This window comes from Kribbella sp. CWNU-51, from assembly GCF_054073265.1.
Window position 1 is genome coordinate 1 of record NZ_JBSXMZ010000009.1, and the last position, 224,592, is coordinate 224,592.

At 68.6% G+C, this 224,592-nt stretch carries 218 protein-coding genes and 4 tRNA genes (1 of these 222 only partly in view); 99 read left to right on the forward strand and 123 right to left on the reverse strand.

Going from position 1 to position 224,592, the window contains the following annotated elements:
• Positions 1 to 346: 346 nt before the first annotated feature.
• Positions 347 to 1,042 carry a DUF1707 SHOCT-like domain-containing protein gene (locus tag ACXC9Q_RS13810; RefSeq protein ID WP_457056898.1) on the reverse strand — a complete coding sequence of 232 codons (696 nt, stop codon included), beginning with the start codon at positions 1,040 to 1,042 and terminating at the stop codon, positions 347 to 349.
• Between the two features lie 96 nt (positions 1,043 to 1,138).
• Here ACXC9Q_RS13810 and ACXC9Q_RS13815 point away from each other — a divergent pair, with 96 nt between their 5' ends.
• The 3 genes from ACXC9Q_RS13815 (at position 1,139) to ACXC9Q_RS13825 (ending at position 3,662) form a co-directional block, all read left to right on the forward strand.
• The gene (locus ACXC9Q_RS13815; RefSeq protein WP_457056899.1) at positions 1,139 to 1,450 is read left to right on the forward strand and encodes a hypothetical protein; all 312 of its coding nucleotides are present in this window, start codon (positions 1,139 to 1,141) and stop codon (positions 1,448 to 1,450) included.
• Between the two features lie 61 nt (positions 1,451 to 1,511).
• Positions 1,512 to 3,179 carry a fumarate hydratase gene (locus tag ACXC9Q_RS13820; protein ID WP_457056900.1) on the forward strand — a complete coding sequence of 556 codons (1,668 nt, stop codon included), beginning with the start codon at positions 1,512 to 1,514 and terminating at the stop codon, positions 3,177 to 3,179.
• Positions 3,180 to 3,245: 66 nt separating this feature from the next.
• The gene (locus ACXC9Q_RS13825) at positions 3,246 to 3,662 is read left to right on the forward strand and encodes a nitroreductase/quinone reductase family protein (protein ID WP_457056901.1); all 417 of its coding nucleotides are present in this window, start codon (positions 3,246 to 3,248) and stop codon (positions 3,660 to 3,662) included.
• 3 nt (positions 3,663 to 3,665) lie between these two features.
• Here ACXC9Q_RS13825 and ACXC9Q_RS13830 read toward each other — a convergent pair whose 3' ends face one another.
• The 7 genes from ACXC9Q_RS13830 to ACXC9Q_RS13860 form a co-directional block, all read right to left on the reverse strand.
• Positions 3,666 to 3,824 carry a hypothetical protein gene (locus ACXC9Q_RS13830; RefSeq protein WP_457056902.1) on the reverse strand — a complete coding sequence of 53 codons (159 nt, stop codon included), beginning with the start codon at positions 3,822 to 3,824 and terminating at the stop codon, positions 3,666 to 3,668.
• Positions 3,825 to 3,919: 95 nt separating this feature from the next.
• Positions 3,920 to 4,579, reverse strand: a complete 660-nt coding sequence (locus ACXC9Q_RS13835) for a DUF402 domain-containing protein (RefSeq protein WP_457056903.1) — start codon at positions 4,577 to 4,579, stop codon at positions 3,920 to 3,922.
• Positions 4,576 to 5,979, reverse strand: a complete 1,404-nt coding sequence (locus tag ACXC9Q_RS13840) for a class II fumarate hydratase (RefSeq protein WP_457056904.1) — start codon at positions 5,977 to 5,979, stop codon at positions 4,576 to 4,578. Before ACXC9Q_RS13840 ends, ACXC9Q_RS13835 begins: the two co-directional genes overlap by 4 nt.
• A 44-nt stretch (positions 5,980 to 6,023) precedes the next feature.
• Positions 6,024 to 6,761 carry a spermidine synthase gene (locus ACXC9Q_RS13845; protein ID WP_457056905.1) on the reverse strand — a complete coding sequence of 246 codons (738 nt, stop codon included), beginning with the start codon at positions 6,759 to 6,761 and terminating at the stop codon, positions 6,024 to 6,026.
• Positions 6,680 to 7,390, reverse strand: coding sequence for an aggregation-promoting factor C-terminal-like domain-containing protein (locus tag ACXC9Q_RS13850; protein ID WP_457056906.1), 711 nt, complete (start codon positions 7,388 to 7,390; stop codon positions 6,680 to 6,682). The genes ACXC9Q_RS13845 and ACXC9Q_RS13850 overlap by 82 nt, the downstream gene beginning before the upstream one ends.
• A gap of 182 nt (positions 7,391 to 7,572) precedes the next feature.
• Positions 7,573 to 8,907: a PhoH family protein gene (locus tag ACXC9Q_RS13855; RefSeq protein WP_329481362.1), complete on the reverse strand. Its 1,335-nt coding sequence runs from the start codon at positions 8,905 to 8,907 to the stop codon at positions 7,573 to 7,575.
• Between the two features lie 350 nt (positions 8,908 to 9,257).
• Positions 9,258 to 10,037 carry an isoprenyl transferase gene (locus tag ACXC9Q_RS13860; protein ID WP_328526752.1) on the reverse strand — a complete coding sequence of 260 codons (780 nt, stop codon included), beginning with the start codon at positions 10,035 to 10,037 and terminating at the stop codon, positions 9,258 to 9,260.
• Between the two features lie 262 nt (positions 10,038 to 10,299).
• Here ACXC9Q_RS13860 and trhA point away from each other — a divergent pair, with 262 nt between their 5' ends.
• Positions 10,300 to 10,995 carry a PAQR family membrane homeostasis protein TrhA gene (gene trhA / locus ACXC9Q_RS13865; RefSeq protein WP_457056907.1) on the forward strand — a complete coding sequence of 232 codons (696 nt, stop codon included), beginning with the start codon at positions 10,300 to 10,302 and terminating at the stop codon, positions 10,993 to 10,995.
• A 21-nt stretch (positions 10,996 to 11,016) separates the two neighbouring features.
• Here the strand turns inward: trhA and ACXC9Q_RS13870 are convergent, their stop codons facing one another.
• Positions 11,017 to 11,463, reverse strand: a complete 447-nt coding sequence (locus ACXC9Q_RS13870) for a MarR family winged helix-turn-helix transcriptional regulator (protein ID WP_457056908.1) — start codon at positions 11,461 to 11,463, stop codon at positions 11,017 to 11,019.
• A gap of 105 nt (positions 11,464 to 11,568) precedes the next feature.
• Between ACXC9Q_RS13870 and ACXC9Q_RS13875 the strand changes: the two genes are divergently transcribed.
• Both ACXC9Q_RS13875 and ACXC9Q_RS13880 read left to right on the forward strand, forming a co-directional pair.
• A complete protein-coding gene (locus ACXC9Q_RS13875; protein ID WP_457056909.1) occupies positions 11,569 to 12,738 on the forward strand; it encodes a phosphotransferase in 1,170 nt (389 codons plus the stop codon).
• 191 nt (positions 12,739 to 12,929) lie between these two features.
• Positions 12,930 to 13,310 carry a hypothetical protein gene (locus ACXC9Q_RS13880; RefSeq protein WP_405068770.1) on the forward strand — a complete coding sequence of 127 codons (381 nt, stop codon included), beginning with the start codon at positions 12,930 to 12,932 and terminating at the stop codon, positions 13,308 to 13,310.
• On the opposite strand, the gene ACXC9Q_RS13885 is transcribed toward ACXC9Q_RS13880, so the two are convergent.
• The 3 genes from ACXC9Q_RS13885 to ACXC9Q_RS13895 form a co-directional block, all read right to left on the reverse strand.
• Positions 13,307 to 14,734, reverse strand: coding sequence for a M20/M25/M40 family metallo-hydrolase (locus tag ACXC9Q_RS13885; protein WP_457056910.1), 1,428 nt, complete (start codon positions 14,732 to 14,734; stop codon positions 13,307 to 13,309). The genes ACXC9Q_RS13880 and ACXC9Q_RS13885 overlap by 4 nt on opposite strands.
• Positions 14,735 to 14,829: 95 nt before the next feature.
• The gene (locus ACXC9Q_RS13890; RefSeq protein WP_457056911.1) at positions 14,830 to 16,884 is read right to left on the reverse strand and encodes a M4 family metallopeptidase; all 2,055 of its coding nucleotides are present in this window, start codon (positions 16,882 to 16,884) and stop codon (positions 14,830 to 14,832) included.
• 250 nt (positions 16,885 to 17,134) lie between these two features.
• Positions 17,135 to 19,111 (reverse strand): thioredoxin domain-containing protein, encoded by a 1,977-nt coding sequence (locus ACXC9Q_RS13895; RefSeq protein WP_457056912.1) that lies wholly within the window; start codon positions 19,109 to 19,111, stop codon positions 17,135 to 17,137.
• A gap of 63 nt (positions 19,112 to 19,174) precedes the next feature.
• Between ACXC9Q_RS13895 and ACXC9Q_RS13900 the strand changes: the two genes are divergently transcribed.
• The gene (locus tag ACXC9Q_RS13900; RefSeq protein WP_457056913.1) at positions 19,175 to 19,711 is read left to right on the forward strand and encodes a nitroreductase family protein; all 537 of its coding nucleotides are present in this window, start codon (positions 19,175 to 19,177) and stop codon (positions 19,709 to 19,711) included.
• Here ACXC9Q_RS13900 and ACXC9Q_RS13905 read toward each other — a convergent pair.
• The 3 genes from ACXC9Q_RS13905 to mca all read right to left on the reverse strand — a co-directional run bounded on the left by ACXC9Q_RS13905 (position 19,697) and on the right by mca (position 22,035).
• Positions 19,697 to 20,722 (reverse strand): copper resistance D family protein, encoded by a 1,026-nt coding sequence (locus ACXC9Q_RS13905; RefSeq protein WP_457056914.1) that lies wholly within the window; start codon positions 20,720 to 20,722, stop codon positions 19,697 to 19,699. The two genes, ACXC9Q_RS13900 and ACXC9Q_RS13905, sit on opposite strands and share 15 nt — an antisense overlap.
• Positions 20,723 to 20,837: 115 nt before the next feature.
• A complete protein-coding gene (locus tag ACXC9Q_RS13910; RefSeq protein WP_457056915.1) occupies positions 20,838 to 21,140 on the reverse strand; it encodes a hypothetical protein in 303 nt (100 codons plus the stop codon).
• 31 nt (positions 21,141 to 21,171) lie between these two features.
• The gene (gene mca, locus ACXC9Q_RS13915; RefSeq protein ID WP_457056916.1) at positions 21,172 to 22,035 is read right to left on the reverse strand and encodes a mycothiol conjugate amidase Mca; all 864 of its coding nucleotides are present in this window, start codon (positions 22,033 to 22,035) and stop codon (positions 21,172 to 21,174) included.
• Positions 22,036 to 22,093: 58 nt separating this feature from the next.
• Here mca and ACXC9Q_RS13920 point away from each other — a divergent pair, with 58 nt between their 5' ends.
• The 3 genes from ACXC9Q_RS13920 to ACXC9Q_RS13930 all read left to right on the forward strand — a co-directional run bounded on the left by ACXC9Q_RS13920 (position 22,094) and on the right by ACXC9Q_RS13930 (position 24,661).
• Positions 22,094 to 22,522: a DUF4307 domain-containing protein gene (locus tag ACXC9Q_RS13920; protein WP_457056917.1), complete on the forward strand. Its 429-nt coding sequence runs from the start codon at positions 22,094 to 22,096 to the stop codon at positions 22,520 to 22,522.
• A 194-nt stretch (positions 22,523 to 22,716) separates the two neighbouring features.
• Positions 22,717 to 23,229 (forward strand): transcription elongation factor GreA, encoded by a 513-nt coding sequence (gene greA, locus ACXC9Q_RS13925; RefSeq protein WP_457056918.1) that lies wholly within the window; start codon positions 22,717 to 22,719, stop codon positions 23,227 to 23,229.
• A gap of 190 nt (positions 23,230 to 23,419) precedes the next feature.
• Entirely contained in the window at positions 23,420 to 24,661 is a 1,242-nt protein-coding gene (locus ACXC9Q_RS13930; RefSeq protein WP_457056919.1) for an MFS transporter, read from the forward strand.
• Here ACXC9Q_RS13930 and ACXC9Q_RS13935 read toward each other — a convergent pair.
• On the reverse strand, positions 24,643 to 25,641 hold the full coding sequence (locus ACXC9Q_RS13935) for a hypothetical protein (protein ID WP_457056920.1): 999 nt from the start codon (positions 25,639 to 25,641) through the stop codon (positions 24,643 to 24,645). The two genes, ACXC9Q_RS13930 and ACXC9Q_RS13935, sit on opposite strands and share 19 nt — an antisense overlap.
• 135 nt (positions 25,642 to 25,776) lie before the next feature.
• Positions 25,777 to 27,240, reverse strand: coding sequence for an MFS transporter (locus ACXC9Q_RS13940; protein WP_457056921.1), 1,464 nt, complete (start codon positions 27,238 to 27,240; stop codon positions 25,777 to 25,779).
• Positions 27,241 to 27,379: 139 nt separating this feature from the next.
• Here ACXC9Q_RS13940 and ACXC9Q_RS13945 point away from each other — a divergent pair, with 139 nt between their 5' ends.
• Positions 27,380 to 27,823 (forward strand): MarR family winged helix-turn-helix transcriptional regulator, encoded by a 444-nt coding sequence (locus tag ACXC9Q_RS13945; protein ID WP_457056922.1) that lies wholly within the window; start codon positions 27,380 to 27,382, stop codon positions 27,821 to 27,823.
• Here the strand turns inward: ACXC9Q_RS13945 and ilvA are convergent, their stop codons facing one another.
• Complete coding sequence (gene ilvA, locus ACXC9Q_RS13950) at positions 27,824 to 29,026, reverse strand: threonine ammonia-lyase (protein ID WP_457056923.1); 1,203 nt, start codon at positions 29,024 to 29,026, stop codon at positions 27,824 to 27,826. It abuts the gene before it with no gap.
• Between the two features lie 53 nt (positions 29,027 to 29,079).
• Here ilvA and ACXC9Q_RS13955 point away from each other — a divergent pair, with 53 nt between their 5' ends.
• Entirely contained in the window at positions 29,080 to 30,324 is a 1,245-nt protein-coding gene (locus ACXC9Q_RS13955; protein ID WP_457056924.1) for an aminoglycoside phosphotransferase family protein, read from the forward strand.
• Between the two features lies 1 nt (position 30,325).
• On the opposite strand, the gene ACXC9Q_RS13960 is transcribed toward ACXC9Q_RS13955, so the two are convergent.
• From ACXC9Q_RS13960 to ACXC9Q_RS13980, 5 genes are all read right to left on the reverse strand, one after another.
• A complete protein-coding gene (locus ACXC9Q_RS13960) occupies positions 30,326 to 30,682 on the reverse strand; it encodes a hypothetical protein (RefSeq protein WP_457056925.1) in 357 nt (118 codons plus the stop codon).
• Between the two features lie 157 nt (positions 30,683 to 30,839).
• Positions 30,840 to 31,643, reverse strand: coding sequence for an ABC transporter permease (locus ACXC9Q_RS13965; protein ID WP_457056926.1), 804 nt, complete (start codon positions 31,641 to 31,643; stop codon positions 30,840 to 30,842).
• Positions 31,643 to 32,425, reverse strand: coding sequence for an ABC transporter permease (locus tag ACXC9Q_RS13970; protein ID WP_457056927.1), 783 nt, complete (start codon positions 32,423 to 32,425; stop codon positions 31,643 to 31,645). The genes ACXC9Q_RS13965 and ACXC9Q_RS13970 overlap by 1 nt, the downstream gene beginning before the upstream one ends.
• Positions 32,426 to 32,428: 3 nt before the next feature.
• On the reverse strand, positions 32,429 to 33,376 hold the full coding sequence (locus tag ACXC9Q_RS13975) for an ABC transporter ATP-binding protein (RefSeq protein ID WP_328526720.1): 948 nt from the start codon (positions 33,374 to 33,376) through the stop codon (positions 32,429 to 32,431).
• A gap of 89 nt (positions 33,377 to 33,465) precedes the next feature.
• Complete coding sequence (locus ACXC9Q_RS13980) at positions 33,466 to 34,194, reverse strand: SDR family oxidoreductase (RefSeq protein WP_457056928.1); 729 nt, start codon at positions 34,192 to 34,194, stop codon at positions 33,466 to 33,468.
• A gap of 155 nt (positions 34,195 to 34,349) precedes the next feature.
• On the opposite strand from ACXC9Q_RS13980, the gene ACXC9Q_RS13985 reads away from it, so the two are divergent.
• From ACXC9Q_RS13985 to ACXC9Q_RS13995, 3 genes are all read left to right on the forward strand, one after another.
• Positions 34,350 to 34,955 carry a MarR family winged helix-turn-helix transcriptional regulator gene (locus tag ACXC9Q_RS13985; RefSeq protein WP_457056929.1) on the forward strand — a complete coding sequence of 202 codons (606 nt, stop codon included), beginning with the start codon at positions 34,350 to 34,352 and terminating at the stop codon, positions 34,953 to 34,955.
• Positions 34,952 to 36,589 (forward strand): MDR family MFS transporter, encoded by a 1,638-nt coding sequence (locus ACXC9Q_RS13990; RefSeq protein WP_457056930.1) that lies wholly within the window; start codon positions 34,952 to 34,954, stop codon positions 36,587 to 36,589. The genes ACXC9Q_RS13985 and ACXC9Q_RS13990 overlap by 4 nt, the downstream gene beginning before the upstream one ends.
• A gap of 117 nt (positions 36,590 to 36,706) precedes the next feature.
• Positions 36,707 to 37,531: a nucleotidyl transferase AbiEii/AbiGii toxin family protein gene (locus ACXC9Q_RS13995; RefSeq protein ID WP_457056931.1), complete on the forward strand. Its 825-nt coding sequence runs from the start codon at positions 36,707 to 36,709 to the stop codon at positions 37,529 to 37,531.
• Positions 37,532 to 37,555: 24 nt separating this feature from the next.
• Here ACXC9Q_RS13995 and ACXC9Q_RS14000 read toward each other — a convergent pair whose 3' ends face one another.
• The 3 genes from ACXC9Q_RS14000 to ACXC9Q_RS14010 are packed head-to-tail and all read right to left on the reverse strand — an operon-like array spanning position 37,556 to position 41,390.
• Positions 37,556 to 38,830, reverse strand: coding sequence for an AI-2E family transporter (locus ACXC9Q_RS14000; RefSeq protein WP_457056932.1), 1,275 nt, complete (start codon positions 38,828 to 38,830; stop codon positions 37,556 to 37,558).
• Positions 38,831 to 38,861: 31 nt separating this feature from the next.
• A complete protein-coding gene (locus ACXC9Q_RS14005; protein ID WP_457056933.1) occupies positions 38,862 to 40,232 on the reverse strand; it encodes a glutamate mutase L in 1,371 nt (456 codons plus the stop codon).
• Positions 40,233 to 40,235: 3 nt separating this feature from the next.
• Complete coding sequence (locus ACXC9Q_RS14010) at positions 40,236 to 41,390, reverse strand: cystathionine gamma-synthase (RefSeq protein WP_457056934.1); 1,155 nt, start codon at positions 41,388 to 41,390, stop codon at positions 40,236 to 40,238.
• Positions 41,391 to 41,567: 177 nt separating this feature from the next.
• On the opposite strand from ACXC9Q_RS14010, the gene ACXC9Q_RS14015 reads away from it, so the two are divergent.
• The 8 genes from ACXC9Q_RS14015 to ACXC9Q_RS14050 all read left to right on the forward strand — a co-directional run bounded on the left by ACXC9Q_RS14015 (position 41,568) and on the right by ACXC9Q_RS14050 (position 50,531).
• Positions 41,568 to 42,149 (forward strand): hypothetical protein, encoded by a 582-nt coding sequence (locus ACXC9Q_RS14015; protein ID WP_457056935.1) that lies wholly within the window; start codon positions 41,568 to 41,570, stop codon positions 42,147 to 42,149.
• Positions 42,150 to 42,157: 8 nt separating this feature from the next.
• A complete protein-coding gene (locus ACXC9Q_RS14020; RefSeq protein ID WP_457056936.1) occupies positions 42,158 to 43,531 on the forward strand; it encodes a hypothetical protein in 1,374 nt (457 codons plus the stop codon).
• A gap of 109 nt (positions 43,532 to 43,640) precedes the next feature.
• The gene (locus tag ACXC9Q_RS14025) at positions 43,641 to 44,222 is read left to right on the forward strand and encodes a hypothetical protein (RefSeq protein WP_457056937.1); all 582 of its coding nucleotides are present in this window, start codon (positions 43,641 to 43,643) and stop codon (positions 44,220 to 44,222) included.
• A gap of 10 nt (positions 44,223 to 44,232) precedes the next feature.
• Entirely contained in the window at positions 44,233 to 45,228 is a 996-nt protein-coding gene (locus ACXC9Q_RS14030; protein WP_457056938.1) for a hypothetical protein, read from the forward strand.
• Between the two features lie 160 nt (positions 45,229 to 45,388).
• Complete coding sequence (locus ACXC9Q_RS14035; RefSeq protein ID WP_457056939.1) at positions 45,389 to 45,820, forward strand: SRPBCC domain-containing protein; 432 nt, start codon at positions 45,389 to 45,391, stop codon at positions 45,818 to 45,820.
• Between the two features lie 198 nt (positions 45,821 to 46,018).
• Entirely contained in the window at positions 46,019 to 48,589 is a 2,571-nt protein-coding gene (locus ACXC9Q_RS14040) for a LuxR C-terminal-related transcriptional regulator (protein WP_457056940.1), read from the forward strand.
• Between the two features lie 59 nt (positions 48,590 to 48,648).
• The gene (locus ACXC9Q_RS14045; RefSeq protein ID WP_457056941.1) at positions 48,649 to 48,876 is read left to right on the forward strand and encodes a hypothetical protein; all 228 of its coding nucleotides are present in this window, start codon (positions 48,649 to 48,651) and stop codon (positions 48,874 to 48,876) included.
• 116 nt (positions 48,877 to 48,992) lie between these two features.
• Positions 48,993 to 50,531, forward strand: coding sequence for an MFS transporter (locus tag ACXC9Q_RS14050; RefSeq protein ID WP_457056942.1), 1,539 nt, complete (start codon positions 48,993 to 48,995; stop codon positions 50,529 to 50,531).
• A 25-nt stretch (positions 50,532 to 50,556) separates the two neighbouring features.
• Here the strand turns inward: ACXC9Q_RS14050 and ACXC9Q_RS14055 are convergent, their stop codons facing one another.
• The gene (locus tag ACXC9Q_RS14055; RefSeq protein WP_457056943.1) at positions 50,557 to 50,862 is read right to left on the reverse strand and encodes a DUF1905 domain-containing protein; all 306 of its coding nucleotides are present in this window, start codon (positions 50,860 to 50,862) and stop codon (positions 50,557 to 50,559) included.
• Between the two features lie 59 nt (positions 50,863 to 50,921).
• Positions 50,922 to 51,584 (reverse strand): membrane protein YczE, encoded by a 663-nt coding sequence (yczE, locus tag ACXC9Q_RS14060; protein WP_457056944.1) that lies wholly within the window; start codon positions 51,582 to 51,584, stop codon positions 50,922 to 50,924.
• A gap of 62 nt (positions 51,585 to 51,646) precedes the next feature.
• Between yczE and yczR the strand changes: the two genes are divergently transcribed.
• Both yczR and msrA read left to right on the forward strand, forming a co-directional pair.
• Positions 51,647 to 53,086 carry a MocR-like transcription factor YczR gene (gene yczR, locus ACXC9Q_RS14065; RefSeq protein ID WP_457056945.1) on the forward strand — a complete coding sequence of 480 codons (1,440 nt, stop codon included), beginning with the start codon at positions 51,647 to 51,649 and terminating at the stop codon, positions 53,084 to 53,086.
• Between the two features lie 82 nt (positions 53,087 to 53,168).
• Positions 53,169 to 53,813 (forward strand): peptide-methionine (S)-S-oxide reductase MsrA, encoded by a 645-nt coding sequence (gene msrA / locus ACXC9Q_RS14070; protein WP_457056946.1) that lies wholly within the window; start codon positions 53,169 to 53,171, stop codon positions 53,811 to 53,813.
• A gap of 64 nt (positions 53,814 to 53,877) precedes the next feature.
• On the opposite strand, the gene ACXC9Q_RS14075 is transcribed toward msrA, so the two are convergent.
• The 3 genes from ACXC9Q_RS14075 to ACXC9Q_RS14085 are packed head-to-tail and all read right to left on the reverse strand — an operon-like array spanning position 53,878 to position 56,157.
• Positions 53,878 to 54,888 carry a lysylphosphatidylglycerol synthase transmembrane domain-containing protein gene (locus tag ACXC9Q_RS14075; RefSeq protein ID WP_457056947.1) on the reverse strand — a complete coding sequence of 337 codons (1,011 nt, stop codon included), beginning with the start codon at positions 54,886 to 54,888 and terminating at the stop codon, positions 53,878 to 53,880.
• A 28-nt stretch (positions 54,889 to 54,916) separates the two neighbouring features.
• Positions 54,917 to 55,951, reverse strand: coding sequence for a glycosyltransferase family 4 protein (locus tag ACXC9Q_RS14080; RefSeq protein ID WP_457056948.1), 1,035 nt, complete (start codon positions 55,949 to 55,951; stop codon positions 54,917 to 54,919).
• Positions 55,948 to 56,157, reverse strand: a complete 210-nt coding sequence (locus ACXC9Q_RS14085; RefSeq protein ID WP_457056949.1) for a hypothetical protein — start codon at positions 56,155 to 56,157, stop codon at positions 55,948 to 55,950. Before ACXC9Q_RS14085 ends, ACXC9Q_RS14080 begins: the two co-directional genes overlap by 4 nt.
• 81 nt (positions 56,158 to 56,238) lie before the next feature.
• Here ACXC9Q_RS14085 and ACXC9Q_RS14090 point away from each other — a divergent pair, with 81 nt between their 5' ends.
• Positions 56,239 to 58,539, forward strand: coding sequence for a CDP-alcohol phosphatidyltransferase family protein (locus ACXC9Q_RS14090; protein ID WP_457056950.1), 2,301 nt, complete (start codon positions 56,239 to 56,241; stop codon positions 58,537 to 58,539).
• Positions 58,540 to 58,567: 28 nt separating this feature from the next.
• Here ACXC9Q_RS14090 and ACXC9Q_RS14095 read toward each other — a convergent pair whose 3' ends face one another.
• Both ACXC9Q_RS14095 and ACXC9Q_RS14100 read right to left on the reverse strand, forming a co-directional pair.
• Positions 58,568 to 59,182 (reverse strand): hypothetical protein, encoded by a 615-nt coding sequence (locus ACXC9Q_RS14095; protein WP_457056951.1) that lies wholly within the window; start codon positions 59,180 to 59,182, stop codon positions 58,568 to 58,570.
• Positions 59,183 to 59,370: 188 nt separating this feature from the next.
• Positions 59,371 to 61,209 (reverse strand): sialidase family protein, encoded by a 1,839-nt coding sequence (locus ACXC9Q_RS14100; RefSeq protein WP_457056952.1) that lies wholly within the window; start codon positions 61,207 to 61,209, stop codon positions 59,371 to 59,373.
• Positions 61,210 to 61,535: 326 nt separating this feature from the next.
• Here ACXC9Q_RS14100 and ACXC9Q_RS14105 point away from each other — a divergent pair, with 326 nt between their 5' ends.
• Positions 61,536 to 63,533, forward strand: a complete 1,998-nt coding sequence (locus ACXC9Q_RS14105; RefSeq protein WP_457056953.1) for a hypothetical protein — start codon at positions 61,536 to 61,538, stop codon at positions 63,531 to 63,533.
• A 47-nt stretch (positions 63,534 to 63,580) separates the two neighbouring features.
• On the opposite strand, the gene bfr is transcribed toward ACXC9Q_RS14105, so the two are convergent.
• The 4 genes from bfr to ACXC9Q_RS14125 form a co-directional block, all read right to left on the reverse strand.
• Entirely contained in the window at positions 63,581 to 64,060 is a 480-nt protein-coding gene (gene bfr / locus ACXC9Q_RS14110; RefSeq protein WP_329481411.1) for a bacterioferritin, read from the reverse strand.
• On the reverse strand, positions 64,047 to 64,256 hold the full coding sequence (locus tag ACXC9Q_RS14115) for a (2Fe-2S)-binding protein (protein ID WP_329481412.1): 210 nt from the start codon (positions 64,254 to 64,256) through the stop codon (positions 64,047 to 64,049). The genes bfr and ACXC9Q_RS14115 overlap by 14 nt, the downstream gene beginning before the upstream one ends.
• Positions 64,257 to 64,373: 117 nt before the next feature.
• The gene (locus ACXC9Q_RS14120) at positions 64,374 to 64,880 is read right to left on the reverse strand and encodes a GNAT family N-acetyltransferase (RefSeq protein WP_457056954.1); all 507 of its coding nucleotides are present in this window, start codon (positions 64,878 to 64,880) and stop codon (positions 64,374 to 64,376) included.
• A 13-nt stretch (positions 64,881 to 64,893) separates the two neighbouring features.
• Positions 64,894 to 65,424 carry a DinB family protein gene (locus ACXC9Q_RS14125; RefSeq protein ID WP_457056955.1) on the reverse strand — a complete coding sequence of 177 codons (531 nt, stop codon included), beginning with the start codon at positions 65,422 to 65,424 and terminating at the stop codon, positions 64,894 to 64,896.
• A gap of 108 nt (positions 65,425 to 65,532) precedes the next feature.
• Between ACXC9Q_RS14125 and ACXC9Q_RS14130 the strand changes: the two genes are divergently transcribed.
• The 5 genes from ACXC9Q_RS14130 to ACXC9Q_RS14150 all read left to right on the forward strand — a co-directional run bounded on the left by ACXC9Q_RS14130 (position 65,533) and on the right by ACXC9Q_RS14150 (position 69,916).
• On the forward strand, positions 65,533 to 66,426 hold the full coding sequence (locus ACXC9Q_RS14130; RefSeq protein ID WP_457057188.1) for an SDR family oxidoreductase: 894 nt from the start codon (positions 65,533 to 65,535) through the stop codon (positions 66,424 to 66,426).
• Between the two features lie 200 nt (positions 66,427 to 66,626).
• Positions 66,627 to 67,451: an alpha/beta fold hydrolase gene (locus tag ACXC9Q_RS14135; protein ID WP_457056956.1), complete on the forward strand. Its 825-nt coding sequence runs from the start codon at positions 66,627 to 66,629 to the stop codon at positions 67,449 to 67,451.
• A gap of 165 nt (positions 67,452 to 67,616) precedes the next feature.
• Positions 67,617 to 68,411 (forward strand): alpha/beta fold hydrolase, encoded by a 795-nt coding sequence (locus tag ACXC9Q_RS14140; protein ID WP_457056957.1) that lies wholly within the window; start codon positions 67,617 to 67,619, stop codon positions 68,409 to 68,411.
• A gap of 374 nt (positions 68,412 to 68,785) precedes the next feature.
• Positions 68,786 to 69,079 carry a phosphotransferase-like protein gene (locus tag ACXC9Q_RS14145; RefSeq protein ID WP_457056958.1) on the forward strand — a complete coding sequence of 98 codons (294 nt, stop codon included), beginning with the start codon at positions 68,786 to 68,788 and terminating at the stop codon, positions 69,077 to 69,079.
• Positions 69,080 to 69,199: 120 nt separating this feature from the next.
• Entirely contained in the window at positions 69,200 to 69,916 is a 717-nt protein-coding gene (locus tag ACXC9Q_RS14150) for a class I SAM-dependent methyltransferase (RefSeq protein WP_457056959.1), read from the forward strand.
• Here the strand turns inward: ACXC9Q_RS14150 and ACXC9Q_RS14155 are convergent.
• The gene (locus ACXC9Q_RS14155; RefSeq protein WP_457056960.1) at positions 69,913 to 70,401 is read right to left on the reverse strand and encodes an NUDIX domain-containing protein; all 489 of its coding nucleotides are present in this window, start codon (positions 70,399 to 70,401) and stop codon (positions 69,913 to 69,915) included. The genes ACXC9Q_RS14150 and ACXC9Q_RS14155 overlap by 4 nt on opposite strands.
• Before the next feature lie 18 nt (positions 70,402 to 70,419).
• Here ACXC9Q_RS14155 and ACXC9Q_RS14160 point away from each other — a divergent pair, with 18 nt between their 5' ends.
• A complete protein-coding gene (locus ACXC9Q_RS14160) occupies positions 70,420 to 71,181 on the forward strand; it encodes a hypothetical protein (protein WP_457056961.1) in 762 nt (253 codons plus the stop codon).
• On the opposite strand, the gene ACXC9Q_RS14165 is transcribed toward ACXC9Q_RS14160, so the two are convergent.
• Complete coding sequence (locus tag ACXC9Q_RS14165) at positions 71,147 to 72,526, reverse strand: FAD-binding oxidoreductase (protein WP_457056962.1); 1,380 nt, start codon at positions 72,524 to 72,526, stop codon at positions 71,147 to 71,149. The two genes, ACXC9Q_RS14160 and ACXC9Q_RS14165, sit on opposite strands and share 35 nt — an antisense overlap.
• 194 nt (positions 72,527 to 72,720) lie before the next feature.
• On the opposite strand from ACXC9Q_RS14165, the gene ACXC9Q_RS14170 reads away from it, so the two are divergent.
• Genes ACXC9Q_RS14170 through ACXC9Q_RS14180 form a run of 3 tightly spaced genes read left to right on the forward strand, consistent with a single transcriptional unit; the run spans position 72,721 to position 76,981 of the window.
• Positions 72,721 to 73,944: a lactate racemase domain-containing protein gene (locus tag ACXC9Q_RS14170; protein WP_457056963.1), complete on the forward strand. Its 1,224-nt coding sequence runs from the start codon at positions 72,721 to 72,723 to the stop codon at positions 73,942 to 73,944.
• A gap of 45 nt (positions 73,945 to 73,989) precedes the next feature.
• Positions 73,990 to 75,507: an alpha/beta hydrolase gene (locus ACXC9Q_RS14175; protein WP_457056964.1), complete on the forward strand. Its 1,518-nt coding sequence runs from the start codon at positions 73,990 to 73,992 to the stop codon at positions 75,505 to 75,507.
• Positions 75,508 to 75,529: 22 nt separating this feature from the next.
• Positions 75,530 to 76,981: a flavin-containing monooxygenase gene (locus ACXC9Q_RS14180; RefSeq protein ID WP_457056965.1), complete on the forward strand. Its 1,452-nt coding sequence runs from the start codon at positions 75,530 to 75,532 to the stop codon at positions 76,979 to 76,981.
• Between the two features lie 231 nt (positions 76,982 to 77,212).
• On the opposite strand, the gene ACXC9Q_RS14185 is transcribed toward ACXC9Q_RS14180, so the two are convergent.
• Positions 77,213 to 78,586 carry a cystathionine beta-synthase gene (locus ACXC9Q_RS14185; protein WP_457056966.1) on the reverse strand — a complete coding sequence of 458 codons (1,374 nt, stop codon included), beginning with the start codon at positions 78,584 to 78,586 and terminating at the stop codon, positions 77,213 to 77,215.
• Positions 78,587 to 78,662: 76 nt separating this feature from the next.
• Between ACXC9Q_RS14185 and ACXC9Q_RS14190 the strand changes: the two genes are divergently transcribed.
• Together ACXC9Q_RS14190 and ACXC9Q_RS14195 are read left to right on the forward strand one after the other, a co-directional pair.
• Positions 78,663 to 79,682, forward strand: a complete 1,020-nt coding sequence (locus ACXC9Q_RS14190; protein WP_457056967.1) for an SGNH/GDSL hydrolase family protein — start codon at positions 78,663 to 78,665, stop codon at positions 79,680 to 79,682.
• Between the two features lie 130 nt (positions 79,683 to 79,812).
• Positions 79,813 to 80,043: a DUF4287 domain-containing protein gene (locus ACXC9Q_RS14195; RefSeq protein ID WP_405068816.1), complete on the forward strand. Its 231-nt coding sequence runs from the start codon at positions 79,813 to 79,815 to the stop codon at positions 80,041 to 80,043.
• A 137-nt stretch (positions 80,044 to 80,180) separates the two neighbouring features.
• Here the strand turns inward: ACXC9Q_RS14195 and ACXC9Q_RS14200 are convergent, their stop codons facing one another.
• Complete coding sequence (locus tag ACXC9Q_RS14200; protein ID WP_457056968.1) at positions 80,181 to 81,008, reverse strand: Bax inhibitor-1/YccA family protein; 828 nt, start codon at positions 81,006 to 81,008, stop codon at positions 80,181 to 80,183.
• 298 nt (positions 81,009 to 81,306) lie between these two features.
• Positions 81,307 to 82,068, reverse strand: coding sequence for a DUF4118 domain-containing protein (locus tag ACXC9Q_RS14205; RefSeq protein ID WP_457056969.1), 762 nt, complete (start codon positions 82,066 to 82,068; stop codon positions 81,307 to 81,309).
• A gap of 61 nt (positions 82,069 to 82,129) precedes the next feature.
• On the opposite strand from ACXC9Q_RS14205, the gene ACXC9Q_RS14210 reads away from it, so the two are divergent.
• The 3 genes from ACXC9Q_RS14210 to ACXC9Q_RS14220 all read left to right on the forward strand — a co-directional run bounded on the left by ACXC9Q_RS14210 (position 82,130) and on the right by ACXC9Q_RS14220 (position 85,616).
• Positions 82,130 to 82,630 (forward strand): DinB family protein, encoded by a 501-nt coding sequence (locus ACXC9Q_RS14210; protein WP_457056970.1) that lies wholly within the window; start codon positions 82,130 to 82,132, stop codon positions 82,628 to 82,630.
• 43 nt (positions 82,631 to 82,673) lie between these two features.
• Positions 82,674 to 83,912, forward strand: a complete 1,239-nt coding sequence (locus tag ACXC9Q_RS14215) for a GNAT family N-acetyltransferase (RefSeq protein ID WP_457056971.1) — start codon at positions 82,674 to 82,676, stop codon at positions 83,910 to 83,912.
• Between the two features lie 396 nt (positions 83,913 to 84,308).
• Positions 84,309 to 85,616, forward strand: coding sequence for an NAD(P)/FAD-dependent oxidoreductase (locus tag ACXC9Q_RS14220; RefSeq protein ID WP_457056972.1), 1,308 nt, complete (start codon positions 84,309 to 84,311; stop codon positions 85,614 to 85,616).
• An 86-nt stretch (positions 85,617 to 85,702) separates the two neighbouring features.
• On the opposite strand, the gene ACXC9Q_RS14225 is transcribed toward ACXC9Q_RS14220, so the two are convergent.
• Together ACXC9Q_RS14225 and ACXC9Q_RS14230 are read right to left on the reverse strand one after the other, a co-directional pair.
• Positions 85,703 to 86,359, reverse strand: coding sequence for a response regulator (locus ACXC9Q_RS14225; protein ID WP_457056973.1), 657 nt, complete (start codon positions 86,357 to 86,359; stop codon positions 85,703 to 85,705).
• 67 nt (positions 86,360 to 86,426) lie between these two features.
• Positions 86,427 to 87,548, reverse strand: coding sequence for a sensor histidine kinase (locus tag ACXC9Q_RS14230; RefSeq protein ID WP_457056974.1), 1,122 nt, complete (start codon positions 87,546 to 87,548; stop codon positions 86,427 to 86,429).
• A 104-nt stretch (positions 87,549 to 87,652) separates the two neighbouring features.
• Here ACXC9Q_RS14230 and ACXC9Q_RS14235 point away from each other — a divergent pair, with 104 nt between their 5' ends.
• The 4 genes from ACXC9Q_RS14235 to ACXC9Q_RS14250 all read left to right on the forward strand — a co-directional run bounded on the left by ACXC9Q_RS14235 (position 87,653) and on the right by ACXC9Q_RS14250 (position 89,914).
• Positions 87,653 to 88,159, forward strand: coding sequence for a glycine cleavage system protein R (locus ACXC9Q_RS14235; RefSeq protein WP_329481436.1), 507 nt, complete (start codon positions 87,653 to 87,655; stop codon positions 88,157 to 88,159).
• 2 nt (positions 88,160 to 88,161) lie between these two features.
• Complete coding sequence (locus ACXC9Q_RS14240; protein ID WP_457056975.1) at positions 88,162 to 88,713, forward strand: peptide deformylase; 552 nt, start codon at positions 88,162 to 88,164, stop codon at positions 88,711 to 88,713.
• A gap of 26 nt (positions 88,714 to 88,739) precedes the next feature.
• Positions 88,740 to 88,822 (forward strand) — tRNA-Leu (locus ACXC9Q_RS14245).
• Between the two features lie 540 nt (positions 88,823 to 89,362).
• Positions 89,363 to 89,914, forward strand: coding sequence for an AAA family ATPase (locus ACXC9Q_RS14250; protein WP_457056976.1), 552 nt, complete (start codon positions 89,363 to 89,365; stop codon positions 89,912 to 89,914).
• A gap of 48 nt (positions 89,915 to 89,962) precedes the next feature.
• On the opposite strand, the gene ACXC9Q_RS14255 is transcribed toward ACXC9Q_RS14250, so the two are convergent.
• Entirely contained in the window at positions 89,963 to 90,553 is a 591-nt protein-coding gene (locus ACXC9Q_RS14255) for a DinB family protein (protein WP_457056977.1), read from the reverse strand.
• Between the two features lie 536 nt (positions 90,554 to 91,089).
• On the opposite strand from ACXC9Q_RS14255, the gene ACXC9Q_RS14260 reads away from it, so the two are divergent.
• Positions 91,090 to 91,794: a GAF and ANTAR domain-containing protein gene (locus ACXC9Q_RS14260; protein WP_457056978.1), complete on the forward strand. Its 705-nt coding sequence runs from the start codon at positions 91,090 to 91,092 to the stop codon at positions 91,792 to 91,794.
• 114 nt (positions 91,795 to 91,908) lie between these two features.
• Here ACXC9Q_RS14260 and ACXC9Q_RS14265 read toward each other — a convergent pair whose 3' ends face one another.
• Positions 91,909 to 92,739 carry a uracil-DNA glycosylase gene (locus ACXC9Q_RS14265; protein WP_457056979.1) on the reverse strand — a complete coding sequence of 277 codons (831 nt, stop codon included), beginning with the start codon at positions 92,737 to 92,739 and terminating at the stop codon, positions 91,909 to 91,911.
• A 93-nt stretch (positions 92,740 to 92,832) separates the two neighbouring features.
• On the reverse strand, positions 92,833 to 94,254 hold the full coding sequence (locus ACXC9Q_RS14270) for an MFS transporter (RefSeq protein WP_457056980.1): 1,422 nt from the start codon (positions 94,252 to 94,254) through the stop codon (positions 92,833 to 92,835).
• A 130-nt stretch (positions 94,255 to 94,384) separates the two neighbouring features.
• Between ACXC9Q_RS14270 and ACXC9Q_RS14275 the strand changes: the two genes are divergently transcribed.
• Positions 94,385 to 94,960 (forward strand): TetR/AcrR family transcriptional regulator, encoded by a 576-nt coding sequence (locus ACXC9Q_RS14275; protein ID WP_457056981.1) that lies wholly within the window; start codon positions 94,385 to 94,387, stop codon positions 94,958 to 94,960.
• A 255-nt stretch (positions 94,961 to 95,215) separates the two neighbouring features.
• Here the strand turns inward: ACXC9Q_RS14275 and ACXC9Q_RS14280 are convergent, their stop codons facing one another.
• The 7 genes from ACXC9Q_RS14280 to ACXC9Q_RS14310 form a co-directional block, all read right to left on the reverse strand.
• On the reverse strand, positions 95,216 to 96,124 hold the full coding sequence (locus ACXC9Q_RS14280) for a Ppx/GppA phosphatase family protein (RefSeq protein ID WP_457056982.1): 909 nt from the start codon (positions 96,122 to 96,124) through the stop codon (positions 95,216 to 95,218).
• Positions 96,117 to 96,599, reverse strand: coding sequence for a DUF501 domain-containing protein (locus tag ACXC9Q_RS14285; RefSeq protein ID WP_457056983.1), 483 nt, complete (start codon positions 96,597 to 96,599; stop codon positions 96,117 to 96,119). Before ACXC9Q_RS14285 ends, ACXC9Q_RS14280 begins: the two co-directional genes overlap by 8 nt.
• On the reverse strand, positions 96,596 to 97,207 hold the full coding sequence (locus ACXC9Q_RS14290) for an FtsB family cell division protein (RefSeq protein WP_457056984.1): 612 nt from the start codon (positions 97,205 to 97,207) through the stop codon (positions 96,596 to 96,598). The genes ACXC9Q_RS14285 and ACXC9Q_RS14290 overlap by 4 nt, the downstream gene beginning before the upstream one ends.
• A gap of 1 nt (position 97,208) precedes the next feature.
• Positions 97,209 to 98,489: a phosphopyruvate hydratase gene (eno, locus tag ACXC9Q_RS14295; RefSeq protein WP_457056985.1), complete on the reverse strand. Its 1,281-nt coding sequence runs from the start codon at positions 98,487 to 98,489 to the stop codon at positions 97,209 to 97,211.
• A gap of 39 nt (positions 98,490 to 98,528) precedes the next feature.
• The gene (locus ACXC9Q_RS14300) at positions 98,529 to 99,074 is read right to left on the reverse strand and encodes an RNA 2'-phosphotransferase (RefSeq protein ID WP_457056986.1); all 546 of its coding nucleotides are present in this window, start codon (positions 99,072 to 99,074) and stop codon (positions 98,529 to 98,531) included.
• Positions 99,071 to 99,913: a LysR family transcriptional regulator gene (locus tag ACXC9Q_RS14305; protein WP_457056987.1), complete on the reverse strand. Its 843-nt coding sequence runs from the start codon at positions 99,911 to 99,913 to the stop codon at positions 99,071 to 99,073. Before ACXC9Q_RS14305 ends, ACXC9Q_RS14300 begins: the two co-directional genes overlap by 4 nt.
• Positions 99,914 to 100,209: 296 nt before the next feature.
• Complete coding sequence (locus ACXC9Q_RS14310) at positions 100,210 to 101,064, reverse strand: phosphotransferase enzyme family protein (RefSeq protein ID WP_457056988.1); 855 nt, start codon at positions 101,062 to 101,064, stop codon at positions 100,210 to 100,212.
• Between the two features lie 97 nt (positions 101,065 to 101,161).
• On the opposite strand from ACXC9Q_RS14310, the gene ACXC9Q_RS14315 reads away from it, so the two are divergent.
• A complete protein-coding gene (locus tag ACXC9Q_RS14315) occupies positions 101,162 to 101,623 on the forward strand; it encodes a hypothetical protein (protein WP_457056989.1) in 462 nt (153 codons plus the stop codon).
• Complete coding sequence (locus tag ACXC9Q_RS14320; protein WP_457056990.1) at positions 101,620 to 101,910, forward strand: transcriptional regulator; 291 nt, start codon at positions 101,620 to 101,622, stop codon at positions 101,908 to 101,910. The genes ACXC9Q_RS14315 and ACXC9Q_RS14320 overlap by 4 nt, the downstream gene beginning before the upstream one ends.
• 35 nt (positions 101,911 to 101,945) lie before the next feature.
• On the opposite strand, the gene ACXC9Q_RS14325 is transcribed toward ACXC9Q_RS14320, so the two are convergent.
• Together ACXC9Q_RS14325 and ACXC9Q_RS14330 are read right to left on the reverse strand one after the other, a co-directional pair.
• On the reverse strand, positions 101,946 to 103,319 hold the full coding sequence (locus tag ACXC9Q_RS14325; protein WP_457056991.1) for a hypothetical protein: 1,374 nt from the start codon (positions 103,317 to 103,319) through the stop codon (positions 101,946 to 101,948).
• Positions 103,320 to 103,331: 12 nt separating this feature from the next.
• The gene (locus tag ACXC9Q_RS14330; protein ID WP_457056992.1) at positions 103,332 to 104,459 is read right to left on the reverse strand and encodes an OmpA family protein; all 1,128 of its coding nucleotides are present in this window, start codon (positions 104,457 to 104,459) and stop codon (positions 103,332 to 103,334) included.
• Positions 104,460 to 105,113: 654 nt separating this feature from the next.
• On the opposite strand from ACXC9Q_RS14330, the gene ACXC9Q_RS14335 reads away from it, so the two are divergent.
• Together ACXC9Q_RS14335 and ACXC9Q_RS14340 are read left to right on the forward strand one after the other, a co-directional pair.
• Complete coding sequence (locus ACXC9Q_RS14335) at positions 105,114 to 106,718, forward strand: helix-turn-helix transcriptional regulator (RefSeq protein ID WP_457056993.1); 1,605 nt, start codon at positions 105,114 to 105,116, stop codon at positions 106,716 to 106,718.
• Positions 106,718 to 107,386 (forward strand): hypothetical protein, encoded by a 669-nt coding sequence (locus ACXC9Q_RS14340; protein ID WP_457056994.1) that lies wholly within the window; start codon positions 106,718 to 106,720, stop codon positions 107,384 to 107,386. The genes ACXC9Q_RS14335 and ACXC9Q_RS14340 overlap by 1 nt, the downstream gene beginning before the upstream one ends.
• Before the next feature lie 6 nt (positions 107,387 to 107,392).
• Here ACXC9Q_RS14340 and ACXC9Q_RS14345 read toward each other — a convergent pair whose 3' ends face one another.
• The 6 genes from ACXC9Q_RS14345 to ACXC9Q_RS14370 all read right to left on the reverse strand — a co-directional run bounded on the left by ACXC9Q_RS14345 (position 107,393) and on the right by ACXC9Q_RS14370 (position 115,026).
• Entirely contained in the window at positions 107,393 to 108,400 is a 1,008-nt protein-coding gene (locus tag ACXC9Q_RS14345; RefSeq protein WP_457056995.1) for a MazG family protein, read from the reverse strand.
• 14 nt (positions 108,401 to 108,414) lie between these two features.
• Positions 108,415 to 109,041 carry a hypothetical protein gene (locus ACXC9Q_RS14350; RefSeq protein WP_457056996.1) on the reverse strand — a complete coding sequence of 209 codons (627 nt, stop codon included), beginning with the start codon at positions 109,039 to 109,041 and terminating at the stop codon, positions 108,415 to 108,417.
• Between the two features lie 28 nt (positions 109,042 to 109,069).
• Positions 109,070 to 112,696, reverse strand: coding sequence for a transcription-repair coupling factor (gene mfd, locus ACXC9Q_RS14355; RefSeq protein ID WP_457056997.1), 3,627 nt, complete (start codon positions 112,694 to 112,696; stop codon positions 109,070 to 109,072).
• A complete protein-coding gene (gene pth, locus ACXC9Q_RS14360) occupies positions 112,693 to 113,268 on the reverse strand; it encodes an aminoacyl-tRNA hydrolase (RefSeq protein WP_328526641.1) in 576 nt (191 codons plus the stop codon). The genes mfd and pth overlap by 4 nt, the downstream gene beginning before the upstream one ends.
• A gap of 46 nt (positions 113,269 to 113,314) precedes the next feature.
• Entirely contained in the window at positions 113,315 to 113,962 is a 648-nt protein-coding gene (locus tag ACXC9Q_RS14365) for a 50S ribosomal protein L25/general stress protein Ctc (RefSeq protein WP_457056998.1), read from the reverse strand.
• Between the two features lie 302 nt (positions 113,963 to 114,264).
• On the reverse strand, positions 114,265 to 115,026 hold the full coding sequence (locus ACXC9Q_RS14370; RefSeq protein ID WP_457056999.1) for a DUF1932 domain-containing protein: 762 nt from the start codon (positions 115,024 to 115,026) through the stop codon (positions 114,265 to 114,267).
• A gap of 192 nt (positions 115,027 to 115,218) precedes the next feature.
• Between ACXC9Q_RS14370 and ACXC9Q_RS14375 the strand changes: the two genes are divergently transcribed.
• Positions 115,219 to 115,698: a hypothetical protein gene (locus ACXC9Q_RS14375; RefSeq protein ID WP_457057000.1), complete on the forward strand. Its 480-nt coding sequence runs from the start codon at positions 115,219 to 115,221 to the stop codon at positions 115,696 to 115,698.
• A 46-nt stretch (positions 115,699 to 115,744) separates the two neighbouring features.
• On the opposite strand, the gene ACXC9Q_RS14380 is transcribed toward ACXC9Q_RS14375, so the two are convergent.
• Together ACXC9Q_RS14380 and glmU are read right to left on the reverse strand one after the other, a co-directional pair.
• The gene (locus ACXC9Q_RS14380; protein WP_457057001.1) at positions 115,745 to 116,725 is read right to left on the reverse strand and encodes a ribose-phosphate diphosphokinase; all 981 of its coding nucleotides are present in this window, start codon (positions 116,723 to 116,725) and stop codon (positions 115,745 to 115,747) included.
• A 13-nt stretch (positions 116,726 to 116,738) separates the two neighbouring features.
• Positions 116,739 to 118,205 (reverse strand): bifunctional UDP-N-acetylglucosamine diphosphorylase/glucosamine-1-phosphate N-acetyltransferase GlmU, encoded by a 1,467-nt coding sequence (gene glmU, locus ACXC9Q_RS14385; RefSeq protein WP_457057002.1) that lies wholly within the window; start codon positions 118,203 to 118,205, stop codon positions 116,739 to 116,741.
• A gap of 444 nt (positions 118,206 to 118,649) precedes the next feature.
• Here glmU and ACXC9Q_RS14390 point away from each other — a divergent pair, with 444 nt between their 5' ends.
• A complete protein-coding gene (locus ACXC9Q_RS14390) occupies positions 118,650 to 118,982 on the forward strand; it encodes a VOC family protein (RefSeq protein ID WP_328526634.1) in 333 nt (110 codons plus the stop codon).
• Between the two features lie 49 nt (positions 118,983 to 119,031).
• The gene (locus ACXC9Q_RS14395; RefSeq protein ID WP_457057003.1) at positions 119,032 to 119,853 is read left to right on the forward strand and encodes an alpha/beta fold hydrolase; all 822 of its coding nucleotides are present in this window, start codon (positions 119,032 to 119,034) and stop codon (positions 119,851 to 119,853) included.
• Between the two features lie 95 nt (positions 119,854 to 119,948).
• Here ACXC9Q_RS14395 and ACXC9Q_RS14400 read toward each other — a convergent pair whose 3' ends face one another.
• Together ACXC9Q_RS14400 and ACXC9Q_RS14405 are read right to left on the reverse strand one after the other, a co-directional pair.
• Positions 119,949 to 120,629 (reverse strand): response regulator, encoded by a 681-nt coding sequence (locus ACXC9Q_RS14400; RefSeq protein WP_457057004.1) that lies wholly within the window; start codon positions 120,627 to 120,629, stop codon positions 119,949 to 119,951.
• Positions 120,626 to 121,759, reverse strand: a complete 1,134-nt coding sequence (locus tag ACXC9Q_RS14405) for a sensor histidine kinase (protein ID WP_457057005.1) — start codon at positions 121,757 to 121,759, stop codon at positions 120,626 to 120,628. Before ACXC9Q_RS14405 ends, ACXC9Q_RS14400 begins: the two co-directional genes overlap by 4 nt.
• 130 nt (positions 121,760 to 121,889) lie before the next feature.
• Between ACXC9Q_RS14405 and ACXC9Q_RS14410 the strand changes: the two genes are divergently transcribed.
• From ACXC9Q_RS14410 to ACXC9Q_RS14420, 3 genes are all read left to right on the forward strand, one after another.
• Positions 121,890 to 122,564 (forward strand): hypothetical protein, encoded by a 675-nt coding sequence (locus tag ACXC9Q_RS14410; RefSeq protein WP_457057006.1) that lies wholly within the window; start codon positions 121,890 to 121,892, stop codon positions 122,562 to 122,564.
• 181 nt (positions 122,565 to 122,745) lie between these two features.
• On the forward strand, positions 122,746 to 123,018 hold the full coding sequence (locus ACXC9Q_RS14415; RefSeq protein ID WP_457057007.1) for a hypothetical protein: 273 nt from the start codon (positions 122,746 to 122,748) through the stop codon (positions 123,016 to 123,018).
• A gap of 339 nt (positions 123,019 to 123,357) precedes the next feature.
• Positions 123,358 to 123,714, forward strand: coding sequence for a VOC family protein (locus ACXC9Q_RS14420; RefSeq protein WP_457057008.1), 357 nt, complete (start codon positions 123,358 to 123,360; stop codon positions 123,712 to 123,714).
• A gap of 129 nt (positions 123,715 to 123,843) precedes the next feature.
• Here the strand turns inward: ACXC9Q_RS14420 and ACXC9Q_RS14425 are convergent.
• A tRNA-Gln gene (locus tag ACXC9Q_RS14425) sits at positions 123,844 to 123,915 on the reverse strand.
• A gap of 124 nt (positions 123,916 to 124,039) precedes the next feature.
• Between ACXC9Q_RS14425 and ACXC9Q_RS14430 the strand changes: the two genes are divergently transcribed.
• The 6 genes from ACXC9Q_RS14430 to ACXC9Q_RS14455 all read left to right on the forward strand — a co-directional run bounded on the left by ACXC9Q_RS14430 (position 124,040) and on the right by ACXC9Q_RS14455 (position 131,091).
• On the forward strand, positions 124,040 to 125,044 hold the full coding sequence (locus tag ACXC9Q_RS14430; protein WP_457057009.1) for an acyl-CoA desaturase: 1,005 nt from the start codon (positions 124,040 to 124,042) through the stop codon (positions 125,042 to 125,044).
• A 107-nt stretch (positions 125,045 to 125,151) separates the two neighbouring features.
• Positions 125,152 to 125,754, forward strand: coding sequence for a TetR/AcrR family transcriptional regulator (locus ACXC9Q_RS14435; protein WP_457057010.1), 603 nt, complete (start codon positions 125,152 to 125,154; stop codon positions 125,752 to 125,754).
• A 146-nt stretch (positions 125,755 to 125,900) separates the two neighbouring features.
• Positions 125,901 to 127,085: a sensor histidine kinase gene (locus ACXC9Q_RS14440; RefSeq protein ID WP_457057011.1), complete on the forward strand. Its 1,185-nt coding sequence runs from the start codon at positions 125,901 to 125,903 to the stop codon at positions 127,083 to 127,085.
• Positions 127,082 to 127,753 (forward strand): response regulator, encoded by a 672-nt coding sequence (locus ACXC9Q_RS14445; protein ID WP_442914145.1) that lies wholly within the window; start codon positions 127,082 to 127,084, stop codon positions 127,751 to 127,753. Before ACXC9Q_RS14440 ends, ACXC9Q_RS14445 begins: the two co-directional genes overlap by 4 nt.
• 94 nt (positions 127,754 to 127,847) lie before the next feature.
• On the forward strand, positions 127,848 to 128,627 hold the full coding sequence (locus ACXC9Q_RS14450) for an ABC transporter ATP-binding protein (RefSeq protein WP_457057012.1): 780 nt from the start codon (positions 127,848 to 127,850) through the stop codon (positions 128,625 to 128,627).
• A 1-nt stretch (position 128,628) separates the two neighbouring features.
• Complete coding sequence (locus tag ACXC9Q_RS14455) at positions 128,629 to 131,091, forward strand: ABC transporter permease (RefSeq protein WP_457057013.1); 2,463 nt, start codon at positions 128,629 to 128,631, stop codon at positions 131,089 to 131,091.
• 44 nt (positions 131,092 to 131,135) lie between these two features.
• On the opposite strand, the gene ACXC9Q_RS14460 is transcribed toward ACXC9Q_RS14455, so the two are convergent.
• On the reverse strand, positions 131,136 to 131,483 hold the full coding sequence (locus tag ACXC9Q_RS14460; protein ID WP_405068861.1) for a VOC family protein: 348 nt from the start codon (positions 131,481 to 131,483) through the stop codon (positions 131,136 to 131,138).
• Positions 131,484 to 131,485: 2 nt separating this feature from the next.
• On the reverse strand, positions 131,486 to 132,271 hold the full coding sequence (locus ACXC9Q_RS14465; RefSeq protein ID WP_457057014.1) for a methyltransferase domain-containing protein: 786 nt from the start codon (positions 132,269 to 132,271) through the stop codon (positions 131,486 to 131,488).
• Positions 132,272 to 132,368: 97 nt separating this feature from the next.
• Here ACXC9Q_RS14465 and ACXC9Q_RS14470 point away from each other — a divergent pair, with 97 nt between their 5' ends.
• Positions 132,369 to 132,866, forward strand: coding sequence for a MarR family winged helix-turn-helix transcriptional regulator (locus ACXC9Q_RS14470; protein ID WP_457057015.1), 498 nt, complete (start codon positions 132,369 to 132,371; stop codon positions 132,864 to 132,866).
• 453 nt (positions 132,867 to 133,319) lie between these two features.
• Here the strand turns inward: ACXC9Q_RS14470 and ACXC9Q_RS14475 are convergent, their stop codons facing one another.
• Complete coding sequence (locus ACXC9Q_RS14475) at positions 133,320 to 135,137, reverse strand: ABC-F family ATP-binding cassette domain-containing protein (protein WP_457057016.1); 1,818 nt, start codon at positions 135,135 to 135,137, stop codon at positions 133,320 to 133,322.
• A 49-nt stretch (positions 135,138 to 135,186) separates the two neighbouring features.
• Here ACXC9Q_RS14475 and ACXC9Q_RS14480 point away from each other — a divergent pair, with 49 nt between their 5' ends.
• A complete protein-coding gene (locus tag ACXC9Q_RS14480) occupies positions 135,187 to 136,035 on the forward strand; it encodes a fructosamine kinase family protein (protein ID WP_457057017.1) in 849 nt (282 codons plus the stop codon).
• A gap of 5 nt (positions 136,036 to 136,040) precedes the next feature.
• On the opposite strand, the gene ACXC9Q_RS14485 is transcribed toward ACXC9Q_RS14480, so the two are convergent.
• Complete coding sequence (locus ACXC9Q_RS14485) at positions 136,041 to 137,939, reverse strand: GTP-binding protein (protein ID WP_457057018.1); 1,899 nt, start codon at positions 137,937 to 137,939, stop codon at positions 136,041 to 136,043.
• A gap of 322 nt (positions 137,940 to 138,261) precedes the next feature.
• Here ACXC9Q_RS14485 and ACXC9Q_RS14490 point away from each other — a divergent pair, with 322 nt between their 5' ends.
• A complete protein-coding gene (locus ACXC9Q_RS14490) occupies positions 138,262 to 139,449 on the forward strand; it encodes a class I tRNA ligase family protein (RefSeq protein WP_457057019.1) in 1,188 nt (395 codons plus the stop codon).
• Between the two features lie 260 nt (positions 139,450 to 139,709).
• On the opposite strand, the gene ACXC9Q_RS14495 is transcribed toward ACXC9Q_RS14490, so the two are convergent.
• The 10 genes from ACXC9Q_RS14495 to ACXC9Q_RS14540 all read right to left on the reverse strand — a co-directional run bounded on the left by ACXC9Q_RS14495 (position 139,710) and on the right by ACXC9Q_RS14540 (position 148,529).
• A complete protein-coding gene (locus ACXC9Q_RS14495; RefSeq protein WP_457057020.1) occupies positions 139,710 to 140,648 on the reverse strand; it encodes a 4-(cytidine 5'-diphospho)-2-C-methyl-D-erythritol kinase in 939 nt (312 codons plus the stop codon).
• 11 nt (positions 140,649 to 140,659) lie between these two features.
• Positions 140,660 to 141,481 carry a 16S rRNA (adenine(1518)-N(6)/adenine(1519)-N(6))-dimethyltransferase RsmA gene (rsmA, locus tag ACXC9Q_RS14500; protein ID WP_457057021.1) on the reverse strand — a complete coding sequence of 274 codons (822 nt, stop codon included), beginning with the start codon at positions 141,479 to 141,481 and terminating at the stop codon, positions 140,660 to 140,662.
• 72 nt (positions 141,482 to 141,553) lie between these two features.
• Positions 141,554 to 142,690: a transglycosylase family protein gene (locus ACXC9Q_RS14505; RefSeq protein ID WP_457057022.1), complete on the reverse strand. Its 1,137-nt coding sequence runs from the start codon at positions 142,688 to 142,690 to the stop codon at positions 141,554 to 141,556.
• Between the two features lie 216 nt (positions 142,691 to 142,906).
• Positions 142,907 to 143,521 (reverse strand): nitroreductase family protein, encoded by a 615-nt coding sequence (locus ACXC9Q_RS14510; RefSeq protein WP_405068869.1) that lies wholly within the window; start codon positions 143,519 to 143,521, stop codon positions 142,907 to 142,909.
• Positions 143,522 to 143,542: 21 nt separating this feature from the next.
• Entirely contained in the window at positions 143,543 to 143,851 is a 309-nt protein-coding gene (locus tag ACXC9Q_RS14515) for a hypothetical protein (protein ID WP_457057023.1), read from the reverse strand.
• A 117-nt stretch (positions 143,852 to 143,968) separates the two neighbouring features.
• On the reverse strand, positions 143,969 to 144,868 hold the full coding sequence (locus tag ACXC9Q_RS14520; RefSeq protein WP_457057024.1) for an ornithine cyclodeaminase family protein: 900 nt from the start codon (positions 144,866 to 144,868) through the stop codon (positions 143,969 to 143,971).
• Positions 144,868 to 145,782: a TatD family hydrolase gene (locus tag ACXC9Q_RS14525; RefSeq protein WP_457057025.1), complete on the reverse strand. Its 915-nt coding sequence runs from the start codon at positions 145,780 to 145,782 to the stop codon at positions 144,868 to 144,870. The genes ACXC9Q_RS14520 and ACXC9Q_RS14525 overlap by 1 nt, the downstream gene beginning before the upstream one ends.
• 10 nt (positions 145,783 to 145,792) lie before the next feature.
• Positions 145,793 to 146,227 (reverse strand): SRPBCC family protein, encoded by a 435-nt coding sequence (locus ACXC9Q_RS14530; protein WP_457057026.1) that lies wholly within the window; start codon positions 146,225 to 146,227, stop codon positions 145,793 to 145,795.
• A 64-nt stretch (positions 146,228 to 146,291) separates the two neighbouring features.
• Positions 146,292 to 148,046 (reverse strand): methionine--tRNA ligase, encoded by a 1,755-nt coding sequence (metG, locus tag ACXC9Q_RS14535; protein WP_457057027.1) that lies wholly within the window; start codon positions 148,044 to 148,046, stop codon positions 146,292 to 146,294.
• Positions 148,047 to 148,121: 75 nt separating this feature from the next.
• The gene (locus ACXC9Q_RS14540) at positions 148,122 to 148,529 is read right to left on the reverse strand and encodes an SgcJ/EcaC family oxidoreductase (protein WP_457057028.1); all 408 of its coding nucleotides are present in this window, start codon (positions 148,527 to 148,529) and stop codon (positions 148,122 to 148,124) included.
• Positions 148,530 to 148,557: 28 nt separating this feature from the next.
• On the opposite strand from ACXC9Q_RS14540, the gene ACXC9Q_RS14545 reads away from it, so the two are divergent.
• Positions 148,558 to 148,764: a hypothetical protein gene (locus ACXC9Q_RS14545; protein ID WP_457057029.1), complete on the forward strand. Its 207-nt coding sequence runs from the start codon at positions 148,558 to 148,560 to the stop codon at positions 148,762 to 148,764.
• On the opposite strand, the gene ACXC9Q_RS14550 is transcribed toward ACXC9Q_RS14545, so the two are convergent.
• Complete coding sequence (locus ACXC9Q_RS14550) at positions 148,761 to 149,672, reverse strand: NADP-dependent oxidoreductase (RefSeq protein ID WP_457057030.1); 912 nt, start codon at positions 149,670 to 149,672, stop codon at positions 148,761 to 148,763. The two genes, ACXC9Q_RS14545 and ACXC9Q_RS14550, sit on opposite strands and share 4 nt — an antisense overlap.
• 139 nt (positions 149,673 to 149,811) lie before the next feature.
• Between ACXC9Q_RS14550 and ACXC9Q_RS14555 the strand changes: the two genes are divergently transcribed.
• Positions 149,812 to 150,096, forward strand: coding sequence for a LuxR C-terminal-related transcriptional regulator (locus ACXC9Q_RS14555; protein WP_457057031.1), 285 nt, complete (start codon positions 149,812 to 149,814; stop codon positions 150,094 to 150,096).
• Here the strand turns inward: ACXC9Q_RS14555 and metG (ACXC9Q_RS14560) are convergent.
• Entirely contained in the window at positions 150,093 to 151,658 is a 1,566-nt protein-coding gene (gene metG, locus ACXC9Q_RS14560; RefSeq protein WP_457057032.1) for a methionine--tRNA ligase, read from the reverse strand. The two genes, ACXC9Q_RS14555 and metG (ACXC9Q_RS14560), sit on opposite strands and share 4 nt — an antisense overlap.
• A 29-nt stretch (positions 151,659 to 151,687) precedes the next feature.
• The gene (gene rsmI, locus ACXC9Q_RS14565) at positions 151,688 to 152,530 is read right to left on the reverse strand and encodes a 16S rRNA (cytidine(1402)-2'-O)-methyltransferase (protein ID WP_457057033.1); all 843 of its coding nucleotides are present in this window, start codon (positions 152,528 to 152,530) and stop codon (positions 151,688 to 151,690) included.
• A 196-nt stretch (positions 152,531 to 152,726) separates the two neighbouring features.
• Here rsmI and ACXC9Q_RS14570 point away from each other — a divergent pair, with 196 nt between their 5' ends.
• Complete coding sequence (locus ACXC9Q_RS14570) at positions 152,727 to 154,277, forward strand: dolichyl-phosphate-mannose--protein mannosyltransferase (RefSeq protein WP_457057189.1); 1,551 nt, start codon at positions 152,727 to 152,729, stop codon at positions 154,275 to 154,277.
• An 868-nt stretch (positions 154,278 to 155,145) separates the two neighbouring features.
• On the opposite strand, the gene ACXC9Q_RS14575 is transcribed toward ACXC9Q_RS14570, so the two are convergent.
• The 10 genes from ACXC9Q_RS14575 to ACXC9Q_RS14620 form a co-directional block, all read right to left on the reverse strand.
• Positions 155,146 to 155,829, reverse strand: coding sequence for a DUF1707 SHOCT-like domain-containing protein (locus ACXC9Q_RS14575; RefSeq protein WP_457057034.1), 684 nt, complete (start codon positions 155,827 to 155,829; stop codon positions 155,146 to 155,148).
• A gap of 53 nt (positions 155,830 to 155,882) precedes the next feature.
• Positions 155,883 to 157,130, reverse strand: a complete 1,248-nt coding sequence (locus ACXC9Q_RS14580) for an MFS transporter (RefSeq protein ID WP_457057035.1) — start codon at positions 157,128 to 157,130, stop codon at positions 155,883 to 155,885.
• The gene (locus tag ACXC9Q_RS14585; protein ID WP_457057036.1) at positions 157,127 to 157,954 is read right to left on the reverse strand and encodes a Rossmann-like domain-containing protein; all 828 of its coding nucleotides are present in this window, start codon (positions 157,952 to 157,954) and stop codon (positions 157,127 to 157,129) included. Before ACXC9Q_RS14585 ends, ACXC9Q_RS14580 begins: the two co-directional genes overlap by 4 nt.
• 63 nt (positions 157,955 to 158,017) lie before the next feature.
• A complete protein-coding gene (locus tag ACXC9Q_RS14590) occupies positions 158,018 to 159,064 on the reverse strand; it encodes a pyridoxal-phosphate dependent enzyme (RefSeq protein WP_457057037.1) in 1,047 nt (348 codons plus the stop codon).
• Positions 159,065 to 159,559: 495 nt separating this feature from the next.
• Positions 159,560 to 160,045 (reverse strand): MarR family winged helix-turn-helix transcriptional regulator, encoded by a 486-nt coding sequence (locus tag ACXC9Q_RS14595; RefSeq protein ID WP_457057038.1) that lies wholly within the window; start codon positions 160,043 to 160,045, stop codon positions 159,560 to 159,562.
• A 46-nt stretch (positions 160,046 to 160,091) separates the two neighbouring features.
• Positions 160,092 to 161,162 carry a CopD family protein gene (locus tag ACXC9Q_RS14600; RefSeq protein WP_457057039.1) on the reverse strand — a complete coding sequence of 357 codons (1,071 nt, stop codon included), beginning with the start codon at positions 161,160 to 161,162 and terminating at the stop codon, positions 160,092 to 160,094.
• Positions 161,159 to 161,671 carry a copper resistance CopC family protein gene (locus ACXC9Q_RS14605; RefSeq protein WP_457057040.1) on the reverse strand — a complete coding sequence of 171 codons (513 nt, stop codon included), beginning with the start codon at positions 161,669 to 161,671 and terminating at the stop codon, positions 161,159 to 161,161. Before ACXC9Q_RS14605 ends, ACXC9Q_RS14600 begins: the two co-directional genes overlap by 4 nt.
• Before the next feature lie 2 nt (positions 161,672 to 161,673).
• Positions 161,674 to 162,390, reverse strand: coding sequence for a YcnI family copper-binding membrane protein (locus ACXC9Q_RS14610; RefSeq protein ID WP_457057041.1), 717 nt, complete (start codon positions 162,388 to 162,390; stop codon positions 161,674 to 161,676).
• A 44-nt stretch (positions 162,391 to 162,434) separates the two neighbouring features.
• A complete protein-coding gene (locus tag ACXC9Q_RS14615) occupies positions 162,435 to 162,974 on the reverse strand; it encodes a hypothetical protein (protein ID WP_457057042.1) in 540 nt (179 codons plus the stop codon).
• A 52-nt stretch (positions 162,975 to 163,026) separates the two neighbouring features.
• Entirely contained in the window at positions 163,027 to 163,860 is an 834-nt protein-coding gene (locus ACXC9Q_RS14620) for an alpha/beta fold hydrolase (RefSeq protein ID WP_457057043.1), read from the reverse strand.
• Between the two features lie 74 nt (positions 163,861 to 163,934).
• Here ACXC9Q_RS14620 and ACXC9Q_RS14625 point away from each other — a divergent pair, with 74 nt between their 5' ends.
• The 5 genes from ACXC9Q_RS14625 to ACXC9Q_RS14645 all read left to right on the forward strand — a co-directional run bounded on the left by ACXC9Q_RS14625 (position 163,935) and on the right by ACXC9Q_RS14645 (position 169,090).
• Positions 163,935 to 164,456, forward strand: a complete 522-nt coding sequence (locus ACXC9Q_RS14625) for a SigE family RNA polymerase sigma factor (protein ID WP_457057044.1) — start codon at positions 163,935 to 163,937, stop codon at positions 164,454 to 164,456.
• Positions 164,453 to 165,163 (forward strand): hypothetical protein, encoded by a 711-nt coding sequence (locus ACXC9Q_RS14630; RefSeq protein ID WP_457057045.1) that lies wholly within the window; start codon positions 164,453 to 164,455, stop codon positions 165,161 to 165,163. Before ACXC9Q_RS14625 ends, ACXC9Q_RS14630 begins: the two co-directional genes overlap by 4 nt.
• A gap of 24 nt (positions 165,164 to 165,187) precedes the next feature.
• Positions 165,188 to 166,024, forward strand: a complete 837-nt coding sequence (locus ACXC9Q_RS14635; protein ID WP_457057046.1) for an ROK family protein — start codon at positions 165,188 to 165,190, stop codon at positions 166,022 to 166,024.
• A 114-nt stretch (positions 166,025 to 166,138) separates the two neighbouring features.
• Positions 166,139 to 166,822: a pentapeptide repeat-containing protein gene (locus ACXC9Q_RS14640; protein WP_457057047.1), complete on the forward strand. Its 684-nt coding sequence runs from the start codon at positions 166,139 to 166,141 to the stop codon at positions 166,820 to 166,822.
• 51 nt (positions 166,823 to 166,873) lie between these two features.
• A complete protein-coding gene (locus ACXC9Q_RS14645) occupies positions 166,874 to 169,090 on the forward strand; it encodes an NADP-dependent isocitrate dehydrogenase (protein WP_457057048.1) in 2,217 nt (738 codons plus the stop codon).
• 57 nt (positions 169,091 to 169,147) lie between these two features.
• On the opposite strand, the gene ACXC9Q_RS14650 is transcribed toward ACXC9Q_RS14645, so the two are convergent.
• Positions 169,148 to 170,161, reverse strand: coding sequence for a metallophosphoesterase (locus tag ACXC9Q_RS14650; protein ID WP_457057049.1), 1,014 nt, complete (start codon positions 170,159 to 170,161; stop codon positions 169,148 to 169,150).
• A gap of 159 nt (positions 170,162 to 170,320) precedes the next feature.
• On the opposite strand from ACXC9Q_RS14650, the gene proS reads away from it, so the two are divergent.
• A complete protein-coding gene (proS, locus tag ACXC9Q_RS14655) occupies positions 170,321 to 171,733 on the forward strand; it encodes a proline--tRNA ligase (protein ID WP_457057050.1) in 1,413 nt (470 codons plus the stop codon).
• Between the two features lie 54 nt (positions 171,734 to 171,787).
• Here the strand turns inward: proS and ACXC9Q_RS14660 are convergent, their stop codons facing one another.
• The 4 genes from ACXC9Q_RS14660 to ACXC9Q_RS14675 all read right to left on the reverse strand — a co-directional run bounded on the left by ACXC9Q_RS14660 (position 171,788) and on the right by ACXC9Q_RS14675 (position 177,457).
• Positions 171,788 to 172,741: a helix-turn-helix transcriptional regulator gene (locus tag ACXC9Q_RS14660; protein ID WP_457057051.1), complete on the reverse strand. Its 954-nt coding sequence runs from the start codon at positions 172,739 to 172,741 to the stop codon at positions 171,788 to 171,790.
• A 466-nt stretch (positions 172,742 to 173,207) separates the two neighbouring features.
• Entirely contained in the window at positions 173,208 to 174,644 is a 1,437-nt protein-coding gene (locus ACXC9Q_RS14665) for a GuaB1 family IMP dehydrogenase-related protein (RefSeq protein WP_457057052.1), read from the reverse strand.
• Between the two features lie 128 nt (positions 174,645 to 174,772).
• Positions 174,773 to 177,004 (reverse strand): catalase/peroxidase HPI, encoded by a 2,232-nt coding sequence (gene katG, locus ACXC9Q_RS14670; RefSeq protein ID WP_457057053.1) that lies wholly within the window; start codon positions 177,002 to 177,004, stop codon positions 174,773 to 174,775.
• Positions 177,005 to 177,040: 36 nt separating this feature from the next.
• Positions 177,041 to 177,457 (reverse strand): transcriptional repressor, encoded by a 417-nt coding sequence (locus tag ACXC9Q_RS14675; protein ID WP_442914187.1) that lies wholly within the window; start codon positions 177,455 to 177,457, stop codon positions 177,041 to 177,043.
• Between the two features lie 302 nt (positions 177,458 to 177,759).
• On the opposite strand from ACXC9Q_RS14675, the gene ACXC9Q_RS14680 reads away from it, so the two are divergent.
• Both ACXC9Q_RS14680 and ACXC9Q_RS14685 read left to right on the forward strand, forming a co-directional pair.
• On the forward strand, positions 177,760 to 178,404 hold the full coding sequence (locus ACXC9Q_RS14680; RefSeq protein ID WP_457057054.1) for a hypothetical protein: 645 nt from the start codon (positions 177,760 to 177,762) through the stop codon (positions 178,402 to 178,404).
• A 46-nt stretch (positions 178,405 to 178,450) separates the two neighbouring features.
• On the forward strand, positions 178,451 to 179,254 hold the full coding sequence (locus tag ACXC9Q_RS14685) for an endonuclease/exonuclease/phosphatase family protein (RefSeq protein WP_457057055.1): 804 nt from the start codon (positions 178,451 to 178,453) through the stop codon (positions 179,252 to 179,254).
• A 258-nt stretch (positions 179,255 to 179,512) separates the two neighbouring features.
• Here the strand turns inward: ACXC9Q_RS14685 and ACXC9Q_RS14690 are convergent.
• The 8 genes from ACXC9Q_RS14690 to ACXC9Q_RS14725 all read right to left on the reverse strand — a co-directional run bounded on the left by ACXC9Q_RS14690 (position 179,513) and on the right by ACXC9Q_RS14725 (position 185,364).
• Positions 179,513 to 179,585, reverse strand: a tRNA-Ala gene (locus tag ACXC9Q_RS14690).
• An 83-nt stretch (positions 179,586 to 179,668) separates the two neighbouring features.
• Positions 179,669 to 180,454 (reverse strand): divisome protein SepX/GlpR, encoded by a 786-nt coding sequence (gene sepX, locus ACXC9Q_RS14695; protein ID WP_457057056.1) that lies wholly within the window; start codon positions 180,452 to 180,454, stop codon positions 179,669 to 179,671.
• A gap of 98 nt (positions 180,455 to 180,552) precedes the next feature.
• Positions 180,553 to 181,170, reverse strand: coding sequence for a GNAT family N-acetyltransferase (locus tag ACXC9Q_RS14700; protein WP_457057057.1), 618 nt, complete (start codon positions 181,168 to 181,170; stop codon positions 180,553 to 180,555).
• A complete protein-coding gene (locus ACXC9Q_RS14705) occupies positions 181,170 to 181,658 on the reverse strand; it encodes a MogA/MoaB family molybdenum cofactor biosynthesis protein (protein ID WP_457057058.1) in 489 nt (162 codons plus the stop codon). Before ACXC9Q_RS14705 ends, ACXC9Q_RS14700 begins: the two co-directional genes overlap by 1 nt.
• Positions 181,655 to 182,134 carry a cyclic pyranopterin monophosphate synthase MoaC gene (gene moaC / locus ACXC9Q_RS14710; RefSeq protein WP_457057059.1) on the reverse strand — a complete coding sequence of 160 codons (480 nt, stop codon included), beginning with the start codon at positions 182,132 to 182,134 and terminating at the stop codon, positions 181,655 to 181,657. The genes ACXC9Q_RS14705 and moaC overlap by 4 nt, the downstream gene beginning before the upstream one ends.
• Positions 182,131 to 183,357 (reverse strand): molybdotransferase-like divisome protein Glp, encoded by a 1,227-nt coding sequence (gene glp, locus ACXC9Q_RS14715; protein WP_457057060.1) that lies wholly within the window; start codon positions 183,355 to 183,357, stop codon positions 182,131 to 182,133. The genes moaC and glp overlap by 4 nt, the downstream gene beginning before the upstream one ends.
• A gap of 127 nt (positions 183,358 to 183,484) precedes the next feature.
• Positions 183,485 to 183,955, reverse strand: coding sequence for an N-acetyltransferase family protein (locus ACXC9Q_RS14720; RefSeq protein WP_457057061.1), 471 nt, complete (start codon positions 183,953 to 183,955; stop codon positions 183,485 to 183,487).
• A gap of 20 nt (positions 183,956 to 183,975) precedes the next feature.
• The gene (locus tag ACXC9Q_RS14725; RefSeq protein ID WP_457057062.1) at positions 183,976 to 185,364 is read right to left on the reverse strand and encodes a UTP--glucose-1-phosphate uridylyltransferase; all 1,389 of its coding nucleotides are present in this window, start codon (positions 185,362 to 185,364) and stop codon (positions 183,976 to 183,978) included.
• A 65-nt stretch (positions 185,365 to 185,429) separates the two neighbouring features.
• Here ACXC9Q_RS14725 and ACXC9Q_RS14730 point away from each other — a divergent pair, with 65 nt between their 5' ends.
• Genes ACXC9Q_RS14730 through ACXC9Q_RS14740 form a run of 3 tightly spaced genes read left to right on the forward strand, consistent with a single transcriptional unit; the run spans position 185,430 to position 187,949 of the window.
• Complete coding sequence (locus ACXC9Q_RS14730) at positions 185,430 to 185,990, forward strand: 5-formyltetrahydrofolate cyclo-ligase (RefSeq protein WP_457057063.1); 561 nt, start codon at positions 185,430 to 185,432, stop codon at positions 185,988 to 185,990.
• On the forward strand, positions 185,983 to 186,885 hold the full coding sequence (locus ACXC9Q_RS14735; RefSeq protein ID WP_457057064.1) for an aminoglycoside phosphotransferase family protein: 903 nt from the start codon (positions 185,983 to 185,985) through the stop codon (positions 186,883 to 186,885). The genes ACXC9Q_RS14730 and ACXC9Q_RS14735 overlap by 8 nt, the downstream gene beginning before the upstream one ends.
• Entirely contained in the window at positions 186,885 to 187,949 is a 1,065-nt protein-coding gene (locus ACXC9Q_RS14740) for a serine hydrolase domain-containing protein (protein ID WP_457057065.1), read from the forward strand. Before ACXC9Q_RS14735 ends, ACXC9Q_RS14740 begins: the two co-directional genes overlap by 1 nt.
• 5 nt (positions 187,950 to 187,954) lie before the next feature.
• Here the strand turns inward: ACXC9Q_RS14740 and ACXC9Q_RS14745 are convergent, their stop codons facing one another.
• Positions 187,955 to 190,480 carry a penicillin acylase family protein gene (locus ACXC9Q_RS14745; protein WP_457057066.1) on the reverse strand — a complete coding sequence of 842 codons (2,526 nt, stop codon included), beginning with the start codon at positions 190,478 to 190,480 and terminating at the stop codon, positions 187,955 to 187,957.
• 79 nt (positions 190,481 to 190,559) lie between these two features.
• Here ACXC9Q_RS14745 and ACXC9Q_RS14750 point away from each other — a divergent pair, with 79 nt between their 5' ends.
• The 4 genes from ACXC9Q_RS14750 (at position 190,560) to mscL (ending at position 192,662) form a co-directional block, all read left to right on the forward strand.
• Positions 190,560 to 191,024, forward strand: coding sequence for a DUF1203 domain-containing protein (locus ACXC9Q_RS14750; protein ID WP_457057067.1), 465 nt, complete (start codon positions 190,560 to 190,562; stop codon positions 191,022 to 191,024).
• Positions 191,025 to 191,122: 98 nt separating this feature from the next.
• Complete coding sequence (locus tag ACXC9Q_RS14755; protein ID WP_457057068.1) at positions 191,123 to 191,482, forward strand: FmdB family zinc ribbon protein; 360 nt, start codon at positions 191,123 to 191,125, stop codon at positions 191,480 to 191,482.
• A 66-nt stretch (positions 191,483 to 191,548) separates the two neighbouring features.
• The gene (locus tag ACXC9Q_RS14760; protein ID WP_457057069.1) at positions 191,549 to 192,166 is read left to right on the forward strand and encodes an SAF domain-containing protein; all 618 of its coding nucleotides are present in this window, start codon (positions 191,549 to 191,551) and stop codon (positions 192,164 to 192,166) included.
• A gap of 106 nt (positions 192,167 to 192,272) precedes the next feature.
• Complete coding sequence (mscL, locus tag ACXC9Q_RS14765) at positions 192,273 to 192,662, forward strand: large conductance mechanosensitive channel protein MscL (RefSeq protein WP_457057070.1); 390 nt, start codon at positions 192,273 to 192,275, stop codon at positions 192,660 to 192,662.
• A gap of 47 nt (positions 192,663 to 192,709) precedes the next feature.
• Here the strand turns inward: mscL and ACXC9Q_RS14770 are convergent, their stop codons facing one another.
• From ACXC9Q_RS14770 to ACXC9Q_RS14785, 4 genes are read right to left on the reverse strand one after another with little or no spacing between them, the layout of a single operon-like run.
• Complete coding sequence (locus ACXC9Q_RS14770; RefSeq protein WP_457057071.1) at positions 192,710 to 193,228, reverse strand: GNAT family N-acetyltransferase; 519 nt, start codon at positions 193,226 to 193,228, stop codon at positions 192,710 to 192,712.
• 12 nt (positions 193,229 to 193,240) lie between these two features.
• Positions 193,241 to 193,894, reverse strand: a complete 654-nt coding sequence (locus ACXC9Q_RS14775) for a hypothetical protein (protein WP_457057072.1) — start codon at positions 193,892 to 193,894, stop codon at positions 193,241 to 193,243.
• Positions 193,891 to 194,028: a hypothetical protein gene (locus ACXC9Q_RS14780; RefSeq protein ID WP_457057073.1), complete on the reverse strand. Its 138-nt coding sequence runs from the start codon at positions 194,026 to 194,028 to the stop codon at positions 193,891 to 193,893. The genes ACXC9Q_RS14775 and ACXC9Q_RS14780 overlap by 4 nt, the downstream gene beginning before the upstream one ends.
• Positions 194,029 to 194,070: 42 nt before the next feature.
• Positions 194,071 to 194,703: a hypothetical protein gene (locus ACXC9Q_RS14785; protein ID WP_457057074.1), complete on the reverse strand. Its 633-nt coding sequence runs from the start codon at positions 194,701 to 194,703 to the stop codon at positions 194,071 to 194,073.
• A gap of 431 nt (positions 194,704 to 195,134) precedes the next feature.
• Here ACXC9Q_RS14785 and ACXC9Q_RS14790 point away from each other — a divergent pair, with 431 nt between their 5' ends.
• On the forward strand, positions 195,135 to 195,740 hold the full coding sequence (locus tag ACXC9Q_RS14790) for a hypothetical protein (RefSeq protein WP_457057075.1): 606 nt from the start codon (positions 195,135 to 195,137) through the stop codon (positions 195,738 to 195,740).
• A 244-nt stretch (positions 195,741 to 195,984) separates the two neighbouring features.
• Here the strand turns inward: ACXC9Q_RS14790 and ACXC9Q_RS14795 are convergent, their stop codons facing one another.
• Positions 195,985 to 196,644: a response regulator gene (locus ACXC9Q_RS14795; protein WP_457057076.1), complete on the reverse strand. Its 660-nt coding sequence runs from the start codon at positions 196,642 to 196,644 to the stop codon at positions 195,985 to 195,987.
• On the reverse strand, positions 196,641 to 198,644 hold the full coding sequence (locus ACXC9Q_RS14800) for a sensor histidine kinase (RefSeq protein WP_457057077.1): 2,004 nt from the start codon (positions 198,642 to 198,644) through the stop codon (positions 196,641 to 196,643). The genes ACXC9Q_RS14795 and ACXC9Q_RS14800 overlap by 4 nt, the downstream gene beginning before the upstream one ends.
• Before the next feature lie 217 nt (positions 198,645 to 198,861).
• Between ACXC9Q_RS14800 and ACXC9Q_RS14805 the strand changes: the two genes are divergently transcribed.
• The 6 genes from ACXC9Q_RS14805 (at position 198,862) to ACXC9Q_RS14830 (ending at position 203,585) form a co-directional block, all read left to right on the forward strand.
• Complete coding sequence (locus ACXC9Q_RS14805) at positions 198,862 to 199,518, forward strand: hypothetical protein (protein WP_457057078.1); 657 nt, start codon at positions 198,862 to 198,864, stop codon at positions 199,516 to 199,518.
• 55 nt (positions 199,519 to 199,573) lie between these two features.
• The gene (locus ACXC9Q_RS14810; protein ID WP_457057079.1) at positions 199,574 to 200,872 is read left to right on the forward strand and encodes an alpha/beta fold hydrolase; all 1,299 of its coding nucleotides are present in this window, start codon (positions 199,574 to 199,576) and stop codon (positions 200,870 to 200,872) included.
• Between the two features lie 104 nt (positions 200,873 to 200,976).
• Positions 200,977 to 201,471 carry a SigE family RNA polymerase sigma factor gene (locus tag ACXC9Q_RS14815; protein WP_457057080.1) on the forward strand — a complete coding sequence of 165 codons (495 nt, stop codon included), beginning with the start codon at positions 200,977 to 200,979 and terminating at the stop codon, positions 201,469 to 201,471.
• Entirely contained in the window at positions 201,468 to 202,073 is a 606-nt protein-coding gene (locus tag ACXC9Q_RS14820; RefSeq protein WP_457057081.1) for an META domain-containing protein, read from the forward strand. The genes ACXC9Q_RS14815 and ACXC9Q_RS14820 overlap by 4 nt, the downstream gene beginning before the upstream one ends.
• Before the next feature lie 92 nt (positions 202,074 to 202,165).
• Positions 202,166 to 203,479, forward strand: a complete 1,314-nt coding sequence (locus ACXC9Q_RS14825; protein WP_457057082.1) for a hypothetical protein — start codon at positions 202,166 to 202,168, stop codon at positions 203,477 to 203,479.
• A 33-nt stretch (positions 203,480 to 203,512) separates the two neighbouring features.
• Positions 203,513 to 203,585: transfer RNA gene (locus ACXC9Q_RS14830), tRNA-Arg, on the forward strand.
• A 287-nt stretch (positions 203,586 to 203,872) separates the two neighbouring features.
• Here ACXC9Q_RS14830 and ACXC9Q_RS14835 read toward each other — a convergent pair.
• The 3 genes from ACXC9Q_RS14835 to ACXC9Q_RS14845 all read right to left on the reverse strand — a co-directional run bounded on the left by ACXC9Q_RS14835 (position 203,873) and on the right by ACXC9Q_RS14845 (position 206,268).
• Entirely contained in the window at positions 203,873 to 204,289 is a 417-nt protein-coding gene (locus tag ACXC9Q_RS14835) for a nuclear transport factor 2 family protein (protein ID WP_457057083.1), read from the reverse strand.
• Between the two features lie 176 nt (positions 204,290 to 204,465).
• Positions 204,466 to 205,152, reverse strand: a complete 687-nt coding sequence (locus tag ACXC9Q_RS14840; protein WP_457057084.1) for a response regulator — start codon at positions 205,150 to 205,152, stop codon at positions 204,466 to 204,468.
• Positions 205,153 to 205,161: 9 nt separating this feature from the next.
• On the reverse strand, positions 205,162 to 206,268 hold the full coding sequence (locus tag ACXC9Q_RS14845) for a sensor histidine kinase (protein ID WP_457057085.1): 1,107 nt from the start codon (positions 206,266 to 206,268) through the stop codon (positions 205,162 to 205,164).
• A gap of 172 nt (positions 206,269 to 206,440) precedes the next feature.
• Here ACXC9Q_RS14845 and ACXC9Q_RS14850 point away from each other — a divergent pair, with 172 nt between their 5' ends.
• The 8 genes from ACXC9Q_RS14850 to ACXC9Q_RS14885 all read left to right on the forward strand — a co-directional run bounded on the left by ACXC9Q_RS14850 (position 206,441) and on the right by ACXC9Q_RS14885 (position 214,617).
• On the forward strand, positions 206,441 to 207,118 hold the full coding sequence (locus tag ACXC9Q_RS14850; RefSeq protein ID WP_457057086.1) for a hypothetical protein: 678 nt from the start codon (positions 206,441 to 206,443) through the stop codon (positions 207,116 to 207,118).
• Positions 207,119 to 207,142: 24 nt separating this feature from the next.
• Positions 207,143 to 208,354, forward strand: a complete 1,212-nt coding sequence (locus ACXC9Q_RS14855; RefSeq protein ID WP_457057087.1) for a sensor histidine kinase — start codon at positions 207,143 to 207,145, stop codon at positions 208,352 to 208,354.
• Complete coding sequence (locus ACXC9Q_RS14860; RefSeq protein WP_457057088.1) at positions 208,351 to 209,019, forward strand: response regulator; 669 nt, start codon at positions 208,351 to 208,353, stop codon at positions 209,017 to 209,019. Before ACXC9Q_RS14855 ends, ACXC9Q_RS14860 begins: the two co-directional genes overlap by 4 nt.
• 100 nt (positions 209,020 to 209,119) lie before the next feature.
• Positions 209,120 to 209,830, forward strand: coding sequence for an ABC transporter ATP-binding protein (locus tag ACXC9Q_RS14865; protein WP_457057089.1), 711 nt, complete (start codon positions 209,120 to 209,122; stop codon positions 209,828 to 209,830).
• The gene (locus ACXC9Q_RS14870) at positions 209,827 to 210,585 is read left to right on the forward strand and encodes an ABC transporter permease (protein ID WP_457057090.1); all 759 of its coding nucleotides are present in this window, start codon (positions 209,827 to 209,829) and stop codon (positions 210,583 to 210,585) included. The genes ACXC9Q_RS14865 and ACXC9Q_RS14870 overlap by 4 nt, the downstream gene beginning before the upstream one ends.
• A 261-nt stretch (positions 210,586 to 210,846) precedes the next feature.
• Entirely contained in the window at positions 210,847 to 213,597 is a 2,751-nt protein-coding gene (locus tag ACXC9Q_RS14875) for a helix-turn-helix transcriptional regulator (RefSeq protein WP_457057091.1), read from the forward strand.
• A 187-nt stretch (positions 213,598 to 213,784) separates the two neighbouring features.
• Positions 213,785 to 213,967, forward strand: coding sequence for a DUF7455 domain-containing protein (locus ACXC9Q_RS14880; protein WP_457057092.1), 183 nt, complete (start codon positions 213,785 to 213,787; stop codon positions 213,965 to 213,967).
• Positions 213,968 to 214,212: 245 nt separating this feature from the next.
• Entirely contained in the window at positions 214,213 to 214,617 is a 405-nt protein-coding gene (locus ACXC9Q_RS14885; protein ID WP_457057093.1) for a DUF1003 domain-containing protein, read from the forward strand.
• Positions 214,618 to 215,598: 981 nt separating this feature from the next.
• Here ACXC9Q_RS14885 and ACXC9Q_RS14890 read toward each other — a convergent pair.
• From ACXC9Q_RS14890 to ACXC9Q_RS14915, 6 genes are all read right to left on the reverse strand, one after another.
• Complete coding sequence (locus ACXC9Q_RS14890; protein ID WP_457057094.1) at positions 215,599 to 217,971, reverse strand: arylsulfatase; 2,373 nt, start codon at positions 217,969 to 217,971, stop codon at positions 215,599 to 215,601.
• A gap of 194 nt (positions 217,972 to 218,165) precedes the next feature.
• A complete protein-coding gene (locus ACXC9Q_RS14895) occupies positions 218,166 to 219,419 on the reverse strand; it encodes a DUF2254 family protein (RefSeq protein ID WP_457057095.1) in 1,254 nt (417 codons plus the stop codon).
• A gap of 1,460 nt (positions 219,420 to 220,879) precedes the next feature.
• Positions 220,880 to 221,485 carry a sulfatase-like hydrolase/transferase gene (locus ACXC9Q_RS14900; RefSeq protein WP_457057096.1) on the reverse strand — a complete coding sequence of 202 codons (606 nt, stop codon included), beginning with the start codon at positions 221,483 to 221,485 and terminating at the stop codon, positions 220,880 to 220,882.
• 452 nt (positions 221,486 to 221,937) lie between these two features.
• Positions 221,938 to 222,669 carry a ZIP family metal transporter gene (locus ACXC9Q_RS14905; protein WP_457057097.1) on the reverse strand — a complete coding sequence of 244 codons (732 nt, stop codon included), beginning with the start codon at positions 222,667 to 222,669 and terminating at the stop codon, positions 221,938 to 221,940.
• A 38-nt stretch (positions 222,670 to 222,707) separates the two neighbouring features.
• Complete coding sequence (locus ACXC9Q_RS14910) at positions 222,708 to 224,276, reverse strand: DUF1254 domain-containing protein (protein ID WP_457057098.1); 1,569 nt, start codon at positions 224,274 to 224,276, stop codon at positions 222,708 to 222,710.
• A 104-nt stretch (positions 224,277 to 224,380) separates the two neighbouring features.
• Positions 224,381 to 224,592, reverse strand: the final stretch of a protein-coding gene (locus ACXC9Q_RS14915; RefSeq protein WP_457057099.1) for a DUF1254 domain-containing protein. The gene runs 1,357 nt beyond the window's last position; 212 of the gene's 1,569 nt are visible here — the last part of the coding sequence; its start codon lies beyond the right edge, outside the window; the stop codon is at positions 224,381 to 224,383.

Below are 224,592 nucleotides of genomic sequence, written 5' to 3' on the forward strand. Positions count from 1 at the left end.
CAGGCGTTGCAACAATCCCCTGAATCTGCCCACCCGATCCGGGACGAGATCCTCCCCACCTGGCGGCAACCAACAGAACAAGGCCGACCGCCGGGACCCGAAGGAGGCGAACGAACCACCCACGGATACGTCCGAAGAGCCGGACATCCCCCCGAAGTTGCGCAGCGGGCTGGGGCGGAGCGGGATCAGGGGACGAGCGCGCCGAGATCTTCGTGCGTACGCCACGGTGGCCGGTGTGAGCTGCGGTGCGGTGACGGAAACAGCGTCCCCTCCGGAGTCGGCGCGACGACGGACATGCCCCTCCCGAGGGTGCGTCAGCGACTTCGGGACGGCGCCGGCCCGTGGGTCAGGTGAGGCCGAGGCGTTTGGTTAGGCGGGGGCCTCGTTTGATTTTGATTTCGCCGAGGATGGCGGTGCCGCGGATGTGGAAGGTCTTGGGGTGGGCGGCCGGGGTGTTGGGGTCGGGGACGGCGCCGAGGCCGGCTTCCTGTTCGGAGACGGAGCCGAGGATGGGGTTGCTGTCGAGCATGACGATCGCGTTCTGGGGGACGCGGATCTTCACGTCGGCCAGGATCGACTTCACGTCGACGTGGACCTCGTCGAACGGGATCTGGGCCTCGGTGTAGTCCAGCGTGACGTCGCCGAGGACCGCGTTCACCTCCTGACGCTGCGGCACGAGCCAGCCGCCGAGGCGCTTGGTCTCCGACATGAACGCGTTGATCGCCGCGCCGGACTCGACCATCGCTCCGCTGTACTGCGGGCTGACGGCCGGGACTCCCGGTGCGCGCGGGCCGTTCGGCAGGTCGGCGGTGAGCTCGACGAGTTCGCCGTACGTCTTGGAGGCGTACAGAGTCTCCAGGCGCTCCTCGAGCTCGGCGTACGACAACCGCCCTTCGCCCGCGGCATCGCGCAGTACGTCGGCGACCTCCTCCCGCTCGTGATCCGACACCCGCCGGCGCAACGCCAGCTCGTCACCGGTTGGCGCCTGCGCGGGCACGGCATCCTGCGGTCGATTCTCCTGGGGAACGTCATCCTGAGCCACGCCAAAACCATACGCGCGCCCCAGCCGCACCGCCGCCAGTTTCTTCCCCGATTCACCCCTGACCCGATCCCTGATCCCGGGCTCATACTGTCCACCATGGACTGGGGTGCGGTGCGCAATGGAAAGCTCCTGGCGGCGGTGTACCTGATCGCCCTCGTGATGCTGTACGCGGGTGTCCTGTGGCTCCTGATCCAGCAGTGGACCGGAACGGAGTCGATGGGCCTTGCCGCCCCGATCCTGTTCTTCGCCGGTGGGCTCGCGATCATCGCGCTGGCCGTCGCGCTCCGGCGCCGGATGCCCATGCGGACGACCGGGCTGACGAAGAGCATGACCGGCCACCAGCGCGCCTACTACCGGCTCTCGCTCGGGTTTGAGGTGCCGGGGGCGTGGCGCGCGATCAAGGGGTGAGCGAGCGGGGCTCTGGTGGCCGAATTAGGCTGGGAGGGCTCAGGCCACTTGTTTTGGAGGTATGTCGGTGTCCGCTGACTTCGATTACTCGGATCTGTTGCCGCTCGGAGCGGACGAGACGGAGTACCGGTTGCTGACGACCGAGGGTGTCAGCACGTTCACGGCCGGCGGCCGGACCTTCCTGCAGGTGGAGCCGCAGGTGCTGCAGGCGCTGACCGCGGAGGCGATGCACGACATCTCGCACTACCTGCGGACCGCGCACCTCACGCAGTTGCGACGGATCATCGACGACCCGGAGGCGTCCGGGAACGACCGGTTCGTCGCGCTCGACCTGCTGAAGAACGCGAACATCTCGGCCGGCGGCGTACTGCCGATGTGCCAGGACACCGGCACCGCGATCGTGATGGGCAAGAAGTCCGAGGGCGTGCTCACCGGCGCGGTCGACGAGGAATGGATCAGCCGCGGCGTGTACGACGCCTACACCAAGCTGAACCTGCGCTACTCGCAAATGGCCCCGCTGAACATGTGGGACGAGAAGAACACCGGCTCCAACCTGCCGGCCCAGATCGAGCTGTATTCGACCCCGGCCAAGGACGACCCGGCGTACAAGTTCCTGTTCATGGCCAAGGGCGGCGGCTCGGCGAACAAGTCGTTCCTGTTCCAGGAGACCAAGGCGGTGCTCAACCCGGCCGGGATGATGAAGTTCCTGGACGAGAAGATCCGCTCCCTGGGTACGGCGGCCTGCCCGCCGTACCACCTCGCGGTCGTGGTCGGCGGGACATCGGCGGAGTTCGCGCTGAAGACCGCGAAGTACGCCTCGGCGCACTACCTCGACTCGCTGCCGACGGCGGGATCGCCGGTGGGGCACGGGTTCCGGGACGTGGAGCTGGAGGAGGAAGTCTTCAAGCTCACGCAGCAGTTCGGGATCGGCGCGCAGTTCGGCGGGAAGTACTTCTGCCACGACGTCCGGGTGATCCGGCTGCCGCGGCACGGCGCGTCTTGCCCGGTCGCGATCGCGGTCTCGTGCTCCGCGGACCGGCAGGCGCTCGCGAAGATCACGCCGGAGGGTGTGTTCCTGGAGCAGCTCGAGCGCGATCCGGCCCGCTTCCTGCCGGACACGACCGACGAGTACCTCGCTGACGACACGAACGTCGTCCATGTTGATCTGAACCGGCCGATGAGCGAGATCCGGGCAGAGCTGTCCAAGCTCCCGGTGAAGACGCGGCTCTCGCTGAGCGGGCCGCTCGTGGTGGCGCGCGACATCGCGCACGCCAAGATCAAGGAGCGGCTGGACGCGGGCGAGCCGATGCCTGACTACCTGCGCGATCACGCGGTGTACTACGCCGGTCCGGCCAAGACGCCCGAGGGGTACGCGTCGGGGTCGTTCGGGCCGACGACGGCGGGGCGGATGGACGCGTACGTCGATCAGTTCCAGGCGGCCGGTGGATCGTTCGTGATGCTTGCCAAGGGCAACCGGTCGGCGAAGGTGACGGCCGCGTGCAAGGAGCACGGCGGGTTCTACCTGGGCTCGATCGGTGGACCGGCGGCGCGGCTGGCGCAGGACTGCATCAAGTCGGTCGATGTGATCGAGTACGCCGAGCTCGGTATGGAAGCCGTGTGGAAGATCCAGGTCGAGGACTTCCCCGCCTTCATCGTCGTAGATGACAAGGGCAACGACTTCTTCACCGACACCGCCAAGCCGGTGCCGCTCACGGTCCGCCCGCGCTAACTTCTTGACGGCATCGGGTGATCGCAGGACCCTCGGGATCGGGGGTGGTGTGTGATGGGCCGGAGAATGCTGAGGTTCGGGAATCGGATCGGCGTGTGGATGTACCGCACCCTCGACGGGCGGCTGGCCAGCGGCAGCAAGGACGTCCACGTGCTGATGCTGACCACGCCCGGCCGTCGGACCGGCGTACCGCGCTCGACGTGCGTGCGCTACCTGGAAACGCCCGACGGCCTGATCGTCTGGGGCACCGGGTCGGGATCACGCCAGGATCCGGACTGGTTCCGCAACCTGCGCGCCGCCGGGACGACCGACGCGCAGATCGGCGCGAAGCACAGCCTCATGCACGCCCGCGAGCTGACCGGTCCGGAGCGGCACACCGTGTGGACGAACGTCATCCTGCGCGAGGATCCTGGCATCGGCCGGTTCGCGACGAAGGCCAAGCGCACGATCCCGGTGGCCGTCCTGGAGCCGGTGGAGAGGTGACGCTCAGCCGGCCTTGCTGTCGACAGCTTCGGGCAACTTGAGCATGAGCGTCTTCGCGGCCTGAACCAGGTCGGCTTCATTGTGCCCGAAGGCCTGGAGGTAGCTTCGCAGCGCGGATCGCAGCAGCTGGAGCTCCTCGTCCTGCAACTCGATGGTGTACATGTTTCCAAGGTAAGTCCGAACCCGCCGGATGGAAGCGCTCGTGACCCACCCGTTGTGCGGAGTTTTTCAGCCGGTGCGGAGGAGGACTTGTGGGGTCAACTGTGTAGCTCCTCGGCGATCAGGTCGGGTTGATGGGTGGTGGGCGCCGCGGGAAGGCGCCAGTGGAGTGGCGGGGTCCAGGACTGCCAGCCGTCGGCGAATGGGGAGGTCCACGCCTCGATCTCGCGGACGGCGGCGTGGGCGTCGGCGATGATGCGGTCGGCCTCGGCGGCGGTGTAGCGCCCGGCGGTCACCGCGCCTTCCAGTTCGTCCTCGTCCTTCCACTCGATCGTCCGGTCCGGATGGATCCACAGATCGAGGACGCGGTCGACCGTGCTGGTCCGAAGACCCTCCCGGACATGCGGTGCCTCGAGATTCACGTACCAGCCGCGGAACGTGCGGTCGTCGTCCCAGAAGTGCCAGACCGACCACGGCTTGCCCGGCGGCAGCACCTTCAGGATCCCGGTGCCGCGCCAGACGTCCAGCTTCAGCACCCGGTCCGCGGTGAACATCCCGACCGGACCGGCGTACCGGGTCTCCCGTCCGTCCACCAGCACCGGCTTGATCAGCGGCGTACCGGGCGCGAGCCAGGCGACCAGCCCGTCCGTGTCGTCACGCACCACCGTCATCGGCCGGACGTTCGGCTTGTCCGCATGCCGCCCGGTCCCCTGGTACACCCACTCGATCGTCGTCCCCGGCTCCCAGTACGCCGTCACGAGTCGGCCGGCCGGGTCATCGAGAGGACGTCGAGGGCCGCATCCAACTGCTCTTCGGTCAGGTCACCCTTTTCGACGTGGCCGTTCTCGATCACGACCTCGCGGATCGTTTTGCCTTGTTTCAAAGCGCTCTTGGCCACCGCCGCGGCATTCTCGTACCCGATGTGGCGATTCAGCGGCGTCACGATCGACGGCGACGACTCGGCCAGCGCGCGGGCGTGCTCGACGTTCGCGGTGATGCCGTCGACGCAGCGATCGGCCAGCAGACGGGTGCTGTTGGCGAGCAGGGTGATGGACTCGAGCAGGTTGCGCGCGATCACCGGCAGCATCACGTTGAGCTCGAAGTTGCCTCCGGCACCGGCCACGGTGATCGCCGTGTCGTTGCCGATCACCTGGGCGGCGACCATCAGCGTCGCCTCGCAGATCACCGGATTCACCTTGCCGGGCATGATGCTCGACCCCGGCTGCAGGTCCGGCAGCGCGATCTCCCCCAGCCCGGCACGTGGTCCGGACCCCATCCAGCGCAGGTCGTTGCAGATCTTCGTCAGGCTGACCGCGACCGTCTTCAGTTGCCCGGACAGCTCGACCAGGCCGTCCCGCGCACCCTGGGCCTCGAAGTGGTCCTCGGCCTCGCTGAACTGGAGCCCGGTCCGCCGGTTCAGCTCGGCGATCACGGCCGCGGCGAACCCGGGCGGCGTGTTGATGCCCGTCCCGACGGCCGTCCCGCCGAGCGGGAGCTCAGCCACCCGCGACAACGTCCCCCGGACCCGATCCGCCCCGCGACCCACCTGCTGCGCGTACCCGTTGAACTCCTGCCCGAGCGTCACCGGCGTCGCGTCCATCAGGTGCGTCCGCCCCGACTTCACCACCTCGGCGAACTCGGATCCCTTACGAGACAGGGAATCCGCCAGGTGCTCGAGGGCCGGCAACAACTCGTGGACAACGCCCGCCGTCGCCGCGACGTGGATCGCCGACGGGAAGGTGTCGTTGCTGGACTGGGACGCGTTCACGTGGTCGTTCGGATGCACGTCGGCGCCGTGCGACCGGGTGGCCAGTGTCGCGAGCACCTCGTTCGCATTCATGTTCGTCGAGGTGCCCGAGCCGGTCTGGAACACGTCGATCGGGAACTCCGCGTCGTACTCCCCCGCGGCCACCTGGTCCGCGGCGGCCACGATCGCGGCAGCCCGCTCGTCGTCCAGCACGCCGAGCTCAGCGTTCACCACGGCCGCCGAGGCCTTGATCTGCGCGAGCGCGTGCACGAGCGCCGGAGCCAGCGGCCGCCCGGAGATCGGGAAGTTCTCCACCGCGCGCTGGGTCTGCGCCCGCCACAACGCGTCCCGAGGCACCTTGACCTCGCCCATCGTGTCGTGCTCGATCCTGAATTCCACGTTGTCACCCATACCTGCAGAGTACGTCGCTCCGCGTCGTCCCCGGCGACGGATCGTCAGCCTGTGGAAAACGAACCCTGGTACACGTAGTAGGTCTCGTCACGCCCCTGCAGCGTCACCGGAACCGGCGTCACCTGGCAGGCACCGAAGACCGACGAGACGGCGGACGCCAGCGCGTCCGACGCAGACGACGACCAGACCGTGAGTACGCCGCCGGTCCGCAACTTGGACCGGCACACGGTCAGGAACGATGACGAGTAGATCGCTGAGTTCTCGTTGTAGACAAGGAAGTCCGGGCCGTTGTCGACGTCCAGGAGAATCGCGTCCAGGGACGCGTCCGCCGTCGCGGTGACCACATCTCGGACGTCACCGAGCGAGACAGACACCCGGGGATCGTCGAGGACCGACGGCACCAGGCCGGACCGCATCCACGCCACCAGGTCGGGCTCGATCTCGGCGACGACCACCGAACCCAAGCGGGCGTCGGCGAGCAGCGCACGGACGGTGTAGCCGAGGCCCAGACCACCCACGAGCACCCGGTCGGGCCGCCGTACCGAGGCCAGCGCCGCCGACGCCAGCAGCTCCTCACTCGAGGTCTCGCGGTCGTCCATCACGAAGACGCCGTTCACCCGCAGTTCGAGGGCCTCGTCGTCGCGCCGGCGCAGAACCAGTTCGCCGCGTTCACTGACAGCCCGTGCCAGCTCGGTCAGCGTCAGTACCAGCCCTTGGCCTGGGAGTGGCCCCAGGCGGAGCAGGGGGAGCCGTAGGTGTTCTCGATGTAGTCGAGGCCCCACTTGATCTGGACGACCGGGTTGGTGCGCCAGTCGGAGCCGTAGGCCGCCATCCGGTTGCCGGGAAGGGCCTGCGGGATGCCGTACGCCGAGGAGGACGGGTTGTCGGCGTCGACCCGCCAGCGGGACTCCTTGTTCCACAGCTTCTCGAGACAGCTGAACTGGCTCTCGCCCCAGCCGTGGTCGGGCAGGAGGTTCATCGCGACCTCCTTGGGCGTGCCCTCGAGCTTCTTCCGCTCGGCATCGCGGCTGGCCCGCTCCTCGCGCGAGTTCTCGTCGGTCTTCTGCAGCGCCTCGTAGCGCTTGAGTGCGGCGTTCTTGGCTGCCTGCTTCAGGTCGGACTGGTCCTGCGCGGCCTTCCGCGCGGCCCTCCGCGCGACCTCGACAGCCTCGACCTGGATCCGCATCCGGGCCACCTCCTGGGCCTGCTGCTTGGCGGCCTCCGGCTTGATCGACGGCATGGCGGCGGCGTGGGCCTTCTCGCTGTTCAGCACGGCCATCTCGGCCCGCCCGGAGACCTGCTCCGAGGCGCTGCTGCTCCCGGGGGAGCTGAAGAGGTCGATACTGGCGACAACGGAGACGACGACGATCCCAGTCACTGAGAGAGCCGCGACGGAGCGCTTCGCTTTCATCTGTCCTTCCGAGAAAACCCGACCCCCGTCGGCTGCAACGAGAACATACTCTGGCGTAAACCGAGCGTGATCACAAGCAGGTCACGAACGAACGGTGCGGCCGCCTGTGTGGCGGCCGCACCGTCGGCCCGAAGTCTTACGCGTGCTTTACAGATCAAATTACCTAAAACCCTACACACTCCTTACAGCTGCAGGTCATCCAGCATCTCGGTGACCAGCGCGGCGATCGGCGAGCGCTCGGACCGTGTCAGCGTCACATGCGCGAACAGCGGGTGCCCCTTCAGTTGCTCGACCACGGCGACCACACCGTCGTGCCGGCCGACCCGCAGGTTGTCGCGCTGGGCGACGTCGTGGGTGAGCACGACCCGTGAGTTCGCACCGACGCGGGACAGCACCGTGAGCAGCACGTTGCGCTCGAGCGACTGCGCCTCGTCCACGATCACGAACGCGTCGTGCAGCGACCGGCCACGGATGTGGGTCAGCGGCAGCACCTCGAGCATGCCGCGGTCCATCACCTCGTCGATCACGTCACCGCTGGTGAGCGCACCGAGCGTGTCGTACACGGCCTGTGCCCACGGCTGCATCTTCTCCGACTCCGAGCCGGGCAGGTACCCGAGCTCCTGGCCACCGACCGCGAACAACGGCCGGAACACGACCACCTTCTTGTGCTGCCGCCGCTCCATCACCGCCTCCAGCCCGGCGCAGAGCGCGAGCGCCGACTTACCGGTACCCGCCCGGCCACCGAGCGAGATGATCCCCACGTCCGGGTCCAGCAGCAGGTCGAGCGCGACCCGCTGTTCGGCCGACCGGCCACGGATACCGAACGCCTCCCGGTCGCCGCGGACCAGCCGGATCCGCTTGTCCGGCATCACCCGGCCGAGCGCACTGCCCCGGTCGGACAGCAGCACCAGCCCGGTGTGGGTCGGGAACTCACCGGCCTGCGGCAGCTCCAGTACGCCGTTCTCGTACAGGTCGTCCACATCGCGCGTCTCGACCTCGAGCTCGCTCATCCCGGTCCAGCCGGACTCCAGCGTCAGCTCGGCCCGGTACTCCTCGGCCATCAGGCCGCAGGCCGACGCCTTGACCCGCATCGGCAGGTCCTTCGAGACCAGCGTGACGTCCTTGCCCTCGGCCTTGAAGTTGCAGGCCACGGCCAGGATGCGGCTGTCGTTGTCGCCGAGCCGGAAGCCGGCCGGCAAGGTCTCCGGATCGGTGTGGTTCAGTTCGACCCGGAGGGTTCCACCCTTCTCTCCCACTGGCAGGGGCGCGTCCAGACGTCCATGAAGGATCCGGAGCTCGTCGAGCAGCCGCAGTGCGGTGCGAGCGAAGTAACCGAGTTCCGGGTGATGCCGTTTGCCCTCCAATTCGGTGACGACGACCACCGGGACGACCACCTCGTGCTCGTCGAACCGCACCATCGCGTGCGGGTCGGACAGGAGTACGGAGGTGTCCAGCACAAAAGTGCGCTGGGCCGGTGTGGATGAGGTACTTGACGCCTTGGCGTGGGTGGCAGCCATGTCGCACGTCCTCTCGGGCCGCGACGTGCACCACGCCCGGCCCACCAGTGGTTAGGTGTTGGACCGGGAGCGGGGGTGATCTCGTGCAGATCCCCTCCGGACCGCCGCACGAGCGGATCCGGGAACCAGTGAGATCGAGACCTGGGGTCTCGGGCACTCCGTTCTGCCCCTCATGGGGCAACCGGCTGGCGAACGATTCTCAAGCTGATCGGGCCTCCCGGACAGCCGGCTTCCCCTCCGACCGTCATAGTCAGGGTAGGAGGGTCCTGCAAACCCCGCAGCCCGACACGCCCGGCCACGGGGTTAACGGTGTGTTACACCTTCCACCCCCGCGAGGTGTGGACGCGGGGTCAGGTCCCGAACCGGCGCTCTCGCTGCGCATAACTGCGGACCGCCCGCAGGAAGTCGACGTGCCGGAAGTCCGGCCACAGAGCTTCACAGAAGTAGAACTCGCTCAACGCGCTCTGCCACAGCAGGAAACCGCCCAGGCGCTGCTCACCCGACGTCCGGATGACCAGGTCCGGGTCCGGCTGGCCCTTCGTGTACAGGTGCCGGGCGATGTGCTCGACGTCGACCCGCTCGGCCAGCTCCTCGATCGAGATGCCCTGCGCGGCCTCCTCGAGCAGCAGCGAGCGGACGGCGTCGGCCAGCTCGCGGCGGCCGCCGTACCCGACCGCGACGTTGACCAGCATCCCTTCGATGCCGTGCGTGTCCGCCTCGGCCGTCTTCAGTGCCTCGGCGGTGGCTCCGGGTAACAGGTCCAGCGCGCCGACCGGGTGGATCCGCCAGCGGCCGATCGCGGTCAGCTCCTCGACCGTCTGCTCGATGATCCGCAGCAGCGGCTCCAGCTCGTCGGCCGGACGGCTCAGGTTGTCCGTGGACAGCATCCAGACCGTGACGACCTTGACGCCGACGTCGTCGCACCAGTCGAGGAACTCGACGATCTTGTTCGCCCCGGCCTCGTGGCCGCGCGACACCGGGTCGCCGACCGCCCGGGCCCAGCGCCGGTTGCCGTCGATGATGACGCCGATGTGCCGCGGGATCCGGTCCGGCGACAAGGATCGCCGCAGCCGGCGCTCGTACAGGCCGTACACCGCATCGCGCAGTTTCTGCTTGCCAGGTGTCCGCATGGGCAGGGTGCTCTCCTCCAGTGCTCTCAGTCACGAGGCTAGCCCAGATTCGCCCCGGGTTGAGAGGGCACAGAGCACCTTGGAGCAAGCTGCCAGGAAGATCGAACTTTCGCCGAAGTTCTCGCGTCGGACACGCGAGGAGAGGTGTGCCACCCGGTGATCTCGCCTACATTTCATGCTTCCGAACCATTTGAACCTACGGTTCCGTAGGTTACGGTTGCGTAGGTACTGAACCGCCCCGGCACCCCTCGAAAGGACGGCGATGACCGCTACCAGCGCCCAGCCTCAGGAAGCGGGCCACCGGCTCTCCGGCCGGATCGGACCGCTCAAGCCGAAGCTTCGCGGCTGGCTCCATGCGGGCACCTTCCCGTTCGCGACTGCCGCCGGCATCGTGCTCATCTGTCTCGCCCCGCATGCCAACGCCCGCTGGGCCGCCGCCGTCTACACCGTGGGCGCGATGCTGCTGTTCGGTATCTCGGCGCTGTACCACCGGTTCTACTGGGGCCCGACCGGCGAGGCGATCCTGCGCCGGCTCGACCACAGCAACATCTTCCTGCTGATCGCCGGCACCTACACCCCGCTCGGGATGGTGCTGCTGCACGGCGAGGGTCGCGCGCTGATGCTCGGCCTGGTCTGGGGCGGCGCCCTGCTCGGCATCCTGTTCCGGATCTTCTGGGTGCACGCTCCGCGCTGGCTGTACACGCCGATCTACCTGGCGCTCGGCTGGGTCGCGATCTTCTGGATGGGTGACATCTACCACCAGGGCGGCGCCGCGGTGGTCACGCTGATCGCGATCGGCGGCGGCCTCTACTCGATCGGCGCGGTCGTCTACGGCACCAAGCGGCCGAACCCGTCACCGCGCTGGTTCGGCTTCCACGAGATCTTCCACGCGTTCACCGTGGCCGCGTTCGTCTGCCACTACATCGCCGTCAGCATCGCGACGTACCGGGCCGGCTAGGCCGGGTGTGGTGCTCCCGGCTCAGGCCCCGATCACCCGCAGGATCTCCCGGAATTCCTCGTAGCGCTCTGGGCCTAGCTGGTCCGCCCACAGCGCTTCGACGCGCTCGATCGCGGCCCGGCTGAACTCGACCGCCTCCTCCCCCCGGGCGGTACGCCGTACCAGCCGGACCCGGCGGTCGGCGCGGAGCCGGTCGGACTCGGTGTACCCGAGCCCCTGCAGGTAGTCCACGTGCTGCCCGAGCGCCTGCTTCGTCATCAACGCGACCTCGGCCAGATCGGTGATCCGCGCCCCGTCCGGCGGAATCAGCTCGAGCAGCCGGTAGTGCGAGACCCGCAGGCCCGGGAAGTCGTCCGACACCGCCAAGATCTCCTCCCGGAGCCGCCGCAGTGCTCCTCCGAGCAACCCGGCGATGTGCTCGGGCCACGGGCCCGACGGCCGGCCCGACAGGTCATTGACGGAAGTCATAAGGCCACTTTACTATCTCGATAGTAAGGCTGCTTTACTTCCTTCTGAAGACTGGCAGAAGGTCGGGGCGGACGCTGGGCAGCCAGACCGCATGGGGGGAACGACATGATCACCGCACTCGAGCCACTCGGCCGCGACGCCTTGGCCGGCCACGACTTCACCGCGCTGGTCCGGACGATCACCGGCGATCCGGCCGCCACGCCTGGCGACGTCCGGGTCGAACCGGTCGACTACCCGATCGGCACACCGAGCACCGCGGCGCTGCTCCGGCTTTTCGGTACGGCGACCACCGCGGCCGGCGACACGGTCGGCTGGTCGTGTTTCGTGAAGAAGTTCCAGTCGCCGCGACACTGGGCGTACATCGACATGGTGCCCGAGCAGTTCCGGGCGGCGTTCATCCAGAACCTGCCCTGGCAGCTCGAGATCGCCGTACACCGCAGCGGCATCGCCGACGTCCTCCCGGACGGCATGCGCCTGCCCCAGGCCTACCGGATCGACGTGTACGACGACGACCGCGGCACCCTGTGGATGGAGAACATCGTCCAGGAGCCCGGTCCATGGCCGATGGAGCGGTTCGAGCGGGCGGCGTACCTGCTCGGCCTGCTCTCCGCCCGGCGTCAGCCACATCTGGTCGAGCCACTGCTCCCCCGCGGCAACGTCACCACCCCGGGCGTCGGACTGCGGTACTACACCGGCGGGCGCGTGCAGACGTCCGCACTGCCGGCGATCGCCGACCCCGAGACGTGGCGGCACCCGCTGCTCGCCGCGGCGGTCTGCAACGTCGGCGACCACCGGCTGCGTGACGATCTGCTCGAGCTGGGCGAACGGCTGCCCGCCGTACTGGACGCTCTCGACGCGCTGCCACAGTGCTACCAGCACGGGGATGCGAGTCCGCAGAATCTTCTCGTGCCGGAGGGGACGGACGAGTTCGTGGTGATCGACTGGGGGTTCGACTGCCCGCAGGCGGTCGGGTTCGACCTGGGGCAGTTGCTCGTCGGGCTGGCGCACGCCGGTGAGCTGGCGTCCGAGGCGCTGCCGGCCGTGCACAAGGTCATCCTGAAGGCGTTCATCAAGGGCTTGGCCGCGGAGGGGATGCAGGTGACCGAGGAGCAAGTGCTGTACGGCTACCTCGGCTCGCTGTGCGCTCGCGCAACCTTCACCGCACTGCCGTTGGAGGAGATCACCAAGATGAGCGACGGTGCCTCGCTCGCGCTGTTCGAGGATCGCGTCCTGCTCACCCGTGCGCTGGTCGACCTGGTGTCACCGGTCGTCTGACGATCACATCTCAGTCGTGTCACAGCTGCAACGAACGGCACGTCTACGGGTATCCATGGTGCGTGAGGAACTTCAGCAGGTACGCCGCAGTCGCCGCAGTCGCCGGTCTCGTCCTGAGCGGGTGCGGCAACGAGTCCGACGGCGGAGTGGGCAACCCCCCGCCCTCCCCTGCATCGAGTAGCGCACCGACTGTGACGCAGTCGACCCCGGTCGGCGCAGGGCTGCCACTGACGGTGTCGAGGAAGGGTGGGTTCGCCGGCTTCGACGATCAGGTGCTGATCGGCACCGACGGTGTCGCCACGGTGAGCTCGCGCGGCAAGGACACGATCCGCTGCAAGCTCGATCCCACCCTGCTGGCGACCATCACCACGGCCGCTCAGCAGGTCGACTGGGCGAGCCTGGTCGCCACCAAGCCGACGGTCAAGCACCCCGACGACATGATCCTGGCGGTCTCCGCGAACGGGAAGACCGCCCGGCTCGAGGACCCCAAGGTGAAGCCGCTGGCGGCCCCGGTGGGCAAACTGCTCACCGAAGCCGCCATCCCACCGGGCAAGCTGTGCAAGCCGGTCTAACTGGTCGTCAGTGCCACGTCGTCGATGACGAAGCTGGTCTGCAGCGACGAGTCCTCCTGCCCGAGGAACCGCACGGTGACGGCTTTCCCCTTGTAGGCAAGGACGTTCAGCGTCTTCTGCACGTACGACGTGGTGCGGTCGACGTTCGAGTACGTCGCCAGCGTCGCAGTTGTCCCATTGTCGACAATCTGAACTTTGACCGTGTCGTAGACCGTCGAGGTGGTCGTCTCGGCGGTGTCGATCCGGATCCACAACGACAGCGACGCCGCCGTCGCCGCGGCCGGGATCGCCACCGACTGACCGACGTTCTCGGTGCTGCTCCGGCCGTTGCCCTGCAGCCACGCCTTGTACGACCCGCCGTGCGCGGGCCGGGACGTGCTGTTAGTGATCACGCCGGTGGTTCCGGTCCAGTTCGCCGTACCGGATTCGAAGCCGGGGTTGAGGATCAGGTTGTCACCGCCGGGTGGCGGGCCGCTGGTGTAGTCCTTCCGGGCGTAGTTCCAGATCATGTGGCCGATGGCGTCAATCTGCCGATCCAGTGAGGTCAGGTCCAGGTTGCTGATGGTGTCGCAGGACCGGTGGTAGCAGGGGTCGAACGCCTGGTTCGCCGTACCACCCCACTTGGCCGCCTGGGCCGATGACTTGATCTCCTCGGCACCGGAGAAGGTCCCGGCGGTCGGGATGCCGAGCGACCGGAACGCCGCGTGGTCGGAGCGGCCCTGGACGTCGATGAACTCGGTCTGGATGCTCTTGCCGGCGAAGTACGAGACCAGGTCGTCGCGAGCACCGTTGCCGGCCGGGTTGTCGTCGTACACGAAGTAGCCCGGGTTCGGCGACGCGATCATGTCGAAGTTGAGGTACAGCTCGATCTTGTCGCGCTCGGCCGCGGGCAGGTTGTTGACGTAGTACTTCGAGCCGAGCAGGCCGAGCTCCTCGGCACCCCAGAATCCGAACCTCAATCGGTTCCTGGGCGTCTGGCCACTGGCGGCGTAGGCGAGGGCGGTTTCGAGTACGCCGGCGCTGCCAGAACCGTTGTCGTTGATCCCCGGACCGGCGCTGACGCTGTCCAGGTGCGAGCCGGCCATCACCACGTGGTTCGCGTCGCCGTGTGGCCACTCCGCGATCACGTTGTACGACGTACCCGCCGAGGTGGAGAAGGACTGCAGAGTGGTGGTGTAGCCGGCCGCGTCGAGCTTGGCCTTCACGTAGTCGGCCGAGGCCTTGTAACCGGCCCGGCCGGTGTAGCGGTTGCCACCGTTGCTGGTGGCAATCGATTGCAGCTGGTCGAGATGGACCTTGGTGTTGGTGACGGAGATGTCCGGGGACTCGACCGCGGCGGCGACGTTACTGCGGGCAATCGAAGGGGCAAGCAGCGCACCGGCCACGAGGACGGCGCCGAGTCCGGAGACAAGGGACTTGTGCATGGGCGGATCTCCTTTGGCCTCAATCAAAGAAGAAGAATCCGGGGCGCGCAGGCCAGCGGGCGGTGGGCCGCGCGCGCCCCGGACGGGTTACCGCGTCAGCTCGCGGTGAGCGAGGTGTCGTCGATGACGAAGCTGGTCTGAAGGGAGGAGTCCTCCTGGCCGACGAACTTCACCGTGACGGTCTTCCCCTTGTACTGCGACACGTTGAGCGTCTTCTGGACGTACGACGTGTTCTTGTTCAGGTTCGAGTACGTCGCCAGCGTCGTGGTGGTCGAACCGTCGACCACCTGCACCTTCGCCGTGTCGTACGCCGTCGAGGTGGTGGTCTCGGCGGAGTCGATCCGGATCCAGAACGACAGCGTGGCCGTGGTCGCCGAGGCCGGGATCGCGACCGACTGGCCGACGTTCTCGGTGGTGGCGCGACCGTTGCCCTGCAGCCACAGCTTCCAGCTGCCGGTGCGCGCCGGACGGCCGGTGTCGTTGGTGATCGGGCCGGCGGTGCCGGTCCAGTTCACCGCGCCGGACTCGAAGCCCGGGTTCTGCAGCAGGTTGTCACCGCTGGGCGGCGGCTCGGTGCCACCGCTGCACTTGGCCGCGCCGGCCGGAACCGAGATCCCGCTGAAGGCAGCCTCGATGCCCTTGCACTGGGCCGAGTCGGCGCCGTACAACTCGACCGCGGAGGTGATGGCACCCTCCCGGGCGTCCTTGTAGGTGCTGCCCGAGCTCAGCTTGGTGCTCAGCGTGCGGTACCAGACCTTGGCGGCGACGTCGTGGCCGACACCGGTGATGGTGGCGCCGTTGCAGGCGGTGCTGCTGTGCGTCACACCGCCGATGACCTTGCTGCCGGTGCCCTCGGAGGCCAGGTAGAACCAGTGGTTCAGCGGGCCGGAGGAGTAGTGCGGGTCGAGTCCGCCGGTGCTGGTCGACCAGCAGTCCACGCTGGCTCCGTCCTTCGACGGCTTGTCCATGTAGCGCAGCGGCGTTCCGTTGCCGTTGATGTTGATCTTCTCGCCGATCAGGTAGTCACCCGGGTCGGACGAGTTGTTCGCGGAGAACTCGACCATGGTGCCGAAGATGTCGGAGGTGGCCTCGTTCAGGCCGCCCGCGTCACCGGAGTAGTTCAGGTTGGCGGTCGCCTCGGTGACACCGTGGCTCATCTCGTGACCGGCGACGTCGATGGCGGTCAGCGGGTGGGTGTTGCCCGAGCCGTCGCCGTACGTCATCTGGGTGCCGTCCCAGAACGCGTTCACGTACGCGTTGCCGTAGTGGGTCCGGGAACGAGCGCCCTGACCGTTGTTGAAGATGCCGTTCCGGCCGTGGACGTTCTTGTAGTAGTCCCAGGTCAGCTGGGCGCCGTAGTGCGCGTCCACACCGGCGGTCTGGCGGTTCGACGCTGCGCCGGTGCCCCAGGTGTCGTCAGGGTCGGTGAACGTGGTGCCGTTGCCGGAGGTCGCACCGTTGAGGTCGGTGGTGAAGTTGCCACCGCGGCTAGGGTCGGTCATGGTGAAGCTGCCCGACGTGCCGATGCTGACGGTGCCGGAGTACATCGAGTTGCCAGTGCCGGTCTTGATCTCGTCGTCCTGGTCCAGCAGGGCGCCGGTCTTGGCGTCGATGAACGAGTGCAGCACCGACGGGGTCTGGTCCGGCTTGACGCCGGTGGTGACGACCTCGTAGGCGAGCACGGGCTTGCTCGGCGTCACGAAGACGACCAGCGATCCCTTGTTCGCGGTGGCCTTGAACTTCGCGGACTGCGCGGCCTTGGAGAGCGCGGCCGACTGGGACAGCGTCGGCTTGGTCGCGACCCCGACGGCCTTGGCGCCGCGGTTGTAGGTGACTGTGATGGCACCGCCCACCGCCGCACCCTTGCGCTTGACGATCAGATCGCCGCCGACGACCTTCAGGCCGTTGTAGGTGCGGTCGTAGCGGACGTACTCGGTGCCGTCCGGGTCCTTGACCACGTCGCGGACCACGAGTTGTTCACCACTGGCGAGTCCGAGGGCTGCGGCCGTCTGCGCGGTCAGCGCCTGTTCGGCCTGGACGGCGGCGGGCTGGTTGAAGCCGGACGCCGGGAGCGGAGCCGTACGTTCCACGGCACCCGCGGGTGAGCCGGTGAACGCCCCGGCAAGACCCGCTGCCGCGACGATGGCCACCGCCCCTGCTGATGTCAGTCGTCTCAAGACAACATCTCCTCACGGTGTGGTCGCTGTTTGGGCGCAGCGACCGAATTCAATTGGGGACGCCGGATGCTGACTCAGCAGTGCCACTGCCTCATTTGTGACACTGTGTGTCGGGGCGTGCGAGTTCTGTTACATCCGACTGAGGGAGGACTCTGGTCGCCAGCGGCGCGGGAGTCAAGGGATCTGGGCGAAACGACAGGGAAAACCCGCACCCGTGCCGGTGTCAGGCCTGGGGTTTCAGTTCCCGGCGAAGGTCTTCCGGCAACACGAGCGGAAGCCGGCAGGTGAATTTCTGACAGACGTACGCCGCCGCCCGGCCGTCGACGAGATCCCGGCCCGCCATCAGCGGTACGGCGAGACCGGGGCCGCCGGCAACGATCGCCGTACCCCACGGCGCCGCGGTCAACGCGGTCCGGCGCAGCTCGGGTGAATCCCCCGCGATCGCGATCTCGAGTGGACCGGCGGCGATCGTCTCGGCGACCGCCAGCGCGCGGCCGGCGAACCTCGGCGCGCGGTCCGCGATGGTGGCCGAGGCCTGCAGCGCCTGCTCTGCGGCGGTTTCGTAGCGGACCGATCCGGTCAGGCTCGCGAGCGTCGTGAAGGCCTCGGCGGCCAGGCTGACCCCGGACGGGCTGGCGTTGTCGGTCGGGTCCTGCGGACGCCAGACCAGCTCCTCGGCGTCGGCCGCCGTGTCGAAGTAGGAGCCATCGGCAACGAACTGCTCCAAGGTCCGGTCCAGCAGCCGCTCGGCCGTCTCGAACCACTCGATGTTGCCGGTGGCACCCAACAGCGTCAGACAACCTTGCGCGTACGCCGTGTAGTCCTCGAGGACACCGTGAGCCGTGCCGCGCATCCCGTCGCGCGAGGTGCGATGGAGCCGGCCGGTGTCGTGGTCGAGGTGCACGTCCCGGACCAATCTGGCCGCGTGCTCGGCGGCTTCGACGTACTCGGGCTTGTCGAAGACGATGCCGGCGCGGGTGAGGGCGGTGATCGCCAGGCCGTTCCAGGCGGCGACCACCTTGTCGTCGCGGCCGGGGTAGGTGCGGTGGCTGCGGGCCTGCCGCAGGGTGGCCCGGATGCGCTGCCAGCGCTCGGGGTCGTCGGGGTCCGCGCGAAGCTGGAGGACCGAGGAGCCGTGCTCGAAAGTCCCGGTGACGTCGCAGAGGTCGATCACCCAGTCGACGTCGTCACCCAGCTCGTCACGCAGTTGCTCGGGGGTCCAGACGTAGTACTTGCCCTCCTCCCCCTCGGTGTCGGCGTCGAGGGCGGAGGCGAAACCACCTTCCGGCGTCCGGAGTTCCGTCAGGAGGAACTCGGCGGTCTCCTCGGCGACGCGCCGGGCGAGCGGGTCGCCGCCGACCGTCCACCAGTGTGTGTAGACGTCGAGCAGCAGGGCGTTGTCGTAGAGCATCTTCTCGAAGTGCGGGACGACCCACTGACCGTCGACCGAGTACCGCGCGAACCCGCCGGCGAGCTGGTCGTACATCCCACCCCGAGCCATCCGGTCGCAGGTCTGCGCGACCATCGCGAGCGCGTCGGCCGAACCGGTCCGGCGGTGGTGGCGGAGCAGGAAGTCGAGCACCATCGACGGCGGGAACTTCGGCGCCCGCCCGAACCCGGCGTCCACCGGATCGAAGTCGGTCCTCAGCAGCTGAACAGCCTTCGCGGTGTCGAACTCCCCCGGGACCGGTGGCTGCTGGGCTCCGAGCTGCTCGACCACTCGCCGGCCGATCCCGTCGATCTGGTCCCGCTTGGTCTGCCACGCGTCGGCCAGCGACTCCAGCACCTGCCGGAACGACGCCATCCCGCCGCGCGGATCCTTGGGAAAGTACGTGCCGCAGAAGAACGGCTCCGCGTCCGGCGTCAGGAACACCGACATCGGCCAGCCGCCCTGGCCGATCATCGCGACCGTCGCCGCCATGTAGATCGCGTCGACGTCCGGCCGCTCCTCCCGATCCACCTTGATGCTGACGAAGTGCTCATTCAGGTACGCCGCTGTCGCCTCGTCCTCGAATGACTCATGCGCCATCACGTGACACCAGTGACAAGCGGAGTACCCGACCGACAGGAACACGGGCACGTCCCGCTCCCGCGCCTCCTGGAACGCCTGGTCGGACCACTCCCGCCACGCCACCGGGTTCTCCGCATGCTGCCGGAGATACGGGCTGGTACTACGGCCGAGCTCGTTGACGGACGCCATGGCCCCACCGTATGCGCTTCGGTCGAGCGGAATGGACCGGGCCGGATGGGGGTTGCCTCTGGCATGCACGTTCATCCGTTGCTCGCGTCGCGGTTCAGCCCGCTTCGGTTCGATCCTGAGTGGACGATCACCGAGGAGGACGTGGAGTTGTTGCTGGAAGCCGCTCGCTGGGCGCCGTCGGCAGGCAACTCGCAGCCCTGGGCGTACTTCACGGCGCGGCGGGACGAGCCGGGGCACAAGCGGATCGTGCGGCATCTCGCGGCCAGCTCGGGACGGTGGGCACCGAGTGCCGGCCTGCTCGTCGTGACGATGGCGCATCGCTACATCGAGGACACCGACTGGGCCTACTCGGACTTCGCGGACTACGACCTCGGCCAGTCGGTGGCCCATCTGACGCTGCAGGCTCAGGCGATGGGTCTGGCCTGCCGGCAGTTCCGGGCCTTCGATCTCGACGGACTGACCGCCGACCTGGCGCCCGGGGCGGGATGGCACATCGTCTCGATGATCGCGGTCGGCCGGGCCGCGGAAGAACGCCCGCCGGACCGGGAGCGGCGTTCCGCGGCCGATCTGCGCACCGCTCCGTGGTCAGGCGGTCTGTGACAGGGCGACGGACAGGCCCAGGGTCAGGGCCATGACGAAGAGTTCGGTGCCGACGACCTGCCAGAACGGCGTACCGCCGTCGAGGAGGTTGCCGACGGCTCGGCGGCGCTGAAGACAGGCGAGGATGATCAGGAGCAGGAAGGCCCCGATCTTCGCGATCAGGAGCGCGCCGTAAGCGTCCGAGGTGAGGGCATCCAGGACCGAACCCCAGCCGCCACCCATCGCGGCCAGGCGGCCGGCGGCGCTGATCAGGCCGCTGAGGAGGACGGCGATCGACGAGATCAGCGCGACCTGGTTGAACCGCTCGAGCACGATCGGGAGTCCGGTCCGGCTGGCCCGTCCGTAGCGGACGAGACCCGCCAGGCCGCCGATCCACGTGGTCGCGGCGATGACGTGCACGACCAGGGCCGCCCCGGCGAGGACGACGTACGACTCGTTGCGCGGGTACGCCGTGAGCGCGGTCGGGACGAGGGCCGCGATGGCGATCAGGACGCCGAGACCCGCGGCCGACGAGGTCTGCACCCGGCGGATGCCGACGGCCAGGGCAAGGACCAGGATGCCGGTGATCAGCAGAGCCTTCACCTCGGGGACGCCGAGGGCGTCGTCGAGGCGGAAGCGGAGCAGGTTCACCGGGGTGTCGAGCAGGATCGACGCGGTGACGATCGCGCCGGCGAAGGCGCAGACCGCCCAGATGAAGGCCGAGTTGCTGGCATCCCGGACGGCGCGGCGCCCCTGGACGCCGAGCGGGCCGCCGTCGACCCGGAGCAGGACGACCGCGGCCAGCAGAGCGCCGGCGCAGCCGACGGTCGCGAGCGTGGCGATCAGCCGGAAGAACGGCAGCAGCCACGAGACGAATACGCTCGGCCCGCCGATCCCACCGAGGTAGCGGGGCTCACTGTCGGCCGCGAACAGGCCCACCACGAGGGCCACTGAGGCGATGACGATCGCACCCACGCCACCCGCGACCAGACGTCCGGGCATGCGATGCCGGGCGGCGCGGGTCGCGGTCACAGAGCGGACCCGGCTTCGGCACCATTCGACACGCGGCTCACTATAGGGTCAGCCGGAGGAGGGCCGCCCAGCCCGACACCATCTCGTGATCACCGTGTCGCGAAGCTGACGGAAATCAGTGCTGAGAGTGTTCCTTGGAATCACTCTGCGTCGGCTTCTCCGTCGTAGCCGCCGTATCCGTCGGCTCGGCATCGCCAGCCGGGGACGGAGAGCTGTCCGTGGTCGCTGGGCCGTCGGACGGTGCTGGGGCGTCCGCACCATCGCCGTCGAAGTCGATCTTCTTCAACTGCTTGCCCATGTTGCGCACCAGCAGCGCCGTGGCGGCACCGAGTGCGAGCACGATCAGCAGCGCGATCCACCCGGGGCGCACCGAGTTCGGATCGATCTCGGCCGTCAGAAGGGAGGTCGTCGCTATCACGCCACCAGTCTCTCACTGTCCACGCCCGCCGTCAGCGCAGCCCCGCGAACAGATCGTCCTCAGGTAGTTCCGGCTCGACCAGACTCCGGGCCAGCTCGTAGTCCTCGGTCGGCCAGGCCGCCTGGTGCACTTCCAGCGGTACGGCGAACCACGCGCCGTCGGGGTCGATCTGGGTGGCGTGCGCGAGCAGGGCCTTGTCCCGGGTGGCGAAGTACTCCGCGCACTCGACCCGGGTGGTGATCCGGCGCTCGTTCTCCGGGTCCGGCTTCCAGTCCTTGATGCGTTCGGCGTACGGCGACTCCAGGCCGCGCGCGATCATCGCGTCGTGCAGCGCCTTCATCCGCTCGTAGTGGAAGGTGTGGTGGTAGTACAGCTTGAGCGGCTGCCACGGCTCGCCGAGCTCCGGGTAGGCGTCCTTGTCGCCGGCCGCCTCGAACGCGGCCACGGTGATCGTGTGGCACATCACGTGATCCGGGTGCGGGTAGCCGCCGTTCTCGTCGTACGTCGTGACGACCTGCGGGCGGAACTCGCGGATCAGCTTCACCAGCGGGGCGGCGGCGTCCTCGACCTTAAGCGCGCCGAAGCAGCCCTCCGGCAACGGCGGCAGCGGATCGCCCTCGGGGAATCCCGAGTCCACCCAGCCGAGCCACTCCTGCCGGATGCCGAGGATCTCCCGGGCCGCGTCCATTTCCTTGCGGCGGATCTCGGTGATGTTCGCCAGCACCTCAGGGCGGTCCATCTTCGGGTTCAGGATCGACCCGCGCTCGCCACCGGTACACGTGGCCACCATGACCTCGACACCTTCGGCCACGTAGCGGGCCGTCGAAGCGGCTCCCTTACTCGACTCGTCATCCGGGTGGGCGTGCACATGCAACAACCGAAGATCTCCACTCACAAGACACAATGGTCCTCCAAGCCCAGCTCAAACCCACGACCGACCCCCTGGACCCCCGTTGACCGAGTCATCTGCCAGCATCCCGACCACCGACCTCGACGCCCGGTACGGACGGGACCGGAGGTCGCGCCGGCCGGTGCTGATCGGCGTGCTGGCCGTGGTGGTGCTGGCCGGTCTGGGCTGGCTGACGTGGGCGGCGGTGATCGGATCGAATCCGCCGGTGACGTCGCGGCTGCTCGGTTTCGAGGTGCTGTCGGCCACCAGCGCGAAGGCGACCATCCAGGTGGACCGGACCAAGTCCGTCGAGGCGAGCTGCCGCCTGCAGGCGAAGGCCGCCGACTTCTCGATCGTCGGCGAGCTCACCCTCACCATCCCGGCCGATTCCGCCCGCCACCAGACCCTCCCGGCCACCCTGACAACCCAGCGCACGGCCACCTCCGTCATCCTGATCGGCTGTACGACGGCCGACTCCCACCATCCCCACTGACGCGTCGGCAACCGATTGCCATCTCGACGGCCCCGACGCGGGAAAAACCTGCAGGCAAGCGGTTCCCCAGCGTTTGAGAGGTCAAAGAACTGTGGGGTTCTCCGCCGGATCTTGCTACGCTGAGTGGATTGGTCGCCGTCGACGACGGCGGCCAGAAGCATTTCTGCCCATCCCACCGACACAAGGAGCAGCCCGTGACGCAAAGGATCGAAGAGGACAGCGTTGTCTGGCTGACGCAGGACGGTTACGACCAGCTGAAGACTGAGCTCGAGCACCTCAAGGGCCCTGCCCGTGCCGAGATCACCCAGCGCATCAGCGAGGCCAGGGACGAGGGCGACCTGAAGGAGAACGGCGGCTATCACGCCGCCAAGGACGAGCAGGGCAAGATCGAGGCGCGGATCCGGCAGCTGGAGGACATGCTCCGCCGCGCCCGGGTCGGCGAGACCCCGAAGAAGGGCGGCAAGGTCGAGCCCGGGATGAAGGTCTCGATCAAGTTCGCCGGTGACGACGAGGTCGAGACGTTCCTGCTCGGCTCCCGCGAACTGCTCGCCCTCGACGCGTCGGTCGACATCGACGTGTATTCGCCGCAGTCCCCGCTCGGTTCGGCGATCCTGGGTAAGAAGAAGGGCGAGAAGGCCACCTACGAGGCCCCGAACGGCAAGGACGTCACCGTCGAGATCGTCGCTGCCGAACCCTTCACCGGCTGACCCACCCAGCTCCCAGCGCCCCGGTGGACAACCACCGGGGCGCTTGCTTTCGGCCTGGTGAGTGGCCGGCGCGAAGAGCTCCAGCTGGACGGTGACGCAGAAGGTACGGGATCGCAGACTTGAGTCTGAGGGACTCAACTTTGTTGATAGTTGAGTCGACACGGCTCAACTCGGCGCTTACGGTCGCCGCATGGGCATCCTCCGCCACCCCGATTTCCGTCGTCTGTGGATCGCAGACCTGCTCAGCCAGCTGGGCTCGCGCTTGAGCATGATCGCGATCCCGTTGCTCGCCGTACTCACCCTGGACGCGTCCACCCTCCAGGTCTCGCTGTTGCGGACGTGCGAGACCGCCGCGTGGCTATTGCTCGGCCTGTTCGCCGGTGCGTGGGTCGACCGGGTCAGATGTCTCCCGGTGCTCGTGTACGCCGATCTGGGTCGCGCACTGCTCTTCGCGTCGATCCCGGTTGCCGCGTGGTTCGGCGTACTGAGTCTCACGCAGCTGTACGTCGTACTGGCGCTGACCGGGATCCTCACGGTGCTGTTCGACGTGGCGCACAGCTCCTATCCACCCCGGCTGCTCGAGCCGGACCAGCTGTTGCCGGGCAATGCCAAGCTGGCCGCCAATCACTCCATCGGCGCGGTGATCGGCGCTGGTGCGGGCGGCGTACTCGTCCAGTGGATCGGTGCGGCCGTGACGATCGGACTGGACGCCCTGAGCTTCCTGTGGTCAGCACTATGGCTCCGCTCGATCCGTACGCCGGAAGCCCAGCCGGCGAAGGCGGACCGTCCCGACCTGCGCCGGGAGATCGCGGACGGCATGCGCTACGTCTTCACCCACCCACTACTGCGGCCGATCGCACTGAACACGGCAACGACCATGCTGTTCCAGGCAGCCGCCGGAGCGATCATGATCGTGTACCTGGTCCGCGAGGTTCACCTGCAGCCGGGGACGATCGGCGTACTCAGCATGATCGGTCTACTCGGAGCCATCGTCGCGTCAGCGGTCACGGAGAAGATCAGCAACCGGTACGGCGATGCCCGCACGCTCCTGCTCTCGTCGACGGGCATCGGCGTCGCGTTCACTCTGCAGGCGCTGACCGCACCGGGCTGGCAGGTGAGCTGGTACGTCGTCTCGATGCTGCTCGCCGGATTCTGCATCATCGTCAGCTACATCCTGCAGGTGAGCATCCGGCAGCGCGTGTGCCCACCGGAGCTGCAGGGCCGGGTGAGCGCCACCATGAGCTTCGTCGGCGCCGCTCCGCTCGGCAGTCTGCTGGGCGGAGTGCTCGGCACTGTCTTCGGACTGCACGCCACACTCTGGGTCGCCGGCCTGGCCGCACTGGCCGGCACGGTGTTCCTCTACCTCTCACCGTTCCGGACGCTGCGCACGGTCCCGGCGACCCAGCGGGCGGATCAGTCGGAGACGATCTGAGCGGTGCCGACCAGGACCTCGACGTCGAGGGCGGCGCGGCCGCGGCCGATCTCCACATCCTTGGACTGGCCCGAGACCGCACCGGTCCAGGTGACGCGGCCGAGCTGTGCTTCGGTGTGGACGCGGACGTCGGAGCCGCGACGCAGAGACACGTTCGCCGTACCGGACTCGACCCGGACACGGGAGCGGCCCTTGGTGATCTGCGCATCCAGGGTGGCCGAACCGGCCTGGACGAGCAGGTCGATCGGGCCGTCCACATCCGCGACCTTCGCCGTACCGGCGGTCACGCGGACCCGGGACAGCCCCGGCAGGCGCTCGGCGTTGACGCTGCCGCCGGTCACCTCGATCTCGACCTGGAGGCTCGGGTTGACCCGGATGGACAGCTCCTTGGCCAGGCCGTTCACGTGTGACTTCAGGTCGGTCGGGTTGCGCAGCATGCTGAACCCGTCGATCGAGACACCCATGTCGCCTTCGCTGCTGATCGCGAGGGTGTCGCCGTCACGCTTGATCACGTGCGGCCCGTCCACGGCGACGCCGTTGATCGCGGGCTCGCCGATCAACCGCACCCGCCGCCCGATGGCGCGCACGGTCACCCGCTGCACGCCCGCCGGTATCGGCACATTGCTGTGCTGTTCCTCGACGTCTTCTTCGACAACTTCGTCGGAAGCCGCCGGCGCCTCGTCCACAACACTGTCCTGGACGCCAGTGACGACGGTTTCGGCCACCGGCGAGTCGACCCCATCCAGTGAGTCCACCGCGTCCGGTGAGTCGACCGCGTCCGCCCAGACCGAGGCCGACGGAGTCTCGTCAGGTACGACGTCTTCGGCAACCGGAGGCTGTGCCGCCGGCTCGTCAGCCTGGGCCGTGCCCGGGGTCGTGATGGCGGCGATCAGGGTGGTGGCCTCCTCGGTGGAGAGGTGGCCCTTCGCGACCCGGTCGAGGATGTCCTTGACCCTTTGGTCGTAGCTCTGGTTGCTCATGCCCCCAGTCCAGCACCCCACTGGGTCGAAACCAATCCGGGATCGCCCCCAAAGCAGCAGTGCGGGCCCCGGAGAGTAGCCCGGGACCCGCAACTGCGTCTCTATGTACACAGCCCACGACGGAGCTGGTTGTTGTCACGCGGCCGGGGTCATCTCCTCCTCGGCCAGTTCGTTCTGTACGGCGGCCAGCTCAGCGGTCTCGGCCGCCTCAGCCGCCCGCCGGGCCTTCAGCCCACGCAAACCGGTCAGCGCGATCACCAGACCGAGTGCCGCGATCCCGGTCACCACACCCAGCCCCGGCTTGTACGCCGACAGCATCCCGGCCGGCGTGGTCACACCGACCGACTGGCTGCTGATCACCGCCGTCACGATCGCGAGGACCACCGCGCCGCCGACCTGGTTGGAGGTGTTGAACAGTCCGGACGCCAGCCCCTGCTCGTGGTCCGGGACCCCCGACACCGCCTGGATGTTCAGCGCCGGGAACCCGATCGCGAACCCGAGGCCGAGCAGCATGATGGTCGGGAACACAGTCGAGAAGTACGCCGCCTCCGGGCCGATCCGCAGCGACAGGGCGTACCCGGCGACAAACAGCGCCATCGAGGTGACGATCATTGCCTCGGTCCCGAACCGGTCGGCCAGCTTGCCCGCGTTCGGCGACAGGGTGGCGACCAGCAGGCCGGCCGGCAGGAACGCCAGAGCGGTCTCGAACGACGACCAGCCGAGCAGGTTCTGCATGTACAGGGTGCCGATCAGCTGGAAGGCGACGTACGCACCGAACACGGTCAGGATGGCCAGGTTCGCCCGCCGCAGCGAGGCGTTGCGCAGGATCCCGAGCCGGACCAATGGGTGCTTGGACCGCAGCTCGATCGCGACGAACGCGCCCAGCAGGACGATCGCCAGCGCGAACATCCCGAACGTCTGCACCGACACCCATCCGGCGTGCTCGGCGCCGACCACGGCGTACACCAGGGACAGCATGCCGCCGGTGACGGTGATCGCGCCGGGGACGTCGTACCCGCCGGAGGTGTTGTCGCGCGGGCTGTTCGGGATCAGCTTGAGCGCGAACAGCAGCACGATCAGGGCGACCGGGCCGGGCATCAGGAAGGTCCAGCGCCAGCCGACCTCGGTCAGCGCGCCGCCCAGGATCAGGCCCATCGAGAAGCCGCTGGCGGCGCAGGTGGTGAAGATGCTGAGGGCGCGGTTACGGTCCGGGCCCTCGTGGAAGGTCGTGGTGATGATGGAGAGCGCGGCCGGCGCGGTGAACGCGGCGGCGACGCCCTTGACGAACCGCGCGGCGATGAGCAGTTCGGCGTTCGTGGCCAGCGAGCTCAGCATCGAGACCGCGGCGAACACGGCCAGCGCGATCAGGAAGACCCGGCGCCGGCCGAGCAGATCGGCGGTCCGGCCGCCGAGCAGCAGCAGGCCGCCGTACCCGAGCACGTAGCCGGTCACGACCCACTGCAGGGACGAGAGGGAGACGCCCAGGTCGGCGCCGATGGACGGCAGGGACATGCCGACCATGGACACGTCCAGGCCGTCGAGGAAGATCACGCCGCAGACCACCAGAAGAGCGCCCCAGAGGCGCGCGTCCCAAGTCATGCGGGCCGGTGCAGTACCGGCTGGTGATGGGGTGTGGGTTGTCTGTGTCACGAGGGAAGACTATTCCATGCGTGTGCATCTAATGTCTAGGCATTAAATGCGTTTGCATTGAATGCGCGTGCATGCTATGGTCGCCTCCATGACCGCTACGAAGGTCAGTGCCGGTCCTGGTGAGACCAGCGCCGATGCCAGTGCCGATGTCCGCGAGTGGCGCGAGCTGCTGGCTCGCCACGCGGATCTGACTTGCGCCCTCGACCGGGCTTTGCAGGCCGGCCACGAGCTCGGCATGAGTGAGTACGAGGTGCTCGAGCGTCTGGCCGAGCTGCCCGAGCAGTCCGCCAAGGTCGCGACGATCGCGAAGTCGGTGCACCTGAGCCAGAGCGCGCTGTCCCGCGTCATCGGTCGCCTCGAGGCGGCCGGCCTGGTCGAGCGCCACATGTGCCCGGAGGATCGCCGCGCAGTCAATGTCAGGCTGACTGACAAGGGCCTCCGGCGCCAGACCGAGGCCAAGCCCACTCAGCGCCAGGTCCTCGCCGAGCGGCTGCATGCTCCGCTGGTGAAGAGCTGCACACCGCTCGACTGATCAGTTGAACGTGTACGTGTAGCCGTCGCTGGCCAGGGTGCTGAGGACCCGGCCGCGGTGGTCTTCGCCGCGGAGCTCGAGCTGCAGCGCCACCTCGACCTCGTCCAGCCGCAGTGTCTCCGAGATGCGCTCGTGCACGATCTCGATGATGTTCACGTCCAGGTCGGCGAGCTGCGCGAGCAGCGTGGCCAGACCTCCGGGCGTGTCCGGGATCCGCACCCGCAAGGACAGGTACCGGCCGGCTGCCGCCATACCGTGCCGGATCACGCGCATCAGCAGCAACGGGTCGATGTTGCCGCCGGTCAGCACCACCACGACCGGTGGCTTGAATCGCCGAGGCTCGTCGAGTACGGCGGCCACCGCGGCGGCGCCGGCTGGTTCGACCACGAGCTTCGCGCGCTCGAGGACCAGCAAGAGGGCCTTGGACAACGAATCCTCGCCGACCGTGCGGACCTCCACGACGTACCGCTGGACCGCCTCGAACGGCACCGCGCCCGGCAGCCCGACCGCGATCCCGTCGGCCATCGTTGCCATGTGAGCGAGCTGGACCGGCTCACCGGCCGCCAGCGAGGCCGGGTACGCCGCCGCACCCGCGGCCTGCACACCGACGACCTCGATCGGCATCCCGTCGCGCTGCATCGCGGACGCGATCCCGGCGAGCAAGCCACCACCACCGGCCGGTACGACGACCGTCCGGACCTGCGGGCACTGCTCGACGATCTCGAGCCCGGCGGTCGCCTGACCGGCCACGATGTCGGGATGGTCGAACGGGTGGATCAGCACCGCACCCGTCTCCGCCTCGAACGCGCGTGCCGCGGTCAGGCAGTCGTCGATCGACGTACCGACGAACCGGACCTCGGCGCCGTACGCGCGGGTCGCCTTCTCCTTCGGGATCGGGGCGCCGTGCGGCATGAAGACGGTGGCCTTGATCCCGAGCAACTGCGCCGCGAGCGCAACCCCTTGGGCGTGGTTGCCCGCACTGGCCGCGACCACGCCGCGCTTGCGTTCGGCCTTGGACAGCCGGGCCATCCGCACGTAGGCCCCACGCAACTTGAACGACCCGGTGCGTTGCAGGTTCTCGCACTTGAGGAACACGTCGCCGCCGACGAGCTCGCTCAACCAGCGCGAGTACTCCAGCGGTGTCGGCGCCACCACGTCATGCAGCAGCTCCGCGGCCCGCACGATGTCCCTGGCATCGATCACGCCCTCACCCTACGCAGGAAAAACCGTTGCACCGGCCACATACGCTGCTGGTCATGGAAATCACAGCTGTCGTGGTCCGCGCGTCCGACGACGCTGTCCTGATGTTGCCGTCGGGTCTGCCACGGGTGGATGTCACCGAGAAGTTCTGGTTCCCGGACGTCGAGCCGGTGCTGCGAGCGCTGCCCGGCATCGACGCCGCTGTGCTCACCTGCCTCAGCGAAGAACCGATGGTCTACCTGATGCTCTCGACCGGCGCCGTACCGGAAAACGCTCGCTGGGTGCACGACGTCGACGACCCGGCAGTCATGGCCGCTCGGCGACACCTCGCCCTGCCGCCGGACTCCCCCGTCACCCCGGCCTGGACGATGCCGGACTGGTACGACGAAGCCCTGCCCTGGATCGCTGAGCACGTTCCGGGCCCTTGGGCACAAGTGCGCTCATGGGGGTTGTCGAACGTCTTGCGCGTCAGCGGCCCGGACGGGGACGTCTACTTCAAGGCACTCGCGCACTCCAGCACGATCCAGCCGGCTCACGACGACGCATTGCCGCTTCTCTTCGCGCATGAGCCGTTGCTCCTGAAGCACCTCTCGGACGACCGGCCCGGCGCGGTGCCGGCGCCGTTGGCCATCGACGAGAAGCGCACCTGGATGCTGTTGCCCGACCTCGGTCGCCCGCTGGCCGACGAGGCTGACATCGCGGTGTGGATCGACGCGCTGCGAGGGCATGCCAGGTTGCAGCGCAGCTATGTGGATCAGATCGACCGGCTGCTGGAGTTCAGTTGCGTCGACCGCCGGCTCAAGGTCCTGGCGGCCGAGCTCGACCGGCTGCTCGGACCGAATCCGGCGACCGAACTGCTCGAGCCCAGCGAGCGTGCGCGGCTGCCGCGGCGGGCCGAACAGTTGCACGAGGCAATCACCGAGCTGGCGGCGATCGGCGTACCGGAGACGCTGCTGCACGGCGACCTGCACCCGCGGAACCTTGCTGTGCGGGACGGGAAGGTGCTGGCCTTCGACTGGACCGACGGGCTGGTCTCGCATCCGTTCCTCGACTTGGTGACCTTCGTCGAGGAGAGGTCACCGCTCTCGATGGATGCGCGGGTGCAGGATGCGTATCTGGCCGAGTGGGAGGAGTACGCCGCCCCCGCGGACCTGCGCCGGGCGCTCGAGCTGGCAAGGGAACTGGGCGCACTCCATCAGACGATGACCAGCCTGCACCTGCGGGATCACCTGTCCGAACCGGACCGCGAATCCATGCTCCGCGGCGCGGTGTGGTGGTTGCGGCGGTTGCTCGAGCAGTAGGTCATTTGCTGAGGATGGTGAGCTGGTTCCGCATCCCTCGGCGTACCGGTGGGTCGAGGTGGCGGTCCCAGTCCGGGTGGCGCTCGCCGCGCAGCAGGGCGTAGTACGCGAGTGCGTCGGACAGCGCCGCCTCGCGCAGGTATCCCCGGGCCAGCGGCTGCTTGCCACGGCCGTTCGGCCGCGGACGACGTTCGTACGCCGCGTTGGCGGTGAAGATCCCGAGTCCGTAGAACACGGTCAGCAGGTCGGTCAGCGACTCGTGGTCGGGCCGGCGCGCGAACGAGATCCGGTCGCCGCCGAGCAGCAACTCGTGTCCGGCCTCGTGGGCGTAGATCGCCGTCAGAGCGACCGGATCCACCGCCGTCGCCCACCCGCCAGCCGTTCGCGCGGTGCCTTCAGGTCGGCCCGGACCTGCTGGTTGCGCCGCAACACCCCGATCGGATTCCTCACCCGCCGGATCATGCCTATCCGACGGCGCTGTAAACCCTCCGGTTCCGAGAGGTCGCACTCAGTGACTATTTCAGCAGCAGCTTGCCCAGCCGCCGGGAGGCGACGTACATGCCGAGGGTGCCCATGACGGCCAGGTAGGCGGCGTTGATCAGCAGGAACCAGCTCACGGTGCCGGTGGTGAAGGCGCGCTCGAGGACGACGCCCTGATAGAGCGGGGTGATCTCAACCAGCCAGCGGATCGCGGGCGGGTAGGTCTCGACCGGGTAGAAGGTGGCCGAGAACAAGAACATCGGAATGATCGCCAGCTGCACGAACTCGAAGTCCTGCCAGCTGCGCATGAACGTGGTCAGCGCCATCCCGGCGCCGGCGAACGCGAACCCGATCAGCACCGACGTCGGCAGCGCGACCACCACCCACCACGACGACACCAGGCCCATGATCAGCATCACCACGATGAACATGGCCGAGTAGCAGGCACCCCGCAGCAGCGCCCAGGTCACCTCGCCGGTGGCGACGTCCCACGGCCGCAACGGCGTCGCGAGCATCGAGTCGTAGAGCTTCGCGTACTTCATCCGGAAGAAGATGTTGTACGTCGAGTCGAAGATCGCACCGTTCATCGCCGAGCTGGCCAGCATCGCCGGCGCGACGAAAGCGGCGTACCCGATGACGGTGCCGTCGGACAGCGTGAAGTCGCCGACCAACTGGGCGACCCCGATCCCGATCGACAGCAGGTAGAACACCGGCTCGAAGAAACCGGACAAGAAGACGACCCAGGACCGCCGATAGAGCAGGAAGTTCCGCTCGACGATGTGCCGTCCCCCACCAACACGAACCGGAACCGGAACGACCCGGGCTGCAATAGTCGCCATCAGCCGATCAGCTTCTTTCGGAAGCCGCGGACGGCGAGTTTGGTGCCGATGATGAACCAGGCCAGTAGATAGGCGACGTTGACGAGCGCGAGCCATGGATTGACCGAGCCCTCCGCCAGGGCCCGGCAGAGATGGACCCCGTGCCACAGCGGACTGACGTACGCGAGCCACTCGATCCAGTTGGGCAGCTGCGAGACCGGAAAGAACGCGCCGGAGAACAGGAAGGCCGGGACCACCCCGAACCGGAAGATCATCGCGAAGCCCGAGTCGTTCTCCAGCGTGGTGGCGTAGGCGGCGACCGGTCCGGCGACAGCCATCCCGACCAGCAGCGCGACCAGCAGAGCGAGCACGCCGAGCGGCGACTGCAGCCCGCCGAACGCCGCGATCACCACCAGGAACACCGCACAGGTGCTGCCCACCCGGAAGGCGATGAACCCGAGCTGCCCGTAGACGACGTCCGCAGGGCGCAGTGGGGTCGCGATCATCGAGTAGTAGAACTTCTGCCACTTCAGCCCGCTCATCACCGGGTACGTCGACTCGCCGACGGCCACCTGCAACGCCGTGGCGGCGAGCAGCCCGGGCGCGATGTACTGCAGGTAGCTCACGCCACCGAGCGCGCCGGTCCCGTTGCTGTCCACGAACGAGCCGAGTCCGATCCCCATCGCGGCCAGGTAGAGCAGCGGCAGCAGGAAGCTGGTGATCAGCGTGCCCTTCCAGGTCCGTTTGTAGACGGTGAGCCAGTAGTCGAACTGGCGCCGCCCGTTCTCCACTGCGAGTGCCATGTCCTAGTCCACCAACGTCCGGCCGGTCAGCCGGAGGAACACGTCCTCCAGGGTGGAGCGCCGTACCAGCACAGCGGCCGGCTCCAGACCACGCTCGTGGACGGCGGCGACCGCGCGCTCACCGTCGTCGGTATAGAGCAGCAGGCGGTCCGGCAGCACCTCGATGCGCTGGGCCAGATCCTCCACCTTGCCCGCCAGCGCGTCATGGTCGGACAGCATCACGTCCGGACCGAACCGCAGCTCGGTCACCTCGCGGGTCGAGTAGTCGCGGATCAGCTCGGCCGGGGAACCCTCGGCCGCGATCAGGCCGCCGTCCATCACCACGAGCCGATCGCACAGCTGCTCGGCCTCGTCCATGTAGTGGGTGGTGATGATGAGCGTCACGCCGGCCTGTTTGAGCCGGAACAGCTTGTCCCACAACAGGTGCCGGGCCTGCGGGTCGAGGCCGGTGGTCGGCTCGTCGAGCAGCAGCAGATCCGGCTTGCTGACCAGTGACCGGGCGATCGTCAGCCGCCGCTTCATCCCACCGGAGAGCTCGTCGACCTTGACGTTCGCCTTCTCGGTGAGCGCGACGAACTCGAGCAACTCGTCCGCCCGGAGGCGGCACTCGGCCCGGCTGAGACCGAAGTACCGGCCGTAGATCGTCAGGTTCTCCCGGACGGTCAGCTCGGTGTCGAGCGTGTCGTCCTGCGGGCACACGCCGAGGCGGGCCCGGATCGAGGGGCCGTCGGTGGCCGGATCGAGGCCGAGGATCCGCAGCGTGCCGCCACTGGTCGGTGAGACCGCGCCGATCATCCGCATCGTCGACGACTTGCCCGCGCCGTTCGGCCCGAGGAACCCGAACGCCTCGCCCTTCCAGACGTCCAGGTCGATCCCGCGCACTGCCTCGAAGTCGCCGTACGACTTCCGCAGCCCGCGGACATGGACCAGGGACTCCCGCTGCTCACTCACGGACCGACCCTAGACGGACCGTCCGACATTTTTCTTGTCGTTTTGAGCGGCTCCATGCGCCGAAGGTAGAACCTCAACAGCGCTGGAGGTCAACCGCGACCGACGTACGGCATCCCGGCCGCCATCACGGTCAGGGTCGGTACGGCGACCGATGTCGGCAACTGGGCGATCCGGACCACGAAGTCCGCGACGATCCTCGGGTCGAACGTCGGCTCGATCGCGAACGACCCGTCCGGCTGCAGCACGCCCTGCCGCATCCGCTCGGTCATCTGGGTGGCGGCGTTCCCGATGTCGATCTGGCACGCGGTGATCCCGTGCGCGCGACCCTCCAACTCCAGACCCTTCGTCAGGCCGGAGATCGCGTGTTTGCTCGCGGTGTAGGCGATACCCTTCGGCCGCGGCACGTGCGCCGAGATCGACCCGTTGTTGATGATCCGCCCGCCCTTCGGCTCCTGCCGGAGCATCAGCCCGAACGCGGCCTGCGCACACAAGAACGACCCGGTCAGGTTCGTGTCCACCACCCGCCGCCAATCCTCCTCCGCGACATCCGGTACGGCGGCCGCCGGCGCCCCGATCCCCGCGTTGTTCACCAGTACGTCGATCCGCTCCAGCCCACCGAAGAACGCGCGGACCGCTTCCCCGTCAGCCACGTCCAGCACCGCGAGCCGCACCCGCCCGCCCCCGTCAGCCACGGTCTCACGAAGGGTCTCCTCCGTCCGGCCGGTCACGATCACGTCGAACCCGGCCGCCGCCAGAGCCAGCGCCATCTCCCGCCCCAGCCCGGAGCCGCCACCGGTCACCACCGCCACCTGCGTCACAGAACGCACCCCTCTGTCGTCGAATGATCGTCCGCTGATTCTCCTCTACTGCGGACAGTGACCAGCCCGAGACGGAGAGTAAATGAGTGGCGGCTCACTTGGCGATCTCGGAAACTCATTTGCGTGTATCACGCAAGCATGTATATGCTTGCAGCATGCAAGTAACCGACGCGTACACCCCGCAGACTCCCATCGAGGGCGTCATGCACGCGTTTACCCGGATCGGACGCCGGCTCAAGGCCAAGCAGCCCGGCGACACGATCGACCACAGCGCGCACGTGGCGCTGTTCGTGCTGCGCTGCAGTGGCGCACTGCGGTTGTCCGACCTGGCCGCGCGGATGGAGCTCGACGCCTCGACCGCGAGCCGCCACGTTCGCGCGCTGGAGCAGCTGGGCCTGGTCCACCGCTCCCCCGATCCCGACGACGGCCGCGCCTTCCGGGTCGAGCTGACCGAGCAGGGCATCGAGCAGTGGGAGTCCAGTGCCCGCCGCCGGATGGAGCTGCTGAGCACCGCGATGGACGGCTGGTCCGAGGACGACATCCTGACGTTCGAGCGGCTGATGACCCGGTTCGCCGACGGAGTCGCCAACCTCACCGACACCCCGGCCGACGCTCGCTGGGCCGACAAGGGCTGGGCCGCGGTCGCTCCGCGACTACGCGCCGCTCCGGACCCTGAGCGCAGTACCGACGAAGACTTCGCGGCCGGCGGCGACCCCGCTACCCGCGAGAACACCGACAAGAACCTGGAGAGCACCAGATGAGCACCACTGAGCCCGCCACCGCCGGCGGCCCAGATAGCACCATCGCCGCCCCTGGCGGCGCCCCGAACTACCTGTCCCACAAGCAGATCCTGGTCATTCTCGGCGGTCTGATGGCCGGGATGTTCCTGGCCGCGCTGGACCAGAGCATCGTCGGTACGGCGCTGCCGCGGATCGTCAGCGAGTTCAACAGCCTGGACAAGCTGTCCTGGGTGGTCACGGCGTACCTGCTGACCTCGACCGCCTCCACTCCGCTGTGGGGCAAGATCTCCGACCTGTACGGACGCCGCCCGCTGTTCATCGCGGCGATCGTCATCTTCCTCGCCGGCTCCGTGCTGTCGGCCATGTCGCAGAACATCGAGATGCTGATCGGCTTCCGGGCCGTCCAGGGTCTTGGCGCCGGTGGCCTGATGTCGCTGGCGTTCGCCACCATCGGCGACGTGATCCCGCCGCGCGAGCGCGGTAAGTACATGGGGTACTTCGGTGCCGTCTTCGGCCTGTCCTCGGTGGCCGGCCCGCTGCTCGGCGGTCTGCTCACCGACGGTCCGGGCTGGCGCTGGATCTTCTGGATCAACGTGCCGATCGGCCTCGTTGCCCTGGGCATCGTCGCCGCCGTGCTCAAGCTGCCGCACGTGAAGCGCTCGCACAAGATCGACTACCTCGGCGCCGCCACGGTCGCCGCCGCCGTCACCACGCTGCTGCTGGCCATCTCCTGGAGCGGCCCGAGCAACGGCTGGGGCAACGGGACCACGGTCGGCCTGCTGGTCGCGGCCGTCGTACTGGCCGTCGCGTTCGTCTTCATCGAGCTGCGGGTGGCCGAGCCGATCATCCCGATGGATCTGTTCAAGGGCCGGATCTTCTCCGGGTACGCCGGCTACGCGTTCCTGCTCGGGTTCGCGATGTTCGGTGCGCTGATCTTCCTGCCGCTGTACCTGCAGGCGGTCAAGGACCTGTCGCCGACCCAATCCGGCCTGGCGCTGCTGCCGATGATCGTCGGTATCTTCTCCGCCTCGATCCCGAGCGGTCAGCTGATGAGCAAGACCGGCCGCTACAAGGTCTACCCGATCATCTCCTCGATCCTGGTCGGCAGCGCGATGGTGCTGCTGTCCACGCTGAGCCTGACCACGCCGTACTGGCAGATGGCGATCTACATGTTCGTGATGGGCGCCGGCCTGGGCCTCTCGATGCAGATCACCGTCACCGCGGCGCAGAACAGTGTGCCCCGCAAGCACATGGGCACCGCGACCTCGACGATGACCTTCTTCCGCTCGATGGGTGGCGCGATCGGTACGGCGGTCTACGGCGCCGTACTGACCATCCGGCTGAAGGACCACCTGACCGACATCGTTCCGAACGCCACGCAGGCCGTGGTTGACGGACTCGCCAAGGCGGCGAACAGTGTGCAGGCTCTGCACGGGCTGGCGCAGCCGATGAAGGGCTGGGCTCTGCACGGTCTGGTCGACGCGATGGACGACGTGTTCCTGGTCTCCCTGCCGTTCCTGGCGATCGCACTGATTCTCGCGATCATCACCCCGGAGCAGCGGCTGGCCGGCCGTTCCGACGGCCCCAAGCCGGAAGGCGAGGAGCCGGAAGGCGACGAGTCCGTCGAGGCCTCCGCCGCGGCCGCGATGCACTGACCGCGATCCATCACCACAGCCGCCCCGGGAGTCTCCCGGGGCGGCTGCTTGCTCGGTGGGACGAACCGCCCGCCTGACCCTCACCCGGCGCAATACCGCTCCAGGCAGACTGACCTCATGGATCCGCTCCAGACCCGGATGGCGACCGTAGGCCTCCGCGCCCTCGCCAACGACGGCTTCGTGCTGGCGGGCGGCTACGCTCTCCGGGCACACGGCTTCGGTGACCGCGACTCCGACGACATCGACCTGTTCACCAACGTGCTGGACAGCGACCGCTTCGCGTCAGCAGTCGAGCATCTTGTCGCCGCCTATCGCGCCGACGGCCTGCGGACCGAGGTGGCACGGCAAGCGCCCGTGTTCGCCCGACTCGTCGTCACCGATGAGCAAGGCACGACGGCCAAGGCCGACCTCGGCGTCGACGATCGGTCGTTGCCCCCTCTTCGCCGCCCAGCTAGGCGCCGCCAGCCGGCTACCCGACTCCGGCTTCGCGCTGTACGGCGCCTCCCAGGACCTGATCACGCGAATCCGGCGGACGGCGATCGACTGGGCCGACCTCATGGCCCGACCATCGGCGAGGATGGACGGATGAACGACGACCACCTGACCCAGCCTGGAGACCTGCACGCGAAGCGGATCCCGTACGTCGTGCCGGAGTCCCTTGATGAGCTCACCGGTCCGCGGTCCGGGGTCGTCGAGATCGGAACGCCGATCAACTGGAGTCCGCAGCGCACCTTCGACCTCGCCAATCGAGACGACCGCGTGTCGCTGTACACCACGGTGATCAGCGAGGCATCGACGGCGGCCGACCTCAGCAGGTTCCTGAACAAGGACCTCCTCATCGAGCTGTGGCGGCAACTGCGGTTGCCGCGGTACTGCGTGCGCCGGTGGCACACCCAGTTCCCGCAACTGGCCGCGCTCGGAACCGCCGGCCCATGGCAATGATGGGGGTACGAGGGAGCGGGGAAGTTAGTCGTCTGCTGGGGCTGGGGTGGTGGGGTGCCTGCGTCTGGGGAGTGGGGGTAGGTGTCTTGGGGGCTCGGGGTCTGCGTCGTTGCCGGCCAGGTGGTGGACGATGGCATTGATGACTGCGGCGGTTGGTACGGCGACCAGGGCGCCGACGATGCCGGCGATGATCACGCCGGTGGCGATCGAGAGAATGACCGCGAGCGGGTGCACGCTGACCGCGTGACCGAGCAGGAACGGCTGCAGGACATGCGCCTCGAGCTGCTGTACGCCGATCACCACGCCCAGCATGATGATCGCGACGATCGGGCCCTTGGCAACCAACGCGACCAGTACCGCGACGATGCCACTGACGAACGCACCGACCACCGGCACGAACGCACCGACGAACACCAGGATGCCGATCGCAGTCACCAGCGGCAGCCCGAGAATCGCCGCACCCAACGAGATCCCGACCGCGTCCACCGCGGCGACGATGATGGTGGCCCGGACGTACGCGGTCAACGAGACCCAGGCCTTCCGGCCGGACGAGTCCGCCTTCGCACGGGCGTGACGGGGGAACAGCCGGACCAGCCAGGCCCAGATCTGGTCACCTTGGTAGAGGAAGAAGAACAGGCAGAACAGCGAGATGAACAGACCGGCGACGACGTGGGTCGCCGTCGTACCGACCGCCGCCGCCTGCTGACCGAGCGCGCCGCCGGACGTGAGCTGCTCGCGCAACGACTTGATGGCGTTGGTGACGTCCTGGTCGGTGAGCCCGAAGTTGATCCGGCCGAGCTCGCGCAGCTTCTGCACGCCCTCGCCGACTTGCGTCGACAGGCTGTCGAACTGGCCGGCGATCTGCGTACCGACCAGGGTGAGCAGACCGGCCACCACCACGATCGTGGCGACCACGGTGATCCCGGCGGCGGCGCCGCGCGGGAGCCGCAGTCGCTGGAGGCCGTTCGTCATCGGGATGAGGAGTGCGGTGAGCAGCACGCCGACCGTGACCGGGACGACCACCTCGGACAGATACCGGATCCCGTAGGCGATCACGAGGACGGCGGCGACGACCACCAGGAATCGCCAGGCCCACGCACTGGCGATGTGCATACCGTGCGTAACCCCGGCGTCATCCGCCACGCGACCAGGAGGCTCCACCTTCGCACCGGCATCGTGCCCGGCCTCGGGTGGCACGCCAGCGCTCGACTCGGCCGGCACATGGTTGTCCGCGACCTGCTCGCCCTCCTGGCTTCCGGTCTCCGGCATGTCGGAGTCGTCCCGCCCCGTCTCGCTCATCACACCTCCGCAGCTTGCTGTGTTGCTGAGACTAGTGCCCGGTGCGGGTGGTTCCATGAATGTGGGCGGCCAGACCTTCGGCGGCTTTCGGGTTCTCGTCGGCCAGCAGACCGACGCCCGCGAGTACGTAATCCTTGTCGACACAAACCTCGGCGCGCTCCGGCACGAGCCACCCTTCCTCCCGCGCGTTCGTGCCGACCGAGCCCAGGATCCGCGCCGCCACTTCCGGCCCGTTGTGCCGCAGCACTCCCCCGGATCCGACCAGCAGGTCCACCTCGCGCAGATCCTTCCCGGACCGCTCGATCACCCGGCCACCCGGCCCGAACACGATCCGCTGCCGCCCCGCGTGCCGTCTGAGCGCGACCGTCGCGGCCACCGTCGCCAGGGTCTCGTCGTACGACGCCTCGAGCGCGCTGTCCGGCAGGTACGACGGATCACGGTGCCGGCGCTCAGCCGCCGTACGGATCGTGTCGTCGTCCGCGACCAGGCCCGCCTCGACGCCCGCGGCGACCACCGGTACGGCGCTCCACCGCATGCCGAGGTCGCCTTCGACGGTCCGCGTCACCGGGTGGGTCGCGACCACCTCGCGGCCGAGGTTCGCGTCTTCGGGGTCGAGCTCGATCACCGAGTGCACGTCGGTCGTCGCCCCACCGATGTCCACGACCGCCACGTCACCGTGCAACCCGGCCAGCACCTCGACACCCCGCAGTACGACGTCGGGCGTGGCGGCCCGGACCATCCGCGCGAACGCGGGATCGCGGGACAGGTTCTTCCCACCGATCACGTGCGCGAGGAACATCTCCCGGATCGCTGCCCGCGCGCTGTCCGGCGCGAACACCCCGATCTCCGGTACGACGTTGTCCGCGAGCACATGCGGTACGCCGGCGGCCGTCAGGATCTCGCCGACCTCGGCCCGCGCGTCGACGTTGCCAGCGACAACGACCGGTCGGCGCCACTTGTACTTGGCCAGCGCCTCGGTTGCCTTGAGCAACACCGCCGAGTTGCCTCCGTCCGTGCCGCCCAGCAGCAGCACGACATCGGGACGGTCCTTGCGGAGCTCCTTCTGGCTGGTTGCCGAGAGCCCACCGTTGACCACGGCAACGACCCGGCCACCGCTGGACAATGCGACTCGCCGGCCGGCCTCGGCGGTGACGAGCTCCTCGTTGCCCACGACCCCGATCCGCAGACCGCCACCCGCACTCGAGCAGGCGAGAACCTCGGCGTTCTCGACGCCGCGATCAACCTCCGCGAGCAGAGCCCGGCAGGCGTGCCAGCCGTCCATCACATCCGTGTCGATCGTGGTGCGGTGCTCGGCCCGGGCGACCAGGTCACCCGAGCCGGAGCCCACCGCGATCGCCTTGGTGAAGGTCGACCCGAAGTCGACCGCGACCACGAGCCCCACGGATCAGGACATCGCGCGGTCGAGGTCCTGCAGCAGGTCGTCGACGGTCTCGATACCGACACTGAGCCGGATCAGGTCGGCCGGGACCTCCAGCGGCGTGCCGGCGACCGAGGCGTGGGTCATCTTGCCCGGGTGCTCGATCAGCGACTCGACGCCGCCGAGCGACTCGCCCAGGGTGAAGACCTCGGTCTTGTTGCAGATGTCCAGCGCGTGCGGCTCTCCCCCGGTGACCCGGAACGACACGATCCCGCCGTACCGCTTCATCTGCTTCGCGGCGGTCTCGTGGCCGGGGTGGCCGTCGATGCCCGGGTACAGCACCTGGCTGACGGCGCTGTGCCGCTGCAGGAACTCGACGACCTTCTCGGCGTTGTCGCTGTGCCGGTCCATCCGGACGCCGAGCGTCTTGATGCCGCGCAGCACCAGCCAGGAGTCGAACGGGCCGGCGACCGCGCCGATCGCGTTCTGATGGAAGGCGATCTTGTCGGCCAGTTCGGCGTCGCGCACGATCAGCGCGCCGCCGACGACGTCGGAGTGACCACCCATGTACTTCGTCGTCGAGTGCACGACCACGTCCGCGCCGAGCTCCAGCGGCTGCTGCAGGTACGGCGAGGCGAAGGTGTTGTCGACCACCAGTAGGGCACCGGCGTCGTGGGCGATCTGCGCGACGATCGCGATGTCGGCGACGTTCAGCAGGGGGTTGGTCGGCGTCTCCAGCCAGACCACCTTGGTCTTGCCCGGGCGGATCGCGGCCCGGATCGCCTCCGGGTGGGTGACCGCGGCCGGCGTCATCTCGACACCCCAGGCGCCCAGCACCTTCGAGAACAGGCGGAACGTGCCGCCGTACGCGTCGTCGGGGAAGACCACGTGGTCACCCGGCACGCACAGCGACCGGATCAGGGTGTCCTCGGCGGCGAGGCCACTGGCGAACGCGAACCCGCGGTTGCCCGACTCGATCGCGGCCAGACATTCCTCCAGCGCCGTCCGGGTCGGGTTCGCCGACCGGGAGTACTCGTAGCCGTTGCGCAGCCCGCCGACGCCGTCCTGCTTGTAGGTGCTGGTCGCGTAGATCGGCGGCACCACCGAACCGGTGGTGGGGTCGGGCTCGTTCCCGGCGTGGATGGCGAGCGTCTCGAAGCCGTAGTGGTGTTCCGTGTTCACCGGACCAGCGTACGGCCTGGTCTGCTGCCGCCACGCACGCCGTCCACAGCCGGGACGATTCGATGGATCCGAGTTGTCCACAGGCGCGTCGAAGCCGCTGGCAACTGACCCGTACGGCAGCCTACCGTTGCGCTCAGTGGTTGCCCCCGGACCGCGGACGGAAGGACACAGCGCCGAATGAAGACGCAGGACAGGCCGCTCGACCAGGACGACCTGGCGATGGCAGACCTCGGCGAGATCCAGGACTGGACCAGGCTGGCCGGACCCGACGGCGACGATTCCGGTCCAGAGGTCGTGCGGGCGCTGGTCCACCGCGTGATGGCAGAGACACCCTGGCAGCCGTGGCCGCTACGGCAGGGTGAGGTGATCGCCGACGAGATGGTCTCCTGGGGATTCACCACTCCGCGCGGCTCGACCCTGATCGTGTTCGACGGCTTGGTCTTCGCCGACTGCCCCGACAGCGGCTGGTCGGCGTACGACATCGGCCCCGACGACATCGCCGCTGCAGAGGCCGGACTGGACGCGCACTGGCCGGACCACCTCGCTCTGGCCACCCGCCACTGGGGCGAGCCGGACTACGTCGGCGACGACTCCGAGCCCGGCTTCGCCGACGACTGGGCTCCCGGCGCCGCCGCCGGGCACCGCCACCTGGCGGTCTGGCTGCGCCCGGGCGCCGAGCTCCACCTCTACAGCATCAAGCCCACCAAGGACCCCCTGACGAACGCCGTCGGCGTCAACTACGCCGTGTACATCGACTAGGAGACCCGATGAGCGACCAGTCCCCCGCCGCCCGTCCCGGTTTTCGCGAACGCCGCAGCGCCGCCAAGGCCGCGAAGCGGGAACGCAAGTCGCGCTGGAAAGCCCAAAAGCTGGGCACGAATTCAGCCAAGGCCGCCTTTGCCAACGCCCGCGCGGGCGTCGGCAGGATGAGCCGAGCCGATCGTGCGGCAGTAGGCCGCGCCAGCCGCCGCGCCGGCCTGACCAGGGCCCACCTGGCCGAGATGGCGACGCAGCACATCGCCGGTCACTTCAACGACACAGCCCGGAGCGTCGGCCTGAGCTACGAGGGCACCGCGCGCCAGCACCTGGCGGACGCGGGAGGGCCTGACCGGATCCTGCAGTGGAATCCGGCCAAGATGGTGCGCAACGCCGCGTCCCGCTGGGCCGATGTCCGTCGGGGCACGAAGGAGCTCAAGGCCGGGTACGCAATGGCTCGGAACGCGGTCGACCGCATGGACCCGACTGTCCTGCAGACCATCGGCGACCAGCGAATGACCGCAGCCAGACTCCAGTACCTGGCGGAACAGGGCATGCGGCGAGTCATCACCGGCGGCCCGTCGACCTTGGCGCCTGAGTTCCAGCAGCAGGCCTACGAGCAACTCGGAGCACAGCAGCCCGGAGCACAGCAGACCGCGCCGATCGGGCAGCAGCAGGCCCAGCAGGTCCCGACCCCGCAAGAGGCGGTCCTGCGGGATCGGATCCAGCAGCTGGAAGCCGAGGTCGAGGCCCTCCGGAATCAGGTTGCCCAGCTCCAGGCACAGCAAGCCCAGCTGGAGCAGCAGATCCAGGTCGCCCAGCAACTCCAGCCGGAGGTCTCCCAACAGCGACCCGAGGCAGCGGAAGCGCAAACCGGTGCGGCACAGCAACAGCCCGAAGGTGCGCCGGAGCGGGCCGAGGGTGCGCCGGAGCGGGCCGAGGGTGCACAGCGGCAGCCTGAGGTGGTGCAATCGCAGGCCGGGGCTCTGCAGCGGCCGGAGATGGCTGAGGGCCAGCACTATGTGGGAGTGCACCAGGTCGTCGAAGGCCAGCGGCCGGCAGCCCGGCAGGAGGGCGACCCGGAGAACGCCCAGGACTGGGTGGACGCGGCCGCCGGACAGACGCCCGGGCAACCCCAGGCAGCGGCAGCCGAAGCCGTGGGGCAACGGCCCGACGGGCAACAGACCGCTGCAGGCGGCGCGGCCAGGAACTCAGGAAACCTGTCGGTCCGAGACATGCAAGAGGTCCACGCTGCCTTTGCCGGCAGGCCGCCGGCCGAACCCTCGAACCCCGCGGGCGCCCGGGACACCGCCGCCGCGGCCGAGAAGGGACTGCACAAGTCAGGTCAGACCATCGAGCGGCAGGGCGATTCGATCAACCGCTGACCCTCGGATCCCGTGACCTGACCGCAACCATTGGCCCGATGATGTGACCCTGACCGCGGCCTACGGTTGCGGCCGGAAGGCCTGACACAGACGGAAGGAACAAGCCCGGATGAAGACGCAGGACAGGCCGCTCGACGAGGACGACCTGGCGATGGCCGACCTCGCCGACGTGGCGGACTGGACCAGGGTGGCCGGCCCGGACAGCGACGCGTCCGGCCAGGCAGTGGTCCGCGCACTCGTGCAGCGGGTCACGACCGCCACCGACTGGCAGCCATGGCCGCTGGCGGCCGGCGAAGAGATCGACCCGCTGGTGGCGTCGTGGGGATTCACCACGCGGCGCGGCAGCACCATCATCGTGTTCGACGGGCTCGCCTTCTCCGACTGCCGCAACAGCGGCTGGATCGCGTACGAGATCGAGCCGGACGACATCCCGGCCGCGGAGGCCGGACTGGACAAGGCCTGGCCGGACCACCTCGAGCTCGCCCGGAAGCACTTCGGCGATCCCGACTACGTGGGTGACGAAAGCAGCCCGACGTTCCTCGACGAGTGGGCGCGGGGTGCGGGCGCGGACCGGCGGCACCTCGCCGTCTGGGTTCGCCCGGGCGCCCAGATCCACCTCTTCAGCGACAAGCCCACCAGGGACCCGCTGACCAGCTCGGTTTGTGTCAACTACGCGGTCTACATCGACTAGGAGCTCGAATATGACCACGCCGTACCAAGGCCCAGGGATGTGGGAGCCGGGTAACCGGGAACAATTCGTCCAGTGGGGCGCGGACCTCTCGGAGCGCGATCAGATCGCCCTCCGGCGTGCGATCGCCCTCCAACGAGCACTCGCCCCGATCATCAACGCAGCCGTCCGCGTCGAGCAGGTGGCCGTCCAGACGTATCAACGGCTGAGCGAGGGTGCCAGGTCCCTGGCGTCTCAGACCGCTCAGTTCGGCCGGGACACCGCCACCCGGGCCGGCGAGATCCGTGACAACACCGTCGACCGGGTGGCCGACTTCGGGCAGCGGGTGCAGGTCCGGGCGGACCTCGCCACCCAGGTCGTGAACGAGCGCCTGGACGCTGCCGGCCGGGCGATCACCGCTCAGGGCCGCGCCGCCGTCGAGGGCGCCCAGAACCTGGGCCGCAACGCCGTCCAAACCGGTCGCAACACCGTCGAAGGTGCACAGAACCTGGGCCGCAACGCTGTCGGCGGTGCGCAGACCGCCGGCCGTAACGCTGTCCAGGCCGGTCGCAACACTGCCGACCGGATGTCCCGCTGGTTGCAGGATCGGCGGTCCAACGCGTCCAACCGCGCCAACGCCGCGCGTGCCGCCTTCGCCGCGTTCAAGAACCCGGCGTTGAACCAGGCCAACGTGGACGGCAAGGACATTCAGGCCCTGAGCGCCCACGCTCACGCTCTGGTCAGTGCGCAGACCCCCGAGGCGCGTGCGGCCGCCGCCCAGCAGTTGGTTCAGGCCGCCTCGTCCCTGCAGACGTCGAGCAACCAGCAGGCCCCGGGGCAGCACCGCGCCGGTGCCGACCGGGATGGCAACCTCGCTCAGTTCGTCAACACCGGGCAGCCCTCCGCCGGTCAGATCCCGGCCCGGGCCGCCGCGCAGGCAGCGAACGCGCAGGGCCAGCAGGACCAAGGCGAAGCTCAGCACACCGGCGGCCCAACGACCGGCCCAAAGGGCATCGAATTCACCCAGTAACCCGAACCACCCCGAAGCACCCGAACGCCGCCGGCAGCCCCGGCGGCGTTCGCCTTTCCACCCGCCCTTCCGGCAATCTCGAACTGAAGATCTTGACGCAACCTAAGGGTTGCAATAGGTTGAGTTGCAACTAGATGGTTGCTATTTGCTGGAGGTTGTCATGGGGTTTCCCGATCGAATCGAACGGACGGTTGAGCTTGCTCACCCGCCGAAGAAGGTGTGGGCGGCGCTCACCACCGCGGAAGGGCTCGGCACCTGGTTCGGGCATCAGGCGACGATCGACCTGCGGCCGGGCGGGACCGGGCAGATGACCTGGACCAGCGGCGACAAGGCCGAGCTGCGGATCGAGCGGGTCGACGAGCCGACCATCTTCGGCTTCACCTGGCACATCTACGGCCTCCCCGCCGAGGACCCGCGCCGGACGTACGTCGAGTTCACGCTCGAACCCGTCGACATCGGCACCCGCCTCACCGTCGTCGAGTCCGGCTTCGCCCAGCTCCCCGACGAGGACTACCGCAAGGCCTTCAGCAGCAACACCGAGGGCTGGGCCTCCGAGCTCGGCGAACTGGTCGATTACCTCAACGCCGCCTGACCAGGTGCTCTGCCGCGCCGTTTGACAGCGCGTTCACCCGGCTGATACCGAGAGGGGAAGGCGCCAGGACCAGGTGAATGGCGCCGCAGTGTCCGGCGTGGATAGTAGGGCGGACCTTTGACGGTGGCTCCAGCAACACCTCGGCTGATCGATCGTGGTGATCTTGTCACTGCCCTGGATCGCGCGGCGGCGCGGAAGGTGACGATCATCTCGGCTCCGGCCGGTAGCGGGAAGACGTGCCTGCTGCGCGAGTGGGCGGGCCGGCCGGGGCAGCAGTTCCGGCTCGCCCTCGTGCAGGTCCAACGCGACCAGCACGACGCCCAGCAGTTCTGGCTGGCCATGCTCGACGCGATCGGTCACGGTTCCGCCACTGCCGGCCGCGTGGAACCGCGAGCAGCGACACCTGACTTCAATGCACCGGCGATGGTCGACCGGGTGCTGTCGGAGCTCGCCGACGCTCACGGCGGCGTCACGTTGGTCATTGATGATCTTCACGAGCTGAATTCGCAGGAGGCCCTCTCTCAGCTCACCGGACTGCTGACGAACCTTCCCCCGCGGGTGCGCGCGATCCTGACCATGCGTCACGATGTGCGGCTGCGCCTGCATCAGCTGCGCCTAGCCGGCGAGCTGGCGGAGATCCGTGCGGCCGACCTGCGCTTTTCCGAACGCGAAACCCGCGAGCTTCTCGATGCCTCGGGCATCGCGCTGTCGGCGGCCGGGGCGGCGCTGCTACATCAGCGGACCGAGGGGTGGGCCGCGGGCCTGCGGCTTGCCGCGCTCTCCCTGGCCGGCCACCCCGATCCGGAGCGGTTCGTCGCGGAGTTCTCCGGCAGCGACCGCACGGTCGCCGAGTACCTGATCGCCGAGATGCTCGAGCGCCAGCCACCCGACATCCGAGATCTGCTCGTGCGTACCTCCCTGCTCGATCGCGTCAATGGCGAGCTCGCAGACCTGCTGACCGGCCGCCCTGGCTCGGAACGGACTCTGCTGGAACTCGAGGATGCGAGCGCGTTCGTCGTCTCGCTGGACCCTGAGCGCACGTGGTTCCGTTACCACCGCCTGTTCTCGGATCTCCTGCGGCTGGAGCTGCGTGGGTCGCTGCCCGAAGAAGTTCCGGCGCTGCACCGGCGCGCCGCCGGATGGTTCACCGTGCAGGGCCAGGTGGTCGAGGCCATCCGGCACACCCAGGCGGCGGGCGACTGGTCTGATGCGGCCCGGCTGCTCGCCGACCATGCGTTCAGCCTGACGCTCGACGGGCGAGCGCAGACCATGCAGGCGCTGGTGCGGGCCTTCCCCAAGGGCGCGGATCACCCCGAGCTCGCCCTGGTACGCGCGATGGGTGACCTCGCGCAGGGACGTCTGGACCAGGCGGCCGCCCATCTCGCGGTCGCCGAGGCGCACGTCCAGGCGACGCCGCCGGATCGCCGGCGGCGCCTCCGGGTGGCGGTCGCGTCGCTGACGCTGTCGCTGGCCAGGCGCCGCGGGCAGCTTGCCGGCGTCATCGAGCAGGCCAGATTCCTGGCCTCCCCGGTCACCGGGCAGTCCCACGGGGACATCGCGCTCGGCAGCGATCTGCGCGCGATGGCGCTGATGAATCTGGGCACCGCCGAGGCGTGGACGCTCGGGCTGCCAGACGCCCCGGACGCCGAACGGCACCTGCGGGAGGGCGCCGCGCTGGCCCGGGAGATCGGCCGTCCCTACCTCGAAGTCGGCTGCCTGGCGCAACTCGGGTTCGCATCGCTGGTCCTGCACTCGTTCGCCACGACCCAGCGGCGCTGTCGTGAGGCGATCGCGCTCGCGGAGCGACACGGCTGGGGCGCGGAACCGGTGATCGCGCCCGCGCTGATCATGCTCGCCGCCACCCTGATCTGGACGGGCGAGTTCGACGAGGGCGAACGATGGCTGCAAGGAACCAGACAGGCCCTGCAAACAGACACCGGCCCGGACATCACGCTCCTGCTGCACCAGACGGCTGGGTTACTGCACGCCGGCCGCGGCCGCCAGCAGGAAGCGCTCGAGGAGTTCGGCGCGGCCGAATACCTGGGATCGCAGCTTGCGGAATCGCGGGCGCTGGCGACCCGGACCACCCGGTGGCTGCTGGCTACCCAGGCCCGCCTCGGGATGACCGGTGAGGCCCGCGCCTTGCTCGCGGCGCTCGATGACCAGCGGGCAAGCTCCGGTGAGATCCGTAACGCCTTCGCGGTGATCTGCCTCGCCGAAGGCGACCCGGCCGCGGCTCTGGCCGCGGTGGCCGATGTTCTGGACGGCACGGCCGGCGTCCTCGGGGACGTCACGGTCATTGAGGCTCACCTGCTGGCCGGACTCGCCCATCGTGAGCTCGGTGACCAGCGCGCGGCCAGCCGGGCGGCTGAACAGGCGCTGGCCCTGGCGGAGTCTGACCGGTTGGTCCTCCCGTTCGCGATCACAGGCTCCCGGGAACTGCTCGAGGCGCTGCCGCGGCATGAGACAGCGCACGCCGCGCTGCTCGCCGACATCCTCGATGTTCTGCACAGCCCTCCCCCGGCGGCCACGGAGGAGGAGTCCTCATTGCCACCGCTAGAGGAACTCAGCCCGGGCGAGCTCAAGGTGCTGCGTTATCTCCCGACGAACCTGTCCCGGCCCGAGATCGCCGGCGAACTGTCCGTCTCGCCGAACACCGTCGGCACCCACCTGCGCAGCATCTACGCCAAGCTCCAGGTCCGCGACCGCTCCTCGGCCGTGCGGCGCGCGCGGGAACTGCGGTTGCTGGCGGCCGGCCGCACGAGATAGCCCGGGTCACCTCATACCAGTGATGCGCGGTCACCTGGCCGCCCCTGAACATGAGCTTCATGGACCCCACGCCGGCGCCGTACGCGATCCGGATCCGCGGCCACCTCGGCGCCACCGTCCAGTCTGCGTTCCCGGCGCTGGCGTCGCGGCGGCACGGCGCCGACACCGTGCTCACCGGGCTGCTGGACCGGTCGGCGCTGTACGGCGTCCTGGCGGAGATCGAGGCGCTCGGCCTCGACCTGGTCGAGGTCCGCCAGCTCACCCCGAGACCGCACCGGCCCGAGTAGAGCCATGACCTGTGGCGGGGAATCACCTTCATCCGGTGAGGACGGCTCACCTCGGTGAAGGCGACCGTGTACCGCGGAACCACCGAGACAATCCTGCCGGAATGGAACGGTCGATCATGGCTTCAGACGCTGAGCGGGCCGCCCAAGGCAAGCGCGAGGACGACGACACCCGACTCGAGTCGTTCCGGGAGACGGTCGAAGTACTACCCAGCCGCCGATGGTGGGCCCTGGCGGTGATAGCGATCGCTCAGCTCATGGTGGTGCTCGACGGCACCGTCGTGACCATTGCGCTGCCCTCGGCGCAACGTGACCTGGGGATCTCCGACGCTGATCGGCAGTGGGTCGTCACCGCCTACACCGTCGCGTTCGGGGGCCTGCTGCTGCTGGGCGGACGGATCGCCGACTACACCGGCCGTAAGCGGGGCTTCCTGGTCGGGCTACTCGGGTTCGCTGCGGCGTCGGCGCTCGGCGGTGCGGCCCAGAACGGCGCGACGCTCTTCGGCGCCCGGGCCCTCCAGGGCGCGTTCGCGGCGCTGCTCGCGCCCGCTGCCTTGTCACTGATCACGGTGACCTTCACCGCGGTGAAGGAGCGGGCTCGGGCGTTCGCGGTCTACGGCGCCATCTCAGGAGGTGGCGCGGCGATCGGCTTGATCCTGGGCGGCGCGCTGACCGAGTACGCGTCGTGGCGCTGGTGCCTGCTGATCAATGTGCCGATCGCGATTGTGGCCTTCATCGCCGGCACGATCCTGGTCACCGAGAGCAAGTCCGGCGGCGGGAGCTCGTATGACGTCCCGGGCGCGGTCCTCGGCACCGCCGGGTTGGTCACCCTCGTGTACGGATTCACCCAGGCGGCCAAGACCGGTGTGGGCTGGCTCTCGGTCGAGGTCATCAGCTATCTCGTGGGCGCCGTCATCTTGCTGGTCGCGTTCGTGCTCGTCGAGTTGCGTACGGCGAGCCCACTGTTGCCGATGCGGGTGGTGCTCGATCGCAATCGCGGCGGCTCGTATCTCGCCTCGCTCCTGGTCTTCGCCGGGCTGTTCGCGATGTTCCTGTTCCTGAGTTACTACTTCCAGTACAACCTGGCCTACAGCGCGCTCAAGTCGGGTATCGCGTTCCTGCCGTTCAGCGTCGGCATCATCGTCACCTCGGTCGTGGTCTCGGCACTGCTACCGCGCACCGGACCCAAGCCACTGATGCTGATCGGGCTCGCTCTGGGCGCGATCGGTCTGGGTACCTTCACGTTCATCTCTGACACCAGCAGTTGGGTCACCAGAGTTCTGCCCGGAGAGTTACTCATGAGCGTGGGCCTCGCGCTGGTGATGGTGCCGCTCTCGAGCCTTGCGCTCACCGGGGTGAATGACGACGACGCGGGAGTCGCCAGCGCGGTGCTCAACTCGACCCAGCAGATCGGCGGGTCCCTGGGCACCGCGCTGTTGAACACCTTCTATGCGAGTGCGGTCGCGTCCTATGTCGTGGTCCATCACGTCTCACCGTCGGGATTCAATCCGCTCGCCGCGATCCACGGCTATCACGTCGCGTTCTGGATCGGGTTCGGGCTGATCGCCGCGGCGTTCGTGGCCGTTCTGGTCTTGGTCAAGGCCGGCAAGGACAACCTCACCCCGCAGCCACCCCGAACACCCCGACGCTCCGGCTGAACAGCGAGTGAACTCTCCGCCGGGGCTAGAGATCGGCCAGCTCCAGCAGCGTGTCGACCGGTGACCCCTCGGTCAGGTGCTCGGCGATGCGCACCGGTTTCTTGACCGGCAGGAAGTAGCTGCCGGACTTGCTGGGAAAGACCGAGGTCTGCCACGTCGTACCGCCGACGGTGGCGGTGACACGCACCGAGCCGAACCCTTTGCGCGTACCCGCGGTCAGGTCGGCGATGTCGTCACTGATCTCCTCCGGGACGGTGACGAAGTACCAACTCCCCTCGCCTGGGTACTGCCACAGCGGCGCCGAGAACCGGAACGCGCCGAGACGACTCACCCCACGAACGCTAACTCCGACCACCGACAAACCCGAGATGCCCGTACGCCGGGAGACGGCTAGTCCACCTCCCTGAGGCGGACGGTGAAGATCGGGAGGAGGAAGTGGACCAAGGGGCCGATCGACAGGGCGTAGACGACGGTGCCCACTCCGACCGAGCCGCCGAGCAGGAAGCCGGTCGCGAGGACGGCGAGTTCGAGCGTGGTGCGGACCAGGCGGACGCTGAAACCGGTACGCCGTACCAGGCCGGTCATCAGCCCGTCCCGCGGACCCGGGCCGAACTGGGCGCCGATGTAGAGCGCACCGGCCAGCGCGTTGACCACGACGCCGGCCACCATGAAGACGATCCGCAGCCAGAGCGCGTCCGGACGGTCGACTGTGGCCAGCGTCAGGTCCGTCACCAGACCGATCACGATCGCGTTGCTGATCGTGCCGAGCCCGGGCCACTGCCGCAGCGGGATCCACGCCAGCAGTACGACGAAGCTGACCGCGATCACGATGGTGCCGAAGCTCAACGGCACGTGCTTGGTGATGCCGGAGTGGAAGACGTCCCACGGGTCCAGGCCGAGGTTGCCCTGGATCATCAGGCCCATCGAGGCGCCGTACAGGATCAGGCCGACGTACAACTGCACCAGGCGGCGCGGCAGGTGGCCCGCTTTCAGCTGCTGGAGTGGGTTCAGGGGCGCGAGCTGACGCGGCGGAGCAGCGGAAGTGGCGGTCACCTGTCCAGTTTGTGCGGCAGGTGGCCTGGTGATCGATAGCCAATTGCGTAATAGTGGACTGCATGAAAGGGCAATATCTCCCCGCCAGCACCCTCACCGGCCTGCTCGGCGCCTGGGCCGACGGGACGGGTCCGGCGTACCGGGTCCTCGCCGAGCGGCTGCGGCTGCTGATCGCGGACGGCCGGATCATGCCGAGTTCGCGGCTGCCGAGCGAGCGCGAGCTGACCGAGGCGCTCGGCGTCAGTCGTACGACGGTCGCCTCGGCGTACCGGGAGTTGCGCGACGGCGGGTACCTGGTCAGCCGCCGCGGCTCGGGCAGCGTCACGGCCCTCCCCGGCCGGCTCGAGCCTGAGCTCGGACGGCACCACGCCCCCACGTTCGACACCGACGCGCACTACGACTTCACCGCCGCGGCGCCTGCCGCGATCCCGGGGATCAGCGCCGCGGTCGCCGCCGCGACGCCCGACCTCCCGGCTCACCTCGCCACCCCCGGGTACCACCCGCAGGGCCTGCCGGAGCTGCGCGAGGAGGTCGCGGCCGTCTACGCCGAACGCGGGCTGCCGACCTCGCCGAGCCAGATCATCATCACCGCCGGCGCGCTGGCCGCGACGTCGATCGCGATCCGGGCGATGACCCAGATCGGCGACCGGGTGCTGACCGAGAGCCCGACCCATCCGAACTCGGTCGACGCGATCCGGCACAGCGGCTGCCGGTTGGTGGCGGCGCCGATGGGGCCGACCGGCTGGGACCTTCCTTTGCTGGAGGCAACGATCAGGCAGACCGCGCCGCGGGCCGCCTGGATGGTTGTGGACTTCCAGAATCCGACCGGCTGGCTGATGTCGGCGGCGGACCGCCAGCGGCTGGCGAGCGCGTTCGCGCGGACCCGGACGACGGCGATCATCGACGAGACGCTGTTCGGGCTGTCGCTGGACGGTCAGGAGATGCCGCCGCCGTTCGCGTCGTACCACCCGGAAGGCGTGATCACGGTCGGCTCGGCCAGCAAGCTGTTCTGGGGCGGGCTGCGGATCGGATGGATGCGGGTGCCGGAGGCGCTGGTCGCCCAGGTCCTCGACGCGCGCGCTTCGCTCGACCTCGGGGCGCCGGTGCTGGAGCAGTTGGTCGTCGCCCGGCTGTTGCGGCAGCGGGCAGCACTCCTGCCTGAGCGGCGGGTGACGCTCGCCCGCCAGCGGGATGCGCTGGCGGAGGCCGTATCGGCGGAGTTGCCGTCGTGGCGGTTCCGGCTGCCGGGTGGCGGTCTGTCGCTGTGGTGCGAGCTGCCGGAGCCGGTCGGGTCGAGTCTGGTCGGGGTTGCGCAACGAAACGGCGTACTGCTGGTGGCGGGGTCGCGCTTCTCACCGAATGGTGGGCTGGAGTCGTTCATCCGGTTGCCCTACACGTTGCCCACGGACGCGCTGCGTGACGGAGTCCGCCGGCTGGCTGCGTCGTACGCGTCCCTCACAACGGGTTCGCCAGTACGCCGGACTGCGGCGATGATCGCGTAAGTCCGCCGTAATCGGCCGGGGGAAGGTTCGCCTCACTCACAGCGTTGGGAGACTATGAGAGTCACACTGCGAGAGGCGTGAGATGTCGTTCTTCAAGCGCAACACAGCCCTGGTCGAGCCCGAGGCCGCACTGCCCGGCCGGCCCACCCCCGGCTTCGCGGTCCCGGCCGAGAACATCGTGCTCGGTACGCCGCAGACCGCCGCCGCACCCGAGGGGTTCGAGGAGGTCTGGTTCGGCACCGGGTGTTTCTGGGGGACCGAGGAGATCTTCTGGCAGCAGCCCGGCGTGTACACCACGGCCGTCGGCTATGCGGGCGGTTACACGCCCAACCCGACGTACGAGGAAGTCTGCAGCGGCCGCACCGGCCAGACTGAGGCCGTCCGGGTCGTGTACGACCCGACCAAGACCACCTTCACCGACCTGCTGAAGGTCTTCTGGGAGACCCACGACCCGACGCAGGGCATGCGGCAGGGCAACGACCTAGGCTCCCAGTACCGCTCGGCCGTCTACTACACCACCGACGCCCAGCGCGCCGAGGCCGAACGCACCCGGGACCTCTACGCCCCGGTCATCAAGCCCCTCGGCTACGGCGACATCACCACCGAGATCGCCCCGGCTACGACGTTCTACTACGCCGAGGGCTACCACCAGCAGTACCTGTACAAGAACCCCAACGGCTACCGCTGCCACAGCAACACCGGCGTACCTTTCCCGGCTGACGCCTGACAGATCCACCGCGATGCCCCTGGACTCTCTGAGTTCAGGGGCATCAGGCAGTGTGTAGGGGCTATCAGGCATCTACGGCACTCCCGGCTCGCTCCGGCTGCGCCTCGGTCGGGCCGCGCGCACTGTCCCGGGCGCGCCGACGCGCAACCACCAGTACGACGGCTCCAGGCAGCGTTGCGACCAGCGCGAGCACGCCGTACACCACCGCGACGGTGACGCCCAGCGCCGCGCCCAGCCCGACCGAGCCGAACGCCCACGCGGCCGCGCCCTCGCGCGGGCCCCAGCCTGCGATGTTCGTCGGCACCGCCGAGGCCGTCAGCACGACCAGTGCCAGAGGCAACAGCCGAGCCAGCGACACGTCCGCCCCGGTCGCTCGCACTGCGATCAGGAACACGGCGGCGTGGCCGAGCACGGCGACGGTGGAGGCGAGCAGGATGCCCGGCCAGACCCGCGGCGCGAGGACCGCGTCGCGGAGGTCGCTGGTGAAGGCGCGTCCGATCCGCGAGGAGAGGCGACGTCGGTTCAGGCATAGGGGTACGGCGATCAGCGCCACACCGGCGACAACCACGACCGTCACGGCGACCGAGGGAACAACCGAGCCGGCAGGCCAGGACAGCAGGAACACCACGCCCACCGTCAGCACGATCTGTACCGCAAATCCCGACGCCCGCTCCCACGCGACGGCCCGCAGGCTCCGGCCCAGGTCGCCGACCTCGCGCCCGTGGCGCACGGCGCGGTGTACGTCGCCCATCACCCCGCCGGGCAGCGTGGCGTTGAGGAACTGGGACCGGTAGTACGCAGCCACCGCGGTCCTCAGCGGCATCTCGACGCCGAGCCCGCCGGCGACGAGCCTCCATCGCCATGCACAGCACAACGTGGTCAGCGACGTGATTGCGAGGGCGGCGGCGAGCGCCCATCCGGTTGTCAGTCGGAGCCCATCCACCAACGGGCCGGCGCCCACCCGCCAAGCGAGGAAGGCGAGGATCGCGGCGCCGCCCGCCACGCGCGCCCAGGTCCAGATGCTTCGGCTGATGGCGGTTCCGATCTCGTAGTTGGGGCCTCGTACCAGTGACACGGTTGTCACCTGCCGCTGGTTCATCCGGTCACCAAGCGACTTCCGACAGCACGGCCGACAACTCGCGTGAGGTCTGCACCCAGTCGGACAGCGTCAGTCGCCGAGATCGGGCCGCCACGCGCAGCCGCGCGCGCTCTCGGGGGTCACCCAGCCACCGACGCAGCGCCTGCGCGAGAGTCTGTGAGTCGCCCGGCGCGACCAGCAGGCCCGGTCGGCTGCCGTCGGCGGCGTGGCCGAGAGCCTCCGGCACGCCGCCGACCTTCGTGGCCACGACCGGCAGCCCGCGGGCGAGCGCCTCGGTGACGACCATGCCGTAGGTCTCGGCCTGGGAGGCCAGCACCAAGGCGTCCGCCTCTGCGTAGGCGCGCTCGAGTTCGGCACCCGTGAGCGGGCCGGTGAAGCACACCCGGTCGCCCAGGCCCCGGTCCTCGGCCTGCCGGCGCAATCCGTCGACGAACTCCACATCGAGGTTCAGTGAGCCGACGAAGACGCACCGCCAAGCCGGATCGTCCACCGTGGCCAGCGCCTCGAGCAGGAGGTCGTGGCCCTTGGCCGGGGTGATGGCTCCGACACAGAGCAGCCGCCCACCGCACAGCGAAACCGATGCCAGGTCGGCCACGTCGACGCCCGGCGGCACGACGTACACGCGATCCTCGGGCAGCGCGTAGTTGTCGAGCAGCCAGCGCCGGGTCCAGTCGCTTGTGGCCACGATCGCGGATGCCGCCGACAGCGCGGCGACCTCGCGCGCGTCGGCCCGCGGCATGTGCAGGAGTACGACGATCCGCAGGCGGTCGGCCTCCGGCTCCAGTACCTCCGGGACCACGGACGCCAGCAGGCCATCGACCAACACCGCTCCACCGTCCGGGACCCGGGCCAGCGCCGCACCCACGGCCAAGCGGGCCGCCGCGTCAGGCAGGGGCCACTGACCGGCCACGGCGTGCTCGTGGACTGACCAGCCGAGTGCCACGAGCCCGCCACAGACCCTGCGGTCGTAGACGTTGCCACCGCTCGGCCGCCGCGGGTCGTCGATCCCATCCGGGACTACGACGTGCACCTCTGTCACAACGACCGCTCGTAGCCCGCCGAGGCGATGCGTGACTCGCGCGGCGTCACTCCGATCCGGGCTGGCCGGCTCGCGGAGTCCCCTAGCCCGCCGGCCGCAAGCGCGCCGTGTAGCTCCTCGGTGGCCTGGCCGATGTCCACCAAGATGTCGTCGAAGTCGCCCCGGCCGGGTTCGCGGATCCAGAACGCGCGTGCTTGTGTCGGCACCGCAGCCTCCTTCTCGCGCCCGGGTGAACCGGTGCGACGCTGTTCTCGTATGACTGTCGTACGCGTAGATACGGAGGCACTGTGCGTCTGGTTCAGGGTCGAGTGCGCAGCCGCATCCTGACCGGCCCGCTCGCCAGCTTCGCTTGCCTGCTCGTGCTCCTCGGTGTACTCGCGGCGACCACCGGCCTCGACGTCGCCGGCTGGGCGACCGGCGTCGCCTGCGGAGCCGGCCTTGCCGGGCTGCTTGCCCGCGCGATGGCGCGTCACCGTCGTGACGGGCTGGGGCCTGCGGACAGAGTGACACTGGCTCGCGCGGTCCTCGCCTGCGGGGTCGCGGCACTTACGGCGGACTCGTTCGGCGGCAAGGCGCCGGTGGCGATCCTCGTGGCGCTCTCGACGGTGGCGCTGGTCCTCGACGGGGTGGACGGTCAGATCGCTCGGCGTACCGGCACCGCTTCGGCGTTCGGGGCGCGCTTCGACATGGAAGTCGACGCGTTCCTGATCATGGTCCTGAGCGTGTACGTCGCCCATACGACGGGCTGGTGGGTGCTTGCGATCGGTGCGGCCCGCTATGTGTTCGTGGCCGCCAGCTGGGCGTTGCCGTGGCTGCGCGGTTCGCTCCCGCCCCGCTACTGGGCCAAGGTAGTCGCGGCGATCCAGGGCATCGCCCTGACCGTCGCGGCGGCCGGCATCCTGCCCGATGCCGTGACCACAGTGACGCTGCTGATCGCGCTGGGACTGCTGGCTGAGTCGTTCGGCCGTCAGATCTGGGGACTGTGGCGCCAGGCCGGAAGCCCGCCCGGCACTCGTGCCACCGTGACGTCGGTGCTGGCGGTGCTCCTCGTCTGGGCTGTGCTTCTCGTGCCGGACCACACCGGCGACCTGTCGCCGGCCGCCTTCCTCCGGATCCCGCTCGAGGTCCTGGTGTTCGTCGTCCTCGTCTGGGTGCTGCCGTCGAGACTCGCGCGGATCCTCGCACTGGTCGGCGGTCTCCTCGTCGGGGTGCTGATGATCCTGCGGCTGCTCGACAGAGGCTTCTACTTCGCCTTCGACCGCCCCTTCCACCCCGTCTACGACGCGGCGTACGCCGGCTCCGCGCTGGGCCTGCTCGGCGACTCGATCGGCCGCGTCGGCGCCCTCGCAGTCTTCATCGGAGCCGGAGTCCTCTGCGTGGCTCTGCTCGTCCTGCTGCCGCTGTCGGCGGTGCGCCTGACCCGGCTCGTCGCGAGACACCGGCGGCCGTCGATGCGGATCGTCGCCGTCCTGGCCGCGATCTCGATCGTGCCCGCGCTGACCGGCGCCGGGCCACAGCCCGTACGACAGATCACCTCGACCTCCGCGGCTCGACTCACCACGCAGGTCCGTGACGACCTCCGCGACCAGCGGGAATTCGCGCGGGCGCTCAAGCAGGATCCCTTCCGCGACACCCCGGGCAACGACTTGCTGACCGGCCTGAGGGGCAAGGACGTGCTCCTGGTCTTCGTCGAGAGCTACGGACGCACGGCGCTCGACTCTCCTGTAGTCGGGTCGGCGCTCAAGGCCGGGGACCGGCGGCTGCAGCAGGCCGGCTTCTCCTCGCGCAGCGGCTTCCTCACCTCGCCGACGTTCGGCGGCATCAGCTGGCTTGCGCACTCCACTCTGCAGTCCGGGCTGTGGGTGAACAACCAGCGGCGGTACGACCACCTCGTCACCCTCGACCGGCTCACTCTCACCGACGCGTTCGGTCGCGCCGGCTGGCGGACAGTCGCCGACGTACCGTCCAACGACGAGGACTGGTCGGTGGCGAAGACGTACTACCACTACGACAAGGTCTACGACCGCCGGAACGTGGGGTACGCCGGGCCGGCGTTCAGCTATGCCTCGATGCCTGACCAGTACACCCTGGCCGCGCTCCAGCGGCTGGAGTTGGCGAAGCCGAACCGCGCTCCCGTCATGGCCGAGGTCGACCTGGTTTCCAGCCACACGCCCTGGGCACCGCTCCCCCGGCTCGTCGACTGGAGCCGGCTGGGCGACGGCTCGGTCTTCGACCCGATGCCGGCCGAGGGCGACTCGCCGGAAGACGTGTGGCGGCAGCCGGACCGTGTGAAGGCCGCCTACGCACAGTCCATCGCCTACTCGCTCGATGCCCTGACCTCGTTCGTGCAGCAGCTCCACGACCGCAACCTGGTGCTCGTCGTCCTCGGCGACCATCAGCCGGCCAGCATCGTCTCGGGCAAGGGGGCGAGCCACGACGTGCCGGTGAGTATCATCGCGGCCGACCCGGCCGTGACGGATCGGGTAGCGGACTGGGGCTGGCGGGATGGGCTGCGGCCGGATGCCGGCGCACCGGTCTGGCCGATGGATACCTTCCGGGACCGGTTCCTCACCGCCTACGGCCGCTAGCCCCGCCCACCCCCTCGGCACATCTGTGCTACTCGGTTCGGGTCGCAGAGCTGGTTCTCAGACGGGCGATTCCCAGCCAGATCATCAGGATCAGGAACATCAGTGGGGCGACGACGTCGAGGGCATGGAAGCCGAGCAGAGCCCCGACGCCGCGGATAGCGCAAGCAACGGCGACGACGGTGCACGACACTCGTAGGGCCGGCGTCTGCATCCGCGTCGCGACAACGCCGACGAACAGGGCGATCGCGACGAACAACGCGTCGTCAGACCAGTCAGCCCAACGGGCGGCCGATATGGTGCCGGACGCACCGAGCCGGTCATCGAGAGCGAGCACCAGCACCGGCACTGCGGTCCCCAGGCTCGCGAGTGCGACGAGACCGCCGCTGATCAGCAGCGGCCACCCACCACCGACCCAGCGCAGGAGCACCGCGAGCACCAGCAGCAGTACGACGACCGCCGCCAGCCCGACGGCCTGCGTGATCACAACGGCGCCGCGCTGCACCTGATAGAACGACGAGATGGCCTCCGCCGGGTCATCGGACTCCGGCAGCGATACGACGGCCGAGCCGACGAAGACAAGTGCGACGAACAGCACGAACCACAAGCCGTCGTACGACCGGCGCCCATGTAATGCAACGGACACAGCACCTCCCCCGCACTCCATGCTCCGCACCACCGACGGCGTGTCAACGTCCCAGCAGCACGCGAGTTTCGTTCCCGCCTGATGTTTGATGCGATGCGAGGGCGTCACCCATCGGGGTGGCGCCCTCGTTCGGGTCGTGGTGCGGAACTGGGTCAACGCCCGCTCCTCCGGCGCGGGCTCGCAGTCAGCTACGGGGTCGGGTCGGCGTAGGTCCCGCCGAAGATGTCGGAGTTGCCGAAGGCACCGGCGCACACCTGCTGCACTGGCGGGGCCACGGCATCCGGCTCTTGAGTCTTGAACGCCTGGTGGACGGCGTCCTCCTCACCACGTGGCTCCTCCGGGTCTGCCACTGGAGCTCCGGCCGCCAGCGCCTCGTTGTGCAAGGCCAGGCGGTAGGCGTCGATCGCCGGGCAGGTGGCGGCCCTGCGGACGTCGTTCCAGACAGCCGCGCCGTACGTCCGGGTGGCCGCCGCGTAGACGTAGTCGCCCAGGAACTCCGCTGCCAGGTTGTTCTGGCTGCTGCCCCTTGGGTCACCACCGGGGCTTCGGTGTACCTCGCTGAAGGCACCCACGGTGCCACCGGAGACGTCCGCGTGCTTGACCACGCCGACGAGGTTCCGCGGCGACGACGTGTTGTTACGGAACGGCGTCGTGAACGCGTTGTAGACCACCCAGACGTCGGTCCCGTTCGGTGAGATCGCCGGCGCGGCGTAGTAGCCGCGGTCCCCGGCCGTTTCGATGGTCCTGGGGCCGGTCCAGGTGGTGCCGCCATTGGTCGAGGTGGAGAACATCACGTGCTCGTGGTTCAGGCCGTCACGGCCGTCGGCCCACGAGTCGACGATCTGGTTGGTGGCGTCCGCGCCGGTCGGGGCGCCGTTGGCGAGGTCCACGCTCGGCGACGGCCCGAGGTCGTCGCGAGCCCCGGCGATGCCGTCTTCGACGCACCGGCCGATCGACGGCTCGAAAGCGTTGCACAGGTCGGTCGCCGGGAAGATCGGCTGGGCCTTGGTCCAGTGGCGGCCGCCGTCGACGGACTTGGACATGAGCTGTACGCCGTTGCCCGGGGACCCGGCGGCGAACTGGTAGGCGAACACGTACGCCACACCGTGGCTGTCGGTCCGGATGGTGCAGCCGGACCGGCCGAATCCGTTCGGGCTGTTGGGATTGTTGGTGGCCGGCGTGACCTGCTGCGTGGTCCAGCTGTCACCACCGTCGGTCGACGTCGCGACCACCAGCGGCTGTGAACGGCTTGGCACGCCGCGGAAGGCCGCGGAGCAGACGTAGGTGTGACCGAAGAACGGGCTCGAGGATGCGTTGTCGGCCCACACCTGCTCCTTGTCCGAGAACAGAGCCGAGTTCTGCTTGCTGACGATGACCGGTGCCTTCCAGTTGGCCTGGTTCGAGACGACGGCCTGGGTCAGGCCGGTGGATGCCGGGCCGTCGACCCGTGACACCGCGATCGCCTCGAAGCCCTTGAACGCTGAGCGTCCCGGGAAGTTCGACGTCAGGTTCGCGTAGTACAACCGGGAACCGTTCGCCCACGAGAAGCTGCCGTTCCTGAACACGGGCCCGAACGCCACCGCCGGGTCGCCGTCGGACACCAGGCCCGCCGCGAAGTACCCGGGCAACGTGCCGATCGGACCGACTTGCGGCGCACACACTGGATCGGTGTCGCCGGGCACGCCGACGCAGTTGCGTGCGCTCCAGCCCGTGAAGGTGGGCTGGATCCATGTAGTACCGCTGTCGAAGGAGAAGTAGACCCCCGAAACACCGACCCCCTCGGTGAACGGACAGTCGTTGTCCGGACCTGCGTTACAGGCCTCCATGTCGATGTTGTCGTTCGCGCCTGCCGCCAGCACGCCCGGGTGGTTGGCGTCGATCGCCACCGCCGGCTCGTTCTGCTTGTTCGCCGAGAACGGCGCACTAGGGCTGCCGACGGTGATCAGCGTGTCCGGATTCAGCGCACTGGCGCGACCCGCCGTCATTAGGAGCAGTGCCGACACGGCACCGATGAGCACAACCCTCAACCGCTTACCCCATGCCTCCCCCTTTCGCCCATGAGCGGGAAGCAGAGGCACTCTCCCCGCTCGGAAGGACCTCTCGACCTGAAGCTACTCGCCGCCCGGACACGACGCGAGAGTTGATGCCTCCCTCCTCACCGACCCCGGGTCGCGGCGACGGTGACTGAAAGGTTCCGGGTTATTGCGCTTCGGCGCGTTTCGGGTCTCAAATGGCTGTGAAGCTTGGCGAACGGGCAGCTCGGGGTGCGGTAAGCCGACCACTGCATCGCGGGTGCCGACGTGCTGACGTTCGGTCGTCACTCCTGTGGCACGCGACCAGCATGGAGGCACCCATGAAGTTCACCTCTCAGATGACCCGGCGCAGAGCGCTCGGTCTGGCAACTGCGTCCCTGATCATCTCCGCCGGCCTGATCACCCCGACAACCTCGTTGGGTGCGGCCGCCGGAGGTACGCGCGCGATCCCCAGCGGCGGAACGACGAGCATCCAGACGCGTCCGTTGGGAATTGACGGTCTCCAGCAGCCGGAACTGCGGCCCGGAGGCAGGGAAGAGGAGGAAGGCGACGGCGAGGCCGGTCAGTTCACCCGTCCGCGCCCGGGGTTCAAGAACGGCAAGTTCCCGAAGAAGCCGCTCGACGCGCCGGTCGTCGCGTCCAGCGCCGTGGCCGGCTCCAACCCGGACGTCCTGGCGAGTGTGAACGGCCTGACCCACCGCGACCAGCGCCTCGCCAACGGCGGTAACCAGTTCTCGGTCGAGCCGCCCGACCAGGCGCTGTGTGTCGGTAACGGGTTCGTCGTCGAGGCGGTCAACAGCGTGCTGCGCGTCCACAGCTCCGCGAACGCCGCCGCGCTGAGCGGGGTTCAGGACCTCAACACATTCTTCGGCTACCCGCCCGCGATCAACCGCACGACCGGCGTGATCGGGCCGCAGGTCATCGACCCGGTGTGCCTGTACGACCCGGACCACCAGCGCTTCATGGTGGTCCTCACCACCTTGGGCAGCCTGCCGAACGGCGACTTCACCGGCAAGAACACGATCGACCTCGCCGTGTCCAACACCGGCAGCCCGCTCGGAACCTGGACGATCTACCACGTCCCGGCGCAGAACGACGGGACCGACGGCACACCCGACCACGGCTGCACCCTCGACGGGGTCGTCCACGGGCCGTGCTTCCAGGACTACCCGCACATCGGCCAGGACGCCAACGGCGTGTACGTGTCGACCAACGAGTACGACCTGTTCGGGCCGAACTTCAACGCCGCGCAGATCTTCGCGTTCTCGAAGGCACAGCTCGCCGGCCACCCGGCCAGCGTCAACCTGACCCTGGTCGAGAACCTCGCGGTCGACGGTTCGCCGGGCTTCACCGTCTGGCCGGCCAACTCGCCGGCCGGGGAGTACTCCGGCGAACGGAACGGCACGGAGTACGCGCTGAGCACGATCGCCGGTGACGGCAGCGAGACCGGCAACCCGACCGGTACCGCGCGCCGGCTGGGCATCTGGGCGATCACCAACACCGCGTCGCTGAACACCGCGACCCCGAACCTCGGCATCACGAGCCGGCTGACGAACAGCCAGACCTATGTGGTCCCGCCGAAGTCGGACCAGAAGCCGGGGAACATCCCGCTCGGCGATTGCATCAACGACACGACGATGCCGACACCGTTCGGCCCCGGATGCTGGCAGGTCTTCTTCGCCCCCGCCGACGAACCCGCCCACAACGAGGTGGAGTCCACACCGGACTCGCTGGATTCGCGGATGCAGCAGACCTGGTACGTCAACGGGACCCTGTGGGGTTCCTCCGGTACCGCGGTCAGGGTGAACGGCGAACTCAAGGCGGGCATCGCCTGGTTCGCGGTGAGCCCGAAGATCAACGGCGCCGGCAAGATCGAGGGACGGGTGACCACGCAGGGTTACATCGCCCTCGCGAACAACAACCTCACCATGCCGGCCATCGCCTTCACCCCGGCCGGCAAGGGCGCGATCGCGTTCTCGGTCCTCGGCGAGACCAACTTCCCGAGCGCGGGTTACGTCCGCATCGACGAGCGCGGGTCGGTCGGACCGATCCACCTTGCGGCCGCGGGCCTCGGGCCGGCTGACGGCTTCACGTCGTACAAGGCGTTCGTCGGGGATCCGCCGCGGACGCGTTGGGGTGACTACGGCGCCGCCGTGACCGACGGCGGCAACATCTGGCTCGCGTCGGAGTACATCGGCCAGACGTGCACACTCGCGGAGTACTTCCCCTCGCCGGACCTGGCCGGCTTCGGAAGCTGCGGAGGCACGCGCACCAGCCTCGGCAACTGGTACACCAGACTCACCAAACTGAGTCAGTGAGCTGACGAACGACGGAGGGCGTCACCTGCGGGTGGCGCCCTTCGTGGTTACTTGCCGGGGTCGAGTTGCTGGGCGAGGTATTGCTGTACGCCGATCCGCTCGATCGCGTCGAGTTGGCTTTCGAACCAGTCGACGTGCTTCTCCTCGTCGCGGACCATTTCCTCGAACACCGCGGCGGTGCCGTGGTCGCCGAGGTCGTGGCACTCCTTCGCGCCCGCGTTGAACTGCGCCACCGCGGCGAGCTCGCCCTCGAGCCCCAGCCGGAGCATCTCCTGGGCGTCCTCGCCGACTGTGACGGCACCGAGCTTCTGCAGGTTCGGGTGACCGTCGAACAGCAGGATGCGGCTGATCAGCTCGTCGGCATCCTTCATCTCGTCGATGGACAGGTCGTAGAAGGCCTTGCCCAGGCGGCCGAATCCCCAGTTGTCGAGCATCCTGGCTTCCAGGAAGTACCCGTTGATCACCGTCAGCTCGAGTGTCAGCGCCTCGTTGAGCAGTACGACGACGCGTGGGTCAACCGGTTGCACTTGCGACCTCCGTGAACGAGGGTGCCGAGACCGACCTCCCATGCTGGCACAACAACCGCTTCAACGAGAAGACGCAGCCGCCACAGTTCCGTCCCGCCCCGGTCGCCCCGCACACCTGCGCGACCGTCCGGGCGCCGTCGGCGATACTCTCGCGGACGTCCCGGTCGCTGACGACCTCGCAGTGGCAGACGATCACACAGCTGAGGCTACCCTAACCATCCCGGGTCAGTCACGGTCGTGTCCGTCACATGGGCAGCATCCCCTACCGAGTGCTTTCAGCGCAGTGGGGGGGCGGTGTGAACCGGCGTCCCACTCAGCCGCGGAGGGACTTGGTGAACATCAGGTTGGCGGCGTCGTCGTTGCGGACCAGCTCACCCGGTGGGACCTGTTTGCCGTCGTACACCAGGCCGCGGCCGTCGGGCAGGTAGCCGCGGCGTACGTACATCCGTTGGGCGGTGCCGTAGTCGGCGTACAGCCCGACACCGATACCCACCACATCGGATCGCGAGGCAACCAGCGCTTCGGCCGCGTCCATCAGAGCGCTCCCGATCCCCCGCCGCCGGAACTTCGGCAGCACATTGAAGTCGGCGATCTCCGGGATCCCGTCGAACGGCTCGTACTGCGACTCCCACCGCACGGTGACATATCCGGCGAACTCGTCCGCAACGGTTGCCACCAGCACGTCACGCGACCCGACCCGCTGATCAGCCAGATACTTCTCGTACTGCGCCACCGGCTTGTCCCACCCGAGTGCGGTGAACGCGGCCGAGATCGCCTCCGGGTCGTCGTCCCGCAGCGCCCTGATCGCGTACTCGTCCACGAAAGTCCTCCGGCTAGCCCATCGTCTTCTGGCCGTCGATCGTCTCCCGGATGATGTCAGCGTGGCCAGCATGCTGGGCGGTTTCGGCCGCGATGTGCAGGAAGACCCGGCGCACAGTCCAGAAGACACCCGGTGGCTGCCAAGGCGCGGCCGGCAGCTCGTAGCTGGTGTCGAGGTCGAGCGTACGGACCAGGTCGTCGGTGGCCGCGGCGACCTTCTCGTACTCCGCGAGTACGCCGGCCAGCGTCTCACCCTCGGCGAGCCGGAACTGGTTCTCCCAGGCAGCGATCATCTCCGGGGTGTACTCGGTCTCCTCGGAGATCTCCTTGCCGCCACCACCCTGGGCGAAGTCGGCCCACGTCCGCTCGACCGCGGTGACGTGCTTGATCAAGCCGCCGACCGTCAGGGCGCTGACCGTACTGCGGGTGTTCGCCTGCTCGTCGGAGAGGCCTTGCGCGGTGTGGCGCAGAAAGTAGCGGTGCTTGGCGAGGAAGTCGAGGAGGTCGACACGTTCACCGGTCAGGGTCTGCTCGTTCGCTGTCATACCCCGAGCCTAAGAGGCATAGCGGACAACGTTTGACCTCTATTACGAAAGACGCTGGCTTCTGGAGTCCGGACGTACGAGCGTGGTCGTGAAGGGGTGGTGAGTGAGATGTTGCTCGTTGTCGGGGGAACCGGAGATCTGGGGCATCGCGTCGTACGGCGCCTGCGCGAACAAGGGAACGCCGTCCGGTGCCTGGTCCGCCCGGGCACCGACGACTCCGGCCTCCTCGAGATCGGCGTCGACGTCGTACGCGGTGATCTCACTCAGCCGGAGAGCCTCCGTGCCGCCTGCGCGGGAGTCGACACGGTGGTGGCGACGGCGACCGTGATCGGACGCCGGCTCGCCGGAGCGCGTACGCCGTCGATCCACGAGGCCGACGAGGTGGGGATGGCGTCGCTGGTCGACGCGGCCGAGGCCGCCGGGGTGGAGCGGTTCGTGTACGTCTCGTACGCCGGCGCGGATGCCGCCCTCGGTACGCCGCTCGAGCGCGCCAAACTGGCGACCGAACAGCGACTCAGCAGGTCGGCGATGCGTACCGTGATCGTCCGGCCCGACGCGTTCCAGGAGGTCCATCTGGCACCGCTGGGACGCTTCGACATGGGCGCGGGCAAGATCGCAGTGATCGGCAAGGGCGACACTAAGCGACGCTGGGTCGGCACCGACGACGTCGCCGCACTCGTCACCGCCGTGGCAGTCGAGACCGATCCACCCGCCGTCGTCGAGTTCGGCGGCCCCGAGGCCATCAGTCGCAACGAAGCCGCCTCGATGGCCGAGGAACTCACCCAGCGCCGCATGAAGGTGCAGCACCTGCCCCGGTCGGTCGCCCGGCTCGCGATCCGTCTGCTCGACAAGCGGAACGACGCTCTCGCCTCCATCTTCGGCGCCGGTCTTCTCCAGGACCTCCACGAGTCGCAGTGCGACGACGAGCCGTTGCGGCAGCGCGGCATCAAGCCGACGTCGGCCGGCGACTACCTCCGCGAGCAAGCCCGCCTGCTCCGCTGAGCCGTGTCCCAATAGCTACCGGCATCGGCGGTCGCGGGCTAAGGTGACGTGGGGGTGGTGAGGCCACCGAACCTGTTGCTGACAAAGGGTTTCGGGCCGTTGACGATCGGTTCGAGGCCCAAGACGTCGGGCGTTTGCGAAGCCTGCCCGAGGTCCCATCGAGTCATGCCTGGATGACGCACTTCGAGGGGGCAACACCCGTGGGAACGATCACGACCAGCGACGGTATCGACATCTTCTACAAGGACTGGGGCAGCGGTCAGCCGATCGTATTCAGTCACGGCTGGCCACTGTCGGCCGACGACTGGGACAATCAGCTGCTGTTCTTCCTGCAGCAGGGGTACCGCGTCATCGCCCATGACCGCCGCGGTCACGGGCGATCCACGCAGACCGCCGACGGTCACGACATGGACCACTACGCCGACGACCTGGCCGCGGTCGTCGAACATCTCGACCTGCACGACGCCATTCACGTCGGCCATTCGACCGGCGGCGGCGAAGTCGCGCACTACCTCGCCCGGCACGGCGAAGGCCGCGCCGCCAAGGCCGCGCTGATCAGCGCGGTACCGCCTCTGATGGTGAAGACCGACGCCAACCCCGAGGGGTTGCCCAAGGACGTCTTCGACGACCTGCAGGCCCAACTCGCGGCGAACCGCTCCGAGTTCTACCGCGCACTGCCGACCGGACCGTTCTACGGCTTCAACCGGCCGGGCGTGGAGTCCTCCGAGGCGATCATCGCGAACTGGTGGCGCCAGGGGATGATGGGCGGCGCCAAGGCTCACTACGACGGTATCGTCGCCTTCTCGCAGACCGACTTCACCGAGGACCTGAAGAAGATCAGCATCCCCGTCCTGGTGATGCACAGCGAGGACGACCAGATCGTTCCGTACGTCGCAGCCGGCCCGAAGTCGGCCGCGTTGCTGAAGAACGGGGTCCTCAAGACCTACAAGGACTACCCGCACGGCATGCCGACCACCCAGGCCGACGTGATCAACGCCGACCTGCTGGAGTTCCTGCGGTCGTAGCAGTCCGCCTGCCACGAGACCCGGGCCGGCCATAGCTTGAACAGTACGGCGTACATCCGTGCGCCGTACCGCAATCACCTACGACTTCGTCAAGCTCGACGCCCTCCCGGCGACAGTCGCGTGACGAAAGGCTTGTCGATGTTCAGAAAACGATCACTTCCGCGTGTGTTGACCGTGCTGGCCGCCGTACTGGCCGTGGTGCTCACCGCGGTGACGCCCGCCGCGGCGTCACACCCGAACGGACCCAAACCCACCATCGTGCTGGTCCATGGCGCCTGGGCCGACGGATCCAGCTGGTCCAAGGTCACCAGCCGTCTCCTGAACGACGGCTACACGGTCCGCGTACCACCGAACCCGTTGCGCAGCCTCAGCAGCGACTCCGCAACCATCAAGGACTTCCTTTCCACCCTGACCGGACCGATCATCCTCGTCGGCCACTCGTACGGCGGTGCCGTCATCACCAACGCGGCGACCGGCAACCCGAACGTGAAGGGGCTGGTGTACGTCGACGCCTTCGCGCCCGCGGCCGGAGAAACGATCCTCCCGCTGGTCGGCGCCGACTCGGCCTTGAACGTCCCTGATCCCACCACCGTCTTCGACATCGTCCCCTACCCGGGCGGGCCTCCCGGTGACGTGGATCTGTACCTCAAGCACGACACCTTCGTGAATTCGTTCGCCTCCGGCGTTCCGCGCCACGAGGCCGAGAACCTGTACCCGTCCCAGCGACCCCTCACGCTCAGCGCCGGAAACGAGCCGTCCGGTACGCCCGCGTACGCCACGATCCGGTCCTGGTACGTGCTCGGCACCCAGGACCTCATCATCACTCCGGACGCCCAGCTGTTCATGGCCACCCGCGCCCAGTCCACCATCACCCGAATCAAAGCCGGCCACCTAGGCCTCGTCTCCAAGCCGGCCCCCATCACCAAGGTCATCGAACAAGCCGCCCAAGCCAGCCGCTGACGGCTCACGCATCGCTGGGTCCGGGTTGCCATCCGGCTTCCCGGGCCCAGCGTGTTCCGTAGGCGACGGCCTCGCCGGGATCGGTCACTTTGTGCACCAGATCCGTACGGCGACGACCTCGGCGTACGGATCTGGTGCACAACGTCGCCCCCGCTGTAGCCCGAATGGGGCACCCACGGAAACGGGAGCCGGATATTCCGGCGCGTACTGGTGCAGATCGACAGGACGTGTCGGCTCAGGTCCGGCCCGCCGGCCGGTTTCACGCCTGAGGACGCCGCCCGACCACCACCCGTGGACCGACACATCCTGTCGAACTGCACGCCAAACGGGCGCGGCGGGCAACGACGTCGTCTGGATCACGTGCTCGGAGAGCGATGGCGACTGGCCGATTGCTCACCGCCTTTACTGGGCTCCGGGTGTATTTCGTAGGCGTTCGGTGCTCACTGCCCGAGCTGCGCCGCCGCGAACTCGAGCGCGGCAATCGCACGGTCGGTCGGGCCGAGCTTCAACTTCCGTTGGTGCATCAGCATGGCGTGTACGACGTGGAGGTCGACACCGAGGCACACACGCCGGCGCAGTGTGCGGCCCTGATCCGGGATCGGCTGGCTGCCGGACCGCCGACGGCCTTCGATCAACTGCGATCGCTACTGCCCACGCACGAGGACTGAGCGCCGTCTCCGCGGAACGCGTGGGTGAACTCCTCGACCACGCGTAACAATGCTCCCAACGCCTCGTCACGCCGTACGACGGCGGGCAAAATCGCTTGCGGGCCCCGGGAGAGTAGGACGGTGGGATATTCCGATGCGGATGCGGCTGAGCTCTATGACCTGCTGAACCCGTGGGGTAAGAGCGACGACTTCTACCTGTCGTTCGTGATGGATGCGGGTAGCGTGCTCGACGTGGGTTGTGGGACGGGCGGGCTGCTAGCCAAGGCGCGCGAGGAAGGGCATACCGGACGGTTCGCGGGGATCGACCCGGATCAGGCGATGCTCGAGCGGGCCCGGCGGCGGGTGCCGAACGTGGAGTGGATCGAAGGGAAGGCCGCGGATATCGCCTGGGCGGGTGAGTTTGAGATCGCGGTGATGGCGAGCAACGCATTCCAGTTCCTGGTGACGGACCTGGAGGAATCGCTGCAGCGGATCCGGACGGCGCTCGTCGACGGCGGCCGGTTCGTCTTCGGCACGCGCAACCCGGAGGTCCGCGAGTGGGAGAGCTGGAACCCCACCAACCCGTACGACGTCGTCGACCACAACGGACGCGAACTCCGGATGATCTACCACGTCGAGAAGGTCGAGGGCGACGTGGTCACGTTCACCGAGACGACCGCGCTCCGCGACGACACCCCGCTGCGCACCGACCGGGCCAGCCTCAACTTCCCCGGGGTCGACACGCTGAACGCCGTACTCACCAAGGCCGGCTTCACCGTCGAAGCGCAGTACGGCGACTGGTCGCGAGGCCCACTCACCTCCGCCAGCGAGAACATCATCACCGTCGCTCGCCGTTAGCGGGCCTGGAAAACCCCCGACGCGCGGAAGACGGCGTACAACTCCAGCACCACCCGCGTCGGCGGATGCAGGTCCGCCGGTGGTTGGTCGAAGAAGACCGCATCCAGCACCTCGTCCGCCGCAGGACGCAGGTCGCCGGTCCAGCGGCGAGCCTCGAAGCACAGGGCGAAGCAGTGCAGGACGTCACCGTTGGGATAGGTCAGGGTGTGGACGTCGGACTCCGACAGGCTGGCGAACGGGACCAGGTCCGCCTCCGCGACCACCAGCCCGGTCTCCTCGAGGAGCTCACGTGCCGCCGCGGACCGGAAGCTGTCGCCCGGCTCAGCCGCACCCGCGGGCAGCTCCCACAAGCCGGAATCCCGACTCCGCTGCAAGAGGAAGCGTTCGGCGTCGTCGACGACCAGCACTTGTGCGCCCGGCATCAGCAGCGGACGGGAGCCGAGCTGCCGGCGGATGTCCCACAGGTAAGAACCCTCGTACGTCATCGATGAGAGGGTAGGGGCGTGGACTGGGTGAGGCGTCGGGCGGGGTCGTTGCTGGCCGTGGGGCTGTGTTTCGGGCTGGCGTGGACGGCCGCGGTGACGTTGTCGATGCCGGGCTGGTTCGACCCGACCGAGGCCTGCACGCACAAGTTCCCGGCGGCTGCCGACAGTGCGGACGTGACCGTGCGGACGCGGTGGTTGCCACCGGCGGCGAGCTGCGACTTCGACGGCGACGTCCGTCAGTTCATGTCCCCGGCGCGGTCGGCGGTGCTCTCCGTGACCGGCGTACTGATCCTCGTCGTGCTGCTGACCAGCTTGGTCCTGACGGTACGGCGCCTGTCCGGCGAGCCCGGCCCGATCCGGGCGGCCGGCGACGTCAACCTCGGACGACGCAAGTTCAACCAGCTGACCTTCGGTGCCCTCGACATCGCCGTCGTGGTCGCGGTGCTCACGTTTCTCAACGCGACCGCGATCGTCTTCGGCGGTATCGCCGGCGGCGTCCTCTTCATCGTCGTCACGATCACCGGTCTGAGTGGCCTCTGCGTCCTGCTCGATCAGCACATGGGCCCACTTCCGAGTATGGCGCTCGACAGCAGGCGGCGCGGCACCGTCGCCGGAGTCACCGTGTTCGGGGTGATCTTCGCGGCGACCGCGCTCACCGGCCAACTGCCGTTCTTCCGTCTGTGGTCCGTCCCGCTGGGCGCGATCACCTACGCGGCGGTCGCAGCTGTGCAGTGGTCGCGGGTGCCTAACGAGGCCAGCCCGGCTCAATATTCTGGTTGAGGTGGAAGACGTTCTCGGGGTCGTACTCGCACTTGACCCGGGACAGCCTGTCGTAGTTCTCCTGGCCGAAGCCCGCGATCACCCGGTTCTGTCCTTCGTTCCCGATGAAGTTCAGGTACACGTACCCGGTCGACCATTCCTGCAGGTCCGAGCAGACGTCCCGCGCCCACCTGATCCCCCGCGCGTCGTCGGCCGGATCCGACCACAGCCCGAACGGGTGGACCACCCACGCGGCTTGGCGATGCGGCTGCGGCCACTTCTCGGCGCCACGCTGTACCGCACCGCCCCACGGCACGATCGCCTGCTGCGACGGTGACGGCGAGACCATGTCCTGCGCCCGGTCGGCGAACGCCGTGACCGCTGCATCCGGGAACGCGGACAGATGCTCCGCCGACCAGTAGTTGCGGAAGCCTGGCGGATCGTCGAGCGCCGACTGGATGTCGGCGTACGGCATCTCGGCGACCATCTCGGCCTCCGGGGCCAGCGCGAACAACGGCGCGAACACCTCACGGGTCTCCGCCTCGCTGCCGGCGTAGATCGCCGCCGCACCGACGATCAGCTCCCCGTGCAGGTGCGCGGGCACGAACTCCTCCGGCGGTCCGGTCAGATAGATCACGCCGCCCCCGAGCTCGTCCGGTGCGCCCTGCTCGATCAGATCCCGGTACGCGCGGAGCACGTCAGGACCCATCGACGCCGGCCACATCAGCAACGCCAACGTTGTCGTGGGCAACTGCTTGAGGTGGAAGGTCAGCGAGGTCGCCACGCCGAAGTTCCCGCCGCCCCCGTGCAGCGCCCAGAACAGCTCGGCGTTCTTCGTCTCGTCCGCGATCAGCAATCGCCCGTCCGCCGTGACCAGCTCCACCGAGATCAGCGCGTCACACGCGAGCCCGAACTTCCGCTCCAGCCAGCCGGATCCGCCCCCGAGGGTCAGTCCGGCGACCCCGGTCGTCGACGCCCGCCCACCGGTCGTCGCCAGCAGGTACTTCTGACCGGCCCGGTCGACATCACCCCAGGTCGCACCGCCGCCGACCCGCGCGATCCGGGCGAACGGGTCGACCTGGACGCTGTTCATCCGGCGCAGGTCCACGACCAGACCACCCTCGGTGACCGCCGTGCCGGCCACCCCGTGACCGCCGCCACGGACCGCGACCTCCAGGCCCTGGCCGACGCCGTACCGCACCGCCGCCTGGACGTCGGCCGCCGACTCGCACTGCGCGATCATCGCCGGCCGCTTGTCGATCATCCCGTTGAAGACCGTCCGGGCCTCGTCGTACGCCGCGTCGCCGGCTCGCAGCAGCACGCCCCCGAAACCCTGCGGTCTCGACCACTCGATCGTCTCGGACATGGTGGAACTCCCCCTCGCTCACACTCCCCCAGGTGATCCACCGATGGTCTATCGCCACCCGGACCCGGTCAACGCCTGGACGCTTACCCCGCGATGACGGGATCCCTTCCCTACCAAGGGCTCTCAGCCGGTCACAGCTGGAAACCAGGCACTCACCGGTCGACCACGGGACGAGAACGCCTAGGCTGGCTGTCATGGTCGACGTACTAGGTGGTGCGGGTGGGGTCCTGACCGAGGACGAGGTGATCGGTTTCGTCCGCGGGTCGCTGGCCGGTGCGGGGCTGGAGGGGCGCAGTGTGTGCGTGATCGTCCCGGACGCCACCCGCAGCTGCCCGCTCCCGCTGCTGCTGCGGGCCGTCCACGGCGCACTCGACGGCCGCGTCTCCCGGCTCACCATCTTGGTTGCCCTGGGCACCCATGCGGAGATGACCCCCGAGCAGCTCCGCGAGCACCTCGGCGCCGACTACCCGAACGTGATCAATCACGAATGGTGGAAGCCCGACACCTTCGCCGACCTCGGCACGATCAGCCCGGACCGGGTCGGTGAGATCTCCGACGAGATGCTGCGCGACGAGGTCCCGGTGCGGCTCAACCGCGCCGTGGTCGAGCACGACGTCGCGCTCGTCGTCGGACCGGTGTTCCCGCACGAGGTGGTCGGCTTCTCCGGCGGCAACAAGTACTTCTTCCCGGGCGTCGCGGGCCAGGAGGTCATCGACCTGAGCCACTGGCTCGGCGCCCTGATCACCAGTGCAAGCATCATCGGTACGCCGGGCACCACGCCGGTCCGCGCGCTCATCGACGAGGCCGCAGCGATGATCCCGGCCGAGAAACTCGCACTCTCCGTCGTCGCCCAGTCCGGCACCGACGCCCTGCACGCGATCGCCTTCGGCGACACGATCTCGTCGTGGCAGGCCGCCGCCGACATCTCGGCCCAGACCCACGTCCGGTACGTCGACCATCCGGTCGAACGAGTCGTGTCGGTGATGCCGTCGAAGTACCAGGACATCTGGACCGCGGCCAAGGGCTTCTACAAGGTCGAGCCGATCGTCGCGGACGGCGGCGAGGTCATCCTCTACGCCCCGCACGTCACCCAACTGGCGGCGATGCACCCGGAGATCGAGGAGATCGGCTACCACTGCCGCGACTACTTCCTCGGCCAGTGGGAGCAGTTCCGCGACCTGCACTGGGGCGTACTCGCGCACTCCACCCACCTGCGCGGCGCCGGCAGCTGGGATCCCGCGACCGGCGAGCATCTCCGCGTCCGGGTCACCCTCGCCACCGGCATCCCGGAGGACGTCGTGCGCCGGGCCAACCTCGGCTACCTGGATCCCGCGACCGTCGACCTGGCCGCGTACGACGAGGACCCCGGCACCCTCGTCATACCCAATGCCGGCGAGATCCTGCACCGGTTGATATAGGCAGGTCTTACCGAGGCGGCACCGGCACCGGCCGCCTTACAACGGATGGAATCGATCCACGACCATCCGGAGAACCACACCATGCTGTCTTCCGTACGACGATCCGGCGCACTGCTGCTCATGGCCTGCACCCTGGTCGCCGGCCTCACGACCGCGGCGGCCGAAGCCGTCCCGAAGCTGACCTGGAAGCCGTGTGACGGCGGCTTCGAGTGCGCGACCGCGAAGGTCCCGCTCGACCACCGCAAGCCCAGTGGGCAGAAGGTCGAGCTCGCGATGATCCGCAAGCCGGCCACCGACCAGGCGCATCGGATCGGCTCGATCTTCGCGCTGCCCGGTGGTCCTGGTCAGAGCGGCCTCGACATCATCCGCAGCCAGCCACCGCAGTTGCTCCAGCTGTTCGCGAAGTTCGACGTCGTCGGCTTCGACCCGCGCGGGATCGGCGCGAGCCGGCCCGCTCTGGACTGCGGGTCGGCCGACCCCGGAACGGTGCGCCACAGCCGCGCCGACGTCGTCGACAGAGCGTCGTACGAGCAGACGATGCGGGCCTATCAACAGGCTTGTCTGCAACGGAATCCGGCGCTGCTGCCACACATGAGTACGGCGAACACCGCTCGCGATCTCGACCTGCTCCGGCAGGCGGTCGGCGATCAGAAGCTGACGGCGCTCGGGATCTCGTACGGCACGAACATCGGCGCGACGTACCTGAGCATGTTCCCCGGCCGGACCCGCGCGATGGTGCTCGGCAGCGCCGAGGACGTCCGCGGCAGCAACGCCCGGCCGGTCGACACCTGGCGGAGCCAGACCGCGTCCTTCGAGAACGAGCTCGACCGGTTCTTCGCCGCGTGCGCCGCGGCCGGTCCGCGCTGCGGGTTCGGCGGCCGTGATCCGGAGACGGCGTTCGACGCACTCGTTGCCAAGCTCAACAAAACACCGTTGCCCACGGACGATCCCCAGGGACCGCCGGTGACCGGCGACGAGGTGTTGTCGGCTGCCACCTCCGCGATGTACGCGACCAGGTTCTGGCCGGTGTTCGCCGACGCGCTAACCCAGGCCGACGGCGGCGACGCCAACCCGATGGCGGCCTTCGCCCGGGCCGACGACGGCTTCGGATCCGCCGACGTGTTCAACGCCGTGACGGCGGTCGACGCGAACTGGCCCACCGGTCCCCGCGAGCGCTTCTACGCCGACGGGCTCGACAACCTCGCGATGTTCGACCACTTCTGGTGGCTCGGCGGCGGCCTGGACGACATGTACTACGGCACCTGGCCGGTCGAGGACCGCGACGCGTACCACGGCCCGATCAGCAACCCCGCCTGGGCGCCGCCGGTCCTCGTCGTCAGCAACACCCACGACCCGGCCACGCCGTACGTCGGTGCGAAGCGGCTGACCGCCGACCTCGGCAACGCCCGCCTGCTGACCTACCAGTCCGACGGCCACAACTCGATCACCAGCGGTGACCCGTGCCTGCTCGGTCCGATCGTCACTTATCTCCACGACGGGACGACGCTGCCGCCAGAAGGCACCGTGTGCGTGAACCACACAGAACCATTCCCAGCCGGGTGACTCGCCGGTAACCTCGGCTGGTATGGCTGAGGTTGTCATTGTGGGATCCGGGTTCGCCGGGTTGTGTATGGGCATCAAGTTGCAGCAGGCCGGGTGTGAGGACTTCGTCATCCTGGAGAAGGCGGACGACCTCGGCGGCACCTGGCGGGACAACACGTATCCCGGCTGCGCCTGCGATATCCCGTCGTACCTCTACTCGTTCTCGTTCGAGCAGAACCCGCGCTGGACGCGGATGTTCGCACCGTGGGACGAGATCCTCGCCTACCTGCGGCACTGCGCGGACAAGTACGGGATCGCGGACCGGATCCGGTACGGCGCGGAGGTCACCGAGGCGGTGTTCGACGAGGCGACCGGCCGGTGGACCGTGACCGTGAACGGCTCGGAGACGATCGAGACCCAGGCCCTGGTCGCGGGCGTCGGCAGCCTGCACCGGCCCAAGCTGCCCGACATCCCGGGTCTCGACTCCTTCGGCGGTACGACGTTCCACTCGGCGCAGTGGGATCACTCCCAGGACCTGCGCGGCCGGAACGTCGCGGTGATCGGGACCGGGGCATCGGCGATCCAGTTCGTTCCGCAGATCGCCTCGGAGGTCGCCCAGCTGGACGTCTACCAGCGGACGCCACCGTGGATCACTCCGAAGCCGGATCGCTCGATCGGCCCGTGGGAGCGCCGGCTGCACGAGCGGTTCCCGGCCGGGCAGCGGGCGATCCGGAACGCCGTCTACTGGGGACTCGAGGGCCGCGGCGCCGGCTTCGCGGGCAACCCGAAGCTGATGAAAGGCCTTGAACTCCAGGCGAAACGTCACCTACGCAAGCAGGTCGCCGATCCCGAACTGCGCGCCAAGCTGACCCCGGACTACCAGATCGGCTGCAAGCGGATCCTGCTCTCGAACGACTACTACCCCGCGCTCACCCGGCCGAACGTCGACGTCGTCACCACCCCGATCGCGCGGGTCACGCCGACCGGCGTGGTCACGAGCAACGGGACCGAGCGGGCCTGCGACACGATCGTGCTCGGCACCGGCTTCGAGGTTTCGGCCAACCTGACCCGGATGCCGATCCTGGGCAAGGACGGGGTCGACCTGGCCGACCACTGGAAGCGCACCGGCATCGGCGCCCACCTCGGCATCACCGTTGCCGGCTATCCCAATCTCTTCCTGCTGGTCGGGCCGAACACCGTGCTCGGCCACTCCTCGATGGTCTTCATGATCGAGGCCCAGGTCCGCTACGTGATGCAGGCCCTGCACCTGCTGCGTCGCCGCGGAGCGTCATATGTCGAGGTCCGCGAGGACGCCCAGGAGCGGTTCGTCGAGGGGGTCCAGAGCGAACTGGACGAGACCGTCTGGCATTCGGGCTGCAACAGCTGGTACCTGGACGCCGCCGGCCGCAACTCGACCACCTGGCCCGAGTTCACCTTCTCCTACTGGCGCCGCACCCGCCGCCTCGACCCAGCCGACTTCGTGCTGGTCCACTAGGGGTTTCCCCGCACTCCTGAAGTAGGAGTGGGCAGGGTTCGCCGTACGACCTTGGGATGAAGGCAAGACCGGTCCTCGGGCCGATGTCCGGACCGCTCCACTGAAGGATCCTTGAGGTATGGAAATCCTTCAGATCGCTGGAGCGGCAGTCATCGTGATCGGCATCGTGATCACGGTCCTGCTCGCCATCGTGCCCTCGGTCGTCGACCGATAAGTCTCCCCGTCAGGGAGTCAGTCGGCGGACAAGTGGACCAGGAGGTCCTGCCGGGTCAGAACGCCCACCGGCTTGCCGTCGTCCAACACCATCAGGGCGTCCCGACCCTCGAGCAGCTCGACCGCCTTGGTGACCGGTTCGCCCGCGCCCAGGGACGGCAGCGCCGGGTCCATGTGCAGCTCGACCATGTCGGCCAGCCGCGCCTTGCCGGAGTACAGGGCGTCCATCAACGTCCGCTCCGACACCGAGCCGGCCACCTCGGCCGCCATCACCGGCGGCTCGGCCCGGACGACCGGCATCTGCGAGACGCCGTACTCGCGCAGGATCTCGACCGCCTCGGCGATCGTCTCGTGCGGGTGGGTGTGCACCAGCGGCGGCAGGCTGCCGTCCTTGCCGGCCAGGATCTCGCCGAGCGTGACGCCGTGCCGGGCGTGCGCGAGGAACCCGTACTGCGCCAGCCAGTCGTCGTTGAAGACCTTGGTCAGGTAACCGCGGCCGCCGTCCGGCAGCAGTACGACGATGACGGCTTCCGGGTCGTCGAGCTCGTGGGCCAACCGGATCGCGGCCGCGGCCGCCATGCCCGCCGAACCGCCGACCAGCATGGCTTCCTCGCGGGCCAGCCGCCGGGTCAACGCGAACGAGTCCGCGTCCGACACCTCGATCACCCGGTCGCAGATGGTCCGGTCGTACGTGTCCGGCCAGAAGTCCTCACCGACGCCCTCGACCAGGTACGGCCGGCCGGTGCCGCCGGAGTACACCGAGCCCTCCGGGTCGGCGCCGATGATCTGCACCTTCCCGCCGGAGACCTCCTTGAGGTACTTCCCGACGCCCGTGATCGTGCCGCCGGTGCCGATCCCCGCGACGAAGTGGGTAATCTTCCCGCCGGTCTGCTCCCACAGCTCCGGACCCGTGGTCTCGTAGTGCGAGCGCGGGTTGTTCTGATTGGCGTACTGGTTCGGCTTCCAGGCGCCATCGATCTCGCGGACCAGTCGGTCGGAGACGTTGTAGTAGGAGTCCGGGTGCTCCGGCGCGACCGCGGTCGGGCAGACCACGACCTCCGCGCCGTACGCCTTGAGCACGTTGCGCTTGTCCTCGCTGACCTTGTCCGGGCAGACGAAGACGCACTTGTAGCCCTTCTGCTGGGCGACCATCGCGAGCCCGACCCCGGTGTTGCCGGAGGTCGGCTCGACGATCGTGCCGCCGGGCTTGAGCTCGCCGGAGGCCTCCGCGGCCTCGATCATCCGGACCGCGATCCGGTCCTTCACCGAGCCGCCGGGGTTGAAGTACTCGACCTTGGCGAGCACGAGCGGCTTGGCGCCGTCGGTCGTCTTACCCAGCTTCACGAGCGGGGTGTTGCCGACCAGGTCCAGGAGAGATTCTGCGTAGCGCACAGCTTCACTCTAGTGATGCTCGTGTCGTTTCCCCTATTTCACTTGCTTGTACATCACAGCGTGTAATCCTTGACTCATGAGTAGAGCCGGGGCCGCGAAGCGACTGGCCCAGGCCGCAGCCGTAGGGGGCGGGGGACTCGGGCTCATCGGTGCCACGTTGTACGGCGTACTGACGGCTGAAGCCGAGTATGCCAAGCGCGTGATCGGACCGATGCGCTACTACCCGACTCCGGGCGACGGCCTGTTCGGCCGGTATCCAGGACGTCCGATCACCTTCGCCATGATCGGCGATTCCAGTGCCGCCGGTTACGGCACGGACTCGCCGGACGAGACCCCGGGCGTGCTGCTGGCGTCCGGCCTCGCCGAGTTGGCCCAGCGTCCGGTGCGGCTGGCCGACGTGTCGAAGACCGGCGCGAAGTCGACCGATCTGGCCGCCCAGGTCGACGCCGCGCTGCAGGCCGGACCGCATGTGGCCGTCATCCTGATCGGCGTCAACGACGTGAAGGCGAAGATGCCACCGTCAACCTCCGTGCGGCTGCTGTCGACCGCGGTCCGCAGGTTGCGGGCCGCGAACTGTGAGGTGGTGGTGGGTACCTGTCCGGACCTCGGCGTGATCCGGACGATCATGCCGCCGCTGCGGCAGGTCGCCCGGTCCTGGGGCCGCCGACTGGCCGCCGCTCAGACCATCGCAGTGGTCGAGGCAGGCGGCCGGTCCGTGTCTCTGGGCTCTCTGCTCGGCGAGGTGTTCCGGACCAACCCGTCGATGTGGGGGCGGGACAACTTCCACCCCTCCGCCACCGGGTACGCCGCCGCCTCCGCCGCACTGCTGCCGTCGGTGGCGGCAGCGATGGGGGTCGGGCCGGAGTCCTTCGTGCCACCGGAGACGTTCCGGGGCGAGGCGATCCTGCCGATCGCGGAAGCCGCGGTCCAGGCCGCCCAGACCGCGGGGACCGAGGTCGCGGCCACCGAGGTCGCCGGGCACGAGCGCGGTCCGCGCGGACGCTGGGCCACCCTTCGCCATCGCCGCCGGCACCCGGAGGCCGACGTGGAGCGCATCGACGAGGGGACCGCGGACACCGTACCGGTAGGGAAGTGAACCGGGTCCCCGGATTCTTCAGGTTGTGCGTCCGCTGAGCGGCGACATACATGAAGAAGGTCTTGCCTGTGGGCGTCCTCGTGGTGCACAGTCGATAACTACGCGGTACCCCGATAAACGGGAGGCGAAGATGGGCTTGAGCCACTCCGAGGAGACGCACCAGCGTCTGGTGGAGAGGGTGCCCAGGTGCACCGGACGCGAGATGACCGAGTGGTTCGAGCTGATGAACGACGGACCGTCGTTCCTGCGCTTCGATGACAGAGTGAGATGGCTTTCCAGCGAGTACGCCCTCGCGCACGGGCACGCTACAGCCATCGTCCACGAGTACGACCTGGTCAAGGCGCACCGGCGAATGGGCTGACGAGCCGAACAGGAGTCTGAGAAAACAGAAGGCCTGCCCTTTCAGGTGGAGGGGCGGGTCTTCTTCGTATGTTCGCAGTGTGCGGAAAAGCCGAAGGGCCGGCGAGTAGGCCGGCCCTTCGGTTCGTTCGTGGGGGGTCAGTCGCCGCCGCGGAGGATGGCGAGGATGCGCAGAATGTTCCAGTAGAGCCAGACCAGGGTGACGGTCAGGGCGAACGCGGCCCGCCAGGCCTCGTTCTGCGGGGCGCCGTTGCGGACACCACGCTCGATCAGGTCGAAGTCGAGGATCAGGTTGAAGACCGCGAGTCCGGCACCGAGCGCGGCGAACACCAGACCCATCACGCCGAACCCGGCGATCCCGGTGTTGACGCCGAACAGGCTGACGATGAAGTTGATCAGGATCACGCCGGCGAAGCCCATCGTCGCGATGATCACCATCTTGGTGAATCGCGGCGTCACCTTGATCGCGAAGTACTTGTACGTCGCCAGCGTCAGACCGGCCGTCACCAGAGTGGCGAGCACCGCCTGCACGATGATGTCCGAGTCACCGACCCAGTTCGCGATGAACTTGCTGCCGATCCCGAGGAAGACGCCCTCGGCCGCGGCGTACACCATCACCAGCGCCGGGTTCACCTTACGGGAGAACGACAGCACCATCGCGAGGATGAACGCCAGCAGGGCACCGGCCAGGAACGCCGGGGTGACCAAGCTGACCGGGATCGTGTTCCAGGCGATCACGGCGACTACCGTCACGACGCCCAGAGTGGCGGCGGTCCGGACGATCACGTCGTCCATCGTCATCGGGCGGCTGCCGACCGGAGAACCTTGGTACTGCTGCGGCGGGACACCTGGCCCGCCGGAGCCGTACGGACCAGGCTGGCCGTACGGAGCGGCGCCCGGATACGCCTGGCCGTGGCCAGGCGCGAACGCACTCGACCGGTTCAGGACCGGGTTACTGCTCTGCATGTCATCCTCCTGGTGACCCACATCCGGGGCCGTATCGAGATACTACGGTCCCACCCTTAACAACATCTGAGAATCACACTGCTGTTCCCCAACCGAAACCGCACAAGGGAAAACGGTTGCACACACCAATCGATTCCCGATGCGAAAGCCCTACCCCCGTACGTCGTATTCAGCGCGGGGAAGGTGGTGCTCACGGTCTGACGGCGTCGTGCCTGTATGGGCAGGCACGACGCCGGACCGGCGGCCACCCGGGACGTCTTGCTCCCGCAGGCCGGCCAGAGGGGACGGCGCAGTGCTGTCAGAGGTGCGGGTGCAGGGCCTCGTGGCTGGAGAGGGCGGCGCCGACCTGGTCTGCCAGGGCGACAGCGACGAGACGCTGTTCGAGGTCGGGGCGAGCGATCCGGGCGGCCGCGGTGAGCAGGAAGCGGCCGCGGGTCTCGCCGGCATGCTGGACGGCGAGCTCGATCTCGGAGTTGGTCGGCAGACCGTCGCGTTCGACCTTCAGTTCGTGGCTGCCGCGCGTCACCGAGCCGTCCGCGTTCAATCGCGGAGCCTGCGTCTGCTTGTCACCGGCAACGAACTTGACCCCGTCGATCCCCAGTACGGCGGTCAACTCGACGCGCACCTGCTCGATCAGGTCGTCCGTGGACCCACCGGCCGCCACCGCCTGCGAGGTGGTGATCACGCCGTCCAGGTAGCCGAGATGCCGGGACGCCCGGGCTTGTTGCCTGCGGCCCCAGATCGCGATCTCGGTGACCGCGGTGCCGATCAGCACCAGCAGCACGGTCAGCTCGACGTCGGAGCTGCTGTTGATCGTGAAGGTGTTGTAGGGCACGGTCAGGAAGAAGTCGAACCACACCGCGCTCGACACCGCCGCCAGCACCCCGGCGAGCCGGATGCCGAACGCCGCGACGGCGACGATCACCACCACCAGCAGCAGGGCGGCGTTCGCGTTGTCGAAGTTGTCGCGAAACGGGGTCAGCAGCGCACAAACGGCCGGAGGAACGAGCAGCGAACCCGCCAGCACCAGATTGCGGTAACTCTCCACACTCCTATTCACTCTCGCAACACCCCGCCGATCAACCTTTCTCACAGAGCTCTGTCGCGCTTACCGTGGTCCGATGTCCGAGATCACCCGCGTCCGGCCCGCCGAGGACGCCGACGAACACGGTACGCTCACCGGCCTGCTCGACTTTCTGCGCTCAACCGTCGAGCTCAAACTCACCGGCCTGACCGACGCCCAGGCGTTCGCCCGACCGGTCCACCCGTCCGCGTTGACGCCGGCGGGCATCGTCAAGCATCTGACCGCGGTGGAGCGGTTCTGGTTCGCGATCGACTTCGCGGGTCTCGACATCGAGTGGCCGTGGACCGAGGAGGATCCGCACGGCGGTTTCCCGATTGCTCCCGGCGACACGGTCGATGGCGTGCTGGCGTCGTACCGGGCCGAGTGCGCCCGCTCGCGCGAGATCACGGTGGCGGCCGCCTTCGACGATCGCGCCCGCTCGGACGGCATGACCTTCACGCTTCGGTACGCCGTCGCCCACCTGATCGAGGAGACCGCTCGCCACCTCGGCCACCTCGACCTCCTCCGGGAGTCGACCGACGGTCAGGTGGGCGAGTAAAACCTGTCGCGGACGATGCGGCCGGTGCATAGGTTGGTCGGTCATGGCAGAGCCTTACCGCATTCGCCCGGCCACGGCGGCCGACATCGCGTTCCTCACGCACGTCACCCTCGAAGCGACCCGCGCCCAGGGCCGCCTGGCCGCCGACGTCGACGAGGCGGAGTGGCACGCCGGGTTCGGCGCGTGGCACCGTGAGCTGCTCGCGGACGAGTCGTCCACGCTGAGCGTGATCGAGCTCGACGGCCGCCCGGTCGGCCGCCTCCGGGTCAGCCGGACCACGGAGTCCATCCAGCTCAACGGGATCCAGCTCCTGCCGGAGGTCCAGAACCGCGGGATCGGTACGGCGATCATCACCGGACTGCAGTCCGAGGCCGCGAGTACCGGCGTACCGCTGGATCTCGGCGTGGAACGGGACAACCCGGACGCTCGGCGGCTCTATGACCGCCTCGGCTTCCGCAAGATCGGCGAGGAAGCGGATGGGGACAAGCTTCGCTGGCTCTCACCCGCCGCGGCCCGGCAGAACGAGATCTGGAACGCCGACACCGCGCGAAGGTACGACACTCCGGGCAGTGGGATGTTCGCGGCCGACGTACTCGAGCCGACCGTGGATCGGCTGGCCGAACTGGCCGGCGACGGCCGGGCCCTCGAGTTCGCGATCGGCACCGGGCGGGTCGCCGTACCGCTGGCGGAGCGCGGCGTGCCGGTCAGCGGGATCGAGCTGTCCACGGCGATGCTCGAGCAACTGCGGACGAAGGCCGATGAGGCCGCGATCCCGGTGACCGTCGGCGACATGTCCGCCGTCCGCGTGCCGGGCGAGTTCACCCTCGTCTATCTGGTCTACAACACGATCTCCAACCTGCTCACGCAGGAGGAGCAGGTCGCGTGCTTCCGGAACGCCGCCCGCCACCTCTCCCCCGGCGGCTGCTTCGTGATCGAGCTCTGGGTCCCCGAACTCCGCCGCCTCCCACCCGGCATCCCGGCCACGGTCGGGGTCGCCGACTCCGGCTACATCCTCTTGGACACGTACGACGTACTGCAGCAACACGTCGTCTCACACCACTTCCACTTCGGCGAAGGCACCCAGGCAGAGCTCTTCCGCAGCCCCCACCGCTACATCTGGCCCGCCGAACTCGACCTGATGGCCCAACTAGCCGGCCTAACCCTCGAATCCCGCCACGCCACCTGGACCGGCACCGCGTTCACCGCCGACTCCCCCTCCCACATCTCCGTCTACCGCCTGCCTGAGGAAGACCTCGCCTTGCAAGGCGAGTCCGAAGAGTGACGCTCCGGAGGAGGCCTCTCGTCCGGGGCAATTTCAGGGGTGAACCTCGGAGATGCACCCTTCTACCCACCGCATGTCCGGGGTGATGGGACCAGATCAGGGGTGAACCCCGCACCGGCCGCCGCGGCCGGCTCGGGTTCATGACTGCCTCTTCGCGTGACGCCAGGAGGCCGCCGGCGGCCTCGGCCCCTGGGGCGGCTTGCGGTTGTGTGTCGGTGGGGGTTGGCGCTGGTCGGGCGGGGGTACGGGCCTCACCATGAGGGGATGAGAGGTCGCCCGGAGGGGGGACTGTTCGGAGGGTGAGATCACTCGCGAGAGGGTTTGTGAAATCTTTCACGAGCACTTAGCGTTGAAGTGAACATGAAGTCTGAAGACCACTCAGGGAGAGTGAACCGCATGACTGCCCAGGTGCCGCACATCCTCGTCGTCGGAGGCGGTTACGTCGGGATGTACACCGCGTACGGCCTGCGCCGGGCGGCTCGCAAGGGCCGGATCCGGGTGACCGTGGTCGACCCGCGGTCGGTGATGACCTACCAGCCGTTCCTGCCCGAAGCCGCGGCCGGCTCGGTGGAGCCGCGGCACGTCGTGGTGCCGCTGCGTAAGACCCTCAAGGGCTGCCGCGTGGTGACCGGCCGGGTGACTGGGATCGACCACGCCCACAAGGTCGCCAAGGTGATGCCCGAGGAAGGCCCGGAGTACGAGCTGGCCTACGACCAGATCGTGGTCGCGCTCGGCTCGATCGCCCGGACGCTGCCGATCCCCGGCCTGGCCGAGGAGGCCACCGGGTTCAAGAATGTCGAAGAGGCGATCGCCCTGCGCAACAAGGTGCTGGACCGCCTCGACGTCGCGTCGTCCCAGCCGGACCCGGTGCTGCGCAAGTCCGCGCTGACGTTCGTCTTCATCGGCGGTGGGTACGCCGGTGTCGAGGCCTTCGCGGAGCTCGAGGACATGGCCCGCTACGCGACCCGGTACTACGACAACATCAAGCCCGAGGACATGCACTGGGTGCTGGTCGAGGCCACCGACCGGATCCTGCCCGAGGTCGGCCCGGATCTCGGCAAGTACACCGTGGACCAGCTCCGCAAGCGCAACATGGACATCCGGCTGGAGACCCGGCTGGAGTCCTGCGAGAAGGGCCACGTCGTACTCAGCGACGGCGACGAGTTCGACGCCGACACGATCGTCTGGACCGCCGGCGTGAAGGCGAACCCGGCTCTGGCCGCGACCGACTTCCCGCTGGACGAGAAGGGCCGCGTCAAGGCGCTCGCCAACCTGCGGATCGAGGGTGTCGCCGACGCCTGGACCGCCGGCGACAACGCTGCCGTACCTGACCTGACGAGTGAGACCGGCGCGTACTGCGCTCCGAACGCCCAGCACGCCGTACGCCAGGCCCGCCAGCTCGCCGCGAACATCCTCCGGGTGGTCGACGGGCAGCCGCCGCAGGACTACGAGCACAAGTACGTCGGCTCGGTCGCGAGCCTCGGCCTGCACAAGGGCGTCGCCCAGCTGTACGGCGTGAAGGTCAAGGGCTGGCTGGCCTGGTTCCTGCACCGGACCTACCACGTGTCCCGTGTCCCCACCTTCAACCGCAAGGCACGCGTCATCCTCGACTGGACGCTGGCGCTGTTCTTCCGCCGCGAGGTGACCAGCCTCGGCAGCCTCCAGACCCCGAACGACGAGTTCCGCCGCGCGACGCAGTCCTGAGCTGCTAACTGAGTCCTCACGTCCGAAGAAGTGTGGGCTGTAGCCCACACTTCTTCGGACGTTACGGGGTGGTGGCGCGAGGTTGCCTAGTGCAACAGATCGGCGTCGTGGACCAGGAGCGCGATCTGCACGCGGTTGTTCAGGTCGAGTTTGGTCAGGATGCGGGAGACGTGTGTCTTCACGGTCGGGACGCTGAGGTAGAGGGTCGCGCTGATCTCGGCGTTCGACTTGCCCTCGCCGACCGCGACGGCGATCTCCCGCTCGCGGTCGTTCAGGGTGGCGAGACGGGCGACAGCCTTCGCCTTGCGGTTGTCCTGACCTGAGGCGGCGACCCTGGTGATCAGCCGCTTGGTGACGGCCGGCGAGAGTACGGGCTGTCCGGCGGCCACCCGCCGTACCGAATCGACGATCTCGGCCGGCGGGGTGTCCTTCAGCACGAAGCCGGCGGCCCCGGCACGGAGTGCGCGCAGCACGTGCTCGTCGGCGTCGAACGTGGTCAGGATGACGACCTCGGGCGCGCCCTGACGCCGCCGTACGGCCTCCGTCGCGGTCAGGCCGTCGGTGCCGGGCATCCGGATGTCCATCAGGATGACGTCCGGCGCCAACTGGTCGATCAGCCCCTGTACGCCGCTGCCGTCACCGGCCTCGCCGACCACGCGGATGTCGGGCGCGCCGCCGAGCATCAGCTTCAGCCCAGCGCGCAGCAGCGGATCGTCATCGACGATCAGCACGCGAATACTCATGCACGTCCTCGGTTCGCTCCGTGCCCGGCCGAGGCACAAGATCGGCTGTGCTTGATGCTGAGCTCGCTCATGCCGGCCACGGTAGCCAGGCGAACAGCCGGAACTCGCCGTCGGGGGTGCGGCCGTGCTCGATCCGTCCCTCCACCAGGGCCGCGCGCTCGGTCAATCCCTTCAAACCTTGCCCATCCCCCCGCCTGCGGTTCGGCGCGGGGTTGCGGAGCTCCACCTCCAAGCCGTTGCCCGGGGCACCGGATACGGTGATCTGTACCGGCTCGCCGGGCGCGTGCTTGAGCGCGTTGGTGAGCCCTTCCTGCACGATCCGGTACGCCGTACGCCCGACGTGCTCGGGTAGTGCGCCGGGCGCGTCCAGCACCAACTCCACCGGCAGCCCGGCCTTGCGCGAACCCTCCACCAGCACGGGCAGATCGGCGAACGTCGGCTGCGGCAGCTCGCCCACCGGGGCCCGCAGTACGCCGATCACCTCGCGAAGGTCTTGCAACGCCTGGTGCGCGCTGGCCCGGATGATCTCGGCGGCCCCGGCGACCTCCGCGGTGGACGCGTCCGGGCGATAGGCCAGCGCGCCGGCGTGCACGCTCAGCAGGGACAGGCGATGGCCGAGTACGTCGTGCATCTCGCGGGCGATCTCCTCGCGAGCTCGCAACTGGGCCTGCTCGGCCTCCAGTTTGGCGACGGTCTCGGCGCGTTCGGCGCGATCCCGCAGAGTCTGCAGGAGCTGGCGGCGCGATCGGATGTAGAGGCCCCAGCCGGCCACCGCGATGTAGATCGCGATGGCGGCGACCATGAGCGCTGTGCCATCGGCCTTGTGCCGGACCTGGATGTAGACAATCAGACTGACCGCGTTGGCCACGAAGATCAGTAGCGACGTACGCCATGGCTTGTGGATCGCGACCGTCATGATCAGGACGAGCGCCGCCCCGCTGGCCGCCTCGGAGTAGATCGAGACCACGGCCGCCACCAGCGCCAGCTGGACCGGCCAGCGGCGGCGGTACCAAAGCGTCAGGCAGAGCGCCATCCCCGACACAAAGTCGAACGCGAGCAGGCCCTGGTGGACGGGGTCGTTCTCGCCCTCGCTGAACGTCCAGATGCCGAACAGGATCGCGAGGACGAAGACGATGCTGTCCACGATCCAGTCCCGCCTGCTGCGACGGCGATGTGTGGACCCGGTCATGTCTCGAATGTAGCGGTGCGTAAGCGCTCTCCAGGGCAGTTGTGGCTGTCCGCATACCGAAGTCGCTTTCGAGAGCTACTTAGGTCGGCGGTAGGTTTCCGGGCATGAGTCAGCTCGCCGTCACCGTCATCGGCCCGGATCGCCCGGGCATCATCGCGGACGTCACGGAGGCCCTGGCCGGGACCGGGGTCAACCTCGAGGACTCCACCATGACGCTGCTGCGCGGTCATTTCGCCATGATGATCGTCTGCTCCGGGCCGTACGACGAGGTGAAGTCCGCACTCGAGCCACTGCGCGGTGAGCTGGTGATCACGGTGCGCCGGGTCGGCCCCGAACACGAGCACGCGCCGATCGGAGCGCCGTACATGCTGAGCGTGCACGGCGCCGACCGGCCCGGGATCGTGGCCGCCGTGACGCGGATGATCGCGTCGGCCGGCGGGACGATCACCGACCTGGCGACCCGGCTCAGCGGGGAACTGTACGTGCTGACCGCTGAGGTCGAGCTGCCGCCGTCCGCCGAGCTGGACATGCTCTACCGCGCACTGGACATCACCGCCGAGGAGCTCGGCGTCGGCGTCACCCTGCGCCCGGCCGAGAGCGACGACCTGTGACCGTGGCCGAATTGATTTCCGGCTGGACTCCTTCGCAGCTCGGCGTGGCCGGTGAGGTTCTGGAAGTGGTCCGCGCGCCGCACCCGGTCCTGGCGACCGAGGGCGCGACCGTGGATCCGCTCGATCCGGCGATGATCCAGCTCGCGGCGGATCTGGTCGCAACCATGCGGGTGTCGCCGGGGTGCGTCGGTCTGGCGGCGCCCCAGGTCGGCGTGGCGGCGCAGATGTTCGCCCTCGACGTGACCAATCACCCGAAGACGCGCACCCGTCACGGCGTCTTCGTGCTCTGCAATGCCGTCGTGGTCGAGGCAACCCGGCAGGAGAAGGGCCGCGAGGGCTGCATGTCCGTCCCCGACTTCACCGGCGACGTCAAACGCGCCACCCGCCTGACCGTCACCGGCGTCCTCCCCGGTACGACGGACGCCCTCACGATCACCACCGACGCCTTCGAGGCCCGCGCCCTCCAGCACGAGATCGACCACTGCAACGGCCAACTCTTCCTCGACCGCGTCGCCGGCGCCCACGCCGTCTACCCCCGCAAGGTCTACAAGTAACTTGTAACCTCAAGGCGAGCCAGCTGGCCCGGGTGGCGGAACGGCAGACGCAGCGAGCTTAAACCTCGCAGCCCTAACAGGCATACGGGTTCGAATCCCGTCCCGGGCACTGGACGAGCGCGGTCGAGCCCACGCGCGCTGTCGGCCCGCGATTCCGGGCTATCACCCGGCACTGCGCACTACCGCGCGACGGACCACCTCCACCTCTCGCCGTCTCCTGGTCAATGAGCCTCTCGTGGTGGGTGTGCAGTACGCCGAAGCCAACCTGGTCCCTTCGGGATGCCGAGCGTTGGAGCTCGTGCCGCGCCAAGCAAGGTTGGGGAGGTAATCCGGGTCACCACCTCGAAGCCGAACCCGGCGGCCAGGTGTGGGGTTCACCCCTGATCTGGTCCCCTCACCCCCGGGATGCGGTTGGTAGAAGGGTGCAGCTGCGGGGTTCTCCCTTGAAATTGCCCGGCGGAAGGCAAGTGTGCGGCAACGACCTCGACGTTTCTTGGCGAGGCACTAGCCGTTTCAGTTCCCCGCTCACGCAGACGATGCCGATGCCCGCTAGGTCGTCGAACTGGCCTGCCGCGAGCTTGCCGGTTCCCTTGAAGGCGTCTGGGAAATGTGATTGCCGGGCCGCGGGTGCGCTGACACGATTTCGGTCATGAGTGGTGTTGGGGCGTCGGACTGCTTGCTTGTGACGGGGATGCCTGGGGCCGGGAAGTCGACTGTGACAAGGCTGGTTGCGCAGCGGCTGGCGCGTTCCGCTCGGCTCGGCGGCGACGAGCTGAACAGGATGGTTGTCAGTGGCTCCGTCTGGGCGCTGGGCGAGCCTGCCGATGAAGCGGCGCGGCAGGTGGAGTTGTTGCACCGCAATCTGTGTGCGCTGGCGAACAACTTCTCCGACGCCGGTTTTACGCCCTTGATCGATGCGATGGTGCCGTCCCGCGAGAAGCTGGACTTCTTCCTTGATCTCCTCAGTGCCCGGCGGGTCTTGTTGGTTGTCCTCGCGCCGGGCATTGACGCTTGCCAATACCGCAATACCATCAGGGATCCCAGTGAGCAATTCGACTTCGACGGCTACGAGACCCTCGACGCCGACATGAAGCGCGAGTTTGGCGATGTCGGCTGGTGGTTCGACACCGCGACCCTTACCCCCGATCAAACTGCCGATCGCATCCTGCGCGAAGCAAGCCGCCGCGCCCTCGTGAACTGATTGCGGACCCGATGCGGGAGGACTACTCGGTCTCCTGACGCGCAACCGTCAGGCGTTGGCTGGGTCGGCTGCTCTGGCGGCCCGCTCGATCTTTGCGCGCTGCTCCGCCCAGAAGGCCGCCTCGTGCCTTTGCACGGCCATGCTCTCCGCGTCTGTTCCCACCGCTCCGTCGAGTCCTTCGCGAAGGATGTCGGCGTGGCCGGCGTGCCGGCTGGTCTCGGCGAGCATGTGGACCAGGATGTCGAACAGTTTCACCTCGGGGCGCGGCCACCACGCAACGTTGCCACGGGCATCGATGGCGAGCGTTTTGATCGTCGCGTCGCTGTGGTCCCACACTCGCCGATATCGGTCGATGATGTACCTGCGGGACTCGTGCTCGGTCGCCCACATGTCGGCGAGGCGCTCGGCCTCGACATCCCAGCGGGGCAACGGTTCGGGGAAGGGGCGATCGAAGACCTCGCCGAAGTACCTGGCTTCCCAGGTCGCCAGGTGCTTGATCAAGCCCAGGAGGTTGGTCCCGGTCGTGGTCAGCGGCCGGCGGGCGTCGTACTCGGAGAGCCCGTCGACCTTGGCGAGCATCGCCTCGCGGGTATGTTGCAGGTAATCGTGCAGATATGGCTTCGCGAAGTCATCGATCATGGGACAGGACCCTGCCACTCGCTCCTGGTGGGGATCAACCGCCTCTTCGGATCCGAAGACGGGCGGCGACGCACGGATCTGCCGATAGCGGAGGAGTTCACCCCGTGGGTGACGCACTGGACAGCCGGGACCTGCTGCAACGCGAACCGTGGCGCCTGTCCGAACTAGACCTCGCGGCCCCGACAGGGATACGGATTCAAATGGCCGGCACCGGTGGATGAGGTTCCCCTGGCGCTGGTCACGGCTCCGCCTTGGGGCGTGGGACTGTCCGCCGCGTTGACACCTGGGCATCCTCGCGACGCGCGTCCGGCGGCCCGTTGGCCTGGTACCGTTCAGATACCGTTGGCTTTCAATCACCGCCATTCTGGCCCTGTCGTCCTCGGTTACGCCTTTACCGGGCAGTTGCCCAGGACCGAGACAAGCGACCGATGGCTGCCGATCCGAATTACGATGCGCTGATCGACGCGCGTAGCACCCTTCGCCCTCTGCGGAGCCGGCTCACATTCGAAGCCCTTCGCGTGAAGGAAGACTCCCCCGTGAGGGTGGCGAAGACTGCGGCTGACGTATTCGCTGAGCTGGCGATCGCGCTGCACGACTTGCCGACCGTAGACGAAACCGTCGATGCAGTGGTGCACTTCGCGCTGCAGGCGCTGAACTGCAGCTACGCCGGTGTTGCCCTGCTCACCCGAGGCCGTCCGGAGATTGCCGCGGTGACCGCTCCGGTGGTCGAAGCCATCTACCAGACACAAATCAGCACTCAGCAGGGCCCGCTGGTCGCCGCTTTGCACGAGCGATCCACGGTCTTGATCCGCGACACCACGACCGAAACCCGGTGGCCGGACTGGGCGGCGCAAGTCACTGAGCTCGGCGTGCGCAGCGTGCTCGACGTTCCCCTCGCGGTCGGCAACGGTAGCGCGACAGTCGGGGTGCTCGGGTTGTACAGCACCAGGCTGGACGCCTTCTCCGACGACGACGAGGCGGTGGCGCACATCCTGGCCCGGCACGCCTCGATCGCAGTGGCCAGCGTGCGGCGAGACAAGGACCTGGCCGAGGCGGTCGATGCGCGGAAACTGGTGGGGCAAGCGATGGGCATCCTGATGGAACGGTTCGACCTGGACGCCGACCGTGCCTTCGCGGTCCTGCGACGCTACTCCCAGGACACCAACGTCAAGCTCCGCGATGTCGCCCAGCAACTCATCGACACCCGCAAACTCCCGAACGCCCCCGCCAACCCACGTTGACACATAGCCCTCTCCAGCAGCGACGTAGTCCCAACCGCAGCTGCCATGGTGCAGCGCTCCGGGTAGCGCAGGTAGAAGGTCGAGTTGGACTCCATCGCCTGATCCTGTCAGGCCTCAGAGGCCGGCGACGGTCTTGGCTCGGGTGAGGACTGTGTCGAGCATTGCTTCGGTGAGTTTGCCGGTGAAGGTGTTTTGTTGGCTGGGGTGATAGCAGCCTAGGACGGTGACTTCGCCGTACGGCGTTTCGATGGGGTGCTCTACGGCGTGGCCGAAGGGTGGGCGGGGTTTGGGGACGGCGCCTCCTACTGTGGCCAGGGCGGTCAGGAGGGCGTCGTAGCCGAATTTGCCTAGGCAGATGATGGCTTGGGTGGTGGGGAGGACCAGCTCGAGTTCGCGGCGGAACCACGGGGCGCAGGTGTCGCGCTCCTCGGGGGTGGGTTTGTTGGCAGGTGGGGCGCAGCGGACGGCGGCGATCATGCGGGTGCCGATCAGGTGGAGGCCGTCGCCGGCGTGTTCGCTGGTGGGCTGGTTGGCCAGGCCGACGCGATGGAGGGCGGCGAAGAGCCAGTCGCCGGAGCGGTCGCCGGTGAAGACGCGCCCGGTGCGGTTTCCGCCGTTGGCCGCCGGCGCGAGGCCGGCGATCAGGATCCGAGGCTCAGCAACACCCCAGCCCGGGATCGGGCGGCCCCAGTACGGCTGGTCGGCGAAGGACTTTCGCTTGCTGACGGCAACGTCTTCCCGCCACTCGACAAGACGCGGACAGGCGCGGCAGACGGAGACGCGTGCCTCCAGCTCCCGCAACTCTCCGGTCGCCGCCAACCGCGGCACCTCGGACGCATCCTCCGCCACCGGAGTACGTCGTACGGCGGGATCCTCCGGCCACCCGGTCCCCGGCGGCACCGGACTCTCGAACAACTCCCCCGTCAACGGATGCGGCAACTTCATCGCATCAGCGTAGCCAGTCGAGTCATCGCGGATCTCCGGAAAGAAGCTGCCGCCCCGTGACAGCTTCTTTCCGGAAACCGACCTCATGACGGGTCAGCCGACCAGTTCCTCGAGCGCCGGCTCAGCGACCGTGGGGCGGGGGTGGCGGATGGTGGGGATGGCTAGGGCGAGGAGGACGGCGGCTGCGGCGAAGGTGGAGAGGAGGAGGAAGGTGTCGGTGAAGCCGGATTCGGCGGGGAGGCCGTTGGGCTGGAGGTGGCCGGTGATGATCGAGCTGGCGAGGGCTGTGCCGATCGAGCCGCCGATGGTGCGGATGTTGGCGTTCATGCCGGTGGCGACGCCGGTCTGCTCGCGCGGGACGCTCTGAACGATCAAGCTGGTCATCGAGGCGTACGCAAGCCCGAGTCCGACGCCGAAGAGCGCTGTCGACAGCGCGACCTGCCACGGCTGGTCGTGGAACTCCGCGAACGCCAGCGCCGCAGCCAGGATCAGCGCGGAACCCCAGACCACCTGGGCCTTCACGTGGAACCGTGGCGCCAACGGCCCACTGAGCGAACCGGTGATGGCCATCGTGACCAGCATCGGCAGCATCAACAGACCGGCCTGCGTGACACTCGAGCCGAAACCGAACCCGGCAGCCTTCGGGATCTGCATGAACTGCGGCACGAACGCGTACACCGCGAACATCGCCGCACCGAACAGCAGCGCCACCAGGTTCGTCGTCCAGACCGCCGGCAGCCGCATCATCCGCATGTCGATCAGCGGGTTCCGCGACCGCAGTTCCACGGTGATCCAGGCAACCAGCAGTACGACGGCAGTCGCGAACAATCCGATTGTCAACAATGAACCCCAGCCCCAGGACCGGCCCGCGCTCAACGGCAGCAGTAGCGCGACCAGCCAGCCGGACAGCAACGTGGCGGCCAGCCAGTCGATCCGGCCGGGCACGCGGTTCGGCGACTCGGGGACGTAGCGGCGAACCATCACCGTGGAGAGCGAGATCACGACCATCGGGATCCAGAACAGCCAGCGCCATCCGAGCGACTGCACGATCGGGCCGGCCAGCACGATGCCGAGACCGCCACCGGCGGCGATGATGGCCGACACCACGCCTACCACGGACGGCACCCGCTCCGACGGGAACTCGTCCCGGATGATGCCGAACGACAGCGGGAACACCGCTCCGCCGACCCCTTGCAGCACGCGGGCTCCGATCAGTACGGCGATGTTCGGGGCCAGTGCGGCGATCAGGCAGCCGACCGCGAGCGCGATCAGTGCGATCAGGAGCGTGCGCTCCTTGCCGCGCATGTCGCCGATCCGACCGAGGAGTGGGGTCGCCACCGAGACCGACAGGAGCAATGCGGTGAACACCCAGGTGACGGTGCTCGGAGTCGTGTGCAGGTCATGCTGAATGACGGGCAGCGCCGGGCTCACCAGCGACTGCAACATCGAGAACGAGGCCACGACCGTCGCCAGCACAGCCAGCGTCAGTCGCGGAGAAGTTGTGTTTCCAGGCATGCAAAAGTCCTTCGAAAGGGAGGTGTGCGCGCCGGACTAAAGCGCAGAAGTTCCCCGGCCTGGTAAAGTCGAGGTATGCCTCCACTATAACGGAGGGGTGCCTCCGGTTTCAACTGGTTAGGGTGAACGCGTGGTGAATGAGCAGACCAGGCCGGCGTTGCAGGTCGACGTACGGCGGCCGACGCGGGCCGATGCGCGCCGGAACTTCGACGCGTTGCTGGGCGCTGCGCGGGACGCGTTCGCCGGCAAGGGAGCCGACGCGTCGCTGGAGGACATCGCCCGCCAGGCCGGCGTCGGGATCGGCACGCTGTACCGCAACTTCCCGACCCGGCAGGACCTCTTCAACGCCGTGTATTTCGGTGAGATCGAGCAGCTCTGCCAAGCGGCCGAGGACGTCGCCGACCTGCCGCCGTGGGAGGCCCTGACCACCTGGCTGCGCCGCTTCGTCCAGTACGCCGCGACCAAGCGCGCGATCTGGGAGTCGCTCAACCGCGACTCGGACCGGTTCAAGACGGCCCGGGAGGCGATGTACGCCGCCGGCACGCCGCTGTTCGAGCGCGCGCAGGAGGCGGGCGAGGCGCGCAAGGACGTCAGCTTCGACGACCTGCTGCGGATGGTCAGTGGACTGACCGCGGCCGGCTTCGTGGACGACGACCAGCGCGGCCGGGTGCTCGAGATCGCCCTCGACGGCGTCCGCGCCCGCTGATCACGACGGCGCGACGGCGACACTCCAGGCGTTCTCCGGGATCTGGATCTCCCCGGCGTACGGGATCACCGAACTGGCCAGTCCGCCACCCGCCGGCAGATCCTGCATCACCGTGATTTCTCTAGATCCACAGCCGGAACGGGAAGAACTCACGACGTCTTGCGCACAGCGGCAGGCGACCGCGACCTTTGCGGTCCATTTCAGCGCCTCATCCCAGGCGGGTACGTCGACGACCCCGCGTGGCATAGGGCCTGGTCAGGCGAGCGAGAGCGCGACACCGTCCAGGATGTCGTGCTCGGACACGATCACCTCGCCGACCGTCATCCGGTCGAACAGCCGCTGCAGGATGAGTGCTCCGGCGCCGATCACATCCACGCGTCCGGGATGGATTGTTGGTACGGCGGAACGCTCAACGCGACTGGAGTTCGTCAACCAGGTGGTCGCGGCGCGAAGCTCAGCGCGGGCGAGACGTGCGTGGTGGACCGCGGCCCGGTCGTACTCCGGAAGCCCAAGAGCGACCGCCGCGACCGTGGTGACGGTCCCGCCGACCCCGATCAGCGCGCGAGCCCGCGAGAGCGGGACTGTGGTCGCGTCGAGGAGTGCGTCCGCGTCCTTGGCGATGGCGTCGAGCTCGTCGGGCGCCGTGGGGTCTGATCTGACATGCCGCTCGGTCAACCGCACCGAACCGATGTCGAGCGACTCCGCCGCGATCACGCCGTCGGCGTCGCCCAGGACGAGTTCGGTCGAGCCGCCGCCGATGTCCGCGACGAGGTAGGGCCCGGGGAGACCGAGCGATGCCGTGGCGCCGCGGAAGCTGAGCTCGGCCTCCTCCGCACCCGAGATGATCTCCGGCTCCACACCGAACCGCTCCCGGATGCCGGCGAAGAACTGGTCCCGGTTGCTCGCATCCCGAGCCGCCGAGGTCGCCACGAATCGCGTCCGCGCGACACCGGCCGCCCGGATCACGGCGGCGAAGTCGTCAGATGCGGTGAAGACACGCTCCAGCGCTTCCGGAGCGAAGGATCCGGTCGCATCAACACCTTGCCCGAGGCGGACGATCGTCATCCGCCGATCGACCTCGACGAGCCGACCGTCGACCAGGTCAGCAATCAGCAAGCGGATCGAGTTGGTCCCGCAGTCGACGGCCGCAACCCGTTCAGACACACGGACCTCGGCGGCCCCAGTCCTCCAGGGCTTCCAGGGCCTGGTCGCCAAGGGGATTGACGCCGGGGCCGGCGGCGCGTGAGTGACCGACCAGCACGTGCAGGCACTTCACGCGGTTGGGCATGCCGCCGGCTGTGATGCCGGCGATCTCCTCGACGTGCTGGATGGACTCGCGGTGGGCCAGGTAGGACTCGTGGGCCGCCCGATAGCGCGCGGCCAGGTCCGGATCGCTGCCCAGACGGTCGGTCATTTCCTTCATCATGCCCTCGGCCTCGAGCGTACCGATCGCGGACGCGAGTCGCGGGCAGGTCACGTAGTACGTGGTCGGGAACGGCGTACCGTCCGGCAGTCGCGGCTCGGTCTCCACCACATCCGGCAGGCCGCAGCTGCAGCGGTGCGCGATGGAGCGGATGCCCCGCGCGGTCCGGCCCAACTGCTTGCTGACGGCTTCTTCGTCCGCGGGACTGACGCTCACCGGGTCGCCTTCGGTGACGGCGTGATGATCGGCTTCGGGGTCGGTTTGGCCGGAGCCGGCGTCGTAGCCGGGGCCGGCGGGTTGCCCGCTCCCTCGACACTCCCCCACAGCTTCGTGTACCAGGTCGGCTTCTGCGCGTCCGTCGTACCGTCCGTCGGTGCCGAAGGCTCGGGCGGCGCGCCCAGCGGCTTGCCGTCCGCGCCGATCACGCGGTAGCCGACCTCGCCCGGCATCACCCAGCCGAGCCGCTGCCGCGCCTGCGCCTTCACGAACGCGTCGTCGTCCCAGCGGGCGATCTCGTCGTTCAGCTCGTTGACCCGCTTCTCCCGGTCCCGGATCTCCTGCTGCAGCGCGGTGACCTGCTGGTGCTGGTCGAACCACACCCGCAGGCTCTGCGCGTACGACACGATCAGCGCACCGAGCACGAGCAGTACGACGGCCGCCCGGCCGGTGAGGTTACGGGAGCCCCGGGTCCGGACCGGGCCGGCCGGGGTCCCCGTCGTACGGCGTTTGGGCTGGTCGCCCCGACGGGCCGGTGGACGCGACTGGGTCCGGCTCGACGGACGCGAGCCGGGGCGTGCACCGGATTCCCGGCGGGACGACGGCATCTCAGCCCTGGAACCGCGGGAAGGCCGAGCGACCGGCGTACGTCGCCGCGTCGTCCAGCTCCTCCTCGATCCGGAGCAGCTGGTTGTACTTCGCGGTCCGGTCGGACCGGGCCGGGGCGCCGGACTTGATCTGGCCGCAGTTCGTCGCGACCGCGAGGTCGGCGATCGTGGTGTCCTCGGTCTCGCCGGAGCGGTGGCTCATCATGCAGGTGAAGCCGCTGCGGTGGGCCAGGTCGACCGCGTCCAGGGTCTCGGTCAGCGAGCCGATCTGGTTCACCTTCACCAGCAGGCTGTTCGCGGCCTTCTCGGTGATGCCGCGCTGCAGCCGCTCGACGTTGGTGACGAACAGGTCGTCGCCGACAATCTGGATCTTGTCACCGAGCTGACCGGACAGGTTGATCCAGCCGGACCAGTCCTCCTCGTTCAGCGGGTCCTCGATCGAGACGATCGGGTACGACGACACCAGGTCGGCGTAGTACGCGATCATCTCGTCGGCCGACTTCTTCCCGCCCTCGAACGCGTACACGCCGTCGGTGTGGAACTCGCTCGCGGCCACGTCCATCGCCAGGGCGATGTCCTTGCCCGGCCGTAGGCCGGCCTTCTCGATCGCGACCAGGATCAGGTCGAGCGCCTCGCGGTTGCTGGCCAGGTTCGGCGCGAAGCCGCCCTCGTCGCCGAGGCCGGTGGACAGGCCGCGCTCCTTCAGCACCGCCTTCAGCGCGTGGTAGACGCCGGCGCCCTGCATCAGGGCCTCGCCGTACGTCGCCGCGCCGATCGGGGCGACCATGAACTCCTGGACGTCGACGTTGCTGTCCGCGTGCGCGCCGCCGTTCAGGATGTTCATCATCGGCACCGGCAGGACGTGCGCGTTCGGGCCGCCGACGTAGCGGAACAGCGGCAGGCCGGCGCTGTCCGCGGCCGCCTTCGCCACCGCCAGGCTGACGCCGAGGATGGCGTTCGCGCCGAGCTTGGCCTTGTTCGGGGTGCCGTCGAGGTCGATCAGGGCCTGGTCGATCAGCCGCTGCTCGTGGACGTCGTACCCGACGATCTCCTTGTCGATGTCCTCCAGGATCGCGGTGATCGCCTTCTGGACGCCCTTGCCGCCGTACCGGGCCTTGTCGCCGTCGCGCAGTTCGACGGCCTCGAACTGGCCGGTGGACGCGCCCGAGGGCACGGCCGCCCGGGCGACGGTGTCGTCGTCGAGCAGAACCTCGACCTCGACAGTGGGGTTGCCGCGCGAGTCGAGGATCTCGCGGGCGCCGACGGCCTCGATGGTGGCCACATTGACTCCCAAGTTCTCGATGACGAATCGGTCCCGAGCCTAGCCTCCAGACCAGCTGCCCCGGTGGACCGCGTCGGCCCTAACGATCGCATCCGCGGGTACCTCCCGCGTCAGCAACACCCCGTTGGGCGCCAGATAGACCTCGAGATTGCCGGAATCCACACCCAGTAAGACTTCTACCGCCGTACGCCGGCCGACCGGGCTGTCCTTGGACGCCGCCAGATGGACGTGCGTACGCCGTCCTGGCCGCAAGCCTTCCCGTTGGATCGCAGGCAGTACGGCGCGATTGGTTCCATGCCAGAGGAGGTCAGTGGGATACACCCGTTCCCAACTGTTCTCCAAGGCTTCACGCGTCACCGGCATCCCTTCCAGCGAATGCCCCTGACACGCCCGGATCCGGTCCCCGTCCACTTGCAACCGCTGCTTGTCGTTCTCGTCGACCGCCACCGCCAGCGCAGCCGACGACATCCGCAGCTCGGCCAGTACGTCGGCGATCGCCACCCAGCCGTCCGCACTCATGGTGAGCCCACGCTCACCTGCTGTATGCCTGAGCAGCCTGAAAATCCGCCGGCTGTCCCGGCTCACCTCAACAGCCTCTTCAGCTCGTCCACTCGCTCTCCGCGGTCCAGCCGGCTGATGACGTAGTACCGCACCGGGGGCAGGTCCGTGACCGGGATCTTCCGAACGGCGGCCGTCGTCCGCACGAAGCCGTTCACCACTGCCGGCCCGATCCCCAGGCGGACGAACTGGACCAGTAGTTCCCACCCTTCGGCCTCTACCGCGACGGACCACCGGACGCCGAGGTCGAGCATGCTCCGCTCCAGCTGCTGCCGATGCGGTCGATCCTTCGGCGGTACGACGAGAGCCTCGTCCTGCAGGTCCTTCAGCCTGATCGTCCGCCGGTCGGCCAGGCGATGGTTGGCACGCGTGATCAGGGTCTGCGGGAACTGCGCCAGCAACTCACAGTCGAGGTCGTCCGGCGGGATCCCCAGCGCGGTGACGCCGACATCGGCGGTCCCCTCCCGGACGGCCTCGAGGGTCCGGGCCGCGTTCCCGGTCAGCAGCCGCAGCTCGTGTCCCTTCCGCAGGAACCGGCGGATCGGCTCGCCGAGAAGGTAGAGGTAGGCGCCGGAGCCGGCCATCAGCACGACCGGGCGCGGCGGCGCGGCCTCGATCGAGCTGAGAAAGTCCGAGGCCCGGTCCAGCGCGTCATTGGCGAACGCGGCCAGCCGCTCACCCACCTCGGTCAGCTGGAGTTGCCGCCCTTGCTTCAGGTAGAGCGGCGTACCCAAGCGACCTTCGAGCTTGCGGATGCGGGCATGCAGCGCGGGCTGGCTGACGTGTAGTTCCGCCGCGGCCCGGGTGAAGTTCCGGTGGCGCGCGAAGGCGGCGAACGCCGCGAGATCCTCCGCGACCAGTTCCATCGACGGAAACTATAGCTTGTCGACACATCGATAGTTCTGCTCAAGCGCTCCAGCGGTCAGCCTAGAGCCATGAACAGACTGGGAATCGCACCGGCGTCGGGCCGGCGATTGCTAGGGATGAACCTGGAGGGAAATGCCACTCCACAAGGGCAAAACCCGCCACCTTCCAGGCGAGATCCCTCCACAAACGGGACATGCTTCGGCGATCGCCGGCCAGGTGGCGGAGGCCGGGTGCATCGTCCATCAGGTTGGGCACAGCTGCTCGTCTCGAGGTCCCGTCCACGCAACGTCCACGGTCACAGGTCCGCGGTTTCGAAGGCTTGTCTGGCATCGGCGAGACCTTTGAGGTTCTCGGCGGGGTCGGCGATACCGGTACGAACGTCATTCACGCAGCGCCAGGCGAAGTACCCAGCCTGCACAGCCCAACGGACCCTGAGGAAGGCGTCGAGGCCGGCGAAGATCTCGTCCGCGAGCTCGGGGCGCTGGTCGAGGTACGCCGGTACGACGTGATCCGGGCGGCCACCGGCGTACATGACGGCCGACGCGACGTCGTACAGGACAGGGCCGTGCATGGCGGCACCCCAGTCGATCAGCGCGATCTCGCTGTCCGGCTGCCGGAGGAATGCCTCTGCAGCGGGATCGCCGTGCAGCCAGGCCCACGACAACTCGCCGAGTGCCTCCACACCTTCGAGCGCGCCCTCGACAGCCGGCCGGATCCATTTCTCCAAGTCCAGGAACGGATCGAACTGGGTCACATGCTGGAGCCACTCAGCCACCTCCCCCGGCGGGGTCCACGACAGCTGATGCACCCGCGCCAGCGTCATGCCGACCGCCCGCTGATCGTCCGTAGCACCAGTGAGCGGCACTCCGTCGACAAACTCCAGTACGCCGACCTGCCGCTCACCCACCAGCTCGACCAGCCGACCCGCCGCGCTAGGCCGCGGCCGCCCAGTCACGACTCCCGCATCATCAAGCCGCACCGCCAACCCCAGCCCCGGCGCGAACCCCATGTCCCCGGCGTCGACCGACTTGACCACCCCGCGCCATCCGTCCGCTTCGGCGAGCCACGTCTCCGACCCCATCCCACCGGTGAGGGACTCCAGGCGGGCAGTCAGCTCCCAGCGCTCTCGCAACACCCCGGCGACATCCACCCCGCACACCCTGCCAGCGCGGGCGGTCGCACACACATGGTTTTCCCCGAGAATTTTCTCCTTGCGAAAGTGGAAAGTGATCGGCTAACTTTCCGGTGTGGAAAGTGATGCCGAGGAGCTGTCGCGCGTGCTCGAGCGGGCCGAGGCCACGCCGTACGTGAACTACCCGAAGACACCGGGGTGGTACTCGCCGGCCGTCGGGCTCTGGATGGCCGCGCTGATCGGAGCCTTCATCTGGTGGCGGGTCAGCGCCGCGCTCTTCGTCGGGTCGCTGGTTGCGCTCGTGGCGCTCGAGTTCTGGTTCATCACATGGATGCGGCGGCGGCACGGCGCGATGCCGACGCCGGGCCACGGCACACCCCCACGGGAGATCGGAGCGATCTGGGTCCGGTTCTTCGTGGCGGTGCCGGTCGTCGTGGCGCTCGTCGCGCTGGCCTGGTGGCTCGGCGGCGTACCGGCCGGAGCGGGTACCGCGTTCGTGCTGGTGACGGCCGGGCTCTGGTACTACGAACGCCGGTACGCCGTGGCGGCGGCCGAGGTCCGGGAACGACTCGGGTGATCGACGGGATCGACCCGGTCATCCACGCTCCCAAGCGACTGGCGGCGATGGCGGTACTGGCGAACGCGACGACAGTGACGTTCCGCTTCCTCAAGGACTATCTGCAGGTGACCGACTCCGACCTGTCGAAGCACATGTCGGCGCTGGAGGCAGCCGGGTACGTCGCCACCACGAAAACAGGCCGCGGTCGCGGCGCGACGACGACGTACCGGATGACGAAGTCGGGCGAGCACGCGTACGCGGCCCACCGCGACGCCCTCCGCGCCCTCCTCGACGGCCCGAGGTAACGCGCCGCGCCCGGGATCTGGGCGCGGCGCTCGCATCATCGGGTGAACGTCAGATCCGGGCCCGAATGGTCCCACGGGTGCGGCGGGATTCGCCGGAGTCGCAGCGTGACGTCCGCGAGCCTGACCCGAAGAGCCGCGAGCCGGCGATCACGGTCGATCACCGGCTGCAGATTGACCGCCTCAGCGCCCGGGATCCTGTTGCTCAGCGGCGGGCGGGACCCGGTCGCCACCTCCACCGCGCTCGACGGCACGGCCACCTGGCTCGACAGCCCACCGATCTGCAGCCGGAGGAAGTTGTACGGCGCCGACGCCTCGTCGACCACCTTCTGCACATCGCTGAGGATCGCGGGCATGATCTTCTCGACCTGCTCGCGCTCAAGCCGCCGAGCAATCGCCAGGTCCGACTCGGCCTGCTCGACGAGTTCGTCGTACTGCTCCCGATCCTCGTCGAGGTCGTCGGTCAGCGCGTCCCGCTCCCGCGACACCTTGCTGCCGTCGAGCGCCTTGCCCAGGAATGCCAGCGTCGGCATCAACAATCCGGTAGTCACGGCCAGCATGATCATGACAACGGCCACCGCCGTCTGTGCGTGCCCGAGCGCGTCGAGACCTCGCTCGATCAACGCCGACGTGATGCCGAGCGCGATCGTTGCCGTCACCAACAAGTACCCCAACCGGTGCCGGCGGCTCGCCTCCGCGTGGTGCTTCTGCCCGTCCGCCTGCGCCTCGCGAGCGTGGTTGTGAGCACGCGCCGCGTGATCCACCAGCCAGGTCTGCCCGAGCATCACGTAGACCACCAGGATCAAAGCAAACGTCCATCCCATCCAGTCCCGCCACGGACTCACGATCGGCACGTTCAGGTAATAGGTGAGGAAGGCAAGGAATCCGAGCGCCTCGGCCCACGGCGCGACGCGCGAGATCGTCCGCAGCCAGGCCGGCGCGCGGTCGTGGTGCCGATGGCCGTCGGCCCGGTCCGCTTCCACACGGTCGGTCAGCTCCTCCACCCGGTCGACCGCGTCGTGGCCGCCGTACACTTTGTTGGTCTCCGGCGTACTGAGGTCCCTGGGATGTCTGCCGAGATCGTCCATCGTCGTCTCAACGTCGTCGCACAACCGGTCGATCGCGTCCAGCGCCGGGTCGACCTGGTTCCTCAACCGCGTCGCGAGCAGGTCCTGCCCATCACGCACGTACGGCGCGCTGAGCTGGCGGCCGACCACCGGCTGCGGCTCCCACTCGCTCCGCGGAAGGCCGGCCTCCCGGTGGTGGCGTACGACGTACTCGTAATAGGTGGAGGCGATGCGGTACTCCTCCTTCGTGCACAGGCCCGCCCGGACGGCTTCCCGTCGCGTGTACTGCGGCCCCCGAATGGACTCGTGTCCGTTGTCCGGTAACGGAATCGCCTGCGTGGCCATCTCCGTCCCCCTTTACTTGGTACTGCTGAAGCGAACGATCACACAGCGATTTCTAGGGTCGCTGGGGTCCGGGTACGGCTGGTTCGCATTGCCATAACCCTTGATGTCGATGCGGTTCCGCGCCACGCCGCGCTGAACCAGTAGTCCGGCGACGACCTGCGCCCGCTGCGTGCTGAGCTTGAGCGCCACCGGGTTGTTGGGCCGCTTGACGGCCGAGGAAGTGTGTCCTTCGACCGACACCCGGCCGGTCGATCCGATCGTGGCGGCGCACGAGCCGATCGCCCGCAACGTCGCCTGGCGATCCAGCAGGACCGCTTGATCCGAAGCGAAGTACGTCGCCGCGCTCAGCGTGCACGTCTTCTCTCCGGGCACCTTGGTGGTCTTGGCCGGCACCGGCGTACCCGGCGGCGGGGGGATCGGTACGACGGGCGCCGGCAGAGGCGAGGTGGACGGTGCGCCGTCCGGGTACTCGTACCGGACCGTCGGCGCACCGGCCGCCCGGAGCAGCGTGGTCCACACGGCTTCCCGATAGACGATCTGCGGCCGCCGCAGAACCGGTTGCCGCCCGGACTCACCGAGCATGACGAACGTGATCGCCGCGCCCTGCAGTGCGGGTAACTCCCCCGCCTTGCGCAGCTCACCCGTCAGAGTCGCCGGCGCCACATCGAACGCCAGCTTCCGGAAGTCGACCGGATCGGTCGTATCCAGCCCCGAGGAGAAGATGAACACCGGCCGGGAGACATCGATTCGAGCCCGCGACAACCCGGCGAACAACGCCTCGCCGCCGACCACCGAGCTCTTCTCGTTGAGCTGCTGTTCCAACGTCCCGATCAGCCGGTCGATCTCCTTCGCGGCCCGCTCCGCAACCTTGAGCGGCTCCCCATCCGGCTTCCCGTCGACCCGCGGCGTCAGATCCGTTGCGGTCGTCGAGACGGCCCCATTGCCGTCGATCCGCACAACCCTGACAACCTGGTGCTGGGCTCCAGCCCGCTCGAGCATCTCCCGAGCGCTTCCAGCAATCCGGATCGCCGCCTGATTGGCCGTCGGCGCCGTGTAAACGATCGTCCCGCCGAGCACCGGCCCCGCCGGCTCGTGCCTGCGCGACTCCCACAGCGCCGCCGACGCCGAGACGACTGCCAACAGCAGTCCGATGACGACGCCGAGAATCCATCGCCGGGAACCCCTCCGCCCCCGGCTACGCCTCCTCGATCTCCCACCGACCCGCATCGGCCGACTCCGCCCGGTGCGATAGCGGGTCCTCCCGCCCCGCCGGCTTCTCATCACACACCGCCAGCCTGGAGGTGTTTCGACACCTTGACGGACTGGACCGGAATGCTCGCAACCGCCTTATTTAGTGCAGATGTGCACATTGGCTTGCACATCGCACAGTTTGGGATAGGCTTTTGTTTCATCACGGATCAGACCCCTCACTTGCTAGGTCGTCGGGTTCTCGGTGATGTGGGGCGGCTCGGGTGCAGATCGAGCCGCCTCTTCGTATAGCGGCCTCGAACTCAGAGTAGGTGCACTCCTGCAACAGGTCAATACAAATGTGCGCTCCCTCTATGCACAAGTGCGCACGTCGCGCACAATGTCAAACACCTGATGCAACCGGGGATCGGCAAGGCAGCTAGGGAGGGGTTGAACTCCGCTGTGATGCACGGTGACGAACAGTTGTGAACGCTTCGGCGTGTAGGCGTCGCCGAGGGCGATTTTCTGCTTGTATGGCGCCGCAGCACCCCAAGCTCCGCCCGCGAAAGACAGACCTCAAGCGACGACTCGCAGAAAGGGGAGGCGGTGACCGACACACCCGCTGGCCTGACCGTTGACGATTCTCGGGAGACTCGCCGCGCCATCGCCGGCCAGATCCGGATGGCGCGCAAGGAGGTCGGGCTGAGTCAAGCGACGCTCGGCTCCCGAGTCGGAGTGAGCCGCTATGTGATCAACCGGCTCGAGGGCGAGAACCAGGATCTGTCACTCGAGCTCGCCGCCAAATTGGCCGAGGAGCTCAAACGGCCCGAGCTCGAGCAGTTGAGCCGCGCCCTATTCGAGGCCGAGTCTCAGCCAGTTCGATACCCAGCCACTCGCGACGCCCTGCTCGAAGATCTGCTTGCCGCAGACGGACTCAACAGGCTGGTAATCGTTGTCGCCGACGAGCTGGACATCCTGTCCCTGCTCGAGCGCACATGCATCAACCTTCCGGAGAGAGTGACGATCGTCTTCCCCAGTCACGCGCGCCAGCAGCAGCTCCGCGGACCGGCGGCTCCAAACGCCGCCACCTGGGACGTGCAGAGGCAGATCACCAGGATCTTCGAGGCCCTCGCGGTCGGCGGCCGGCTGCATCCTGACGAGGGGCCGCTCGACTACGACGTAAAGCTGTACGAGTCTGACGAGGTCCGGCAGTCCTTCGTCCTGATCGGGTCGGCCGACGGGAACCAGTGTGCCGTCTGGCCGGCGCTGCCGAACATCGAGCCCGATGAGCTCAGTTCCATTCCGGTCGCCGTCTCGGCGGAGCCGTCCTTCATCCAGCTAATCGAGGCTCACTACCGCGATCTGGTCCGCGACCGGATGCCGCTGACCCATCTGAAAGCTGTCGTCATCGTTGGCGAGGGCAACGAGTCGACGCCGGTCGGCCCCGCCGCCCGCCACCGCCTGTCCAGCTACTTCCAGCTCGGTGTCGACTCCGAGAACGACGCGGCGGCAGCCGGTGACGGGGAAACCGGGCGCTTCGGATTCGGCGTCGCGCTAGTACTCGTCCATGGCTATGCCGAGCGGTCCGGACGCGCCGTCGGCCGTCGCGTCCTGCTGCAGCAGGACGCGAAGTCCGCCACGTATCAGCTCATCAGCAGCCACATCTCCGACGAGGATCTGGTCGGAACCGGAGAGCGTGGGCCACGGTCGACGTCGACCAGCCATGAGGCGCGACGAAGGCTGATCGCCCGCGATCGAGAGGCAAGTGTCACCTCGGCCGCGTTCATCCGAGCGGCCCGTCACGGGCTCCTCGATGAATTCGGCGCAGACGTACCGATTCGCGCGCTCCAGGAGATCCCATTGCCGGAACCGCTCTGGATCGTTGAGAAGTTCGACCAACAGGGCAACCGCCTGATGCCGGTCGTACCACGGTTGTTCCATCTGGACCTGACTCCCCGCGACCGCGAGGACATGCTGGCCCGGATCGAAGCGAGTGGGCAGAAAGGGGATTCGGCGCGGCTCGACGACTGGCTGGCATCCGTCGGCCGCCTCGAAACGGCCCTGCTCGACACCCCTGGCACGATGACCTTCGGTCAGCAGGATCTGCAGCATCCGGAAGTCCCACTCAACGATTTTCTGGAGACCGCGCGGACACAAGCGGGGGACTGGTTCTTATCCGTGCTTCAAGAATTGAAGATTACGATGGAGTGATGAACACAATCGACCATGACCTCAGGCGGGTTCCGCGCGAGTGGCTTGACGCGCTGGAGTTGACGCCGGGGTCTACTGAGCCGGTCGCGACGTACATGCCGGTCCTCGCGCTCACGATCATCCGCGAGGACCTAGGTTCGCGACAGGTTCTGGGTTGCGTGCGGTCTCCTGAGGAGAACCGGACGCACCCGGGGGTGCTGAGTTCTCCGACCGTGCGGGTTCGCGGAGTGGAGGACTTCTCTTGGCTGCAGAGCGGGCCGGTGGTTGGGGATGCGCCGGCTTGGTTGACGGCGCATGTGGATCAGTTGCTGGGGGGCAAGCTGGCTGCTGACAGTGGAGTGACGGCGGGGCTCAAGCCTGATTTCGTGCAGGTTTGGCAGGCTCACAGTGTGATCGGGAGCGCCGATGGGCGGCGGGTCACCGAGCCTTTGACGATGATCAACGTGCATGTGTCGGTGCCTGCTGGCGTGGAGATCTTCCCGCACCGGACGCCGTCGTACTCGTGGATCGGGTTTGTGGACGAGGAGCGGCATGCCGTGGCCGTGGAGCGGCGGGATGCTGAGGCGCTGGGGGCGGACTTCGGGGGCGAGACGCCGGTCGTCTACGGACTCTGCACTTTGAGTACGGCGGCCATGCTCAAGGCGACCGCGCTCACCGCGGTGTCCTGACCGAAATCAGCTCTGTTCCGCGGTGCGGATCTGGTCTGCCAGCGATCGGACCGCACCGCGGAGTGCTTGTTCGGGGTCGACGTCCAGGGTGCGGGCTGCGCGGACCAGCTCCAGTAGTTGCTGACCGATGCGGTCGGTGTCGGTGGACGGCTCCGGGGTGGGCTCGTCGTCCGCGAGGAGCTTGGCTGCGCGGCTGAGGACCTTGTCCGCGAGTGCCAGCGCGGGGAGGGCCAGCGGAACACCGTCCAGGACGGAGCTGCGCTGCTTCTCCGCGGCTTTGATGGTCTCCCAGTTCGCCTCTACCGCGGCGAGGTCCTTGTTCGTCTCGTCGCCGAAGACGTGGGGGTGGCGGCGGATCATCTTCTCGACGATGTCGCCGGAGACGTCGTCGATCGAGAAGCCTTCATCCGGGTTCTCCTCGGCGATGCGGGAGTGGAAGGCGACCTGCAACATGAGGTCGCCGAGTTCTTCGCGGAGGTGGGCTCGGTCGCCGGTGTCGATGGCTTCGAGGGTTTCGTAGGTTTCCTCGAGGAGGTACTTCGCGAGGCTCTCGTGGGTCTGTTCCTGGTCCCACGGGCAGTTGCGGCGGAGGCGGTCCATGACCCTGACGAGGTCGATCAGGCGGGCGCCTGGTACGTCGTACGAGCCGTGCAGGATCTCCACCTCGAAGGGCGGTCGCGGGTCCCGGTTCAGCTGGTCGGCGACCACGCGGAGGAGGGCTGGTTCGCCGTCGTCGGCGACGAGCCAGGCAACCTGACGGCCTGCGGTGGCTGCGCCGGAGAGCCAGGTCCACGCCTCGGCGAAGCCGCCTTCGATCTGGGTGACAACCAAGCCGGAGCCGATCACCGCCTGGACGTCCGGGCGGGACGGGCCGGCCGAGGCGCCGATCTCATCGGCGTCCGCGAACGCCTGCCAGGCGGCGCGGGTGAGCAAGCCCGGCGCCACCCGGGGGCTGGTCAGGACGACCTTGATGCCGCCGCCCTGTCCCGGGCCGGGACGACCGTCGTGCGTCACCGGGCTCAGCGGTCTCAGCCCTGGCCCTGTTGCTGCTGCTGGGCCTCGGCGGCTTCGCGCTTGGCCTTGGCCTGGTCGGACTCCTCCGACAGCGAGCCGGACACCTTGCCGTCGATGGCGCCGTCGGTCCACTGGCCGAAGCGCGGCGCGATGCTGACCTTGATGTCCTTCGACGCGTCCTTGACGGCGGCGATGCCGGCCTGCTGCTTCTGCTGCGCCTGCGGGTCGTTGACGCCGGTCCCACCGCCGAGCTTGATGGTGGTGACGGCGGCCGCGGCGACCTGGTTCAGGAAGTCACGGGTGAGCTCGTTCTCCTGGAACTTCTGGTACGACGCCTCGTCGCTGACCACGAGCTTCGCGGCCTCGGCGGTCTCCGCGTCGGAGACCGTGATGCCCTTCTCCTCACGGACCTGGGCGACCAGTGCGTTGTTCACCAGCTCGCTCAGCGTCACGCTGGTGGCGAAGTCCTGGCCGAGGGCCGTGGTGACCGCGCGCGAGGTCTTGTCGACGTCGCCGACGCTGATCTCGGTGTTGCCGACCATGGCCGCCGCGCCCGGGTGCGTTCCCGCCGCGCAGCCACCAGCCAGCAGCACCATGGCCGCTGCCGCTCCGATCGCCCCAAGCCGTCGCGATGTGCTCACCGAATCTCCTCGTGTCTTCCGTACAGGTTCATGCCGGGACCCCGATCGGTTCGGCGATCACGTCGTCGATCAACCGGGTGCACCACTGCAGCAGCTCCTGGTCGCGAAGCGGCTGACCGGCGACCGGCCGGGTAGCAGGTCTCGGCACCAGGATCGTACGCAGTTGCGCCTTCACCAGACTCTTCGGGTACAGCCTGTTCAGCCGCAGCACCTTCGAATCGGGCAGCTCGACCGGCCCGAACCGGATCAGGTTGCCCTGCAGGGTGACGTCGTGCAGACCGGCCCGGCGGGCGTGGTTGCGGAACTTCGCCACCTCGACCAGGTTCAGCACCGCTTGCGGGATGTCGCCGTACCGGTCGTGCAACTCCTCGACCAGCTCGGCGATGCCGTCCTCGTCGCGGACGGCGGCCAGCCGCTGGTACATCTCCAGCCGCAGCCGCTGCGACGGGATGTAGTCGTGCGGCAGGTGCGCGTCGATCGGCAGCTCGATCTTGACCTCGGGCTCCTCGGCCTGGGTGTCGCCGCGGTACTCCGCGACCGCCTCGCCGACCAGCCGGACGTACAGGTCGAAGCCGACGTCGGCGATGTGCCCGGACTGCTCGCCGCCGAGCAGGTTCCCGGCGCCGCGGATCTCCAGGTCCTTCATCGCGACCGCCATGCCGCCGCCCAGATCCGCGTGCTGCGCGATCGTGGCGAGCCGGTCGTGTGCGGTCTCGGTCAGCGGCTTCTCCGGCGGGAAGAAGAAGTACGCGTACGCGCGCTCCCGGCCGCGACCGACCCGGCCGCGGAGCTGGTGCAGCTGGGACAGGCCGAGCAGGTCGGCGCGCTCGACGATCATCGTGTTCGCGTTCGAGATGTCGATCCCGGACTCGACGATCGTCGTACACACGATGACGTCGGACTGCTTCTCCCAGAAGCCCTGGATGACGTTCTCGAGGGTGTGCTCGTTCATCTGGCCGTGCGCGACGCTCACCCGGGCCTCGGGGACCAGCTGGCGGATCCGCGCGGCCGCCTTCTCGATCGTGTTCACCCGGTTGTGGACGACGAAGACCTGGCCCTCCCGCAGCAGCTCGCGCCGGATCGCGGCGGTCACCTGGCCCTCCTCGTAGGCGCCGACAAACGTCAGCACCGGGTGCCGCTCCTCCGGCGGCGTGGCGATCGTCGACATCTCGCGGATCCCGGTGATCGACATCTCCAGGGTCCGCGGGATCGGCGTCGCGGACATCGTCAGTACGTCGACCGCAGTCCGCAACCGCTTCAGCTGCTCCTTGTGCTCGACGCCGAACCGCTGCTCCTCGTCGACCACGACCAGTCCGAGATCCTTGAACGCGACCTCGCCACCGAACAGCCGGTGCGTCCCGATCACCACATCGACCGACCCGTCGGCCAGGCCGTCGATGGTGGCCTTGGCCTCCTTGTCGGTCTGGAACCGCGACAGCGGCGCCACGTTCACCGGGAAGGCGGCGTACCGCTCGGCGAAGGTCGCGTAGTGCTGCTGCACGAGCAGCGTCGTCGGCACGAGTACGGCGACCTGCTTGCCGTCCTGCACTGCCTTGAAGGCGGCCCGGACGGCGATCTCCGTCTTGCCGTAGCCGACGTCACCACACACGATCCGGTCCATCGGCATGACACGTTCCATGTCGTGCTTCACGTCGTCGATGGTGGCCAGCTGGTCCGGCGTCTCCACGAAGGGGAACGCGTCCTCCAGTTCGGCCTGCCACGGGGTGTCCTTGGCGAAGGCATGGCCCTTGGTCGCCTGGCGGGCGGCGTACAGCTTGATCAGCTCGCCGGCGATCTGCCGGACCGCCTTGCGGGCGCGGCCCTTGCGCTTGGCCCAGTCGCCGCCGCCCATCTTGTCCAGGCTCGGCTGCTCGCCACCGACGTACCGGGTGACCTGGTCGAGCTGGTCGGTCGGCACGTACAGCCGGTCGCCGGGTTGGCCCCGCTTGCTCGGGGCGAACTCGATCACGACGTACTCGCGGGTGGCCTTCTGAGCTCCCGTGCCCACGGTGCGCTGCATCATCTCGACGTACCGGCCGACGCCGTGCTGCTCGTGCACGACGTAGTCGCCGGGCTGCAACTCGAGCGGGTCGATCGTCTTCTTGCGACGCGAAGGCATCCGTTGCTGAGAACGCCGTTCGGCCGCCGATCGCTGGCCGGCCAGGTCGTTCTCGGTGAGCACCGCGAACTTGATGCCGTCCGCAATGAATCCGTGGTCCAGCTGCCCCTGCGAGATCAGCACCACGCCCGGCTCGGGCACGGAGTCGATCCCGTCGACCGCGCGGGCCGGCAGCTCGGCCTCGGAGAAAACCTCCGCCAGGCGCTGCGCGGGACCGTGGCCCTCGGTGACGCAGACGACCCGCCAGCCGTCCCGCAGCCAGCCGCGGACATCCTCGACCGCGGCCGCGGTCTCACCGCGGTACGGGTCCACCTCGTGCGCGGCGATCGCGCGGCTCCGGACTGCGCCGGCGTCCGGGTCGATGTCGAACGAGACCCGCGCGCCCATCGAGTCGCGCAGCTCCGGCACATCGGTGGGCGCCGCAGTGAACGGCGACAGGCTCCACCAGGCCAGGCCGTTGCCCAGGGCGTGCGACCGGACGTCGGCCAGCGACATGTACGCCGCCGCCCCCAGGTCGATCGGCGCCTCGCCACCACCGGCGGCCGCCGCCCACGACGCCTCCAGGAACTCCTGGCTGGTCGCGACCAGATCGTGTGCCCGGGCCCGGACCCGCTCGGGGTCGCTGACGATGACGTGCGTACCGGCCGGCATCAGGTCGACCAGCAGCTCCATGTCGTCGACGAGCACGGGTGCCAGCGACTCCATGCCCTCGACCGCGTGCCCCTCGGCCAGCTTCTCGAACAGCTCGGCCAGCTCGGGGTGCTCCTTGGCCAGTACGGCGGCCCGCGCGCGGACCTCGTCGGTCAGCAGCAGCTCGCGGCACGGGGGCGCCCACAGCCCGTGCTCGGCGACCTCCAGCGAGCGCTGGTCGGCGACCGCGAAGTACCGGATCTCTTCCACGTCGTCGCCGAAGAAGTCGACCCGCAGCGGGTGCTCCTCGGTCGGCGGGAACACGTCGATGATACCGCCGCGGACCGCGAACTCACCGCGCCGCTCGACGAGATCGACCCGGTGGTACGCCGCTCCGGCCAGTGCGTCGACGACCTCCTCCAGCTCGACCGTGTCGCCGACGTGCAACTGCACGGGCTTCAGGTCGGCCAGGCCGGCGACCTGCGGCTGCAGCACGGACCGCACCGGCGCGACCAGGATCTTGATCGGCCCCGTCGTCTCGTCCGACGGATCCGGGTGCGCGAGGCGACGCAGTACGGCGAGACGCCGCCCGACCGTGTCGGAGCGGGGCGAGAGGCGCTCGTGCGGGAGGGTCTCCCAGGCCGGGTAGTAAGCGACTGTGCTGGGCTCGACCATGCACTGCAGCGCCTCGGTCAGCTCCTCGGCTTCACGGAAGGTCGCCGTCACCGCGAGCACGGGGCGGCCGGCGCCATTCTGCTCCGACGCGATCGCCGCGAGCAGGACCGGGCGTACCGGGGTCGGGGCGCTCAGGTCGAGGGTCGTGACACCGTCGGCCTTGGCGTCACGAACGGCCTCGGCCACCACCGGATCGGTGATCAGGGTGTCGACGAGACCGCTGAGTTTCACGAGTTGTACTTCCCTTGGGTGGCATCGAGGCCGTCGGTGAGCAGTGATTCCACCGCGTCCGCGGTCCGGTCGACGGCGAACGGAAGGTCCTTGCGTTCGGTCGAGGAGAACTCGTTCAGGACGAAGTCGGCGGGGTTCTGCCGGCCCGGCGGACGACCCACACCGAACCGAACTCGATAGTACTCACCGGTGCCAAGCGATTTCCGCAGTGACTTGAGCCCGTTGTGCCCGTTGTCGCCGCCACCGAACTTGCAGCGCAGTACGCCGAAGTCGATGTCGAGCTCGTCATGGACGACGAGCAGGTTGGCCGGCTCCAGCTTGAAGAACTTCAGCAGCCCGGACACCGGGCCGCCGGACTCGTTCATGTACGACCGGGGCTTGGCCAGCACGGTCCGGATCCCGGAGATCCGGGTCTCGATCACCTCGGCCTTGACCTGCTTGTGCTGCTTCCACTTGTCGCCGGTCCGGGCCGCGAGCTCATCGGCCACCAGGTGGCCGATGTTGTGCCGGGTGCGGGCATAGGAAGGGCCGGGATTCCCCAGTCCGACGACCAACCACACGTCGTCCGCCACGGATCCCGGCCCTCCTGCTGTGTCTGTGTACTGCGGCGCAGACAGACTACTCGGCGGCGGCGGCCACCGGCTCCTCGGCCGGAGCCTGCGGCTCGTCCCGCTCGATGCCGGCCTCGGCCTCGGCGTCGGCCAGCTCGGCCTCGACCTGCTCGGCGGTCTGGGCCGCGGTGATGTTCACGATCAGGGTGTCCGGCTCGATCGCCAGCGTGGTCCCGGTCGGCAGCTTGATGTCGGAGGCGTGGATCTGCGCGCCGACGTCGAGACCCTCGACGGAGACGGCGACGCCGTCCGGAATGTGGGTCGCCTCGGCCTCGACCAGGATGGTCGGGCTCTCCAGCACGACCAGCGTGTCGCTGATGGCCTCGCCCTCGAGGTGAACGGCGATGTCGACCTGGACCTTCTCACCGCGCCGGACCATGACCAGGTCGACGTGCTCGATGAAGCCCTTGATCGGGTCGCGCTGGACCTGCTTCGGCAGCGCGAGGTGGCTCTCGCCGCCCTCGACCTCGATCAGCAGCAGAGCGTTGGCGGTCTTCAGGGCCAGCATGGTGTCGTGACCGGGCAGCGTGATGTGCACCGGGTCGCTACCGTGGCCGTACAGGACGGCGGGAACCTTGTTGTCCCGGCGGATTCGGCGGGCAGCACCCTTGCCGAACTCCGTACGCGATTCGGCTTGGATCTTGACCTCGGCCACGAGATGAACTCCTCAAGTGCGTTGCGGTGATCTGTTGACTAGGTGGAACTCGGCTGCGGCCTCAGCGGGCGCTTTGTGACCCCGGAGAAGGCGTCAGGCAACGAACCACCGCGTCGATCACGGAGCCGCGCCCAACTGTTCTCGGGGGGCGTCCCTCGCCGAGGCAACCAAAACAGTCTACCCATCACTGCGCCCAGACGGGAAATCCGATCTCTGGGCACTGTGCTCCCGCTCCGATCGCGCCCCGGAAGGCTTTCCACGCCTCTTTCCGGCCCAGTCCGGACCCGTTGCCGGCGACGTGATCAAGTGAGCTTGGTCCAGACCTGGCGAAGGGCGCGGGCCGCGTCACCCTCGAGACCGGCGACGTCCAGGGTCTCAGCCAGCTCGTCGAACTCCGGGCCCCAGCGCCAGGCGACACTCCTCAGCTGGTCCGGCAAGCCCGGATCCTTCAGCGATCCCGCGTCCGCACGGATCTGCTGGGCGGTGAGCGCATCCGTGACGCCGTACTTCTCGGCCAGCTGGAAGGCCAGCACCGCCAGCGCCGCCTTGCCCTTGTTGTAGAGCGCGTACGACGACTTCGCCGCGCTGGCCGCACCGGGCTCGGCCCCGACCACCATCGGGGTGACTGCGGTGCCGGCCCAGAGCGCGGCCGCCTGATCGGCAGCGGCGCCGGACAGCATCAGATGCGTCGGGCTCGGCCCACCGGTCGGCGGCGGGCCGACCACACCGGCATCCACGAACGTCGCCTCCGGCACCGCAGACTGCGCCTCGCGCAACGACATCGGGGACAGCGGGTTCGCCTCGATGTACAGCCCGGCGAACCCGGCCTGGCCGACCTGCTTGGCGATGTCCACGGCCCCCTGGGGAGCACACGAACACAGCACCGCCTCAGCCACGCCGACCGCGTCGGCGAACGGCGTACCGATCAGCCCGGCCTCCTCCGCGCGCGCCACCGAGGCCTCGCTACGGCCGTCCGGCACCCAGTGCACCTCATGGCCTGCGGCAACCAGCTGGGCGGCGAGCTTCGAGCCCATCGCCCCGGGGTAAAACACGGCAATCCGCATGCAACATCCTCTGGAGAGCGGTCAGTGCTCTCCAAGATATGCCAGTACGGCGAGCACCCAGCGGTGCTGTCGACTAGTACGGCGCGGAGGCAGCGCACTACGCCTCGTCGTTGAGTATTCCGAGCCGTTGCCACGCCGGGCGGGGAGATGCAGCGTGGAAGGACAGCAAAGGATCTCTGGGGAGGGACTCCGATGAGTGAGAACGCAGTGGGGCGCCGGCAGGCGCTCAGGGGTGCAGGAATCGCCGCGGGTGGTGTGGCGATCGCTGGGCTGGCGACGGCTACGCCTGCGATGGCGGGCAACGACAACGGGCTGCTCGGCAGTTGGATGTGCGTGCGTCAGGACGACGGCACGACCGACAAGGTCCGGCTGGTCTTGAGCTTCGCCGGCGGCGGCGTGTTCGTGTCGCACGACATCAGCCCGGCCGGACCGCCGTTCACCGGAACGTGGTCAAGTAAGGGCAAGTCGTTCCGGGCGACCTTCTGGACCGGCTTCCCGGGCGAGCAAGGCCCGGACTCGGTCGGGAATACTGTCCGCGTGCAACTGAGGGGCACGCTGTCACACGGCATGATCTCGGGGACCTACCGGGTCACCATATTCGCGCCGGGGAGCGCGACCGAGGTGGTGCAGACGATCACCGGGAAGTTGACGGGACGCCGGATCAACGCCTGACCGACGATGCCAGGGCGTACGACGCGTGCGTCGTACGCCCTGATGTTCAGGCGCGGCCCTCGAACAGGCTGGTCACCGAGCCGTCCTCGAAGACCTCGCGGATGGCCCGGCTGATCAGCGGCGCGATCGACAGCTCGGTGAGCTTGTCGAACCGGCGGTCCTCCGCGATCGGCAGCGTGTTGGTGACAATCACCTCGCTGGCCTGGCAGTTCTTCAGCCGGTCCACCGCCGGACCGGACAGGATCGCATGGGTCGCGGCGATCACCACGCCCGCGGCGCCCTCGGCGTACAGCGCGTCGGCCGCCTTGGTGATGGTGCCCGCGGTGTCGATCATGTCGTCGACCAGGATGCAGACCCGGCCCTTGACCTCACCGACGACGCGGTTCGCGACCGTCTCGTTCGGGCGGTCGATGTCGCGGGTCTTGTGGATGAAGGCCAGCGGCGCGTTGTTCAGCCGGGCCGACCACTGCTCGGCCACCTTGATCCGGCCGGCATCCGGCGACACCACGGCCAGCTGTTCGTCGCCGTACTTGTTCCGGACGTACTCGCTCAGGATCGGCATCGCCATCAGGTGGTCGACGGGTCCGTCGAAGAAGCCCTGGATCTGCGAGGTGTGCAGGTCGACGCAGATCAGCCGGTTCGCGCCGGCGGTCTTGAACAGGTCGGCCATCAGCCGGGCCGAGATCGGTTCGCGACCGCGATGCTTCTTGTCCTGCCGCGCGTACCCGTAGAACGGGAGGACGACGGTGATCCGCTTGGCCGACGCCCGCTTCAGCGCGTCGACCATGATCAGCTGCTCCATGATCCACTCGTTGATCGGCGAGGTGTGGCTCTGGATCACGAACGCGTCGCTGCCCCGGACCGACTCCTCGAACCGGACGTAGATCTCACCGTTGGCGAAGTCGTACGCCTGGGTCGGCACCAGGCCGGCGCCGAGTTGCTCGGCGACCTGCTCGGCCAGGACGGGGTGAGCCCGGCCGGAGAACACCATCAGGTTCTTCTCGGTGGTTCGCTTCATCCCGCTCATGAGCAGCCTCCCGTTACGCCTTCTCGCCAGTGTCGCCCAGCGCGGCCTGATCCGCCGCCTGAGCTTCCTCGGCCGCCTTGGCGGTCTTGGTCCCGGCCCGCTTGCGCGCGACCCAGCCCTTGATGTTGCGCTGCCGCGACCGGGCCACCGCGATCTCACCCGGTCCGACGTCCTCGGTCAGCGCGGTGCCGGCGGCCAGGTAGGCGCCGTCGGCGACCGTCCGCGGCGCGACCAGCACCGAGTTGCTGCCGATGAACGAGTGCTTGCCGATGTGCGTCGGGTGCTTCGCGACCCCGTCGTAGTTGGCAAAGATCGTGCCGGCGCCGATGTTCGCGCCCTCGCCGATCGTCGCGTCCCCGGCGTACGTGAGGTGCGGGACCTTCGCGCCGTCGCCGATGCTGGTGTTCTTGGTCTCGACGAAGGTGCCGATCTTGCCCTTCACGCCGACCGACGTGCCGGGGCGCAGGTAGGCGAACGGGCCCACGGAGGCTTGGGGGCCGATCTCGGAGCTGGACCCGTGCGTCCGGATGATGGTCGCGCCCGCACCGACCGCGACGTCGGTGAGCGTGGTGTCCGGGCCGATCGTGGCGCCCTCGTCAACCGTGGTCGCGCCGTGCAGCTGGGTGTTCGGCAGCACCGTGACGTCGCGGGCGAGCTGAACGGTCTGATCGACCCAGGTGGTGTTCGGGTCGACGATCGTGACGCCGTCGCGCATCAGCTTGTCGAGGGTCCGGCGGTTCAGTTCGGCGCGGAGCGTGGCCAGCTGGACGCGGTCGTTCACGCCCTCGGTCTGCATCGCGTCGTCGGTGACGTGCGCGCCGACCCGCTTGCCGTCGTTGCGCGCGATCGCGAGGACGTCGGTCAGGTACAGCTCGCCCTGCGCGTTGTCCGTGGTCAGCCGGCTCAGGCCGTCCCGCAGCGTGGCCGCGTCGAAGACGTAGATGCCGGCGTTGATCTCGTCGATCTCCCGCTGCTCCGGCGTCGCGTCCTTGTGCTCGACGATCCCGGCGACGGTGCCGTCCGCACCCGCGATGATCCGCCCGTATCCGGTCGGGTCCGGCACCCGCGCGGTCAGCACCGTGATGGCGTTGCCGTGCTTGTCGTGCTCGGCGATCAGCTCGTGCAGCGTCTCCGCCTCGAGCAGCGGTACGTCGCCCGACGTGACGATCACCGATCCGTCGAAGTCGGCCGGTACGGCGGTCAGCCCGGCCCGGACCGCGTCACCGGTCCCCCGCTGCTGCTCCTGGACGGCGGTCCTGGCTCCGGGATCGACATCCTTGAGGTGGGCCTCGACCAGTTCGCGGCCGTTGCCGATCACGACGACCAGATGTTCGGGGCTCAGTGCCCGGGCGGTGACCACGGCGTGCCCGACGAGACTGCGCCCGCCGATCTCGTGCAAGACCTTCGGGGTCGCCGATTTCATCCGGGTTCCCAGACCGGCGGCCATGATGACGACCGCCGCGGGACGATGGGAAGTCACGCGGTCTTCTCCTCGAGTTCCCTGCGAGTTTTCTGGAACAAGTATCAGCATGGGCACTCGCTGTGTGTACCGCCTGGGGTGCCCGCGCAAGCCTACTTGCTCATCCGAACGCCCTCGACCAGCTCTCCCCGCCACACCGTGACCGGTCTCACGTTCCCTTCGTGGTGACTCTCCGTGCTGGATCCGCCGGCGCGGTATACATCCGCTACCAGAGCCCGGAACCCGACCACCGCGGCCGTCGGATCGGCACCTTCGGCCTGGTCAACACGCTCGCCCTCCCCCACCCCCGTCAGGCCGCAGACTGAGCGCATGCCGAAACTCAGAGCGCGAGCCGTCAGATGGTCGTCCGACGAACCCGTTCCAGGCTGGGTCGAACTCGAGTTCGTCGTGATGGAAGAGCAACTGGTGCGTGACTGACCGCACCTGAACGACAGGAGTGGAAACGTGGGCCTCACGCTCGGAGCGATAGTGCTGAACACCAAGGACCTCGGCCTCGCCGCGGAGTTCTGGAAGCAGGCGTTGGGGTACGACGCCTCACCCGACAACCCCGACTTCCTCGTCCCGAAGGCCGGGCCCGCCACCCGCCTCCACCTCGACGAAACCGACCGCACCCACCTCGACCTCTGGGTCGACCGCACCACCTCGACCCTCGACTCCGAGGTGGACCGCCTGATCGGGTTGGGCGCCACCCGCGTCGAAGACTGGACCTATCCGCCGGACGCGGACTTCGTCGTACTGGCCGCCCCCGACGGCACCATCTTCTGCGTCATCAACTGAAAGCCGAGCTCCAAACCAGGTTGTCGGCGGCGGCTGACATGCTCGCCGCATGGGCGATGGGGCGCTGGTCGACGTCGGAGATGTCACGCTGTTCGTGCGAGAGCTCGGGAAGCGGTCCGACAAGCCGTCGTTCGTCGTATTGCATGGCGGCCCGGACGTCGGCCACGGCTATCTGGTCCCCGGATTCGAGCCACTGGCCCGCGACCACCACATCGTCCTCTTCGACTTCCGCGGCTGCGGCCGCAGCACCCGGGGTCTCCCCGCGGACGCTCTCCAGTCGGAGTACGTCGTACAAGACGCGCGCCTGTTGATCGACAAGCTCGGCCTCGGCGAGGTAGACCTGCTCGGCTTCTCCACCGGCGGCCGAGCGGCAATGCAGTTCGTCGACAAGCATCCAGAGCAAGTACGACGCCTTGTCCTCGCATCCACGTCGGCCTACAGCGGCGCTGACAATGCCGAGTATCTGGCCGACTGGGATGAGTATCAGCGCCGCCGCCAAGCTGAGGAGGCAGCCAACGGGATACTACGGAACTCGACGATCTTCGTCTGGGACCCAGACCTGGCACCGGCCTATCTGAAGCTGCTGGACAGCCTCGGCCCGGACCTCGGCGACTGGAGCGAGGAGCGAGCCATCAACGGCCTCATGCACCCGTGGTGCCCCGGTAACCCCGAACAGATCCTCCGCACCTTCAACAAACCCATCCTCATCCTCCACGGCGAAAAAGACATGGGCTTCCCGCTCCAACTAGCTCATCGCCTCCACAAATCCCTCTCCATCAGCCAACTCGTCGTCATCCCCGAAACCGCCCACATGTGCCACTTCGAACAACCCGAAACCTGGTCCGACCACATCCGCCACTTCCTCCAGTAGCCCCTCTGGGCCGAGCTGGTCGAGGTGGCCCGATCGGTCGGGGCGACCCCTTCCTCGGACGCGTTGCCGGGAGGAGGCCGGTACGAACCACACCGTTACTGAACTCCCCGACGCTCGCTTGCCTTGCCATGCCGGGGGATTACGAGCCCGGTCTCGTAGGCGAGCACGACGGCCTGGCTGCGGCTGGTCAGCCCCAGCTTGGTCAGTACTCGCGAGACGTGTGTCTTCACGGTCGTCTCGCCGATGGACAGGTCGCGGGCTATGTCGCTGTTGGACAGCCCGAGGGCGAGCTGGGTGAGGATGTCGGTTTCGCGTTCGGTCAGGACGTGCAGCCGCTCGTCCGGAACCGGCGCCGCCGTGGCGAAAGTCTCCACGAGTCTGCGGGTGACCGAGGGCGTCATCAAGGCGACCCCGTCGCGGGCAGCGCGAAGGGCAGCGAGCAGCTGCTGCTCCGGGGCGTCCTTGAGCAGGAACCCGACCGCGCCGGCTCGAAGCGCCTGGTACACGTACTCGTCGAGGTCGAACGTGGTCACCACGAGTACGGCGGGCGGCGGCTCCATCTTGACCAGCGAACGGGTTGCGGCGATCCCGTCGAGCCGGGGCATCCGGACGTCCATCAGTACGACGTCCGGTCGAAGCCGCCTGGCCTGCTCGACGGCTTCGACGCCGTCGGCTGCCTCGCCGACCACCTCGACGTCGGGCTCGGTGTTGAGGATCATCCGGTAGCCGGCCCTGATCAGTCGCTCGTCGTCGGCGACGAGCACGCGGATGCTCACGGCGCCGTACCAGCAACGGGAAGGCGCACGCGTACGCCGAAGCCGCCGCCCGGCTCGCTGCCCGCGTGGAAGCTGCCTCCGAAGAGCTCGGCGCGTTCGCGCATTCCGATCAGGCCGTGCCCGTCGCTGCCGTTGAGCGACCCCGGACCGTCATCGGTCACCTCGATGGCCACGGCGTCGAGCTCGTAGCTGACGCGCAGCCGGGCCCGGCTGCCGGGAGCGTGCTGGAGCGCGTTCGTCAAGGCTTCCTGCGCGATGCGGTAGGCCGACAGCTCGATCGCCGGGGCGAGGTCGCGGCGCTCCCCGTCGACCACGAGATCGACGACCGCGCCTGACGCCCGGGCCTGGTCGACCAGCGCCTCGAGCTCGTAGAGCTTTGGCTGTGGTGCGAGTGGGGCGGCGGTCTGCGGCTCGGCCGATCGGAGGATTCCCAGCAACCGGCGCATCTCGTCGAGGCAGTCCGCAGCGACCCGCTCGATGTCGTCGAACGCCAGCCGCGCCGCCCCGGGCTCTACGTCGAGCATGCGGCGTCCACCACGAGCCTGGAGCACGACAACGCTCATCCCGTGGGCGACCACGTCGTGCAGTTCGCGTGCGATGCGTGCCCGCTCGTCGGCCGCGATCTGCCGGGCACGGTGCTCGGCCTCGTCGGCCCGGTCGCGGTAGCGGCGTACCAGTACGCCGGTTCCGAGGATCAGCAGGACCATCAGCGCAAAGGTGACTGCCGCGCCGATCGGATCCGCCGGATCCGCCAGGCCCTGCACGTAGAACAGCGCCGTCGTCAGCGCGGCCGAAGCGATCGCCCTGCGCCAGGTCGGTGCGTAAACCGCCAGGCTGTAGACAGCGATGATGCCAACCAGCGCCTCGCCGTACACATTCGGCGGTGCAGTCACGGAGGCCTGGAGCGCAACCAGCGCAGCGACAAACGGCGCCACGACCAGCGGGTAGACCCTGCGCCAGGCAAGCGACGACGCAGCCACCACAGCGATCGCGAGGTGCAGCGCCGAAGGATGATCGACGGGTAGGCGATCGAACGCGTAGCTGAAGTAAAGCTCGACCACGCTGAACACCGCCAGCGCGGCAGCCAGACGCACATCCGTCCGCACGGGAGCCCGCCCCACCCAGGACATGGCACGAGTCTACGGCCGGCTTCACCGGGCCGCCGTCATCCGAACGAACGACCCTGCTCCACAGAACGCCCGACGACTCCGGCCGGGCCGCTTCCTAGCGTCGAAAGGGAACCGGAACCAAGGAGGAATCATGGAAACCGTACGGAAGAGGACCAGGCTGGCAGGGTGGTCGATGATGGCCGGCGGGCTGGCGATGACGGTGCCACCGTTCCTGGGGCCACCGAACGGCGCCGACGACACCCGGCAACGGCTGGCCGACCTGGCCGCAAACCCCACTCCGACAGTCGCCAAGGGCCTTGTATTCCAAGCGGCCGTCCTGCTGATCCTGCCGGGTGTGGCAGCGATCATCGGCCGCACCGTCGGACGAGGGAGCGCCACCGTGATATCGGGCGGCCTCGTGTACGGCGCCGGCCTCGTGGGCGCCCTCGGATTCTTGCTGATGAGCGGCATCGAGGTCGCCATCGCCGGCAACGGACCCATCACCGCGACCCTGGTCGACGCCGCCGACCGCATGGGGAGCAGCCCGGCAGCCATCCCGGCGTTCGTGCTCGCCCTGCTCTGCTTCCACCTCGTGGGGCTGCCGTGGCTCACGTTCGGCATGGTGCGAGCTCGCCAGATCCCGTGGTGGCTCGCGGCCGTCTGCACGATCGGAACAGTTTTCGCCTTCTTCGGCAGTGGAACGAAGCTGGAGTCGGTCGGCTGGATCGTGCTCGGCCTCGCGATCGCCGCAGTCGGCTCGACCGTCGCACACCCAGCGGCCCTTACTCGACGCGCGTCGGCGGCTGTTGAGGCGCAGCCGGCCTAGCCGACGACCCCCGCCAAGCGACGGCCCGAGTCACACCTCCGATGAAGTTTCGGTGAACGCGGATCCGATCCGTTGGTGCGGCCCGGATCCGGTGCAACGATGGCGATGAGTCCCGCCCGGGCGAGCAGCCTGCCTGTCCTAGGCACCCCTGCGGCGGACTGGAGGGGGAAGCATGCTTTTGATGGCGAATTCACGTATCGGAGAAGGTGTGACGCCGGAGCAGCTCACCCGGTTCTTCGACGAGAACACCGTCTCGACACAGGCCTGGGACCTGGTGCGCCACCGCGTGGTGACCGAGTACGCGTTCAAGACCGGTGACGTTCCTGGGATCGTGGTGTTCATGGAGGTCGACTCCCCGGACGAAGCCTCCGAGATCGTGAACGGACTGCCGGTCGTTCAGCAGGGGCTGCTGACGTTCGAGCTGGACCCGATCGGAAAGTCCATGCGCTTCTGAGCACATGAGCTGTCAGCGGGCGGGACAACGGCGCTGTCGGCGCGGGCAGTACATGGGCGGCAGCCCGGCTTTCCGCGCAGTAGCGCCAGCAGCGGGCAGCGACGCGCGCCGTCTTCGGGTGGGGCAGTGGGCGGCGCGCGGCAGCTGGACCTGATGCCCCGCGCCGGCTTCTTCCACGCCTGGGTCGACCACGAGGATGCCCTGCGCAACCAATTCAGCCGTGTGTACTCCTGCCGACAGTTCGTGAAGTCGCTCGGGGACTAACACTGGAAGAGATGGCGACGCCATCAAGTGGGTGGGTGCGGCGGCGGCAACCGCAACGTCGATATCCTGGCCGGCATGGCCATCGCTCGCTTGCCTCTCATCGCTATCGACTGTCCCGATCCTGGTGCGCTCGCCAGGTTCTACGGCGCGATGCTGGATTGGAAGATCGACGTCTTCGCCGAGCGGGCTTCGGTTTGCCCTGAGGACGGCCAGTGCATCGCCTTCCACCGGGTGGCTGATTACACGCCGCCGACGTGGCCGACCCAGGAGCGGCCAAAGCAGATGCACCTCGACATGCTCGTTGACGACCTCGACGCAGCCGAGGCGGCAGTGATCGATCTCGGTGCAACCAAACATCCGGACCAACCCGGTACGTCCTACAGGGTCTTCCTGGACCCTGCAGGTCACCCCTTCTGCCTTTGTCTGGAATGACCCAGAAGGCAGCCCTCGCCCCCTCAGGTGGTCGCCAGGCTTCGAGCCTGTTGCGGATCAGTTGGCAGACGGGTGTCGCGGATAAGAGAACCCAAGGTCAGAAGTCCTCTGACCTCGGGGTTCTTGGTGCTCCCCCGCCAGGTTTCGATCCTGGTCTTCGAGATTCAAAGTCTCGCGGGCTGCCGATTACCCCACGGGGGATCGTGGTTGCCGGGATAGTTTGCCATGGAGTGGGGCGAGCGACACGCTGAGGGGTTCCTTACCTACGGCTCCGTAGGTTACGGTAGCGTAGGTAAGCCGTCCTCCACCTGAGGGATCAGCAAAGATGACTCCACCCGCCGTAGCCGCACCGGAGGCGCCCACCAGCGCCCAGCAGGCCGACGATTTCGATGTCGACACCGGAACGCTCGGGGGTGAGCAGAAGCGTCCATGGGAGCAAGTCGCACTGGCGTTGTTCATCGGCATCCCGTTCCTCGCCGTACTGGCGGCCGTGCCGATCGCGTGGGGCGGCTTCCTCGGCTGGCGGGACATCGTGCTCGCGGTGGTCTTCTACACGATCGCCGGGCACGGCATCTCGATCGGATTCCACCGGCTGTTCACGCACAAGTCGTTCAAGCCGAACCGCCCGCTGAAGTACGTGCTCGCCATCGCCGGCTCGCTGGCGATCGAGGGCCCGGTGATCCGCTGGGTGGCAGACCACCGCAAGCACCACAAGTTCTCCGACCGCGACGGCGACCCGCACAGCCCGTGGAAGTACGGCAACACGGTGAGCGCGCTGACCAAGGGTTTCGTGCACGCCCACGTCGGCTGGCTGTTCGACACCGAGCAGACTCCGCAGCGGCAGTACGCGCCGGATCTGCTGAAGGACAAGGACATCGTCAAGGTGTCGCGGATGTTCCCGCTGATGGTGACGATCTCGCTGCTCGCGCCGGCCGTCATCGGCGGGCTGTGGTCCTGGTCGATCGGGGGCGCGCTGACCGCGTTCTTCTGGGCCAGCCTGGTCCGGATCGCCCTGCTGCACCACGTCACCTGGTCGATCAACTCGATCTGCCACACCATCGGCGACCGGCCGTTCAAGAGCCGGGACAAGTCCGGCAACGTGTGGTGGCTGGCGATCCTGAGCCAGGGCGAGTCGTGGCACAACCTGCACCACTCGGACCCGACCTGCGCGCGGCACGGCGTACTCAAGGGCCAGCTCGACACGTCCGCCCGCTGCATCTGGTTCTTCGAGAAGATGGGCTGGGTCAGCGACGTCCGCTGGCCGGTGCGCGAGCGCCTGGAAGCCCGCCGCGTCGAGACCAGCACGAAGCCCCTGAAAGCGGCGGCCTGAGGCGCCACCAGCGGTAAATCTGCCACTGGCAACACCGAAGTACGGCATGATGCTGACGTGATCTCGACGTGACGGAACCCAAACCGCGGCGGTCCGGCCGAGTCCGGATGACCAGTGCCGAACGTCGCGAGCAACTCATCACCATCGCCCGTGGCCTGTTCGCCCAGAGGGGGTACGAGGCGACCTCGGTCGAGGAGATCGCGGCCCGCGCCGAGGTCTCCAAGCCGGTCGTCTACGAACACTTCGGCGGCAAGGAAGGCCTGTACGCCGTTGTCGTGGACCGCGAGGTCCGTGCCCTGCTCGACGGTGTCACCGGTGCGCTGACCGCCGGCCGCGCACACGAACTGGTCGAGCAGGCGGCGCTCGCGTTGCTGGACTACATCGAGAACAACTCCAACGGCTTCCGGATCCTGGTCCGCGACTCGCCGGTCGGGTCGTCCAGCGGCTCGTTCATCTCGATCCTGAGCGACGTCGGCACCCGGGTCGAGCACATCCTGGCCGAGGAGTTCAAGCGCCGCGGCCTGGACCCGAAGAACGCGCCGATGTACGCCCAGATGCTGGTCGGCATGGTCGCGCTCACCGGCCAGTGGTGGCTGGACGCCCGCAAGCCGAAGAAGCCGGACGTCGCCGCCCACCTGGTCAACCTCGCGTGGAACGGCCTCTCCGGCCTGGAAGCCAAACCGACCCTGTCGACCCGCCCCCACAAGTAACCTCGGACACCCTCTCGTGGCTCCGGACACGGCATAGCTTGTCCGCAGTCCCCGACGCGTGTCCGCGGTTGACCGACCGCGGTCGTACGGCGATATCCGCCCGTAGCATGACCTCTCACCTGGCTGATCGCCGTACCCTGGCCCGCATGACGGGGATCCTGACCGCACGGCCCGTGCCTGCCCGCAGCAAGGCGTTCGACCTGCTGCTCGCCGGCGGGTTGAGCATGACCTTCGGCTTCCTGGCCGTCGCCCAGACCGGGCTCGGCGGCGTGCTCGCGTTCGGCATGCTCGTCCCGCTGATCTGGCGCCGGACCCACCCCGAACTCGTCTTCTTCGGCGTCTCGGCAGTCGCCGTCCTGCAGTGGCTGGCCGGCATCCACCTGATGGCCGGCAACATCGGCCTGCTGGTCGCGCTCTATGCCATCGCCGTGTACGGCGACCACCGGTTCAGCCGGATCGCCCTCATCGTCGGCGGGCTCGGCGTCCTGATGGCGACGTCGCGCTACTACAACGACGGCGACTGGAAGCAGCAGATCACCATGATGGGCGCTCTGGGCGCCGTCGTCTTCGGCGTCTGGGCGATCGGCGAACGCCGCCGCACCAGAGGCCTGTACGTCGCCCAGCTCGAGGAGCGGGCAGATCAGTTGGAGCGTGACCGCGACCGTGAGGCGAAGCTGGCCGTGAGCAACGAGCGGACACGGATCGCCCGCGAGATCCACGACGTGGTCGCCCACGGCCTGTCGATCATGATCGTCCAGGCCGACGGCGGTCTGTACGCCGCGGACCAGTCGCCGGAGCAGGCGAAGAAGGCGCTGGCCACCATCGGCGACACCGGACGCGCGAGTCTGACCGAGATGCGCAAGATGCTCGGCCTGCTCAAGCAGGACGAACAACCAGAGCTCGACCCGAACCAGCCGCGCCCACAGCCCGGGGTCTCGAGCCTGCCCGAGCTGATCGACAACGTCCGCGACGCCGGGCTGACCGTCGGCTACGAGGTGACCGGCGAGCCGCGCGATCTGCCCGCGCTGCTCGGACTGACGGCGTACCGGATCGTGCAGGAGGGTCTGACCAACACGCTGAAACACGCCGGGCCGGGCGCGCGCACCTGCGTGAAGCTGGACTTCGGCCGCGAGATGCTGACCGTGGTGGTCACCGACGACGGCCGGGGTGCCGGGGTCGCGCCGAGTTCGGATCCGGGTCACGGCCTGGTCGGGATGCGGCAGCGCGCCTCGATCTCGGGCGGTACGGTGAGCGCCGGACCGAAGGCGGGCGGCGGTTACGAGGTGATCGCCAAGCTCCCGTACCACCTGCCGACTGGAGGCGAACAGTGAGTGGAACCGACGTGATCAGGGTCTTCCTGGTGGACGACCAGGAGCTGGTCAGAGCCGGATTCACGATGCTCGTGGACTCACAGGCGGACATGCGGGTGGTCGGCCAGGCCGGCGACGGCGGCGAGGCGGTCGAGAAGATCCAGGTGACCGGGTGCGACGTCGTCCTGATGGACGTCCGGATGCCCCGCCTGGACGGGGTGGAAGCCACCCGCCGGCTCCAGTTGTTGCCGCAGGCACCGAAGGTGATCGTGCTGACGACCTTCGACCTGGACGAGTACGCGTTCGCCGCGATCAAGGCCGGCGCGGCCGGCTTCCTGCTCAAGAACACCCCGCCGGCCGACCTGCTGTCGGCGATCCGGCAGGTGTACTCCGGTGACGCGGTGGTCTCCCCCAGTACGACGAAGCGCCTGCTGGAGCATTTCGCCGGCGCACTGCCCGACACCGAGGCCGAGCGCCCCGATCTGGCCGACCTGACCGCCCGTGAACGCGAGGTCCTGGTCGAGGTCGCCCGCGGCTTGTCGAACACCGAGATCGCCCGGCTCTTCACGTTGTCCGAGGCAACGGTCAAGACCCACATCGGCCGGATCCTGGCCAAGACCGGCCTGCGCGACCGGGTCGCCCTGGTGGTCCTCGGCTACGAAACGGGACTGGTGAGACCCAACAAGTAATACCCAGGTAGTACGCGAACTGCAGTCCGCGGTCCGACGAGATCACCGGCCGGGATCACTAACTTCTTGGACAACGACGAATCCAAGGAGTGACATGAGCTTGCAGACCGGGCAGCTTGCGGTCGGGCGGTTGCCGCAGGACGGGACGCCGCGGACCGCGATCCGGGCGCACGAGTTGCGCAAGGTGTACGGACAGGGCGACACCGCGGTCGCCGCGCTCGACGGGATCTCGGTCGACTTCGGCGTCGGCCGGTTCACCGCGATCATGGGGCCGTCCGGCTCGGGCAAGTCGACGCTGATGCACTGTCTGGCCGGGCTGGACACCCCGACCGACGGTCAGGTGCTGCTCGGCGAGACCGAGCTGACCCGGCTCCCGGACGCCGAGCTGACCAAGATCCGCCGGGACCGGGTCGGCTTCGTGTTCCAGTCGTTCAACCTGCTCCCGATGCTGTCCGCGAACGACAACATCCTGCTCCCGCTCGAGCTCGGCAACCGCAAACCCGACCAGCAGTGGCTGAGCAAGCTGATCGACGTACTCGGGCTGGGCGACCGGCTCACGCACCGGCCGGGCGAGCTGTCCGGCGGTCAGCAGCAGCGGGTCGCGGTCGCGCGCGCCCTGGCCGGCCGGCCCGAAGTCGTCTTCGCCGACGAGCCGACCGGCAACCTGGACTCGCGATCCGGCGCCGAGGTGCTCGGGTTCCTGCGCCGGTCGGTCCGGGAGTTCGGTCAGACGGTGGTCATGGTGACCCACGATCCGCTGGCCGCGTCGTACGCCGACCGCGTCGTGATGCTTGCCGACGGCAAGCTGGCCGGCGAGCTGACCGACCCGACCCCGGAGACCGTGCTCGACGCGCTGCGGCAGCTGGGGGCCTGAGGTGCGACGCTCCATCCTCTCCTCGCTGCGCGCCCACCTGGGCCGCCTGATCGCCGCTTGCCTGGCGATCGTCCTCGGTGTCGGCTTCGGCACCCTGGCGATGACCGCGCACGCGTCCGCGTCGCACGGCATCGACGAGACGATCGGTGCGCAGTACCGCGGCGTCGACGCGGTGGTCTCGCCGGAGAACGAGGCCATCACCGCCGCGGACATCGCCAAGGTGCAGAAGCTCCCACAGACCGTCTCGGTCGTCACGCTGACGACCGCCTATCTGAACGCGTCGTTCCCCGGTCTGGTCCGGCCGACCGGTCTGCCGGTCGACGCGCTGCACGACACCACCCACATCGCCGGTCCCGGTACGTCGTCCGGACGGTTGCCGACCGCAACGAATGAGATCGCGCTGCCGGCCAAGCTGGCGGCGAAGCACAAGGTCGCGATCGGTCAGACGCTCCGGCTCAGCTCGTACGACAACAAGGCGTGGAACGTCACCGTGGTCGGTCTGCTGGACGACACGAAGTCGGTCGGTCGGGGGTCCGCCGTGGCCACCCCGGCCGCGCTGAAGATCTTCGAGCCGGACGCCGCCGTCCAGGCGATCGGGATCGCGGCCAAGCCGGGCGTGACCCAGCAGCAGCTCGCCGACGCGGCGCAGGCCGTCGTCACCAAGGGCCTGCAGGCCTACACCGGTGAGGCCTGGATCCAGCACGAGGTGGAGGGCTACACGAACGGCATCGACGTCCTTGGCGGCGTGTTCGGCATGTTCGCCGTGATCGCGTTGTTCGTCGCCTGCCTGGTGATCGGCAACACCTTCACGATCGTGATCGCCCAGCGCACTCGCGAGATGGCGTTGCTGCGCTGCGTCGGCGCGTCCCGCCGGCAGGTGTTCTCCTCCGTACTCGCGGAGGCGTCGGTGGTCGGCGTGATCGCGTCGGCGATCGGTGTGGTCTTCGGCGTCGCGCTGTCCGCGCTGGCCCTGGCGTTGTCCCGCGAGTTCGACTGGGGAATCCCGCCGGTCCCGCTGCACCTCGACCTGTGGTCGGTGTTCCAGCCGCTGCTGCTCGGGACCGTGGCCACTATCGCGGCTGCCGTCGTACCGGCTCGCCGGGCGACCAAGGTCGCGCCGCTGGCCGCGCTTCGGCCCGAGACTGCGCCGGCGGCCGCGTCCAAGGCCGGCGTACTGCGACTGGTCCTCGGCTTCCTGCTGCTCGCCGGTGGCGGGCTGCTGCTGGCGGCCGGAGCGTCGACCCATCAGGTGCTGATCGGGATCGCCGGCGGTGTGGTGTCGTTCCTCGGCATCCTGGCGATCGGGTCGCTGCTGGTGCCCGCGCTGATCCGGCTGATCGGCACGCTCCCGGCGCGGAGCGGTGGAGTCCCGGCCAGGATCGCCGTCGCGAACGCGATCCGCAACCCGAAGCGTACGGCGGCCACCACGTCGGCACTCCTGATCGGGGTGACGCTGATCAGTCTCACCTGTGTCGGGATCGCCTCGGTGCGGAAGACGTTCGACGTGTCGATGGACGGGCAGTATCCGGTCGACCTGATGGTCACGACGTACAACGAGAAGATGCCGGCCGGCGCCGAGCAGCAACTGCGCGACATCAAGGGCATCACGCAGGTCGTCCCGGTCCATCAGGTGAACGTGAAGGCCGGCGGTCAGGAGCTGCCGGTGACCGGCATCGACCAGGCCACGGCCGGTTCCGTCATCCACAACCCGGCGATCGCCGACCAGCTGAAGCCGGGTACGGCGTTGATCGACTACAGCACCCTGCACCTGCTGGGCCTCGACGACGGCACTCCGCTGATCATCGTGTCGGGTCAGCACAAGCTGACGGTGACGGCGCGAGGCGCGACCGGGCTCGATCCGATCACCGTCACCTCCACCGATCTCGCGAAGCTCTCATCGAGCGCCTCGGTGACCGGGTTCTGGCTGGCATCGGATCCGAAGGCGGACGGCTCGCAGGTGATCGACTCCGTGCAACAGTCGATCCCCTCGGTCAAGGAACTGTCGGTCGGCGGCGGCCTGGCCGAGCGGACCAGTTACACGAAGATCTTCGACGTGCTGCTGATCGTCGGCGTCGGTCTGCTCGCAGTCTCGGTCCTGATCGCGCTCGTCGGCGTGGGCAACACGCTCAGCCTGTCGGTCCTGGAGCGGACGCGAGAGAACGCACTGCTCCGGGCCATGGGACTGACCCGACGCCAACTGCGCGGCATGCTCGCGATCGAATCGTTGCTGATGGCACTGGTCGCGGCCGGACTCGGGATCGCGCTCGGCCTGGTCTACGGCTGGACCGGGACGAGCGCGCTGATGGGTAGCCAGACGGTCGACGGCGGCGTCGAGTACGCCGTACCCGGGACGCTTCTCGTGATGATCGCAGCGGTCGCCGCGGTCGCGGGCCTACTCGCCTCGGTCCTCCCGGCCCGGCGCGCCGCCAAGGTCGCACCGGCCGGAGCCCTGGCGACCGAATGAACCAGCGGCTCGTCCGGCTTGAGGGGGCCGGGCGAGCCGCTCATCTACACGATCTCCACGCGATTCCCGTGGCCGTCGGCGGTGTGAAATCGCCGGCGGCCCGGGATCGTCTCGTTGTCCCACGTCACCGGATAGCCGAGCTCTGCGAGTCGCGAGGCCAGCGCATCCAGATCGTCGACGGCCAGCGCGGGATGGGCCTTCTTCGCCGGGCGGAAGTCCTGCTCCACACCGATGTGCACTTCCGCGGTCCCGGCACGGAACCAGCAACCACCCCGGGCCTTCAGCAGCTCCGGCTTCTCCACCTCGGTCATCCCGAGCGCGTCCCGGTAGAACTCCCGCGCGACGTCCTCCCCACCAGGCGGGCACGACACCTGCACATGATCGAGTCGCATGATCAGCCCCGCTTCTGCGCGACCGCGAAGATCCGGCGGAACGGCAGCAGGGTCCCGTAGTCCCGCTGCGGATACGCCTCCGCCAGCCGAGCGCCGTACTCCGCCTCGAACTGCGACCGCAGGTCGTCCGGCAGCGACTGCAGCACCGGCCGCGCGCCGGTCCCCTTCACCCATTCCAGTACGGCGTTGTCGCCGTGCAGCAGGTGGAAGTACGTCGTCTCCCACGCGTCGACCACGCATCCCTCGGCACTGAGCGCGTCGACGTACTCGGCCGGACCCGGGACGTCGGGCCGCAGCGACGCGTCCTTCGCGTACTCCGCGTAGGGCTCGGTGCCGGCGAGCTCGCGCAGGATCGCGTGCGACGGCGCGTTGCCGTTGCCGGGAATCTGGATCGCCAGCCAGCCGCCCGGCCGCATCGCGCGGACGAAACCGGGCAGCAGGTCGAGCTGCTCAGGGACCCACTGCAGGGTCGCGTTGGTCACGATCACATCCAGCGAGCCCGGCTCGACCGACCACTCGCGGACGTCGCCCAGCTCGAAGCTCAGGTGATCGTCCGCGTACTGCTCCGCCGCCGCGAGCATCTGCGGCGAGTTGTCGACGCCGACGATGGTTGCCTCGGGCCAGACCTCCCGCAGTGTCACGGTCAGCCCGCCGGGACCACAGCCGAGGTCGACGACCGTGCGGACGTCCTCGCCCCGGACCCGGCCGACCAGATCCGCGTACGGGCGGCCGCGTTCGTCGGCGTACGTGCCGTACTGCTCCGGACTCCACACTGGTGACGTGCGCATGGCGAGTACCTCTCTGACGCATTTATCTTGATGTCGAGATACTCTAGTCGCTCGACTTGTCTTGATGTCAAGAGTCTTGATGACGTAGTCTCGAAGTATGGAAGACGAGGTCGACCGGCTGCTCGAGGCCTGGCGCCGCGAGCGCCCCGACCTCGACGTCGCGCCGATGGAGGTGCTCTCCCGGGTCAGCCGGCTGGCGCGGCACCTCGATCGCGCTCGCAGCCACGCGTTCGAGACCCACGGCCTGGAGTCCTGGGAGTTCGACGTACTCGCGGCCTTGCGCCGGGCCGGAGCGCCGTACCAACTCTCCCCCGGCAAGCTGCTGAAGGAAACCCTGGTCACCTCCGGCACGATGACGAACCGGGTCGACCGGCTGGCCGCGCGCGGCCTGGTCGAGCGCCTGCCGGATCCGGCCGACCGCCGTGGCGTGCTCGTCCAGCTGACCCCGGCCGGCCGCGACGCGGTCGACGCCGCGATGGCCGATCTGCTCGCGCACGAGCGCAAACTGCTCGGCACGATCAGCGAGCGCGACCAGGCGAAGATCGCCCGCGTACTGCGCGAGCTGGTCCGGCCGTTCGACCTGGAAAAACACTGACCCGGGAAACATCCGGCTTTGCCAACGATGTAGACAAACCGGCTCGGTGGTACTGACAAAGCGGCGCGGCAGGTCGGACAAACGCTCGTTTGGAATTGCGCCGGAATAATCCGAAAAGACGACCCGTCACTTCTGCCTGGTTTCGATCGTTGCTAGTTGCAACGAGATCGAGAGGCTGCTGTAGCGCACGACTATCGACACTGAGTGAGGGGCGACACTAGGGTCCTCACTGTCGGTGGCTGACCGGCTACGAAACGTTGAGAACACGGTGACTTCGGTGGCAAGAGGTGGTCCACCGAAAGTGGCCGCGCGGTGTCCGGGGCTCGGGGCCCGAACAACGCCGGCCGGCACGGGGCCCGCTCACCCGGAGCCGCGGTACACCCTCCGAAGCACAGGGGATCGGAGGGTGTGCCGCGGCTCAGTTCTGTTCCACGAGCTCCGCACCGCGGCGGATCATTCGGCTCGTTCGGCCGCGTCGAACCAGGCGGTCTCCAGCTCACCGCGTTCGTCGGCGAGCTTGCGCAGTTCGGCGTCCAGCTCGGCCAGCCGCGCGTAGTCACTGGCGCTCACCGCCAGCTGGTCGTGCAGTTTCGCCTCCGCCTCGGTGAGCCTGGCGAGCTGGCGTTCGATCCGGTTCAGTTCTTTCTTCGCCGCCCGGACCGCTGCCGCGTCAACCACCGGCGGATCATCAACCGTGGTATTTCCGGCCGGCGCCAAATCATTGGACACCGCCGGCGACGCCGACGCATTTGACGCCGTACGCCGCGGAATTCCGGACCCGAGCTCGTCGAGATACTGATCGACGCCGCGGGGCAGATGACGGACCCGGCCGTCGCCCATGATCGCGTAAACCATGTCGCTGATCCGCTCGAGGAAGTAGCGGTCGTGCGTGACGGCGACGACGACACCCGGCCAGCTGTCGAGGAAGTCCTCGAGCACGGTGAGCGTCTCGACATCGAGGTCGTTGGTGGGCTCGTCGAGGATCAGCACGTTCGGCTCGTCGAGCAGGATGCGCAGCAGTTGCAGCCGGCGCCGCTCGCCACCGGACAGGTCCGAGATCCGGGTGGTCAGCTTGTCGCCGGTGAACCCGAACCGCTCGAGCAGTTGCGACGAGGTCAGTTCGCCACCCCGGCCGGCCAGGGCCGCCGTACGACGGATCCCGGTGATGTAGTCGAGGACCGTCACCGTTTCGTCGATCTCGTCGAGGGTCTGCGACAGGTTGGCGACCCGGACGGTCTTGCCCTGCTTGACCCGGCCGTGGTCCGGCGCGAGCTGACCGGTCAGGATCTTCAGGAACGTGGTCTTGCCGGCGCCGTTCGGCCCGAGCAGCCCGATCCGGTCGGCCGGCCCGAGCCGGAACGTGACGTGGTCGAGCATCACCCGGTCGCCGAAGGCCAGGCTCACGTCCTCGACGTCGAACACGTCCTTGCCGAGGCGCGCGGTGGCCAACTGGGAGAGCGCGAGCTTGTCCCGCGGCGCCGGCTCGTCCTCGATCAGCGCGTTGGCGGCCTCGATCCGGAACTTCGGCTTGGTGCTGCGGGCGGGTGCGCCGCGACGCAGCCAGGCGAGCTCTTTCTTCAGCAGGTTCTGCCGCTTCGTCTCCGAGACCTGCGCGCTCCGGGCCCGCTCCGCCTTCGCGAGCACGTAGGCGGCGTACCCACCGTCGTACGACGTGACGCGGCCGCCCTGGACCTCCCAGGTGTCAGTGCAGACCGCGTCGAGGAACCAGCGGTCGTGGGTCACGACGATGAGCGCGCCGGCCCGGTCGACCACGTGCTCGGCGAGCCAGTTGACCGCCTCGATGTCGAGGTGGTTGGTGGGCTCGTCGAGGATCAGCAGGTCGACCTCGATCAGCAGCAACCTGGCCAGCGAGGCGCGCCGCCGCTCACCACCGCTCAACGAGCCGACGAGCGCCTGGTGATCGACGCCACCCAGCAAGTGCTCCATCACCGACCGCGTCCGCGGGTCGGCGGCCCACGTGTAGGTCTCCACCTCGCCGAGCACCGCGTGCAGCACGGTCTGCTCCGGGTCGAGGTCGTCGCTCTGGCCGAGGTACCCGAGCCGCAGGTCCCGGTTGTGGGTGATCCGTCCGCTGTCCGGCTCCTCCCGCCGGGCCAGCAGCCGCAACAGTGTCGATTTGCCGTCGCCGTTCCGCCCGACCACGCCGACGCGTTCACCCCGGCCGATGCCGAGGCTGACCGAGTCGAGGAGTGTCCGAGTCCCGAAGCCCTTGGAAACAGCTTCCAGGTTGACCAAGTTAGGTGTCGCCATATCGCGCCCCAGGGTAGCCGACACCGGCGAGCGTGCCAGGATCGTCCACGTGCTGACTCCTTCCTGGCTCGACGGCCTGGCTCTCGGTGATGCCGTGTCCGCCGAATCCGTGGAAGGCGGTTACGCCAGCAAGACCTTCCGCGTCCGTACGTCGCTCGGCCGGTCGGCGATCGTGAAGACGCAGACCGACCTGCCGACCGACCTCTACGCGGTGGAAGCCGACGGCCTCGACGCACTCCGGGTCCCGGGCGGGTTCGCCGTACCCGAAGTGCTCCGCGTCGCGCCCGACTTCATCGTCCTCACCGACCTCGGTGCATCCGCTCCCTCTCCCACCTACTGGGAAGACGCCGGCCGCGCCCTGGCCCTCCAGCACCAGCACACCGCCGACAAATTCGGGTATCACCAGGACAACTACCTGGGCATCCTTCCGCAGCGGAACCCGTGGACCACCGACGGCCACAGCTTCTTCGCCCAGCACCGCCTGGTCCGCTACCTGGAAGTCCCCAACTGCTACAACGCCCTCTCACCGGACGACCGCCACCGCCTCGAACGCGTCTCCGACCGCCTCCCCGAGCTCGTCCCGCCCCAACCTCCGTCGCTGCTCCACGGCGACCTCTGGTACGGCAATCTCCTCCCGACACCCGCCGGTCGCCCGGCGTTGATCGACCCCGCGGTCTACTACGGCTGGCCTGAGGCCGAACTGTCCATGCTCATCGGCTGCGGCAACATCCCCGATGCCTTCTACCGCGCCTACGAAGAAGCTCATCCGCTGGCGCCGGGCTGGCGCGACCGGATGCCGCTCCTCCACCTCCGCGAACGTCTCTGCGTCACCGCCCACTTCACCGACTCCGCCAACGCCGTCGAGCAGATCCACACCACCCTCGCGCGCTTCGCCTGACCGGCTCACGCCTGGTTGAGGTGGAGGAGGTACTGCTTCTGGTTGAGAGGATTGCCGTCGGTTCGGGAGCGGCTGGGAGCTGTACCTGGGACGGGGCGGTAGCTGGTGGAGACAGGGGTGAGAATGCCTTCGCCGTGGGTCTGGCCGGGGAGATGGGTCTCGAAGGGGTGAGTGGTGGCGGCGGGGATCGTGCCTTCGAGGTGCGCACGATCCTCATGCAGGGTGGTCTGTTCGACCAGGCCGCGTGATTCGGCTAGCAGGGACAAGACCCGGGCGACGGAGTTGGCGGGAATGTCCAGCTCGAAATGGTTGACCGGCTCGAGGACTGTGGTGCCCGCGTCCGCGACGGCTTGCATCAGGACGAGTGGCACGAGCCGGCGGAAGTCGGCGGCGACCGTCACGGGGCTGATGTACGCCGTGTGCGTGAGATCGATGCGGCAGTTCGGGATCTCCCAGCCGTACAGGCCCTGATGGAGGGTCTGGCGGACCGTCTCCTCGATGGCCGTGTGGAACGCGCGGGGCAGACCGCCCAGCTCGACCTCGAGGTTGTATTCGATGCCGTCGGCAATGGGTGAGACGCGGAGGCCGACCGCCGCCGCCCAGAGGTTGTCAGGGGCACCGATCTCCCGGTACGCCGTACCCGCGCCGGCCAACCGTTCGATGTGGATCGGCGTGGTCTCGCTGAAGGAGACCGCCAGTCCGTACTCCGACTCGAGCAAGGACGCGATCACCTCCTTCTGCACCTCGCCGTACAGGCTGACCGTGATGTCGTCGGCCTTCCGGACGCGGATCAGCGGGTCCTGTTCGGCGAGCTGGGTCAGCGCCTGGAAGAGCTTCACGCGATCCCGCGCACTCACGACAGTCTCGAGCGTCGGCGGCGCGAACAACCGGCCCGCACCACGCGCCGGCACGCCGAGCTGATCGCCGATCCGGATGTCCTTGAGCCCGCGCAACGCCACGATCTGCCCGGCCTCGGCTCGCTCGACCGTCCGCCGCGACCCGCGCTCGAAGAGTTCCACCGCCGTCGGACGCGCCTGGTACGACGGACCTTCCGCCGGGTGCACATCGACGTACGCGCGAGCCGACAAGGACCCGGCGAACACGCGCGCCGAGGCAACCTTTTGGCCGGCGGACGCACGCTCGACCTTGAAAACCCTTGCCTGCAAGGCATCCGACGGCAATGCGGTTGCGCGCGGCAACCAGGACTGAATGCCTCCGATCAGGTCGGCGATACCGACGCCGGTCATCGCGGAGCCGAAGTACACCGGGTGGACCTGCGCGGCCGCCACCTGCCGGCGCAGCTCAGCCGCGTAGTCGTCGGCCGACAACCCGTCGTCCAGATAGCGGGCCAGGAAGCCGTCGTTGCGCTCGGCAAGCAGTTCTCCGAGCACCTTGCGCGGCAGCCCGAACGGTTCGAAGACGGCTCCGCGAGTACCGAGGTCCGACACCGATCCCATCGGAACGGCGGCGGGAGTCAGCAACCGCGCGATGTCCGCGAGCAGTTCGTCGTACCGGGCGCCGACACGGTCGATCTTGTTCACGAACAGGCAGGTCGGGATGCGCAGCCGGGTCAGCGTGCGCATCAGCAGACGGGTCTGCACCTGGACGCCCTCGACCGCGGAGATCACCAGCACGGCGCCGTCCAGCACGGACAGAGCGCGCTCGACCTCGGCGATGAAGTCGGAGTGTCCCGGGGTGTCGATCAGGTTGACGGTCAGGTCGCCCAGCTCGAACGACACCACCGCCGAGCGGATCGTGATGCCGCGCTTCCGCTCGAGGTCCATCGAGTCGGTCTGGGTGTTCCCGTCGTCGACCCGGCCGACCCGGTCGATCACACCGGCGGCGTACAGCAGCTGCTCGGTCAGGCTGGTCTTACCGGCGTCGACATGCGCCACAATGCCCATCGTCAGAGAGTTCAAGAGTCCTCGCGAATGCGTCGAAGCGATCAGTACCGATGAGGTCGATCACCACGCGCCGCATCCCGTTCTCCTGCCACTCGATCGATGGACTCCTGCCCGGACCGTAACAGCGGCCCGCCCGGGCCGCGACCGAATTACCCGGCGATTCAAACGCTCGCTTGCCCAGTTGGGGTGAAATCCCTGTGTTTCAAGGGGTTTCGGGCGACCCGGACTGAGAGTATCGTCGCGGACTGCGACCGATCCGGTGTGCAGAGTAACCGGCCCGGCCGTGCTCGCCATCGCCGCCGCCCCGGGGAGGAGCCTTCGCATGAGCATCGCGACGTGTGCCGGTGCGACCGTTGTCGTGATGCCGCCCGCGAAGACCGGCAGGCCGTTGCCCGTCGGTCAGCTCGCCGGGACGTACCTGGCCGCGGACCTCGCGTCCCGGTCGGCACGGGCACGTGGTGAGCGGGTGGTGACGACCGCCGGCGTCGATGTCCATCAGGGCTCGGTGCTCACGCGCGCCGAGCGGGCGGGCGTCGACGCCGAGAAGCTGGCCGCCGCGTTCCGGGACGAGTTCGTCGATGCATTGGATGCCGCCAGAATCCGGTACGACGTCTTCCTCGACCCACTGAGTCCGGCGTACCAGCGCGGCGTCACCACCCTCGCGGCCAACCTCACCGAGGCCGGCCGGATCCCCCTGCGCAAGCGGACGATGCTTGTGTGCGCGGACTGCGGCGCACGGACGGCAGTCGAGGGATGCGCTCACTGTGGCGGTCAGCCGAGACCACTGAATGTCGCGGTGCCGGTCCTCTCGATCGAGGACTACCGCCAGGACCTGACCGAGATCTGGCTGCGCGCCTGTCTCCCCGATCGCGCACGACAGGTCGTCACGCACCAACTCGAGCGACGGCTGCCCGACGTACCGATCGCCTATCCGGGCACCTGGGGCCTCGAAGGCACCGGCCCGCACGAGGGACTACGGCTCGACGCGTACGCCGAGCTCGGCCTCTCCACCGCGTACGGCGTAGCCCAGTCGCTGCGACCGGGATCAGTAGGCCTCGACGAGACGGCGCAGGCCTGGTCCGAAGCCGCCGCGCTGTGGCACTTCAACACCTTCGACGACTGCTTCTACTTCACCATCTTCTGGCCGGCCCTCTACCTGGCCTGCGGAATGCCCCCGGAGACGCTCGGCGGCGCCCAGGTCACCGATCCACCGAACAGCACGACCTCGGCCACCGACTTCCTCCACGACACCAACGTCGACATCGCCCGCCTCTACCTGGCCTGGGCCCCCACCGGCCAGCCCCCGTCGACGTACCGCGACTTCGAGACCTACGTACGCCCGCTCCTCGACGGCGCCAGGTCCCCCACCGTGCCCGCCGCGCTGGCCCAGCCAGACCTCGAACGCGCCACCGCAGCCCTCCACCCCGCCACCTTCAACCCACCCCAAGCCGTCCGCGCAGCCCTCACCACCCCTACCAACCAACTCCTATCCATCCTCACCGGCAGATAACCAGAGCCCTTTGCAGGCTGCTGAAACTGCACGGCTGGAGCTACCGGTGATTCACCGATAGAAGTCTTCGGCGATCTCCTCGTTGGTTGGTCTCGGGGGAATCCCAGTCGTCGGGCACCGTGAGCCGACCGGTGAGCGTTCCGCGACCGGGGCGCCCAGTCGGCCGGCACGACGGGTCGGTCGGGAGCGGACCGCCCGCCGCGTCGGGAGCAGCCGACGCGGGCTGACGAGCGCCCGGGCGCTGTTCACCCATGCTCGAGCTACCGGGTGACCGTGGCGGGGAGGATTCGGGCGCCGGGGACGGGGGCTTCGGCTTGGCGGACCATGCGGCAGAGGCCGGATTCGGCGAGTTCGACGGCCAGGTCGACGGCGCTGCGGCTGTCCGCGGCGAGGAAGAGGCAGGTCGGGCCGGAGCCGGAGATCTGGGCGGCGAGGGCGCCCTGGTCGAGGCCGAACTGGAGGGTCTCGCCGAGCTCGGGGCGCAGCGACAGCGCCGCCGCCTGGAGGTCGTTGCTGAGGGCAACCGCGAGGGCGCCGGGCTGACCGGAGAGCAGTGCGGACATCAGCTCGGGGCGGACCTGCGGCGCCTCGACCCGCCGGAGCGGACGCAGCCGGTCCAGTTCGCTGTAGACGGCCGGCGTGGACAGCCCGCCGTCCGCGATCGCGAAGACCCAGTGGAAGGTCCCGCGCGACATCACCTCGGTGACCTGCTCGCCCCGCCCCTGGCCGAGCGCGGTGTGACCGACCAGGCAGAACGGCACGTCGCTGCCCAGCTCGGCCGCATGGTTCCGCAACTCGGTCTGCGAGAGTTGCAGCCCCCACAACCGATTGCACGCCACCAAAGTCGCTGCCGCGTCAGTGGATCCGCCCGCCAGCCCGCCCGCGACCGGGATCGTCTTGCGGATGGTCAGCTCGACGCCTTCCTCGACGTCGTACTCCGCCTGCAGCAGCAACGCCGCCCGCACCGCGAGGTTCGTGTCGTCGGTCGGTACGTCGTTCGCGAAGTCGCCGACCACGTCCACCGAGATCGAGGCGTCGTCGTCGCGCAGCACCGCGGTGACATCGTCGTACAGGGCAACGGCCTGGTAGACCGTGGCGACGGGGTGGAACCCGTCCGGGCGCGGCGGACCGACCGACAGACCCAGATTGATCTTGGCCGGCGACCGCACCGTGACCTCAGAGGAAGGTGGCACGGGCACACGCTACTGCCTTAGTCAGGCCGACCGGCGCCGGCGAGCGCGGCGAAGTCGGTGATCCCGAGCATCTCCCCGCGCAGCTTCGGGTCGATCCCCGTGACCCGGAACACCTCGTCGAGCCGCTCGCGGTCGGGCATCCAGCGGGCCAGCGCGGACCGCACGGTCTTCCGCCGCTGCGAGAACGCCGCCTCGATCACCGCGAACACTTCCTCCCGGCTCGCCGCCGTCTTCGGCGCGTCCCGCCGCTCGAACGCGACCAGCCCGGAGTCCACGTTCGGCGCCGGCCAGAACACGTTCCGCCCAATCGGCCCGGCCCGCCGCACCTCGGCGTACCAGGCCGCCTTCGCGGACGGTACGCCGTACGTCCGCGAACCGGGCGGGGCCGCAAGCCGGTCCGCGACCTCGGACTGCACCATCACCAGCCCGTGCCGCAGTGACGGGGAGATGGCGAGCAGATGCAGCAGGACCGGTACGGCGACGTTGTACGGCAGGTTGGCCACACACGCGGACGGCGACCCGACCTGCTCCGGTCCGACCGTCATCGCGTCGGCCTCGACCACCCTCAGCATGCCCGCCTGATCCGGCGCGTACGTCGCGATCGTCGACGGCAGAGCCTTCGCCAGCAGCGGGTCGATCTCGACCGCGGTGACCGGATGCCCGTCGGCCAGCAGCGCCAGGGTCAGCGAGCCGAGACCGGGGCCGACCTCGAGCACGGTCTCGCCGTCGTCCAGTTCGGCCGCGCGGACGATCCGGCGGACGGTGTTCGGGTCGATGACGAAGTTCTGGCCGCGCTGCTTGGTCGGGCGGACCCCGAGCGCGGCGGCCAGTGAACGCACTTCCGCCGGACCGAGAAGTCTCGGTCCGGCGGAAGTGGATGAATCAGACGGGGTCACCCCGTCAGTCTGTCACTATGCGCGCTTGCCACAGACCGGCCAGGCGCCGTAGCCACCGCGGTCGGCCTTGACCTTCTCCGCGATCGCGATCTGCTGCGCCTTCGACGCGCCGTTCGCGTTCGTGGCGTACGCCGTCCCGCCGTAGGCCGCCCACGTGCCGTGGTCGAACTGCAGGCCGCCGTAGTACCCGTTGCCGGAGTTGATGGACCAGTTGCCGCCCGACTCGCACTCGGCGATCCGGTCCCAGGCACTGGTGTCGCCGGTGGACGGCGGGGTGCTGGTGTCCTGGGTCGGCGTCGGCGTCGGCGCTGCCGGCTTCGGCTTGGTGCCGACCAGGACCTTCTCGTCGACCGGCGCGGTGACCAGCGTCGACGTGAGCAGCTTGGTGGTCGTCAGCTTGCCGTCCAGGTAGGTGAGCACGTACGTCACCGACTTCGCGCCGTTGACGCCCTTGGCGGCGGTCTTCTTGCTGCCCACTTCCAGCGTCGCCGACTTGGTCTCGGCGGTGCCGTGGGCGATCGCCTCGGTCTTGGTGACCTTCTTGACGTCGACCTTCACGTACCCGACCCGGTTGACTCCCGGCTTGAGCGCGGTGGCCGCCGCCGGGCTGATCCGGTCGTCCCGGTCCCAGACGATCTTGGCCGCGGTCAGCGCCTCGCCGACGGTCGCAGCCATCGACTTGATCGTCGCGACCTTGCCCTGTCGCACGATCTGGACGGTCTTCGGGGTCTTCACGACGAGCTCCAGGCCCTGACGCCCGAGCGGCGCGCTGCGGCTGGTGGAGAAGACGGCGCCGGTGTCGTACCGCAGACCGAGGTCGGCGAGAGCCTCGCTGACACTGTCGGCCGTGGTCCAGTAGGCCTTCTTGGTGCCGTCGGCGTCGATGGTCAGCTGGCGGCCGTACTGCACCGCGATCTCCTGACCGTCCTTGAGCTTGGAGTCCGGCGTGGGCGCGACGACGTCGTGCTCACCGACCTGAACTTTCTCGGCCTTCAAAGCGTCTGCCACGGTGGAGCCGAAGGTATGCACCTTCTGCACCTGGCCGTCGACGGACAGACTGACCGTCTTGCTCTTCGCGGCATACGCCACGGAGCCGCCCGCAACGGCGAACGCAGCCGTCGCACCGACGGCCACGATGATGGACTTACGCACTAACGCTCCCAGGTAGGGCTACCCGGGCACGGGGTGGGACAGCACAGGCACCGATCGCGAACGCCGGACTGGCTGCCCGGAACCCAGGATCCCGCCGAGGGGATGTGCTGCCCGGAATCTTCCCCGATCCCGGCCAACATCACGAGACAGTAACGAAGATGTCCCGGAAGCGCCAATCCCCTCGTCGGCGAGTCGTAAAAAGGTGTAATGGGGCCGTTACGCCAGGTGATGGCCCCATTGCCCTCGATGCACCACTTCCGCGGTGGTCCGGCGGCCCCGCCGCAGCGACGGCGACCGCCTGTCCGGGGCCCGGTAGCCGACCGACAGCAGCCCGATCAGGTCGAACCCCTCGGGTACGCCGAACTCCTTCAGCAACCGGCCCACCTTGTCCGCACGAGGCCCGAAAAAGCACGCTCCCAGGCCTTCGTCGACCACCGTCTGGAGCATCAGCAGCACCGCCATCGCGGTGTCGATGTACCAGTACGGCGCGGTCCAGCGGGCCTCGTCGCGGTCCGTCCAGCCCTTGTCCGCGGCGGCGTACCGATCGAGGTAGGCGTCCTTGTGCGCGAAGGCCAGGATCAGCAGCGGTGCGCGGCGCAGCCCTGTGAGCCATTCCACATACTTCTCGTCGGCGTCCTCGGCCGCGATCCGCCAGTACCGCTCCCGATCGTCGCCCTCGAGCGTCAGGAACGCCCACCCCTGCGTGAACCCGCCGGACGGCGCGCGCAACCCGTTCTCCAGGATGCGTTCCCGGAGCTCGTCCGGCACCGCCCGGTCCGGGTCGTAGTTCCGCACCATCCGGCGTCGCCGGACCACCTCACTGAACTCCATGAGGTGTGTCTACCAGCGGCGTCACCCGACGTCGTCGCCGACCTCCAGGTGCCGCCAGAACTCGATGGCCGGCTCTGCGGTCACCCCGGCCGCCGCCATCATCTGCTGGATCTGCGCTCCGGAGTTCTCGAAGAAGGCCTGGAACGAGGCCTGGTCGGGCCACTCGTCGACGACGAGAAGCTCGGTGTCACTGCCGTAGAAGTGATGCGAGATCAGACCGCGGCTGGACGCGTCCGCCACCACCCCTTGGAAGAGTGCGCCGTTGTCGGCGCCCAACTTCTCGATTGCCGTCGGATCCCCAGTCACCCGCAGCGTCATCAGAACACTCATTGCCTTCTCCCCCATGTGTGGACACCGGCCTCCGCTGAGGCTGACGCCCTCAGACTGCGCTTGTCCGGGGCCCCGCGCAACGGTCGACGGAAACGTTGACGGTCGGCGTCCAGCCGGTCACGAAACCAGCTTCGCCAACAGGTAAGCCTCGGTGCCTGCCAGGCCTACGGAGCAGAAGGCGGTGATCTGTTGCGGGGAGGTGCGGCCGGGGGTGTCGCCGGCGAGCACCGCGCCGAGGCTGATCAGCCGGTCGTGCTGTGGCGTGCCGACCAGCACGAACGGTGGGTCGTACGCGCGTGTCTGGTCGATCGAGTCCGTCACCGCGACATCCGCCCGGGCGATCAGGCCTGGACCGAACTCGGCTCGCCCGATCAGCTTCGGTCCGAGCGTGGTCACGAACGCGCCCGGCGCGACCCAGTCGGCCTCGATCACGGGCACCGGGCTGTTGGTCGCGAGTACGACGATGTCCCGCCCGTCAACCGCCTCCTGGGCCGACGCGACGCCGGCAGCGGGCATACCCAACTCCTCGGAAACCCTTGCAGCAAAGGCATCCCGGCGGACTGGCTCTCGGCTGAAGACGGCGACGGAGGTCAGCCGGCGGACCGTGACGATCGCCCACAGCTGGGTCCACGCCTGGGTGCCGGTGCCGACCAGCCCGAGCGTCGTGGCGTCCGTACGAGCCAGTGTGTCGACCGCGACCGCACCGATCGCCCCGACCCGGCGGGGTCCGAGCTCGTTGCCCACAGCAACACCACGCACCGTGCCGGTGTGCCAGTCGTGGACGACGACCAGCTGGCCGCCGGGATCGGTGGGGAAGGTGTCGTACGACCGGTAGCCGTACCACTCCCCGGTCAGCGCGCCGGTGGTGAAGACGAGATTCCCGCCACCCAGCTCCGTGTGCACCCGTGGCGGCGTGTGCAACCGCCCGGTGTGCGCGGCGAGGATCGCCTCCCGCGTCCACGCGACGGCGTCCTCGGCCGTCAGCCGATCCCGGATGTCGGCATCGGTCAGGACCATCACCATGAGCCGCCGAAGGCCCGATTCGCGTTGTGGTTCAGAGCATCGCAGAGCTCGGCGACCGAGATGTTCAGGACGCCGGCCATCTTCCGGACCGTGTGCGGGATCAGGTACGACGCGTTCGGCTGACCGCGATGCGGGGACGGAGTCAGGTACGGCGCGTCGGTCTCGACCAGCACGCGGTCGAGCGGGGTCACAGCCAGCGCGTCCCGCAGGGACTGGGCGTTCTTGAACGTCACCACGCCGGCGAAGCTCAGGAACGCACCCCGGTTGACGCACTCACGAGCGAACTCGGTGTCGCCCGAGAAACAATGCATGATCACCCGGTCCGGCACGCCCTCGCGGTCCAGGATCCGCAGGATGTCGTCGTGCGCGTCCCGGTCGTGGATCATCAGCGTCTTGTCCAGCCGCTTCGCCAGCTCGATGTGCGCGGCGAACGACTCGTGCTGCACGGCGCGGCCGTCCTCGCCGGTGCGGAAGTAGTCCAGCCCGGTCTCACCGATCACCCGGACCTTGTCCGCGCCGGTCGCCAGCCGCTCGATCTCGGCCAGCGCGCTGTCGAGCTCGCCGGCGGCCTTCAGCTTCGGCGCCTCGTTCGGGTGCAGCGCGACGCCGGCGATCAGGTTCGGGTACTGCTCGGCGGCCTCGACCGCCCAGACCGCGCCCGGCAGGTCGCAGCCGACCTGGACGATCCGGGTGACGCCGACGGACGAGGCCAGCTTGATCGCCTCGGCCGGGCTCAGCCAGGCGCCGTCGTCGCCGTCGGCGATGTCGAGATGGCAATGCGCGTCGACCACGCTCATCGGCAGCGGATCGGGCAGCGCCGGCCGGGTCCGGTCCCGCGACCTGCCGTCCTCCCCGATCGCGGCCCGTTCCCGGGTCGGCCGGTCGACCTCTACACCATCAGCAGCCATAGGCTTCAGATTACTGACCCGCTGTCTCAGCGGCGCCCTTGACCTTGGCGACGAGCATCTCCCACATCTCCTGGGAGTGCTTCGCCTCCTCTTCGCTGCCGTTGTTGTCCTGCGTGAGCTTCAAGTGGGTCGCCGTATCGCTGCCGTCCAGCGTGTAGGTCAGCGTGTGGTAGTTCTCCGGTACGTCGGGCTGCCCGGTGAGCGGACTGTAGTGCGTCAGCTTCAGCAGCCGCCCGGGGTCGACCTCGAGGATCTCGCCCTTGTCCTGATAAGGCTTCCCCTCCCACTCGCCACTCCAGGTGATCGGACTCCCCTGCTGCCAGTCCGTCTTCACCTCGGCTCCGAACCACAGCTCCTTCAGCTGCTCCGGATCGGTCAGCACGTCCCACACCCGCTCGGGCGCTGCGGCGATATCGGTCTCGGCGGTCGCCAGGTAGTTCGTCATCGTCCTCAACTCCTCTCACCCCTGACCGTACGACCGCCGCCACTTACGCGCTTGTAAGAAAGCGTCAACCGAGCCGCGCCAGCTCCTCCTCGACCACGTCCGGTGACAGCTTGGCGAAGATCGGGGTGGGGGGTCGCACCGGCGTGCCCGGTACGACGGGCTCCGACGCCCAGCGTGGTTGGGCGGTGTAGTCGCCGGTGATGATCGGGTACGGCGCGCCGCCGTCGAGGTCGTCGGCCTCGCGGACCTCGGGCTGCGGCAGGAACGTCCCCGTCCCGCCGAGTGCCTCGTGCACGCGTTGGGCCGAGTGGGGTAGGAACGGCGCGAGCAGCCGGTTGCTGTCGGCCACCACCTGCGCGGCGACGTGCAGGATCGTCGCCTTCCGCTCCGGATCCGGCTCCTTCCACGGCGCCTGCTGGGACAAGTACTGGTTCGCGTCGGCCGCGTTCCGCATCGCCGCGCCCATCGCGGTCCGCAGCCGCTGGTGCCGCAGGTGGTCGCCGACGGTGCCGAACGCCTCCTTGCTGCCGGCAAGCAGGTCACGGTCGGCCGCGGTCAGCTCGCCGGCCGCCGGGATGGCGCCGAGGTTCTTCGCGATCATCGAGGCGGTCCGGTTGACCAGGTTGCCCCAGGTGCCGACCAGTTCGTCGTTGTTCCGCCGGACGAAGTCGGACCAGGTGAAGTCGGCGTCGCGCGTCTCCGGCCCGGCGACCGACACCCAGTACCGCAACGCGTCCGGCCCGTACCGCTCCAGCACGTCGCCGACGAAGATTACCACCGACCGGGACGACGAGAACTTCTTGCCCTCCTGCGTCAGGAACTCGCTGCTCACCACTTCGGTCGGCAGATCGAGTACGCCGTACTGCCCGGGCGAGGCGTTGTAGCCGAGGAGTTCGGCCGGCCAGATCTGGGCGTGGAAGGTGATGTTGTCCTTGCCCATGAAGTAGTAGGACTGGGCCTCCGGATCGCACCACCACTTGCGCCAGGCGTCCGGGTCTCCGGTCCGCCGGGCCCATTCGATGCTGGCGGACAGGTAGCCGATGACCGCGTCGAACCACACGTACAGCCGCTTGTTCGGGTTGTCCTCCCAGCCCGGCAGCGGCACCGGGATGCCCCAGTCGATGTCGCGCGTCATCGCCCGCGGCCGGACGTCGTCGAGGAGGTTGAGGGCGAACTTGAGCACGTTCGGCCGCCATCCGGTGCGGGTCTGCAGCCAGGCGCCCAGCTGATCGGCCAGCGCCGGCAGGTCCAGGAAGAACTGCTCCGACTCCGCGAACACCGGCGTCTCGCCGTTGATCCGGCTGTGCGGGTTGATCAGGTCGATCGCGTCCAGCTGGTTCCCGCAGTTGTCACATTGGTCCCCGCGGGCGCCGTCGTACCCACAGATCGGGCAGGTGCCCTCGATGTAGCGGTCGGGGAGGGTGCGGCCGGTGGACGGCGAGATCGCGCCCATCGTCGTCCTGGTGATGAGATATCCGTTGCGGTAAAGGGTTTTGAAGAGCTCCTGGGCGACGGCGTAATGGTTGCGGGTCGTGGTGCGGGTGAACAGGTCGTAGGACAGGCCGAGGCCGTGCAGATCCTCGACGATCACCCGGTTGTAGCGGTCGGCGAGCTCCCGCGGGCTCACCCCTTCCTGCTCCGCCTGCACGAGGATCGGCGTACCGTGCTCGTCCGTGCCGGACACCATCAGCACGTCGTGACCAGCCATCCGCAGGTACCGGCTGAACACATCGGACGGTACGCCGAACCCGGACACGTGGCCGATATGCCTGGGACCGTTCGCGTACGGCCAGGCCACGGCGGAAAGGATGCTGGTCATGCGTCGACTGTAGAAGTGAGCAGTCGCCGGGGCGACGGGTTTACCCAGCCGGATCGTGCAGGAAGCCAGCCCGCGTCAGCGGATCGGTGTCGTCTGCGCCAAGGCGATCTGCCACCCGTCACCCCTGCGCACCAGCACGTACGTCATCGCACCCGTCGTGGGCATCGTGCCGGCTTCAGCGGATCGCTCATCGTGGATCGTCTTGGTCAGGCTGGCGATCGCAACGTCCGGCGTGGGGAACCGGATGTCGTCGGTCTGCAGCGTCGTCCGAACATCCTTCAACGGCGTCGACAGCGCCGCTGCCATCGCAGCGGCGAAGGTATCTCGCCCGAAGACCCGCCGACCGGCGAGGTTGACGAGCACCAGGTCGGGGGTATGCAGAGCGGGCAGTGCATCGGCGTCCAGTTGCGCCTCCTGAGATCGAGCGACAAGCTCGCGGATCAGCTTCTCGTCGGCGTCGCGGCCGGTCTTCGACGTGTTCATGACGGAGACCGTAATACCTCAACAAGGGTTGAGATCAAACACTCTCCGACCGGCCGCCCGGCCGGCTCGCCGCGGCTCGGCGTACCACCCGGACGTCCCCGACTTCCCGACCCTCACCCGCGGCTGGACCTCGACGACCTCCGTCGAGATCCCGCCCGGGGTGAACTTCGTCGACCGCTGGGACCCGCGAGTGGCCGACGTACCAGCACCGACCTCTCGGTTCGCCTACGCCTAGGGGAGTACGACGACCTTGCCGGGGGCGTGGCCGGATTCGCTGAGTTCTTGGGCCTTGGCGGCGTCTATCAGGGCGAAGGTCTGGGCGATGCGGACCTGGAGGTTGCCGGCTGCGGCGGCCTGCAGCTGGTTGGTCAGGCCGGCGGCGATCTCCGCCGGCGAGGCGCTGCTGCCCATGGACGCCGCAACGCCGAGTTCCGCGGCGCTGAAGTCGGCGATCGTGACGATCCGGTCGGTGTCGCCGCGGAGTTCGATCGACTCCTTCGGACCGCCGTGGCCGGCGGTGTCGAAGACCGCGTCGATGCCCTGCGGCGCGACTTCGCGAACCCGGTCGACCAGGCCCTCGCCGTACGCGACCGGGATCACGCCGAGCGAGCGCAGGAAGTCGTGGTTGGCGGGTGACGCCGTACCGATGACCGTGGCACCCGCGGTCTTGGCGAGCTGAGCCGCGATCGAACCGACCGCGCCGGCGGCGCCGTGCAGGAGCAGGGTCTCGCCGTCCTTCAGCTGCAGCTCATCCAGGACACGCTGCGCCGTCTCACCCGCGATCGGCAGCCCGACCGCCTGCTCCCAGCTCAGGCCCTCCGGCTTGCGTACGACGTTGCCGGCCAGCGCGTGCTCGGCGTACGACCCGGTCGTGGACCAGCCGACGACCTCGTCACCGACGGCGAACTCCGAGCCTTCACCGACCTCGTCCACCACCCCGGCGACCTCCAGCCCCGGCGTGGCCGGGAACGTCACGTCGATGAACCCCTTGGTCCAGCCGCGGCGGACCTTGAAGTCGATCGGGTTCACCCCGGCCGCGCGAACCCGGACCCGGGTCTGTCCGGGGCCGGCGTGCGGCTCGGTCACATCCTCGGTCCGCAGTACCTCGGGACCGCCGAACTCCTCGAAAACCACCGCTCGCATGCTGCGCCTCCATCGATTGGTTGATACTTCAATCAAGCTTCGCGGGTGTCCGGGCATTCCCGACTGGCCGAACGAACGGTTGTCCACCGTCCGAAAGACGGGCTCGGGTGGACGCATCAACCGCCGTACCCTGAACGACATGGCAGACGACGTGCTGGCCAAGGCTCGCGCCGACCTAGCCGCCGAGCTCGGTGAGGCCCACGCGGCCACGCTCGCCACGCTTCTCGGCGTACTGCGGAACCAGCGGATCGACGCTGATTCGGCCCGCTCGACGGCCGTGGAGCTCGCCCTGAACGAGCTGCACATCAGCGAGTCGACGGTGAAGTTCCACGTGGCGAACATCCTGACCAAGCTCGCCGTCACCAGCCGGACCCAGGCCGCCGCGCTCTACCACGCGACGGCCGCGGTCCAGGTCGAGGTCTAGGCCTCTTCGAGCCGCGGGAACAGCGCGTCGCCCTTGGTCAGCGTGGCGCCGGCCGGGAGCTGGCCCCACGTGCCGGCGTCCTGGACCCGCTGGTCCTTCAGCGAACCGAGCTTCTCCTCGGCGCCCAGCAGGGTCCAGAGCTTCGCGGACGTCTTCGGCATCGTCGGGTTGTGCAGTACGGCGACCGCACGCAGCGTCTCCGCCGCGCTGTAGAGGATCGTGGCCAGGCGGGCCTGCTGGGACTCGTCCTTCGCAACCTTCCACGGCTCCTGCTCGGTGACGTACCCATTGACCGCGCCGACCAGCTCGTTGATCGCGGCCAGCGCGTCCTGGAAGGCGAGCGACTCGATCGCCTTGTCCGCGATCGCCACCGTCTGGGCTAGCTTGTCGGCGAGCGCCTGCTCGGCCGGTCCGTGGTCGGTGGGCTCCGGCAGCGCGCCGTCGAAGTACTTGCCGACCATCGCCGCGATCCGGCTGGCCAGATTGCCCAGGCCGTTGGCGAGTTCGGAGGTGTAGACCGCGCTGAGGTGCTCCCAGGAGAACGAGCCGTCGGACCCGAACTGGATCGTCCGCAGGAAGTAGTACCGGAACGCGTCCGAGCCGAAGTGGTCGGTGATCTCGTGCGGCGCGATCGCGGTCAGCTTCGACTTGCTCATCTTCTCGCCGCCGACCAGCAGCCAGCCGTGCGCGAAGACCTGCCTCGGTACGGCGACCCCCGCGGCCATCAGCATGGCCGGCCAGATCACCGCGTGGAACCGGAGGATGTCCTTGCCGACCAGGTGCACGTCGACCGGCCAGAGCTCCTCGAACCGCTCCGGGTCGGTGCCGTAGCCCGCGGCCGTCACGTAGTTGAGCAGCGCGTCGATCCAGACGTAGAGGACGTGGTCCTCGTCCCACGGCACCGGGATGCCCCAGTCGAAGGTCGAGCGAGTGATCGACAGGTCCTGCAGGCCCTGCTTGACGAACGCGACCACCTCGTTGCGGGCGCTGGCCGGGGCCACGAAGTCGGGCTGCGACTCGTACAGTTCCAGCAGCTTGTCGGCGTACGCCGAGAGCCGGAAGAAGTAGTTGGTCTCCGAGACCGTCTCCAGCTCGGTGCCGTGGATCATGCACCGCTGGGTGCCGTCCTCGTCGGTGCGGATGTCGGCGGGGAGCTTGAACTCCTCGCAGCCGACGCAGTACAGGCCCTCGTACTCGCCCTTGTAGACGTCGCCCTTGTCGTACAGCGTCTGCCAGAACTCGCGGACCCGCTCGGTGTGCCGCTGCTCGGTGGTCCGGATGAAGTCGTCGTACGCGATGTCGACGTCGACCCAGGCCGGCTTCCAGGCCTCCTCGACCAGTTTGTCCGTCCACGCCTGCGGGGACATGCCCTGCGCCTCGGCGCTGCGCATCACCTTCTCGCCGTGCTCGTCGGTACCGGTCAGGTACCACTTGCGCTCGCCGCGCTGGGCGTGCCAACGGGTCAGGACGTCCCCGGCCACCGTCGTGTAGGCGCTGCCGATGTGCGGCGGGGCCGTGACGTAGTAGATCGGGGTGGTGACGTAATAGGCCTTCTCGGACATGCCTTAAAGGGTAGTGCCGGACGCCAGTGCTATTTACCGGGGTCTCGGGCCGCCAGTACGGCGTCGTACACGGTCCGTTTCGGGACGTTGAAGCGCTTGGCGACGTCGGCGATGGCCTGTTTACGCGGCGTGCCCGCCTCCTCGTCGGTGGCGACCTCGGCGGCCAGATCCTCCGGGGTGAGGATCTTGTGCGGGTCCGCGCCGGCCACCACGACGGTGATCTCCCCGCGGACGCCGTCCTTGGACCAGGTGACCAGGTCGGCGACCGGACCGCGTTTGACCTCCTCGTACGTCTTGGTGAGCTCGCGGCAGACCGCCGTACGACGCTCCGCACCGAAGGCCTCCGCCATCGCCTGGAGAGACGCGGTCAGCCGGTGTGGCGCCTCGAAGAACACCATCGTCCGCGGCTCGTCCGCCAGCTCGCCCAGCCGCCGCGCCCGCTCCCCCGGCTTCCGCGGCAGGAACCCCTCGAACGTGAACCGATCCACCGGCAGCCCGCTCAGTGCCAGCGCGGTCAGTACGGCGGACGGCCCCGGAACCGCCGTGATGTCGACCTCGGCCTCGATCGCGGCGGCCACCAGCCGATACCCGGGATCCGAAACACTCGGCATCCCCGCATCCGTCACCACGACCACGGTCTGCCCGGACGTCAGCGCCTCGAGCAGCTCCGGGGTCCGCTCCCGCTCGTTCCCCTCGAAGTAGCTGACCACCCGCCCACCGACCGTGATCCCCAGCTCGGAAGTCAGCCGCCGCAACCGCCGGGTGTCCTCCGCGGCCACCACATCAGCCTCCGCCAGCACCCTCCCCAACCGCGCCGAAGCGTCCCCCACGTCCCCAATAGGAGTCCCCGCCAACACCAATCGCCCGGTCACCAGGCCATCATTCCAGCCGCCCGGAACCCACGCGGGGAGGCGGTGGTACCGGGGCGTCCGTACCATGGCGGGCGTGGCTGCTGTGATCGAGGACGGGACTGCGCGGCGGAGTGACGCTGCCGACGGGCTGGAGACGCTCGGGCGGGACGTGCTCGGGAGACGGCTGCCGCCGCTGAAGGACCGGTTGTACCCGCCGATGCCGAAGGATTTCGACGGCGGCTGGATCGCGACGCTGGCGATCACCGCGATGGCGGCGATCCTGCGGTTCTGGAACCTGGGCAACCCGGTGAAGTTCGTCTTCGACGAGACGTACTACGCCAAGGACGCATTCAGCCTGCTCAAGTTCGGCTACGCCCGGCAGTTCATCGACCAGCCGGAGGGCGCCGCGGACAAGGCGATCCTGAGCGGCAATCTGGACGTCTTCAAGGCCACCCCGAGCCTGACCGTGCACCCCGAGGTCGGCAAGTGGATGATCGCCGCCGGCGAGCAGCTGTTCGGGATGAACACGTTCGGCTGGCGGTTCATGCCGGCCCTGTTCGGCACCCTGACCGTGCTGCTGGTGATCCGGACGGTACGCCGGATGGCCCGGTCGACCCTGATCGGCGCCATCGCGGGCCTGCTGCTCGCCGTCGACGGCCTGCACTTCGTGATGTCCCGGGTCGCACTGCTCGACATCTTCCTGGCGTTCTGGATCGTCGCCGCGGTCTCCTGCCTGATCGCCGACCGGGACTGGACCCGCCGCCGGCACGCCGACACCCTCGACACCCCGGTCCCGGACGGCGAACGCCGTACCGTCGGCCGCTGGCTGCTCTTCCGCCCGTGGCGGATCCTGGCCGGGATCTGCTTCGGCCTCGCCTGCGGGACCAAGTGGTCCGCGATCTGGGTGCTGGCAGGCTTCGGCATCCTGGCCTTCGCCTGGGACTACGGTGCCCGGCGCGCGCTCGGCGTCCGGTTCGCGTTCGTGAAGTCGGCGCTGGTCGACGGCATCCCGGCGTTCTTCAGCATCGTGCTGGTCGCGCTCGTCACCTACCTCGCGACCTGGACCGGCTGGCTGCTGCACGACAACGCCTACGACCACGACTACGCGTCCAAGAATCCAGCGCACGGCGTCATGAAGGTCGTCCCGGACGACTTCCGCTCACTCCTGCACTACCACCAGGAAGTGCTCGCCTTCCACACCGGCGACTACATCAAGCACGCCACCCACCCCTACCAGTCGAACCCGGCCGGCTGGCCGATCATCGCCCGGCCGATCGGGTTCGACGCGGTCAACGACATCAAGGCCGGTACGCCGGGCTGCAACCCGCCGGCCGGGACGAACTGCCTGTCGGTGATCTCCGCCCTCGGTACGCCGATCCTCTGGTGGGGCGGGGCCCTGTCGCTGATCGCGGCGCTGGTGCTGTGGATCGGCTCGCGCGACTGGAGATTCGGCGTACCGATCGTCGGCTACATCACGTGCTGGGTGCCGTGGTTCGCGTTCGACGACAGACCGATCTTCTTCTTCTACGCCGTGACGATGATTCCGTTCACGGTGATGGCGCTGGCGCTCGTGCTGGGCAAGATCCTCGGACCGGCCAGAGCCGCGCTGGGTACGGCGACGCCCCGAAGACTCATCGGCAGTGCGGTGGTGGGCGCCTTCGTCGTACTCGTCGTGCTGAACTTCGCCTACATCTGGCCGATCCTGACCGACAAGGTCCTCCCCCACCCCGACTGGCTCAGCCGAATGTGGTTCAAGTCCTGGATCTGACCACCTCGCCACCCCATCGCTGCGTTCCCCTCTCGTCCCCCACCCGCCACCCGACATCCCCGGCGCATGCTCCGGCCACACCGCTCGCCACCCAGAGCCGGCCGACTCGTTCGAGGGGATATCCGGCGCTTCGCATGGTTCCGTGGGATCGAGCCGGACAGCCCGTACTCACTGTCGTGTTGCCCGTGCCGTAGACCGGATCGCCAGGCCATCACAACGAGGCCAGGACGAAGGCCTCCCACGGACGATCGCTGCGTCTCGGTGATTGTGATGGCCTGGAAGTCCGCGACACCCCGCCACGCCGGGGGGCGGGTGTGGCGATGCCGGGCCGCTGACCGGACCTGCCCCACTCACAGCAGCGCGATGTCAGAGACGCCCCGCTTGGCCGCGAGCATTCAGCAACTGACGGTCTGGGTTGGTGAGTGCGCCACGTCCGCCCAGGCCGAGACCCACGGGCCGGCCTCGTCCCAGTAGTCGCGCTCGCGGATGTCGGCGGTCAGGACCGAGCACCAGGACTCCGGCCGGCCGGCGGGGCGAGGCTGGGGAGGATCTTCCCCCCGATCCGGGACCAGATCCTCCCCACCCCGGGCGGCAACCGACAGAACACGGCCGCCTGTCCGGGACGCGAAGGAGGCGAACAAACCGCCCACGGATATGTCAGAAGAGCCGGATATCCCTGGCCGTTGCCGGTCCTCCCCCTTCACACCAGCACACAACCGGCACCGCCGCGGGTTATCCCCTGGCGTCGCTGGCGGTACTGCGGGCGGGGGTGGCGCTGGCGGCGCAGCGGGTGACGGGGTGACGGCGCGGGCGGGGCGGGGGTGGGCTGGCGGCGCGAGCGGGTGACAGGGTGGGCGGGGCGGGGTGGCTAATGGCCGCCTAGTTGGTGGTGGCCTTTGCCTTTGTTCTTCTTGCCGTGCCGTTTGGCGGATGACTGGCCGCCGACGCCGCCGAAGAGGGCGAGGCCCTTCACCACGACGGTGGGTGCGTTCGGGTCCGGGTCCTCGCTGCCGCGAGCCGCGAACCCGCCGAAGATGCCGACGCCCTCGTTGCGGACACTGACGCCCTCGGGGACGGTGATGTCGATCCCGCCGAACACCGCGAACGCCCAGATCGTCACCTCGCGGCCCTCGAACACCGCGTCGGTCATGTCCAGGTCGTGGCCGCCGAAGACCGCGACCGCGTTGGTCCGGCGCTTGACCCGCCAGCGGCCCTTCCGCTCGCCGCCGCCGAAGATCGCCAGCATGGTGTCGAAGCTCTCCGCCGGGTTCGCCGGCTCCTCGATCGGCACCCGGCCGTTCGACAGGGCCGGCACCGGCACCGCGGCCGACACCGGCACGGCCTGACCGGGGACGAGGAGGTCGCGGGTGATCGGCTCGAGTTCGCCCAGGGTCTTCGCCTGCAGCGTCTGCTCGAGCCGGTCGGCATGCTCGTCCTGTGACAACCGCCCCGACATCAGGGCATCCCGCAGTACGTCGACGACCTGGTCGCGATCGATGTCGGACGCGCGGAGATGCGCGTGCGGATGCGGGCGGTCGGGCAGGTTCTCCATACACTGAACGATATATCGACCAAGGCTCGGTGAGGACCCTGATCAAGCCCGGATCAAGCCCTGACCGTTGGCCCGCCTCGGACGCGTACGGCGAGGAGGACGGCAAGCAGCGTCATCGCGGCGAAGGCGCACGCGGTGCCGGGGTAGCCACCGAGACCGAGGCCCAGGCCGCCGATGGCCGCGCCGAGGAAGGTCCCGAGGCTCATGCCGGCCGCGTTGATGCTGAGGGCCGATCCGCGGAGGTCGCCACTGCGTCGGACCAGCAGGGTTGTGACGCAAGCGGCGACGGTCGCGTGGCCGGCGCCGATGAGCGCGGTCAGGAGCAGGGTCAGTGGCAGCGTCGGCGAGAAGTAGAAGGCCGCGACACCGATCAGAGCGAGTCCGAGGCCGGCGAGCAGCAGTTTCTCCGGGCTGATCCACGGGCGTTCGAGGGCGAGATAGCGACCGGCCAGCAGATTGCCGAGGAAGAACGAGGCGCCGCTCAGCGACCAGACCAGCGCGAACCATCCCGGCGCCAGGCCGAACCTCTCGTCGTAGAAGGCCGCGAGGTAGGCCAGGTACCCCATGAACGCCGCGGTCCGCAGCATCGCGACCGCAAGCAGCGGGAGCGCACCGGGGATGCGGGCCAGCTCCCGGTACGTCGCCAGGTAGCTCATCCGCTCGGCGCCGTCAGCCTGGAGCGGCGCCTTCCGTCCGCGACCGCGCCAGCAGAACGCGGCCGACAACGAGAGCGAGACCACGGACGCGGCGAGCAGGTTCCCGCGCCAGCCCCAGAGGAGCCCGGGAACGGCCAGGACCGGCGCGGCCAGCATCGCCATCATCGACGTGGTCGCGGACACCAACGTCGCGGCGCGCCCGGCCGCTGCGGGCGACCGGAACCGATCCGCAGCCGCGGCCCCGATCGACGGCGCCAGGATCGACGTCGACGCCCCGATCAGCAAGCAGAACGCGGCCAGTGCAAACACGTTGCCCACCGCACCGAGCGCCGCCGAAACCCCGAGTAACGCAAGGCCTCCCGCGGCCATCAGTTCGCGCGCGAGCCGGTCGATCAACGGCGCCAGCACGAACCCGACCAACAGTGCCGCCAGACCCCCGAGCCCTCGCAGCCCACCGATCTCCGCCACATCCCCACCGGCCGCCGCCGCGATCGGCACCAGATACATCCCGAACACGGTGAACGGAATCAGACTCACCGCCGATGCCAGCAAGAACGGCCACAACCGGCGCACCATCCACCAGTCGCCCGGCACCTCGGCCGGGAGTGCGGTGACGACCGGTGGGTTCTGACCGGGGCTGCTCATAGACCCGTCCTGGAGTGGTAGCGGTACAGGCTCGTCGGGCGGGAGCTGAACTGGGAGAAGGGGAGGGGCTCCGCGGACAGGGCGGTGACGCCGGAGCCGAGGAAGGCGCGGGCGACCGCGCTTCCGGTCTGAGCATAGACGGCGAGAGGCTTCTTTTGCTGACGGCAACGATCTAGGAGGACGTCGAAAGTCCCATTGGACAACGTCATTCCGGTGGCGACGACGGCGTCGGCATTGTCGACAACCTGCGTCATGTCGCGCGAAACCGGCGCTCCGGACGCGGTCTCGCGGAGGTTGAAGTCACACGGTAGACACAATCCGCCGCGCGCCGTGATCGCCTCGACGAGCGGGTTCACCACGCCGATCAGCGCAACTTTGGTGCCCTCGGCAACATCCAGGAGCCCGGCGACCGCGGCGTCACGGGCGCGGGCGCGGACGTCCGGCGTGCCGGCGGGAAGGACGACTTCCTCGGCGTCGGGCGACACGTGGTGTGGCTCGACCGAGGCCAGGTAGGCGTCGAGCGCGGCGATGCGCACCGGCAGGGGGTCGTCGAATCGCAGTACGTCGGCGAGCGTGCGGCCGGACGTGTCGGCGCAGTACGACGGGTCGAGCTCGCCGGCCTCGAAGGAGCAGGCGCCGAAGACCTCGCCGACCCGCAAGAGGACGTAGTAGTTGCGATAGGTCACGTCGGCACCCGGCAGGCGCGTGGTGTGGTGGAGCCAGAAGGCGCTGGTGACGGCGAACGTGGACGGAGCGGGGCCGACGGAGCCCGAGAGGACGGCGGCGACCAACTCGTCGACGGAAGAGAGCGCAGGTGCGGTCATGGCAGCTCGGCCAGCCTTTCGGGGTCGTACAGCAGGGCGGACAAACCCGTCACGGACATCAGCCTAATGCGACGGAGTCGCAGATGGAAACTCCTCGCGGCAGGCCCAGGCCGACTCCCGCCGGTCCCACGACATCGCCGACCACGGCACCGCCAGCTCGTCCAGCGAGTCGATCTCGCGCGGCCGCATCGACGCCATCGGCCGCGCCTCGGCATGCCGGGCGAACGCGGACTCGACGTACCGCGTCCCGGTGTCGGCGGCGAGAAACACATGCTTCCGGCTGCTGTCGCAATTGTGTTCCCAGAGCGCCGACAGGTACGCCGCGCCCGCCGAGAGCCCGGCGAAGACACCGGATGTCCGCAGCAGGTCGACCGCGGCCGACATCGCATAGTCGAACGAGATCCAGTGCAGCCGGTCGTACAACTCGTGCCGGACATTGCGGAACTCGATCGAGCTGCCGATCCCCGCGATGATCATGTCCGGATCCTGCGTGTGCCCGGCCCCGAACGTGATGCTCCCGAACGGCTGCACACCGACCAGGTTCACGTCCCGCCCGCGCTCCCGCAGGTACGCCGCGATCGCGCCGGTCGACGCCCCGGTCCCGACCCCACCGACCAGACACAGCGGCCCGGCCGGCACCACTTCGGCCACGAGTTCGGCGATCGCGCCGTACCCGAGGTAGTGGATGTCGTCGTGATACTGCTGCATCCAGTGGTACGTCGGGTTGTCGCGAAGGATCTCGCCGATCCGGCGGACCCGGAGGTTCTGGTCGAGTTGCAGGTTGTTCGACGACGGCACCTGTTCGACGGTCGCGCCGAGGATCTCGAGCTGGATCTTCAACGTTCGGTCGACCGTGGTGGAGCCGACGATGTGGCACTTCATCCCGTACCGGTGACAGGCGAGCGCGAGCGCATGCGCATAGATGCCGCTCGAGCTGTCGATCAGCGTGTCCCCCGTCCGGACCGCGCCGGTCTCCAGGAGATGGCGTACGGCGCCGAGCGCGGAGTACACCTTCATCGTTTCGAACCGCAAGCAGATCAGGTCGTCGCCGACCCGGATCGGATCCGGATCCTTGATCGCCTCCGCCAGGTGGTCGTGCAGTCGCGTCATCGGCGCGGTTCGCTCCTTGTGTCGGGGGTCAGCACGGGCGGAGATTGTGGATGGTCGGTGTGGGCGGCCGCGGCCGCGGGGCCGCGGGGCCGCTGACAGGTTCATTGCCTGAAGCAACGGTTGTCCGGCGGCAGTGGTTCCCGCCGGCACGATCGGGAGTACGCCGGGCCCGCGGGACGCGATCACCTGACCGGCTGACAGCACCACGACCCGGGTCGCGAGCGCTCGCACCAGCCCCAGGTCATGACTCAGCAACAAGATCCCCAGCCCACTCGCCGCAAGCTCCCGCAGCGCGTGCACCACCTGACATCCCGCACATCCTCACCTTAGTGAAAACGGTTGTCGAATTCAGCGCGCATCCGAACGAGACGACATCATTCTTTCGGCGCTACTCTCCGACTGCTCTGCGTGACGGCGTGTCACCCAGCACTTACGTCCGGGTACGAGGAGTCACCGCCTCGTCGCGCCGCGGGAGATCAGAAGGAGCAGGACGGACTATTCGTCGCAGTCCGGGGTCGCGCAGGCATCGGCCGGGATGTTGGTCGCGATGCGGTCGAGGAGACCGGCCAGCTGGGTCTGCTCCGCCACAGTCAGGTGGTCGAAGAAGTAGCTGCGGACCGCGGCGACGTGGTCCGGCGCGGCGGCTTCGATCGCCTTCCAACCGAGCTCGGTGAGGCGGACCATCGAGCCGCGGGCGTCCGACGCGCACTCCTCGCGGCAGACCAGTCCGCGCTTCTCCATCCGGCTGACCTGGTGGGACAGCCGGCTCCGCTCCCAGCCGACCGACTTGCCCAGGTCGCGAGTACGCAGGACGCCGTCCTCCGCCTCCGACAGCGGGTGCAGCAGTGCGTAGTCGGCGCCGGACAGCCCGGAGTTGCCGATCAGCCGCGCTTCCAGGGCCCGCATCAGCTCGCGATACGTGGCGCGATACGACTGCCACAGCCGCGCCTCACGCGTGTCGAGCCACTGCGCATCCACCATTCACCCAGTGTACGGGGATCTGTTGACATGTCACCGAGTACGCGGGTCACGGTGTGCGCGAAAGGGCGACGGCCAGCCCGATCGTCGCGGCCATGATCAGCAACTCGACCACGGCCAGTCGCCGGAAGGCCACCGGATCCCCGGCCTCGAGGCGCGGGAGCGTCGTACGCCGATGCCACCAGCCGGCCGCGACCAGGAGGGCGAACGCGACCGCTTTGGCGAACACGAGAGCGCCGTACCCGGTTGTCACCCACTGCGTGATCAGCGCCCAGCCTTCCTCGCGGCCGCCGAGGTGGATCTCCGCGGTCAGCAGCCCGGTGATCCCCATCGTCACCGCGCACACCAGGGCGAGTCCGCTGAACAACTCGACTCCCTGACGCGAGCGGGCATACCGCAGGACGCCGGCCAGTCCGCCGACCCAGGCGGTTGCCGCGAAGACGTGCACCACCAGCGACGAGGTCGCGAGGACCGACCAGACGTTGGTGCGGTCGAGCGCGCCGTGGCCGGTCAGCAGCGGCCCGACCAGTGCGGCCGCTGTGAGCACCGCGGCGAACCGCGCGCCGCGCAGCGTCCGGCAGCCGCTGAGTACGACGGCCAGGATCGCGGTGAGTACGACGGCGACCGCCAGGGCTTTGACTTGGGTGAGCTGGCCGGCGATGGACGCGTGCTCGGCGAGATGCGCGAGCGGGATGCCGAGGATTACCGCGGCCGTGGTGACGAGCCCGCCGATGCTCGCGACCGCCCAGATGCCCGCGGCGAGTGCGGCGTCCTGGCAGGCGCGCAAGGCCTTCGCGCCGAGCTTCCCGTCGGTTGCCGGGAGGAAGAGTACGACGGCCAGCAGCGCGCCGCCCGTGGCCACCGCGGCCGCGTCCGCGACGAAGCGCAGGACCGGAACCGACCACGACAAAGGCATTCCGGCACCCAGCAGTCCGGCCGGCAACGGCTTCGGAGCTCCACCCGCGGCGAGCAGGGCTACCACCATCACCACGATGCCAACAGCAACCATCCCGGCCGCCACCATCCAGCCACCGCTGGGCGCCAAGCCCGCACCGCCCTCCCGTGCATTGCCCTCCCGCGCACCGGCCACCGGGCCGGGCCCGGCCGGTTCCTCGGTCATGGGGAGGCGGGGCGGCGGCGGACGATGACTACGGCCAGGGCGATGACGACCAGCATGACCAGGCACATCGCGACGATGGTGACCGTGTTCGAGTTGCCGGACTGCTGTGCGGCCGGCGGGGCTCCGGGGTCGGTGGCGGGGTGACCGGCGTGGGTGACGGTGAAGGATCCGGTCACGGTGATCGGGTGGCCGTCGTCCGACACGATGCGGGCGTCGACCTGGTACCGGCCGGCCTCCACCATCGCACCGACCGGCTGGGTCACCGTGTTGTCGATCACCTGGGCGTCGCCGCTGGCCACGTTCTTGCCGGTAGGCGACTTCACCTGCACCTGGGTGCCGTTGCTGCCGATCGGCTCGCTGAAGGTCAGGACAACCTTCGTCGGCGGCGCGGCCATCGTGGAACCGTCGGCAGGTGTCATCGACTCGAGTTTGGCGTGCGCCGCCGCCACTCCGGTAGAAACCACCAGAGCGAGCAGCGACGCCACCAGGACAGCGATCAATCGGCGCACGATTACGACTGTGCCTTTCCGGAGTCCGGTGTACCAGCCACCGGTGCAGCTTTCCGCGGCCGCAAGCCGAACGCGAGACCGAGCAGGCCCACCAGCAGGCCGGCGCCACCGAGCCAGCGAGCCACCGGGTCGGAGGAATCCTTCGCGTCCGAGGAGGTGGTCGCAGCGACCGGAGTGATCGCCGCGGCGAGTTTCAGCGTCGGCGCCGGGTGCTCCGGCGCGGCGGCGCCGTCCTTGGCGACGTCGGCCCACTTGGCGACCTCGCCGTCGCTGTAGGTCTGGTCGACCGGGAAGCTCAGCGCGTCCACACCTTCGGGGATCTTGCCGACCGACAGCGCGAACTCGTCGAAGTCGTTCGGCGGGATGCCGCCGGCCGTGGCGGTCCAGGTGATCGTGGTGATCGCCTGGGTCAGCGTGACGTCGCCGACCTTGACCGGCGCGGCCAGCTTCTCGGTCTTCTTCTCGACCTTCCACCCGTCCTTCACCTGCGCGCCGACGTGCGCGAACGGGTGGTCCTTGGGCAGCGAGACGACGAGCTTGGTGGTGCTGGTGTTGTCCGACTCGGTCGGCACGCGGAAGATCAGCTTCGCGTACCCGCCGGGCTTGGCGTCCGGCGACGACACCGTGACGTGCGCCGACGCCGACGAGGCGGCACCGACGAGGACGAGTGCGGACGCAGCGACGATCGCGCCGGCCCGCAGGACGAATCTCCTGGGCATGAGAGAACCTTTCAAGGGCGTACGAGTAACCCGGCCGAAACCGGTCAGGGAACTGGAATCACTCGTACGACGGGAGGTCCACGCCGGCAGACGTTCGAGGTGAGCCACGCACCGGCGAGCCGTGGCGGTGACGTGCGCGCGAGCAGTGCGGAGGCGATCCGCGGCACCACCTGCACAACCGGCAATCGCGGCAGGAAACGGTCGAAGACCCGCAGAACCCGGTGAACCCATCGGTGGGCCCGGCTGATCGCCAGTACGCCGGCAAGCAGGACGCTCAGATGGGCCGCGGTCATGAACAGACTGCCGCTAACCCCGCGCGGCATCGCCATCTCGTGATCGATCGGCCCGTGCGCGGCGTCCAGGGTTACATGGACGAAGAGCTGTACGGCGGCCAGGACGAGGACGGTCAGCAATCGTTCGCCGGCGAGATACTCGCCGAGCAGCCAGCACACCCCGGCCAGCGCCGCGAGCGGCACCAGCACCCCGAACGGAACCGCCCCGCCGCCGACGAGCGCGTGACCGGCCACCGCGAGCACGACGCTCAGCGCCGCGACCACGGACGTCGTACTGCTCTCGACCGGCATGACTGTCCCCTCGTTCCAGTCACTCTACGGTCAGCGCCGCCGACAGGTTCCCTCAGCGTGCGGAGACGAAGCGCAGCACGGCGTCCCGAAACCGCCCCGGCTCCTCCAGGTGACCGAAGTGACCGCTCTCCTTCAGGATCACCAGCTCCGCGCCCGGAATCCCGTCGGCCAGCTCGCGGGCCGAGTTCTCGGGGCAGATGAAGTCGGCCACGCCGACGATCACCAACGTCGGTACGGCGATCTCGCCCAGCCGGCCGCGGATGTCCCACCGAGTGTCCTGGCGGTTCGGGTCGACGGTCAGGTCGACCGTCTGCTTCCAGTCGCCGAGCCGGGGATCGATCGCCTCGTAGTCCTTGAAGTAGACCGGCAGCAGCCGCCGGAGCGCATCCAGCTCCTCCTCGCGGCCCACCGGCTCCGCCTGCCACGCCGCCAGCACCTGCGCCCCGATCGGATCGCCCTCCGGCCGGGCGGCGACGTACGCCTCCAGGTTGCGGAAGGCCTGCGCACCGAGTTCGGGACCGTTGAACGCCATCGAGTCGTAGACGATGACGCCGGCCAGCCGCTCGGGATAGTCGAGCTCGGTCTGCAGGGCGACGAACCCCCCGTGCGAGTGGCCGAGCAGGAAGACCTTGTCCTCGCCGAGGTGGCCGGCCAACCGGTCGATGAAGTACGCGTACTTCTCGATCGAGTAGTCGCCGTCCGGGAGCAGGTCCGACTCCCCGGTGCCGACGGGTTCGACGTACACCATCGTCAGATGCTGCTCGAGCTCCGGCATCCGCAGGTACTGCCAGTGGACGCCGGGGCCGCCAGGGTGGGCCAGGCAGACCGGACCGCTGCCGTGCACGTGGTAGGTGACCCGTACGCCGTCGACCATGAGTTGAGGCACGAAAAAAGTGTCGCATCGGTGCAACCGATCGGCTCGCCATCACGTTGGATCGACATGACTGGGGAAGGAAGCGGGTGAAGGACGAGACCGAGAGGGACTACATCGACTTCGTCACCCACCAGGCGAACGCTCTGTGCCGGACCGCCTACCTGCTGTGCGGGGACTGGCGGCGGGCCGAGGACGCGACCCAGGAGGCCCTGATCCGGCTGTACCGGGTCTGGGGCCGGATCCAGCGCAAGGGCGCGGTCGCCGCGTACGCCCGCAAGGTGGTGGTGTCGACCACCCTGGACGCGCTCCGCCGCAAGTCCAGCCGGGAACTCGTCGGCGGCGACGAATACTTCACCGCCGAGGCCGACCCGGCCGATCCGCTCGGCGTCCTGGAGAACCGGCTCGTCATCACCCAGGCTCTGGCCGAACTCCCGCCCCGCCAGCGTGCCTGCGTCGTACTGCGCTATTTCGACGAGCTGTCCGTGGACGAGACGGCCGCCGCGCTCAACTGCCGCCCCGGGACGGTCAAGAGCCAGACCCTGCGGGCCCTCGACAAGCTCCGCACCCACCCCGCCCTCGTCGAACTCACGCAGGGGGTCCTGAATTGACGCGCGAACTGAAGACCTTGATGGACCGCGCGACCGATCGACCGGCGCCGTTCACGCCAGATCCCGCAACGCTGGTCGCCGCCGGACGCCGACAGGTACGCAACCGCCGGATCACCGGATCGCTGGCCGCTCTCGCCGCGGTCGTGGTCCTGGCGGCAGGTGCGACGGTCGCGGTCGATCTGCAGGGACCGCACGGCGTCGCGCCGGCGACCCAGGACCGCAAGCCGAGATCAACACCATCGCCCGTCGGGTCCGTCAAACTGTGCACGGCGTCGAACGGCGCGGTCTATGCGTACGAGGCCTGGGCGTGGCCGGAGGTCGTCTCGATCTCGGACCAGTACGGGTCCGCCAGCATCCGGCGCGAGCCCACGGCGACCCGCTACCGCTACACCGCGCGCTACGCCTTCTGCACCACTCAGCGGGCAAACGCGCTGAGGGTGCCACTCGGATCGCGCGGCGGCGTCATCGTCCGGAAGAGCCCGATCGACTCCGGCCACAGCGTGACGACCGTCTTCGGCCGTGCCTACGGCAATCCCCAGAAGGTCGTCGTCCAGACCGGTGACGGGCAGAATGGCGAAGCGACCATCAAGTCCGAGTTCTACGTCTACCGGCATGTCGAGCCGCAGCCGTGGCCAGGTCGGGAGCCGATGGTCGTGGCCACGACCATCGGACCGACCGGTTCCGTGACCAGCGTCGGCCGGTGGTGAAACGCGGTCGTGGATGATGTCCAGATGGACGTAGCGGTACTGGAGGTCGGGGGCAGCCACGTGACCGCGGCGGTGGTCTCGCCGGGTGGATGGGACGTGACCGTGGTCGACCGGGCGAAGCTCGAGTCGCAGCAGCCTGCCGAAGCGGTGGCCGGGCAACTCGCCGCGGCGGCCCGGAAGTTGCCGCTGGCAAACGGTCTGGCGGTGGCGCTGCCCGGTCCGTTCGATTTCGCCACCGGCGTGGCCTGGTATCGCGGCCAGGACAAATTCGACCAGCTGTACGGGTTCAACCTGGGCGAGAGCCTGCGGGCCGGGCTCGTGCTCGACCGGCTGATGTTCATGAACGACGCGGAGGCCTTCGCGGTCGGCGAGTGGACCGCCGGCGAGGCCCGTGGCGTCGAACGCTGCGTCGGCGTCACCATCGGCACCGGCATCGGTACGGCGTTCCTCGCCGACGGCCGCGTGGTCCGCGCGGGCGAGACCGTGCCGCCAGGCGGTGAGCTCTACAAGACGTCGTACGACGGGAAGCCGCTGGAGGACTCGATTTCCGCCCGGGCGATCCTGCGCGAGTACGCCACCAGAACCGGCACGGACGAGCCCGGCGTCAAAGAGATCGCCGACCTGGCCAGGAGCGGTGACGCCGTCGCTCACGACGTCCTGCTGACCACCTTCGGCGTACTGGCCTCCGCTCTCGGGCCGTGGCTGGAGCGCTTCGGCGTGACGAAGACGGTCCTGGGTGGCTCGATCTCGGGCGCCTTCGACATCGTCCGGTCGGTCTTCGACTTCGACGTCTCGGCGACCAGGGACACCGAGCACTCGGCCCTCATCGGCGCGGCGGCCCACTACCTCCGCTCGCACTGATCGGCACCATCGCATCTTTGTGGAACATTTCTGCCACCTGGTGGCAAAAATGTTCCACAAAGATGGCCGTCTCGCTCCACGCTCGATGTCGGTGGCCGTGGGTATTGTCACCGCATGGCCGCTCGGAAGATCGCAGCACCTCGGCTCAGGGCTCAGCTCGATCCCGCGTCGCCGGATCCGGACGACATCGACGACGAGACGCGGTTGCTCGACCTCTCCCTGGAGGACGTGGATCTCAGCGATCTGGCGGCCGAGCACCTCGAGCTGAGCGGCTGCCGGCTGACCCGCTGCAAGCTGGCGGGTTCGGATCTGGACAAGCTGATCCTGGTCGACACCGAGCTGACCCAATGCGACCTCGCGAACGCCCGCTGGGCCGACGCGGCCGTGACCCGGGTGGCGATCACGTCGTCCCGGCTGACCGGGTTCGCCGGTCCGGGGATGAGCCTGCAGCACGCCACGATCCGGGACAGCGTGCTCGACTTCGGCTCGTTCCGGTTCACCAAGTTCCTCAAGGTGGAGTTCGCCGACTGCCGGCTGCAGAACGCGGACTTCGTCTCCGCCGACCTGTCCGGCACGGTCTTCCGCGGCTGCGACTTCACCGGGGCGGAGTTCTCCCAGGTCAAGGCGACCGGCGCCGTCTTCGTCGACTGCACCTGGGACGCCGCCCGCGGCCTCACCTCACTGACCGGCGCGACCGTCGCCGCCTCCTCCCCGATCGACACCCTGACCTTCACCAGCGCGGTCACCACGGCCGCCGGAATTACCCTCACGCACCCTGACGAGCTCGACGAAGCGTGACCCTGCCCACGCCGGGTCTGGGGCGGCCGGAACGCCCATTAGGGTGGGGCTGTGACTGACTCGACGATCATCTACACCCACACCGACGAGGCTCCGGCGCTGGCCACGTACTCGTTCCTCCCCGTGATCCAGGCGTACGCCGGTCAGGCCGGTGTCGGGGTGGAGACCCGGGACATCTCACTGGCCGGCCGGATCATCGCGCTCTTCCCGGACTACCTGACCGAGGACCAGCGGATCGCGGACGCGCTGACCGAGCTCGGCGAGCTGGCCAAGACGCCCGAGGCGAACATCATCAAGCTGCCGAACGTCTCGGCCTCGATCCCGCAGCTGAAGGCCGCGGTCGCGGAGCTGCAGGCCCAGGGCTACGCGCTGCCGGACTACCCGGACGAGCCGAAGACCGACGAGGAGCGGGCGATCCAGTCCCGCTACGACAAGGTCAAGGGCTCCGCGGTGAACCCGGTGCTGCGCGAGGGCAACTCGGACCGCCGCGCCCCCGCCTCGGTGAAGAACTACGCGAAGACCCACCCGCACCGGATGGGCGCCTGGTCGGCCGACTCGAAGACCAACGTCGCCACCATGGGCCAGAACGACTTCCGCACGACCGAGACGTCGGCCGTGATCGAGTCCGCCGGTTCGCTGCGGATCGAGCTGGCCGCCGCGGACGGCACCACCACCGTGCTGCGCGAGTCGGTCCCGGTGCTGGCCGGTGAGGTCGTCGACGCCTCCGTCATGCACGTCGCCGCGCTGCGCGAGTTCCTGACCGCTCAGATCGCCCGCGCGAAGGCCGAGGACGTGCTGTTCTCGGTGCACCTGAAGGCCACCATGATGAAGGTCTCCGACCCGATCGTGTTCGGCCACGTGGTGCGCGTCTTCTTCCCGAAGACCTTCGAGCAGTACGGCGAGACCCTCGCGAAGGCTGGCCTGTCCCCCAACGACGGACTGGGCGCGATCCTGAACGGCCTGTCCGCGCTCCCGGAGGGCGACGCGATCAAGGCGTCGTTCGACGCCGAGCTGGCCGAGGGACCGGCGCTGGCGATGGTCGACTCGGACAAGGGCATCACCAACCTGCACGTGCCGTCCGACATCATCGTCGACGCATCGATGCCGGCCATGATCCGTACGTCGGGCCACATGTGGGGACCCGACGGCGCCGAGCACGACACTCTCGCGGTGCTGCCGGACAGCAGCTACGCGGGGATCTACCAGGTCGTCCTGGACGACTGCCGAGCCCACGGTGCCTTCGACCCGGCCACCATGGGCTCGGTGCCGAACGTCGGCCTGATGGCCCAGAAGGCCGAGGAGTACGGCTCGCACGACAAGACCTTCGAGATCGCGGTCGCCGGCACGGTCCGCCTCGTCGACACGGCGGGCACCGTCGTACTGGAGCAGGCCGTCGAGCCCGGTGACATCTTCCGTGCCTGCCAGACCAAGGACGACCCGATCCGCGACTGGGTGAAGCTGGCCGTCACCCGGGCCCGGGCGACCGGTGACCCGGCGGTGTTCTGGCTGGACGAGACCCGGGCGCACGACGCTCAGATCATCGCGAAGGTCAAGAAGTACCTGCAGGAGCACGACACCGAGGGTCTGGACATCCGGATCCTCGCGCCGGTGGACGCGATCAAGCTGTCGCTGGAGCGGATTCGCCGCGGTGAGAACACCATCTCGGTGACCGGCAACGTCCTGCGCGACTACCTGACCGACCTGTTCCCGATCCTCGAGCTCGGCACCAGCGCGAAGATGCTGTCGGTCGTCCCGCTGATGGCCGGCGGCGGTCTGTTCGAGACCGGCGCGGGCGGCTCGGCGCCGAAGCACGTGCAGCAGCTCGTCAAGGAGAACTACCTGCGCTGGGACAGCCTGGGCGAGTTCTTCGCGCTGGCCGCGAGCTTCGAGCACCTGGCCCAGGCGACCGGCAACCCGCGGGCCCAGGTCCTCGCCGACACGCTCGACCGGGCGACCGCGACGTTCCTCAACGAGGACAAGTCGCCGACCCGTCGCGTCGGCGGGATCGACAACCGGGGCAGCCACTTCTACCTGTCGCTGTACTGGGCCCAGGAGCTGGCCAAGCAGACCGACGACGCCGAACTCGCGAAGGCCTTCGCCCCGCTCGCCGAGACCCTCGCGGCGAACGAGCAGACCATCGTCGACGAGCTGCTCGCCGTCCAGGGCAGCCCGGTCGACCTCGGCGGCTACTACCAGCCCGACCCGGCCAAGGCCGCCGCCGTCATGCGCCCGTCCAAAACCTGGAACGACGCGCTCGCGTCGATCTGATCGAGGCCGGCCGAAGCGCCCGGTGACCCGCACGGGTCGCCGGGCGCTTTTGCCTGTTCAGGAGGTGAAGGGGACCCGGGTCCAGGTCAGCGTGGCGGGGTTGCGGGGGTCGATGGTGACGCGGAGATAGTTGTTGACGCCGGTGGAGCCGTCGACCGTGATGCGGGAGAGGTTGGCGACCGGGGTGGTCACGCCGTACAGGCTGACCCACTTCGACCCGGCCGCGAGGGGCTTGTCGCTGTTGTAGACGTGGCTGTCGCCGTTGAAGAGGTAGACCGGGCCACGGAAGGACGCGGACTCGCGGGCGATGGCCTGAACGATCGGCTGGAACGCGAAGTAGTCGGCGAACGCCGGCGCCGCCACGGTCGGATCGAACATGTCGGCCTGCGTCAGCAGTACGACGGCCCGGTTGTGCTGCTCGCGGGCCTGCGCGAAGGTGTCGCGGATGCTCTCGATCACCGCGGCCGTGCGCGCGAGCACCTCGGCCGACTGCTCCGGCGTCGGCCCGGTCTTTCCGGTCCACGGCGCCATGCTGTTGTTGCTGCCGACGATGTGCAGGGCCGCGAACGCGACGTCGGCCCGAGTGAACCGAACATCCTCGGGGATGCCCTGGTCAGCCTGGCTGCTGACCTTGGCCGGGTGCTCGCCGAGTGTCCGGCCGGGCTGCGGGAAGAACATCGACCGGATCTTCGCCAGTCGCTCCAGCGGGTTGTACCCGCCGTTGTTGGCCCGGTGGCAGTCGGTCCACTCGTTGTCCCCGATGGTGTAGACGAGCGGATCGGCGAAGCGGTCGAACTGCGTCTTCACCTGCGCGAAGTACTCGTCGCTGCACACCGACGAGCCGTCCTTGATGTCACCGAGATGGGTGACCAGCTTCACCTGCTTGTCGGCGTTGATCTCGTCGACCACCTTCGGGAACCCGGCGATCTGGGCCGGCCCGTAGGGGATGTCGCCGATCACGGCGAACGAATACTTGTCCGGCCCACGATCCGCGGCAGCGGACGGGATCCCGACCGCCAGCCCGACCAGGGCCAAGCACACCGACACCACAGGCGCACGACGAACTCTCACAGCTTTTCTCCACTTCCGAGAGGGATACAGGCCAACCTTTCGGTTCGGTGGTGAACGCCGGCTCACTCCCGCGTGAACATCCCCGCCTGAGAATCCGCTGAGGCTCCCGCTGGGGAATTGCGTGGCACCGGAGTCGGCCGCGTTCCTACACTGACCGGCATGGCAACGACTCGATCCGTACTCGCCTCACCGGCGGCGGACTTTCCCCGATGGTTCCAGGACGTGATTGCCAAAGCCGAGCTCGCCGACAACGGGCCGGTGCGGGGGACCATGGTCATCCGACCGTATGGGTACGCGATCTGGGAGCTGCTGCAGGCGGACATGGACCGGCGGATCAAGGCGGCGGGCGCGGCCAACGCGTACTTCCCGCTGTTGATCCCGGAGAGCTATCTGCAGCGCGAGGCCGAGCATGTCGAGGGATTCAGTCCCGAGCTGGCCGTCGTCACGCATGCCGGTGGCAAGGAACTCGAAGAGCCCGTCGTGGTCCGCCCGACGTCGGAGACGGTCGTCGGTGAGTACATGGCGAAGTGGATCCAGAGCTACCGCGACCTGCCGCTGCTGCTGAACCAGTGGGCCAACGTGGTCCGATGGGAGCTCCGGCCGCGGCTGTTCCTGCGGACGACCGAGTTCCTGTGGCAGGAGGGCCACACCGCCCACGCAACCGCGGAAGACGCCCGCGCCTACGCGACCAGGATTCTGTACGACGTCTATCGCGCGGTGATGGTGGACGTGCTGGCGATCCCGGTCGTGACCGGCCGGAAGACCCGGCGGGAGCGGTTCGCCGGCGCGATCAACACGATGACGCTGGAAGCGATGACCGGTGACGGAAAGGCCCTGCAGATGGGGACGTCGCACGAGCTCGGGCAGAACTTCGCGCGGGCGTTCGACATCGGCTACCTGTCCACCGACGGGCAGCGCGAGCTCGCCTGGACCACCTCCTGGGGCAGCACCACGCGCATGGTCGGCGGCCTGATCATGGTGCACGGCGACGAGGCCGGCCTCCGGGTCCCGCCGAGGGTCGCGCCCACGCAGGTGGTGGTGCTCGCGGTCAGGGACGAAACCGTCGAGGCCGCGCGGCAGATCGCCGCCGATCTTGGGGCCGCCGGCCTGCGGGTGAGTCTGGACGACCGGACCGACCAGCCGTTCGGCCGGCGGGCGGTGAACTGGGAGCTGAAGGGCGTCCCGGTCCGGATCGAGCTCGGCCCGCGCGACCTCGCCGGCAACGTAGCGACGGTGGTTCGCCGGCTGCGCGACTCCGGCAAGGAGACCGTGGGCCTGGCTGACCTCACGTCGACCGTGGTTGCTGCGATCGACGCGGACCAGACGCACCTGCTCGAGGAAGCCACGAAGCGGCAGACGGCGCGGACGACGGCAGTTGCGACCGTCGACGAAGCCGTGGAGGCGGCCGCGTCCGGCTGGGCCAGCCTGCCGTACGACGTCGTCGGCGAAGAGGGCGAGGACCGCCTGGCCGCGTCAGGCATCTCCGTCCGCTGCCTTCAACGCCCCGACGGCACCCTCCCGATCGAGGACAACGAGCGCGGCCTGACCGCCTTCGTCGCCCGCTCTTATTAGTTGTGTGGCTCGGCCTCCAGCTGCAGCCCGGAGGCCGAGCCGCATCGCGAGAGCTCAGCGGGCCAGGTACCTGCGGACGTCGTCGGCTACCTGGGCGCGGTTGGGCATGCCGTACTTGCGCAGGATCGCGCTGAGGTGGGTCTTGACCGTGTTCAGGCTGACGCCGAGCTCGGCCGCGAGCTGGTCGTTGTCGAGGCCGTCGACGAGCAGGACCGCGACGCCCTGCTGAGCCTTGGTCAGGCTCGCGAACCGGCGCTCCGGACCCTCGTCGGTGTCCATCAGCATCTCGATCAGCTCGGACTGGATGTGCTCGGTGGCGTCGACGATCCGGGCCAGGTGACTCTCCACGGACGCGCTCACATCGGGCTCGTCCATCGCTTCCGCGACGATCTCGCGGATCGACGCGACCCGGTGGGACAGGTACTCCATCACGTGGTCCGACGTCAGCAGGTTCGGCCCGATGTCACCGGCGGGCAGCCGGCGTAGCGCCTCCCGATCCTCGCCTTCGCGGGTCAGCACCCGCTCGACCAGGCTGCACAACCACTCGAACGCCCGGACCGAGTTGTCGTCGTAGCTCTCCGGCGCATAGCTCTGCATCGACAACATGCCGAACAACTGGTCCGGCCCGTCCTTCAAAGGCCGGAAGATCGGCACAGTCACCACGTCCTCCGAGCGCCGGACCGCATCACCGAGCGGGATCCCGGCGTGCAGCGCGAGGCCGCCGTCGTAGGCGAAGCGATACGTCTGCCGGCGCTTGAGCAGCCAGGACGTCTGTCCGTTCGGGCCGAAGATGTGCGTGTCCGGGTCGACGTACCGGCCGTCGTCGTACGCATAGGGATAGCGCACGCGGTTGCTGCCCTGCAGGAAGCCGACGAAGAACGCGTCGACACGGGCGACCTTGCCGGCCACCACCCGTACGTAGTCGTACAGACCGTAATGGTCGGCGCGGTACAGCGCCTCGATCTTGTGGTACGCCTCGCGCAGGATGATCGCGGTTTCCGCGTCCACCCTCAGCGGGACAGCTCTGTCTCCCTCCACAACGCCGGCTCCCCACGAACCCCAAGCAGCTTGTCGATCCCTCGACTATGCCGCCGGGCCGGGCAGATTGCCACCGCCAGCGCGCTATTCGGACAGGCAAGTGCAGTCGCGGGTGGTGGGTCCGAGCTCCCGAGTCGCCCTCCCAAGCCTCGGTCGAACTCCACAACCACCACCCGCGACCAGCTTTGGACGCCTGAACTGTCGCCCCCGCGTCGGTCGATCCCACTCCCCCTGCGAGATCGGCGACTCCCCGACAGATCCTGTTGGCGTCCCTTCCCTCCACCCCGTGACTACACCGTGCCACCGATTCCGGACCATGCCTATCGCCCGCCGTATGAGATTGTTGTGTCCTCAATCTCACCCCGGGGATGAGAACGGATGTCGTCGTTTACGCACGCATCAAACGACGGAATTCGTTGTCAAGTAGGCCCTGTGGTCACCAACTCGTGTCCAGCGGCTTGCCCTCGGCGTAGCCGGCGGCGGTCTGCAGGCCGACTACAGCGCGTGCGTGGAACTCGGCCAGGTTGGCGGCGCCGACGTACGTGCAGGAGCTCCGGATCCCGGAGACGATCGAGTCCAGCACGTCCTCGACACTGGGGCGCTCCGGGTCGAGGTACATCCGCGCGGTCGAGATCCCCTCGCCGAAGAAGCTCTTCCGGGCCCGCTGGAACGGCGTGTCGTCGGCCGTCCGCGACCGCACCGCCCGCGCCGACGCCATCCCGAAGCTCTCCTTGTAGATCCGCCCGTCACTGTCCCGATGCGGATCACCCGGCGACTCGTACGTCCCCGCGAACCACGACCCGATCATCACGCTGGACGCGCCCGCGGCCAGCGCCAGCGCGACATCCCGCGGATGCCGCACACCGCCGTCCGCCCAGACGTGCTTGCCGAGCTCCTGGGCTCGCGTCGCGCACTCCAGTACGGCGGAGAACTGCGGACGACCCACCGCCGTCTGCATCCGCGTCGTACACATCGCGCCCGGGCCGACGCCGACCTTGACGATGTCCGCGCCGGCCGCGACGAGGTCGCTGACACCTTCGGCGGTGACCACATTGCCGGCGACGATCGGGACCTGGGGCTCGAGACCCCGGACCAGCTCGAGGACCTCGAGCATCCGCTCCTGGTGGCCGTGCGCCGTGTCGATCACCAGCACGTCGATGCCGACGTCGAGCAGCGCCTTCGCCTTCTGCTCGGCGTCGCCGTTGATGCCGATCGCGGCGGCGACCCGGAGCTTCCCGTTCGCATCGAGGGCGGGCTCGTAGAGGGTTGCCCGGAGCGCGCGCTCCCGGGTGAGGATCCCGACGATCGTTCCATCGGCGTCCACCACGGGCGCGAGCCGGTGCCGCCCGTCGTGCAACTGGTCGAAGGCCGTCTCGGCGTCGATCCCTGCCGGCACGGTCAGCAGCTCGCGCGACATGATCCCGTCCAGCTGGGTGAACCGATCGACGCCGGAGCAGTCCGCCTCGGTCACCACCCCGACCGGCCGGCCCTGGTCGACCACGATGACCGCGCCGTGACCGCGCTTGGGCAACAGGTTCAGCGCCTCGCCGACGGTCCCGGTCGGCGGCAGCACGAGCGGAGTGTCGTGCACCGGGTCCCGCTCTTTGACCCAGGCAACCACCTCGGCGACCACGTCCACCGGGATGTCCTGCGGAATCACCGCCAGCCCACCACACCGGGCGATCGTCTCCGCCATCCGCCGCCCCGACACCGCTGTCATGTTCGCCGCGACGATGGGAATCGACGTACCACTCCCGTCACTCGTCGACAGATCCACGTCCAGCCGCGAGACGACCCCGGACCGATTCGGCACCAGGAACACGTCACTGAAGGTCAAATCGCCCGCAGGCTCCCGATCATGATGAAACCGCATGGCACGACCCCTTCCGCCCGATCAGAACCTCGCCAGCCTGACACGCGCCCTCGGCACTCACAAGGAACTCAGTCGGCAAAAGACCGGCCCCCACCAGTGGTGGGGGCCGGTCTTCGATCGGTTGCTGATCAGGCGATGTCGAAGCGGTCCAGCTCCATCACCTTGGTCCAGGCGGCGACGAAGTCCTGGACGAACTTCTCCTTGGCGTCGTCGGAGGCGTAGACCTCGGCGACGGCGCGCAGCTCTGAGTTCGAGCCGAAGACCAGGTCGGCCCGGGTCCCGGTCCACTTGACCGCGCCACTCGCGTCGCGGGCCTCGAAGGACTCCTGGCTGTCGTCGGTCGACTTCCACTCCGTGCCCAGGTCGAGCAGGTTCGCGAAGAAGTCGTTGGTGAGCGTGCCCGGGTTCTCGGTGAGGACACCAAGCTTCGAGCCGTCGTAGTTCGCGCCGAGGACGCGCAAGCCCCCGACCAGGACGGTCAGCTCCGGCGCACTCAGGGTGAGCAGGTTCGCCTTGTCGAGCAGCAGGTACTCGGCCGGGAGCCGGTTGCCCTTGCCGTAGTAGTTGCGGAACCCGTCCGCGGACGGCTCGAGCGCGGCGAACGAGTCGACGTCGGTCTGCTCGAGCGACGCGTCCGTACGACCAGGCGTGAACGGTACGACGACATCGTGGCCGGCGTTCTTCGCCGCGACCTCGACACCGACACCACCGGCCAGCACGATCAGGTCGGCCAGTGAGACCGGCTTCCCGAACGACTGCTGGATCCCCTCGAGCGTCCGCAGCACCTGCGCCAGCTGGTCCGGGTTGTTGACCTCCCAGCCGCTCTGCGGCTGAAGCCGGATACGGGCACCGTTCGCGCCACCGCGCTTGTCACTGCCGCGGAAGCTCGAGGCCGACGCCCACGCCGTCGAGACCAACTGCGACACCGACAGCCCCGACGCCGCGATCTGCGCCTTCAGCGCGTTGACGTCGTCGGCGCCGATCAGCTCGTGGTCCACCGCCGGGACCGGGTCCTGCCAGATCAGCGTCTCGGTCGGGACCTCCGGGCCGAGGTAACGCACGATCGGGCCCATGTCGCGGTGGGTCAGCTTGAACCAGGCCCGCGCGAACGCGTCCGCGAACTCGTCCGGGTTGTCCTTGAAGCGACGCGAGATCGGCTCGTAGATCGGGTCGAAGCGCAGCGCCAGGTCCGTGGTCAGCATGGTCGGCTTGTGCTTCTTCGCCGCGTCGTACGCGTCGGGGATGATCTCCACGGCGTCCTTGGCGACCCACTGGTTCGCGCCGGCCGGGCTCTTGCTCAGCTCCCACTCGTGACCGAACAGGAGCTCGAAGAAGTCGTTGCCCCACTGTGCCGGCGTCCGGGTCCAGGTGACCTCGAGGCCGCTGGTGATGGTGTCCGGGCCCTTGCCGGTGTTGTACGTGTTCCGCCAGCCCAGGCCCTGGTGGTCGATCGGCGCACCTTCGGGCTCGGCACCGACGTACTTCTCCGGGTCGGCCGCACCGTGCGTCTTGCCGAAGGTGTGGCCGCCGGCGATCAGCGCGACGGTCTCCTCGTCGTTCATCGCCATCCGGCCGAAGGTCTCGCGGATGTCGCGGGCCGACGCGATCGGGTCCGGGTTGCCGTTCGGGCCTTCCGGGTTCACGTAGATGAGGCCCATCTGGACCGCGCCGAGCGGCTTCTCCAGGTCGCGGTCGCCGCTGTAGCGCTCGTCGCCCAGCCAGGTGGTCTCCGGGCCCCAGTAGACGTCGTCCTCCGGCTCCCACACGTCCGGACGGCCACCGGCGTACCCGAAGGTCTTGAAGCCCATGGTCTCCAGCGCGACATTGCCGGTCAGGATCAGCAGGTCGGCCCAGGAGAGCTTCTGGCCGTACTTCTTCTTCACCGGCCAGAGCAGCCGGCGGGCCTTGTCCAGGTTCGCGTTGTCGGGCCAGCTGTTCAGCGGCGCGAACCGCTGCTGACCGGCGCCGGCGCCACCGCGGCCGTCGCTGATCCGGTAGGTGCCGGCGCTGTGCCAGGCCATCCGGATCATGAACGGGCCGTAGTGCCCGAAGTCGGCCGGCCACCAGTCCTGCGACATGGTCAGCACCTCGGCGATGTCCGCCTTCACGGCGGGCAGATCGAGTGTCTTGAACGCCGCGGCGTAGTCGAACTCCTCGCCCAGCGGGTTCGCCACGGCCGGGTTCTTGGCCAGGATCTTCAGGTTCAGCTGGTTCGGCCACCAGCCGCGGTTCGCGTTGCCGCTGGTCGGGTGGGTGCCCTGACCGTGCGCGACCGGGCAGCCGCCCGAGGCCTGCGCGGTCTCTTCGCCGCGGCTCTCCTCGCTACCTTCACCGGGCAGTGGCTCATGGATCTCGGACATCGGATTCCTTCCAGGACTGGACGTTTTCAAAGGAAGTCAGGTACGGCGTGCGCAGTCGAAGCACAGGCCCCAGTAGATGACCTCGGCCTCGTCGATGACGAAACCGTGGTCCTCGGACGCGGTCAGGCAGGGCGCATGCCCGACCGCACAGTCGACATCGGCGATGGCACCGCACGACCGGCAGACGGCGTGATGATGGTTGTCTCCCACCCGCGACTCGTACCGGGCCACCGAGCCCAACGGCTGGATCCGCCGGACCAGGCCCGCCGCCGACAACGTGTGCAGCGAGTCGTACACGGCCTGGTGCGAGACCTCCGGCAATTCGTTGCGCACGGCACCGATAATCGAGTCCGTGTCCGCATGCGGATGCGCGTACACCGCGGTCAGCACCGCCACCCGCGGCCGGGTCACCCGTAGTGCGGCCCCACGCAACAGCTCCTGGAGCTCATCCACCGTCGGCACGTGTCGCAGTCTGTCGGGTTTTCTGGAATCAGTCAAGATTAGCTGCGGCGATTCTCACTTTGAGACATCCCCGGCGCAGATCCTTGCCTCAGGCACCTACTTGGCCAGGTAGCGGCCGAGGTGGATCCTTGCCTCAGGCACGTACCTCGAGTCCTCGTCCTGTGAGCCGGTCTGACTTTCGAGGCCCCCGAGCCTCATCGCTCAACGTAACGATCTGATCCGACCTCTCGCCTGCTCTGGACGCCGTGGCTACAGAGTGTCACCATCACCGAAAGTGATCATGGGGGGAACAGATGTCCAACGAGAAAGTGCAGTGGCCCGGAAAGGCCGTCAACGCGGACGGCGACGACCTGAGCGTCCCGGTGCAACAATTCCTGGTCGACCTGCGATTGCTGGAGAAGAAGGGCGAGTCGGCCACCCTGCTCGGCACTCCGGCCAGCCTGCAGGTCATCACGGCCGGCGCGACCAGTCTGGGAAAGGTCTGGCCCGCGATCGTGGCCGCCATCGGTGGTGGCAGCGCGATCCTGACCGGCCTGATGGGCTTCGGCGTCGGCACAGACAGCGCACAAGGCACCGCGAACATCGTCCAGCGAGCCGCCTTCACCGTGTCAGCCTCGTTGCTGGCCTCAGCGGTCGCACTAGCCATCGCCATCATGGTGCGCGCAGATGTCACCGCCCGCGCAACAGCCTCCGCAGCCCAATACGAGGCCCGCGCCGCCGTAACAGCGGCCCTCCTGTCCAGCTCCCAATGGGGCCGCCCCGTCTCGGCATCACCCGCACCCCAACCGGACTACGTCCTGAGAACCAACAACAAAGAGTGGTACCCGGTCCTCGGCTTCACCCTGAACGACGGATGCCTGGCCGCCGACATAGGCAACAACAGACAAATCCTCGCCCAAAACTTCGAAGCCCTGATCCCCACCAACAGTTGGCACTAGGCGACGCAGACCGCCCCGGCCTACCAGGGGTACGATCTGCCGGGCCATGACTACGCGGCTGATCGTCGCCACCCTCAATACCCGCGGGCTCCCTCTGAAGGGCACCCGCATAGCCGAGCGATTCGCCGCGATTGCGGCCGAGTTCGACGCCGGCGACATCGACCTGGTCTGCCTGCAGGAGGTGTTCGTCTACCACCACCTGGCACACCTCCGGAAAGGGATGCCGTCCTTCCCGCATGCGGCGTATCGACCGTCGGTGGCCGGCCCCGCCGGAGGCCTGGTCACGCTGTCGCGGCTGCGCTTGGCCGGGACGGCGTACGCACGCCTTCCGAGGTCGTCGCGCCACTCAGGCATACCCGCTCGAGCCCGGGTCAGCGCCTTCCACAGCGGGGTACTCACCGTTCGGCTGGCCGACAGCCGAGCCCGCGTGCTGAACATTCACCCGACGGCCAACACCGACGGCGACTGGTCGGAACACAATCGATTCCGTCAGCTGCAGCGCGACCAGTTCACAGCGCTCGCGCAGGCAGTCGCGGCCGACAGTTCACCGACGGTGGTGTGCGGAGACTTCAACGTCTCCCAGGCGAGCACCCTGCACCGCGAACTCCGGCGACGGTCCGGTCTGCGCGATGCGTTCGACGGCGAGTGCCCACCCACCTTCCATGCTGAGTACCTCCCACCAGGCAGCGAACCGCACTGCATCGACTTCATCCTCGTCACCGACACGATCGGGGTCGACGACACCGCCCTTCTCCTCACCGACAAGCGCCCCCTTCCCAGCGGCCCCACCTACCTGTCAGACCACATCGGCCTGCTGGCCCGCCTCCGGATCCCCAACCCGCCCCCCTAGCAACAAGCTCACCCATCTGTCCCATCCCCCGCCGAGCAAAACGACGGCACCACCGGACGCGACGGCCAACCACAGCAGCCGAGCGAAGCGACGGCACCACCGGACGCGGCGGGCAACCACAGCCGCCGAGCGAAGCGACGGCGCCAGGGGGTGCGGGTGGCGGAGCCCCCGCTCGCGGCAAGCGAAGCGCAGCCGCACAACACGACGAAGGCGACCCGCTCCGCGCTTTCCGCGGACACGAGTCGCCCATCGACTTCGTGGAGCTGAGGGGATTCGAACCCCTGGCCTCTTCGTTGCGAACGAAGCGCGCTACCAACTGCGCCACAGCCCCGAGTCGGTCACCAGTTGCCTGGCGACCGCGAAACTCTAACACGCCCATGGTCGCCGGTTAAAACCGAGGTTGTCGAGCGGGTTTCAGTCACCGACGGCGCGCTTGACCTCGGGCTCCTCGGGCTTCTCCGCCAGCTCGGGGAGCGGCCCGCGTTCGGCCGGATCCGTCGTACGCGCGGAGGAGAAGACCTCGTCGTCGGACAGCGAGATGGTGCGGACGGTGCGGTCCGGAGCCTTCTCCTTCATCACGTACGTCGGGAGCGTCACCGGCACCGGATCCCACAGGCCCTCGGCGGGCGGCGCGGGCTTGGCCACCTGAGGCACCGCAGGGAGCTTGACCTCGATCGTCATCTCCTCATCCGGAGAAGGCGCGGGCTTCCCAGCCGGACCGCGGTCGTGGCGAGCCTGCAAGCGGGCGCGCCGCTCGGCCGCCAACCGAGCACGCGTGCGAGCCTGCCGCCGCAGCTGCACCCGGGTCAGTACGACGAACCCGACGATCAACGCGCCAGGAATCGCGACCGTCCACCACAGCAGCATCTCCAGACCGGCCAGGGCAACGACCGACAGGAGCGAAAGGGTCAGGATCGACAGCACCCGCCGGCGGCGCATCGCGGCCACCCGGCGGGCTCGATTGGGGACGTACCGCGTCGGGGGCGGCGGCAGATCACCCGCCGGCGTCGCGTCGTCCACAGCACCGGCCGGGCGTACGACGTACCGCGGCCGCGACGGGTCACGCGACAGCACCCGCGCGTCGGCCGATGACGACACCGGGCGGCGCCGCGCCTCGTCGTTCCGCTTCAGCAGCATCGGGACGAGGTAGGCGGCCCACGCGGCGACGATCGCCACATAGATCAGCCCTGTCGTCCCCATGCGACGACGCTAAGGCGCGGCGAGGGCCAGATGGGGTACGTGAGTCGGTGTGTCGCAAGAAGACTCGTGTGACTGATGTGAATAGCGACGCTGAGTGATCATCGCAGTCGCGCTACGAGACCGGGCCCGACCTCCTCGACGTTCAGCGCGAAGATGCGGTGGTCGCGCCAGTCGCCGTCGATGTGCAGGAACCGCGGCCGCTCGCCCTCGTACCGGAAGCCGAGCTTCTCGACCACCCGCAGACTCGCCTTGTTCTCGGGCCGGATCGCGACCTCGATCCTGTGCAGGCCAAGGGTGAACCAGCAGTGGTCCGCGGCCAGCGCGACCGCGGTCGGCACGATGCCGCGGCCGGCGTACTGCTCGTCGACCCAGTAGCCGAGGTTCGCCCAGCGGGCCGAGCCGTAGGTGATCCCGGACACCGTCAACTGCCCGACCAGCGGCCACTTCGCCCGTGCACCGGCACCTGCTGCGGCGCCGTACGTGATGACGAAGGGCAGCATCCGGCCATAGCGCGCCTGGCGGTTCCAGTCGCGCGCCATGGCTCGGAACGTCCGCGCACCGTCCTCCGCACCGGGCGGCTGGGTCGCGTCCCACGGGCGCAGCCAACTGACGTTGCGCTGGCGCGCTGCGGCCCACTCACCGCCGTCGCCGGCACGCAGCGGTCGGAGCGCGACCTGCCCGTGCTGAAGCTCCACGGGCCAGCGCACGATCGCCATCAGTCGGTATCCGTCCGGACATGGTCACCGCCGTGCACCTGCTCGACGGCGTGCCGCAGCAACGGTTCCAGTACGGCGAGCCCGTCCTTCACGCCGCCGCGTGAACCGGGCAGGTTCACGATGACCGTCGTACCAGCCACTCCGGCCAGTCCACGAGACAGTGCGGCAGTCGGCACACCCTGAGCCACGCCATAAGACCGGATAGCTTCGGCAATACCGGGGATAACGCGCTCCACCACCGCAGCGGTCTGCTCCGGCGTCGCATCGGTCGGTGAGATCCCTGTGCCACCAGTCGTCAGCACAACGTCGTACGACGCCTCGACCGCAGCACGCAATGCGTCACCGACGGGCGGACCGTCCGGCACGACCTGCGGGCCGGACACCTCGAAGTCCCACGACGTCAGGCGTTCGGCGATCAGTGGGCCGGTGGTGTCGGTGTAGACGCCCGCGGCCGCGCGGTTCGAGACACTGACCACGAGGGCTCTCACGGCCGCTCCCAGTGGCCGGTCTTCCCGCCCTCTTTGAGTTCCACGCGTACGTCGGACAGCACGGCGGCCGGATCGATCGCCTTCACCATGTCGATGACCGCGAGCCCGGCGACCGCGACGGCGGTGAGCGCCTCCATCTCGACACCGGTGCGGTCGGTGGTCTTCACCTGGGCCTGGATCAGGACGGCGTCGTCGGTGACCTCGAGGTCGACCTTGGCGCCGGTGATCGCGATCGGGTGGCAGAGCGGGACCAGATCGGGCGTCCGCTTGGCGCCCATGATGCCGGCGATCCGAGAGACGCCGAGCGCGTCACCTTTCGGTACGCCGTCGCCGCGCAGCGCGGTCACCACCTCGGCCGAGACGAGAACCTTGCCGCTGGCAACAGCCCGGCGGCTGCCGGCCTCCTTGGCCGACACGTCCACCATCCGCGCCGCCCCGGTCTCGTCGACATGGGTCAGCCCCGGGTCCTGCGTCATCGGGTCTCCTCGTCCAGCAGCAACAGCTCGACCTGATCGCCGGCCCGGACCGCCGTCACGTCCTCGGGCACCACGATCAGTGCGTTCGCGCGGCTCAGCCCGCCGAGCAGGTGTGAGCCGTGCCCGCCGACTGTACTGGCCATCCAGCCCTCGTCGCCGGACCTGGCCGCGGCGCGGACGAACTGCCGCCGCCCCGCGGGCGAGCTGAACCCGTCCAGCGTCACCCCCCGCACAGTGGTCCGCCGGTACGGCATCTGGCCCATCAGCTTGCGCAGCGCCGGCCGGACGAACACCTCGAAGGACACGTACGCCGACACCGGGTTGCCGGGCAGCGTGAAGATCGGCACCTCGTCCTCACCGAGCACACCGAAGCCCTGCGGCTTGCCCGGCTGCATCGCGACCTGCGGGAAGTCGACCGTGCCGAGCTTGGAGAGCTCCTCCTTGACCACGTCGTACGCACCCATGCTGACGCCACCGGTGGTGATCACCAGGTCGGCGCGGACGAGCTGGTCGGACAGCGTGTCCAGGATCCGCTTCGGGTCGTCGTCGACGATGCCGACGCGGTACACCACTGCGCCGGCGTCCCGTGCACACGCGGCCATGGTGTAGCTGTTCGAGTCGTAGATCTGTCCCTCGCCCAGCCGGCTTCCGGGCTCCCGCAGCTCCGCACCGGTCGAGACCACAACCACGCGGGGGCGGGGGCGCGCTTTCACGCGGGCTCGACCGACAGCCGCGAGTACGGCGATCTGCCGCGGCCCGAGCACGGTGTCACGGTCCAGAACCTGGTCCCCCGCGTGCACGTCCTCACCGGCGCGCCGCACCGACGCTCCGACGGCGGGCTGCTGAGCGATCCGCACGTTCACGGTGCCGCCGTCGGTCCACTCCACCGGTACGACGCTGTCCGCGCCCCGCGGCATCTCCGCCCCGGTCATGATCCGCACGCACGTACCGGGGGTCACCACGATCGGCTCACTCCGCCCGGCCCGGAACTCTCCGACGACGGGCAGGGTGATCGGGTTGTCCTGCGACGCTCCGGCCAGGTCCGCGGCCTGGACGGCGTACCCGTCCATGGCCGAGTTGTCGAACCCCGGCAGGCTGACCCCGGAGACGACGTCCTCACAGAGCACCAGCCCCAGCGCCTCCATCAGTGGCTGATCGAACGCCGGCAGCGCCGTCACCCGCCCGAGCACAACCTCCAAATGCTCATCCACAGTCCGTCTCACGAGCCCGACCCTAATCCACTCGTGCCGGACTTCAGCCACTCACCAACCGAGACGGCACTCGTTGGTTCGCGCTCATGCAGGCGGCGCCGCGGAGCTTGAGGCCAGGTTGGTGAGTGCGGGCGGTCCGCTATCCGTGGGCTTCCGGGTGGTTGCCCCAGGTCATGCGGACGTCGGGGGCGCGCTCTTCGTTGCTGGCGCCGTTGGTGCGGCGTACTTCGGTGAAGCCGTGGGAGCGGTAGAAGGACTGGGCTCGGGTGTTGGTCTGGAAGGTCCACAGGGCGAGACCGCCGGGGCGGAGGTCCTTGGCGAGGTCGACCAGGGTCGAGCCGACCCCGTGGCCGGCCGCGTCGGGGTCGACGTACAGCTGGTCGAGGTCGTCGCCGTCCAGGGTCAGTACGGCGACAATCCGCCCGTCATCCAGCGCTATCCAGGTCTGTGAGTCCGGCAGCAGCACCTCGGCGAACCAGGTCGCCACCTGCTCGGCGGTGTGGATCGCCGGCGGCAACTGCGTCCCATCCGCATGCCGCGACCGCCACCACACCTTAGCGGCCTCGTCCGTGTCGTACGGCTCCAACGGCCTGATCAGCAGGTCGTCCATTCACTCCCCCAGGGCTCGGTTCAGCCGTCGAGTACGGCGCCGTCCGGGATCTCCCGGCGCTCACCCGCCGGCGCCTGCAGCTCCACGTCGCCGACGATGACCACATCCTTGCCGAAGGCAACGTCACCGCGCACCTCGAGCCGGTCGGCCCGGACCAGCGACGGCGGCCCGACCGGGAACCGCGTGTCGAAGTCGGCCAGGATCTTGAAGTACTCCGGGTCCAGGTCGACGTACGGCTCGTCGCCCTCGTGCGTCGTGGTCAGATCGCCGGCCTCGTCCAGCTCGTACACGTCCGAGCGCAGCACGAGCAGGTCGTTCGTCGTCTTCACCGGCTTGAACCGGCTGCGGTCGACCAGCACCGCCTGCGAGCCCTCGAAGGTCTCGATCGCGGTGCCCATCCCGGTCTCCAGCTGGATCACCTTGGGTGACGTGGGGTCGGCCGGGTCGACGGTCTTGCGGTTCACGATGATCGGCAGCCCGAGGATGCCGTCGTGCCCGTCCATCAGCTCGGCCAGCTGGTCCAGGTCGATCCACAGGTTGTTGGTGTTGAAGGTCCGGTGCCGCGTGATGTCCTGGAAGTACTTCGTATCCGGGTCCGCGACCTGCGCGCTGTCCCGCAGCATCAGCCGTCCGTCGGACTTGCGCACCGCGACGTGGCCGCCCTTGCGGTCGGACCGGGTCCGCCGGCAGACCTCCATCCCGAACGGTACGTCGTGCTCCGCCATCCAGGCCGCGATCCGGGGGTCCGGGGTTGCGCCGAGGTTGTCCGCATTCGAGATGAACGCGTGCCGGAAACCGTGTTCCCGCAGTGCGTCGAGGGTGCCGGAGGCAACCAACGCGGTGAACAGGTCGCCGTGGCCCGGCGGGCACCAGGCCAGCTCCGGGTCCGGCTCCCACTCGGCCGGGGTGAGGTCTTCGGCGAGCAGCTTCGGCTCCATGTTCTGCAGGAAGTCCAAGGGCAGGCCGTCGATCGCGAGACCGTCGTACTCGCTCAGGATCTGCAGGGACTCCGCCTTGGTGCGGAACGAGTTCATCAGCACCAGCGGCAGCGGTACGTCGTACTTCCGCCGCGTGCTGAGGATCTGGCGAGCGATGATGTCGAGGAAGCTCAGCCCGTCCTTGACCTGCAGTGCGGACTTGGGGCCGGTGACGCCCATCGACGTACCGAGGCCGCCGTTGAGCTTGATCACCGCGGTCTCGGCCAGCGCGGCCCGCATCGCCTCGGAGTCGGTGTCCAGGCGGTCCAGGTGCGGCAGATCCCCGACCGGCTCGATGTCGTCCTCGCGGATCGTGCCCTGCTGACCGGACTCGAGCAGCCGGTAATAGTGCGTGAAGACGCGGATCGCGACGTCGGCAGCGCCGGCCGCACGCATCTTCTCCTGCGCCTGTCTCAGACCTGCCTCACTCATGCACCAACCCTAGGGGACGTCCGGCAATCACAGTGTTAAGCGCGTCACGCTCCTACGATCGGGGTGTGTTCCAGTCGAAGGCCGCGGCGCGGCAGTACTTGCTCAGTGCCCGCGGGGCCCGGTCCCATGCGGAGGATCTGCTGAGGAGTGCCCAGCAGGTCGTGCCTGACGCGCGCCGGGTGGCTTTGTACGTATCAAGGGGTCCGGAGCCGCAGACGGGCGCTCTGATCGACTGGTTGCTTGCAGCCGGCCACGAGGTGCTGCTGCCGATCTTGTACGCCGACAACGACCTCGGCTGGGGCGTAGCACCGGGTGCGGCCGACCTGGTGCCCGGCCGGCTGGGACTCTCCGAGCCGCCGGTCGATCTGGGCTCGGACGCGATCGCCACCGCCGATCTGGTCATCTGCCCGGCGCTGGCCGTCGCCCGCGACGGTGTGCGGCTGGGACGCGGCGGCGGCTCTTACGACCGGGCACTCGCCCGCGTGAGACCCGGTACGCCGATCTGGGCCGCGGTGTACGACTCTGAGATCGTCGAAGCGCTTCCGGCCGACGCCCACGACCATCTGGTGGACGCAGCGCTCACCCCAAATCACTTGATCGCGCTGCGAGGATCAGTGGATGACTGAGACCGCGGTCCAAGCCGCAGCCACAGCCGCACGTGACCTCGGCCTGACGGTCACCGACCCGACAGTCCTGTACGACGCGTTCTCCGTGGTCGTGCATCTCAAGCCGTCCCCGGTGGTCGCTCGGGTGCCGATGAACCTCCCGGACTACCTGACGGACGTCGAGGTCGCCGAACGACGCCAGCAGCGCGAACTGGACCTGGCCGCGTGGCTGCTCTCGAATGGCCATCCGGTCGTCGCGCCGAGCCCGCTCGTGCCGCTGAAGCCGGTGGAGCGAGATGGGTTCTCGATGACGTTCTGGCAGTACGTCGAGCAGTCCGGGGAGGTCGACTACCTCGCCGCGACCACCCGAGCCGCCGAGCTGCACGCCGTACTCGCGGACTACCCGGAGGAACTGCCCTGGCTGACTCCACTGCTCGCGGTGCCATCTGGCCTCGCGACTCTGGAGGCTGTGCCGGGTCTGCTCGAGCAGGAGGACGTGGACCGGGCCCGGGCCGAGTGGGACGTGCTGCGGCCGGTGCTGACGAGCAGGGCTGGGTTCGAGGCGGTCTTCCCGGCGGCGACGATCCAGGCGATCCATGGCGACGCACCGGCGTACAACGTGATTCCGACGGCGGGCGGCATGCTGTGGGCCGACTTCGAGGACGCGACGCTCGGTCCGATCGAGTGGGACATGGCCGGGTTCGGACCGGACCTCGGCAAGGTGTACGGCGAGGCCGCGGCGGCGCTCGGACGACCACAGCTCGACGAGCGCGTGCAGCGGGTGATGGACATGGCTCGGGTGCTCCAGATCGTGGTGTGCACCCCACTGGTGCAACAGATGCCGGCCCTGGCCGACGGCATCCGGATGTTTGTCGGACAGTGGCGTGCTGTGCCCTTCGCTGGTGGACTGGGCTGATGCTGCGCAAATACGTCGATGACGGGGTCCTGGCCGGGCTCGTCTCCTTGGTGAGCCGCGGGGACGAGACGCGGGTCGAGGTCATCGGCAGGACAGCCTTCGATGGTCCGGAGCTGCACCGGGACAGCCTGTTCCGGGTCGCGTCGTTCACCAAGCCGATCGTCGCGGCGGCCGCCATGATCCTGGTCGACGAGCTCCGGCTCTCCATGGACACCCCTGTCGACGACCTGCTGCCGGAGCTGGCGCACCCGGTCGTACTGCGGCAGCCCGACGGTCCGATCGATGACACGGTCCGGGCGGCGCGGCCGATCACGCTGCGAGACCTGCTCACGTTCAGGCTCGGAGTGGGCGAGTCGGACAACCCGGCTCTCCGGCAGCGTGAGGAGGAGCTGGAGCTGCGAACGTTCGGGCCGCCGGTGCCGCGGACGCCGTTGCATCCCGACGAGTGGATGCGGCGGCTGGGGACGCTGCCGCTGCAGTTCCAGCCCGGTGAACGGTGGCTGTACTCGACCGGCTCGCACGTGCTCGGCGTACTGATCGCACGGGCAACCGGGCAGCCGTTGGGGGATTTCCTGCGGGAGCGGATCTTCGAGCCACTGGGGATGCACGACACCGCCTTCACCGCATCGGATCCGGCGCGGCTGACGACGGCGTACGTCGGGAACGACGTACTCGACACAGCATTCGGCAGCCAATGGCTGTCGGAGCCTCCGTTCCCGGACGCCAGTGGTGGGCTGATCTCTACCGCCGACGACTTCCACGCTTTCGCGCGGATGCTGCTCGCCGGTGGAGACAGCGTGCTGTCGCCGGCCGCTGTTGCGGAGATGACGACCGATCAGCTCACCCCGGCGCAGCGCGCGGCGGCCGTCGACTTCCTCGGACCGGAGACCGGTTGGGGCTACGGACTGTCCGTCGGTGGTGGACGGTACGGCTGGGCCGGTGGTCTGGGCACGCTGTGGTCGACCACGCCGGCGGAACAGACCATCTCGATCCTGCTGACCCAGCGGGCGCTCTGGACCTGGCCGGAGGAGCTGTTCGCCGAGGCCAACACACCCGCGTGGTGATCTAGCTAGCGGTCCGGCTTGGTGAACGTCAGGGCGTGCTTGCGGGCCGCCTCGACCGCTCCCTTGGTGTAGGCCCACGGCAGCGTCTCGCCCCGAACCCACAGCTTGGTCTGATCGATGTAGTTGGACGAGAACGCGTGCCCGGACACACCGGTCAGGTTCACCCAGCGGGACTTGTCGAAGTCGGACAGGTCGACCACCATCCGCAGCGACGGAGTCGCGGTGACCGTGTAGCCCTCGGACGCGTCCCAGGCGGTCGCGTCGACGATCGACGTACCGCCGCCGAGCTCGTACGGACCGCGGTTGAACAGTCTGTCGATCAGACCGATCCCGGACTTGCCCAGCGTCTGGTTGGTCAGCGTGAGCTTGTGCAGCTTGCCCCACTGCCAGTTGGCGGGCTCACGAGCCATCTTCTGCGTGATCTCGGTCCGTGCGTCGACCAGGGCCTCGCGCAGGATGTCGTCCCGGTTCTCGTGCTGCGGCGTACCGATGTTGTCCCACCAGGTGCTGTTCGGCTGGCCGAGCAACGTGTGGATCACCTCGAACCAGCGCGAGCCGCCGTCCGGCCAGGTGCCCTCGGGGAGCTGGTCATGGAAGGTGAGAGAGAGCAGGTTGCGCCAGACGACGTTGAAGTACGCCGCCGCCGCGGAGTCGGCGGGCTGGGTGAAGTCCCAGTTCCGCAGGGTGTCCTGGCCTTGCTTGTCGAACGCGTCGTCGATGCTGATCTGGAGCAGGTACGGCACCAGCATCTCGGCAGCCCGGTTCTTGGTGTCGAGCTGGATCGACGCCATTGCGTTCGCGTCCAGCTTCCCGGCGGACTTGATCCGGTCCAGGATCTGCTGCGACCGGTAGCCGTAGTCCCAGTCGTTGGTGAGGTAGTAGGTGTACCCATGCGGTACGACGGCCTGGTTCGCGGTGACGATGATCCCGTCCGGTGGATCGAACTCATTGGGTAACGCGTCGAACGGGATGTACCCGGTCCAGTAGTACTTCGGGTCCCAGCCAGGCACCGGCCAGTCGCCCCGGCCGGTCTTGCGGATCGGGATCAGTCCGGGCGCCTGATAGCCGATGTGCCCGTCGGTGTCGGCGTACACGAGGTTCTGCGAGGGGACCTGGAACTGCCGTGCGGCAGCGCGGAACTCGGTCCAGTTCTGGGCCTGGTCGATCGCGAAGAGCGCGTCGGCGGTGCGGCCCGGGTTCAACGCGGTCCACTGCAGTGCGACGCCGTACGCCTGCGGGTACTTCGCCTGTTTGGCGGCCGCCTCACCGACCTGGCGCTCGTCGTCACCGACGTCGGAGATGAGCGGACCGTGCCGGGTCTCGCGGACGGTGATCTTCACCGGCTCGTCCTGGCCGGCCACCTTGAACGTCTCCTCGCGCGTCGCCATCGCGCGCCACTTGTTGTTGTAGAGGACCTTGTTGCCGTCGATCCGCTCCAGATACAGGTCCTGGACGTCCGGGTCGAGGTTGGTGAAGCCCCAGGAGATCGCGTTGTTGTGGCCGATCACCACGCCGGGCAGACCGGAGAAGCTGAAGCCGGAGACGTCGAACGGGCAGCTCTTGCCGAGGCTGTTGCAGTGCAGACCGACCTGGGTCCAGATGCCTGGCATGGTCGCGCCCAGATGCGGGTCGTTGGCCAGCAGCGGCTTGCCGGTGGTGGTGTGATCGCCCGAGACGACCCACGAGTTCGATCCGATCCCGTCTCCCTGGCCGAGCAGCTCAGGTAGGCCCTTGGCGACCTTCTGGACGGTGTCGAGGGACTTCAGGAAGTCCTTCGACAGCATCCCGCGGTCTGCGGTGACCGGGGAGGTGGTGAACTTGCCGTCCTTGCCGACCGCGCCGCTGGTCATGATCGGCTGGTTCCGGTCGTACGGGTACTGCGGGTAGAGGCTCTCGATGTTGCGGGCCGGGAACGTCGCCACCAGCTTGGTCCGGGTGATCTCCTCGTCCAGGTTGCCGCCGAGGTCCCACGCCATCGCCTTCAGCCAGGACAGCGAGTCCGCCGCGGTCCACGGCTCCGGGTGGTAGTCGGTGCCCTTGAGTGACAGGACGGCGTACTCCAGGCTGAGGCCCGATCCGCTGTGAGTGGACAGGTACGCGTTCACTCCGCGGGCGTAGTCGTCGAGGTACTGCCGGGTGGTCGGGCTGAGCAGGCCCAGCTCCTTCTCGGCGACCCGGCGCCAGCCGAGCGTGCGGACGAACTTGTCCGTCTCGAGTGCGTCTTTGCCGAACAGTTCGCTCAGCCGGCCGGCGGTGACGTGCCGGCGGAAGTCCATCTCGAAGAACCGGTCCTGTGCGTGCACGTAGCCCTGCGCGGCGAACAGGTCGGCCGGGGTGTCGGCGTAGATCTGCGGAATGCCGTTCGCGTCCCGGACCACGTTGACGTCACCGTCCAGGCCGGACAGCTCGATCGTTCCGTCGTACGACGGGAACGAGTGGCGGACGACGAAAACGACGGTTCCCGCGATCACCAGGAGGACGGTGGTGAGGGCGATTCCGCTGATGATGACGACTCGAAGCAGGCGACGCACGGACCCAACCGTAGAGAATCCCCCGGCGCGCCCCAAATGGGGTCCCTCACAACTTTGCGTTGCTCTGCGTTCTGTGGACATGAACCCAGAGTTGGTGTACGTCCCCGTCCCGGTTTCCGAGCTGGACCGGATCCGTTGCAACGGTCATGACGACTTCGGGAACGCCGTCGTTTCCCGGACCGCGGGCGGCGGCGAGCCGCTGCGCTGCCGCCTCACGCTCGCGCGGGCCGGCGACCAGATCGCCCTGGTGTCGCACCGGCCGATGACGGCCGGCGGTCCGTACGCCGAGGTCGGGCCGGTGTTCGTGCACACGACCGACTGTCCGGTGCCGGCGGCGGATGTCTTCCCGCTGGACTTCCGGGACCGGCAGGCGGTGCTGCGCCCGTACGACGTCTCGGGCCAGATGCTGGACGGAGTCGTCGCGGAGCCTGGGACGGGCGAGACGGAGCTCAAACGACTGTTCGAGGACGCGACCGTGGACTCGGTCCAGGTGCGGAACGTGATCGCCGGCTGCTGGAACTTCACGGTCCGGCGTCAGGGCTGAACAGTCCGTTCCGCGGGCTTGAGTTGGAATACTTCGGGCCGCTGGCGCATTATTAGCAGTCGAGTAGTAGGAGTGCCAGCGGCCTGAAGGGACCAATCGTGCCGACGTACCAGTACCAGTGCACCGACTGTGGCGAGGCCCTCGAGGTGCGCCAGAGCTTCACAGACGATGCGCTGACCGTGTGCCCGAACTGCCAGGGCACGCTGCGCAAGGTCTTCAACGCCGTGGGCGTCGTGTTCAAGGGTTCCGGCTTCTACCGCACCGACAGCCGGTCGTCCGCCAAGAGCTCGGTCCCGGCGAAGGCCGAGTCGTCCTCGTCGTCGGGCTCGTCGTCATCGTCGGACTCCTCCTCGTCGTCCTCGAAGTCTTCGTCGAACGGTTCGTCGTCGAACGGTTCGTCGAGCGGCTCGTCCTCCAGCGGGTCCTCGTCTTCGGGCACCAGTACGAGCGCGGCCTGACCTTCTCCTCCGCCGCCTGTGGATAACTGAGGGGCGGGTGCCGGCGAAACTCGTACTTTCTCTGGCATGAGAACCCCTTCCTTCCTTCGTGATCTGCTCCGGACCGCCCGGTGGCATCGTCGGCTGCTGGCCGGTGCCGCCGCCGCGGCCGCTGTGTACTTCGGTCTCGTCGCCCTGTCCCCGCCACCTCCACCGACCGTCGCCGTGCTGGCCGCTGCGCGCGACCTGGCGGGCGGGGCTGTGCCCGCGGCCGCCGATCTCCGGACCGTCGACCTCCCTCCGGGCTCGGTGCCCGACGGCGTCCTCAGACCCGGCGCCGATCTGACCGCCCGCGTGCTGAGCGGCCCGGTCCGATCCGGCGAGCCACTCACCGATGCCCGCTTCCTGGCTCCTCCCGCAGTGCCGGCCGGATCGCTCGCTTATCCGTTCCGCATCGACGACGCCGACATCAGCGCACTCCTCCGCGTCGGCGACCACGTCAACCTGTACGCCGCGACCAGCACGGCGGCCGACGCCGCAAGCCTTCTCGCCCGAGCGGTTCGCGTCATCGCCCTGCCAACCCCGCGTACGACGAGCTCCGGCGCACTGATCGTGGTCGCGACGACTGCCGAGATCGCCACGCGGCTGGCCCAGGCCACCACGAACTCCAGAATCACCGTGGCCCTCACACCGGACACGAGCTGATTACCCAGCGGCACGATGCGTCGCTGTCCGGCGCGGTCCCTCGCCCTCGCAGGTCTGCGGTCCTACCTTGTCTCGGGTACAACCACCGCTTCGTGGAGGCACCCACATGCTCAAGGGCTTCAAGGAATTCATCATGCGCGGGAACGTCGTCGACCTCGCGGTCGCCTTCGTCATCGGCGCCGCGTTCGGCAAAATCGTCAGCGCGATCGTCGACGGCCTGATCAACCCGCTGATCGCCGCCATCTTCGGCAAGGCCGACATCAGCCGCGTCTGGTTCTTCAAAATCAACGGCGCGGAGTTCCACCTCGGCTGGATCCTGCAGGCAGCGTTGAACTTCCTGTTCGTCGCCGCGGCCATCTACTTCCTCATCGTGCTGCCGCTGAACAAGCTCGCCGAACGCCGCGCCCGCGGCGAGGAGCCCGAGCCGGAGACACTGACCACCGACCAGCAGCTCCTGACCGAGATCCGGGACTCCCTCCGCACACGTCAGAGCTGACTCGGAGTGGCTAGGCGCACAACCTCAGCCCCTGAGCTCGCCGGCGCCTACCTGCTCCCGTGGGGTAGCTGCTCCGCGAGCCAGGTGGGCTCGCCGGCGTAGCGCATCCAGCGGTAGGCGATCGGCTGGCCCTGGTTCCATTCGTCCATCAACGCGGCCGGGACGTCGACGAAGCCGGTGCGGTGGTACGTGCGGATCGCGACGGCGTTCTCCGGCCGGACCCGGAGGAAGACCTCCGAGTACCCGGCAGCCACCGCCGGCGGGAGCAAGGCGCGCACCAACTCCAGGCCGATCCCGCGACCGCGGACCTTGGGATCCACGATGATCCGCGCCAGCTCGACCTCGTCCTCCTCGTCGTCCAGCCACACCTCGCCGTACCCGACCGGCTGGTCACCGTCGAACAGCAGATAGGAGTGGATGTCCGGGTCGACCTTCCGCCAGCTCGCCTTCAGTTCCTCCGGGAACGGGTACTCGACCTGCCCGGACAGCAACGCCACTTCCTTCGCGTCCTCGGCCCACCCCGCGACCAGAACGGCGTACTCGTCGGAAAACCCCCGAAGCTCCACGGCCCTCTCCCCCTAGTTCACGAACTCGACGATCGTTCGCACCAGCTGATCCAGGTACGGCGGGAAGCGCGTCGGCGGTTCCGGACACCCGGCCAGCTCACGACTCCCCCGGATCGAGCGCAACAGCGCGTCGACCGTCTTCCGCTGGTGAGCCGGATTCTCCGGCACCGAAGGCACCACCGCCACCGAAATACGCCCACGCGCCGCCTCGGCGCCGACCGGATCGGCGGCCAGTCGGGCGAGGTCCTCGTCGGTGACGCCGCGGAGGGTCTCGCCGGCGAGTAAGGCGTCTGCGGCGTCGGGCGGGCAGCCTCGCTCGATCAGGCCGGTCCGGGTCCGCGCGTCGAGGGCGGGATCGCCGGCGGTGGCCGGCCAGGCGAGCAGGAGGTGATCGACCAGGTGCGGAAAGTTCAACGCCAGCAGAGCGGCTACGGTGCACCCGTTGGATGCCCCAACGATCGTGAGCGGTTCATGCCGGTTCGCCAGGAGTTCACCCAGCGCTGCAAGCTCAACGCCCCAGGCGCTCGGCCGCCGCGGGCGGTCGGGGGCGAGCACCGTCAGCCCGGCGGATGTGAGTCCCCCGGTGACGCCCGTCGTACCCCAGAAGGCTTCCGCGTCCATGGCGTCCCAGAGGCCGCCGTGGACGAGCAGCACGGACTTACTCATCCGTGGTGGGGCGGAACCTCGTTCAGGATGCGTTCGTCGTCGTCGCCGGAGTCGTTGTCGCCCCAGGTCCGCGGGTCGTCGTCCCGGGTCTGCTCGGGGAGCAGCGGCTCGTCGTCTTCGTACGGGCTCGTCATGGTTCCAGATTACCGAGTCGCCGGGGCTCGCCGGGACCGATTTCACCCTGTACCACGCCCGGCCGGCAGCTGCCGGCCGGTGGCGGCCTCGATCAGCGGCGCGATCCCCGGTTCGCCTTGCCAGCGATCACTTCCGAGCACACACCAGGAGGTCAGTACGGACAGTGTCGGCGTCGCCAGTCCGGCCAGCCGCAGCGGCTCCGCGTTCTGGAAGCCGAAAGTGATCATCCAGTTGGCCGGATCGGGATAGAACTCCTGCACGGCGCTGTAGTAGAAGCTCATCCAGCCGCTCCGGGGCAGGTGGCACAGCAACCGGTAGTTGGTCGCGATCGTCGGGACTTCCTGCAGGTCGCGCCACATCAGTTGCATGTCCCGCTTGGCCGCCGCCTTCCGGCTCGCGTTCACGGCGGCGTTCGCAGCCATCAGGCCCAGCACGAGTCCCGGCTTGCCGATGAACAGGCCGCCGCTGTGCGTGTAGCGGCCGCTGCCGCCGTACAGGCGCGCGTACTGCAGGGGCGTGTTCACGTACGCGACCTCGCCCGCCTCGAGGACGAGGCCGTACATGGTCAGCACCTGCGGGGAGTTGCCCGCCATCAGCCAGCGGGCCCAGTCGATCCCCAGCTGCCACTCGGCGCGCTCCCGCTCCGCGGCAGCCTCTTTGTCGTTGCGACCCACGGCACAGCATCGTAATCCGCGACCCGGTCGAGAGCCCGCAGACCAGCGGGTCGCCCCGAACAACCGCAACGCACGCGCACCACCCGGCCGACCCCGACCACCGCACAGCACGCGCACCACCCGACCGATCCCGACCACCGAACAGCGCGGACCAGTCGGCCGATCCCGACCACCGCACAGCACGCGGACCACCCGGCCGATCCGGACCACCGACCAGCGCGGACCAGCCGGCCGATCCGGACGACCGAACTGTTCGGATTAGCGGGTTGACAAGGACGGGCGAACAGCGCGTGGACGTTACAGGTCGGCCTCGGTTGCCCTACGATCCGCAGGCGTGACCGGATAGACGCGCCGCCGTGATGTTCTGGCACGCGGGACGTGACTCCGGTCGACCATCATGGGTGACCTTGCCAACCCGGAAGGACCGAGTCGTGAGTGCATTACGGACACGGGGCCTGATCGGTGCGACGCTCGTCGTGGCTGTGCTCGGAGCTACCGCCGCCTGCGGTAACGAGAACGCCACGTCCCCGCCCGCCGCCCAGCCCACTGCTACGCCGACCACCCCCGGCACACCTACCCCGTCGCCCACCCCCAGCGGTACCCCGAGCATGGATTGTCCCGACACCATCGCGGCGGTCCGCGCCGCTACCGACAAGGTGGTCTGGGGCAAGGGCGCCGCGACCTCGCTGTTCCAGCCGGTCAGCGTGACCATCTGCCAGTTCGACGAGCAGGCGTCCGGGCAGGACTACGCGACCGGGACGACCAAACGCAACGGCAAGCAGGCGACCGACCTGCTCGCTCTGGTGAACGCATCGAAGCCCGTTGCCAAGAAGCCGGCCATCTGCACCAAGGAGCTCGGCCCGACGTACGTGCTGCGATTCACCGACAACGATCGTGGCGTACTGTCGTACACAGCGGAGGCCTTCGGCTGCCGCCGGCTGGTGGCGACCTCCCTGGAAGGCCAGGGCAAGCCGGGCACGCTGCCGGCCCCACGCCAGGTAACCCCCGAGCTGATCAAGTCGCTCGGCCTGCGCTGACCCTGCGCCGGACGCGCCCCCCGAAGCCGTCCGGACCGGGGTCAACCCGCGCCTGCCTTGCGGGTCCCTTCCAAGGTCGACCCGCAAGGCAGGCAGCGGCTGGACCTGTCGTCAGGCGCAACTGCGCGTCACTGGCGTCTTCGGCCGGCACGGCGTGTGGAACGGTGCGACCGCGGCCCGGACGGCGAGCCTCGATCGGCGGGCTCGATTCCTCCTCTGCACAGGCATTCGCTGTGCACCTCCGCTACGTCCTCCCCAGACCGGCTTCGCGGGCCTTCACGATCGCCTGCGCGCGGTCGGCGACCTGCAGCTTGGTGAAGATGCTCGAGACGTGGTTCCGGACCGTCTTGTCGGCCACGACGAGCACCTGTGCGATCTCACGGTTCGAGCGCCCGGCCGCGATCAACGTGAGAACCTCCTCTTCCCGCTCGGTGAGCGCCGAGAAGGTTTGACCACGGCGACCGGATCGCCGGTCGGTTCCCACCAGGTCGAGAATGTGGTCCGCGACAGTGGGCCCGAAGACCGCCTCCCCTGCGGCAACGGCTCGGATGGCAGCGAGGATCCGGTCGCCGGTGGCGCCTTTGACGAGATACCCGCGGGCTCCGGCCGCCATCGCCGCGAGCACGGACTCGTCGTCCTCCAGCATCGTCAACACCAGTACGGCGACCTGTGGCGCTTCGACCGCGAGTCGCCGAGTGGCATCGATTCCGCTGACGCCTGGCATGTGGACATCGAGCAGCGCCACGTCCGGCGTGTGCTCCACCGCAAGAGCAACGGCCTCGCCACCGTCTGCCGCGACGCCCACCAGGTCGACGTCCTCGGCGTCGGTGACGACGGCCGCCAGCCCCTGGCGGTAGACCGGATGATCATCCGCGAGGACAACCCGGATCGCGCCGCCGGTCATCGTGCTGTCACGGGCAGCATGGCAACGACCTCGGTCCCATGATCCTGGCGGAACCGCACGGTGCAGGCGCCCCCGAGTTCTTCTGCGCGGGCCCGCATCGAAGCCAGGCCCGCTCCACGTACCGGACCGACCGGAACAGCACCGGTCCCGTCGTCGCGGATCGTCACGTGCAGACCGCTGTTCATCGTCAGGCGGACGTCGCAAGCCGCAGCATGGCTGTGCCGTACGACGTTCGTCAGCGCCTCGAGCGTGATCCGGTAGGCCGCTGCCTCGACCGCGGTAGGCAGCTCCGGCAACGGTTCCGCGACGACGCGGACGACGAGGTCGCCTCGGGTCCTGGAGCTGATCAGCCCGGCGTGATGAACCAGAGCCGGTACCAGGCCGATCACGTCGAGCATCGTCGGGTGCAGATCCGCGACGATCCGCCGGATCTCTGTCACCGCCGCGTTGGTCTCTGCGCCGAGCGACTCGAGCAGCGCACTGATCTCGGGATCGGCCCGTCGAGTCCGCTGCGCGGCCGACTCCAGGCCGAGGGAGATGCCGGCCAGCGTCGGCCCCAGACCGTCGTGCAGGTCCTGCCGGATCCGCCGCCGTTCTTCTTCGCGGGACGTGACCAGGGCCTCGCGCGACTGCCGCAGTTCCCTGGTGACCCTGACATCGTGGGCCGCAACTCCGATCTGCGCGGCGAAGGTCTCCAAGAGCCGGGTGTCCGCCGCGCTCAACCCCACCTCGCCGCGGCGGACACCGACAACCAGAGTGCCGACCTGCTGGCCGGCGTGCTTGAGGCCGAACTCCACGGTCCGCGCCGGCGGTTCGCCCGACGTACACGCAGGTTCTGCATCGTTCGCCAACCGCACCGCGGCGTACGGCAATCGCAACGTCTGACGGACCGTCTCTGCAACCGCAGGCAGGACGGCGTCTGAGTCCAGAGCTGCACCCAATCGGTCCCCGAGAGTGGTCAGTGCGGACAGTGGGTCGCGGCGGTCGCCGTACAGCAGCCGATCCACCGCTCGTTGGACGCGCTGCCGGATGGCGGCCAGTAGCAACACCGCAGCGCCCGCCGCAGCTGCCGGGAACAGACCTGCGTCGAGTTGGGCGCCTGCCGCGACCGCCGCGACGCTGTAGACCGCTAGTGCGGCGACAGTCAGGACCAGATAGGCGAGGGTGCGGGACAGCGCGATCTCGATGTCGAATGCTCCATACCGGACGATGCCGACGCCAAGTGCGGCGATCGCGAGCACGGTGACCCCGAGCCCGACGGTCTCCGGCAGGTCGATCGGCAGCAGCATGGGGATCGCCAGCAGCAGGACGCTGGCGACGAACCAGGCGTACTGCTGCCGCTCAGGCCCGGTGACCCGGCGCATCCGGATCGCGATCCGGACAGTTGCCGACAACGCCACTGCGAAGACCACCGCGATGCAAGCCACTGCTACGGCCATCTGTGGACCATCCGGAAACGGCAGATCGACCGGATTGTCGACAGCGGACCCACGCATCGAGTCGTCGACGATCACCTGCGTCGTACCGGCGGCAAGCGTTGCGATGACGATGGCGGCACCTGTCGCCCACGCCGGCCAGCGCCAACCGGGCGACGAGAGGCGGCCGTTCGGGAACAGCAAGGTCAGCGACCCGAGAATCACCAAGAGCCCGGTCATCCAGAGCACACTGGCGCAGAGAGCCGCCAGGCTGATCAACGGCAACGAACCGGGTCGGGTGTGCAGCCCGTAGTAGGCATAGGGATCCGCTGCACCCGAGATCGCGACCAACAGGGACCCAGCCGCCAGCAACGGTCCGAGGCGATTCTCAGGCTGTCTCGACAACACCAGCACAGCGACCACGCCGAACGCCAGCGCGGAGATCCAGCCGCTGGCCCCGTTGCTGTCGACGAACGCGGAAAGACTGGTTCCGTTGGCAACGGTCAGCGCGACTGTGGTCGCGGACAGCCCGGCGATGGCTGCGAGGACGAGGAGCGGCGCCGGTCCGAGCCTCGCTGATCTCATGGCGCCCTCCGGTGGCGACCCTGGTACGCGCCGGGGTCCCAGCCACAGTCTGCGCGCAACTGTGCCGCTATGCACGGGACCGGAGTCCTGTCCTCGGCCCGGGACAACCGGAGCGCCGCAGCCGGGACAAGTCGGGGCACCGGCCCGATGTGTCCGGGACAGCGGCGCGCGCACGGTCAGGGAAACCAACGCTCCGCTAACCCGAAAGGACCCTGCCATGACCATCATCGACGCCACTCCGGACAGTTCGGTACAGCCGTCACGCCGACTTCGGACCTGGGCTGTGGTCCTGTTGCCCGTCGGACCTCTGCTCACCGTCGCCGAAGCAGCGATCCCGCATGGGGCGACAGATGCCACGGGCCGGGGGTGGTCCATCCTCGCCGGCCTGGTCAGTACGCCGTTCCTGTTCGCCACTGTCGCGATTGCCGCCGCGGTGTCGTGGCGGTCCTCCCGACGGATGGCCGGCATCGCGTTCGTCGCGCTCACCGTCCAGCTGTTCGGTCTGGCCGCGCTGCACGGCATCGAAGCATTCCAGCTCGCCGCGACGAACGACGGCATCAGCCAGGCAGACCTCGACCACGCGATGGACGGCCTGCTGTCGATCCCTCCAGGTCCTGTGTTCCTGGTGATGTTCATGGGCGGTCTACTCGTCGGCTCCATCGCCCTGAGCTGGGCCGAGTTCCGGACCCGCTCGATCACGCGGGCCGTTCCCATCCTGATGGTGGTCACCTCCGTGCTGGACATGACGATTCCGGACGAGGCCCCGGCGGTGGTGAAGACCTGCGGCCTGGGGCTGTTCGCGGCTTGGAGCATCGTGCTTGCGGTATCCGTCCATCGCGGTGGCGGGTTCGCCAAGGGGCTGCCGACCGCTTGACACCCGACGACACCGGCTGCTGCGCTGAGCAGCACGGGTCATCTGGGGAGGGTGCATGCGGCGGGTACCACTGCTGTTCGTGCTGCTCCTCATCTGCTCCGCTTGCTCTCCTCCCGATCATGACGCCTGCACACAGGGCTTCACCTGTACGACGTTGCGCGTGCCGCTCGACCGTCAGCAGCCGAGCGGCCCGTCGCTGGACCTCGGGGTGATCGCAACCGACAACGTGGACGCACCGCGTGGTGTGCTGTTGCTGCTCGCGGGTGGCCCTGGTCAGCCTGGTGTCTCGCTACTGCCTCGCCTGCGCAACAACCTGCATCCGGACGTGTTACGCGAGTACAGGGTGGTGATGTTCGACCAGCGTGGCACCGGGCCGAAGGGGATCAATTGCCCTTCTTTACAAGAGACTGTGGGTGGTTCGGACTTTCTGACGCCACCGACCGAGGCAGTGAACGACTGCGCGCAAAGGATCGGCGCTGGGGTCGGGTACTACGGCACGCCGGACACGGTCGAGGACATCGAGCAACTGCGTCAGGACCTCAAGGTCGATCGGCTGACGGTGGACGGGACGTCGTACGGGAGCTTCACGGCAGCGCAGTACGGGCTGAAGTATCCGGATCGGGTGCAGGCGCTAGTGCTGGACTCGGTCGTGCCACACAAGGGCTTCAATCCGATGGGCGTCGACCTGATGGCCGCGACCGGCAGAGTGATCACGGCCGCCTGTCGCCAAGACCCTGCGTGTACGACGGATCCCGTCGCCGACCTGGCCTGGTTGGTGCAGCACGGCGTCAGTGGCACGGATCTGATGGAGAGCCTGTCGGTCGCCAGCCTCAACTCGGTCAACCCATCGCTGAAGGGGATCTCGGCGATCCTCCACGCCGCTCGCAATGGCGACGACACAGGTCTGAAGGAGCTCTTCCAGCAGACGACGAGCATGGGCCTCAGCTACGACACCCTGTCGGCCGGACTGCACATGGCCACCCTCTGCTCGGATCTTCGCTTCCCTTGGTCCGGCACAGCCAACCGCACTGCGGCGCTGGACACCGCCGTACGACGACTGGACCCGAAGCGGCTGTATCCGTACGACGTGCGGACCGCACGCGATCAGCTGATGATCCAGGGCTGTCTGAGGTGGCCGGCTGCGCGAGTGTCGACGTACCCGGCCAGTCAGGAGTTGTTGCCGCGCACACTGATCCTGCACGGGGGCAACGACCTCTTCTGTCCGCTCGAATGGTCTCAGTGGGAGCAGGCACATGCACGGTCCGCCAAGCTGGTCGTCGTACCGGGAAGCGGGCACAGTGTGCAGCGGGATCCGCGCGGTCAGCAGGCGGTCCGCGCGTTCTTGCTGGTCTAGTCCGCCCGGGTGAGATCCAACTGTGTGTGAACGGTTGCAGCACCTGGGCGACTCGATGCGTCTAATAGGTGTGAGGTGTTGTACGCCCAGCCGGGGAGTGGCGAGTGGAGTTCGAGGAGTATGTATCCGCCCGTGGACAGGAACTGGTGCGGCTCGGTTTCACCGTCTCCGGGGACTACCAGCGAGCGGAGGACCTGGCCCAGATCGCGTTGATGCAGGCGTTCCGGTCCTGGCGGAAGGTGCGGAAGGCGGACGATCCGCATCACTACGTCCGGCGGATCCTGATCAACGCCTACCTGTCGATGACGCGGCGGCGCTCGTTCAGCGAGGCTCCGACGGCCGAGCTCGATGCGCAACGGACAGTGCCCGACCACGCCACCAGCATCGTGAACTCCGACGACCTCTGGCGAGCGCTCGCCGCGTTGTCGGCCCGGGAGAGGGTCGTGCTGGTCCTGCGCTACTACCAGGATCTGGACGACCGCACGATCGCCGACGTGCTCGGCATCAAACCGTCCTCCGTCCGTGCGACCGCGAGCAGAGCACTCGCGAATCTTCGGACAGCCAGGCAGTCCCAGCGCATTGATGAGAGGTTGTCGTGAGCAACACCGATCTCGAGGACGACCTGCGGGGAACCTTCGATCGCGCCGCGGCCTCAGTGCCGCCGGCCACCGACCTGACCGAGCGGGCGACCACGGGTGCGCGGCGGGCCCAGCGCCGTACCTGGATCATCTCTGGAGCGGCTACTGTCGCCGTGGCTGCCGTTGCCGTCGTGAGCTTCGGCCTGGCCGGTTCGAACAACAAACCCGTCCAGCCGCCCGTAGCGGGTGGACAAACGCAGGCGGCCACCACGGCGGCGCCGGAGCCGCCCACGGCGCAGAGTGTGTCCGGGACGTGGCGGCCGGTCCAGATGGCCGAGCTCAAGTCGCTCAAGGCGACCCGGCCGGACGATCCGGTGCTGGTGCTCCGTCCCGACGGCACGTGGGGTGGCTCGGACGGCTGCAACGCGCTGCAGGGGACGTACTCCATCGGTCAGCGTGGCGAGTTCACCGCGACGGTCGGCCCGCAGCGGATGGTCGGCTGCGACAACGTGCCGCACACCGGCGTACTGCACGCCGCCAAGCGGATCGCGGCCGACGCCGACACCCTGCAGTTCTTCGGCGCCGACGGGCGTGAACTTGCGAGATACGCTCGCGCAGGGTAGTCGAATTTGTTCGCGGACGGTGATCAGCTATTGACTGAGCGGAGTCCCCGACCGGACGATGTATGAGGCCGTCCACCGATTTGGGGAGCTACGTGCGACTCTCAGCCACCGTCCCGCTGCTCACACTTGGCTCAGTCTCACTCTTCGCAGTCGGCCTCTCGTCGGCCGGTGCGGTTGGCCCTTCGGCCGACGCGGTTGGTTCTTCGGCTGACGCGGCAGCGTGCTCGCATGCCCAACCGAGTGCGAGCTCGGTCCAGTCCAAGCGGCTGACGCAGCCCACGTCCGCAAAGGACCCGCGGCCGCTCGGCGAGACACTCGGCGACGGGATCACCGCCGCCGTCCGCTCGCTCGAGCCCCTGGACCCCACTGGCCGACCGAAGTCCGGACTGCCCTACGGGTTGAGCCAGGGCGTCATCGGCGTGGTCGGCTCCGCTTCGACCGGCTACAAGGTCGTGGTCGACGGCGCCAAGCTGGACGCGAAGAAGTACCAGACCGCGATGGCCCGCAACGTCCCCGCAGCCGGCAAGCAGCTGGTCGGCATCGAGCGCAGCTGCCGTTCGGCCCAGTCGATCGCCGACGCCTGGAACTCGGTCGGCGCCCGCTCCTGGTCGACCGACGCCGCCCGTACGACGTTCGCCGCCGATCTGGACCCGGTCAGCGAGGACATCGTGGTCGAGTACGACCAAGCGAGCACCTCCCCCGCGTCACTCGACGGCTTGCGCGGACTGTCCGGCGTACAACTCCTCGCCAATTCGCTCGCACGGACGTCCCGGCTGAGCGACACACCGAACGGCGGCCACTGGGGTGGCGCCCGGATCACGTCGGCCCTGAAGAACTGCACGGCCGGCTTCTCCGTCGTACGGCGTTCCAACGGCCAGCGCGGCTCCGTCACCGCCGGCCACTGCGGCGGCCAGGGGACGGTGTGGAAGTCCGGCACCAACTACTACGGCACCACCACGATCCGGACGAACTACCCCGACTACGACCAGTCCCTGGTGACCGGCAGCAGCTACGGCCCCAAGATCTGGACCGACGGCCCGGGCGACACGCCCAACACCCGCACTGTCACCGGCGGCGCAGACCCCGGCGTCGGCACGGTCGTCTGCCAGTCCGGCAGCTTCAGTACGTCGCTGTGCGGCATCACGGTCCATTCGACGTCGGCGAAGTACTGCGACACCGAGGGCTGCACGACGTACGTCATCCGCGCCACCCGCGGCGGCCAGATCGCGATCATCGGCGGCGACTCCGGCGGTCCCGTCTACACCCGCCCCGGCTCCTCCACCGCCACCATCCGCGGCATCACCTTCGCCGGCGCCGGCTGCGCCTCCTCCCGCTGCACCACCCTCTACGCCGAGCGCTACGCCTCCATCGCCGGCCACCTAGGCGTCTACGCCCTCACCGGCTGACACCCCACCCTCCGCTAAGCTGTCCCCGCGTGCGCCCCCGTAGCTCAGGGGATAGAGCGTCGGTTTCCTAAACCGTGCGTCGCAGGTTCGAATCCTGCCGGGGGCACCCTGTGATGTCTCAGGACATCGGCATAGCTCCGACCCCTCAGTGGGTTCGGGGCTTGTTGCTTTGGGGGCCTTTTGGAGGCCGCGGCCTTTCCCGCCGGCCGACAGATTAGCCGGGTGCCGCGCCATCCACGGTGGATATCGGTCGGCGTCGAGGCCGGAACGACGTACTGGGTAAGGGGTTTCGCGAAACGCGGCGAGCACGATCGCCGGTGATCCGCGGTTGGGCGGTAACGCGGAGGGCGTACCCGGGGGGACCATACAAATCCGAAGGAGGTCAGGCATGGATCAGGAGGACGGGACGGGTGGGGGCTTGTACAGTTCCTGGACAGCAACGTCGATGTCCCCGCCGCCGACCTCGACGGGCTCCAGGTACAAACGCGCCGCGGCGACCAAGCCGTCACGCACGATCAGGATCGTGACACCGCGCATAGCGAACAGTGAGCCGTCCGCGTGATGACCGCGCCAATCCCACTCCCCCCACTCGGTCCCTCCCTCCACCGAACAGGCAATCAACTCCGAGACAAAGTCCGGCACACCCTCAAACACCGACGACCAATTCTCCAGGACCTGCGCACGCCCACCAAAAGCACGGCTCGGGTGAAGCGGTTGCACGCTTTGGTAGTCCTCGGCGAACAGAGACGCCACTGCCCGGGCATCATGGGAGTTCGTCGCATCCCTGAGCCGTTCGAGCATGGTCGACATACCAACGAACCTAGTCCGCGACCACCGTAGACGTAAGACCACGCACGCGATCCGGCACGCTTTACGCCACCTCCATCCGACCCGTCTGGCCACAGCGCGCGCTTCCTATCTGCGGCTATGTCGGGATGGCCGCAGCGCACGCTGTCTGCAGCCGATGCGGATGTCCCTCCTCCCCGTCAGGTCGACTGGTGCCTGTCCTCGCCCTGGGCTCCAGGTCGGACGAGCCCGGTCTCGTAGGCATAGATCACCACCTGGACCCGGTCGCGCAGGCCGAGCTTTTGCAGAATCCGGGCGACGTGCGTCTTGGCCGTGGCGTCGCTGATGAACAGCCGGTCGCAGATCTGTGGGTTGGACAGCCCTGCCACCAGCAGGTCGAGGATCTCCCGCTCGCGGGGTGTCAGGGCGGCGACGGCAACCGGGGGCTGCGGAGGTGTCGGCGCGGGTTGGCGGGCGAACTGCTGGATGACCGATCGCGTGACCGATGGCGCGAGTAGGGCGTCGCCGTTGGCGACGATGCGGACGGCGGCGGCGATGTCTTCGGGTGGTGCGTCCTTGAGCATGAACCCACTGGCGCCGGCGCGCAGCGAGTCGAAGACGTAGTTGTCGAGGCCGAACGTGGTCAGCATCAGGACCCGGATACCCGGATCCGTCCGGACGAGCCGGCGGGTCGCCTCGATCCCGTCCAGGGACGGCATTCGGATGTCCATCAGCACCACATCTGGTCGCAGCCGGGTCGCCATCTGAACGGCCTGCTGTCCGTCGACGGCCTCCCCGACCACCGTGGTGTCCGGCTCGATCTCGAGGATCTTGCGCAGACCCACGCGGATCAGGCCCTGGTCGTCGGCGATCACCACCCGGATCATCGGTCGACCTCACCGGATGGGCAGCAAGACGCGGATCGCGAACCCACCGGCCGGACGACGCCCGGCGTCCAGGGTGCCGCCGTAGAGGGCCACCCGCTCGCGCATCCCGACCAGTCCATGACCGCCGCGGTCGACCTCGACCGGACCGGGGTCTCCGTCGTCGACGATCTCGAGCTCCAGCGAGTCGAGGCCGTAACGCACCCGCACCATGGTGCGGGCGTGACCGGCGTGCTTGAGCGCGTTGGTCAAGCCCTCTTGGACGATGCGGTACGCCGACAGGTCGATGCCTACCGGGACGTCGCGACTCTCGCCCTCCATCTGCAGGTCGACGTCGAGCCCCGCCGACCGCATCTGTGCGACCAGGGACGCGAGGTCGCCGATTCCGGGCTGTGGCGCCAGCGCGTCCTCGTCGTCGCCGCGCAACATGCCGACCAGACGCCGCATCTCAGTGAGCGCACCGCGACCGACGCGCTCGATCGTGGTGAATACCTCGCGCGTGGACTCGTTCCCAGCGTCGAGCATCCGGCGCTCGGCCCCGGCCTGCACGACCATCATCGACACGTGGTGCGCGATCACATCGTGCAACTCGCGCGCGATCCGCGCACGCTCGGCGATGACGGCCTCCCGCTTCGCCAGCTCACGCTCTCGCTCGGCCAGCTCGAGGCGACGGTCCCGGTCCCCGACGACCCGGCGTACCAGCACCATCACCACCACAGCGCCAATAGTGAAAGCCCCCACCGTGCCGACCCCGTCCTGCATGACCAGCGCGGGAGCCATGTCGGTGACGGCGAAGAAGGCCACACCGGCGACGAAGAACCGAGGTGACGTCCACACCACGAGCGCGTACAGCGCGCAGAACCAGGCGATCGTGACCGGCCCGACAGGCAGCGCGACGAACAATCCCGTCAGCACGAGCGCGGTCTGGACCCCGAACCCGACGGTCACCGGAAACCGGCGCCGCACCGCTATCGAGGCGGTCACCAAGCCGCCGACCACCAAGGTGGCCAGCCGATCGCCGGCCGGCATCGACAGGAACGCCGTCTGGAGTGCAACGCCGAGCAGCAGGGCAGCGGCGAGCAGGAAGTCGACCCGGTCCGGGGCAAGGCGCCCGCGCATGTCGTCACGGTAGGTGCCACGCCGAGCGCCTGTCCATCAGCCAGCCGGCCGATGTGACCCGGCCAGCACATCGTCCGGTCAGCCGATGCCAACATCATCGTCGCGGGCGACGACACGCAGACGGCGGCACGCCTACCTTCGGACGGTCCACGACTCCCAAGGAGGTAGTGCTATGACTGATCAGACCGCAGTTCGACAGCGCAGATCCATCACCCCCGCCAGGCTCGTCCCGCTGGCCGGGGTGGCCTATTGCGCACTCACCCTCGCCGGTGACCTCACCATCGGGGAGTTCCCCGACGCCAGCACGCCCCCGGCAGAGCTGAGCCGCTACTACGCGATCCACGCCGACTCGGTCCGCCTCGGCGGGCAGCTGATGATCCTGGCGGCGCTGTGCCTCGGCCTTTTCGGTCTGGCCGTCTGGGCCCGCGTCCGCGATACCGCCGGACCACCCATGGTGGCCGGACTCATGCTCGTCGGTACCTCGGTCGCGGTCACGGCCGAACTGGGTGGAGCGGGCGCCTACGTCCTGCTCGGCAGCATCGGCGCAGACCAAACGGTGGCGCCGGCGGCGCTCCAGGCGTGGCAAGCAGGATCCCAATTCGGCGGAGGCGGCGCCACCCTCTTCATGGTCGGCCTGTTCGCCGCAGGCGTGTTCAGCCGCGCACTCCCGGCCTGGCTGTCCTGGTCGGCACTGATCCTCGGCATCGCAGAGCTCACGCAGTTCGGGTTCTACGCCTCAATGCTCGCGCTGCTCTGGACCGCAGTAGCCGGCATCGTCTTGTCCGTGCGCCGGCTCGACCGGGCACCGACCGGCCGAGCCGGCCTGGCACAGGTGCCCGGTCCCGCGTAGGTCGCGGGGGTGCACGATGAAGTCATGCAGGACACCGCCGGTGTCACTCGCGCCGGTAGCCGGGGCCGGCCGGGGAGGAGCCACCCGCTCGGCGACTGGCTGCTGGTCGCGGCGGTGGCCTTGCTCCATCTGCTCAACCCGCGGATCGGTCCCGGCGAGCCGGAGCAGCAGACGTCGATCCTGCTGAGCGCGGTCTGGCTTGGTCTCGTGCTCGTTCAAAGTGTGCCGTTGCTCTGGCGTCGACGGCGTCCCGCGGTGGTGCTCGTGGTGGTGTCGGCCGCGTGGGTCGTTGCCCAGGTGGTGTTCGGGCCGTCGGCACCGTTCGGGCTGTGGGTCGCCTTGTACGCAGTGATCGTGCACGCGACCCGCCGTACGGCCGAGGTCGGCGCGGCGGCTGCGACTGTCGTGGTCGCGGCGCTCGAACTCGCGCAGGTCGGCCGAGACGGTCTGCGCTTGGCGGACGCGCTGCCGATGGTTGTGGTGACCTTGGTGGTCGGGATCGTCGGTTTCGTCGTCGCGGACCGCCGTACCCGAAGCGCGGCGCTGCGGGACCGCGCGGAGTTCCTCGAGCGGGAACGCGAGGCGCTGTCACGCCAGGCTGCTGCTGAGGAGCGGTTGCGCATCGCCCGAGAGCTCCACGACCTGGTGGCGCACAGCCTCACCACCATCGCCATTCAATCGAGCACCGGCAGGCTGGCGCTGCCGCAACATCCGGACGTGGCGCTGCGTGCGTTGGCGACGATCGAGACGACCAGCCGGGACGCCAGCCGGGAGATGCGGCAGCTGCTCGGCGTGCTGCGACAAGGCGGCGACACCGCGGCTGAGCTGGATCCGACTCCCGGGCTGGCGAACCTCGACGATCTGGTCGGCACGATGCGTCACGCCGGCGCGGACGTGCAGCTCTCCGTCGAAGGCGACCGCCGGGCGCTCTCGCGGAGCCTTGACTTGGTCGCGTACCGGGTGGTGCAGGAAGCGCTCACCAACGTCATCAAGCACGCCGGGCACCCGGCGGCGGCCGCGGTCCTCGTGCGGTACGACGGCGACCAGCTCGTCTTGGAGATCACCGACGACGGAGCCGGGAACGGGAAGTCCTCCGACGGCCACCCCGGTCTCGGCATCGTCGGGATGCGCGAACGGGTGACCGCGTTGAGCGGACAGTTCACTGCCGGGCCCAGACCAGTGCGGGGGTTCCGTGTGGAGGCTCGGCTGCCGATCCGGGCGGAGGACGAGCCATGACGATCCGCGCCGCGCTGGCCGACGACCAGCCACTGGTCCGCGACGGCTTTCGCGCCCAGATCGCTCTGGTCGACGACATCGAGCTCGTGGGCGAGGCCACGACCGGCGCCGAGGCGATCGAGGTCGCCCGCAGCTGCCGGCCCGACGTACTGCTGATGGACGTCCGGATGCCGGTGATGGACGGCATCGAGGCCACCAGGCGGATCACCTCCGACGAGCGGTGCGGCGGCGTGCGTGTGTTGGTTCTGACGACGTTCGACCTCGACGAGTACGTGTACGCCGCGCTGCGGGCCGGAGCGAGCGGCTTCCTCCTCAAGGACAGCCTGCCGGAGGACCTGTTCGCCGCGATCCGCCTGATCGCGGCCGGCGACGCGCTGCTGGCTCCCGGCGTGACCCGCCGGCTGATCGCCGAGTTCGTACGCCGCCCCGAGACGCCTCGGGCCCGCCCCGCAGAGCTGGCGCAGCTGACCGACCGCGAACGCGACGTACTCGGCCTGATCGCCCAGGGTCTGTCCAACAGCGAGATCGCGGACGGGCTGGTCGTCAGCCCGGCGACGGTGAAGACCCACGTCAGCCGCATCTTCGCCAAGCTCGCCGCTCGGGATCGCGCTCAGCTGGTGATGCTCGCCTACGAGAGTGGTCTGGTCGTACCGCGCGACGCTTGAGGCGTACATCTGCGGGTGTAGTCGTGGACCCGGCGGCGTACGGCCAGGTTCGGATCCGAGGCCGACGACGCGCAAGCTGACGATCCGTAACTTCATGGCCATGACCGAAATTGCCCTCAGGGGCCTCACCAAGAAATACGGCGACGTGATCGCCGTCGACGATCTCACCGCCGACATCCGAAGTGGCCGGGTCACCGGCTTCCTCGGACCCAACGGCGCTGGCAAGACGACCACCCTTCGCATCCTGCTCGGACTGGCCCGTCCCACCTCCGGCACCGCCACCATCGACGGGGTCGCCTACCGTGACCTGTCGACACCGACCCGTCGCGTCGGCGCGGTCCTCGACACAGGCGTGTTCCACCCGGCACGCACCGGCCGGAACGCCCTGCGGGTCTACGCGACCGCCGCCGGCCTGGACACCGCCAGGCTGGACGCCGTACTCGACACGGTCGAGCTGGGACGCGCCGCCGGGCGACGCGTCGGCGGCTACTCGCTCGGTATGCGGCAGCGGCTGGCGCTCGCGGCTGCGCTGCTCGGCGAGCCTGACGTACTGGTTCTCGACGAGCCGACCAACGGGCTGGACCCGCAAGGCGTGCACTGGCTGCGCGGCTTCATCCGCACCTACGCCGCCGGCGGCGGCACGGTGCTCGTGTCCAGTCACCTGCTGGCCGAGCTGACCAACACCGTCGACGACGTCCTGATCATTAACCGCGGCCGGCTCGTCGAGCATGCACCACTGGCCGAACTGACCAACGCGACCACCAGCCTCGAGCGTCGTTTCCTCGAGCTCACCACTGAGGAACCATCATGACCGCACTGCTCCGGGCCGAGCTGATCAAGCATCTCGGGCTGCGCCTGACCTGGGTGATGCTGGCCATCGCGATCGTCCTGTCCGCAAGCCTCACCACGGCGATCGCCATCGTGGCAGGCAGCCACGGTTCCGCACCGCTCGGCCGCGACGACCTTCGCGGGGTGCTCTCCGTACCCGGCCTCCTCGTCGCGGGCATCGTCTTCGTGCTCGGCGTGCTGTCGTCGGCCGGTGAGTACCGGCATCACACCATCACCGCATCGCTGCTCGTCACCCCGCGTCGTGGTCACTTCCTCGCCGGCAAGTACGCCGCTGCCGCGGTCGTCGGGACCGTCTTCGCCGGTGTCACGCTCATCGCGTCGTACGTCGCGACGGCGATCGTGGTGCTCGCCAAGGACCTGCCCGTCGACCTGCTGACCGCAGACGCCGCGGTCACCGCGCTCGGGGTCACGATCGCAGCCGGTCTGTTCGCCTTGGCGGGAGCCGGGCTGGGTGCGCTCGTGCGCAGCGAGGCCCTCGCGATCATCGCGGCAGTCGCGTGGTGGTTCGTGATCGAGGGTCTGCTCCCTGGTGCGCTGCGCGAGCCCGAGCTGGCGAAGTACCTTCCGGCGGCCGCTTCAAGAGCGCTCATCCAGGCAGGTGTCCCAGTCGTGGACGGAACCGTCGCCGCCGCCACGGGTGGGCTGCTCGTCGCGGCATACGTCGCCGCCATCGCCGCACCGGCGCTGCTCCTGACGAAGCGACGAGATGTCGGCTGAGTTGGGAGGTGCTGACGCGGTATGGCCCCTTCTACTCCGTTCGTCGCAGGTTCGAATCCGACGTGACGCGCACGACGTGACGCGTGGGCGCCGGGGCACCCATCGTTCGGACTGGAACGCACGGATCGCGGCTGAGTGCGCTTCCCGTTCCGTTCGATGAAGTTCCCACGCGGCCGACGTCGGCCGTCACGACCGCCGGGTCCTCGGTGGCCTACGCTGCCCATATCGGCGAGACTTGCCACGAGCGGCAGGGCATCGATTATGGGCGTATCTAGCGGTGATCGCGGGCGGGGGCTGCTGGACCGGCGGGTCGAGCGCGCGGCGGTGGATCGGGTGTTCGACCGGGCGCGGGCGGGCGACAGCGCCGTGCTGGTCGTGCGCGGCGAGCCCGGGATCGGCAAGACGGTCCTGCTGGACTATGCGGTCAACCGGGCGTCGGCATCGGACCTGCGTGTGGTCCGGGCGTGGGGTGTGGAGTCGGAGATGGAGCTCGCATTCGCCGGGCTGCACCAGTTGTGTGTGCCGATGCTCGGCCGACTGGAACAGCTGCCGGGGCCGCAGCGGGACGCGCTGGCGGTCGCGTTCGGGATGCGGGAAGGGCAGGCACCGGATCGTTTCCTGGTCGGCCTGGCCGTGTTGAGCCTGCTGGCCGTGTCGGCGGAGGCCCAGCCGCTGGCCTGCGTGGTGGATGACGCGCAGTGGCTCGACCGGGCCTCGGTCCAGTGTCTGGCGTTCGCGGCGCGGCGGTTGCTGGCTGAGCCGATCGCCTTCATCTTCGCGGTGCGCGAGCCCGGTGGCGACCCTGAGCTGGCCGGCCTGCCCGGACTGACCGTCACCGGGCTCGGTAGCGCTGACGCGGGCACCCTGCTGGCCACGGCGATCAGCGGGCGGCTGGACGCCGAGGTGCGGGACCGGATCCTCGCCGAGACCAGCGGCAACCCGCTCGCCTTGCTGCAGCTGCCCCGCGGGCTGGGACCGGCCCAGCTGGCCGGCGGGTTCTGGCTTCCCGACTCGCGGCCCCTGGCCAGCCGGATCGAAAGCAGCTTTCACCGGCAGTTCGAGTCGCTGCCGGGCGAGACGCAGCGGTTCTTGCTGACCGCCGCGGCCGATCCGACCGGCTCGATGACCTTGTTGTGGCGAGCGGCCGAGCTGCAGGGGATCCCGGCCGACGCCGCGTCGGCGGCCGAGGCTGCTGGGCTGCTGGAGCTCGGCGCCCGGGTCCACTTCGGCCACCCCTTGGTTCGCTCCGCGGTCTACCAGGCGGCCTCGGGCGGTGACCGGCGGGAGGCCCACCGGGCACTGGCCGAGGCCACCGATGCTGAGGCTGATCCGGACCGGCGGGCCTGGCATCGCGCCCACGCCGCGGTGGGGCCGGACGAGGCGGTGGCGGCCGAGCTGCAGGGCTCGGCCGGTCGGGCGCAGGCGCGCGGTGGACTGGCGGCGGCGGCCGCATTCCTCGAGCGCGCCGCGGTGCTGACCCCGGACCTGGCGCAGCGGGGCGAACGTGCGCTGGCCGCGGCTCAGGCGAAGGTCCAGGCAGGCGCGTTCGAGGCGGCGGGGCAGCTGCTGGGTATGGCCGAGGCCGCACCGCTCGACGAACTCCAGCGTGCTCGCGTCGATCTCCTCCGGGCTCAGCTCGCCTTCGCAGCAAACCGGGGCAACGATGCCCCGTCACTACTGCTGAGGGCCGCCAAACGACTTGAGCCCATTGATGCCGGTCTGGCCCGCGAGACCTACCTGGACGCGCTGAACGCCGCCTTGTTCGCGGGGCGGCTGGCCAGTCCGGGCGGAGGGCCGCAGGAGGTGGCCGCGGCAGCGCGCGCGGCGCCCCGGCTGCCGCACCCGCCCCGCGCGCCCGATCTTCTCCTGGACGGCCTGGCCGCGAACTGCAGCGAAGGATACGCGGCAGGATCGCCCCTTCTCCGGCGCGCGCTCCGCGCCTTCGACCGGGAGACGTCCGCGGAGGGGGAACTTCGCTGGCTGTGGCTGGCCTGTACCGCGGCCATACACCTGTGGGACGACGCCAGGTGGGACACGCTGTCCGCCCGGTACGTACGTCTCACCCGCGACGCCGGTGCTCTCAGCGAGCTTCCCCTCGCCCTGAGCCAACGCGTCGGCGCGCTCCTTTTCGCCGGTGAGCTGGCCTCCGCGGCCTCCCTGATCGAGGAGGTGCAGGTCGTGACGGAGGCAACGGGAAGCCGCCTCGCGCCCTACGGTTCCCTGGCCCTTGCCGCGCTGCGGGGCCGCGAAGCCGAGATCTTCATACTGGCCACCGCCACCAAGGACGAAGTCGTCCAACGTGGCGAGGGTATCGGGATCGGCCTCATCGACTGGGCGACCGCGCTGCTCCACAACGGTCTTAGTCACTACCAGAACGCGATGCAGGCAGCCGAAACCGCCAGCGCATACCTCGCTAACGTCAGCCCGTCAGTGAACTGGGGCCTGGTCGAGCTGGTCGAGGCGGCCGCACGCTGCGGGTTGCCCGAGCGCGCCATTAACGCCGTACAGCGGCTGTCGGAGTCCACCAGTGCCAGCGGCACCGATTGGGCGCTCGGGGTCGAAGCGCGGTCACGGGCACTGGTGAGCGAGGGCGAGACCGCCGATCGCCTGTACCTCGAGGCGATCGAGCGGCTCGGCCGTACCCGCATGCGTGTGGAGCTGGCGCGGGCGCATCTCGTCTACGGCGAGTGGCTCCGGCGCGAAGGTCGCCGTCTCGACGCGCGCGAGCAGCTTCATGTCGCCCACGACATGCTTGCCGATATGGGGATGGACGGTTTCGCGGATCGCGCCCGGCGAGAGCTGTTGGCCACCGGGGAGACCGTGCGCAAACGGACGGTGGAAACGCTCACCGATCTCACGGCCCAGGAGGCCCAGATCGCCAAGCTGGCCCGGGACGGACGCACCAACACAGAGATCGGCAGTCAGTTGTTCATCAGCCCCCGCACCGTCGAGTGGCATCTGGGCAACGTCTTCGCCAAGTTGGGCATCACCTCACGCAAAAACCTCCGCTGACGCCGCCGTCGCGATCCCCTGGTGACCTCTCGAGCATCGGTCAACTCGCCTCAGCGCCGGCGAGCCGCTAGGAACAAGCGCACCCGCGGCTCCGCCCCTGTCCCCGTCCCCGGGCACGCACAACCCGGGGAGTCGCCCCGGGGCTGCCCCGGGGACGACGCGCGCCGATCGGCGCGACCGTGAATGCATGAACGAGACCTGTGACCGGTGCGGACCAGCAGTCAGCGCGGCGGTCCGCGCCGAGACCGAGCGCGCCGGGGAGCTTTACCTGTGCCGACACTGCGGCAGCCGGCTATGGCCGGCGCTGAACGCGCGAGGCTGGACCATATGGCCCGCCAGCGAGCATGCGTTCGCCCCTCAGGCAACCTAGCCGACACCGAGCCCGAATGCCCGGTCCCGCCGGGCCACGCTGTCACCTCGCGCAGCGTGCGCTTCAGGCTGGTGCGCCGAGGCCAGTACTCCGTCAAGGACGGCTACCGCGCCGCGTCTCCGCCTCGGACGCCGACCAACTCCGCCCGCTCGACTGATGCGGAACTCTGGGCCAGACAACGATGAGCAGCGGTCTCCAGAGGAGTGGGAGGCCGGTGTTGGCCCGCTCGATCACTTGGAGGTCAGATGAACGCCACCCCGACGAATACCAAACCGCACCACCCTGCTGTCGTCGCACAACAAGAGCAGCGGGCCGCAGACATCCAGGTACGGATCGCCGACACGATCACGGCGTACGCCGGCTCGATGCCATTCGTGTACGTCCACATCGTCGTATTCGCGGTCTGGATGATCTTCCTCGAGTCCAAGCCCTGGCCCATGCTGACCCTTGTCGTGTCCCTCGAGGCCATCTTCCTGTCGACCTTCGTCATGATCGGACAGAACCGCCAGGCGAGCTTCCAGCAGGCCAAGGCCGACCACGACTTCAACGCGCAGGAGCTCGAGCTGAAGACAAACACCGAGATCACCCGGCAAATCCACGTCCTCACCAAGGAATTGCACCAGCGCCTGATCGAGGAATCCAAGCCGTGACGGCGGGGGCTGGTGGGTCGCCGGCCTGTCGCAACTGCACGGCAGATACAGCCAACTGTGGTGAAGACCCATGACAACCCCGAGCCCGCGATCTTCGAGGTCGACCTGGGGTCGAGCTTGCGCGGGACGCCAGCGCCGCACGTGCGAGCCGGTGCCGCATTGCAGCAGTCCGAGGAAGTCAATGACCGAGGCAGTTGTTCGCTGGCCGGGTGGCACCTAGTGCGGACGGTTGGGTGGCGGGTCACGTCGGCCCAGGATCGGAAGCCAGGAGGGAAAGAAACTCAGCGGGGCTGCGACGACGAAGTCGGCTCGTCCACGACCCGCAGGACCGGCTTGCCCTCGAAGGACACGACGTCAGCGGGCAGTGCAACGGTGATCGCTCACCAGTCCACGCGGCCCCCCGGAAACCTGGCCTGGATCATGTCGATCCCCCGGGCCCGCCGCCAGGCTGCCCGCCCGGCTACCCCCAGGGTCTAACGCCGGCTCGCAGCTGGTTACGGGTCCCCTCCGGGATCAGTTCATTCGGCCGCGGGTCCGGGCGGGTATGTCACGCTCAGCAGTTCAGCATGGGAACAGCGTGGGAACAAAGACGCGTCGGTCCGAAGCAACTGGAGTCAAGATCGGCCGAACTGGTGATGGCTGTCTGCGCCTGGAGGGGCGTATGTCGGTGGGGTGCGTCGGTTTCCTAAACCGTGCGTCGCAGGTTCGAATCCTGCCGGGGGCAACACTGCCGGGGGCACCACGCAAACTTGCAGGTCGGATGCGGGTCCTCTCGGACGAGAGGCAGATATGCCGAGCTCGCGGGAGCCGCATAAGCGGTGTGATCCGACAACAGATCCGGTACAGATCTCTGCCAACTGATCTGCGACCCGTACGCTCGTCGGGCCAGTGCGTTCAGCAGATGTGAATGCACGGATCAGCCGATGTGCGGGCGTTCCCCGTAGCGCGGTGGGAGAGCGCTCCAGGCGCACGCGGACCGGGTCACTGGTGTGTCATTGCCACGCGGTACCGCTCCTCGGCGGTGATGAGGTGGTCGTTGTCGTCGGCGGCGTCGCCGAGGTCGATCTGGACCCAGAGCACTTTGCCGGTGAAGGCACTGTTTGTGGTGTCGTAGTCGTCGCTGACCGGTGTGGAGCCATCGGCCCCGACGTCGGTGGTCTCATCGGCGGAGAATGCCATCGGCTCTGTCGCGTCGACCGTGCCCTGACCGACCGGTTCGCCGTCGAGGAACAGGCCGACTGTGCCGCCCTTTCCGAGGCCGCCGCCGTCGTACTTGAGCTCCATGCGCACCTGGTGCTCGCCTTTGCCGATGTCGGTGTCGCCGTAGATCTTGAAGCGCTGCAGCCCGAAAAGGTTGTAGCAGTAAGCGGGCTTGCCGTTCTTGACGTAGAGACTCCAGCCACCGAACGTGCCGCCCTGGGCGACGATGACGCCCTGGCAACCATCACCGGGCACCTCGATCTGAGCGGTGACCGCGTGCGACTTGTTCTTGATGTTCACCACGGTGTTCTCGGTGAGACGCCCCATGCCGCCGAACAGCAACTGGGTGTTGCCGTGGACCAGGGTCGGCCGGCCCGCCAGGTCGGAGTTGAGCCGTTCGAATCGCCGGTCGTCGAGCGGGAACACGTTGTACTTGCTCGCCTCGAGGATGAACAGTTCCTGCAGCCGGTGCAGCTGTGCGGGCTGCTCGGCTGCGACGTTGTGTGCCTGCGTCCAGTCCTCCGGGGCGTAGAGCTCCCACGTGTCGTCGTCGAACGAGGGCAACTTGGCGCCCGACTCCCACGGGGTCGAGTGCCGGGTGACCGCCGTCCAGCCGCGGTGGTAGATGCCGCGGTTGCAGAAGATCTCGAAGTACTGCGTCTCGTGCCGCTCCGCGGCTGCGGCGTCCCCGAAGCTGTAGGCCATGCTCACCCCCTCCAGGGGGCGCTGCTGCACCCCGTTGACCGCCAGCGGCACGGGCAGCCCGGCTACCTCCAGGATGGTCGGCGCCACGTCGATGACGTGGTGGAACTGGTCCCGGACCTCGCCCCGGGCCTCGATGCCACCCGGCCAGTGCACGATGGTCCCGTTGCGGGTGCCGCCCCAGTGCGAGGCAACCTGCTTGGTCCACTGGTACGGCGTGTCCATGGCATGCGCCCAGCCCACCGCGTAGTGGTTGTAAGCCTCGGGGGTGCCGAACTTGTCGATCCGGGCGGCCATGAACTCCGTCGTCTCCAGCGCCGCCGCACCATTGAGGGAGATCATCTCGTTGAACGTCCCGTTGAGGGTCCCCTCACCCGAGGCGCCGTTGTCGCCGACGATCACGTAGACCAGCGTGTCATCGAGGACCTCCATCTCAGCCAGCACGTCGATCAGCCGCCCGACGTGGTGGTCGGCGTGCTCGAGGAACCCCGCGAAGACCTCCATCTGCCGCGCCAGCACGGGCTTGAGCCCGGCGGGCATGTCATCCCACGCCGGAATCTCGTCCGGACGGGCAGTGAGGACCGCGTCCTGCGGCACGGCCCCGACCTCCTTCTGCCGAGCGATCGTCTCCTCGCGCAGCACGTCCCACCCCTGGTCGAACTTCCCGCGGTACTTGTCCGACCATTCCGTGGGGACGTGGTGCGGCGCGTGCGTGGCACCGAGTGCGAAGTAGACGAAGAACGGCTTGTCTGGCATCAGCGCCTTCTGCTGCCGCACCCAGTCGATCGCATGATCGGTCATGTCCTCAGTCAGGTGATAGCCCTCCTCCGGAGTCCGGTCAGGTTCGACCGGCACTGTGTCGCGGTAGAGCGCCGGGGCGTACTGGTTCGTCTCGCCTCCGAGGAAGCCGTAGAAATGCTCGAACCCGCCACCCCCGGTGGGCCAGTTGTCGAACGGACCCATCGGGCTGGTCTCCCACACCGGCACCTCGTGGCATTTGCCGAACTGTGCCGTGGCGTACCCGTTCAGCTTCAGGACCTCCGCCAGGGGCGCACAGGTGTTCGGGCGAAGGGAGCTGTACCCGGGCGCCGCGGTGGCGATCTCGGTGACGCCCCCCATCCCCACCGTGTGATGGTTCCGGCCCGACAGCAACGCAGCCCGGGTCGGGGAGCACAGCGCCGTCGTGTGGAACCGCCTGTACCGCAGTCCCGCCTGCGCCAGCCGCTCGAACGTCGGCGTGGCCACGGGCCCCCCGAAGGTGCTCGAAGCCCCGAAGCCCGTGTCATCGAGTAGCACCACCAGCACATTCGGCGCACCCTCCGGTGGCCGCAGCGGCGTGATCGACGGGAACGAGGTGTCCGGGTCGTTCGCATCGAACGTCGTCAGACCGACCGGCGGTCGGTCTGGGATCGGCAGCACCTCACGCTGGATCGGCTCGCGTTGCTCACTCATCGGCCACTCCCATCAGACGGATGGAACCCCAGCTGCCGCGAGTACTGCCGCTTCCACTCCTTGCACCCTCTACCCTGCAACGGATGTGACACCTCACCCAGCCCGGATGAAATGCGTCCACGCCGACTCCCCAACGTCCCGATTCTCGACGTCACCGACCGCGGCGCAGCGACATCCCGGACCACGGGCAGCGCCTACGGCTGGTCTGGAACGACTCGGTCGGCCCCGCCCGCGCGGGCACGGTCGGGTTCCCGGGGCCGTGGCGGATCGGGCAACGGGTCCTGCGTCGGAACGGGCCGGCACTGGGCGAGCCGGGCCTGGACCTGCTCTCTGAGCCGGATGAGCGCGGCGTGCCGCGGCGCCGGGGACAGCTCGAGGAGGTCGTCGAGTAGTTGTTGCATGCGCTCAAGCACCATCGGGACCGGCGCCGCGGCGGGCAGCAGGTTCTCAACCGCTGTGCGCAGGTAGTCCTCCCAGGTCGGCGCCACCAGTCGGACCCGGGACACGCCAGCGTGGTCGACGACGTCGGCCAGCCGGAGCTCGCGGACCGCAAGCGCGCGGAGCAGGCCTTCGGTCGCGTCGATAGTGTCGACCGCGGTGGCCGGGTCGTCCGGCGGGGACAGCGCCCGAAGCCCGATGTCGGCCAGCAGGCGCAGTGCCAGCAGCGTGTCTTGGTCGAAGGACCGCTCCGTGTCCCGGATGACCGCGGCGCGCACCACCTGGTCCGGCAGGTCGCCCCGGTGGATATCGGCGAGCGGGGACGCCTCGTGCAGGGTGTCGCCGACACCGACCCGGAACACGACCAGCGCGTCGGAGTGGGTAGCCGCGTCCACCAGCCGTCGCAGGTCGAGCTGTTGGACCACCCCCTGGGGGCCGGCCCAAGTGACGGTGCGGCGCGGGGCCGGCTGGGCCGCCGGCGCGGGAGGGAGCTCGGCGGCGGCCGAGGAATGGAGCGGGTACACGTCCTCGATCACAGCGCGACCGCGGGCGGTCAGCACCGCCAGCACCTGGGCAAGCTGCAGGGTCCGGAAGGCGCGGGTCTGCAACGCGCGGATCAACGCTAAGACGGCGAGCACTGCGAGGACCGCGGTGATCGGCACCAGCAGCGAGACCCGGCCGGCGTCCCCGCGTGCCAGCCCCGCGCTGAAGCAGAAGACGAACACCCCGTTGGTGAACGCGAAGGTCAGCCACACCAGGGGATCGTCACGGAACAGGGTCAGCCGGGGCGAATAGTTGCTGGCCGACCACTGCACAACACCGAACAGGAGCGAGAAGACGATGGTGACGACGCCGACCACCCCGAGCCCCACCGTGAACAGCATCTGGGCCAGCGGACCGGCCTCGACCGTGGGGCCGTCACGCACCCGGGACAGTCCCACTCCCAGCCCGAGTCCGGCGAGCGCGCACACCACCACCAGGCTGGCGCGCAGCCTACGGTGGGCACGCATCAATCGTGGGGGCGCGTAGGGGGCATCGGCCGAGCGGTTCATCTCACGGATTCACCGTGGTTGGACCTCGGAGCGCGCACTCGGGCCGCTACGGCGGCCGCCGCATTGGCCGGCGGCCTAGCCATCACCACATCGCGAACCGAGCCCACAACTCACCTCCGGAGCCGGTGGAGCCGAACCTAATGCGGAGGGACGCCGACGGCCTCACCCCGCCAGGATGAAGCGCCCCTAGTGGCTCTATTGGGAGCTGCCGGTAGGCGTCGGTAACCCTCGGTGCCGCGCAGGGATCGCCCTCGGTGCCGGGCAACGTTTCCGCAGGCAGAAGGGAGCTCCGTATAGCACCCGATGAGTTGCTTCACCTGCTCGGCCTGAAGAAGGAAGCGTGCGTATAGCTCTCTACGCTCGCTCCGCAGCGCTTGCGTGAGCGCCTCTTGACGCAGTTTTCTGGCCAGCCGTGCCTGACTCAGCCAGCCCAGCAGACCGCCAACGATCGTGCCGACTAGGACAGACACGCCGACGATGTACGGATTTGACGCCTGCCCTGAGCGGCAGCTAGAGAGTGAAGTTCTAGCGACCATGACGTAAGCATGGACCGACAACACGTGGTGTGTTGCTGGGCAACGGCGCGGCGCCGCCAAGCCAAATACCACGTCTCGATGACCGCCGAGGCCGACAGAGTCGCGGTATGCGGGCCTGCAACGAACCCTTGTTCAAACAGGTCTTCGGCTCGCACCGTTGAGACTGGAGCGACCGTGCCGACGTTGCCTGCTGAGCCGAACATCGGACCGCGCCCGATCCTCGATCAGGCCGCCTACAACCGTGAGCGCGACATGCCGTTGCGGCTGCAATGGGAAGCATGCTGCGGTTGTGAGCTGCGGCGAATGGGAGGAACCGGACAGGTGCGGATGATCGAGGCCCTGTATTTCGCGATGGATGGGTCCAGACTGACAAGACGAGGGCTCCTGCGAGGGACGGCATGACCTCGGAATGCGGCTCCAGGGGGAGAGATGAACGAGGAACAATTGAGGATGGTGGCGCGCAAGGCAGCCGGGAAGTCCTGCCCCTGGTGTGGAAAGAGCGCCAAATACGTAACGAATGATGATACGGGGCAGGTGCTGCGGAATGCGGTGCGAAGCGTCCTGAGCGGAATACTGGTGTGGAAGGTGGTGAGCGTCACCATCACAGGGGGAAATGGGCCGTCAGGGGTTTGCGACCAGTGCGGTAGTCAGGTTGCATTGTGCCCTTCATGCTCCAATCCGGATAGACGGATTTCCCATTTCATAAAATGCTCGTCGTGTGGCACAGCCTACGCGGCAGGCGATAGCATCCCGTACCGCTATTGATGCCTGTGGCGCAGGTTGGGACGGCCCGGCGCACTCCGCCGCGCACAAATGGATGCGCCGGGAGTGCCATCAGGCTCCCCTCCTCACTCCCTCAAGCGTCATGTCACCTTCTTTGTTCTAATTGAGGGTCAAACCGTGCAAGGTACCGGCGTACTTGTCGGCCCAGTCCTTCATGATGTGATGCGGACCGTGCAGGCAACCGCTCGCCCAGTACATGTAGAAGGGCTTGTCAGGCTCGAAAGCCTTGTGCCGGCGCAGCCATGCCATGGCGTCATCGGCCAGGTCCTCGCTGAGGTGGTAGCCCTCCTCGGGCGTCTTCGGCGGCAGCACGACCGTGGTGTTGCGCACCAGGTTCGGCTCGTACTGCGACGCCTCTCCCGCCAGGAAGCCGTAGAAGTACTCGAAGCCGACCCCGGTCGGCCAGTTGTCGAACGGGCCGACGGCCGTGGTCTCCTCGGCCGGTGTGTTGTGCCGCTTGCCGAACGCCGCGGTGCTGTAGCCGTAGTCGGTCAGCACCTCGGCCGCGGCCGCGCTGCTCTTGGGGATCTGGCCCGAGTAGCCATCCCAATCGTTGGCCCGCTCGGCAATCTGCCCGTACCCAACCCGGTGATGGTTCCTGCCGGTCATCAGTGAGGCACGAGTAGGTGAACACATGGCCGTCGTGTGGAACCGGTTGTAGCTGATGCCTTCGGCGCACATCCGGCTCAGCGTGTCCGTTCGCACCTCACCGCCGAAGCGAGTCCGCCGACTGGGGCACTACCGAGTACTCGGGCATCGCGTTCACTCACCTCGTTGTGCCACGGCCTCGCCCCCGTCGGGCGACGTCGGGTCCATGTCGGAGCCTCAGGTGTGAGCCGTCGCCCGGCATCATCCCGACGGGGTGATCTCACGACGGGCACCAGACCGATCGCCTCACCTCCAGTTCAGTCCATTGCGGCCCCGGTCGGCATGCCACGCTGGCCAGTTCAGCGTGGGAACGCTCGGGGAAAGAGGAGGTGTCAATTCGAGTCAACTGGCGTCAAGATTGGCGGGACTGGAGTGGACTCGACACCCCTGGAGGGGCGTATAGGTGGGATGCTTCGATTTCCTAAACCGTGCGTCGCGGGTTCGAATCCTGCCGGGGGCACCCAAGACACGAAACGCCTGGAGCCTACGGCGTGGGGTCGTGCGACCGATCAATCCAGCGAGTGGATGGTGTACGCGACCGCGAAGCCCAGCGTCGTGACGACGCCGGTCAGTTTGCCGCCGTCCTCGAACGCCTCGGGCATCATCGTGTCGGCCAGCATGGTGATGATCGCACCTGCCGCGAACGCCAGGACGAAGCCGACGGTCTCGGGTGAGGAGTTCTGGAACAGGCCGTACCCGGCCAGGGAGGCGAGCCCCGAGACAAGAGCGATCCCGATCCACATCCAGAGGATCCGCGAGTGCTTCCAGCCGCTGGTGGCCAGGCCCGTCGTCGACGAGATCGCCTCGGGCAGGTTGGAGATGAAGACCGCCGCCAGGTACGCGGCCCCCACCGCGCCCCCTTCGTAGATCGTCAGACCGATCACCATCGACTCCGGGATACCGTCCAGCACGCTGCCCAGCACGATGGCCAGGGCGGAGCCGTCCTTCTGATCTCCGGTGGCATCCTTGCGATCGCCGCCGCCGAGACGCGCGATCAGCAAGTCGCCGCCGTAGAAGACCCCACAACCGACGAAGAGTCCCAACGCGACCGCACCGTGACCGGACGTCTTGCTGGCTGCCTCCTCGATCAGGTCGAACGCGACCGCGCTGATCAGTACGCCCGCGCCGAAGCCCATGATCAACCCGATCACGCGGAGGCTCAGGTTCAACCAGATCGCGATCAGCGAGCCGATCACCAGCGAGGACGCCGCCAACGTTCCCCATCCGAACGCTGCACCCATCTCATCCTCTTCTCCACTACCTGGAAAGCCCCGGAGGGCTAGGTCACCGGTTCGATCTCGCCCGCTCGCCAGGACTTGTCGAAGAAGGGCTGCAGCGGGCTGTACAGGCGCAGGATGATGAACCAGCCTTTCTCCGGGTCGGTCTGGACCCAGTTGCCGGGGGCAACATCATCGGGCCGGGCCGGCGAGAAGTAGACGACGGTGCTGCCGTCGGCCTCGGCCTCCGCGGCGGGTGAGGGGTACTCCTGACTCCCGGCACGGGGATAAAGCTGCTCGGTCTGCAGCATCGAGCGGGTCTGGTTGTCATAGAGCGTGACCGACCAGAACCGGGCCGCCGGGATGTCCTTGGGCAGGCGGAGCCGGTAGGCCTTCGCACCGTCGAACGCTTCGCCGGTGGAGTCGACGTTGCCGATCAGGTACTGCGAGCCGACGCCGGTCAGCCGCATGCACATAGCGGGCGTGATCCCGGTTGCGGTGTAGAAGAACGAGGTGCGCGAATGCAGCCGGCGGGCGCCCTTGTTCGGATAGGGCTTGATCCCTTCCTTGGTGATCTCGGGCGGCGGGTTGGTGAACTCGAACCCACCGACCCACAGCGAGATCCACCAGCCAGAGTCGCCGTCGTAGTAGCGGAAGCCCTCCGTCGGGTGGGCGCCCATCCCGAGCGTCCGGGAGGCGGCGTTGCCGACGGCAACCGCTTCGTCGAGGATGGCCCGCAGCCGCTTGTCGGGGGCGAACTTCTCGTCCTTGACGATCCCGATCGCTGCGAACTGGCCGGCGATCTCAGTGTCGAGCGCTTCGGCCGGCTCCAGCTGTACCAAGGCGTCGAGCAGCTCGTAGTGTCCGAAGTCGTTCGGCGGGACGGTGTTGAAAGCCAGCCCCGTTCCCTCCACGAACCGGGGGCTCTGCGGACTGGCGGCCTGACCGAGACGACCCTTCCCCGTCAGGAAGGCCCCGATGCTGCTGCCGACGCCGCCGGGAGTGTAGGGGTAGATCTTGGTCCGTTCCTTGATCTTGTCGACGGTCGGTCCGGGGTTGTTGCCTGGGTTCTCGGAGATGAACGAGCGACCGAGCAGGATCACGAGGTGGGTGCGCGAGCGGCGAACGTAGTACCCGCCTTCGGGCAGCGGCCCGTCGTACCCGGGGCCGACCAATAGGTAGGTGCCGCCCTGGCCGCGATCCGCACCGGGCAGCCCGAAGTCGCTGACCCAGCGGAACCACAGATCGTCGAAAACGCCCAAGGCGTCCGGGGGAGTTTCCACCACCAGCGGACCGTCGGACAGGTCAAGGAAGGAGATGTAGTACACCGTGTCGGCGTTCGCGGTCAGGAACAGCGACCGGGAGTCCATCAGCTCGGAGAAGATCAGCACGTCGCCGTCGTTGATGCCGGCCTCGAGGAACCCCTTCCGCAATGCGTAGGTCGACACGCCCTGGATCGAGTTCATGAACGCCTCGACGCCGTGCAGGTAGTCCAGGTGGTCGCGCAGCTTGTCCGCCGTAGCACTCGTCGGGTAGCCGTCGGTGAACTCCAGGGGACCCATCGCCGTCTCGACAGCCGATGGAGTCGTGATCGCTGCGGGTACAGGCGTTCTGGTCACAGCACCGGGCATCGCGGGCTCCTTCAGATCGGTTCTTCCAGCTGGAACGTAGTTTTCGGACCCTGGCAGGGGCATCACTCTGATTGGGTGAAGCTCGCGCTGCGCCGGCAGGCGGACTACTTCGCTGCTTCGATTTCGCCTGGTCGCCAGGACTTGTCGAAGAAGGACTGCAGCGGGCTGTACAGGCGGAGGAGGGTGAACCAGCCCCGCTCGGGGTCGGTCTGGATCCAGTTGCCCGGAGCAACGCCATCGGGCTTGGTGGGCGAGAAGTAGACCACCGTGGAGCCGTCGGCCTCGGGCTCCGCGGCGGGTGAGGGGTACTCCTGGC

What these genes read in the sequence shown, in the direction of transcription:
- ACXC9Q_RS13815 (WP_457056899.1), top strand. Translation starts at nt 1,139, where the DNA reads ATGGACTGGGGTGCGGTGCGCAATGGAAAGCTCCTGGCGGCGGTGTAC.
- ACXC9Q_RS13820 (WP_457056900.1), top strand. Translation starts at nt 1,512, where the DNA reads ATGTCGGTGTCCGCTGACTTCGATTACTCGGATCTGTTGCCGCTCGGA.
- ACXC9Q_RS13825 (WP_457056901.1), top strand. Translation starts at nt 3,246, where the DNA reads ATGCTGAGGTTCGGGAATCGGATCGGCGTGTGGATGTACCGCACCCTC.
- ACXC9Q_RS13830 (WP_457056902.1), bottom strand. Translation starts at nt 3,824, where the DNA reads ATGTACACCATCGAGTTGCAGGACGAGGAGCTCCAGCTGCTGCGATCC.
- ACXC9Q_RS13840 (WP_457056904.1), bottom strand. Translation starts at nt 5,979, where the DNA reads ATGGGTGACAACGTGGAATTCAGGATCGAGCACGACACGATGGGCGAG.
- ACXC9Q_RS13850 (WP_457056906.1), bottom strand. Translation starts at nt 7,390, where the DNA reads ATGAAAGCGAAGCGCTCCGTCGCGGCTCTCTCAGTGACTGGGATCGTC.
- ACXC9Q_RS13855 (WP_329481362.1), bottom strand. Translation starts at nt 8,907, where the DNA reads ATGGCTGCCACCCACGCCAAGGCGTCAAGTACCTCATCCACACCGGCC.
- ACXC9Q_RS13860 (WP_328526752.1), bottom strand. Translation starts at nt 10,037, where the DNA reads ATGCGGACACCTGGCAAGCAGAAACTGCGCGATGCGGTGTACGGCCTG.
- trhA (WP_457056907.1), top strand. Translation starts at nt 10,300, where the DNA reads ATGACCGCTACCAGCGCCCAGCCTCAGGAAGCGGGCCACCGGCTCTCC.
- ACXC9Q_RS13870 (WP_457056908.1), bottom strand. Translation starts at nt 11,463, where the DNA reads ATGACTTCCGTCAATGACCTGTCGGGCCGGCCGTCGGGCCCGTGGCCC.
- ACXC9Q_RS13875 (WP_457056909.1), top strand. Translation starts at nt 11,569, where the DNA reads ATGATCACCGCACTCGAGCCACTCGGCCGCGACGCCTTGGCCGGCCAC.
- ACXC9Q_RS13885 (WP_457056910.1), bottom strand. Translation starts at nt 14,734, where the DNA reads ATGCACAAGTCCCTTGTCTCCGGACTCGGCGCCGTCCTCGTGGCCGGT.
- ACXC9Q_RS13895 (WP_457056912.1), bottom strand. Translation starts at nt 19,111, where the DNA reads ATGGCGTCCGTCAACGAGCTCGGCCGTAGTACCAGCCCGTATCTCCGG.
- ACXC9Q_RS13900 (WP_457056913.1), top strand. Translation starts at nt 19,175, where the DNA reads ATGCACGTTCATCCGTTGCTCGCGTCGCGGTTCAGCCCGCTTCGGTTC.
- ACXC9Q_RS13930 (WP_457056919.1), top strand. Translation starts at nt 23,420, where the DNA reads ATGGGCATCCTCCGCCACCCCGATTTCCGTCGTCTGTGGATCGCAGAC.
- ACXC9Q_RS13935 (WP_457056920.1), bottom strand. Translation starts at nt 25,641, where the DNA reads ATGAGCAACCAGAGCTACGACCAAAGGGTCAAGGACATCCTCGACCGG.
- ACXC9Q_RS13940 (WP_457056921.1), bottom strand. Translation starts at nt 27,240, where the DNA reads ATGACTTGGGACGCGCGCCTCTGGGGCGCTCTTCTGGTGGTCTGCGGC.
- ACXC9Q_RS13945 (WP_457056922.1), top strand. Translation starts at nt 27,380, where the DNA reads ATGACCGCTACGAAGGTCAGTGCCGGTCCTGGTGAGACCAGCGCCGAT.
- ACXC9Q_RS13955 (WP_457056924.1), top strand. Translation starts at nt 29,080, where the DNA reads ATGGAAATCACAGCTGTCGTGGTCCGCGCGTCCGACGACGCTGTCCTG.
- ACXC9Q_RS13965 (WP_457056926.1), bottom strand. Translation starts at nt 31,643, where the DNA reads ATGGCGACTATTGCAGCCCGGGTCGTTCCGGTTCCGGTTCGTGTTGGT.
- ACXC9Q_RS13970 (WP_457056927.1), bottom strand. Translation starts at nt 32,425, where the DNA reads ATGGCACTCGCAGTGGAGAACGGGCGGCGCCAGTTCGACTACTGGCTC.
- ACXC9Q_RS13985 (WP_457056929.1), top strand. Translation starts at nt 34,350, where the DNA reads ATGCAAGTAACCGACGCGTACACCCCGCAGACTCCCATCGAGGGCGTC.
- ACXC9Q_RS13990 (WP_457056930.1), top strand. Translation starts at nt 34,952, where the DNA reads ATGAGCACCACTGAGCCCGCCACCGCCGGCGGCCCAGATAGCACCATC.
- ACXC9Q_RS13995 (WP_457056931.1), top strand. Translation starts at nt 36,707, where the DNA reads ATGGATCCGCTCCAGACCCGGATGGCGACCGTAGGCCTCCGCGCCCTC.
- ACXC9Q_RS14000 (WP_457056932.1), bottom strand. Translation starts at nt 38,830, where the DNA reads ATGAGCGAGACGGGGCGGGACGACTCCGACATGCCGGAGACCGGAAGC.
- ACXC9Q_RS14015 (WP_457056935.1), top strand. Translation starts at nt 41,568, where the DNA reads ATGAAGACGCAGGACAGGCCGCTCGACCAGGACGACCTGGCGATGGCA.
- ACXC9Q_RS14020 (WP_457056936.1), top strand. Translation starts at nt 42,158, where the DNA reads ATGAGCGACCAGTCCCCCGCCGCCCGTCCCGGTTTTCGCGAACGCCGC.
- ACXC9Q_RS14025 (WP_457056937.1), top strand. Translation starts at nt 43,641, where the DNA reads ATGAAGACGCAGGACAGGCCGCTCGACGAGGACGACCTGGCGATGGCC.
- ACXC9Q_RS14030 (WP_457056938.1), top strand. Translation starts at nt 44,233, where the DNA reads ATGACCACGCCGTACCAAGGCCCAGGGATGTGGGAGCCGGGTAACCGG.
- ACXC9Q_RS14035 (WP_457056939.1), top strand. Translation starts at nt 45,389, where the DNA reads ATGGGGTTTCCCGATCGAATCGAACGGACGGTTGAGCTTGCTCACCCG.
- ACXC9Q_RS14045 (WP_457056941.1), top strand. Translation starts at nt 48,649, where the DNA reads ATGGACCCCACGCCGGCGCCGTACGCGATCCGGATCCGCGGCCACCTC.
- ACXC9Q_RS14050 (WP_457056942.1), top strand. Translation starts at nt 48,993, where the DNA reads ATGGCTTCAGACGCTGAGCGGGCCGCCCAAGGCAAGCGCGAGGACGAC.
- yczR (WP_457056945.1), top strand. Translation starts at nt 51,647, where the DNA reads ATGAAAGGGCAATATCTCCCCGCCAGCACCCTCACCGGCCTGCTCGGC.
- msrA (WP_457056946.1), top strand. Translation starts at nt 53,169, where the DNA reads ATGTCGTTCTTCAAGCGCAACACAGCCCTGGTCGAGCCCGAGGCCGCA.
- ACXC9Q_RS14105 (WP_457056953.1), top strand. Translation starts at nt 61,536, where the DNA reads ATGAAGTTCACCTCTCAGATGACCCGGCGCAGAGCGCTCGGTCTGGCA.
- ACXC9Q_RS14125 (WP_457056955.1), bottom strand. Translation starts at nt 65,424, where the DNA reads ATGACAGCGAACGAGCAGACCCTGACCGGTGAACGTGTCGACCTCCTC.
- ACXC9Q_RS14130 (WP_457057188.1), top strand. Translation starts at nt 65,533, where the DNA reads ATGTTGCTCGTTGTCGGGGGAACCGGAGATCTGGGGCATCGCGTCGTA.
- ACXC9Q_RS14145 (WP_457056958.1), top strand. Translation starts at nt 68,786, where the DNA reads ATGGCGACTGGCCGATTGCTCACCGCCTTTACTGGGCTCCGGGTGTAT.
- ACXC9Q_RS14155 (WP_457056960.1), bottom strand. Translation starts at nt 70,401, where the DNA reads ATGACGTACGAGGGTTCTTACCTGTGGGACATCCGCCGGCAGCTCGGC.
- ACXC9Q_RS14165 (WP_457056962.1), bottom strand. Translation starts at nt 72,526, where the DNA reads ATGTCCGAGACGATCGAGTGGTCGAGACCGCAGGGTTTCGGGGGCGTG.
- ACXC9Q_RS14170 (WP_457056963.1), top strand. Translation starts at nt 72,721, where the DNA reads ATGGTCGACGTACTAGGTGGTGCGGGTGGGGTCCTGACCGAGGACGAG.
- ACXC9Q_RS14175 (WP_457056964.1), top strand. Translation starts at nt 73,990, where the DNA reads ATGGAATCGATCCACGACCATCCGGAGAACCACACCATGCTGTCTTCC.
- ACXC9Q_RS14180 (WP_457056965.1), top strand. Translation starts at nt 75,530, where the DNA reads ATGGCTGAGGTTGTCATTGTGGGATCCGGGTTCGCCGGGTTGTGTATG.
- ACXC9Q_RS14190 (WP_457056967.1), top strand. Translation starts at nt 78,663, where the DNA reads ATGAGTAGAGCCGGGGCCGCGAAGCGACTGGCCCAGGCCGCAGCCGTA.
- ACXC9Q_RS14195 (WP_405068816.1), top strand. Translation starts at nt 79,813, where the DNA reads ATGGGCTTGAGCCACTCCGAGGAGACGCACCAGCGTCTGGTGGAGAGG.
- ACXC9Q_RS14200 (WP_457056968.1), bottom strand. Translation starts at nt 81,008, where the DNA reads ATGCAGAGCAGTAACCCGGTCCTGAACCGGTCGAGTGCGTTCGCGCCT.
- ACXC9Q_RS14210 (WP_457056970.1), top strand. Translation starts at nt 82,130, where the DNA reads ATGTCCGAGATCACCCGCGTCCGGCCCGCCGAGGACGCCGACGAACAC.
- ACXC9Q_RS14215 (WP_457056971.1), top strand. Translation starts at nt 82,674, where the DNA reads ATGGCAGAGCCTTACCGCATTCGCCCGGCCACGGCGGCCGACATCGCG.
- ACXC9Q_RS14220 (WP_457056972.1), top strand. Translation starts at nt 84,309, where the DNA reads ATGACTGCCCAGGTGCCGCACATCCTCGTCGTCGGAGGCGGTTACGTC.
- ACXC9Q_RS14225 (WP_457056973.1), bottom strand. Translation starts at nt 86,359, where the DNA reads ATGAGTATTCGCGTGCTGATCGTCGATGACGATCCGCTGCTGCGCGCT.
- ACXC9Q_RS14230 (WP_457056974.1), bottom strand. Translation starts at nt 87,548, where the DNA reads ATGACCGGGTCCACACATCGCCGTCGCAGCAGGCGGGACTGGATCGTG.
- ACXC9Q_RS14235 (WP_329481436.1), top strand. Translation starts at nt 87,653, where the DNA reads ATGAGTCAGCTCGCCGTCACCGTCATCGGCCCGGATCGCCCGGGCATC.
- ACXC9Q_RS14250 (WP_457056976.1), top strand. Translation starts at nt 89,363, where the DNA reads ATGAGTGGTGTTGGGGCGTCGGACTGCTTGCTTGTGACGGGGATGCCT.
- ACXC9Q_RS14255 (WP_457056977.1), bottom strand. Translation starts at nt 90,553, where the DNA reads ATGATCGATGACTTCGCGAAGCCATATCTGCACGATTACCTGCAACAT.
- ACXC9Q_RS14265 (WP_457056979.1), bottom strand. Translation starts at nt 92,739, where the DNA reads ATGAAGTTGCCGCATCCGTTGACGGGGGAGTTGTTCGAGAGTCCGGTG.
- ACXC9Q_RS14270 (WP_457056980.1), bottom strand. Translation starts at nt 94,254, where the DNA reads ATGCCTGGAAACACAACTTCTCCGCGACTGACGCTGGCTGTGCTGGCG.
- ACXC9Q_RS14290 (WP_457056984.1), bottom strand. Translation starts at nt 97,207, where the DNA reads ATGCCGTCGTCCCGCCGGGAATCCGGTGCACGCCCCGGCTCGCGTCCG.
- ACXC9Q_RS14305 (WP_457056987.1), bottom strand. Translation starts at nt 99,913, where the DNA reads ATGGAACTGGTCGCGGAGGATCTCGCGGCGTTCGCCGCCTTCGCGCGC.
- ACXC9Q_RS14325 (WP_457056991.1), bottom strand. Translation starts at nt 103,319, where the DNA reads ATGGCCACGCAGGCGATTCCGTTACCGGACAACGGACACGAGTCCATT.
- ACXC9Q_RS14340 (WP_457056994.1), top strand. Translation starts at nt 106,718, where the DNA reads ATGAACACAATCGACCATGACCTCAGGCGGGTTCCGCGCGAGTGGCTT.
- ACXC9Q_RS14370 (WP_457056999.1), bottom strand. Translation starts at nt 115,026, where the DNA reads ATGCGGATTGCCGTGTTTTACCCCGGGGCGATGGGCTCGAAGCTCGCC.
- ACXC9Q_RS14375 (WP_457057000.1), top strand. Translation starts at nt 115,219, where the DNA reads ATGAGTGAGAACGCAGTGGGGCGCCGGCAGGCGCTCAGGGGTGCAGGA.
- ACXC9Q_RS14380 (WP_457057001.1), bottom strand. Translation starts at nt 116,725, where the DNA reads ATGAGCGGGATGAAGCGAACCACCGAGAAGAACCTGATGGTGTTCTCC.
- ACXC9Q_RS14395 (WP_457057003.1), top strand. Translation starts at nt 119,032, where the DNA reads ATGGGCGATGGGGCGCTGGTCGACGTCGGAGATGTCACGCTGTTCGTG.
- ACXC9Q_RS14405 (WP_457057005.1), bottom strand. Translation starts at nt 121,759, where the DNA reads ATGTCCTGGGTGGGGCGGGCTCCCGTGCGGACGGATGTGCGTCTGGCT.
- ACXC9Q_RS14410 (WP_457057006.1), top strand. Translation starts at nt 121,890, where the DNA reads ATGGAAACCGTACGGAAGAGGACCAGGCTGGCAGGGTGGTCGATGATG.
- ACXC9Q_RS14415 (WP_457057007.1), top strand. Translation starts at nt 122,746, where the DNA reads ATGGCGAATTCACGTATCGGAGAAGGTGTGACGCCGGAGCAGCTCACC.
- ACXC9Q_RS14420 (WP_457057008.1), top strand. Translation starts at nt 123,358, where the DNA reads ATGGCCATCGCTCGCTTGCCTCTCATCGCTATCGACTGTCCCGATCCT.
- ACXC9Q_RS14430 (WP_457057009.1), top strand. Translation starts at nt 124,040, where the DNA reads ATGACTCCACCCGCCGTAGCCGCACCGGAGGCGCCCACCAGCGCCCAG.
- ACXC9Q_RS14435 (WP_457057010.1), top strand. Translation starts at nt 125,152, where the DNA reads ATGACCAGTGCCGAACGTCGCGAGCAACTCATCACCATCGCCCGTGGC.
- ACXC9Q_RS14440 (WP_457057011.1), top strand. Translation starts at nt 125,901, where the DNA reads ATGACGGGGATCCTGACCGCACGGCCCGTGCCTGCCCGCAGCAAGGCG.
- ACXC9Q_RS14450 (WP_457057012.1), top strand. Translation starts at nt 127,848, where the DNA reads ATGAGCTTGCAGACCGGGCAGCTTGCGGTCGGGCGGTTGCCGCAGGAC.
- ACXC9Q_RS14460 (WP_405068861.1), bottom strand. Translation starts at nt 131,483, where the DNA reads ATGCGACTCGATCATGTGCAGGTGTCGTGCCCGCCTGGTGGGGAGGAC.
- ACXC9Q_RS14465 (WP_457057014.1), bottom strand. Translation starts at nt 132,271, where the DNA reads ATGCGCACGTCACCAGTGTGGAGTCCGGAGCAGTACGGCACGTACGCC.
- ACXC9Q_RS14470 (WP_457057015.1), top strand. Translation starts at nt 132,369, where the DNA reads ATGGAAGACGAGGTCGACCGGCTGCTCGAGGCCTGGCGCCGCGAGCGC.
- ACXC9Q_RS14475 (WP_457057016.1), bottom strand. Translation starts at nt 135,137, where the DNA reads ATGGCGACACCTAACTTGGTCAACCTGGAAGCTGTTTCCAAGGGCTTC.
- ACXC9Q_RS14485 (WP_457057018.1), bottom strand. Translation starts at nt 137,939, where the DNA reads ATGGGCATTGTGGCGCATGTCGACGCCGGTAAGACCAGCCTGACCGAG.
- ACXC9Q_RS14490 (WP_457057019.1), top strand. Translation starts at nt 138,262, where the DNA reads ATGAGCATCGCGACGTGTGCCGGTGCGACCGTTGTCGTGATGCCGCCC.
- ACXC9Q_RS14510 (WP_405068869.1), bottom strand. Translation starts at nt 143,521, where the DNA reads ATGGAGTTCAGTGAGGTGGTCCGGCGACGCCGGATGGTGCGGAACTAC.
- ACXC9Q_RS14515 (WP_457057023.1), bottom strand. Translation starts at nt 143,851, where the DNA reads ATGAGTGTTCTGATGACGCTGCGGGTGACTGGGGATCCGACGGCAATC.
- ACXC9Q_RS14520 (WP_457057024.1), bottom strand. Translation starts at nt 144,868, where the DNA reads ATGGTCCTGACCGATGCCGACATCCGGGATCGGCTGACGGCCGAGGAC.
- ACXC9Q_RS14525 (WP_457057025.1), bottom strand. Translation starts at nt 145,782, where the DNA reads ATGGCTGCTGATGGTGTAGAGGTCGACCGGCCGACCCGGGAACGGGCC.
- ACXC9Q_RS14530 (WP_457057026.1), bottom strand. Translation starts at nt 146,227, where the DNA reads ATGACGAACTACCTGGCGACCGCCGAGACCGATATCGCCGCAGCGCCC.
- metG (WP_457057027.1), bottom strand. Translation starts at nt 148,046, where the DNA reads ATGACCAGCATCCTTTCCGCCGTGGCCTGGCCGTACGCGAACGGTCCC.
- ACXC9Q_RS14540 (WP_457057028.1), bottom strand. Translation starts at nt 148,529, where the DNA reads ATGAACACGTCGAAGACCGGCCGCGACGCCGACGAGAAGCTGATCCGC.
- ACXC9Q_RS14550 (WP_457057030.1), bottom strand. Translation starts at nt 149,672, where the DNA reads ATGCGAGCGGTGGTTTTCGAGGAGTTCGGCGGTCCCGAGGTACTGCGG.
- ACXC9Q_RS14555 (WP_457057031.1), top strand. Translation starts at nt 149,812, where the DNA reads ATGGCAGACGACGTGCTGGCCAAGGCTCGCGCCGACCTAGCCGCCGAG.
- metG (WP_457057032.1), bottom strand. Translation starts at nt 151,658, where the DNA reads ATGTCCGAGAAGGCCTATTACGTCACCACCCCGATCTACTACGTCACG.
- ACXC9Q_RS14570 (WP_457057189.1), top strand. Translation starts at nt 152,727, where the DNA reads ATGCCGAAGGATTTCGACGGCGGCTGGATCGCGACGCTGGCGATCACC.
- ACXC9Q_RS14575 (WP_457057034.1), bottom strand. Translation starts at nt 155,829, where the DNA reads ATGGAGAACCTGCCCGACCGCCCGCATCCGCACGCGCATCTCCGCGCG.
- ACXC9Q_RS14580 (WP_457057035.1), bottom strand. Translation starts at nt 157,130, where the DNA reads ATGAGCAGCCCCGGTCAGAACCCACCGGTCGTCACCGCACTCCCGGCC.
- ACXC9Q_RS14585 (WP_457057036.1), bottom strand. Translation starts at nt 157,954, where the DNA reads ATGACCGCACCTGCGCTCTCTTCCGTCGACGAGTTGGTCGCCGCCGTC.
- ACXC9Q_RS14590 (WP_457057037.1), bottom strand. Translation starts at nt 159,064, where the DNA reads ATGACGCGACTGCACGACCACCTGGCGGAGGCGATCAAGGATCCGGAT.
- ACXC9Q_RS14595 (WP_457057038.1), bottom strand. Translation starts at nt 160,045, where the DNA reads ATGGTGGATGCGCAGTGGCTCGACACGCGTGAGGCGCGGCTGTGGCAG.
- ACXC9Q_RS14600 (WP_457057039.1), bottom strand. Translation starts at nt 161,162, where the DNA reads ATGACCGAGGAACCGGCCGGGCCCGGCCCGGTGGCCGGTGCGCGGGAG.
- ACXC9Q_RS14610 (WP_457057041.1), bottom strand. Translation starts at nt 162,390, where the DNA reads ATGCCCAGGAGATTCGTCCTGCGGGCCGGCGCGATCGTCGCTGCGTCC.
- ACXC9Q_RS14615 (WP_457057042.1), bottom strand. Translation starts at nt 162,974, where the DNA reads ATGCCGGTCGAGAGCAGTACGACGTCCGTGGTCGCGGCGCTGAGCGTC.
- ACXC9Q_RS14635 (WP_457057046.1), top strand. Translation starts at nt 165,188, where the DNA reads ATGGACGTAGCGGTACTGGAGGTCGGGGGCAGCCACGTGACCGCGGCG.
- ACXC9Q_RS14640 (WP_457057047.1), top strand. Translation starts at nt 166,139, where the DNA reads ATGGCCGCTCGGAAGATCGCAGCACCTCGGCTCAGGGCTCAGCTCGAT.
- proS (WP_457057050.1), top strand. Translation starts at nt 170,321, where the DNA reads ATGGCAACGACTCGATCCGTACTCGCCTCACCGGCGGCGGACTTTCCC.
- ACXC9Q_RS14665 (WP_457057052.1), bottom strand. Translation starts at nt 174,644, where the DNA reads ATGCGGTTTCATCATGATCGGGAGCCTGCGGGCGATTTGACCTTCAGT.
- katG (WP_457057053.1), bottom strand. Translation starts at nt 177,004, where the DNA reads ATGTCCGAGATCCATGAGCCACTGCCCGGTGAAGGTAGCGAGGAGAGC.
- ACXC9Q_RS14680 (WP_457057054.1), top strand. Translation starts at nt 177,760, where the DNA reads ATGTCCAACGAGAAAGTGCAGTGGCCCGGAAAGGCCGTCAACGCGGAC.
- ACXC9Q_RS14685 (WP_457057055.1), top strand. Translation starts at nt 178,451, where the DNA reads ATGACTACGCGGCTGATCGTCGCCACCCTCAATACCCGCGGGCTCCCT.
- sepX (WP_457057056.1), bottom strand. Translation starts at nt 180,454, where the DNA reads ATGGGGACGACAGGGCTGATCTATGTGGCGATCGTCGCCGCGTGGGCC.
- ACXC9Q_RS14700 (WP_457057057.1), bottom strand. Translation starts at nt 181,170, where the DNA reads ATGGCGATCGTGCGCTGGCCCGTGGAGCTTCAGCACGGGCAGGTCGCG.
- moaC (WP_457057059.1), bottom strand. Translation starts at nt 182,134, where the DNA reads ATGACGCAGGACCCGGGGCTGACCCATGTCGACGAGACCGGGGCGGCG.
- ACXC9Q_RS14720 (WP_457057061.1), bottom strand. Translation starts at nt 183,955, where the DNA reads ATGGACGACCTGCTGATCAGGCCGTTGGAGCCGTACGACACGGACGAG.
- ACXC9Q_RS14725 (WP_457057062.1), bottom strand. Translation starts at nt 185,364, where the DNA reads ATGAGTGAGGCAGGTCTGAGACAGGCGCAGGAGAAGATGCGTGCGGCC.
- ACXC9Q_RS14735 (WP_457057064.1), top strand. Translation starts at nt 185,983, where the DNA reads ATGACTGAGACCGCGGTCCAAGCCGCAGCCACAGCCGCACGTGACCTC.
- ACXC9Q_RS14740 (WP_457057065.1), top strand. Translation starts at nt 186,885, where the DNA reads ATGCTGCGCAAATACGTCGATGACGGGGTCCTGGCCGGGCTCGTCTCC.
- ACXC9Q_RS14750 (WP_457057067.1), top strand. Translation starts at nt 190,560, where the DNA reads ATGAACCCAGAGTTGGTGTACGTCCCCGTCCCGGTTTCCGAGCTGGAC.
- ACXC9Q_RS14760 (WP_457057069.1), top strand. Translation starts at nt 191,549, where the DNA reads ATGAGAACCCCTTCCTTCCTTCGTGATCTGCTCCGGACCGCCCGGTGG.
- mscL (WP_457057070.1), top strand. Translation starts at nt 192,273, where the DNA reads ATGCTCAAGGGCTTCAAGGAATTCATCATGCGCGGGAACGTCGTCGAC.
- ACXC9Q_RS14775 (WP_457057072.1), bottom strand. Translation starts at nt 193,894, where the DNA reads ATGAGTAAGTCCGTGCTGCTCGTCCACGGCGGCCTCTGGGACGCCATG.
- ACXC9Q_RS14780 (WP_457057073.1), bottom strand. Translation starts at nt 194,028, where the DNA reads ATGACGAGCCCGTACGAAGACGACGAGCCGCTGCTCCCCGAGCAGACC.
- ACXC9Q_RS14795 (WP_457057076.1), bottom strand. Translation starts at nt 196,644, where the DNA reads ATGACCGGCGGCGCGATCCGGGTTGTCCTCGCGGATGATCATCCGGTC.
- ACXC9Q_RS14800 (WP_457057077.1), bottom strand. Translation starts at nt 198,644, where the DNA reads ATGAGATCAGCGAGGCTCGGACCGGCGCCGCTCCTCGTCCTCGCAGCC.
- ACXC9Q_RS14805 (WP_457057078.1), top strand. Translation starts at nt 198,862, where the DNA reads ATGACCATCATCGACGCCACTCCGGACAGTTCGGTACAGCCGTCACGC.
- ACXC9Q_RS14810 (WP_457057079.1), top strand. Translation starts at nt 199,574, where the DNA reads ATGCGGCGGGTACCACTGCTGTTCGTGCTGCTCCTCATCTGCTCCGCT.
- ACXC9Q_RS14835 (WP_457057083.1), bottom strand. Translation starts at nt 204,289, where the DNA reads ATGTCGACCATGCTCGAACGGCTCAGGGATGCGACGAACTCCCATGAT.
- ACXC9Q_RS14840 (WP_457057084.1), bottom strand. Translation starts at nt 205,152, where the DNA reads ATGATCCGGGTGGTGATCGCCGACGACCAGGGCCTGATCCGCGTGGGT.
- ACXC9Q_RS14845 (WP_457057085.1), bottom strand. Translation starts at nt 206,268, where the DNA reads ATGCGCGGGCGCCTTGCCCCGGACCGGGTCGACTTCCTGCTCGCCGCT.
- ACXC9Q_RS14850 (WP_457057086.1), top strand. Translation starts at nt 206,441, where the DNA reads ATGACTGATCAGACCGCAGTTCGACAGCGCAGATCCATCACCCCCGCC.
- ACXC9Q_RS14855 (WP_457057087.1), top strand. Translation starts at nt 207,143, where the DNA reads ATGCAGGACACCGCCGGTGTCACTCGCGCCGGTAGCCGGGGCCGGCCG.
- ACXC9Q_RS14860 (WP_457057088.1), top strand. Translation starts at nt 208,351, where the DNA reads ATGACGATCCGCGCCGCGCTGGCCGACGACCAGCCACTGGTCCGCGAC.
- ACXC9Q_RS14865 (WP_457057089.1), top strand. Translation starts at nt 209,120, where the DNA reads ATGACCGAAATTGCCCTCAGGGGCCTCACCAAGAAATACGGCGACGTG.
- ACXC9Q_RS14870 (WP_457057090.1), top strand. Translation starts at nt 209,827, where the DNA reads ATGACCGCACTGCTCCGGGCCGAGCTGATCAAGCATCTCGGGCTGCGC.
- ACXC9Q_RS14875 (WP_457057091.1), top strand. Translation starts at nt 210,847, where the DNA reads ATGGGCGTATCTAGCGGTGATCGCGGGCGGGGGCTGCTGGACCGGCGG.
- ACXC9Q_RS14880 (WP_457057092.1), top strand. Translation starts at nt 213,785, where the DNA reads ATGAACGAGACCTGTGACCGGTGCGGACCAGCAGTCAGCGCGGCGGTC.
- ACXC9Q_RS14885 (WP_457057093.1), top strand. Translation starts at nt 214,213, where the DNA reads ATGAACGCCACCCCGACGAATACCAAACCGCACCACCCTGCTGTCGTC.
- ACXC9Q_RS14890 (WP_457057094.1), bottom strand. Translation starts at nt 217,971, where the DNA reads ATGAGTGAGCAACGCGAGCCGATCCAGCGTGAGGTGCTGCCGATCCCA.
- ACXC9Q_RS14895 (WP_457057095.1), bottom strand. Translation starts at nt 219,419, where the DNA reads ATGCGTGCCCACCGTAGGCTGCGCGCCAGCCTGGTGGTGGTGTGCGCG.
- ACXC9Q_RS14905 (WP_457057097.1), bottom strand. Translation starts at nt 222,669, where the DNA reads ATGGGTGCAGCGTTCGGATGGGGAACGTTGGCGGCGTCCTCGCTGGTG.
- ACXC9Q_RS14910 (WP_457057098.1), bottom strand. Translation starts at nt 224,276, where the DNA reads ATGCCCGGTGCTGTGACCAGAACGCCTGTACCCGCAGCGATCACGACT.